The following is a 230686-nucleotide window of genomic DNA, read 5'->3' on the forward strand; positions in this document are numbered from 1 at the left end:
AGGCAACGCAGCGTATTGGAACGGATCCAGAATTCGCCATTGCCAGTACCCCGGTATTCGGCACGCATCGAGGCGACGAGCAAGCGGTCGACTTGATGGCTAGGCAAGCCCAGCATGCGATCCAGCCGGCACTTGCGGTTGATCCGGTCCATGCGATGGCCCATCACTCGTTCCTGATTATCCGTCTCGCCAACGTGATGCAACATGAACGTGCCTTGGGGGATGCCATCTGGGCGCAATTCAATCTCAGGCAACTCCCCGCCATGGATATAAACGGCGCCCGCATCAACACCCGTCTGCGGTGTTCCTGGCTCGCCCAAGGCCGGTGCGTTGACAGAAAGTTCAGGTGTGAAAGCGCCACGCCCCAGCAAAGCGTCGACCCCTCGCTGATCGAGCCGTGTTGACTCGCTGAAAATTCTCAGTTGGCGCAAGCTGAGCAACCCCACCGCCAGGTGGCCAAAATTGTCCCGGTAAAAGTCATAATCCTGCGGTGCCGGATCGATCAACCGGGTTCGCGGGTCTACTCTCATGAACGTGCGGGTCGGATCGGGACGGAGCCTGAAATACGGGGACTCCAGCAACAACGACAAATGCAATGGCCCGATTCCGATGCCCAACTGTTGGGCGACATCGGCCCGTTGCCCCTTGGCCCCCGGATTCTTGAAATAGGGGTAATCCAAATCGACATGGCGGATGACATCGCCCAGCGATCCGTCCTCGATCGCAGTGCGCACCACGTGGGTGATGCTTTCCCAGTCGTGATCGTAAGGCAGGCTGTTGTGATAACGACAAGCGCGCAAGAAGGCCTTGACGTCGATGATGTTTTCCTTGGCCTTGATCTGGGCTTCGAGTACCGAATTGGCAATTTCCAGACGCGACAGGCGTCGGTCGACCGCCATCTCGTTGAGCAACAGCTCGTCCACGTCAGGTCGACGCATTTCCAGAGGCAAAGGTATGACCTCGGGGCCGTTGCCCTCGATGTAATCGCGCACCCATTCGCGCAAAGCCACCAGGTAAGCCGTAGTCGAGGCGCGGTTTTCGATGGCGCCTGCCGGAGCACTGCCCTTGATATCCGGATTGAACAGGTTCATGTAAGTGGGCAAGCCCACCAGCGCCTTCTCGTTGCGCCGGTTGGCCGCCCCCAGAGCGGCTTGCTCACGAAAAAACCGGGCCACGTAAACCGCCAGGGCATTGCCGCGGGCCAACAGCGCCTGAGCCTCATCGCGGCTCAAGCCAAGCGCCCGTAATTGGGCGTGTTTCAACTTGATTAAATCGAAGACACTGGTGTTTTTTGCGAGGTATTGGTTCAAGCCTGAGAGCACAGCCAGGCGTTCCTGGCCCAGTACAGCCCTGGTCAACTGATGAACCGGGAGGTTGTCAGATGCATTCATTTACTTGAGCTCCTGCTACACCGTTGCCCTGCGAACGGCTGGCGCTACTGTCGTTTGATGGATTTAGCGCTGAAAATGAGGCGACATCTACTGTCAGGACTGACAGTTTGCGGGGCCGCCTGTCTGGCTTTTGTCACCCGTTCGGAAAGTAGCCATCGTCAAAAAAGGATCGGATCAGCCTATATCCCGCACAGTGAACTTGAACTGACGCCAATAGGAGCGCGCGCCATCATCCTTGTACGCAAGTGCAGCCATAATAAAGAGCCCCAACGGTAGCGGCCTCGTAACAATGACCCACTGCCCTAGCTCATCAACAACGGTAGTGCCCCACACAATGCTCTCATCCCCACTGGTGGCCAGCTTGATCATGACGCCTGGCATCGCCGTCCCCCTGATCACCGCTTCAGGCGGGACAGACTCATCTTCAGAGGCCGGGCTGGTCACGACGGGCAGGTCAATGACATCGGTCACAGTGAAATTGACGGTCGCCGGCTTCGTCGAGTCTTGCCCATCGAGCTTTTGCACGCAGGAAATTGCGTGCGACCGTACGTCCAATTGCACGTCGCTGCGCATCGACCAGTGCCCTTGGGCATCAACCTGGGTTTCGCCATATTTGCGGTAGAGGTCCTCCTCGGATCTGGAGAAAATGTGAAGCGACGCCCCCGGCGTGCCGGTGCCGGCAAACAGTGGCCGCCGCTCTACCGTCGTCTCCTTCTCCGGCGTATGGATGACCGCTGGGGCAAATCCTTCTTGCACTTGGATCACCTTGATATCGCGATTGGGCGTGAGCCAAAGCGATGACGCCCCATCACGGTATTGCTGGGTTGAATACTTGAAGTCATCCTTGATCGGCAACTCGACTATTGACTGCACGGCCCATCTTCCGTCACGCCCGACCCAACAGTTCGGGATCAACGACGGGTCGTATTTTTCTTCCTCGCAGATATAGATCCTAGCGCCCGGTACACCGCTGCCCGAGAACATCGGATAACGCCCGACCTCCTGCCCCAACCGCGGATAATCGACGGTTGGGGGCCTGAACCCCGCAGGCATTTTTTCCACGATGAAACGCCCACTCTCGACCCATTGTGAATGAACGCTATTCATGGTTTGACGCACCGCCACTCGTGTCGGGCCTTCCGGCAGATCCTTGTTGCCCATGACCTGCCACCGTCCGAACTGATCGGCCACGGTGGACGGCGCCAGCAGTTCATCGGTGTTGAACCAGGACGCCACCCTGATGGTCGCGTTCGGCGTGGCGATGCCGGCATACCAAGGCCTGAGCCCGACCCGGTCATTTGGTAGCGGTTCGGTGAAGTGGGGCAGGTCTTTCAATAGCAAAGTGGGCTTTAACCAAGGTGAATACGTTGAATCCAGCCCTGCGCCTGCGGAAGCGAAGGCGCCGATCGTATCGTCATCATTCACCAGTTCGTTTTTAACACTGGCCGTCCAGGTGCCGGCTGGCGTGACTGTGGTTCTCCCTAGCACCTGCTGATCACTACGCCTGTCAATGCGGATCTGGTCTTCGGGGAAGCCAAAGCCGCTGATGTGCAACACATCGCCCAGCGCCTCGCCTGGCAATGGGGTATCGACAATGGGCGGCGCCGGGACCACTGTAATGGGGTGGAGCTGCTTCGCACTGAGTACCCCAAAATGTCGGAGGGCAACCTCAAGCTTGGGGTTGCCCGCAGGCAGCTCGAGTGTCGTTTGCCATTCGCCCCCTTCAACGGGTATCCCATCGACAATCGGATCGTTTACGTCGTTAAGATAAAATTCAACGGTACCGCCCGTCGTGCCAGTCCCTGAGAATGTCGACGTGCGCGTCGTCTTGACTAACGGCTCCTGTATGACCGGAGCCCTTATCTCCACGGTCAACGTCACCCGTGCAGTTTCCTCGGAAATATTCGTGCTGTCCTGCGCCAGCGCTTGTTTGGCGTAAACGACGAGTATCCCTTGCGACTGTTGACTTAATTGCACCGAAAACTTCCTGCTCTGCGCGTCTACTGGTCCCTCGCCCAACACGGTGTTGTCCCCCTTATGGATGACAACCCATCCGCTGGGCCAACCAGTGCCTTCGATGCGCGGATCCATGTCGACTGAGCCGGAGGTGGTGATTGTGGGTTTCGGCGTCCTGACCAGGAAGCTGCGAACGGTTTCTGCAGGCTGATCGTTAAACGAAGCTGTCGCCGTGACGGTGTATAAGCCAGGCGCCCAGTCTTCATTGACCTGATGGCGGAAGGTGCCGTCTGGCGCCGTCAGGGGGATAGAAGCGGGCCCGTCGGTAAACTTCAGCTCGACAGTGGATCCCCGCCAAGCTGTGCCCTCAAACAGTGGGCGTTGAGTGGTGTATTCAGGAGCCGCCTTAGGCTCGCTCAATCCGGGGATTGGGGAAGGTATCGTTATCTGATGATCATCCGTGTGCGCTGAGTTTTTTGAGTTGACTACTTGCTGAGCACTCAACTTTGTATAGCGGCCAGGAGCAAGATCTTTAGTTGCCGTAGTTTGCCATTGCAAATTATTCCCGACATCGGCATCCGACACACCGTCAATGGGAGACTTATCACTGTATATCCGGACGTAGGTGTTATAGCCGTCCCACCGAAGCCCCCGCCCCAAGAAAGTTGGCTTTTGCCCCGCCAGTCTGATTTCTAACGCAGTCGGGCGGGGGACAGGAACTTCAACCGACAAGTTAGAGGAATAGCCTGAGTAAATCCACCCACCTCCATCCGGAACGCGTTGCCGTGCCGAAAACACGTAGGAACCCGGAACTAGATTTGCTGGGATAATTTTCTCCCAGGTACCACCCTGTTCAACAACCGTATCAAGATACGGCGTAGCGTTATTTCTAAAATGGATATCCAATCGAGCATCGGCCAGCCCGGTACCATACAACCGAATGACTCCGTTATTGGTATCAAAATTAATTGTAGGTACATTGGGTGGAATGATGAATTGACGGAGTGCGCTGTTACCAGATTTCTTACCTCCCTTTTCCTGCTCTACCACCAGACTTACCCGGCCAAAAGGCAACTGCTTGCCCACTGTGGCAGACCAAGAGCCGTTGCCGTCCACCGATCCTGAGCCTTTCGGGTCCCTTGCACTGTCATCAGAGCGGTAAATTTTGATCGTAGCGCCGCTCAACCCATTATTGCCGGAGAGCGTAAAGGGAATCGACTGTGTACTGTTTACTTCCGGAGCCGTTATAGCGGGAATACCGAGCACCTCGTATTCCAGATTAGAAGTATAGCTGTCAGCAAAACCATTCAGCCGTAACCAAACCGTTAACCGATGCTTACCGCTGGCCAATGGCGGATCGAGTTCTAACTTCCATTGGGCATCATCACGCACGTCATAATATTTCGTAACCTCTTCATTGGGGCTGCCGCTTTTGACCATCTTGACCCTGGTCCCTGGGGCTGCGCGGCCAGAGAACTCGGCGTCACTCAGCACCACCGAACCAGCAGAGGGGGTTGTCACTTCGGCCACGTGTATATATCCGGTACTTACGGACTTGCCGGACCACTTTTCGCCAATTTTCTGCCGGCCATACAAGTCAATACCCCTAATGTCTGAAGGCAAATTAATCTCGGTAGACCAAGTATTCGACTCCACCGTAGCCGGGGCGCCTATAGGATTGTTATTATTAGTCTGGTGAAGCTGGATGATACCTACCCTATCGACGCCACCTTTCCCAGATACAGTAAATCGTCTTCCCGGAACATTTTGTATGGAATTAATAACGGGCGCCTGAGGAACGAAAGGAAAGTCTTTATATCCATACATATGGACATCTTCCACGCCCCTCCTGTCATAGATAAAATAAAAGCCCACAGTGACACTATGATCAGGCTTGTAGCTATTAACAGTGATTACTTTAGCCAGACCGCGCCATTGTTCGTCCTGAACAGCATCATCACCCGTCAGCGCTGTCCATTCAGGGTCGACCAACGTGATAACTTTTGCGAAGGCATTTCCTGAGGTACGGCCATTATCTGCGGCCCTATATCGAGAGGATCGGAGAGTAAAGGTGGAACCATCTGCTGACCAAGTATGGTCCAATTCGTAATCTGCCCAGTAACCATCTTTTGTCGCTCTTATTATCGTGCGCCCGTTCATTCTCGCCCGTTCATCACCTCCATCAATGTCATCCTCTTCGCCATTTCCTTGCATTACATCGGCTGACGGGTGTTTATCAGATTCGTTATCAACGCTCATAACTATCTCCTGTAGCGCAAGACTCGCTCCGAGTAACTGCACCCTATAAAAAAGAGTTCGAGCCCAGTAAATCCCCCCCCAAGTACCAGGATAACTGTCAACCCTGACAGTCCCGACCAACGGTAGGACCCAATGTAGGAAACGTGGATGACTACATCGCTTTGCGCAACTGATTACTGATCCGCTAGAGCCCGCCAGCTTGTGCGTCTTGGCCTTGCCCCGTGACGTGACTCCCTGCTGACAACTCAGCTCGATAACTCAGCATTCCCACAAGAAAAGAATGTTCCACCCCACAGCCAACAACTCAACCTCCAGCCCTGCCCTGCCCAACAACTATCTTTTTCAGCCCTAATAACCAGCTTTATTGTCAAAGCGGGCCAGCCTCACTTATTGCAAAGTGGCCCAGGAGACCAAGCCAGCGACGTAGTTACAGCCCTACATATTCGAATCAAAAAAGCGTAACCCTTTCGCTTAGTCATTAGAAGTTACATTTCCGAAGATGGAAAAATCACGTAGAAAACTCCACCGTCACTGACCCTTCCATAACGACGTCAGGTGCACCGACCCGATCATATATACATTTAAAATGCACGCTTGGGGATATGGCATTTACCGTCGCCATATACGCCCTCGACAAATCTTTCCATTCACCATCTTGCTCAAAGGAAAATCAGTGCTCAATATCAATATAGGGAGTATCTCTTTTCACACGCACACTGCCCCTGAGGCGCGGATCGGGGGCAAAGGCTACGTCATAGTCATAATGAAATGAGATATCTGCAAAGCTGGAGTTGCCTGCGACTGACGTTTGAGAAGTCAGTGAGTGCCATTGCCCATCTTGCCTGGCAGTGGTAGTTAATGTGCTCCATCCCGAATCACCCTCCGCCTCTACCCTAAAGTACACATCACCACTATTGCGGTTATTGGGATCCACTTGGTAGCGAAGCGTTTCAGCGGTAAATGTTCTACCGTCCGCCGACCACCAGTATCTCACTTCAAGCTTTGCCCATAGCCTATTGTTATCGCCCCCCCACGCGGTTACTTCGACGGTGCTGGAGGCAGGTTCCTGTCTAGACTTATCCTTCATGTCATTTTCAGTTTTCATTTCAAATCCTGCTTGAATGTAAATCCACGATTTGCGTCGCCAACCGCTCTTTCCGACCGTTTGAGTAGTGAATACCTGTCCGGCCTAGGGGACACCTGTCGAACCTGACAGTCACGATCAACGGCAACCAAATTTGTAAGGATCCTCCAACTGACTACAACGCCCTGCGCAACGGATTACAGATCCCCCAGAACCCATCGGGTTTAGCCGCCCGGAGGCAAAAGTGATGTGCACAAGCATTCCCCGAAGGCTTACCGGCGCCTCCCTACGAAACCTTCTGCTCGGTGAGCACGCTGATTCTGGATTTATCAGAAGACCTGGAAGGCGCCCCGCGCAACCTGGCCCTGGTGATTCACCAGATGGGCGAGATGGGGATGTTGTTGCTGGAAAGGTTCATGGATAACGAGGCGAAGATTCAGCGCTGAAGCGCCCCCTGTAGCCGCTGCATAAGCGTGTAGGCGCTGTCGAGTGCAACGAGGCTGCGATCTTTTGATCTTGATCTGCTGATCTTTCGCTTGAGACTCGATTGTCTGGAGAAAGATCGCAGCCTCGTTGCACTCGACAGCTCCACACTCGGCAGTGTCAAGCCGATTCCGGCAACGAATAAAAACTGAAATATTGCTGCAACGCGCTGATCAGTTGCCCGTACTCCGGTGGCGCCCATTGCAGGCGGAAACCGGCGTCGAAATGCTGCGGCGTCACGTCTTCGCGGCACCACAGGCAATTGGCTCTGAGCACAATGTTCTGCTGCGGTCCCTCATCGGAAGGGATTTTCAGGTGCAGGTCAAAGTCCGCGCCGACCATCAACGGTAAATGGCTGATCAGCATCAGGCCATCTGCAGAGACGTTGCCCAAAAAACCGATGGGCTTGCCGTTGACACCATTAAACACTCTCAGGAAACACGGCAACTGCTGCCGTTCGATTCTCCGCTTCTTGTACATGTCTGGTATCGCTTTTTGAACGACCCCGAACCGGGGCAACCTAATACTTCGGAACGAGCATACGTCGGCTCGCTCTCCCCGATCCCGGTGCCAGACGCTTCCAAGCGTCTCGGCCCTGCTGCTGCCGGTCACAGGTGCCGCGTGAAGTTAGAGATTTAGCTCTAGTGACGATTTGTACAAATATAGCTCATGGTCGTACAGCAGCCAGTCCGTGCGCAAACCTTTCATGAACGAAAACACGCCAGCCGCTCGTGGCCAGGGAGCGCCCCGGCCATGACTGGGTGAGCCTGTCAGGACGCCGTCGGGCGGATCGCCGACGCGCTGCGGGTCGGGTAATGGCCCAGGCTCTGCAGCGTCTCGAGCCGGGCGCGGGCGCGGAAGGCGTATTCGCTGTTGGGGTATTGGGTGATGATGAACTGGTAGGTTTGCGCCGCATCGATAAACAGCTTCTGCCGTTCCAGGCACTGGCCGCGCAGCATCGAGACTTCCGGCTGCATATAGCGGCGAGCACGGCTGGCGCGGTCGACCTTGGACAGCTCGAGCATGACCTGTTCGCAATTGCCGCGGTCATAGGCCTTGTAGGCCAGGTTCATGTGGTGGTTCATCGACCAACGGGTGCAGCCCGTGACGCTCAGGGCCAGGGCAACGAAAAGCACGAATCGCATGGGAGGTTCTCCTGTCTTGAGCTCTGTATCGACCTGGGTGGAAAAATCTGTAGGAGCTGCCGAAGGCTCGGGCCGCGTTCGGACGATCTTTTGATCTTTCGCTTGAGATTCAATTGTCTGGGGAAAGATCGCAGCCTCGTTGCACTCGGCAGCTCCTACAGGATGAGTTCCCATTGCAAAGGGGTTCATCTTCTTTTTATTAAGGCGCAAAAATTTTCAGGAATGTTCATTTCGAAAAACAAACGAAAAAGTAGTGCATATGAACAATGACTACACCCAAAGAGCATAGTAGCCTTCGCTGGCGCTTGAACTTGAGGAGTCTTGCATGTCCGTCCGTCGCACCAAAATCGTCGCTACCCTTGGCCCGGCCAGTAATTCGCCGGAAGTTCTCGAACAGCTGATTCTGGCTGGCCTGGACGTTGCCCGTCTGAATTTCTCCCACGGCACCCCCGACGAGCACAAGGCTCGTGCCAAGCTGGTGCGCGACCTCGCCGCCAAGCACGGCCGCTTCGTTGCCCTTTTGGGTGACCTGCAAGGCCCGAAGATCCGTATCGCCAAATTTGCCAACAAGCGCATCGAGCTGAAGATTGGTGACAAGTTCACCTTCTCCACCAGCCATCCGCTGACCGAAGGCAACCAGCAGGTGGTCGGCATCGATTACCCGGACCTGGTCAAGGATTGCGGCGTGGGCGACGAGCTGCTGCTCGACGACGGTCGCGTGGTGATGCGCGTCGAGACCGCCACCGCTACTGAACTGAACTGCGTCGTGACCATCGGCGGCCCGCTGTCGGATCACAAAGGCATCAACCGTCGCGGTGGTGGCCTGACCGCTCCGGCCCTGACAGAAAAAGACAAGGCCGACATCAAGCTGGCGGCGGAAATGGAGGTCGACTACCTGGCCGTGTCCTTCCCGCGTGACGCAGCGGATATGGAATACGCCCGTCAACTGCGCGACGAAGCCGGCGGCACTGCCTGGCTGGTGGCCAAGATCGAACGCGCCGAAGCCGTGGCCGACGACGAAACCCTCGATGGCCTGATCAAGGCGTCCGACGCCGTGATGGTGGCCCGTGGCGACCTGGGTGTGGAAATCGGCGATGCCGAGTTGGTGGGCATCCAGAAGAAGATCATTCTGCACGCACGCCGCCACAACAAAGCGGTGATCGTCGCGACCCAGATGATGGAGTCGATGATCCAGAACCCGATGCCGACCCGCGCCGAAGTGTCCGACGTAGCCAACGCCGTGCTCGACTACACCGACGCCGTGATGCTCTCGGCCGAAAGCGCCGCCGGCCTCTACCCGCTCGAAGCGGTGCAGGCCATGGCTCGCATCTGCATCGGCGCTGAAAAGCATCCGACCAGCAAGACTTCCAGCCATCGCATCGGCAAGACCTTCGAGCGCTGCGACGAAAGCATCGCCCTGGCGACGATGTACACCGCCAACCACTTCCCGGGCGTGAAGGCGATCATCGCCCTGACCGAAAGTGGCTACACGCCGCTGATCATGTCGCGCATCCGCTCCTCGGTGCCGATCTACGCGTTCTCCCCGCACCGCGAAACCCAGGCGCGCGCCGCCATGTTCCGTGGCGTCTACACCGTGCCGTTCGACCCGGCCGCCCTGCAACCGGGCGAAGTCAGCCAGGCGGCGGTGGATGAGCTGGTCAAGCGCGGCGTGGTGCAGACCGGTGACTGGGTCATCCTGACCAAGGGCGACAGCTACCACACCATCGGCGGCACCAACGGGATGAAAATCCTGCACGTTGGCGACCCGATGGTCTGAGTGACCGAGCGCTGAAAAACAAAAGCCCTGCCATGTGAATGGCGGGGCTTTTTGGTTTTCTCCTGAAAAAATGTGGCACTTGGACTGGCCCCATCGCGAGCAAGCTTTGCTCCCACAGTAGGTCTGTGGTGTTCACGAATAATGTGTTCAACACAAACCCCCTGTGGGAGCGGGCTTGCTCGCGAAGGCGGTGGGTCAGCTTGCATCCATTTTGAATGGGCCGACGCCTTCGCGAGCAAGCCCGCTCCCACAGGTGAGATGTGTACGCCGACCGAACTGTGGGAGCAAAGCTTGCTCGCGATGGGGCCAGTCCAGGCGCTGCAAAACCCAATGCCTGTTGATAAACCCCGACAACGCGGCTACCTGCCTGCCCTCTTCTTCAATAACCTCGCGCAACTGTTCCTGGTCTGGAAACGCTCACCCACGGGGCAGGAAGACGTCGGCCAGCAGTTGATTGCGCGGCAAGCCGGCCAGGTACAAGCGCTTGGCAAAGGCCTCGACCCAGTCGGGATGGCCGCAGAGTAAGGCCTGGGTTTGCCGGGAAACAAGCCGCAGTTGCGCCAAGGCGGACGGCGCCTCGGCCGCGGTCATCAGTTCCACGCTGAGGTTGTGATGCTTGGCCGCCAGCGCCGCCAGGGGTTTGGCCAGGTAATGGCCGGCTGCATCAGGGGCCACGTGAATAAGGCGAATCGCGCCTTGGTGATGCTGGCGCAAAGCTTCGCGCAGCAAGCCAAACAACGGCGCCAGGCCAGTGCCGGCCGCAAGCAACCACAGCGGCCTGTCGTGCCAGTCGGGGTCGTAATGCAGGGCACCGCCGCGCAGTTCGCCCAGGCGGATCGAGTCACCGGCCTTCATCTGCCGGGCCGCATCAATGAACTGGCCGGGCTCGCGGCAATCGAGGTGGAACTCCAGGAAACGGTCTTCCTCGGGCAGGCTCGCCAAGGAATATGGCCGGGCCACGTCGCCGGCCCACAGCACCAGGTGCTGCCCGGCCTGATAACGCAGCGGCCGCTCGGGGGTGACGCGCAGGCGCAGCACCTGGCCACCGAGCCAATCCACCGCCGCCACGTGGGCGGCCTGGCCGTCGCGTTGCGGGTCGAAGGTGTGGATCTGCACATCCTCGACCACCTGGCATTGGCAGGCCAGCCGCCAGCCCTGGTCGCGTTGTACCGGGCTCAGGGCGTCGGGACGGCTGTCGCGCACATCGCCCTCCACGCACTGCACCAGGCACGCATGGCAACTGCCAGCGCGACAACTGTAGGGTACCGCCACGCCGGCGCTGTTCAAGGCGTCCAGCAGGTTACTGCCTGCCGCCACCGTCCATTGCCGACCGGCGACTGTCAGTTCAGGCATCGACGTTCTCCCAGGCGGCGCACCGATTGCGGCCGTCTCGCTTGGCACGGTACAGGGCCTGGTCGGCACGCTGCAACGCGTTGTCCAGGTCATCGCCCATTTCCAGCATCGTCAGGCCCGCCGACAAGCTGAGGGCGCCGACCTGCAGACCGATCAGCTCGACCTCAGTGAACGCCAGCCGCAGCCGCTCGCAGCAGGCCGTCAGGCGCTGGGGGTCGCAGGCGGGCAGCAGCATGACGAATTCCTCGCCGCCATAACGGGCCAATACATCACCCTCGCGCAGGCACGCCGTGGCGACCGCGGCAAATGCCTGCAGCACCTGGTCGCCAGCAGCGTGGCCGTGCAGGTCGTTGATGCGTTTGAAATGGTCGAGATCAATCAGGGCCAGGCCATGGGCGATGCCGGGCCTGAGGGTGTTGAGTTCGCGCGAAGCCAGGCGCAGGAAGTGCCGGCGATTGAACAGCCCGGTCAGCTCATCGGTGGCCACCAGGTCTTCGAGCTGGCGCATCATCCCGCGCAAGGTGTCCTGGTGCGCCTGCAGGGCAAACCGCCGCTGGCGCATGCGTTGGCGTGATATCTGGACGTAGCGGGCGTAAAACACCAGCCACACCAGCACGAGAAACAGCACGGCCACCTGCAACCCGGCCAAGGTAGGGTCGGGAAGCCTGAAGAAGTAACCGTCCCACAGGGTAATAGCGGTGAAGCTGATGAACACCAGCGTCGCACAGCGCACGAAGGCCCGGCGTGACAGGTGAAACAGCCCGAACAGCAGGATCAATACATAAAACACCAGGAACACGCCCCGGGCCTGGTCCAGGTGCGCCATCATCCAGGTCTGCCAACCCAGGCCGATCAACACCTGCACTTCGGTGAGGCTGGGGTCGGCGAAGCGCAGGTTGCGGTCGGTGATAAACAGCGCGAACAGCCCGGCCTGGCACAGCACCACCAACACGCTGCCGATGATGGCACCGCGCAACGAATCGAGGTAATGACCACTGAAAAATGCCAGCCACAACAAAACCAGTGCCAGCGCGTACGTCGCGGCCGCTAAAGCGAAGCGTTTCAGCAAAAGACGTTGAATGGCGTTATGGGTCAATCGTTGACTCACCATGGGAAAGGAAACTGACAGGAGGCGTCCTACGCTACAGGCCAGACGCCACTTTAGTGGCGTGTAGGACAAATGACCATTCAATTCTGGAGCAGAAAAATGGCGTCAAAGCAATGGCCTAGATTGACGCAGTGGTTTGGTGCCTGACACGTCACCTGTGCACCGCTCTGTTGGGCTGTGGGAGCAAAGCTTCTGTGGGAGCAAGGCTTGCCCGCGATGAAGATAACGCGGTCTCCCAGGGAATCGAGGCGCCTTAATCGCGGGCAAGCCTTGCTCCCACAAAGCCTTGCTCCCACAGGGGGCCGGCCTGCGATATACTGCCGCGCCTTTTTAGCGTCGCGCCAGCATGCCCGGCGTGCCTTATAGAGGTGCCGCCCGTCGACCGATGCACCCAAGCGGCCGGCACCTTATTGAATGTTCCCGTCTTTAGAGAGGAGCGCGACTCATGACCGTGATCAAGCAAGATGACCTGATTCAGAGCGTTGCCGACGCTTTGCAGTTCATTTCCTACTACCACCCCGTGGATTTCATCCAGGCGATGCACGAGGCCTACCTGCGCGAAGAATCGCCGGCGGCCCGTGACTCCATGGCGCAGATCCTGATCAACTCGCGCATGTGCGCCACCGGCCATCGGCCGATCTGCCAGGACACCGGCATCGTGACCGTGTTCGTGCGCGTGGGCATGGACGTGCGTTGGGATGGCGCGACCATGAGCCTGGACGACATGATCAACGAGGGCGTGCGTCGCGCCTACAACCTGCCGGAAAACGTCCTGCGTGCCTCCATCCTCGCCGACCCGGCAGGCGCACGTAAAAACACCAAGGACAACACTCCGGCGGTCATCCACTACTCCATCGTCCCGGGCAACACCGTGGAAGTGGATGTGGCGGCCAAGGGCGGCGGCTCCGAGAACAAGTCGAAGATGGCCATGCTCAACCCGTCCGACTCCATCGTCGACTGGGTGCTGAAAACCGTTCCGACCATGGGCGCCGGCTGGTGCCCACCGGGCATGCTGGGTATCGGCATCGGCGGCACCGCCGAGAAAGCCGCGGTGATGGCCAAGGAAGTGTTGATGGAATCCATCGACATCCACGAGCTCAAGGCCCGCGGCCCGCAGAACCGCATCGAAGAAATGCGCCTGGAGCTGTTCGAGAAGGTCAACCAACTGGGCATCGGCGCCCAGGGCCTGGGTGGCCTGACCACCGTGCTCGACGTGAAGATCATGGACTACCCGACCCATGCCGCCTCCCTGCCGGTGTGCATGATCCCCAACTGCGCCGCCACTCGTCACGCCCACTTCGTGCTGGACGGCAGCGGCCCGGCGTCGCTGGAAGCGCCACCGTTGGACGCCTACCCGGAAATCGTCTGGGAAGCCGGCCCGTCGGCCCGTCGCGTCAACCTGGACACCCTGACCCCGGAAGACGTGCAGAGCTGGAAACCGGGCGAAACCGTGCTGCTCAACGGCAAGATGCTCACCGGTCGCGATGCCGCGCACAAGCGCATGGTCGAGATGCTGAACAAGGGTGAAACCTTGCCGGTGGACCTCAAGGGCCGCTTCATCTACTACGTCGGCCCGGTCGACCCGGTAGGCGACGAAGTCGTCGGCCCGGCCGGCCCGACCACCGCCACGCGGATGGACAAGTTCACTCGCCAGATCCTCGAGCAGACCGGCCTGTTGGGCATGATCGGCAAATCCGAGCGCGGCCCGACCGCCATCGAAGCGATCAAGGACAACAAGGCGGTCTACCTCATGGCCGTCGGCGGCGCCGCTTACCTGGTGGCCCAGGCGATCAAGAAATCCAAGGTCCTGGCGTTCGCCGAACTGGGGATGGAAGCGATCTATGAGTTCGAGGTCAAGGACATGCCGGTGACTGTCGCCGTGGACAGCAAAGGCGAGTCGGTGCACATCACCGGTCCGGCGATCTGGCAGAAGAAAATCAGCGAAAGCCTGGCGGTGGAAGTGCAGTAACACGCACGCAAGCGTTCTGGAAAAGGCCGGTGGGCATCAAGCCCACCGGCTTTTTTTTGCGCAGATGACGCCATTTATCGGCACACCTGATGACCTGTCAGATCTGACAGGTTACACCCTTGATGTCTCTTGGCATGCTCAGCCTGGCTGGGGATTGCCCCTGGCGCTGATCAAGGGATGAACCGTCCATGGCAGAGCAATCGCCCCTCCAGATCGTCACGCCAACCATCGCCGGCGGCGCCTCCATTGCCACCTTCGGCAACAGCTTCGGCACGGTAGGCACACGGGGCGCGGCCTCCTTTGAGTTACCGCTGCCCGTGTCGGGCGCCCGTCACCTGACGCCTGCCCTGGCCTTGCAATACAACAGCCAGAGCACCAATGACATCTTCGGCATCGGCATGCATTTGCCGATCCCCAGCATCACTCGTAAAACCAGCAAAGGCGTACCGCGTTACGACAGAGACGACGTGATGGTGGGCCCCGACGGGGTGGACCGCTGGCCTGACCTCGAGGGGCAAACCAGCCGAAAAATGGGCGGGCGCACTTTCGCGGTGGTGCGCTATTACCCCAGGATCGAGAGCGCCTTTGATATCTACGAACTCTGGACGTCCATCGATAGCCATCCGTTCTGGCGCGTACAGGGCAGCAATGGCCACGTGTATTGCTACGGCAAAAGCGAAGCGTCGCGCATTGCGGATCCGCAGGTCCCGTCGCGCATCGGCGAATGGCTGCTATTGGAAGAAGTCAGCCCGCTGGGCGAGCACATCTACTATCAATACACGGTCGATCCCGCAGAGTCCGAAGGCCCCCACGACTACCGCGCCCAACGTTACCTGCGCCGGGTCTGCTACGGCAATGCCACGGCCAGCGACACCTTGTATTGCTTCGAGGAAGAAGACCCGGCGAACCTGGCCTGGCACTTTCATCTGCTCCTGGATTACGGACAGCGCTCCCTCGATCTTGAGGAACAACCCGCCTGGACGCCCCTCGACGAGAACGCCTGGTTACTGCGCAGCGACCCGTTCCACCTCTACCGACACGGCTTCGAGATCGGCACGCGGCGCCTGTGCCATCAGGTATTGATGTTCCACCGTTTCCCCGCCGACGCCGAACCGGCGCTGGTGCGACGACTGGTGCTGGAGTACACCCCCACGACGCTGGGCTACAGCCTGTTGACGGCTGCCCACTACCAGGACTGGGGTGCCGAGGGTCGGGTCGAATACGCCCCTCCGGTGGAGCTTCAATACACCGATTTTGAGCCCAACCTCGAACCCGAGGCTTTTTTCGCCCTGGAGACCATGCCCGCCCTGGAGGACGGCCGGCACTACCAGTGCGTAGATCTGTACGGCGAAGGCGTTCCGGGTTTTTTATGTCGCTATACCAATGGCTGGTATTACCGCGAGCCCGAACGCAGCGCGGCCGATGACAACGACGAAATCGGTTACGGCCCTTGGACACTGCTGCCAAGCATCCCGATTGCCGCCGACAACCAAGCGGTGGCGCAGGTACTGACCGACCTGACCGGCAGCGGTCGCCTCAATTGGATCATCGCCCAGCCCGGCACCAACGGCTTTTATACGCTGAACCCAGATCGCAGTTGGTCGACTTTCATTGACTTCAAGCGCTTCCCCACGGAGTTCCTGCACCCCGCCGCGCAACTGGCCGACCTGGCCGGCGATGGCCTGCACTCGCTGGCCATGATCGGCCCCAAAAGCGTTCGGCTGTACGCCAACCTTCGCGAGGAAGGGTTCGCCCTGGGCGTGGACGTACCCCATGAGCCGGACAGCGACTTGCCGTTGTTCAGCGATGTGCGCAGTGAACTGGTGCTCTTCGGCAATATGCTGGGCAGCGACAGCACCGAGCTGTGCCGTATCCGCTTCAATGAAATCAAATGCTGGCCGAACCTGGGCCACGGACGTTTCGGCGAAGGCTTGGTCATGAGCGCTCTTCCCTTCACGTATGCCGAGTTCAATGCCGAACAGGTACGGATCGCGGATCTGGACGGGTCCGGCGCACCGGCGTTGATCTACCTCAAGAGCGACTGTTTCGAGATTTACTTCAATCGCGGCGGCAACGGTCTGGAGCAGACACCCGTCCAGGTGCCATGGCCCGAAGGCATACGCTACGACCGTCTCTGCCAGGTCACCCTGGCTGATCTGCAAGGGCTGGGTTGCAACAGCCTGATCCTGAGCGTGCCCCACCACCTGCCCGATATGAAACCCCGGCATTGGCGCTACGACTTCGTCGCCACACGCCCCTACGTTCTCAGCGCCACGAACAACAACATGGGTTGCCGCAGCACCTTGGCCTACCGCAGCAGCGCACAATTCTGGCTGGATGAAAAAAAACAACGCCAGGCAACGGGCGCATCGCTGGCCTGCTATCTGCCCATGGCCTTGCCGCTGGTGGCGCGTCAACAACAATTGGACGAGATTACCGGCAACTGCCTGACCCAGCGTTTCACCTATTTCGAAGGGTACTACGACAGCTATCACCGCGAGTTCAGAGGCTTCGGTCGGTTGTATCAGCTCGACAGTGAAAGGCCCTTGGACGAGGTGGACGATGGACTCACCGCGCCGGTGCTGGTCAAGACCTGGTTTCACACCGGCAGCAGCGTCGACCAACCCCTCACGGACTGTTTCGAAGACGATACCGATGCGCCGCCGCTCGGCCCCACGCTGCTGGCCCGGTTCCATCGACGGGACAAGGCCGACGACATCATCACACCGGACCCTGATACCGCACGGGAAATGGCCTACGCCCTGGGCGGCCATGTACTGCGCACCGAGACCCATCCCGTCGACTCGAACACTCCGAACAGGCCGTACACGGTCGCCCGCCAACGTTATCTGCTGCGCCATCCCCATGATCATCACAAGAGCCTGCTGGTCCTGGCGCTGGAAACAGTGAGTCATCAATACGACGGCTTCATCAGCGATCCACAGGCCCAGCACGCCATCACGCTTGGCTGGAACCACCACGGCCAGCCGGTGCACAGCTTCGTGGTTCATTACGCCCGGCGCCTGAGCGCTGATGATGATCCCCCCTTCGAAGACGAAGACGAGAACACGTGGTGGCGTGATGCCCATGACGATCAGCAGCAAGTGTTCCAACTCGTCGAAAGCCGGGCCGAGCCAGTGGACTTGCATGACGAAGCAGGACAACGCATACAGCTCGGCCTGCCCTGGCGCGCTCGGACCAACGGCCTGACACTCCCCAAAGGCGAGCTCCCCCTGGGGTTGACCCCACAACAAATCAGTTATGAACGTTTCCTGGAGCACCAAGACTCGGATCCCTGGACGAACGCCCGGGTGCTGATCGCCCTGGAAGAACAAAGCTACCTGCGTGACGACTCGGACAATATCCTGTTCCAAGCCTTGCGCGGTCCGTTGGAAGTGGCCGAGTTCGACAAGCAGGCGCTGGACGCCTACGACGCCGTGCCAGCCCCCTTCGACATCCGCCAGCAATTGGAGACGATTGGCTTCGAACCCATGAAGCTGTTCCTGCCCGAAGACCCGGGCAAGGACGACGCCCAGGACCTGTGGTCCAAGAAAGTCGGTTTCGCCACCTACCTGCCGCTCGATGGTTTTTTCCATATAAGCGCCTTGCAGGAAACCCAGAGCCATGGCGTTACCACGACCGAATACGACACCTATCACTTGATGCCCACCGCCGTCACGCTACCGGACGGGTGTGCGACCCGCATCGAATATGACTATCACTGGCTGCTGCCGCGAAAAATCGTCGACGCCAACGACAACGTCCAGGAAGCGCTTTATGGCTCGGCCGCGGTGCCCTTGGGCATCACCTTTCACGGCACCGAGAATGGCGCTCCGGCAGGCTTCGATGCCATCGACACTTATGAGCCTCCCGACGATCTGTCTCCAGCCCATGCCATTGCCAACCCCGAGGCCACCCTGGGCAACATGGCCAGCGCCGTGCGGATAGAAGACATGAGTTGGATGGGCACGCTTGACCTGGCGCTGGTGCTGGCGACGCAGCGCGACGAGTGGATCAGCGCCCGTTATGTGCTGCCCAGCGGCCACATCCGTGCGTCGGCGCGGGTTCGCCTGGCCCGACTCAAAACCCGTACCGCCGGCGAGGAACTGCTCTGGACTTTGATCCAGGCGATGGCCCGGGAGCCGGCTCACAGCGTCGTGCTGAGCGCCGATCGTTATCCGAATGATCCATTGCGCCAGATCCGCATTGCCTTCAGCGCGGTCGATGGCTTTGGCCGCCCCTTGCAAACCAAGCAACGGGTCGAGGCAGGAAAAGCCTACGCCGTGGCCGAAGACGGCTCGCTGTTACTGGACGACCAGGGGCGTCCCACCCAGCACGAGGCCAACTCACGCTGGCGCGTCAGCGAACGGGTCGAGTACAACAACAAAGGCTTGGTGACGCGGGTCTATCGTCCTTATTTCGCCGATGCCTGGCGCTACATCAACGACGCCTCGTTGCGCGAACACGGTTATCACGACAGGCAGTTCTACGATCCGCCCGGGCGGTTGGTCAAGGTCATCAATGCCAAGGGACACGAAGCCTGGCATGTCTACCATCCGTGGTACCAGTGCGATCACGATTACAACGATACCGATCCGGGGAATTGACGCGTGGACAAAAAAACTGGCTTTGTACAAAGGGAGCCGAACCACTGACAATCCGTTTTTTTGCTGACGCAAGCCAAAGCCTCTAGACAGTGATCAATGGTACTCGACGCTGGGGAACATCACGGCCGACAGTGACATGCTATCGTGCCCGTCCCTGTCCAGCCCTTGAAACCATCACATGCCCGCAATGCCACGTCCTTTGCGCCTGTCGTTGTACATCCTGCTGATTCTTGCCGGCGCCGCCCTCGCCGCCGCCCTGGCCGTGCGCCATGCCGAACGCGTGGCCCTGGAGGAGGACGCCCGCCGCGCAAGCCAGCAACTGGCACTGTATGCCAACTCGTTGCACACCCTGATCGAACGCTATCGCGCCCTGCCCGCCGTGCTGGCGCTGGACCCGCAGCTACGCGACGCCCTCAAGGGCCCGGTCAACCCGGCGCAACAGGATGCCTTGAACCGCAAGCTGGAAAAGATCAACGGCGCCGCGCAATCCTCGACATTGGAGTTGCTCGACCACACCGGCCTGGCGGTCGCCGCGAGCAACTGGCAGTTGCCCAGCAGCTATGTCGGGCACAACTATGGTTTCCGCCCTTATTTCCTCCAGACCCGTACCCTTGGTACCGGGCGGTTCTATGCGGTGGGCGTGACCAGCGGCATCCCGGGCTATTTTTTGTCCAGCGCGGTGACCGACGACAACGGTGAATTCCTCGGCGCGATGGTGGTAAAGCTGGAGTTTCCGGAGTTGGAGCGCGAATGGCGCCAGGGCAGCGACACGCTATTGGTCAGCGATGCGCGGGGCATCATCTTCATCGCCAACCGCCCGGGCTGGCGTTATCGCCACTTGCAGCCGCTGAGCGACAGCGACCGCGCCGAACTCAAGGCCACCCGTCAATACGACAAACAACCGTTGCAACCGCTGGCCCATGAGCCCCTGCGACACTTTGACGACAATAGCCATCTGGCCCGGGTCGAGACGCCCGATGGCTCGACGGACTACCTGTGGAAATCCTTGCCACTGACCGCCGAAGGCTGGACGCTGCACTTGCTGCGCCGTCCGCAGATCGCCTTCGAAGACCTGCGCAACGCCGGGCTCGCCGCCGCCGGGTTATGGCTGACGCTGGTGTTCCTGCTGCTGTTTCTCAACCAGCGCTGGCGCCTGGCAAGGTTGCGCCAGCGCAGCCGCGAAGAGCTTGAACGGTTGGTCGAAGAACGTACCCGGGATCTGCGCACCGCCCAGGACGGGCTGGTGCAATCGGCCAAGTTGGCGGCATTGGGACAGATGTCGGCGGCCTTGGCCCATGAAATCAACCAGCCCTTGACCGCCCAGCGCATGCAACTGGCGACCCTGCGCTTGCTGCTCGATCATGGTCGGGTCGATGACGCCTACAAGGCCCTCAAACCGGTGGACGACATGCTGACCCGCATGGCCGCCCTCACCGGCCACCTGAAGACCTTTGCCCGCAAAAGCCCCAGCGGCCTGCGCGAGCGCCTGGACCTGGCGGCGGTGGTGGACCAGGCGCTGCAACTGTTGGACACGCGTCTGCGCGACGAACAGATCAGTACCGTGCTGTACCTGACTCGACCAGCCTGGGTACGCGGCGATGCGATTCGCCTCGAACAGGTGTTGATCAACCTGCTGCGCAATGCCCTCGACGCCATGGCCGGCCAACCCATCAAGCGCCTGGAGGTGCGCCTGGAGGCCGATGAGCAATTGTGGCGCCTGACCGTCAGCGACAGCGGCACCGGCATCGCCGAGGAACACCTGGCCCAGGTCTTCGATCCGTTCTTCACCACCAAGGCGGTGGGCGACGGCCTGGGTCTGGGGCTGGCGGTTTCGTTTGCAATCATCCATGAATCCGGTGGACGGCTGACGGCGGACAACCACGAGAACGGCGCGGTATTCTGCGTGACCTTGCCCATCGATCAGGAGACGCAACTGCATGCTTGATTCAGTCATGGTCGTTGACGACGAAGGCAGCATTCGCAGTGCCGTCGAACAATGGTTGAGCCTGTCGGGATTCCAGGTGCAGTTGTTCAGCCGCGCCGACGAATGCCTGGCGCGGTTGCCGGAGCATTTCCCCGGAGTGATCCTCAGCGATGTGCGCATGCCCGGCCTCAGCGGCCTGGAGCTGTTGGCCGAAGTGCGCCGCCGCGATCCCGACCTGCCGGTAATTCTGTTGACCGGCCACGGTGACGTGCCCATGGCCGTGGAGGCCATGCGCGACGGCGCCTACGACTTCCTGGAAAAACCCTTCAGCCCCGAAGCCTTGCTCGGCAGCCTGCGTCGGGCCCTGGACAAGCGCACCCTGGTCCTGGAGAACCGTCGCCTGCATGAACAGGCCGACGCCCGGTCCCGGCTCGACGGGACGCTGCTGGGGGTTTCCCGTGCGTTGCAAAACCTGCGGCGCCAGGTGCTGGACCTGGCGGCACTGCCGGTCAACGTGTTGATCCGCGGCGAAACCGGCAGCGGCAAGGAACTGGTCGCCCGTTGCCTGCACGACTTCGGCCCCAGGGCGAGCAAACCCTTTGTCGCATTGAACTGCGCGGCCATTCCCGAACCGCTGTTCGAGGCCGAGCTGTTCGGCCATGAAAGCGGCGCCTTCACCGGCGCCCAGGGCAAGCGCATCGGCAAGCTCGAATACGCCGACGGGGGCACGCTGTTTCTCGACGAAATCGAGAGCATGCCCCTGGCCCAGCAGGTCAAGTTGCTGCGGGTGTTGCAGGAACAGAAGCTCGAACGCCTGGGTTCCAACCAGAGCATCCATGTCGACCTGCGCATCATCGCCGCCACCAAGCCCGACCTGCTGGACGAAGCCCGGGCCGGGCGTTTTCGCGAAGACCTGGCCTATCGCCTGAACATCGCCGAACTGCGCCTGCCGCCGCTGCGTGAACGGCGCGAGGACATTCCCTTGCTGTTCGAGCACTTCACCCACAGCGCCGCCGAACGCCTGGGCCGCCGCGCCGCGCCCCTGAGCGGCCCGCAATTGAGCCATCTGCTCAGCCACGACTGGCCGGGCAACGTACGGGAACTGGCCAACGTCGCCGAACGCCAGGTGTTGGGGCTCGATCAACTGCCCGTCCTGGAGACCGAGCCGGGCCAATCCCTCGCGGCCCAGCAGGAAGCCTTCGAAGCCCAATGCCTGCGCGCCGCCCTGACCCGGCACAAAGGCGATGTGAAAGCGGTGCTCGAAGAACTGCAACTGCCACGCCGCACCTTCAATGAAAAGATGCAGCGGCATGGGTTGAACCGGGAGATGTTCTTGTAGGGGCGCAGGTTTTGGGAGGCCCAATCAACCCTCTTCACGAGCAGGCTCGCTCACCATTTTGTCCGGCGTACACATGCCCCTGTGGGAGCGAGCTTGCTCGCGATGGCGCCGGTACAGCCGCCCCCTGCATAAGCGGATTCCCGCCCACACCCTCAGCCACAATGAGCGGATTTCCGCTCACCTGCCGCCACAAACCCCTCTAAACCGGCCTTCCGCCATCTGGCACAGCTCCTGCTATAGCCCTGTCAGGCTGCGTTCCTACGCGCTCCACAAAAACAATTAAACGAAGGATCCTTCAATGGACAACTCCAACGCCCTGCCCATTGGGTCGGCTGCCGTGCCCGCCCGTGAAAGAACCACCGCCAGCCGGATCAAATCGATCTTCAGCGGCTCGGTTGGCAACATGGTCGAGTGGTATGACTGGTACGTCTACGCCGCGTTCTCGTTGTACTTTGCCAAAGTATTTTTCCCGGCCGGGTCATCCACGGCACAATTGATGAAAACCGCCGCGATCTTCGCCGTAGGCTTTTTGATGCGCCCGATCGGTGGCTGGCTGATGGGCCTGTACGCTGATCGCGCTGGCCGCAAGGCGGCACTGATGGCCTCGGTGTACCTGATGTGCTTCGGCTCGCTGATCATCGCCCTGAGCCCCGGCTACGAAACCATCGGCGTCGGTGCGCCGATCCTGCTGGTGGTGGCCCGTTTGCTCCAGGGCCTGTCGGTGGGCGGCGAATACGGCACCTCGGCAACCTACTTGAGCGAAATGGCGACAAAGGAACGTCGCGGCTTCTTCTCCAGCTTCCAATACGTGACCCTGATCTCCGGCCAACTCATCGCCTTGGGCGTGTTGATCGTGCTGCAACGGTTCCTCACCACCGAAGAGCTGTACGCCTGGGGCTGGCGCATCCCGTTTGCCATCGGCGCGCTGTGTGCGATCGTGGCGCTGTACCTGCGTCGCGGCATGGAAGAAACCGAGTCGTTCACCAAGAAGGAAAAAGCCAAGGAAAGCGCGATGCGCACCTTGATGCGCCATCCAAAAGAGCTGATGACCGTGGTCGGCCTGACCATGGGCGGCACCCTGGCGTTCTACACCTACACCACCTACATGCAGAAATACCTGGTGAACACCGTCGGCATGAGCATCTCCGACTCCACCACCATTTCCGCTGCCACGCTGTTCCTGTTCATGTGTCTGCAACCGGTGGTCGGCGGGCTGTCGGACAAGATCGGTCGCCGGCCGATCCTGATCGCCTTCGGCATCCTCGGCACGCTGTGCACCGTTCCGATCCTCACGGCCCTGCACTCCGTCCAGAGCTGGTGGGGCGCGTTCTTCCTGATCATGGCCGCGCTGATCATCGTCAGCGGCTACACCTCGATCAACGCCGTGGTGAAAGCCGAGTTGTTCCCCACCGAAATCCGCGCCCTGGGTGTCGGCCTGCCCTACGCGCTGACCGTGTCGATCTTCGGCGGCACCGCTGAATACATCGCACTGTGGTTCAAGAGCATCGGCATGGAAACCGGCTACTACTGGTACGTGACGGCGTGCATCGCCGTGTCGCTGTTGGTGTACATCACCATGAAAGACACCCGCAAGCACTCGCGGATCGTCACCGACTGACAGCCAAGTCGAACAAAAAAGGGGCGAACCTGTTCAGGTTCGCCCCTTTTTTTGTTCGGCAGATCCAACGATTTACCTGACATTAATCTCTGGTTAATGCCCGACCTCCATCCTCACCCTCAATAGAACGCCATTCGATACCCCGGTAAATGGGCCTCATTGACCGTTCTGTGGCAACTGTTGATGCATCGATTTAATCGATTGATATAAGCGTTTTTTTGCGCTTTTTAATCAAATTAACGAGCGTAATATGAACTCCACACCCACGGCGCCTAACGCCAAACATTCTGGAGCACGACCATGAAAACCAAACTGATCATCGCCCTGACCCTTTCCGTACTGGCTGCCAACACCTTTGCTGCCGACGGTTTCGACCGCACCAGCTCGGCCATCGCCGCCGATGGTTATGACCGTACTAGCGCCGCTACCGTCGCAGCAGATGGTTATGACCGCACTGGCGGCGCTACCGTCGCTGAAGATGGCTTCGACCGCACTGGCGGCGCTACCGTCGCTGAAGATGGTTTCGACCGCACTAACGGCGCTACCGTCGCTGAAGATGGTTTCGACCGCACTAACGGCGCCACCGTCGCTGAAGATGGCTTCGACCGCACTAACGGCGCCACCGTCGCTGAAGATGGCTTCGACCGCACTAACGGCGCTACCGTCGCTGAAGATGGCTTCGATCGCACTAACACTGCTGCCATCAGCTAATCCGAGAACGACACCCTCACAGCCCGGCTTCGGCCGGGCTTAGTTATTCATGGGACATGGAAAAAGGAAGACCGCCAGTGGTTTTGTTATCGCCGCTCCCACAAAGTCCCAGGGTGCTGACAAAAACAGTGCGGCCCTGCACTATCTTCCAATCCCTTGAAACCCCACCGAAGGACCTTCTTCAACCATGCCCGATGACATCCATTTCTATGAACCCGCCAGCGGCCACGGCCTGCCCCACGACCCGTTCAACGCCATCGTTGGCCCGCGCCCCATTGGCTGGATTTCGTCCCAGGATGCAGAAGGCCGCCTGAACCTGGCGCCCTACAGTTTCTTCAACGCCTTCAACTACATTCCGCCGATCATTGGCTTCTCCAGCGTCGGGCGCAAAGACAGCCTGAACAACATCGAACAGACCGGAGAATTCGCCTGGAACCTGGCCACGCGCCCGCTGGCCGAGCAGATGAACCAGAGCTGCGCGATGGTCGCGCCAGAGGTCAATGAGTTCGAACTGGCGGGTTTGACGACAGCGCCGTCACGGGTGATCCAGGTTCCGCGCGTCGCCGAAAGCCCGGTGTCCTTCGAGTGCAAGGTCACGCAGATCATTCAATTGCAGCGGGCGGATAAAGGGTTGGTGCCCAGTTGGCTGATCCTCGGCGAAGTGGTCGCCGTGCATATCGCCAAGTGGCTGTTGAAGGATGGGGTATACGACACCGCAGCCGCCGAGCCGATCTTGCGCGGTGGCGGGCCGGCGGATTATTTCCAGTTGGGGCCTGAGGCGTTGTTCAAGATGCATCGCCCCCAATAGAAAGTTTGCAACAAGGCATTTATCTGTGGGAGCAAGGCTTGCCCGCGATGAAGGCAACGCGGTCTGTCTTGAGAACCGAGGGGCCCGCATCGCGGGCAAGCCTTGCTCCCACAGCCTTAATCTCGTTGGTTCCAGATCAACCCGCCCTCGTCGTCGACACCCTTGAGACGGGTCAACTGCAGGGCTGCAGCTTCATCGGCTTTGACAGCCGTCTCGAAGGTCTGCTCTTCAAGGATCTTGTTGAAGCGCGGCGCACCTGAGCCGCCGATGGCCTTGGTGGCAATGGCGGCATAGTAGCCGCCTTCCCGGGGAACGACGGCAGAAACAGCTTCAAAGGTTTCAAAGGCTTTACGTGCCATGTCTTGTGCATCCTGGCGGTGGAAAATGACGCTCATTAAACCTTCAACCGGCCAGTTTGTGTACCTGTGCCCGGCACCCTTCAGTCGCCTGGGCGGCGGAGACTTCCCTGAAGGTGTGGAAATCCAGGCTGCTCACCACCAGGTCCCGCACCAGCTCGGCGAAAATCGCCATGGCCGGTGAATTGAAATAGGCGTCCATTGACGGCTGATTGACCCAGAGCCCGGACACCAGCCACAAATCAGCGTCGCATTGCGATTGCTGCAAGGCAAAGTGCAAGCAACCGGGAGCCAGGCGCGAGGGCGCGATCAGCGTACTCAGGCGCGCCCCCAGTTGCTTGGAGCAACCGCCGCGGGCCCGGATAAAAGCCATATGGCTGACGGGGATCTGTGTAGTCATGTTCAACCCTCCCAGGTAATCCGTTGTGCAGCCGGGGACAGCTGCGACAGGATCAAAGGTTAAGCGCCACGACGCCAGCTTCGTTAGTCGATTCCTGCCGACCCATTGCACGATCCTGCGCATCGGCGTCACAAAATTCGCCATCGATCCGGTCGAAACCCGGGAAGTTGAAACAAAAGGTTTCAAGCAAGTTTCAGTAACCTTGCACCGTCATGGCCCCTTGCGCCGTGCAGGATCAGGCAAGCTTTCAACAGGATGTTGCTACCGTTGCGCCTTGCACAAACATAAGCTTTTGTTCATCGCCCCCTATCGCCTGAGGATCCCGGCATGTCGCCACTCGACCACGCCCACGTCCCGCTGGACACGCACCTGGAACAACAGCGCGCCGAATTGGCGTCGATCATCGACCGCAACACCAGCGAAGACGGCAGCTACGCCACGGCCATCGGCTCGCTGAACCTGTCGCGCCACAGCAAGCCCCAAAAGTTCGCCCCGGTGCTGGCCCAACCGGCGCTGTGCATCATGGCCCAGGGCAGCAAACAGGTGCGCCTGGCCGATGAGTTCTTCAACTATGACCCGCTCCATTACCTGGTGGTCTCGGTGTCGATGCCGTTGAGTGGTTGCATCGCGGACGTATCGCCGCAAGAGCCGATCCTCGCCCTGCGCCTGGACATCGATCCGGCGGAAATCACCGCGTTGATTGCCGACGCCGGCCCCTTGGGCGTGCCGACACGCCCCGCCGGGCGCGGGCTGTATGTCGAACGCCTGGACACGCCGATGCTCGACGCCGTGCTGCGCCTGGCGCGGCTGCTCGACACGCCGAAGGACATCGCCATGCTCGCGCCGCTGGTGCGCCGGGAAATCCTCTATCGCCTGCTGCGCAGTCCCCAGGGCTATCGAATGTACGAAATCGCCATCGCCAACAGTCAGAGCCATCGCATCAGCCAGGCGATCAAATGGCTCAATGGCCATTTCGAACAGCCGCTGCGCATCGATGAACTCGCCCGGGAAGTGAACCTCAGCGTCTCGACCCTGCATCACCGCTTCAAGGCCATGACCGCCATGAGCCCGCTGCAATACCAGAAGCAACTGCGCCTGCAGGAAGCCCGGCGGCTGATGCTCGCCGAAGGGCTGGAAGCCTCGGCGGCGGGGTATCGGGTGGGTTATGAGAGCCCCTCGCAGTTCAGCCGCGAGTACAGCCGGTTGTTCGGCGCGCCGCCGTTGCGGGATCTGGCGCGGTTGCGGATGACTGTTTGACCTGAAGTTTACGTAGCTTTTTCCGCCCTCTTCGCGAGCAAGCTTGCTCGCGATGAGGCCAGTAAAAGCACCTCATCTCTTGAACTCAGGCACCAAGCAACCGACACGCCTGCGCCGGTATGGTCACCGACACCGCATGCCCGATCCCCAGGTCCATGCCCTGGCAAGGCGTGCTCAGCGCCGTGAACGAAACTCCGGAACATTCCACCGTGGTCTCGACGGTCGCACCAATGTCCCGCACGAACGTCACCTTGCCCAGCAACCGGTTACCCGCCGTGGCCTGGGGCGTGGACAGTTGCACGTCTTCGGGGCGCACCAACAACTTGATCTTCTCGCCAGCGATGACGCTATGGCTGGCCGGCACGTCCAGCGTATCCCCGCCCGGCAGCCCGACCCGCCCGTTGCCCAGCGTCGTCGCCGGGAAAATGTTGCCTGAGCCGATGAAGTCGGCGACGAATTCATTGGCCGGGTGGCGGTAGATCTCGATCGGCGTACCGACCTGTTGCACCCGATGTTCCCCCAGCACCACGACGATGTCGGCCATGGTCATGGCTTCGCGCTGATCATGGGTCACTAAAATGGTGGTGATGTTCAACCGCTGTTGCAGTTGGCGGATTTCCACTTGCATCGACTCGCGCAACTTCGCGTCCAGGGCCGACAGCGGTTCGTCCAGCAAGAGGATTTTCGGTCGGGCGGCAATGGCCCGGGCAATCGCCACGCGCTGGCGCTGGCCACCGGAGAGTTTCGCCACGGGCCGGTCGATCATCGCCTGGAGCTGGATCAATTCCAGCAACTCCACCACCCGCGCCTGTTGCTCGGCCTTGCCTACGCCCCGCAGTTTCAGCGGATAGGCGATGTTCTCGCCGACGGTCATGTGGGGAAACAGGGCCAACGATTGAAACACCATGCCGAAGTTGCGCAGGTGCGCCGGGGTGTGGCCGATGTCTTGGCCGTCCAGGCGGATTTCGCCGCCGCTGAGGCTTTCCAGGCCGGCGATCATGCGCAGCAAGGTGGTCTTGCCACAGCCCGAAGGCCCGAGGAAACACACCAGCTTGCCCTCTGGCAAATGCAGGTTCACGTCCGTTACCGCGCAGGCCGAGCCGTAATGTTTCTCGACGTTTTCCAGTATCAGTCCAGTCATGTCTTCACCTCGAAATCAAAAGGAAACGCCGCCCTCGCCCACCAACTTCTCCAACGCCCAGATCAACACGAAATCGATCAGCACGATGAGCACGGCAAACGAAAAAACGGTGGGGTCCAGCGACGACACGGTGCGGCTGTACATCCAGATCGGCACGGTCATGACATCGATGGTGTAGAGGAAATAGGTCACGGTGAATTCGTTGAACGAGACAATGAACGCCAGCAGCATCCCGGCGAGAATCCCTGACTTCATCAACGGCACCACCACATCGACGATGGCCCGCCGTGGTGTCGCCCCGAGCATTCGCGCGGCTTCTTCGACTTCACTGCCGATACCGAGCATGGCGGCGGTGCAGTTCTTCACCACGAACGGCAAGGCGAGGATGACGTGGGCAATGACCAGCCGCGAGGTGGTCATCTGGAACGGCAAGCTGTCGAACACCAGCAGCAGCGCCAACCCCAGCACCACCATGGGAAACACCAGCGGCAGCGACATCAGTTGCAACGCCACGGCCTTGCCACGGAACTCGCAACGGGTCAGCGCGTAGGCCGCCGGCACCGCGATCAGCGTGGCGAATATCATCGTCAGGCAGGCCACCCACAAACTGGTGCCCATGGCCTGGCCCAGGCTCAGCACGTCGCTGGCATCCGGCGAAACGAAGGTGTGCCAGGCGGCCCGGTACCATTGCAGGCTGTAGCTGCTCGGCGGAAAGTCCAGGTTCGCCGCGCCACTGAAGGACATGACAATCATGGTCAGGATCGGCAGCACCGCCAGCAACAGAATGAAACCCGACAGCAGCCCCACTGCGCGTCCGTTTTCACCGGGCAACAACGACTGGCGTTTTTTACTCAACGTGTTCATTGAGCAGCCTCCAGCATCCGCCGACGACGGCCGGTGAAATATTCGGACAGGGTCATGATCATCAGCGTGGTGACAATCAGCACCACCCCGGCGGCGGACGCGGCGGGCCAGTTCATCAATGGGGCAATCTGGTCGTGGACCATTACCGCCAGCATCGGCACCCGCCGACCGCCCAACAGCAGCGGCACGACAAAGCTGCTGGCGTTGTAGGCAAACACCAGCGTCGCGCCGGTGATGATCCCTGGCAGGCTCATGGGCAGTACCACTTGGCGAAACACCTGCAAGCGGCTGGCGCCGAGGGTGGCGGCGGCTTCTTCATAACTGCGGGCCACGCCACGCATGGCGCTGGCGATGGGCAGCACGGCCAGTGGGAAGGCCGTTTGGACCAAGCCCATCAACACACCATTCTGGTTGTACAGCAGCATGATCGGCCGTTTGATCAGGCCCAGGCCCATGAGCGCCTGATTGAGCATGCCGGCAGGGCCGAGTATCACCAGCCAGCCGTAGCTTTGCAGCAGCAGGTTGACCAACAGCGGCAACAGCACCGCCGCCAGGAACACCCGCCGCAACAACGGCGAGGCCAGGCGCGACATGGTGTAGGCCACGGGTATCGCCAGCAGCACGGCGATCACCGCGCTGATCAATGCAAGGCGCAAGGTCAGCAGCAGGGACTTGAGGTAATAGGGCTCCAGCAACTGCCCGTAGCTGGCGAGGCTGAACCCACTCCACTCCGCGCCCTTGGTGCCGACGCTCATGCGCAGCACCAACAGGCTGGCAGCGATCAGCACACCGAGAAACAACATCGACGGTGACAGGAAAAGCCAGGCTCGGCGGGTGGGTGACATACCCCGGGTGGCGCGCATGGGCGCAACACGCTGGGGCTGGGTTAACGGTAGGTGTTCCATGGCAAGATCTCGTCAGTGGAAAACGACAGAACAAACACAATCTCAAAACAACCCAATTCCCTGTGGGGGCGAGCTTGCTCGCGAAGGCGACAGCACAGTCAGCATCTCCATCAACTGAACCACCGCTATCGCGAGCAAGCTCGCTCCCACACGGGTTCTCGGGTGGTCACAGAGGCCGCATTGCCGGGCAGGCGGCGTCCGGCATTCGTTTCAGGAAGAGAAGATTTCCGTGTACCGGCGAATCCATTGGTCATGCACCGTCGCCAGGAAGGCGTTGTCGTGCATGATCGCTTTGTCGGCGATTTGCTCCGGGGTGAGGATGTAGGGGCTCTTGCGCGCTTCGCTGGAGATGATGGCCTTGGCGTTGACCGGGCCGTTGAAGATGTCTTCGGCCATCTTGCCTTGCACCAGCGGGTCGAGGGAGTGGTCGATGAAGGCGTAGGCCAGGTCGGTGTCGCCCGGGCGGTTTTTCGGCATGACCGAGAGCATCAGGTCGGTGTAGAAACCTTCCTTCATACCGAAGGTCGCCCCCAGGCCGTAGGCCGGGTCGCGGATCTGCTTGGGGAAAAACGCCGGCGCGTACAAGCCCCCCATGTCCAGGGAGCCGGTGCGGAAAAGCTCGGCGATCTGGTTCGGGTTTTCACCCAGGGTCACCACCCGGTCCTTGAGCTCGGCGAGTTTCTTGAAGCCGGGTTCGATGTTGTGTTCGTCACCACCGGCCAGTTTGGCGGCGATGATGATCAGGTCCATGGCCTCGGTCCAGTTCGGTGGCGGCAGGAAAATGTTCGGCGCCAGCTCCGCGTCCCACAGCGCGGCGTAACTGTCCGGCGCCTGACTCAAGGTCCGGGTGCTGTAGACCAGGCTGTTGCACCACAGCAGGTAACCAATGCCATGGCCGCCGGCCCCCGTGCGGTATTGCGCCGGCACATCGGCCAGGTTGGGAATGCGGTTGAGGTCGGGCTTTTCCAGCAGCCCGGCGGCGGCCAGGCCCTCGGCGCCAACGCCGGCCAGGGTGATGATGTCGTACTGCGGCCGGTCGCCACCGGCCTTGAGCTTGGCCACCATCTCCGAGGTACTGCCGGTGCGGTCGGCAATGACCTTGGCCCCGGTCTTGGCCTCGAAGGTGGCCGCAATGTTGCGCAACGCCGCCAGCCCGGTGTCGTCGGACCAGGTGAGCAGGCGCAGGGTCTTGCCGACGAACCGCGTATCACTGGCCCGAGCGCTGATGAAGGGCACGCTCATGGCGGCCGCCGCTACCGAAACCACACTTGCAGTCTTGATGAATTGACGTCTGTTCAGATCATGCTCGCCCATGGAGGACTCCCTTTATTCTTTTAAGTATGAGGTGGGTAAAAACCGTTGCGCCCGCGCCGTTCGATGTCGACAAAAGCCCCGTACCGCAAGGGCTTCACCGCCACCTGCGGCCATCCTGAGGTTGTGCAAAATCCCTGACTATCGAAAAAAACTCATTGGAGCCATGTTCCTGGCGCATGCCTTTTTTCGAGGCATGCATGACCTGATAACGTGCTATCAGACGGCCCGGATCACATGCTTGATTTCCTGAAACGCGGCCAATCCCCAAGGCCCCAATTCGCGACCGAGGCTGCTCTGCTTGTAACCGCCCCACGCCGCCTGGGGAAAAATCACCTGGGGTGCGTTGATCCACACCAGCCCCGCCTGCAAAGCGTTGGCAACCTCTTCGGCAGCCGTCAGATCACGGCTGACCACGCTGGCCACCAGGCCGAAACGGCTGTCGTTAGCCAGGGCGATCGCCTGCGCTGGCGTGCTGAAACGGTGTACGCACAGCACCGGCCCGAAGATCTCTTCGCACCACAACGCACTGTCCAGGGGCACGTTGGTGAAGAGGGTTGGCTGTAAAAAAAAGCCGCGCGGCAGATGCGCGGGTCGCTGCCCACCGCACACCAGCGTCGCTCCGGCGCTCAAGCCTCGGTCGATGTGCCCCAACACCCGCTGGTATTGCGCCTGGTTGACCAGCGCGCCCATTTCCACGTCCGGGTCGAACGGGTCGGCCACACGGATCGCCTCGGCGCGGGTCTTGAGCCGTTGCAGGAATTCATCGGCCAATTCATCGGCGACCAGCACACGACTGGTGGCCGAACACATCTGCCCGGCATTGAAGAAACCACCACCGCAGGCCAGCTCCACCGCCAGGTCCAGGTCAGCATCGGCCAGCACCAGCAAGGACGATTTGCCGCCCAGTTCCAGGCTCACGCCCTTCACCGTTTCCGCCGCCCGCTGCATCACTTGCACACCCACCGCATTGCTGCCGGTGAAGGAAATCTTTGCCACGCGCAGGTCCGCCGCCAATGGCGCGCCAACTGCCAGGCCCGTACCGCAGACCAGGTTGAACACGCCGTCGGGCAAACCGCATCCGGCGATGATCGAGGCCAGTTCCAGCTCCGGCAACGGCGTGACCTCCGAGGGCTTGAGTATCACGCAGCAGCCGGCAGCCAACGCCGGGGCGAGTTTCCAGGCCGTGGTGACCATCGGGAAATTCCACGGCACGATCAAGCCGACCACGCCGCAGGGTTCGCGGCGCAGGCGTGCGCTGAAATCAGCGCTGGGCAATGCCAGCGGACTGTCTTGCCGGGCGTCCAGGCCTTCGGCCAACTCGGCGTAGTACTCGAAGGTGTCGACCACATCGTCGACATCGATGGCCGCTTCGAACAATGGTTTGCCGTTGTTGCTCGATTGCAGGTGCATCAACCGTTCACGAGCGTCCCGCACGCCATCGGCAATCCGGCGCAGGATCGCGCCACGCTCGGCACCGGTGGTGCTCGACCAGTGCGTGAAAGCCTGGGTCGCCGCGTTCAACGCCTGATCGACAGCGCACTCATCGCCGCCATAAACGGTGGTCAGCAGCGCTTCGGTCGCCGGGTTGATCACCCGCAGCGGTTGATCGCCGGCCAACCACTCACCGTTGATGTACAGCCCGTCCTGCGTCGTAGAGAAATTCATTTCGACACCTGCGCCATCCAGGTTGCCTGGTCGATTTCGATCAGCGTCGGGCCCTGCCGGTCGCAAGCGGCGCGCAACGCGGCGTGCAGTTGCGCCACGCCGTCGATGGCTTGCGCAGCGCAGCCCAACGCCTTGGCGACGCCGATGAAATCCGGGGTGTAGATGTCCACGCCCACCGGTTCGATGGCGCGGTTGACCATGTATTTCTTGATCTCTTCGTAGCCCTGGTTATTCCACAGCAGCACGATCACCGGCGTGCGCGCTTCCACGGCACTGGCCAGTTCCGGCAGGGTGAACTGCAACCCGCCGTCGCCAATCAAACACACCACAGCAGGACGACCATGCCCCTGGTCCTTGCCACCAAGCCAGGCACCAATGGCCGCCGGCAAGGCGTAGCCGAGGGTGCCGTAGCCGGTGGATGAATTGAACCAGCGCCGTGGCCGCTCCGGGTTGAAGGTCAGGTTGCCGGTGTACACCGGTTGGGTGGAATCGCCGACGAACACCGCCTCCGGTAGCGCCTGCAAGACGGTGTCGAGAAACAAAGTCTGGGCGCGGGTCGCGGCGTCCCAACTGCCTTGAAGATCCGCGCGCAACCGGGCGGCACGCGTCGCGCCCCAATCGTCACGGCGCTCGGCCAAGGGCTGCTGGCTCAAGGCGTCGAGCACGGCCCGGGCGGCGACGCGGGCGTCGGCCACCAGCGCCAGGTGCGGCGGGTAGTTGCGCACCGTCTGGTCCGGGTCGATGTCGATGCGCAGCAGCGCACCGGGAATCTCGAAGCCGCCGGCGAAGGTAATGTCGTAGTCGGTCTCGGCCAGCTCGGTGCCGATGGCCAGTACCACATCCGCCTCGGCCACCAATGCGCGGGTGGCGACCAGGCTCTGGGTGGAGCCGATCAGCAACGGATGCCGGGCCGGCAACAGGCCTTTGGCATTGATGGTCAACGCCACTGGCGCGCCGAGACGCTCGGCCAATTCAGTCACTTCGGCTGCCGCGTCGATGGCACCGCCACCGGCCAGGATCAACGGTCGTTTGGCCGATGCCAGCTTTGCCGCCATTTGCGCCACGGCACTCGGCGCAGCGCCGGCGCGGTTGATGTTCACCGGCACGCTGGCAAGCAAGGCATCGGCGTCCTCGACCAACACATCCAACGGGATTTCAATGTGCACTGGCCGTGGGCGCCCGGCCTGGAACACGGCGAACGCCCGGGCCAGCACGCCGGGCAACTCGGCGGCGGACATCAGCGTATGGGAAAACGCCGCCACTCCGCCCACCAGCGCGCTCTGGTTCGGCAGTTCATGCAGCTTGCCGCGTCCGCCGCCCAACTGGTTGCGCGATTGCACGCTGGAGATCACCAGCATCGGGATCGAATCGGCGTAGGCCTGGCCCATGGCGGTGGTGATGTTGGTCATGCCCGGGCCGGTGATGATGAAACACACGCCGGGCTTGCCGCTGACCCGGGCGTAACCGTCGGCCATGAAGCCTGCGCCCTGTTCATGCCGCGGGGTCACATGGCGGATGCTGGAACGGGCCAGCCCACGGTACAACTCGACGGTGTGCACGCCAGGAATGCCGAACACCTGCTCCACACCATACGCTTGGAGTAACTTGACCAATACTTCGCCGCACGTCGCCATTGCCATTGCCTTTTTCTTGTCGTGTAAAGGGCCGCGCACAGCCTGCGGCGCAACCCTTTTTTGTCTTGGGAATGGCGTTATTGGAACGGTCCGACCATAGCGGCAACAATGGATAAAAAGTCATACTAGCCATGTCCTCACGTCATGGCTTGGATCCGAAATGAAACGACTTCCTCCGCTGCCGGCGCTGCACACGTTTCTGATCACGGCCCAGTGCTGCAACTTCACCCGGGCCGCCGAACAACTGCACATCACCCAAGGCGCGGTGAGTCGGCAGATCGCCGGGCTGGAAGATCATTTGGGTTATGCGCTGTTCCAGCGCCAGGCACGCGGCCTGAGCCTGACCGCCGAAGGCCAGGCGTGGCTACCCCGGGTGCAGCAGGTGTTCAGGATGATCGGCGACGCGGTCGAGCAGGTCGGCGAAAAACGCCAGACCCTGCAACTCAAGGCCCCGACCTGTGTCATGCGCTGGCTGCTGCCGCGCCTGTTGCAATGGCAGAAGGAACGGCCGGACGTGCCGGTGGAGCTGACCACCACGGTCAGGCACGGCGTGGATTTCCAGCGCGAAGTCTTCGACGCCGCGGTGGTCTATGGCCCACCACCCGACGCCTCGCTGGCGTGCCTGCACCTGTTCGATGAACAACTGACGCCCGTCTGCTCCCGCCCGCTCCTGGAAGGACCGGTGCCGCTGCGTGAACCCGCCGACCTGCAACAACACTTGCTGTTGCACCCCACCCGTGACGAGCGCGACTGGAACGCCTGGCTGACGGCGGCCGATGTGCATTTGAGCCATGTCAGCAAGGGCCAGCATTTCGAAACCCTGGACCTGGCAATGTCCATGGCTTCCCAAGGCACGGGCGTGGCGATTGGCGACTGGTCGCTGATCGGCGACGACCTGAGCGCCGGCCGACTGGTGATGCCGTTCGAACTGAAGGTCAAGACCGGCTTGGGTTATCACCTGGTGCATCCGCACAAACCCCAGGTGTCGGGGCCGTTGCAGGAATTGATGGGGTGGTTGGTGGAGCAGGCACGGGCGCGGTAGCAACGTCACAGCAAGCCCCTGTGGGAGCAAGGCTTGCCCGCGATGAAGGCGACGCGGTCTCTCAGAGATCGAGGTGGCTGTTTCGCGAGCAAGCTTTGCTCCCACAAATCCCCTCGCCACAAAAGCCGGGCAGGCCTCAAGCCATCAGGGTTATCAAAGCAGATTCGGCGCCTGCACCGGCTCGATCTGCGCCCAGTGCGACGTGTCTTCGCGATGCTGCTGCAGATACGGCAAAACCGCCCCCAGCAACGGCGCCTTGAAGGCCTCCTGGAAACGATGGGCCAGGCCCGGGATCAGTTTCAACTGGCTGCCTTGGATGTGCGCTGCCAAGTGGACACCGTGCATCACCGGCAGCAAAGGGTCGGCGGTGCCGTGGACCACCAGGGTCGGCACCCGCAGTTGATTGAGCAGTGCCACCCGACTCGGCTCGGCCATGATCGCCATGATCTGGCGCTTCACGCCTTCGGGGTTGAAAGCCCGGTCATAGGCCACGGCGGCCTGATGCAGCAATGCCTGGCGATCATCCACCACCATCGGGCTGCCCAGCGCGGCCAGCAGATCGGCCTGTTGTTGCAGGGCCGCTTCGCGATTCGGCGCACTGCGCCGCGACAGCAACTGCACCAGCGCGGCGCTGGGTGCGGGCAAGCCTTCGGCACCGGAACTGCTCATGATCAGGGTCAGGCTTTCGACCCGCTGCGGCGCCATGGCCGCCATGTGCTGGGCGATCATCCCGCCCATGCTCACGCCCAGCACGTGGAAGCGTTGCACCTGCAAGGCATCCATCAGCCCCAGCCCGTCGTCGGCCATGTCGGTCAAGGTATACGGCGCGGCCACGGGCAAGCCGAGTTTGTAGCGCAGCGCTTCGAAGGTCAGGTTGGCGCTGCCGGGGACCTGGCGCCAGGTGGACAGGCCAACGTCTCGGTTGTCGTAGCGAATCACCCGGAAACCCTGCTCGCACAGGGCAACCACCACCTCGTCCGGCCAATGGATCAACTGCCCACCCAGGCCCATCACCAGCAACAGCGCCGGATCCGAAGCACGGCCAACGCTCTGGTAGGCCAGGCTCACCTGTTCCAGGTCGACCCGTTGAGTCGCAACATTGATGTCACACCGAGAAGCCGCCATCGACGGCAGGCCGACAAACAGCGCGGCCAGGAAAATGAATACACGCATGAACAAACACCGAAACGCAGAACCCCAGTAGAGCGCGAGTCTGATGAAGTTTGTTCAAGCGCGCTGCCACAGTTGCGTGACAGTTTGATGAAGATTGCCGAATGGTTGCCTGTGCGAAGGCTGCGATCTTTTGACTTGATCTGCTGTTTTTTCACTTTGACTCAATTGTCGGGCAAGATCGCAGCCTCGCTTCGCTCGACAGCTCCTACACGCAACTGCCGCGCCGCCGCCACCATGTTCACCAGTGCCGCTTCCGTTTCCGGCCAGCCCCGGGTTTTCAACCCGCAGTCGGGGTTGATCCACAGCCGCTCGGCGGCGATCCGTTTTACCGCCTTGCTCATCAACGCAACCATCTCGGCCGTGTCCGGCACCCGTGGCGAGTGGATGTCGTAGACGCCCGGGCCGATGTCGTTCGGGTAGTCGAACGCCTCGAAAGCCTCCAGCAACTCCATGTCCGAACGCGAAGTCTCGATGGTGATGACATCGGCGTCCATGTCGGCGATGGCCTTGATCACGTCATTGAATTCGCTGTAGCACATGTGGGTATGGATCTGGGTTTCGTCGCCCACGCCCGAGGCGCACAAACGGAACGCGTCGACCGCCCAATCCAGGTACTCCTGCCATTGCCCGCGACGCAACGGCAACCCTTCGCGGAACGCCGCCTCGTCGATCTGCACAATCTTGATCCCGGCCTTTTCCAGGTCCAGCACTTCGTCGCGCAGGGCCAGGGCCAGTTGTTGCGCCTGGACCTGGCGCGACACGTCTTCGCGGGGGAACGACCACATCAGCATGGTCACGGGGCCGGTGAGCATGCCCTTCATGACTTTGCCGGTCAGGCTTTGCGCGTAGCGGATCCAGTCAACGGTCATGGCGCTCGGCCGACTGATGTCGCCATAGATGATCGCCGGTTTCACACAGCGCGAACCGTAGCTCTGCACCCAACCGAAACGGGTGAAGACGTAGCCGTCCAGTTGCTCGGCGAAGTATTCCACCATGTCATTGCGCTCGGCTTCACCATGCACCAGCACGTCCAGGCCCAGGCGCTCCTGGATCTGCACGGCATGGCGGATCTCGGTGTGCATGGCATCCTGATAGTCATTGGCCGACAATTTGCCCTGCTTGTAGGCCTGGCGTGCCAGGCGAATGGCCGGGGTCTGCGGGAAGGAGCCGATGGTGGTGGTGGGAAAGGCCGGCAGTTTCAGACGGGCGCGCTGGCGTTCGATGCGCTTGGCAAACGGCGAACGCCGCTGGCTGTCCTGTGGCCCGACTGCCGCCAGGCGCGCCTGGACCGCAGTTTTGTGAATGCGCGCCGAGCTGGCGCGACTGGCCTGCACCTCGCAGCTGTCGGCCAAGGCCTGTTGCACTGCGGGCGCCAGGGGATCGTTCAGGGCATCGCGCAGCACCGCCACTTCACCGCACTTCTGCACGGCAAAGGCCAGCCAGCTCTTGAGTTCCGGATCGAGCTGGTCTTCGCGTTCCAGGTCCACCGGGCTGTGCAACAGCGAGCAGGAGGTGCTGATCCAGAGGTTGTCGCCAAAGCGCTCCTGGGCCGGTTGCAGCTGCGCCAGTGCCTGCTCCAGCTCGCAGCGCCAGACGTTGCGGCCATTGACCAGGCCCACCGAGAGGATCTTGTAGGTCGGCAGGCGATCCAGCACCTGGCCCAGTTGTTCCGGGGCGCGCACCGCGTCGATGTGCAAGCCGTCCACCGGTAGGCTCACCGCCAGGCCGAGGTTGTCTTGCAAGCCACTGAAATAGGTGGCCACGAGTTTTTTCAGCGGCGAGTACTGGAGGATGTGATAGGCCCGCTCGAAAGCGCTCTTCCAGGCCTGGGGCAGGTCAAGGGTAAGGATCGGTTCGTCGATCTGCACCCACTCCACACCCTGGGCCTTGAGGCGGTTGAGGATTTCCCCATAGACCGGCAGCAGGCGCTCCAGCAGGTCGAGCTTATCGAACGCCTCGCCCTTGGCCTTGCCCAGCCACAGGTAGGTCAACGGGCCGATGATCACCGGTTTGACCTGATGGCCCAAGGCATGGGCCTCGTCCACTTCATCGAACAACTGTTCCCAGCTCAGGGCGAAGGTCTGGTCGACGGAAAACTCCGGGACCAGGTAGTGGTAATTGGTGTCGAACCACTTGGTCAGCTCCTGGGCGTATTGCGCCTGGCCGTGGTCGGCACCGCAGCAACTGGCCGTGGCGCCACGGGCCATGGCGAACAGGGTGTCGAGGGTCGGCTGGCCCTGGGCATTCAAGGTGCTGTGGAAACGCTGTGGGACGGCGCCCACGGTCAAGGAGTGACCGAGCACCTGGTCATACCAGGCAAAATCCCCAACGGGCAGCAGATCGATGCCGGCGTCTTTCTGCAATTGCCAATGCCGGGCCCGCAGCTCGCGCCCCACTGCCTGCAACGCGGCCGGGGCCAGGTCGCCCTTCCAGTAGGCTTCGAGGGCTTTTTTCAGTTCGCGGTCGGCGCCGATGCGGGGAAAACCGAGGGTGTGGGCCAGGGCCATGGTGTGCGTCCTCCTGTAAAAGATGGCGCCATTGTCGACAGTTGGCCCTACATGAGACAAACTCAACCTTTTCGTGTTGATCACAAGTTTTACTCATGGAGCAACTCCGGTGCTTGAACTCCGTCACCTCAAGACCCTGCACGCCCTGCGCGAAGCCGACAGCCTGGTCGAAGCCGCCGAACGCTTGCACCTGACCCAGTCCGCCCTCTCCCACCAGTTCAAGGAACTGGAAGAGCGCCTGGGCATGCAGTTGTTCGTGCGCAAGACCAAGCCGGTACGGTTCACCAGCGCCGGCCTGCGCCTGTTGCAACTGGCCGATGCCGCCCTGCCCTTGCTGCGCGGCGCCGAACGGGACATCGCCCGCCTGGCGGGCGGCACCGCCGGACGGCTGCACATGGCCATCGAGTGCCATAGCTGCTTCCAGTGGTTGATGCCGACCATCGACCAGTTCCGCGATGCCTGGCCGGAAGTCGAGCTGGACCTGGCCTCAGGCTTTGCCTTCGCCCCATTGCCGGCCCTGGCCCGGGGCGACCTCGACCTGGTGGTGACCTCCGACCCGCTGGAACTGGCCGGCATCACCTACGTGCCGCTGTTCACCTACGAAGCGATGCTCGCCGTGGCCAACCAGCATCGACTGGCGGGCAAGCCCTACATCGTGCCCGAGGACCTGATCAGCGAAACCCTGATCACCTACCCGGTGGAGCGCGATCGGTTGGACATCTTCACCCGTTTCCTGGAACCGGCCGACATCGAACCGGCCCAGGTGCGCACCTCTGAGCTGACGGTGATGATGATGCAATTGGTAGCCAGCGGCCGCGGCGTCTGTGGCATGCCGCACTGGGCCCTGCATGAATACAGCTCGCGGGGTTACGTGAAGGCCAAGCGGCTGGGAGAGAAAGGCTTGTTTGCCACGCTGTACGCGGCGGTGCGCACCGACATGCTCGACGCGCCGTACATGCGCGACTTTTTGCTGACGGCCAAGGACACGTCGTTTTCGACATTGGATGGGGTCAGCGCCGTGCGCTGACAGCTTCTGTGGGAGCCCATACACAGGGGATCTGCGGCGAGGTTAAAGTTCGAGCCACATGTGGATTTTGTCGAGGTATTCGTCGTCCACCCGGATCGCCATCGGCTCAAGGCCGTACAAAACGAAGCCGCAGCGTTGATAGAGCTTGAGCGCCGGGTCGTTGCCGGCGGTGACGGTCAGTTGCACCAGGCGCAGGAAGGGATGGCGCCGGGCTTCGGCGAGGGCGGCCTGTACCAGTTGGTCGCCGAGCCCGCGATGGCGCTGTTCATCGGCGACGTACATGCCGAACAGCAGCGCCTTGTGCCGGGCTTTTTCCCGAGGCTCCAGGGCCAGGCCGACGATGCCGACCAACTCCTGCTCGACAAACGCCCCCAGCAGTACATCAAGCCGGCTGCCCAGGCGTGACTCCCACCAGTTGATGGGCAGCTTCGCCCGCTCATTGACGCTGGAGGTGAAGGCCTGCGGATGCAGTGCGTACGCCTGGAGCATCAACTGGCGATACGCCTGGGCATCGCCGGCCCTCAACCGTCGGATGCTCACGCCGAACGCCGTTGCTCAAACATCAGGCGCAACGCCAGCGCCCCGAGGACAAACCCCATGAAGTAGCGCTGCGCCGCCAGCCAGGTAGGGTTATGGACGAACCACGAGGCAATGCCGGCAGCGAACAGGGCGATCAACAGGTTGACGCTGAAACTGACGCTGATCTGGGTCAGGCCCAGGATAATGCTCTGGGTGAACAGCGAACCGTGTTCCGGGCTGATGAACTGCGGGAACACCGACAGATAGAACACCGCGATCTTGGGGTTCAGCGCGCTGGTGAGGAAACCCATGGTGATCAACTTGCGCGTCGAGTCCGCCGGCAACTGCTGGGCCTCGAAGGGCGAGCGCGCGCCCGGCTTCACGGCCTGCCAGGCGAGCCACAACAGGTACAGCGCACCGGCCCATTTCAACACTTCATAGGCCATGGGCACCGCCAGGAACACCGCCGTCAACCCAGCGGCCGCGGCGAACATGTGCACGAAAAACCCCGCCACCACCCCCAGCAGGGAGGTGACGCCGGCCTTGCGGCCCTGGCAGATCGAACGGGAAATCAGGTAGATCATGTTCGGGCCAGGGGTCAGTACCATCAGCAGCGCGGCAGCGGCGAAAATCAACAGGTCCGGCAATGGAATCATGGGCATCAGTCCTTGAGGCGTGGATCAGCAGGTAGCGAGAAGTGTCGCTCGATAAAACGGCAGGATCACCTCGCCTGTCAACGGTGCCAGCACAAGATCGCTGTCACCGGCCGGGTCGATCCAGCACACCTCTTCAATTTCGGCAGCCGGTGAAACCGGGGCGTCGATGCTCAGCAAAAACACTTCGGCCTGCACGACAAACCCCGGCTCGTTGGCCGCCGGCGCGCTGAACACGCCCAGGTAACGGGCCTGCGCCGGGTCGATCTGCAACCCAAGCTCCTCTTCCAGCTCACGGGCCAGCGCCTGCACGGGCTGTTCATGGGCCTCGATCTTGCCGCCCGGCTGCATGAAGGCCCGGGTGCCGCGCTTGCGTACCAGCAGGGTTCGGCCGTCCGGCCCGAGCAACAGGGCGGCGGCAATGCGGATGAGGGAAGTGGTCATGGGTGTTCAAAGCCTTGGCCGGGGAAATGCCGGGGAGATTACAGCGCGTAGAGGTGGGAGCAAAGTCTGGTGCTGGATTAAAAATCAACGCAGTCCCCTGTGGTCAGTTTCGACCGATTGGGGTCGGTGTGTATATCCGTTGCTGCGGTCACGGCCACTGGCGGTTCCGCTCAACAGCGGGTCACTTTTGGAAAGAGAAGCGCCAAAAGTAACCAAAAACGCTCTGCCGGTATGACTCACCCACATGGGTTACAAATCAGTTCACGCACATAGGTAACAGTTTTTAACTGGCAGGCTCGCTTCCACATTGGGTCAGTGGTGACCTCTAGAATTGTGGTCACTACAAATCCCTGTGGGAGCAAGGCTTGCCCGCGATCGCGGTGGATCAGTCTGCATCAGCGTTGGATGTGCCGCCGTCTACGCGAGCAAGCTTTGCTCCCACAGATCTGACGGGTGTACGAGCGGGAGAACCAGGTCGGCTATCAGGCCGCCTCGCGGTGGACGTTGATCTCGGGCGCCCCGTTAACCACGCTGGCCGAACGCAGGCATTGTGGAGTGGGCATCCCGGCATGGATGCCGGGATAGCCGCGCTGGGCCCAGAGTGTGTCAAAACCCTGAAGCCAACCCTTGCTATGATTTCCCCAGGACTTCATTGCAAGGGCTGCCCATGAAACGCTTCATCCAAGGTGAACATCGAGATCAAACTACCTTGCTCCCCGAGAGCTTGGACGACTACGTCAGCGATACCAATCCGGTGCGCGTTGTCGATGTCTTCGTGGATGAACTCGACCTGATCACCTTGGGTTTTGAAAGCGCTGTCCCCGCTAAAACGGGCCGACCGGCTTATCACCCTGCAGTCATGCTGAAAATCTACATCTACGGCTATCTCAACCGTATCCAGTCAAGCCGGCGTCTTGAGTGCGAGGCGCAGCGCAACGTCGAGTTGATGTGGCTGACCGGTCGCCTGATGCCGGATTTCAAGACCATCGCCAACTTCCGCAAAGACAACTCAAAGGCCATTCGAGGAGTCTGTCGGCAGTTCGTCGTGCTGTGTCAACAACTGGGGCTTTTCTCGGAACATTTCGTTGCCATCGATGGCAGTAAATTCAAGGCGGTGAACCACCGCGACCGCAACTTCACCAGCGCCAAGCTGAAGCGCCGGATGGAAGAGATCGAATCAAGCATTGCCCGTTATCTGAAGGCGCTGGATGAGGCTGATCGGCAAGAGCCCAAGTCTTCAGGGCCCAAAGGCGGCCTGGAAGAGAAGATCGCCAAATTGAAGGAGCAGATGAAGGCGCTCCAGGCGATTGAAATACAGCTTGAAGCATCGCCGGACAAACAGATCTCGCTGACCGACCCGGACGCGCGCTCGATGATGATGACGAGCGGTCATGGCATCGTGGGCTACAACGTGCAGACAGCAGTCGATACCAAACACCATTTGATTGTCGCGCACGAGGTGACCAATGTCGGTCACGACCGTGATCAGCTTAGCTCGATGGCCCAGCAGGCCCGTGAGGCGATGCAAATCGAATCGTTGTCGGTGGTAGCGGACCGAGGGTATTACAAAAGCAGAGAAATCCTGGCCTGTCACGAGGCAGGGATCACCGCTTATGTGCCGAAAACGCTGAGTTCGCGGGCCAAATTTGATGGCCGTTTCGGTAATGACGAGTTTATTTACGACGCGGACAAAAATGTGTACGTCTGCCCCGCCAAGCAAGTGCTGATCTGGCGCAACTCTTATGTCGACAAGGGCAAGAAGCTGGACGTTTACTGGCACTCCAACTGCCAGGCCTGTTCGATAAAGGCGCAATGCACACCGGCCAGAGAGCGAAAGATTCGGCGCTGGGAACATGAGGCGGTACTGGAGGAAATGCAGGTCCGCCTGAACAATGAGCCGCAGATGATGAGCATCCGCAAGCGAACGGTCGAACACCCCTTCGGGACGCTGAAGCAATGGATGGGGACGACACATTTTCTGACGCGGCGGCTGGCTGGGGTGAGCACCGAAATGAGCTTGAATGTGCTCGCTTACAATTGGAAAAGGGTGATGAAAATCCTTGGTGCGCAGGGTCTGATGAAAGCGCTGGCGGCCTGAAGCCTGCCGTTTTGCCCCGTTAATCAAGCCTACGGAGCCTTGCTAGCGCTTGTAGGGGCCGTTTGGAGCTACAAGAGCGCTTTAGGTTTTAATCAATTGGCCAACACCTGTCGGCACTACGTGCCGACGATGTTTTATTTGTTTTTACACACTCTGGGCCATGGATGGCCCTTCGCGGCGGGCCCACGGAGCAATGCCTGCGTTCGGGCATGCCGAGCCTAAGCGAGGCACCGAGTGGTGGGGCATGCGTTTTTGGTTACTTTTGGCGCTCTTCCAAAAGTGACCCGCTGTAAGAGCGGAACCGCCAGTGGCCGTGACCGCTGCAACGGATATGTACCCAATCCAATCCAACCCAACCCAACCCAACCCAGAACCCAGTCACCCCAAAATCGGCTTCGGCACCGAAGGGTCGGCCTCTTCTTCGGGGATCTTGACGAACACGCTGTAACGAGCCCCCTCCATCTCTTCAAAGGCAATGAGCTTTTCGATCAATGGCCCGCTCAGGACCTTGCCGGCATTGAGCAGCAACATGCCGTTGTCGGCATTGAGGTTGCGCGCCAGGATCATCCCCGCGGCCAAATCGCGCGTGGTGGAGACTTGTACCGTCGGGTCCGACAGCGTCACGTCTTCCAGGTATTCGGCACACGCCTTGATGAAGTCCTCGATCATCTCCGGGTCGTACAGCTTGCCGGCGTACTTGCGGATGTAGACCAGCGCTTCGTCGCTGTTCATCTGCCGCTCCAGGATCAACCCACGCTGCAGCTCGATGAAGTCCACCGCCAGTTTCAACAACCGCGAGCCGAACGGAATCGCCTCGCCCCTGAGGTGATCGGGGAAGCCGCTGCCGTCCCAACGCTCCTGGTGATGAAGAATGATGCGCGCCGCGTCCTTCATCGGGTCCAGGGTCATCAACAGCGATTCGCTCTGCTTCGGATAGGCCCGGTACAGATCGAGTTCATTGTGGTGCAGCAAGTCGGCGGGCGTGACCATCATGTTGTCGGTCCAGCTCAGCTTGCCGATGTTGTAGAGCGCCGCGGCCATGGTCAGGTCGCGGTCGGTGGATTCATCGAGCGAATGCAGCCGGCTGTAGACCCTGATCAACTCGATGATCTGCCGGTTGGTCTGCTTGGCCTTGGGCAGGCGCAGGTTGGCAATCAGCGAAAACACTTCGGTGCTGGTCACATAACTGTGCTTGAGCTCGTCATACGCCAAATCGAGCATGTCGGCGGTCTGCTGCAGCTCGGAGGTGCGCGACGCCACGCGTTTTTCCAGGGTGGCGTTAAGGGTCTTGAGTTGCTGGTTCTGCTCGCGGTTCAGCGCTTCGAGGCGCTGGCGTTCGCTTTCGGAATGCTGGTGAGCCAGGGCTTGGCGCAAGGCCTGGACCAATTCCTCATCGTTCCAGGGCTTGCTGAGGTAGCGATAGAGCTGCCCCTCGTTGATGGCCTTGGTCATCATGTCCACATCGGCATAACCGGTGAGCAGGATGCGCAAGGTCGATGGGTACAGTTTGCGGATCTCGGCCAGCAGCGTGGCGCCGTCCATGTTGGGCATGCGCGCGTCGGTCATCACCAGGTCGACCGGCCGCTCCTTGAGAATTTCCAGGGCCCTGGCGCCACTGTCGGCCAGCAGGATCTCGTACGGCTGGCTGCGCAATAGCCGACGCAGGCTATTGAGGATCGACTCTTCGTCATCGACCAACAGCACCGCTGGCTTTCTTACCAAAACATCCGGCGATTGATCTTCCATTTGAAACCCCCTCCTATTCACGACAACCGTTCTACCCTACCCCCGAAATACAGGCTAGTAGATTGCGAACATTTAGACACATTTGCCATCACGGGCCGAGCGCATCCCGATCAGACGACTATGCTGTATCCCATGAAGGGCCAAGTAACGGCCGAAGACTCATGCCAGCGACAGGGATATCAGATGTTTCCAGGGTTCTATAGTCAGCATCAAAACGGTGCACGGCCATGAGCCTGCCCTTGGATAAAACCAATCGGCGGATCCTGATCGTCGACGACACGCCAACCATCCATGAGGATTTTCGCAAGATCCTCAGCCCCCAGGCGACCGCCAATGACAGCCTGAGCAGCGCCGAAGAGGCCTTGTTCGGCTCGCCTGTGGCGGTTTCCGGCATGAATTTCGTGCTCGATTCGGCGTTCCAGGGCATGGAAGCCCTGAACAAGGTCGAAACGGCGCTGGCCCAGGGGCAACCCTTCGCCATGGCGTTCATCGACATGCGCATGCCGCCGGGCTGGGACGGCCTGGAAACCATCGAGCGGCTGTGGCGCGCCGACCCCAAGCTGCAAGTGGCCCTGTGCACCGCCTACTCGGACTATTCCTGGGAAGACATCGCCGAGCGCCTGGACCTGGGCGACCGGCTGTTGATCCTGAAAAAACCCTTCGACGCCATCGAGATCCGCCAGATGGCCAGCACCCTGACCGTCAAATGGCAGATGACCGAAGACGCGGCGCTGAAAATGGACATGCTCGAACGCGCGGTCGAGGAACGCACCCGGGAACTGGCCGATGCCAACATCATCGTGCAGAACAGCCCGACCATCCTCTATCGCCTGCGGGGCGAGCCGCCATTCCCATTGATGTACATCTCCCACAACATCACCAAATTCGGCCATTCCGCGGCGCAACTGACCAATGCGCCGGATTGGGCGCAAACCCTGATCCACCCCGACGATCAGGACAAAGTCCATGAGGCCATGGTCCGCGTCCTGGACCGTGATTCCGCAGGGGCTTCCATAGAGTTCCGCATGCGCACCGGCGACGACACGTACCGCTGGGTAGAGAACCGCTACATCCCGGTGCGCAACGAGCAGGGCCTGTTACTGGAAATAGAAGGCATCATCCTCGACATCACCGAGCGCAAGCTGGCCGAAGAAAAAATCGCCCTGCTGGCCCGCACCGACGGCCTGACCGGGCTGGCCAACCGCGCCACCATGATCGAGCGCCTGCACCAGGCCTTCGCCGCCGCTCGTCGAGGTGCGGCGCCGTTTGCGATGTTCTACCTGGACCTGGACCACTTCAAACGGATCAACGACACCTTGGGCCACCCCATCGGCGACCTGCTGTTGCAGCAAGTCGCTGCGCGCATCAAGGGGTGCACCCGGGAAAACGACGTGGTGGCACGCCTGGGGGGCGACGAGTTCGCGATCCTGCAACTGGACGTCCATGAAGCGACCCATTGCGCCGCGCTGGCGACCAAGATCCGCGATACGCTCGTGGCGCCGTATTCCCTGGACGGCAACGACGTGCGGATCTCGGTGAGCATCGGCATTGCCCTGTACACCCCGCAGAGCCTGAGTGCCGACAGCCTGATGGCGCAGTCCGACATGGCCCTGTACCGCTCCAAGGAAAAGGGCCGCAACCAGTACCATTTCCACAATGAAGAAATTAACCAGGAAGTGACGGATCGGGTTGCTCTGACCAACGACCTGCGCCAAGCCATCGAGAACAACGAACTGCACCTGCACTACCTGCCGGAGGTCGACCTCGGCACCGGCAAGATCCTCGGCATGGGCGTGCAAGTTCGCTGGAACCACCCCCAACGTGGCTGGCTGGAACCGGCGGCCTTCATGCCTGCCGCCGAGAAAACCGGGATCATCATTGGCCTGGGTCATTGGGTGCTGGACCAGGCCTGCCAACAAATGCGCCAGTGGCGCGACCAGGGCATGGCGCCGCCGGTGATCGCCATCGACCTGTCCCTGACCCAGCTCAAGACCGGGCCGGAACTGATCTACGATGTGCTGCGCACCACCGCGCGCTGGGAGCTGGCGCCCTGGGACCTGCGTTTCGACGTCACCGAAGCCACCCTGGCCCAGACCAAGTGGACCCACAACGACGTGCTGCCGCGCCTTTGCGAATTGGGCGTGCAGATCGCCATCGATGACTTCGGCACCGAGTACTCCTCGTTCGATTACCTCAAGACCTACCGGGTCAATCACCTCAAGCTCGCCCAGCGTTTCCTCGACAGCGCCAACGCCGACCCCGAGAACGCCACGACGTTGCGGGCGATCATCAACTTCGCCCGGGACGTGGGCATCGGGATCATCGCCGAGGGCGTCGAGACCCAGGAGCAACGCACCACGTTGATGTCCAGCGGCGGGGAGATGCAGGCCCAGGGGCATTACTTCAGCACCGTGGTCGACAGCGGCCAGGCCGCCGAGCTGCTCAAGGCCGGCACCATCGTTCCGGCGACAGACCATTGGACCCGACCGGCCAGCCAGCTATCGGAGAGCAATCGATGAACCCCATGTCGGTACCTGCCAACCGGCGAATCCTGGTGGTGGACGACACGCCGGCGATCCACCAGGACTTTCGCAAGATCCTCAGCCCCAGCGCCGGCAGCGATGACTCGCTGGACGACACCGAAAGCCTGCTGTTCGGCACCCCGCAGGTCAATCGGCTGCAATTTCAGATCGACTCGGCCTACCAGGGCGAGGAGGCGCTGGAACTGGTCAAGCGCGCCCAGGCCGAAGGCCAGCCCTATGCACTGGTGTTCGCTGACATGCGCATGCCACCGGGTTGGGACGGCCTGCAAACCATCGAGCGGCTGTGGGAGGCCGACCCGCGCCTGCAAATCGCCCTGTGCACGGCGTTCTCGGATTACTCCTGGGAAACCATGTCCGAACGGATCGAGTTCGACGATCAGTTGCTGATCCTCAAGAAACCCTTCGACACCCTGGAAATCCGCCAGATGGCCAGCGCCATGACCTGGAAATGGCAGCTGGCCCAGGATGCGGCGAGGAAAATGCGCAGCCTGGAACGCACGATCGAGGAGCGCGTCCAGGAATTGCTCAAGGTGTCCCACCTGCTGCAATACGACGTGCTCACCGAGCTGCCCAACAGCATGTTGCTCGGCGATCGGCTGACCCAGGCCATGGCCCAGTGTCGCCGGCACGACCGGCAACTGGCGGTGATGTTCATCGGCCTGGACCGCTTCAAGCGCATCAACAACGCACTGGGCCATCCGGTAGGCGATGAAATGCTCAAGCGCGTGGCTCGGGCACTGGCCGCCGTGGTGCGTGAATCCGATTCGGTGTTCCGCTACGGTTCCGATGAATTCGTGGTGGTGCTGGGAGACGTCGTCGACCCGCAACAGACCAAAGGCGTGGCCGACAAACTGCTGGCGGCCATCAGTTCCCCGCAACCCATCGACGGCCATGACCTGAGCGTCACCGCGAGCCTGGGCATCAGCGTGTACCCCACCGACGGTTTCGACGCCGTGGCGCTGATCAAGAAAGCCGAGACAGCGATGCGCAACGTCAAGGAAACCGGCCCCAACGACTACCGGTTTTTCACCGAAGACATGAACCGCCGGGCCCGGCAGCAGCAGACCATCGAATCCGGCCTGCGCCTGGGCCTGCAACGCAAGGAATTCGTGCTGCATTACCAGCCCAAGCTCGACCTCAAGAGCGGCAAGGTGGTCGGGGTCGAGGCGCTGGTGCGCTGGGACAGGCCGGATCATGGCCTGGTCTATCCCTCGGATTTCATTCCGGTGGCCGAGGACAGCGGCCTGATCGTTCCGCTGAGCCAATGGGTGCTTCAGGAAGCCTGCCAGCAGGCCTGCCGTTGGCAAGCCCAGGGCATGCGGCCGCTGTACCTGTCGGTGAACGTCTCGGCCATCGATTTTCGCCAGCGCGGCTTCGTCGAAGGCATCGCCCGCACCCTCAAGGAAACCGGCCTGGACCCGACACAGTTAGAACTGGAGATCACCGAAAGCGTATTGATGCAGAACGTCGATACCACGGTCGCCATCCTCAAGGCCATCAAGCAACTGGGGATACGCCTGGCCATCGACGACTTCGGCACCGGCTATTCGAGCCTGAGCTACCTGCAGAAATTTCCGGTGGATGTGTTGAAGATCGACCAGTCGTTCGTCGGGGACCTGAGCATCGACAGCAACGACGCCAAGCTGGTGAGCACCATCATCAGCCTGGGCAAGAGCCTGAACCTGCACATCATTGCCGAAGGTGTGGAAACCCTCGAGCAGTTGGAATTTCTCAAGAAGCACCAATGCGAGGAGGTCCAGGGCTATTACTTCAGCAAGGCCGTCGAACCGCAGGCCTTCGCCGACTGGATGACCGAGTGGGAAAAACGCCAGAACCCGTTTTCGTGAACACCTGAGTGTTATCAACCAAAGTTTCAAGGAAAGCATCCCATGGCGTTACATGGACTGATTCTGGCTCTCGGCCTGCTCGTGGGATCAAGCGTGACCGCTCACGCTGAGCCACTGGACGAACCCCTCAAACCCCTGCCCCCGATTCCGACCCTGGACCCCAAGCGCGTCCAGCTGGGGCTGCGGCTGTTCAATGACCCGCGGTTGTCGGTCAACAACACCCTGTCCTGCGCCAGTTGCCATCGCCTGGACAAGGGCGGCGCCGACGACAAGCCGTTTTCCTTGGGGTTCGACGGCAAGCCGGTGGAGGTCAATACGCCCACCGTGTTCAATACCGGCCTGAACTTCCACCAGTTCTGGGATGGCCGCGCCGATACGCTGGAAGAGCAGGTGCATATCGTGGTGACCAGTCCCACGGAAATGGGCAATACCTGGGAAGCCGTGGTCAAGCGCATCGCCGATGACCCTGGCTATGCCAGGGACTTCGAGGACGCGTACCCCGACGGCGTGACCAAACCCAATATCCAGGGCGCACTGGCCGATTATGAGCGCACCTTGCAGACACCCAATTCGCGCTTCGACCAGTACCTGCTGGGCGATACCGACATCCTCACGCCCCGGGAGAAATTCGGTTACCAGCGTTTCAAGGAATACGGCTGCATCGCTTGCCATCAAGGCGTGAACATCGGCGGCAACATGTTCCAGAAGTTCGGGGTCATGGGTGACTATTTCGGCGACCGGGGCAACCCCACCCGAGCCGACGAAGGGCGTTTCAACCTTACCGGAGATGAAGCCGACCGCCAGGTTTTCAAGGTGCCCAGCCTGCGCAACGTGGCCGTCACCGCACCGTATTTCCATGATGGATCGGCGCCGACCCTGGAACGCGCGGTGGAGGTCATGTTCAAGTACCAACTGGGTCGTGAGCCGCTCAAGAACGATACGGCCCTGATCGTCGAGTTCCTCAAGACCCTGACCGGCGAATCGGAGGGCAAGCCCCTATGACCATTCTCCGGCGCCTCGGTCTTGCGTTCATCGGCCTGTTGCTGACTTCCGTGCTGTTGTTCATGTACATCAATTCAGGGGCCCAGCAGGCCGCCTCGTACATTGAGTCCCGGGACCTGATCCGCCTGCTCAAGCAGCAAGACGCCATCTGGGACAACGAAGTACTCAAGTCGCGGATCGCCCTGACCCACAACTACGACCCCCTGGTCACCCCTTTGCTGGAAATGTCGGGCCTGTGGCAGCGTCTCGACGCCATCGAGTCGGAGCCCGGGCGCCACCAGCCGTCACTCTGGCAAGCCCAGCGCGAGGAGTACCTCAAGGCGATCAAGGAAAAAACCCGCCTGGTGGAACAGTTCAAATCCCACAACGCGGTGCTGCGCAACTCCATGGCCTTCCTGCCCGCCGCCGAGGACGACATCCAGGCCCAGTTCGCCCGACTGCCCGACGCAGACCGGCTGGAACTGCAAAATGTCGCCATCGACACCTACGACCTGTTGCTCAGCAGCATGGAGTTCGCCCAGCTCAGCACCAGCGAAGTAGCCGCCGAAGTGCTGCTGGGCCTGAACCGGCTGGACGTCAACAAGGAGCGCATGCCCCAGGGGCTTCAAGGCCCCGTTGACATCCTGAGCAGGCACATCGCGCTGATCCTGCGCGAACAACCGCGGGTCAATGAGCTGTTGCAGGGCATCGAAGCGGTCCCCGTTGCCAGTCGCCTGGACACCATTACCGACCTGCTGGAGAAAGACCAGGGCAAAGCCGCGGCCAAATACCAACGCAACCACATCTACCTGCTGGTATTCGCCACGATCCTGGTCTTGATCCTGATCTGGCTGGCGATCCGGCTGGTGCGCAGCTTCGCCGAGATCAAAAGGGTCAACAACGCCCTGCAAAGCGCCAACGATGAACTGGAGCAGAGGGTTGAAGAGCGGACCCGCGAGCTCAAGGACACCCAGAGCGAGTTGATGGACACCGCTCGCCAGGCCGGCATGGCGGAAATCGCTACCAACGTGCTGCACAACGTTGGCAACGTGCTCAACAGCGTGAACATCTCCGCCGACCTGGTCAGCCGCAAACTGCGCAGCAGCAAGGCCCTGGGGCTGGGCAAGGCGATGCAACTGATCAACGAACACGCCGATGACCTCGGGCACTTCCTCACCGAAGACGCCAAAGGCAAACTGCTGCCTGGCTACCTCAACCAACTGGTCGAAGCCATCGCCGTTGAGCAGCAGGGGCTTACCGACGAACTGGCCCAGTTGAGCAAAAGCGTGGACCACATCAAGGACATCGTGTCCACGCAGCAATCCTATGCCGGAGCCAATAGCCTGCTGGAACCGTTGGTGGTCAGCGAACTGCTCGAAGATGCCCTGCGCATGAACTCGGGCGCCCTGACCCGTCACCATGTTACGGTGATAAGGGAATACGGCGATGTGCCGCGGATCATGGGCGACAAGCATCGCTTGCTGTTGATCCTGATCAACCTGATCAGTAATGCCAAATACGCCATGGCGGGGGTTTCCAATCATGCGCGAAACATGACCCTGAAGGCCGCCGTCATCGATGGCCAAACCCTGCAAATCAGCGTCAAGGATGAAGGCGAAGGCATCCCGGAGGAAAACATGACACGCATCTTCGCCCACGGTTTTACCACGCGTAAGGAAGGCCATGGCTTTGGCCTGCACAGCTGCGCATTGGCGGCCATTGAAATGGAAGGCCGCCTCACCGCCCACAGTGAGGGGCCAGGCACGGGGGCAACGTTCCAACTGCAACTGCCCCTGAAACTTGCAGAAGGTGAGCCATGAATAGCCTGAGTAACCGCCGCATCCTGTTGATCGACGATACACCCGCCATTCATGAAGATTTCCGCAAGATCCTCATCCCGGAGGATGACAGCAGCACGGACTTGCAGGACATGGAAAGCGCGCTGTTCGGCGATGCGCCAAAACCTGCCACCACCGTGTTCGAACTCGACTCGGCCTACGGCGGGCAGGAAGGCCTGAACAAATTGCTGGAGGCGACAGCAAAAGGGCGACCCTATGCCCTGGCCTTTGTCGACATGCGCATGCCCGAAGGCTGGGATGGCGCCAAGACCATCGAGGAACTCTGGAAGCGCGACCCGCAATTGCAAGTGGTGGTCTGCACCGCCTATTCGGATTATTCCTGGGATGAACTGCTCGACCGCTTGAACGGCCACGACCGCTTGCTGATCCTGAAAAAGCCGTTCGACAACATCGAAGTCCAGCAGATGGCCAACACCCTGACCACGAAGTGGGAAATGACCTCCCGTGCGCAACTGAAAATGAACAAGCTCGAAGACTTGGTGGAACAACGCACCCAGGCGTTCAAACAGGCCAGCGAGCTGCTGCAAATGGAAATCGACGAGCGCAAGTTGCTGGAAACTCAGCTGGTGCAATCGGAAAAGCTCGCCTCGCTGGGCCAGTTGGCGGCCGGGGTGGCCCACGAAATCAACAACCCGATCGGCTTCATTTCTTCCAACCTGGGGGCATTGGACGGCTACTTTGGCAAACTCCAGGAAATGCTCAGCGCCTACGGCAGCGCCGAGGGGGCCATCGCCTCGCCGGAACTGGTGGTGCACTTGCGCAAGCTGCGCGAACAGGTGGAGCTGGACTTTCTCGTCGAAGACATCCCGTTGCTGATCAAGGAATCCAAGGATGGCATTGGCCGGGTCGGGCAGATCGTCAAGGACCTGAAGGACTTCTCTCGCGTCGATTCCAGCCAGGAATGGCAGATGGCCAATTTGCAGCAGGGCTTGGATTCGACGTTGAACATCGTCGCCAATGAAATCAAGTACAAGGCCGACGTGGTCAAGGAGTACACACCGTTGCCGGAGGTGGAATGCCTGCCGTCGCAGATCAACCAGGTGATCATGAACCTGATCGTCAACGCCGCCCAGGCCATCGGCCCCGAGCGCGGCACCATCACCCTGCGCAACGGTGTCGTTGACGAAACCGTATGGATCGAAGTCGCCGACAACGGCTCGGGCATTCCCCCCGATACCCTGCAGAAAATCTTCGACCCGTTCTTCACCACCAAACCCATCGGCCAGGGCACAGGGCTTGGGCTGTCGTTGTCCTACGGCATCGTGAAAAAACACAACGGCGAGATCACGGTTAGCAGTGAAGTCGGCGTCGGCACTACCTTCCGCGTGGAATTGCCCGTGCGGCAGATGAAGCAGGCGAGCTGAGCGACACCTCTGTGAATCTGTGAATCTGTGGGAGCAAGGCTTGCCCGCGATGGGGGCGACTCGGTATTGCAGAAACCGAGGCGCCTGTATCGCGAGCAAGCTTTGCTCCCACAGCTTTAATCCCACATACCCTTGCTCCCACAACAATCCCCTCGCCACAGGGTTGCCCGCCGTTTCGCCGACAGCGCAGAATGCCTGCACCGCCCCACCCATCGCTCCCCCCAAGGAAACCGTATGAGCCTGTCTCTGCTGAGTCGTTACGCCTTCTTTGCCGGCTGTGTCATCTTCACCCTCGCCAGCCTGCCGTTCCTGCAACACGACTGGCTCTGGCCGATCACACTGGTGACCGGGTTGTTGAGCCTGCTGGGGCTGTTCGACCTGCTGCAAAGCCGCCACGCCGTACGTCGCAATTACCCGATCCTGGGCAACATCCGCTACCTGGTCGAAGGCATCCGCCCGGAGATCCGCCAGTACCTGCTCGAATCCGACAGCGACGCCCTGCCCTTCTCCCGGGCCCAGCGCTCGTTGGTGTACTCCCGGGCCAAGAACGAAAGCGCCGACAAACCGTTCGGCACCCTGATCGACGTCTACCAGAGCGGTTTCGAATTCATCGGCCATTCCATGCGCCCGGCCCCGTTGAGCGATCCCAGCGGTTTTCGCGTGACGGTCGGCGGCCCGCAGTGCACCCAGCCGTACTCGGCGTCGGTGTTCAACATTTCGGCCATGAGTTTCGGCTCCCTGAGCGCCAACGCCATCCGCGCGTTGAACCAAGGGGCCAAGTTGGGCAACTTCGCCCACGACACCGGTGAAGGCAGCATCAGCCCCTACCACCGCGAGAACGGTGGCGACCTGACCTGGGAACTGGGCAGCGGTTATTTTGGCTGTCGCACGCCTGACGGTCGCTTCGACCCGGAGCGTTTCGCCGCCCAGGCGCAGAACCCGCAGGTGCGGATGATTGAAATCAAGATGTCGCAAGGCGCCAAGCCCGGCCACGGCGGGATCCTGCCCAAACACAAAGTCACCCGGGAAATCGCCGAGACACGAGGCATCCTCATGGGCGAGGATTGTGTGTCGCCGTCCCGCCACAGCGCGTTTTCCACACCGATCGAACTGATGCGGTTCGTTCAGCAACTGCGCGAACTGTCCGGCGGCAAACCGGTGGGCTTCAAGTTCTGCCTGGGTCACCCGTGGGAATTCATGGGCATCGCCAAGGCCATGCTGGAAACCGGGATCCTGCCCGACTTCATCGTGGTCGACGGCAAGGAAGGCGGCACAGGCGCGGCGCCAGTGGAATTCACCGACCACATCGGCGTGCCATTGCGCGAAGGTCTGTTGTTCGTGCACAACACCCTGGTGGGCCTGAACCTGCGGGACAAGATCAAGCTCGGGGCCAGCGGCAAGATCGTCAGCGCCTTCGACATCGCCAGCGTCCTGGCCATCGGCGCCGACTGGGCCAATGCCGCGCGCGGCTTCATGTTCGCCATCGGCTGCATCCAGTCGCAAAGCTGCCATACCAACAAATGCCCCACCGGCGTCGCCACCCAGGACACCTTGCGCCAGCGCGCCCTGGTCGTCCCGGACAAGGCCCAGCGGGTCTACAACTTCCACCGCAACACCCTCAAGGCCCTGGCCGAAATGCTCGCCGCCGCCGGGCTTGAACATCCGTCGCAATTGCAGCCCAAGCATCTGGTACGGCGTATGTCGGCCACTGAGATCAAACTGTTTTCACAGTTGCATGTGTTCTTGAAGCCGGGGGAATTGCTGACCGGAGAGGTCAATGGGGCGTTTTATTCGCGGATGTGGCAGATGGCGCGGGCGGACAGTTTTGAGGCGCAAGAAACAGCGGCAGCGTAGCTTGCGAGTACACACCCGCTCTTGTGGCAAGGGGATAAATCCCCTCGCCACAGGTTCGTCGTTCACCTTAAGCGCGGGAGAAGAAACCGTGCAGTTATACCTACGGCAAACCGTTGCGAGCATCACGCGCCCGGTGCGCGTGTTGCGTGGTTTTTCCAAGGTCCGGCTCGCTCGCTATCAATTTACGAAACCGAACGCACGGCGCTGCGCACATCCCCCGTCGGCTGCAACTTGAAGGTATAAAACAGCCCCGTCAGCAGCACCAGAAACGCCGGGCCGACATACAACGCCACCCGTGTATCCGGGAAGTACGCCATCAGGCCCACCACCAGCACCAGGAACGCCAGCGCCAGGTACGAGCTGACCGGGTACAGCCACATGCGGTATTTCAGGGCCGCGCGCTCTGAAACGCTGAGGCCTTTGCGGAACTTGAGCTGGGCCAGCAGGATCATCACCCAGGTCCAGATCGCGCCGAACGTGGCAATGGAGGTCACCCAGATGAAGACTTTCTCCGGCACCAGGTAGTTGAGCAGCACGCCCAGCAGCAATGCGCCGATGGACAGTAGCAATGCGCGACGTGGCACGCCGTTGCTGGAAGTCTTGGCAAAACCGGCCGGGGCCTGGCCGTTCTGCGCCAGGCTGTAGAGCATTCGCCCGGTGCTGAAGATCCCACCGTTGCAGGACGACAGCGCGGCGGTGATCACCACGAAGTTGATGATGCCGGCGGCGGTCTTGATGCCCAGGCGCTCGAAGGTCATCACGAATGGGCTGCCCTGGGTGCCGATCTCGTTCCACGGGTAGATCGACAGGATCACGAACAGCGCGCCAACGTAGAACAGCAGGATCCGCCAGAACACCGAGCCGATGGCGTTGGGGATGGTTTTCTGTGGGTTCTTCGCCTCACCGGCGGTCAGGCCGATCATCTCCACGCCCAGGTAGGCGAACATCACCATTTGCAGCGACATCAACACGCCTTGCACGCCGTTGGGCATGAAACCGCCGTGGGTCCAGAGATTGGAAAGACCCAGGGCCACGCCGTCGTTACCGAAGCCGAAGGCGATGATGCCGACGCCGCCGATGACCATGGCGATGATGGTCACGATCTTGATCAGGGCGAACCAGAATTCGAACTCACCGAAGGCCTTGACCGCGATCAGGTTGATCGAACCCATGCTGAGCAGCGCGGCCAGGGCCCAGATCCAGCGGGGCACATCGGGGAACCAGATGCCCATGTATACGGCCACGGCGGTGATTTCCGCCACGCAGGTCACCAGCCACAGGAACCAGTAGTTCCAGCCGGTCAGGAAGCCTGCCAATGGGCCGAGGTAGTCCTGGGCATAACGGCTGAACGAACCGGCCACCGGGTTATGCACGGCCATTTCACCGAGGGCGCGCATGATCACCAGGATCGCCAGGCCACCAATGATGTAGGACAGCATGATCGCCGGACCGGCCATTTCAATGGCCTTGGCCGAGCCGAGGAACAGCCCGACACCGATGCAAGCGCCGAGCGCCATCAGGCGGATATGCCGCTCACCGAGTTCACGTTTGAGCGGACCACCCTGGGTGGTCTCGCCATGGGGCAGATGATTGCCGACAGGCATAGGGATACAACCTCGTCTTGTTATTGGATTAGCCCCCGAGCGTCCAAAGCCACAGGCCGATAGGCCTGCCACCTTGCCGAAGCCGGGTCTGTCTTGTGGGCAGACCGTCCTGTGGAACGACAATCTCAGGATCAGCGGGCCATGCAGTATAAAAAGCCAGGGATAGAGAGTTTCACTGTAAAACCTTGGAAATTCAGGGATAAGCCTGTGCCAAAAGTGGCTTTTGGAGAGGCGCTCTCTGGATTAAAGGTCTTTTTTAAAACGGCGCCGAGTATTGCACAGTGATGGTGCAGCGTCATGTTTGGGCATGGGGCGAGGGCTCTAGCACAAGGCTTTTAAGCTCCCTCCCCTTGTGGTGAGAGGCGTAACCCGTGGCGAGGGGATTTATCCCCGCTGGGCTGCGTAGCAGCCCCCAACTGCAACCCGGTATGTCTGGGTAACTGAGTTGCCTGTATTAGGGCTGCTGCGCAGCCCAGCGGGGATAAATCCCCTCGCCACAGCCCCCCTGCCACAGATAGATCCCCTGGCCACAAGGAACATGATGGTTTCAAAGCCATGCGACGTCCCAGAGAGGGTAATCGCCGATACATTCCACCAGCCCCGCCCGAAGCGGATTGGCAATGATGTAGTCGACGCTGGGCCGCAGCTCTTCGTTGTCACGAATAGCGCGGTCATGGAAACCGCTTTGCCAAAGCGGGCCAGAGGCTCCGGTTATGTTGTTGACACGATGGGTGCATCGAGCTTTGGTGGCGCCGATGACACGACTCAGATGGCAATCGTGAATTTGCAGCAACCAGTGGAAATGATCTGGCATCACCACCCAGGCCAAGGACTCCACATGGCCCAGATCATGAGCGCGTTTGAATTCGGCGACCAATAACCGGCCAACCTTCCAGTCGGAAAAAACCGGCCGCCGCTGATAAACAACAGCAGTCACCAGATAAGCTCGTCCCGGCTCGGAATAACGACCTCGACGCAAGCGATGGGAATTGGGGCGTGAATGCATTCCTTGCTTCCTTTGAAAGGGTTTGAATGCAGCCTAGCCACGCCGCTGTTTTATCGACGCTGCAAAGGTCGAGCGAATATTCCGAATCTTGCGTAGTACCTGTGGCGAGGGGATTTATCCCCGCTGGGCTGCGTAGCAGCCCCCCCAAAAAACCGCAACCCGGTATGTCTGGACAATTGAGCTGTCTGCATTGGGGCTGCTGCGCAGCCCAGCGGGGATAAATCCCCTCGCCACAAAGGTGCGCCGTTAGCCATGACAGACCAGTATCCACAATTTCCCCTGCCCCCACGCCAACCACCGTCTAAGCTTCAAGCAAGTCCGATCAATCTGCGTGAATGGATCAGTCGACTATGGGCGCTTTGTGGCAAACCGATTCGAATGAACCTATGGTCCCGACTGAACGTATGGAAGAAGCGCCTTTACCTCAAAAAAAACGCCGCGCACGGCATGGCTGGCGGGCATTCTGGTTGTTGCTGCTGATTATCGTGGTGGTGGTCGGCTTGGCGGTGGCCAAGGAAATGCGCACCTCGCGGTTTCAAGCCCGGGAGATCAGCAAGTACGCCGCGTCCCTGAGCTATTCGGTGCAGCCGGGGCCCAGCGATGCCATCGTCTATCCCGGTGCCGGTCCGTTCGACCGGCGCTTGGGCTACAGCGCGCTGGGGGAATTCCTGCCACGCCTGCTCAAGCGCGACTACGTGATCCAGGCCCAGGCGCGGTTCTCGCCGGCCTTGATGGGCTACATCGAGAAAGGCCTGTTCGTGCCCTATACGGAAAAGATCCAGGCCGGCCTGACCATCACCGACTGCCGCGCCGCGCCGGTCTATCAGTTCAAGTACCCGCAGCAACTGTATGCGAACTTCGAAGCGATCCCGCCCGTGGTGGTGCAGAGCCTGTTGTTTATCGAGAACCGCTTCCTGCTCGACCCCAAGCAACCTCTGGCCAACCCGGCAGTGGACTGGCCGCGTTTCGGCATGGCGGTCTGGTCGCAAGTCGCCAAGCTGTTGAGCCTGCCAGGGCAGTCCGCCGGGGGCAGCACACTGGCGACACAACTGGAAAAATACCGGCATTCCCCCGAGGGCCTCACCGTGTCGGGCGGGGAGAAAATCCGCCAGATGATCTCCGCCAGCGTGCGCGCCTATCAGGCTGGCCCGCAAACCCTCGAGGCGCGGCAGCGGATCATCCGTGACTACCTCAACAGCGTGCCGCTCTCCGCCGTGCCCGGGCATGGTGAAGTCCATGGCATGGCTGAGGGCCTGCGGGTCTGGTACGGCGCCGATTTCAAGCGGGCCAATGAACGCCTGTTCAGTACCGCCACCGACCCCAGGAGCCTGGCGGAAAAAGGCCTGGCCCTGCGCGAAGTCCTGTCGTTGATGATCGCCCAGCGCCGCCCCTCCCATTTCCTGTCCAAGGGCCACGATGAACTGGCGCGCCTGACCGACAGCCACATCCGACTGTTGACGCAGAACGGCGTGATCGATGCGGCGCTGGCCGAGGCGGCCCTGGCGAGCAAGGTCAGTTATCGCGACTGGGTCCAGGACCCGACCGTCCAGCCCAACGAAACCAACAAAGGCATCAGCGCCGCCCGCAGTCGCCTCGCCGCCCTGCTCAATCGTCCGCTGTATGACCTCGATCGCCTCGACCTGTCCGCCACCAGCACCTTGCAAAGCGACTTGCAGGCCCAAGCCACCGAGTACCTCAAGCGCTTGGCCGACCCGGCTTTCGCGACCCAGATCGGCCTGATGGGCGAACGCCTGCTGACCCCCACCAGCACCGCCCAGGTGCGCTACAGCTTCACCCTGCTGGAACTGACCCCCGATGGCTCGCGCGTGCGGGTGCAGACCGACAGCACCGACCAGCCCTTCGATATCAACGAAGGCAGCAAACTGGAATTGGGCTCCACCGCCAAGTTGCGGGTGCTCACCACGTATCTGCAGATCATCGCCGAACTGCACGATCGCTATGCCCAGCAAACCCCCGCGGCATTGAAGAAAGTCGACATCGCCGAGCAGGACCGTCTCTCCCGCTGGGCGGTCGACTACCTGATCCAGAACACCGACCGCAGCCTGCCGAAAATGCTCGAGGCCGCGCTGGACCGTACGTATTCAGCCAGCCCTGGCGAGGCGTTCTTTACCGGTGGCGGGCTGCACACCTTCCACAACTTCCGCAAGGAAGACAACGGCCGCAACCCCACCCTGCGCGACGCCCTGCGTGAATCGATCAACCTGCCATTCATCCGCCTGATGCGCGACCTGGTGCGCTACGCCACCTACGCAGGCTCCAATAACAGTTCCCAATTGCTCAAGGATGATAAGGACCCGCGCCGCCAGGAATACCTGGCCCAGTTCGCCGACCACGAAGGCACCGCGTTCCTGCTCAGGTTCTGGAAGAAGTACCGAGGCAAGGATACCCCCCAACGCCTCGAAACCTTCCTCGACGGCATGCGTCCCACGGCGATCCGCCTGGCCGCCGTGCACCGGTATTTCTTTCCCAACGACAGCCAGGAGAACTTCAACCGCTTCGTGCGGGCGCACTTGAAGTCGGCCAAGAGCGCCGGAAAACTCACCGATGAACGCCTGGAACGGCTCTACCGGAGCTATGGTCCCGGCGCCTATGACCTGCCGGACCAGGGCTTCATCGCCAAAGTCCACCCGCTGGACCTGTGGTTGGTGGGCTATCTGCTGAACAACCCCGACGCCAAGTTCAGCCAGATCGTCAAGGCCAGCCAGTTCGAGCGCCAGGAAGTCTACAGCTGGCTGTTCAAGAGCCGGCACAAGAGCGCCCGTGACAGCCGCATCCGGACCATGCTGGAAATCGAAGCCTTTCTGGATATCCACCAGCGCTGGCAGCAAGTCGGCTACCCCTTCGACCATCTGGTGCCGTCGCTGGCCACTGCCATCGGCAGCTCCGGCGACCGCCCCGCCGCGCTGGCGGAACTGGTGGGCACCATCCTCAACGATGGCATCCGCCAACCCGCGTTGCGGGTCGACAGCCTGGACTTTGCCGTCGGTACACCTTACGAGACACGGCTGGTGAGCGATCCAGATAACGGCAAGCGTGTGATGCCGATGGACGTGGCCCGGGCCTTGCGCAGTGCGCTGTCCCAAGTGGTGGATGCCGGCACCGCGAAACGCGTAGCCGGCAGTTTCACGCTGGCCGACGGCACTCCGCTGGCCATGGGCGGCAAGACCGGCACCGGTGACAACCGCATCGAAGCCGTCGGTTCCGGCGGGCGGGTGATCAGCTCCAAGTCGATCAACCGCACCGCCACCTTCGTGTTCTACATCGGCGACAGCCATTTCGGCACCCTGACCGCCTACGTGCCAGGTGCGTCGGCGCAGAACTTCAAATTCACCTCGGCCTTGCCGGTGCAGGTGCTCAAGGGCATGGCACCGTTCCTTTCGCCCTACTTGCAGCCGGGCAGTCACACCCAATGCAAGCCCTTGGTGGCAAGCCACTGATGGTCAGCGACGCGGTGTGGGTCAAGGGTTTACGCGAGGCACCGCGTCGAAGATCACGGTCAAGTCGGCGGTGTACAGGCCGTGCTGACCATCGTAGACCTTGTCCGAGGCCATGATGTGCAAGTCCGCCTGGGTGCCAGGCGTGGACGTTGCGTCATCCACAACTTCCTGGGGCACACCGGTCAGGCGGATATTGTTGAACCTGACAAGCAGGGGAATGGCGTCTCTGCCGTTGGTCAACGACACCCGATCACCCTCGAGGGAGGCGTGGACCGAGCCATCGGTGTGCTTCACATCGAAAGTCTGGCGCAGCGGGCTCAGTTGGCTGTTCACTGGGTCGAAGTGCATAACCTCATCCTTGCCGAAGTCCGGATTACGCGGCTGCACATGGAACTGCTTGTTGGGAACGTTCGCGGTGATATGGATGGCAGTGCGAGCATCATCAGCCGCCAGCACCAGTGAAGGGCTCAGGGCCGCAAGGATCGTCATGAACATCACTTTTCTAAACATGCTTGATACCTTTTCAGATTAATAAAACGAAGTGGAATCCACCTAGTGGCGAGGGCGCTTGCTACCGCTGGGGTCCAACCCACACCTTTGCTGCTCACGGCGCAATGGCATCGAACACCATGTGCACCGTGCCGTAGTAATCGCCGGGCTTGTAGTCGCCAGCGGGCTTGATCGCGGCGATTTCCAGCGGCACCTGGCGTCCGGGCCGGGCCTCGATGGCTGACACCACGTGGTTCGAATCGAGGGTCAACTCGACGTTGTTGAACCTCACCCGCAAGTCGATACGATCACGACCGTTGGACAAGTACGCCTCTTCAGCCAGGCGCGCGCCGATGGCACCATTGCTGTTCTTCACCTCGTAGGTCGCCCGCAACGGGCGCAGGTCGTTGGTGAAGCTGCTGAAGGGCAAGCGTTGTTCACGCTGCACCAACTGCGGGTCAAGGGGCAGCACATAGAAATCGAGCGTGGGGATAGTCACGTAGAGTTCGAAGGTTTCCCGTTCAACCGCGCCCCAGGCCGGGCTCCAGGGCAACATCAGAGCGGTCAATGCGAGGGGGCTTAGCAGTGTCTTGGACATTTTGATTACCTGTGGCTTCAACGACGGTTCGGCGACGGCAACCGTCAACCCTTGATCTCGACGGCTTTGCTCTGGCCGCCCTCGATCAGCGTGAAGCGATACTCACGCCCCTGCTCCTTGTCGAAGGAAAATGTGCGACCGGCCATGACGTGGTGCTTGGTGGTTGGCCGGCAGTCGTGTTCCGCCTTCGCTGCACAGTCCTTGAACTCATCGATGATCACCACGCTGTTGCCGTTGTTACGCATCAGGTAACGTGCGGCGCTGTCATCGATCACCGTCTCGAAACGGGTGGCCTTGGGGCGCACGAAAAACACCGTGCCGTAGCCCGCAAGAACCTTGAGCCCCGCCGCCACGCGTTCCTTCTTGTACTCTTCGCGCTCCTGCGCACTGATGGCAAACTCGTCCTCAGCTTCGGGCACCACCGGCACGAAACGCACCCGGAAGTAACGCTCCTTGTCGCGGTTGCCCATGAACAGCAAGCGCGTGCCCTGCATGCCGTTGGCCGGCACGATCAGCCGCGCCGGGCTGGCCATCAGGCCGTCCTTGGCCATGGCACTGGCCTGGTTCTGCAGCGGCACTTCCTGATAGGTGCCGTCCTCGTTGTAGACAATTTCCAGGATGTTGACCTTGACGAATGCCGTGGAGGTACCGCCGTTGAACACCCGTTTCATGTAGGTGCTTTTGTCGCCGTCCAGGTAGTCGTAGACCACCCCGACACCGATTTGCGGTCCGGCCTGGGCCATGCCGCAAAACAGATAGAACCCAATCCATGCCCATAGATGTTTCATCGCTTCTTTAACCTCATGCATTAAACGTAAATACTGAATATGGCGGGCCTCGAGGGCCCTCAGACTTCCGAATCCCAGATCACCGTGACGTTGCCGGCATAGGCCTTGGCGCCGCTGCCCAACATTTCTTCGACGCTGGCGCGGGCCACTTCAAAGTGCAGGGTGCCCGGCCGGCGATCGACGTAAAAACCCGGCTGGAACAGCTCGGTGCCGCTGCCATCACGCAATAAGCGGCGGCGATTGATCGGTTGCCCAGCGGCGTCGGCCAGCCCGTTGGGCAGGGTCACGCTGACGTCCACCGGTACGGCATGACCGCTACCGGTTTCGGCAATCGCGCAGGTATTGCCGCTGACGGTCTGGCATTCGAGCGCCATCTTGAAACGTGTCGAGGCCGAGATATGGAAGCGTTGGTCACGAAACAGCCGCGTCGGTTTTGACCCGCTGTTCAGCCACGCTTGCCAGCCTTCCGGGGGCACCAGTTCGACGCGGTTGCCGCCGGGGGGCACTTCGACCTTTAGGGTGTGCTCGACATCGAGTTTCAGATTGAGGGTGATTACCGAGTCACTGGGAAGCATGACGTCGCCCATATCGAAGTCCTGCCCCGGTCCAACCCCATAGCTCACTGAACCTGTGTATCGGCCAGACGACATCCTCAATGGGTTGGGTGTACGCAGTTCGTAGGCAAATTCCATGGGCCGGTAAGACATGCTGGGGATCAGGAACCTGGACTGTTTGGCACACACCCCCTCGGTCGGCGTCTTCCAGAAAAAATTATAGATACGCTCGTTCATGGTCCCAAAAGTAGTGGATCGACAGGGCGACGGCGCATGCATCCAGCTGGAGCCGCCCCATAACTTGCTATGGGCGGTCGCTAGATTTACCTCTCCGCCCACCAGGTCGATTACGCTGACAGGAAGTTGGTAGCCAGAACCTATGCCGGATATGCGGACGTGAACGATTTCATTTTCACCCGTACCGGTATGGGTCACCTGTGCCGGACGCCAAGTGGTGGGCACATCGAACATTGCCCCCTGCCGGACATCCCCATGATCGGCCTGGATGGGGCCGGTCGACTCAAAGGTAATGGGCAGTTGGATGCTGGACATTTTTTCCGCCTCGCATACCGCCGGATACATTGCGCAAAAACCCGAGACCGGGGTGGTGTTGCGAAAGGTATTTTCGTTGGGCCTCGAGGGATCGGGCCTGAAGATAGCGTTGATATCATTGCTCACGGCATTGGCCGTCGATGCACAGGTCAACACCACCACCGATACCATGCCTTGCACTGCCACTGGTAACCGCTTCATCTTTACCTCTCCCTTGATCGACTCAGACTGCCCAAGTCACTCCTTTTTAAACTTCCGAATCCCAGATCACCGTGACATTGCCGGCATAACCCTTGGCGCCGCTGTCGAGCATCTCTTCGACGTTGCTGCGGGCCACTTCAAAGTGCAGGGTTCCCGACCGGCGATCGACATAAAGACCCGGCTGGAACAGTTCGGTACCGCTGCCGTCACGCCATACCCGGCGACGGTTGACCGGTTGCCCGGCGGCGTCGGTCAAGCCATCGGGCAGGCTGACGCTGACGTCCACCGGAACGGCATGACCGGTGCCGGCTTCGGAGATCGCGCAGGTATTGCCGCTGATGGTTTGGCATTCGAGCGCCATCTTGAAACGTGAGGAAGCGGAGATATGGAAGCGCTGGTCACGAAACAACCGCGTCGGTTTGCGGCCACTGTTCAACCAGGACTGCCAGCCCTCCTGGGGCACCAGCTCTACCCGGTTGCCACCGGGGGGGACTTCGACCCTGAGTGCGTGCTCGACGTCGAGTTTGAAGTCGAGGGTGAGTGCCGAATCGTTGGGAAGCATGACGTCACCCATGTCAATGTCCTGCCCCGGCCCGACGCTATAAGTCAGCGACCCGGTGTATTGGCCGGACGACATTTTCAGTGGGTTGGGGGTGCGCAGTTCGTAGGCAAAGTCCAGATAGCGGTAAGAAAAGCCAGGGATCAAATAATTGGCCCCTTTTGCACACACGCCCTCTACCGGGGTTTTCCAGAAGAAGATGTATTCGGTATTGGTATACGCCCCTATACCGCTGTATCTACAAGGCGAGGGGGCATATACCCAACTAAGGCCGCGCCATAACCGTTGATGGGCGATCAAGAGCGACACGCCCCCACCGACCAAGTCGATGGCGTCACCAGAGAGTCGGTATGTCGAACCTATACCGGACCAGCGCACTTCAACGACTTCAGTTTCACCCGTCACTGAATGGGTCACCTGTGTCGTGCGCCAAGTGGTAGGGAGTTTAAACATCGCACCCTGTCGAGCATCCCCATGGTTGGCTTGAATAGGACTGGTCGAACTGAAAATAAAGGGCAACCGAATGCTGAACATCTTTGTTGCCCTGCATTCCGACGGATATTGTGCGCAGTAACCGCTAACAGGCGTGGTATTGAGAAAGGTATTCTCGTTGGGTTTCGAGGAGTCGGGCCTGAATACTGCGGTAATTTCCCGAGTGAAGGCATTGGCCTCAGATGCGCAGGTAAGCAATAACACCGAAGCCACTCTGCACATTGCCGCCGTCAAGTGTTTCATCAATACAACCTCGTACATCAAATAAGTCCGAGCGGACCAAAACCATTCAAACTTCCGAATCCCAGATCACCGTGACATTGCCGGTGTAGGCCTTGGCGCCGCTGTCGAGCATTTCTCCAACCCCTCTACCGTCCACCTCAAAGTGCAAGATCCCCTGTTGTCGATTGACAAAAAAACTTGGCTTGAACAATTCGGTGCCGCTGCCATCGAGTAACAATCGACGGCGGCTGACCGGCTGCCCGGTGGCGTCCGTCAGTCCCTCGGGCAAGCTCACGCTGACATCCACGGGCACAGCATGACCCGAGCCGGCCTCTGCAATCGCACAGGTATTACCGCTGATGTACTGGCATTCAAGCCTCATCTTGAAATAGGAAGAGGCCGAGATATGGAATGTCTGGTCACGGAACAATCGCGTCGGTTTACTACCGGTCGTAAGCCATGACTGCCAGCCTTTCTGGGGGACTAGTTCGACACGGTTTCCACCGGGAGGGACCTCTACCCGGAAGGCGTGGTCGACCTCAAAATTGAAATTGAGCGTAAGTGTCGAGTCATCAGGAAGCATGACATCGCCCAGATCAAAGTCTTGCCGCGGCCCAACCGAATAGGTCAATGATCCTGTATACCGGCCGGACAACATCTTCAAAGGGTCGGGGGTGCGCAGCTCATAGGTGTAAGTAAAAGACTGATAGCGAAGCTCAGGTATCAGGTATCTCGCACCTTTGGCACAGGTAAAGTCCTGTTGCGGCGTGTGCCAAAAAAAACCGAAACCCGTGTTTCCGTAATAAGCGCCTCCGGGCACCCCACCGTTTCTACACGGTTGAGGAGGACGGCCCCAATCACTACCCCAGAGCATTCGATGCGCTGAGAAGAGGTCTACATCTTCCCCCACCAATTCGGCGGGGTGTGCGTTAAGCAGATACACCCCTCCCACACCGGCGATTCGTATCGAAACCTCTTCGCTTTTACCCGTGGCCGAATCGACAATCTGTACCGTACGCCAATCAACGGGTAGCGAGAACATAGCGCCTTGTCGGACATCTGAGTGATTCGGCTGAATAGGCCGGGATGACGTAAATTTGATGGGCGCCAAATGACTGTAAACACCCAAATTGGCACACTGCCCTGGGTCGTCTCGACAATATCCCCAGACGGGTGTGATATTGATGAACTTGTTGTTCATGGGACTCGAAGGGGTAGGCCTGAATACAGCATTGATATCCTGCGTCAAGGCATTGGCCGCAGGCACGCACGCAAACAACAACACCGAGACCACGCTGCGCACTGCAACCGATAAGGGTTTCATTTATACAACCTCATGCATCAAGACAGATCACTGCAAATAGATGGTGAGAAATCCACCTGTGGGAGCAAGGCTTGCCCGCGATGCAGGCGCCCCGCTCTTCAGGCGAATTGCGTTATCGTTCATCGCGAGCAAGCTTTGCTCCCACGGCGTCACGAGCGTTGTTTCGCACTACCAGCCTCGACAATCGTCGTATCGGCCAGGGTGTCCGGCGTGCAGCTCAAATCACCGATCAACAACACGTCGCCTTCGCGGTGGGCGTTGTCCGGGTCGAGGCGGAACCGGCAATACAACTCGCTGCCATAGCGCACTTCCAGGGTCGGTGAGCCGGCGTTCATTTCCATGGAGAAGAACCCGTCCGCCTCGCTGACACCGCGACTGGCGTGGTTGATTACGTGATGCCCCCTGAGCGGTTGCCCTTGCTCATCGAGCAGGCGACCGAGCACGGTCACGGTTCTCATCACACGCACCTTGCGATAGTCCACCCCGCCCTTGTTCAAGTGATAACGGCTGCGCGAAGGCTCGATGTTCGCCGCCGGCGGGTGCACACCGTCGAAGTCGAACGTCACCATGCTGTTTTTATAGGCGGTGATCGGCACGAAGTTACGGCCCGGATGCAACAGGGTGCTGCCGCCGGTCAAGTCATCGGCACGCAGGGCGACCATGTCCAGATCGGTCTCTACATCGACGATCATGCCCGCGCCGCGCCCATGGGGCTGGCCGGTAAAGGCGGCTTTCTGGCCGCCCACGGCCACGGTGCTGCTCAAGTTCAGGCCGCCGGTGAGGTTGTCGTTGTAGGAAGAACGCTGGACGAAACCGTCGCCATACAGTGAATCGGTCTGGAAACTGGCAAGACCCGACAGGCCCACGCCATAGGTGTCGGCCAGCGCCGTGGCGGAGACGCTTTGCAGCACATGATCTTCCAGGGTCCGGCGATAGGTCAGCGAGCCATTGTGGTCCCGATCACCGTCCCGCGAGGTGCGGGTGCCGATGCTGCCCGACCAGTACTCGCCGGGCCCACCCAGGGCGACGTTGAGGGTCAGGTCAATACCGCGATTGCGCCGGTCGGCGGTACTGGACGTGCCGGGGCGGTCGAATACCGACAACCGCCAGTTGGCATCGCTGCCACGCACCTTGCCGCGCTGGGTCCAGCCCAGGTCCAGGCCGGTGCCCTGGACATTGCCTTCGCTGTAGGCCAGCCGGGCGTTGACGGAGGCCTTGTTGCTCAAGCGATGATTGACCGACAGCGAGGAGTTGCTGGTGTGGCCAATGAATACGTTGCGCCGGCGAACACGGGTGCCGTCCGACAGGGTTTCATAGGTGTTGCGGGTGTCCAGCCAACTGCGGTTGTGACTGGCCACCACGCTGCCATGGCCGTAGCTGTACAGGCCTTGCAGGTCCATGCCGGTGCCGTATTGCTGGGTCTGATAGACGTTGGCGTACAGGCTGGTGTTGGTCCCCAGCGTCCAGTCCACTGAAGTGCCGACTTGCAGCTTGTCCTGCACCTGGCGTGCTGAGCCGCCCAGGATCACCCGCGGATGCAGCAGGTAGTTGAGGCCGAGCCCCGCCGTCGTGAAACCCGAAGGCTGGTCTTCCCAATTGCTCCACAGCCGGGTTTCGCGTCCGGCGAACACGTTGTAGCGCCAGCGGTCTTCGGGACTGTTCCAATTGTTGGGCTTGTAGACCAGCTCCTGGCTGGTGGCGGTGGTTTGTCCGTCCTCGACCAGCCGGACTTCCACTTCATAGATCCCCCCCGGCAAGGGTCGGGTATCCAGGCTCTGCAAACCGGCGCTGACTGCCTGGGTGTTGATCAGCAGGCCGTTGCGATAAATCTCCACCGAAGCCTGGCGGCTCGCGGTGACATAAATGGGGTAGACGCTGGGTTTGGGATTGTCGATCGCCAGGCTGTCGGAACTGCCGTACATCACCCCGAGCGCGGTGTCCGGATTGGCACCGAACGAACGGATCTGGCGGTTCAAGCCATCGGAGCTGGGCGTGAAATAACCCAGGCGAAAAAAAGTCCCTTCCATTTCCCGCTGGGTGTAGAGCTCATGGACAGCGTGGTAGAGCTTGTCGTCCGGCCCGCCAAGACGCGAAAGCTGAAGGTCCAGCGACTGGCTCCAGTTGCCCACGCTGGAAATGGCGTTGAGCCCATAACGGCCACCCGTGTCCTGTTCCTGGCCACCGTTGAGATTCAATTGGTTGTTGAAAATCAGGCCGAAGCTGCCAACTTCCGGTTGATCGTAATAACGCTTGGTTTCGGTCGATCGTTCCACATCCCGGGTCAGGATCGATACCAATGAATTTTCGAGACTGTAGTGCACGGCCAGCAGCCCTGACGGACAGCTACCTTCACAGGCGCCCAGCACTTGTCCCTGTTTGAGATGCTGCTCCCATTGCTCGCGCTCGACAGTTGTCATCGGGCTGTCCTGCGTGTCGGTGAACTCGAGCAGGGTTATACGATCATCCCGCGACAAGACCACCATGGCTTCGCCGAGGTACTGTTGATTGAGTTCAATACGAACCGCCAGAGGCACATCGAAGAAGTGCGATTCAAACTCCGCCGGCAGTCCCTTGGCCTGGGACAGCAGGCTTCTCGGTGTGGTACCGGGGGCAGTCGGCGCGGCCAATGCGTTCGCGCACAACAATAGCGCGAGCGCACCCGCGATGGGTGTCATCGGAAACATCAACGGATTCTCATAATCTGCGAGCGATCAGGGCGTTTCAGGTGCGGGCCGCCCGGCTGGGGAGCGCCGGACGGCCTGCGGCGATGCCCGTGCAATGAGCTGAAGCTCACCGGGCATCGAACCGGATCACGGGCGCGGCACGGCGTCGAAGATCACGGTCATGTCGGCGGTGTACAGGCCATTCTGGGTATCCAGAGGACGGGCCGCGACGATGCTCATGTCGGCTTGGGTACCTGGAGTCGACGCTGCGTCGTCCACCACTTCCTGAGGCGTGGCGGTCAGTGTGATGCCATTGAACGCAGTGGTCAGGGCAATGGAGTCACGGCCGTTGTACAGCGCCGCCGGGCCACCCTCGATGTAGGCGTGGACCGAACCCTCGGTGTTCTTCACGTCGAAGGTCTGGCGCAACGAAGTCAAGGTGCCGCTGACCGTGTTGTAGCTCATGACTTCATCCTTACCGAAGTTCGGGTCACGTGGCTGCACGTGGAACTGCTGGGTCGGGATGTTCGCGGTGATGTGGATAGCGGAGCGCGCATCATCGAGCGCGAATACCTGCGAAGTACCCAGGGCAGCTGCAGTCAGGGAAGCAGCGGTTACGAATTGTTTGAGCATGTTTTTACACCTGTTCGTAGCAATAAAGAGAGAAAGATTGAGGCAGCAAGTCACTAACAACCGGCGTGTCCCTCAACGCCGAGCATGATCGGCTCTCTTTAATTAAAAATAAGCAGGCACTTTCCCATAGACGTGTAGTAAATCCAGCATACGAAACTAAGAAAAAGACTCAACTTTTTGAAAAACAGAAGTTCAGCTGTAAGAAACAGCCCACATTGAAATTATTTAGCAATTAAACAGGTCGACGCCCGGCCCAGGCGCCCCGTCTATATAGGGCTTCAGGTAAGGTTTCATTGCGAAAACTTAGCCACCGAGAATAAAGATATATCTTAAAAAGATAGATCTGCAAGAAAAGATATATCTCAGCACAAAGATATATCTCGGCTCTATCTTATGCAGAACGGAGAGCAGATAGATGACAGGCCCGATACCCCCCATCCATTACGATGACTTCGAACGCCCAGCCACTCGTACACGCGGCGGGCGAACCCCACGCGTCTTCGCCGCCGGTGACCTGAAGTTGCTGTTGTTGGCACTGATTGCCGAACAGCCCTGCCACGGCTATGACCTGATCCGCCGGATCGAGGGCATGTTCGACGGCGCCTACAGCCCCAGCCCCGGGGTGATCTACCCGACCCTGTCCTTCCTGGAAATGAGCGCAATGGTCACCTGTGACGTCGAAGACGGAAAAAAATGCTACAGCGTGACCGATGCCGGACGTCTATCACTTGAGGACCAGGCCGAAGCACTGAATGAGGTGCGCACGCGCATTGAAATCAGCAAGCGCACATTGCGCGGCCACGATCGGCCCCCGGAAATCCATGAAGCGGTGTATAACCTGCGCCATGCGCTGCAAAAGCACCCTGGCCGCTGGAGCCCGGAAGAAATCCGGCGGGTGCGCGACCTGCTCAACGACACCGCCAAAGCCATCATCGACGGCCCCGACCGTCCCCCAGCCTCGGAGTCAAGCCAATGACCGAAGTCGATCCAAACACCATTCACCGCGTCACCCACGAGATCAAACGCCGTCGCCTGCAAGTGTTGCGGGTGCAGGACCTGACCCCACGCATGCGCCGTATCACCGTCGGCGGGCCGGAACTGGCCGGGTTCGTCAGCCTGGGCACCGACGATCACGTGAAGCTGCTGTTCCCGCAGAACGCCGAGGAACACGCGGCCCTTGAAAACTTCAACCCCGGTGCCGGCAAGGCACAGGGCCCGATGCCCGAGATGCGCGACTACACCCCGCGCCGCTACGACCTGGGCACCCTGGAGCTGGACATCGATTTCGTGCTCCACGGCGACGGCCCTGCCGCGACCTGGGCGGCCCAGGCAACGCCCGGGCAGTACCTGCACATCGCCGGGCCACGGGGCTCGATGATCGTGCCGGACATCTTCGACAGTTACTTGCTGATCGGCGACGAAACCGCCCTGCCCGCCATCGCCCGCCGCCTTGAAGGCCTGGCGCCCAACCGACGTGCCCTGGTGGTGGTGGAAGTGGAAAACGGCGCCGAGCAGCAAGTGCTCCAAAGCCCGGCGCAGGTGCACGTGATCTGGGTGCTGCGCGAAGGCCGCCAGGACAACCTGCTACGCACCGTGCAACAGCTGGAAATGCCCCGCGGCAAGCTGTATGCCTGGGTCGCCACCGAAAGCAAGGTGTCGCGGCAGATTCGCAAGGTGTTGCTGGAAGAGAAAGGCCTGCACCAGGATTTCGTGAAGGCGGTAGGGTATTGGAAAGCGGATGCCAGCGACGAAGATTGAGGTGCTGGGGCTGAGCTGTCGAGCGCAACGAGGCTGCGATCTTGTCCCAGACAGTTGAGTCGCAAGCAAAAGCTCAGGATCAAAAGATCCTCCGAACGCGGCCCGAGCCTTCGCCAGCTCCTACAGAGCCCAGCGGGTGTAAGCTTCCTCGCCACAGGGATTATCGCTGTCCTCTAATACCTTATCCGTCATCACCAGGTACCACGCCCCATGCTTTTCCTGCTCGCTTACATCAGCAGCGTCGTGCTGATCAACTTCGCGTTTTCCGCCGCACCGCACCTGGACATCATCTGGTCGGCCTGGGGCGGGCTGGTGTTCATCCTGCGGGACATGGTGCAGACCCGCTTCGGCCACGGCGCCATCGTGGCGATGCTGGTGGCGCTGGTGTTGTCCTATGTCACCTCCGACCCGACCATCGCCCTGGCCAGCGCCACGGCGTTTGCCGTGTCCGAGTGCATCGACTGGCTGGTGTTCACCGTCACCCGGCGCCCACTGCATGACCGGTTGTGGATCAGTTCGGCCTTGAGCATTCCCCTGGACACGTTCATCTTCTTCGGCCTGATCGACGCCCTGACGCCCGCCGTGGTGATCACCGCCCTGCTCTCGAAATTCGCCGGGGTCACGGCCGTCTGGCTGATCATGGCCTGGCGTCTACGCAAACAGCCCGTCACGGGCTGACGCTGTTCATGTAAAATGCCGCGCTTTCTCCCATGGGAAGCTCGCCCGGCGCGCAACCCGCGATGATCCGCTCCTGTTTGAGGACCTTCAGATGACCCGTATCGGAACCCCATTGTCGCCCACCGCGACCCGCGTTTTGTTGTGTGGCAGCGGTGAGCTGGGCAAGGAAGTGGTAATCGAACTGCAGCGCCTGGGCGTCGAGGTGATCGCCGTGGATCGCTACGCCAACGCGCCGGCCATGCAAGTGGCCCACCGCAGCCATGTGATCAACATGCTCGACGGCGCTGCCCTGCGTGCGGTGATCGAGGCCGAGAAGCCGCACTTCATCGTGCCGGAAATCGAAGCCATCGCCACCGCCACCCTGGTGGAACTGGAGGCCGAAGGCTTCACCGTGATCCCCACCGCCCGCGCCGCGCAGTTGACCATGAACCGTGAAGGCATTCGTCGCCTGGCCGCCGAAGAGCTGGGCCTGCCCACATCGCCATACTTCTTCGCCGACACCGTGGAAGACTACCGCAAGGCCGTGGAAACCCTGGGTTTCCCCTGCGTGGTCAAGCCGGTGATGAGTTCCTCGGGCAAGGGCCAGAGCCTGCTGCGCAGTGCCGATGACGTGCAAAAAGCCTGGGACTACGCCCAGGAAGGCGGCCGTGCCGGCAAGGGTCGGGTGATCATCGAAGGGTTCATCGATTTCGACTACGAAATCACCCTGCTCACCGTGCGTCACGTCGGCGGCACCACCTTCTGCGCGCCGGTCGGCCACCGTCAGGAAAAGGGCGACTACCAGGAATCCTGGCAGCCACAAGCCATGAGCCCGGTGGCCCTGGCCGAATCCGAGCGCGTGGCCAAGGCAGTGACCGAAGCCCTGGGCGGCCGCGGCCTGTTTGGCGTCGAGCTGTTCATCAAGGGTGACCAGGTGTGGTTCAGCGAAGTCTCGCCGCGCCCACACGACACCGGCCTGGTAACGCTGATCTCCCAGGACCTGTCGCAGTTCGCCCTGCATGCTCGCGCCATTCTCGGCCTGCCGATCCCGCTGATCCGTCAGTTCGGCCCTTCGGCCTCGGCGGTGATCCTGGTGGAAGGTCAGTCGACCCAGACTGCTTTCGCCAACCTGGGCGCGGCCCTGAGCGAACCGGACACCGCCCTGCGCCTGTTCGGCAAACCGGAAGTCAACGGCCAGCGCCGCCTGGGCGTGGCCCTGGCCCGCGACGAATCCATCGAAGCCGCCCGCGCCAAGGCGACCCGGGCTTCCCAGGCGGTCAAGATCGAGTTGTAAAACCTGAGTAGCTTGCTCCCGCTGGGTTGCGCCCTGTAGGAGCTGTCGAGTGCAACGAGGCTGCGATCTTTCCAAAGACGCTTGAATCTCAAGCGAAAGATCAAAAGATCGCAGCCTCGCTTCGCTCGACAGCTCCTACAAAGTCCAGGGCTAAAGAAAAAGGCGACACCCGCAAGGGTGTCGCCTTTTTCATGAGCGCAGGCTGGGCTTAATCCGGCAGTTTGTAGGCGATCACATAATCGCCTTGCTTGGTGCCCAGGGAACCGTGGCCACCGGCAACAACCAGCACATATTGCTTGCCGTCCTTGCCGGTGTAGGTCATCGGCGTGGTCTGGGCGCCGGCTGGCAGGCGGCCTTCCCACAGTTGCTTGCCGTTTTTCACGTCATAGGCACGCAGGTACTGGTCGAGGGTGCCGCTCAGGAACGCCAGGCCGCTGGCGGTGGTGAACGTGCCGCCCAGGCTCGGAACGCCCATGCTCAGCGGGATCGGTACCGGCGAGCTGTCACGCACGGTGCCGTTCTTATGCATCCACAGGGTTTTGTTGTTGGTCAGGTCCACGGCCGCCACATAACCCCACGCAGGCGCCTGGCAAGGCAGGCCCATCGGCGAAAGCAGCGCTTCGAGGATCACGCCATACGGCGCGCCTTTGTTCGGCTGTACGCCTTCGGTTTCGCTCTTGCGCCCTGGGCCACCGGCCACTTCGGCCGCGGGCACCAGTTTCGACTTGAACGCCATGTAGCTCGGGTTGACGAAGGCGATCTGGCGCACCGGGTCCACCGAAATGCCGCCCCAGTCGAACACACCGAAGTTGCCCGGGTAGACAATCGAGCCTTGCAACGACGGCGGCGTGAACATGCCGTCATAACGCAGCGACTTGAAGTCGATCCGGCAGAGCATCTGGTCGAACGGGGTCACGCCCCACATGTCGCTTTCCTTGAGGACCGGCGGCACGAAGTTCAGGTCGGACATCGGTTGGGTCGGCGAGGTGTGGTCGCCTTCCACCGCGCCCTGGGGCACCGGGATCTCCTTGATCGGCACGATCGGCTGGCCATTGCTGCGGTCCAGCACGTAGATGCTGCCCTGCTTGGTCGATGCCAGGACAGCCGGCTTCACGCCATCGGCGGTCTTGAGGTCCATCAGGGTCGGTTGGCCACCGACGTCCATGTCCCACAGGTCATGGTGAGTGAACTGGAAGTACCAGCGCACCTTGCCGGTGGCAATATCCAGCGCAGTCAGGCCGGCGGCGTATTTTTCCGATTCCGGGGTCCGGAACCCACCGAACTGGTCGGGGGTCTGGTTGCCCATCGGCAGGTAGAGCATGCCGAGTTTTTCATCGACACTGAACATGGACCACATGTTCGGCGAATTACGCGTGTAGGTCTGGCCTTCGGCAATCGGCGTGGTGTCGTCCGGATTGCCGCTGTCCCAGTTCCACACCAGCTTGCCGGTGTGCACGTCGTAGGCACGGATGACGCCGCTTGGCTCGTCGGTGGAGACGTTATCGGTGACGTGGCCGCCGATCACCACCAGGTTCTGGGTGACCGCCGGTGGCGACGTGGAGTAGTAACCGCCGGCCGTGAAGCCGCCGATGTTGGCGGTCAGGTCGACCTGGCCCTTGTCGCCGAAGTCTTCGCACATCTTGCCGGTGTCGGCGTTGAGGGCGATCAGACGGGTATCGGCGGTCGGCAGGAAGATCCGCCGTGGGCAGACGGTGCTGGCCGGCGTGGTGCTGGCAGTGCCAGTGGGGCTTTGCTCGGCGGAGGCGTACACCGCGTCATCGTGATAGGTCACGCCACGACAGGTCATGTGGGCCCAACCCTTGAAGTTTTCCGCTTTTTGCGTGGAAAGCTTCGGATCGAAACGCCAGATTTCCTTGCCGGTTTCAGGCTCCAGAGCAATCACCTGGCTGTGAGGCGTGCACACGTAGAGCATGCCGTTGACCTTGAGCGGGGTGTTCTCGGCCGTGGTTTCACCCGGGTCGTTCGGCCCTGGCAGGTCGCCGGTGCGATAGGTCCAGGCCGGCACCAGTTTGCTGACGTTCTCGGGGGTGATCTGTGCCAGCGGCGAATAGCGGTCGCCATGGGCACTGCGGCCGTAGGAGTTCCAGTCGCCGTCGGGCATGGCCGGTGCGGTGTTGGTCATGCCCGGCACACTGTCGCGGTCCAGTTGGCCCTTGATTTCACCCGGGTTGGTGAACTGGCTGGCGAGCGCGGCGATACCGGCGATGACCACGGCGGCGCCCAATGCGCGAGTTCCCGTGGCCGGGGCATCGACGGTCAACAGCGGGCGGCGGAACCATGGCAGCAACATGACGATGCCCAGGGCAAACAGCATCGCCAGGCGCGGCACCAGTTGCCACCAGTCCAGGCCCACTTCCCACAACGCCCACACGGTGCTGGTGAACAGCACCAGCGCGTACAAGCCCAGGGCCGCGCGACGAGCCATGATCAGCAATACGCCGGTCAACGCCAGGCCGATACCGGCCAGCAGGTAATACAGCGAGCCGCCAAGCATGCTCAGCTTGACTCCACCGGCCAACAGGGCCAGCCCCATCAATAGAAGCAGAATGCCGAGCAAACTCGGTAGCAGACGGCTTCGACTCAAAGCACCCTCAGTGCTCATAGTGTGATTCTCCGTGACGTTTTAAAGAGTCCCGCGCAAGTAGTCACTGTAGATGACGATCCTGACGGGGCATGGTTCAGTTGAAAAAAGGCAAATTCGGTTGCCGCGCACCATTGTGGGAGCGGGCTTGCTCGCGAAAGCGGCGTGTCAGGCGGCTTCAATGTTGAATGTGCAATCGTTATCGCGAGCAAGCTCGCTCCCACAGGAATTCACTGAGACAGCGCTGTCTTTCAGAATTCGAAGACGGGCATTCTTTGATCTTTCTGCAGGATCAAGCTGGACGCAGAGGCTTCGGCACAACATTCGCAACAACAGAAGAAGCGTTTCAGCAGGTGGCGCAAGGATAATGTCCTGTTCTCAATAGAGAAAGGGCTTTTGTTGACATGAATCATCTCGGATTCGGTAACAGTGCGCCTGGCGCTGACGGCCAGGATGAAGGCTATGCTTCCACCGCAAGGGCACCTCGGCTAAGGTGCGCGGCTTTACATCTTTTTCGTGCGAAGGCCTCCCATGACCGAACCCAACAACAACCCGCTGCACGGTGTGACGCTGGAGCAGATCCTCAACGCCCTCGTGCAGCATTACGAATGGTCAGGCCTGGCCGAGCGCATCGATATCCGTTGCTTCAAGAGCGACCCGAGCATCAAGTCGAGCCTGACCTTCCTGCGCAAGACGCCCTGGGCGCGGGAGAAAGTCGAGCGCCTGTACATCAAGTTGATGCGCACCAAGCGGCCTGTCTGAGACATGGGGATCGATAAGGGTCGTCAGCGCTTCGTGTCGGTGACGGCACTGCTGGGCTGGGTGGGCTTGAGCGTCCAGTTGTACCTGATCCTGTTGGGCCGCTGGGAACTGGACGCGAGCCTGCTGGGCGGATTGGTGAACTTCTTCAGTTTCTTCACGGTGTTGACCAACACCCTGGTGGCCGTGGTGCTGACGTGGGAACTGACCCCTCGCGGATCGGCGGCCCGGCACTGGTTCCTGCTGCCCAGCGTGCGCAGCGGCATCGCCGTGAGCATTGCCCTGGTCGGCCTGGCCTACAACCTGCTGCTGCGCCATCTCTGGCAACCCGAAGGCTGGCAGTTCGTGGCCGATGAATTGCTGCACGACGTGATGCCGCTGCTGTACATCGCCTATTGGTGGCTGTACGTGCCCAAAGGCACCTTGCGCCTGGGCCACATCGGGCTATGGATGATTTACCCCCTGGTCTATTTCGCCTATGTGCTGCTGCGCGGGGATTTACTGGCGGCCTACCCCTACCCTTTTATTGATGTGGCGAACCTGGGTTATCCACATGTGCTCATCAATGCCGGGGGGATATTGCTGGGGTTTATCGCGATTGCGTTGGGAGTGGTGGGGTTGGATCGGTGGGCATCATTGAAATAGAGGCCTGCGCAGAGCACGTAGCGGTGTAAGCCAAACCTGTGGGAGCAAGGCTTGCCCGCGATGAACGATCACGCGGTTTACCTGAAGGCCAGGGCGCCTGCATCGCGAGCAAGCTTTGCTCCCACAGATAGGTGTTCCACAGATTGTGTCCCATAGGGATTTTGTGTTCGCAGGTGTGCATCAGCCCCTTGCCGGCAACATCCACACCAACCCACTGGCCTTGGCCCGTTCATGACACAGCGCCAACACACTGCGCCGCTCGTCGTTGTCCATCCGGCTCCAACGGGTGATCTCCGCCACGGTGCGCTGGCAACCGGTGCAGACGTCGTCATCGTCCAGCGCACAGATGTTCACGCAGGGCGAAGGCACCGGACGTTCAGGGGCGCTCATTGTTCCTGCTCGGCCAGGTCGCGGGCGTAGCGCTGTGAATTGTGGACGTAGTGGGCCGCGCTGGCTTCGAGCATTTTCTTCTGGGCCTCGGTCAACTCCCGCACCACTTTGCCAGGCGAACCCATTACCAGGGAACCGTCGGGAATTTCCTTGCCTTCGCCAATCAACGAGTTGGCGCCGATGATGCAATTCTTGCCAATCTTCGCGCCGTTGAGGATCACCGCGTTGATGCCGATGAGGCTGTAGTCGCCCACCGTACAGCCATGGAGCATGGCGTTGTGGCCGATGGTCACACCGGTGCCGATGGTCAGCGGATAGCCCATGTCGGTGTGCATCACGGTGCCGTCCTGCACATTGCTGTTCTTGCCGATCAGGATCAGTTCGTTGTCGCCACGCAGTACGGCGTTGAACCAGACATTGGCGCCTTCTTCGAGGCGGACCTTGCCCACCAGCGTGGCGTTGGGCGCGACCCAGCTCTGTGGGTGGGTTTCGACACGGGCATCGCCCAAACGATATTTCATGAGAGTCCTCGGGGCGTCAGGTATTGATGAAACTCTTGGGCGGTTTATGCAGATCGATTTCGGCGTCGTACAGCAGGTTGACCAACTCCACGACCATGATCGCCGTCAGGCCCCAGATCTTGAATTCGCCAAACCGATAGCTGGGCACGTACCAACTGCGGCCCTGGTAATCGATCCGGTGCGTGTGTTCACGCGGATCCTTGCGGAAAAACTCCAGCGGCACGCTGAACACCGCGGCGATCTCGGCGTCGTTGGCCTGGTATTCGACAAAATCCGGAATTACCCCGACGTAAGGCGTGACCTTGATGCCATGCAGCGAGATCAACGGGCTGAGAGGGCCGATCACTTCCACAAGGCCGGGCGGCAGGCCGATTTCTTCCTCGGCTTCGCGCAGCGCGGTGAAAATCAGGTCCGGGTCTTCCGGGTCACGACGCCCGCCGGGGAACGCCACCTCGCCGCCATGGGTCGAGAGCCCGCTGGCGCGCAGCGTCAGTACCAGCTCCGGTTCATCGCTGCGGGTAATCGGCACCAGCACCGCGGCTTCAGGGAAACGTCGGTCGGCCTGCAGATCGTGCGGGGTGTGGTTGCTTACTCGATGCAGTAGCTCGTCCAGCATGAGACTTCTCGATTTATTCGCTACCTTGCATCATGCACCAATCGTTCAAGCGGCCCAACCCCCGCACCACGTCGTGTCGCGAAACGACAACTTGCCGACACCGGCCCGCGCCGCCAAGATAGGCACAGCATTCAGGAACCCAAGCATGAAATTCTGCAGCCAGTGCGGTAACCCGGTGACCCAGCGCATACCCGAAGGCGACTCGCGCCTGCGCTTCGTTTGCGACACCTGCCACACCATCCATTATCAGAACCCCAACATCGTGGCCGGTTGCGTACCGACCTGGGGCAGCAAAGTCCTGTTGTGCCGGCGCGCCATCGAGCCGCGGCGCGGTTACTGGACGCTGCCGGCAGGCTTCATGGAAAACGGCGAAACCATTGAACAGGCCGCCGAGCGCGAAACCGCCGAAGAAGCCTGCGCCCGGGTGCGAAATTTGAGCATCTATACGCTGATTGACGTACCGCATATCAGCCAGGTACATGTATTCTTTCGCGCCGAACTGGTGGATGAGGATTTTGCCGCCGGGCCCGAGAGCCTGGAGGTGAAATTGTTCGAAGAAGCGGACATTCCCTGGGATGAACTGGCTTTCCGCACGGTGGGCCGCACCCTGGAATATTTCTACGCGGACCGCCGGGCCGAAGATTACCCCGTGCGATCCGAGTCGATCCCACCGCTGGCCCAGCCAGCCAATACTTGAAAATCCAATATAGCTGCGACACCTCTAGGGATATCGTTTCAATGCGCTGGTTGCTTGTCCTGTTCTGCTTGTCGTTCACTGCTGTGTCCCAGGCCTCTGCGGTGGGAACCTACAACGGCAAGGTCATCGAAAAAGTGCTGGTGCTCAAGTCCGCCCATCAATTGCAATTGGTCAACGACGGCAAGCCGCTCAAGACCTATCGCATCTCCCTGGGCAGGGGTGCCAGAAAAGGCCCCAAGCTGATCGAGGGCGACAAGCGCACCCCCGAAGGTTTCTACTGGATCGACTGGCGCAAGACCAGCGACCGGTTCTACCTGTCGATGCACATTTCCTACCCCAACATCAGCGATGCCGCCCGCGCCCGCCGCGAAGGCGTTGAGCCGGGGGGCATGATCATGATCCACGGCACGCCGGACTCGCAGGAGAACCCTGAGCAGCTGTTCCATACGCTGGATTGGACCGACGGCTGCATCGCCATGCGCAATGTGGACATGCGTGAAGTCTGGAACCTGGTGCCGGATGGCACGATGATCGAAATCCGGCCGTAGCGCCTCCCCCTCCTGCGGCAGGAGCTTCTTGTGGCGAGGGAGTCCCCGCTGGGCTGCGCCTGTAGGAGCTGTCGAGTGCAACGAGGCTGCGATCTTGCCCCAGGCACTTGAGTCTCAAGCGAAAGATCAAAAGATCGCAGGCTTCGCCAGCTCCTACAGAGCCCCGCGCGAGATTGCTCCCTCACCACAGGTTACGTGGCATCAAGTCCGAAGCTCTACCCGGTCCAAGGCCTTGTTTGCCAACAACGTTCCCAGCTCGATCATCTGCGCCACGCCCAACGCCACATGCCGCCGCGAACCGTCCAAGTCAAACAGGAGGTCGCTAAGCACCGCATTGGCCGAGGCCAGGGTTTCGCTGAGGTTGGCTAGTAAGGTTTCGGTGTCAACGTTGTCCGATACGCTGAACAACTGCACCGAGGGTTGGGGGTCTGGTTCGCTGCCGTCGGGTTTGAGGTAATGGTCCATCGCGCGGTCGGCGGCTTCTTTCAGCATGTCGGGGGCGTAGTCGCCGTAGGGGAAGGTGGAGGCGGGTTTTGGCGGGTTGGGGGTTTCTTTGATCATTTAGAGCTCCTGATTCAATGGAGCCACCATTCTTCGCGGTCAAACAAAAAAGGGCAGCTGTACGCGGGTTGACCGACCGGGAATCAAGGCAAAACCGGCACGTCCGAAGACGTCCCACGCACAGCTGCCGCGACACGATACCTCAGACGAAAGAAAAACGCCTGAACTAGGTCTTGGAAACTCTGGCGCGTCTAGATTTCTCGGACGGTCAAATCCGGTCGCTGAATTGGCAGCGACATCCAAAGGCTAGAGCCCTCGCTTCCGAGGCACAACCTTAAAAACATGTCGGAAATTTCGGTGCGTCTGACAGACCGTCCACTTGATCATGGATGTTTCAGACAAAATTCCAGATAGGCTTTTTTGGATTGAATTGGGTACATATCCATTGCTGCGGTAACGGCGACTTAGGGTTCCGCCCTGACGGCGGCTCACTTTTGAGAAGCCCGGAAGCCGGCCCAGTCAAAAGTAAGCAAAACGCTCATGCCCCACCACTCGGCACCTCGCCTAGGCTCGGTGTGCCCTCACTCCGGCATTGAGGCGGCCTAACAGCCGACCTGGTTCTTGGTGGGACCGCGTTTCCCCGTGGGAGCAAAGCTTGCTCGCGATGAGGCCGGCACATTCAATATCCTCGTCGACAGCAATACCGCCATCGCGAGCAAGCTTTGCTCCCACACTCAATCTCCAGTGAACACAAAATTCATGTCCGACACAGAACCACTGTGGGAGCGGGCTTGCCCGCGAAGAGGCCAGCACATTCAATATCCTCGTCGACAGCAATACTGCCATCGCGAGCAAGCTTTGCTCCCACACTCAATCTCCAGTGAACACAAAATTCATGTCCAACACAGAACCACTGTGGGAGCGGGCTTACCCGCGAAGAGGCCAGCACATTCAATATCCTCGTCGACAGCAATACCGCCATCGCGAGCAAGCTTTGCTCCCACACTCAATCTCCAGTGAACACAAAATTCATGTCCAACACAGAACCATAAGCCGCCGTTACGCAAAAAACGGATATACACCCAAAACTCGCCCCCAATAAAAAACCCGCCAATCCACTCAGCGGGTTTTTCATTTAAGCGATTCAAGCGCAGGAAGATCAAAAATCCTCCAACCGCCACACCTCATACGCCGGCGTCTCATAGGGATGGCTGCGTTTCAAAGCCACCACCACCGCACGCATCAACTCATCGGCCACAACAAGCTCAACCTTCCATTCCTCGACCTGCTCAACCTGCCCCGCTTCGCCAATGAACGGCTGGCTGCCGTCCAAAGGGCGAAACTGGCCCAGGCCCAACACCTGCCAGGCGCAATGGTCATAGTCGCCGATTCGCCCACCACCGGCAGCGAATACGGCGCTTTTGACCACGTCCAGATGGCTGGCCGGAACGAAGAAGCAGAGCTTGTACACCGCCTTAGTTCACCCAGACGCGCGCGTTGCGGAACATGCGCATCCATGGCGCGTCTTCGTTCCAGTCGTCCGAACGCCAGGAGTTCTGCACCGCGCGGAATACACGCTCCGGGTGCGGCATCATGATCGTGACGCGGCCGTCGCGGCTGGTCAGGCCGGTGATCCCGCGCGGCGAGCCGTTCGGGTTGGCCGGGTAGGTTTCGGTGACCTTGCCATGGTTGTCGACGAAACGCAGCGACACACAACCGGACAAGTCGGCTTCGAGCAAGGCTTCTTCGCTTTCGAATTCGGCATGGCCTTCGCCGTGGGCGATGGCGATCGGCATGCGCGAACCGGCCATGCCCTGCAGGAAGATCGAGTTCGACTCCTGCACCTGGACCATCGCCACGCGCGCTTCGAACTGCTCGGAACGGTTACGCACGAAGTGCGGCCAGAACTCGCTGCCCGGGATCAGCTCGTGCAGGTTGGACATCATCTGGCAACCGTTGCACACGCCGAGGGTGAAGCTGTCGGTGCGTTCGAAGAAACCCTGGAACGCATCGCGAGCACGGCTGTTGAACAGCGCCGACTTGGCCCAGCCTTCACCGGCCCCGAGTACGTCGCCGTAGGAGAAACCGCCACAAGCGACCATGCCCTTGAAGTCGTTCAGGTCGACACGGCCGGCGAGAATATCGCTCATGTGCACGTCGATCGCGTTGAAACCGGCGCGGTCGAACGCCGCCGCCATTTCCACCTGGCCGTTGACGCCCTGCTCGCGCAGCACCGCCACTTGTGGGCGAATGCCTTTCTTGATGTAGGGCGCGGCGACATCGTGGTTGACGTCGTAGCTGAGCTTGGCGCTCAGGCCCGGGTTGTCTTCTTCCAGCAGCGCGTCGAATTCCTGCTCGGCGCAGTCGGCGTTGTCGCGCAGGCGCTGGATCTGGTAGCTGGTTTCCGCCCACTGGCGCTGCAACAGACGGCGCTGGCCCTCAAAGACGGTGTCGCCGTTGAAGGTGATGTTGATGTGGGCGTTGTTGATCGGCTGGCCGATCACCGAGACGCAGTCAGCCAGGCCGGCGGCGCTGAACTGGGCGAGGATATCCGGGGTAGCGTCCTGGCGAACCTGGATCACCGCACCCAACTCTTCGTTGAACAGGATGGCCGGGATTTCAGCCTTGGACTCGGCAACGCTGTCGAGGGTCAGGCTCAGGCCGCAGTGGCCGGCGAAGGCCATTTCCATCACGGTGGTCAGCAAACCGCCGTCGGAACGGTCGTGGTAGGCCAGCAGGTGACCGTCGGCGTTGAGGCCTTGGATGACGGCGAAGAACGCTTTCAGGTCTTCGGCATCGTCGACGTCTGGTGCTTGCGAGCCGAGCTTGCCGTGCACCTGGGCCAGGATCGAGGCGCCCATGCGGTTCTGGCCACGGCCCAGGTCGATCAGGATCAAGTCGGTGGTGCCCTTGTCCATGCGCAGTTGCGGGGTCAGGGTCTGGCGGATGTCGGTGACCGGGGCGAAGCCTGTCACGATCAGCGACAGCGGCGAGGTCACGCTCTTGTCCACGCCTTCGTCGTTCCAGCGCGTGGCCATGGACATGGAGTCCTTGCCCACCGGAATGGTGATACCCAGCTCAGGGCACAACTCCATGCCGACTGCCTTGACGGTGTCGTACAAACGGGCGTCTTCGCCCGGGTGACCGGCGGCGGACATCCAGTTGGCCGACAGCTTGATGTCGGAAATCTTGCCAATGCGCGAGGCCGCGATGTTGGTCAGGGTCTCGCCGATCGCCATGCGGCCCGACGCCGGGGCGTCCAGCAGTGCCAGCGGCGTGCGCTCGCCCATCGCCATGGCTTCACCGGTGTAGACGTCGAAGCTGGTGGCGGTCACGGCCACGTCAGCCACCGGCACTTGCCACGGGCCGACCATCTGGTCACGGGCCACAAGGCCGGTGATGGTGCGGTCGCCGATGGTGATCAGAAAGCTCTTGCTCGCCACGGCCGGGTGATGCAGCACGCGCTCGATGGACTCGGCGAGGTCAAGGGTCGACGGATCGAAATCGTCGCCCAGCTCCGCTTCGCGAACGGCCGAGCGGTGCATGCGCGGGGCCTTGCCCAGCAGCACTTCCAGCGGCATGTCCACCGGGCTGTTGCCGAAGTGGCTGTCGGTGACGGTCAGTTGCGGCTCGGCGGTGGCTTCACCCACTACCGCAAACGGGCAACGCTCACGCTCGCAAATGGCCTTGAAGCGCTCGAAGTCCGCCGGTCCGACCGCCAGGACGTAACGCTCCTGGGATTCGTTGCTCCAGATTTCGTGCGGGGCCATGCCCGGCTCGTCGTTCGGAATGTTGCGCAGTTCGAAGCGGCCACCGCGGCCACCGTCGTTGACCAGTTCCGGGAAGGCGTTGGACAGGCCGCCCGCGCCGACGTCGTGGATGAAGCTGATGGGGTTGTGTTCACCCAACTGCCAGCAACGGTCGATGACTTCCTGGCAACGGCGTTCCATTTCCGGGTTTTCCCGCTGGACCGAAGCAAAGTCCAGGTCCGCCGAGCTGGTGCCGGTGGCCATGGAGGAAGCGGCACCGCCGCCCAGGCCGATCAGCATGGCCGGGCCACCGAGGACGATCAGCTTGGAGCCGACCAGGATCTCGCCTTTCTGCACGTGTTCGGCGCGGATGTTGCCCATACCGCCCGCGAGCATGATCGGCTTGTGGTAACCACGGACTTCTTCACCACGCGGGGTGGTGATGGACTGTTCGAAGGTACGGAAGTAGCCGGTCAGGGCCGGACGGCCGAATTCGTTGTTGAACGCCGCGCCCCCCAGGGGACCTTCGATCATGATGTCCAGGGCGTTGACGATGCGCTCAGGCTTGCCGTAAGGCTTTTCCCACGGCTGTTCGAAGCCCGGGATCTGCAGGTTCGACACGGTGAAGCCGGTCAGGCCGGCCTTGGGCTTGGCACCGCGGCCGGTGGCGCCTTCGTCGCGGATCTCGCCACCGGAACCGGTGGAGGCGCCCGGGAACGGTGCAATCGCGGTCGGGTGGTTGTGGGTCTCGACCTTCATGAGGATGTGCACCGGTTCCTGGACCGCACCGTACTGGCGGGTCTCAGGGTTCGGGTAGAAACGCCCGGCAACGTTGCCGACGATCACCGCCGCGTTGTCCTTGTAGGCCGACAACACACCTTCGTTGTGCATCTGGTAGGTGTTTTTGATCATGCCGAACAGGCTTTTTTCCTGGCTCTGGCCATCAATGTCCCAACTGGCGTTGAAGATCTTGTGGCGGCAGTGCTCGGAGTTGGCCTGGGCGAACATCATCAATTCGATGTCGTGGGGGTTGCGCTTCAAGCCCTGGAAGGCGTTGACCAGGTAGTCGATCTCGTCTTCGGCCAGGGCCAGGCCCAGTTCGGTGTTGGCTTGTTCCAGCGCGGCACGGCCGCCGCCCAGTACGTCGATGGCGGTCAGTGGCTTGGGTTCGGCATGGCTGAAGAGGCCGGCGGCCTGCTCCAGGTTGCCCAGCACGACCTGGGTCATGCGGTCATGCAGGCCGTCAGCGATCAGTTGGGCCTCGGCCTCGCTGAACTCACCGGCGACATAAAAGGCAATACCGCGCTCCAGGCGCTGGATTTTCGCCAGGCCACAGTTGCGGGCAATGTCGCTGGCCTTGCTCGACCACGGCGAAATGGTGCCGAAACGCGGCAGTACCAGGAACAGGCGACCGGCCGGCTCCTGGACAGGAACACTGGGACCGTACTTCAGAAGGCGCGCGAGCACCTGCTGTTCGTCGCCGGTCAAACCGCCGGTGACTTCGGCGAAGTGAGCGAATTCAGCATACAAGCCACTGACAGCCGGAACCTTTTGGCTCAGTTGCTCAAGGAGTTTGCTGTGGCGAAAGGCAGAAAGGGCAGGAGCGCCGCGCAGGATCAACATCTTCGGGACAGCCTCGGGAAGGGGGTGTGCTTTGAGGCCGTGCATTCTAGCCTAAACCGCCGGCAACGGCACCCGAAACGGTACGCGCAGTGCTGGCCGAATGTCGGTCTTTGCGCCCACGGCGGTATTGGACACCCGCGCCAATGCTCCCGAAGAGATATTTTTCAGCGACGCAAAGCCCTGCGCCCCCCCGGCCGGCCGGTGTTGCGGACATGTTTTGCAATGGCTAGCAGACTGGCCTTTTGCTGTCGAGATATGGCGGTAGGGGCCGTTTGCGTATACTGCGCAGATGTTTTCCCCAACGGCTTTGCGTCCGCGGTATGCCAGATGGCTGATCGCAACCGGACTCTTCCTGGTGCTCGGTGGTTGTGTTGAGAAACCCAACACACTGGAGCGCGTAAAGGAGGATGGCGTGCTGCGGGTGGTTACCCGAAACAGCCCCGCCACCTACTTTCAGGATCGCAATGGTGAAACCGGCTTCGAATACGAGCTGGTGAAGCGCTTCGCCGACGATTTGGGCGTGGAGCTGAAGATCGAGACCGCCGACAACCTCGACGATCTGTTCAACCAGATCGGCAAGCCCAATGGTCCGGTATTGGCGGCGGCGGGCCTGGTCAGCAGCGAACAGCGCAAGAAGCAAGTGCGGTTTTCCCGCTCCTACCTGGAAGTCACCCCGCAAATCATCTACCGCAACGGCCAATCACGCCCCACCGACGCGGCGGCCCTGGCGGGCAAGAAGATCATGGTGCTCAAGGGCAGCACTCACGCGGAACAACTGGCACAGTTGAAACAGCAGTATCCGGGCATCGAATACGAAGAGTCCGACGCAGTCGAGGTTGTCGACCTGCTGCGCATGGTGGACGAGGGCCAGATCGACCTGACGCTGGTGGACTCCAACGAAGTGGCGATGAACCAGGTGTACTTCCCCAACGTGCGCGTGGCGTTCGACCTGGGCGATGCCCGTAGCCAGAGTTGGGCAGTCGGCCCCGGTGAAGACAACAGCCTGCTCAACGAGATCAACAGCTACCTGGACAAGGTGCAGAAGAACGGCACCCTGCAGCGCCTCAAAGACCGTTATTACGGGCACGTCGACGTCCTTGGCTACATGGGCGCCACCACGTTCGCCCAACACTTGCAGCAACGACTGCCCAAATACGAACACCATTTCAAGGCCTACGCCAAGAAAGAGAAAGTCGACTGGCGCCTGCTGGCCGCGATCGGCTATCAGGAATCGCTGTGGCAACCGACGGTCACGTCCAAGACCGGCGTGCGCGGCCTGATGATGCTGACCCAGAACACCGCCCAGGCCATGGGTGTGTCCAACCGCCTGGATCCCAAGCAAAGCATCATGGGCGGTGCCAAGTACCTGGCCTACGTAAAGGAGCAGTTGGACGAAAGCATCGAGGAACCCGACCGCACCTGGTTCGCCCTTGCCGCCTATAACGTGGGCGGCGGCCACCTGGACGACGCCCGCAAACTGGCGGCCAAGGAAGGGCTGAACCCGAACAAGTGGCTGGATGTGAAGAAAATCCTGCCGCGCCTGTCCCAGAAACGGTGGTACAGCAAGACCCGCTATGGCTACGCCCGGGGCGGCGAGCCGGTGCATTTCGTGGCGAACATCCGTCGCTACTACGACATCCTGACCTGGGTGACGCAGCCGCAGCTCGAAGGCAACCAAGTGGCCGAGGGCAACCTGCACGTACCGGGTGTCGACAAGAGCAAGCCGAGCCAGGAGTCCCCGCAGCTCTGACAGCCAGACACAACCCTTAATGTGGACGGGTCTGTGGGAGCAAAGCTTGCTCCCGCAGGATGTGGTGGTAGGGTCAGGATTTAGCGGCAGCCAGGATCAGCGCTTTCATTTCCGCCACAGCCGACTTGAACCCGACGAACAACGCATGGGCCACCAGCGCGTGACCGATGTTCAGTTCGTTGATGCCCTTGATCGCCGCGACAGCCTCGACGTTATGGTAGTGCAAGCCATGGCCGGCGTTGACGATCAGGCCCTTGGCCAGGCCGAAGGCAACGCCGTCAGCTACGCGCTGCAGCTCATCGGCCACATCCGTGGGGGTCTCGGCATCGGCGTAACGGCCCGTGTGCAGTTCGATGGCGGGCGCGCCGACCCGCTTGGACGCCTCGATCTGCCGTTCGTCGGCATCAATGAACAGCGACACCTCGGCGCCGATCTTCGACAGGCGCTCCACTGCCAAGCTGATCCGCGCCTCCTGCCCCGCTACGTCGAGGCCGCCTTCGGTGGTCAGTTCCTGACGCGTCTCCGGCACCAGGCAGATGTGCGCCGGGCGGATGAGCTCGGCGAACGCCATCATTTCTTCGGTCACGCCCATTTCGAAGTTCATGCGGGTTTGCAGCACGTCCTTGAGCAGCAGCACGTCGCGCTCCTGGATGTGACGACGGTCTTCACGCAAGTGCACAGTGATGCCGTCGGCGCCCGCCTCCTCCGCGTCCAGTGCGGCCTTGACCGGATCCGGGTAACGCGTACCGCGGGCCTGGCGCAGGGTGGCGACATGGTCGATGTTCACGCCGAGAAGAATGCGATTGCTGGTGCTCACGAAAAGGCTCCTGAATGGACGAATAGTCGGCCCACAGCATACGGGTTGATCAGGGCTTGCGAAACAGCTCGCGACTGACCAGTGGCCGCCCGCCCAGATGCACAGCCAGGGCCTGGCGCATCAACCGCTTGGCTGCCGACAAGGCACCTGGCGCACTCCAGTCGGCCTCGGCCATGGCCAGCAGCTCCGCACCGTTGAACAACCCTGGTTGCAACAGGTAGACCTGCTCCAGGCCGGCATCCACCTGCAAGCGGTAAAGACCGTCCGCCGCGATGGGTTCGCCATGCAGGTCGGTATTCAGCGCGAAGCCATAGCCCAGGTCATCCAGCAGCCGCCATTCGAACGAGCGCAGCAGCGGCTCCAGCGGACGGCCTTCAGCCAGGGCCAGCAGCGTGGCGGCGTAGTGGTCGAATACGGCCGGGTGGGGATCTTCGGCGGGCAGCAGGCGGATCAGCAGTTCATTGAGGTACAAGCCGCTGAACAGCGCCTCACCGTTGAGCCACGCCGCGACGCCATTGCTTTCCATGCGCCCGACATTTTTCAACTCGCCTCGGCCACGGAACTCGACTTCCAGCGGCACGAATGGCCGCGCCAGCGTCCCTGCCTTGCCCCGCGCCCCACGCAACACCGCCCGCAGCCGCCCTTGCGGCGTGAGGAAGTCCACCAGGGCGCTGCTTTCGCGGTAGGCGCGGCTGTGGAGGACGTAGGCGGGTTGGCCGATGGGTTGGGTGGGGGACATGGAAATCAAAGTTCTCAATGGACGAGCAGAGTTTTTAAACAGCCCCAAACCAATGTGGGAGCGAGCTTGCTCGCGATGGCGGACTGTCAGTCAACATCCATGTTGAATATCAGGCCCTCATCGCGAGCAAGCTCGCTCCCACAATGTTTCTTGGTACATCCAGTCAGGTAATCAGAGGTCGCCGTAGCCCAACGAACGCAACGCCCGCTCGTCGTCGGACCAGCCGCCCTTCACCTTGACCCACAGGTTGAGCATGATCTTGGAGTCGAACAGCAGCTCCATGTCCTTGCGCGCCTCGGTGCCGATGCGCTTGATGCGCTCGCCCTTGTCGCCAATGATGATTTTCTTCTGGCCGTCACGTTCGACGAGGATCAATGCATGAATGTGCAGGGTCTTCCCCTGTTGCTTGAACTCTTCGATTTCGACCGTGATCTGGTAAGGCAGCTCGGCGCCCATCTGACGCATGATTTTTTCACGCACCAGCTCGGCGGCGAGGAAACGGCTGCTGCGGTCGGTGATCTGGTCTTCGGGGAAGAAATGATCGTTTTCCGGCAGGTGTTCGGCAATCACTCGCTCAAGCGCCTCGAGGTTGTGGCCGTGCTGGGCAGAGATCGGGATGATCTGGGCATTCGGCAACTGTTCCTGCAACCAGGTCAGGTGCGGCATCAGTTCAGCCTTGTCTTCGATGCGATCAGTCTTGTTCAGCGCCACGATCAAGGGACCTGTCACGTACTGGACGCGTTCGAGGACCATCTGGTCTTCTTCGGTCCACTTGGTGCGGTCGACCACGAAGATCACCACGTCGACGTCTTTCAACGCCGCCGAGGCGGTCTTGTTCATGTAGCGATTCAGGGCCTTTTCGCCGCCCTTGTGCATGCCTGGGGTGTCAACGTAGATCGCCTGCACGGCGCCTTCGGTCTTGATGCCCAGCATGTTGTGGCGGGTGGTCTGGGGCTTGCGCGAGGTGATCGCCAGCTTTTGACCCAGGATGTGGTTCAGCAGCGTGGACTTGCCCACGTTCGGCCGACCGACAATGGCGACATAGCCGCAGCGGGTGACGGTTGTATCAGTCATTGCCATTCTCCACACCCAGGGCAATCAGTGCTGCGGCGGCCGCTACCTGTTCGGCAATGCGACGGCTCACACCCTGACCCCGGCTTTTTTCATTCAATAGGACAACTTCGCATTCGACGAAGAAGGTACGGCAATGCGGCTCACCCTGGATATCCACGACTTCGTAGCGCGGTAGCTCGCAACTGCGCGATTGCAGGAATTCCTGCAAACGGGTCTTCGGGTCTTTGTTGGTGTCCACCAGCGTCAGGCTGTCGATCTCGGACGTCAGCCAGGCCAGCACGCGTTCGCGCGCCATTTCCATGCCTGAATCCAGGTAGATCGCGCCAATCAGCGCTTCCAGGGCATCGGCCAGGATCGACTCGCGACGGAAACCGCCGCTTTTCAACTCACCGGAGCCCAGGCGCAGGTAGTCGCCCAGGTCGAAACCACGGGCCAGTACGGCCAGGGTCTCACCTTTTACCAAGCGCGCGCGTAAACGCGACAACTGGCCTTCGCGGGCCAACGGGAAACGCTCGAAAAGCGCCTCACCGGCCACGAAGTTGAGGATGGCATCACCGAGGAATTCGAGGCGTTCGTTGTTGCGCCCGGCAAAACTGCGGTGAGTGAGGGCCAGGAGCATCAGATCCTGGTCCTTGAAGGTGTAGCCGAGCTGACGCTCGAGACGGCTTAGAGAAACGCTCACGGTTTACCCACGCTGAGTTCGTGGCTGGATTCCACCGCCACGGCGGCAAGGCGCCGTTGGCTTGGGACAATTAACGCTGTGTTCAAAAATGACGTCCTGACTATCGTTGGCTTCATGCCTTCGGGCAACCTTGTGCGGGCTCCAGAAAAGCATTCGGCGCTGTGTTCAACAGCGCCGTGTGTGATTACTTGATCAGGCCAACCCGCGAGAAATTCGGCAGGTGACTGAGTTTGGGTTCCGGCCAGCTCATCCAGACCGCAAAGGCCTTGCCGACGATGTTGCGGTCCGGGACCATGCCCAGCAGATTCTTGGGAATGTTCGGATCATCCCAGTACCGGCTGTCATTGGAGTTGTCGCGGTTGTCGCCCATCATGAAGTAGTGGCCCGCCGGCACGGTCCACGAATGGTCCGGTGCTGCGCGGTAGCGGCTCATTTCCTTGCGGATCAGGTGCTCGGCCTTGCCGAGTTTTTCCTGGTAGAGCTCGGCGCTGCCCAGTGTGCCCGGCTCGGAGCCGATCAGCTGTTCGGCCACCGATTCGCCATTGACGAACAGGCGCTTGTCGGCGGAGTAGCGGATCGTGTCGCCCGGCAGGCCAACGACACGCTTGATGTAGTTGACGCTCGGGTCGCTCGGGAAGCGGAACACCATGACATCGCCGCGTTGCGGGTCACCCACCTCGATGACCTTCTTGTCGATCACCGGCAGGCGGATCCCGTAGGAGAACTTGTTCACCAGGATGAAATCGCCCACGTCCAGGGTCGGCTTCATCGAGCCGGACGGGATCTGGAACGGCTCCACCAGGAACGAGCGCAGTACCAGCACGATGAACAGCACCGGGAAGAACGACTTGCCGTATTCGACCAGCAGCGGTTCCTTGTTGAGCTTTTCGACCACCACACCATCAGGCTGGCTGACGCTGCCCTGATAAGAGGCGATGGCCGCCCGGCGCCGAGGCGCCAGGAACAACAGATCAAGCAACGCCAACAGGCCGCAGACAAATACGGCGATAACCAGCAACAGCGGGAAATTTAGCGACATAGGACCTAACTATCCAACCTGAGCACCGCAAGGAAGGCTTCCTGTGGAATTTCCACGTTACCAACCTGCTTCATGCGTTTTTTACCGGCCTTCTGCTTTTCCAACAGCTTGCGCTTACGGCTGACGTCGCCGCCGTAGCATTTGGCCAATACGTTCTTTCTGAGCGCCTTGACGGTTGTACGCGCCACAATCTGCCCGCCAATGGCGGCCTGGATTGCCACATCGAACATCTGCCGCGGAATCAGTTCCTTCATCTTCTCGGTCAATGCACGACCTTTGTAGTGCGCGTTGTCACGGTGCACGATCAAGGCCAGGGCATCGACTTTCTCACCGTTGATCAGCACATCCAACTTCACCAGATTAGCCGATTGGTAACGATCGAAATGATAGTCCAGCGAAGCATAGCCGCGACTGGTGGATTTAAGGCGGTCGAAGAAGTCCAGCACCACTTCGTTCATCGGCAGGTCGTAGGTCACCTGGACCTGCGTGCCGAGGAACAGCATGTCGTGCTGCACACCGCGTTTCTCGATACACAGGGTAATGACGTTACCCAGGTGCTCCTGAGGCACAAGGATGTTGGCCCGCACGATCGGTTCGCGCATATCCTCGATGGCCGACAGGTCCGGCAGCTTGGACGGGTTGTCGACGTAGAGGGTCTCGCCGTTCTTGAGCAGCAGCTCGAAAATAACCGTCGGCGCCGTGGTGATCAGGTCCAGGTCGTACTCGCGCTCCAGGCGCTCCTGGATGATTTCCATGTGCAACATGCCCAGGAACCCGCAACGGAAGCCGAAGCCCAGGGCATCGGAGCTTTCCGGGGTGTACTGCAGGGACGAGTCGTTCAGGGTCAGCTTTTGCAGGGCTTCGCGGAAATCCTCGAAGTCGTCCGAGCTGACCGGGAACAGGCCGGCATAGACTTGCGGCTGGATACGTTTGAAACCTGGCAGCACATCGACGTCGGGGGTGGAGCTCAAGGTCAGGGTGTCGCCGACCGGCGCCCCGTGGATGTCCTTGATGCCGGCGATGATGAAGCCCACTTCACCGGCCTTCAGGTCTACGGTAGCGGTGTGTTTCGGGTTGAATACACCGACGCTGTCCACCAGGTGGATCTTGCCGGTGGACTTGACCAGGATCTTGTCGCCCTTCTTCACGCGGCCATGGCGCACGCGAACCAGGGACACCACGCCCAGGTAGTTGTCGAACCAGGAGTCGATGATCAACGCTTGCAGCGGATCTTCGATGTTGCCGGTCGGCGCGGGAATGGTCGTGACCAGGCGTTCGAGCACTTCATCCACGCCCAGGCCGGTCTTGGCACTGCAGGTGACCGCGTCGGTGGCGTCAATGCCGATGATTTTCTCGATTTCTTCCTTCACGCGGTCCGGATCGGCCTGGGGCAGGTCGATCTTGTTCAGCACCGGCATGACTTCCAGGCCCTGCTCGATGGCCGTGTAGCAGTTGGCAACCGACTGGGCTTCGACACCCTGGCCGGCGTCGACCACCAGCAGCGCACCTTCACAGGCCGCCAGCGACCGGCTGACTTCATAGGTGAAGTCGACGTGCCCTGGGGTATCGATGAAGTTCAGCTGGTAGGTGATGCCGTCGCGGGCCTTGTAGTAGAGGGTAACGCTGTGGGCCTTGATGGTGATCCCGCGTTCACGCTCCAGGTCCATGGAGTCCAGTACCTGGGCTTCCATTTCACGCTCGGCCAGGCCGCCGCACATCTGGATGAAGCGATCGGCCAGCGTCGACTTGCCATGGTCAATGTGGGCGATGATGGAGAAATTGCGGATATGACTCAAATCACTCACGGATCAACACTCAAAAAGGCTGCAGGCATAGCCCGCCGAAAAATAGCCGGGAATTGTACCTGATACACCGCGCGAGTGGGAGCAAAGCTTGCTCCCCCACAGCCTTGCTCCCACAGCCCCCTTGCGACAGGTGCGATCAACCCGCCCGACGCAACAGCCAGAGCCCGGCCAACGCGCAGACACCGGCCGGCACCAGCACCGCAAACAGCGGCGAGAAGCCGAACACCAGGCTCGACGGCCCCAGCAGATCCTGGGCAATGCGGAAAGTGAAGCCCACCAGCACGCCGGTAAACACCCGCTGGCCAAGGGTCACCGAACGCAGCGGACCGAAAATGAAGGAAATGGCCATCAACACCAAGGCGGCGGTGACCAACGGTTGCAACACCTTGACCCAAAACGCCAGCCAGTAGCGGCCGTTATTCAAGCCCTGGTCCGCCAGGTAGTGGATATACCCCCACAAGCCGGTAATCGACAGGGATTCAGGTGCCATCACCACAGTGCTGAGCAGCTGCGGGCTGATCGACACATCCCAGCGTTCCTGTGGCGCGGCGACCACCTCGGTACGCTTGTCATGGAACACAGTGGTGGTGACGTCATTGAGTTGCCAGTGATCCTCGGCGAATTTGGCGCGCTTGGCGAAGCTCGACGAGAGCATGTGCCGCTGGTCGTCGAAGCGATAACGGGTCACGCCGTACAGAATGCCGTTGGGCTGGACCGAGTTGATATGGATGAATTCATCGCCCTGGCGGTGCCACAGGCCGTGCTTGGCGCTTTGCGCATCGCCACCGCCCTGGGCCAGGGAACGGTTGGCCTGGGCAGTATTTTCGGTGGCAGGGGCAATGTATTCGCCGATCAACACACCCACCAGCATCAGCACCAACATGGGCTTCATCACCGCCCAGACGATCCGACCAATGGACACGCCGGCGGCGCGCATGATGGTCAGTTCGCTGTTGCTGGCCAGGCTGCCCAGGCCGATCAGGCAGCCGATCAACGCGGCCATTGGCAGCATGTCGTACAGACGCCGGGGGGCGGTCAGCAGCACGTAGCTCGCCACGTCCATCAAGGTATAGGTGTCGCTGACGTCGCTCATTTCATCGATGAAGGCAAACAGGGTCGCCAGGCCGAGAATGATCCCCAGCACCGCAAGGATCGCCATGAACACGCTGCTGCCGATGTAGCGATCGAGCTTAACCACGGGCCACCTCCAGCGCGCTGCGGCGACTGGCCAGCTTCAGGCGTAGCGGCTCCCAATAGAGCAGCCCCAGGCCGATGGCCAGGAAGATCGAGTGCACCCACCACAGGCCCAGGGCTGGCGGGATCTTGCCTTTCTCCAACGCACTGCGGGCGGAAATCAGGATGGTCAGGTAAGCCATATACAGAAGAATCGCCGGCAGCAGTTTGAGGAAACGCCCCTGGCGCGGGTTGACCCGCGACAGCGGGACCGCCATGAGGGTCACGATGAACACCAGCAGCGGCAAGGACAGGCGCCATTGCAGCTCGGTACGGGCACGAATGTCCTTGTTGCCCAGCAGGCTGGCGGTGGACATCGCGTCACGGTCAGTGACTTCGTCGCTGACCTCGGGCTTGGGCAACAGCACGCCATAGGTGTCGTACTTGATGGCCCGGTAATCGGCCTGCCCCGGCTTGCCGTCATAGCGATAGCCGTTTTCCAGGATCAGGTAGCGATTGCCGTCGGGGTTGATTTCCTGCCGGCCCTTCTCGGCCACCAGCACAGAAATGCCACGGTCTTTCTTGGTATCCGAAGACAGGTTCTTTTGTGTAATGAAGACGCCGCCCAGGTCGATCCGATCGTCCGAGAGCCGTTCGGTGTAGGTCACGCGCGTACCGTCGCGCAGGGCCTGGAAGCGCCCTGGCACCAGGGTGTCGAACTCGGTCATGGCGTCCTGCTGGTTGATCAGCAGTTGGAACTGGGTGGCGCCCTGGGGTGCCAGGCTCAGGCTCAGCCAGGCCACCACCAGTGCCACCAACGTGGCCGGGAACAGCGTCATGCGAAACAGGCGCTGCTGGCTCATGCCAGTGGCCGACAGCACGGTCATTTCGCTGTCCAGGTACAAGCGCCCGTAAGCCAGCAGGATGCCGAGGAACAACCCCAGCGGCAGGATCAATTGCAAGAAGCCCGGCAGGCGGAACCCCATGATCAGGAACAGCGAGCCCGGGTCCAGGGCGCCGGAGGCCGCCTGGGCGAGGTATTTGATGAAGCGCCCGCTCATGATGATGACCAGCAGCACGGCGCTGACGGCGCTCAGGGTCAGCAGGACTTCACGGGATAAATAACGGAAGACGATCAAACCAGACACTCCAGGATTGTCAGGCTAAGGCGGCCAAACAAGAAACGTATCGAGCCAGCTCATGCAACGAGCCGCCAAAAAAAGAGCCGCATTATCCTGTGATTGGAGGCGCCTGTCACTGCGCACGCTTTAAGCACACGCTTCACAAGGTCAAAAAGTTAACGGCTACCAGGGTTGTCAGGCTCGGCCGCCGGGGTTCAAACTGCGGCCTTTGTCGTCGGCACGTACCGGCGCTTCTCTTATATAGAAGACAGCTGCTCAGCGCGCCACTGTCTCGGCGCCTGGCCTCTTGACCATTGACTCAGGGATCCGGACATGGAACTGGTTGTAAAAAGCGTCAGCCCAGAAACGTTGAAAACCGCCACACTGGTAGTTGCCGTCGGTGAAGACCGCAAGCTCGGCGTGGTCGCCACCCAGCTCGATACCCTGAGCGGTGGGGCCATCAGTGCCGTGCTCAAGCGCGGCGACCTGGCCGGCAAAGTCGGCCAGAGCCTGTTGCTGCACAACCTGCCCAACCTCAAGGCCGAGCGCGTGCTGCTGGTGGGCGTGGGCAAGGACGCTGAGCTGGGCGACCGTCCGTTGCGTAAAATCATTGCCGGCGTGCTGGGCACCCTCAAGGGCCTTGGCGGCGCTGATGCCGCCCTGGCGTTGGACGAGTTGGTGATCAAGGGCCGCGACAGCTACGGCAAGAACCGCCTGCTGGCCGAAACCCTGGTGGACGGCGAATACCAGTTCGACCAGTTCAAGAGCCAGAAAGCCGAGCCCCGCGCCCTGAAAAAAATCACCCTGCTGACCATCAAGGCCGCCCAGGCTGAAGTCCAGCGTGCCGTGACCCACGCCACCGCGATTGCCAACGGCATGGCGTTCACACGCAACCTGGGCAACCTGCCGCCGAACATCTGCCACCCGACGTTCCTCGGCGAACAAGCCAAGGCATTGGGCAAGGAGTTCAAGGGCCTGAAGGTCGAAGTCTTCGACGAGAAGAAGATCAAGGACCTGGGCATGGGTTCGTTCTATGCCGTCGGCCAGGGCAGCGCCCAGCCACCACGCCTGATCGTGATGCAGTACAACGGAGGCAAGAAATCCGAGAAGCCGTACGCACTGGTCGGCAAGGGCATCACCTTCGACACCGGCGGCATCAGCCTCAAGCCGGGTGCCGGCATGGATGAGATGAAGTACGACATGGGCGGCGCCGCGAGCGTGTTCGGCACCCTGCGCGCCGTGCTCGAACTGCAACTGCCGATCAACCTGGTGTGCATCCTGGCCTGCGCCGAGAACATGCCCAGCGGTAACGCCTCGCGGCCGGGTGACATCGTCACCACCATGAGCGGCCAGACCGTGGAAATCCTCAACACCGACGCCGAAGGCCGCCTGGTGCTGTGTGATGCCCTCACCTACTCCGAGCGTTTCAAGCCCCAAGCGGTGATCGACATCGCAACCCTGACCGGTGCCTGCATCGTCGCCCTCGGCTCCCACACCTCGGGCCTGCTGGGCAACAACGACGAACTGATCGGCCAACTGCTCAGCGCCGGCCAGCAAGCCGACGACCGCGCCTGGCAGCTGCCACTGTTCGACGAGTACCAGGAACAACTGGACAGCCCGTTCGCCGACATCGCCAACATCGGCGGCCCGAAAGCCGGGACCATCACCGCGGCCTGCTTCCTGTCGCGCTTTACCAAGAACCTGAACTGGGCGCACCTGGACATCGCCGGCACGGCGTGGACCAGCGGCGGCAAGGACAAGGGCGCCACCGGTCGTCCGGTGCCCCTGCTGACCCAGTACCTGCTGGACCGCGCCAAGGCCTGACACCAATGACCGTCGCTGGCGTTGCCTTCGGGTGGCGTCATCGGCGGCTCAGGAACCGCAATGACCAAAGTCGATTTCTATATCCTGCCCAGCGCCGATCCGTCGGCGCGGCTGGATTTCGCCTGCAAGCTCGTCGAAAAGGCCTGGCGCATGGGGCACCGCATCTACCTGCATTGCAGCGATGCCGCCCAGCGTGAAGACCTGGACGCACGCCTGTGGGCTTTCAAGGGCGAGAGCTTCGTGCCCCACGGCCCGGCCGAAAACGAACCCGAAGGGTTGATCGTGCTGGGGCTGGGGGACGACTGCGGCCAGCACCAGGATCTGCTGGTCAACCTCGACCTGAAAGTACCGGCCTTTGCCCCGCGCTTCGCCCGTGTGGCGGAAGTGGTGGTCGAAGACCCGGTCATCCGACAAGCCGCGCGGGAGAGTTTCCGTTTCTACCGCGAACAGGGCTATCCTCTGCAAGACCACCGTTTACAGCGACTCTGAGCCCTACGATGGACACTCCAAAACCGCCACAAAAGCCCGCGCATCTGTTGGATGACCTCGAGTCGATCCGCCAACTGCTCGGCGACGACAACCTGCAACCGCCGCTGCTGACCGACACGGTCGTGCACGAGCCGGTGCATGACGAACAGATCCCCCTGCTGTTCGAGCCGATCAACGGCCAGCCCGAACCCAAGCCTGCCGCCAATACCGAAGCCAAGGGCCCCGACGCCCTGCTGCACCTGGACCGCGAACTACGCGCTGCCGCACAGTTGATCATGCAAGACGTCATCGACGACTTCGCCCCCCACATCGAGACCGAGATCAAACGCCGGCTGGATGCGCGGATGGAGCGGCTGCTCAGTCAGTACGAATAACCCGGTTCATATATGTTTTAGTGGCTCGGGCGCCTGCTCCGGCCGGACACGATGTAGGAGCTGTCGAGTGCAACGAGGCTGCGATCTTGTCCCGGACAATTGAGTCCTAAGCGAAAACCGAAAAGATCAAGATCAAGATCAAAAGATCGCAGCCTTCGGCAGCTCCTACAGTGCCTGGCGCGAGCAAGCGCCCTCGCCACAGGGACTTGTTGCGGCTCGCCCTGCGTCCTTCGCCCCGCTATACTTCCCGGCTTTTCCTGAATAAATGCCAATAGGGTCCCGCCGCGCATGGATAAGACCTACCAGCCGCACGCCATTGAAACTTCCTGGTACAACACCTGGGAGTCCGAGAATTATTTCGCTCCGCAAGGCGCGGGCGATTCCTACACCATCATGATCCCGCCGCCGAACGTCACCGGCAGCCTGCACATGGGCCACGGTTTCAACAACGCGATCATGGATGCCCTGATCCGCTTCCGGCGCATGCAAGGTCGCAACACCTTGTGGCAGCCGGGCACCGACCACGCCGGTATCGCCACGCAGATGCTGGTGGAGCGCCGCCTCGAAGCCCAGGGCCAGAGTCGCCATGACCTGGGCCGCGAGAAATTCCTCGAGAAAGTCTGGGAATGGAAAGACGAGTCCGGGGGCAACATCAGCCGCCAGATCCGTCGCCTCGGCTCGTCCGTGGACTGGAGTCGCGAGCGCTTCACCATGGACGACGGTCTTTCGGAAGCGGTGAAGGAAGCCTTCGTGCGCCTGCATGAAGACGGGCTGATCTATCGCGGCAAGCGCCTGGTCAACTGGGACACCAAGTTGCACACGGCCATTTCCGACCTCGAAGTGGAGAACCACGACGAGAAAGGTTTCCTGTGGAACCTGAAGTACCCGCTGGCCGACGGCGCCAAGACCGCCGAAGGCAAGGATTACCTGATCGTCGCCACCACGCGTCCGGAAACCATGCTGGGCGACGCCGCCGTGGCGGTGAACCCGAACGATGAGCGCTACCAGGCCCTGATTGGCAAATTCGTCGAACTGCCCCTGGTTGGCCGTCGCATCCCGATCATCGGTGACGACTACTGCGACCCCGAATTCGGCACCGGCTGCGTGAAAATCACCCCGGCCCACGACTTCAACGACTACGAAGTCGGCAAGCGCCACAACCTGCCGCTGCTGAACATCTTCGACAAGAACGCCAACGTCTTGCCGGCGGCCCAGGTGTTCAACCTCGACGGCACGCTGAACGACAGCATCGATGGCCAGATCCCGGCCGAATACGCCGGCCTCGACCGCTTCGAAGCGCGCAAACAGATCGTCGCGGCGTTCGATGCCGCCGGCCTGCTGGTCAGCGTCGACGATCACGCCCTGAAAGTCCCGAAAGGCGACCGCTCCGGCACCATCATCGAGCCGTGGTTGACCGACCAGTGGTACGTGTCCACCAAGCCGCTGGCCGAGCCTGCGATTGCCGCTGTCGAAGACGGCCGCATCCAGTTCGTGCCCAAGCAATACGAAAACATGTACTTCTCGTGGATGCGCGACATCCAGGATTGGTGCATCAGCCGTCAACTGTGGTGGGGCCATCGCATCCCGGCCTGGTACGACGAGTCGGGCAAAGTCTATGTCGGCCGTGATGAAGCCGAAGTCCGCGCCAAGCACAACCTCGGCCCGGACGTTGCCCTGGCGCAGGACAACGACGTCCTCGACACCTGGTTCAGTTCCGGCCTGTGGACCTTCTCCACCCTGGGCTGGCCGCAGCAGACCGAGTTCCTGAAGAAATTCCACTCCACCGACGTACTGGTCACCGGCTTCGACATCATTTTCTTCTGGGTCGCCCGGATGATCATGCTGACCATGCACCTGGTGAAGAACGAAGACGGCACGCCGCAAGTGCCGTTCAAGACCGTCTATGTCCACGGCCTGGTGCGCGACGGCCAGGGCCAGAAGATGTCCAAGTCCAAGGGCAACGTCCTCGACCCGCTGGACATCATCGACGGCATCGACCTGGAAACCCTGGTGCAGAAACGCACTTCCGGCCTGATGCAGCCGAAACTGGCGAAGAAGATCGAAAAAGCCACCCGCGAAGAATTCGCCGAGGGCATCGCCAGCTACGGCACCGACGCCCTGCGCTTCACCTTCTGCTCGCTGGCGTCCACCGGTCGCGACATCAAGTTCGACATGGGCCGCGTCGAAGGCTATCGCAACTTCTGCAACAAGATCTGGAACGCCGCGCGCTACGTGCTCGATAAAGGCGAAGACTGCGGCCAGAACGGCGAAGCCTTTGAGCTGAGCCTGGCCGATCGCTGGATCATTTCGCAGTTGCAACGCACCGAGGCCGAGGTAACTCGCCAGCTCGATCAGTTCCGTTTCGACCTGGCCGCGCAAGCCTTGTACGAGTTCATCTGGAACCAGTATTGCGACTGGTACCTGGAGCTGTCCAAGCCTGTGCTGTGGGACGAAAACGCCCCGGTCGAACGCCAGCGCGGCACCCGTCGCACCCTGGTGCGCGTGCTGGAAGTGGCCCTGCGCCTGGCGCATCCATTCATGCCGTTCATCACCGAGGAAATCTGGCAGCGCATCGCACCGCTGGCAGGCGTCCAAGGCAAGACGATCATGCTGCAACCGTGGCCGGTGGCCAACGAAACCCGCATCGATCCGGCGGCCGAAGACGACATCGAGTGGCTCAAGACCTTCATGCTGGGCCTGCGTAACATCCGCGCCGAAATGAACATCGGCCCGGGCAAGCCTCTGACCCTGTTCCTGAAAAACGCCAGCGCCGAAGACCTGCGCCGCCTCAACGAAAACGAGCCACTGCTCAAGAAACTGGCGAAGCTCGAATCGGTGACGGTCCTGGCAGCCGGCGAAGAAGCGCCACTGTCGGCCACCGCCCTGGTTGGCGAGATGGAAGTGCTGGTGCCAATGGCCGGCCTGATCGACAAGGCCGCCGAACTGGCGCGTCTGGACAAGGAAATCCTGCGCCTCAAAGGCGAAGTGCAGCGGGTCGGCGGCAAACTGTCCAACGCCGGCTTCGTCGACAAGGCGCCGGCCGAAGTCATCGAGAAGGAACGGGCCAAACTGGCCGAGGCGGAACAGGCCTTGGGCAAGCTGGCCGAGCAGCATGAGCGGATTGCCAGCCTGTAACGGCGGTTCGCAATGAAAAAGGAGGTCCAGTTGGACCTCCTTTTTCATGCCTGTCACTTTCTTGCGAACACTGAACAACTATTGTGGGAGCGAGCTTGCTAGCGATGACGGCAGTACATTCAACATGGGGGCAAGCTGACGCACCGCTATCGCGAGCAAGCTCGCTCCCACAGTAGATCGCGCCGATCGTTGCAGTTGGGTTCGCAGGGGCTGGATGTGGGACAATGCCCGCCACTTTTTGAGCCATCCCCGAATCGACTCGCCCATGACCGCCCCCCGCACACCCAAACCTGCCCGCCAGAAGCCCAAGTCCGCCCCGCCGGCCAAAGCCGTGGCACCGCGCGAGAAAGCCAGCCTGCATCCGCGCAACCGCCACCAGGGCCGCTATGACTTCCCAGCGTTGATCAAGAGCACGCCGGAACTGGCGAAGTTCGTGATCATCAACCCCTATGGCAAGGAAAGCATCGACTTCGCCAGCCCCGAAGCCGTACGGGTGTTCAACCGGGCGCTGCTTAAATCCTTCTATGGCATCGCTCATTGGGACATTCCGACCGATTACCTGTGCCCTCCAGTGCCAGGGCGTGCGGACTATGTGCATTTCCTCGCCGATTTGCTCGCCAGCCACAACGCTGGTGAAATTCCCCGCGGGGCGGCGGTCAAGGTGCTGGACATTGGCACCGGCGCCAACTGCGTCTATCCGCTGATCGGCTACAGCGACTACCGCTGGCACTTCCTGGGCTCGGAGATCGACCCGACGGCCATCGCCTCGGCCAAGGCCATCGTCCAGTCCAATGGCTTGAACAAGGCCATCCAGTTGCGCCAGCAAGCCAACCGCAAGCAGATTCTCCTAGGCCTGCTGGAAGACGGCGAACGGTTCGACCTGACGATGTGCAACCCGCCGTTCCATGCCTCCCTGGAGGAAGCCACCAAGGGCAGCCAGCGCAAGTGGCGGGCACTGGGCAAGGCCGATCCGAAGCGCAAGCTGCCGGTGCTGAATTTCGGCGGTCAAGCTGCGGAGTTGTGGTGCGAGGGTGGGGAAGCCCGATTCGTGACGCAACTGATCGGCGAAAGCGCACAACTGGCCGGGCAAGTGCTGTGGTTCAGCACCCTGGTGTCGAAGGCGTCGAACCTGCCAGCGATTCAAGCCGCACTGAAAAAGGCCGGGGCGCTGCACAGTCAGGTGGTGGAGATGTCCCAGGGCCAGAAACAGAGTCGTTTCGTGGCCTGGACCTTCCAGACCGAGGCGCAGCAGCAGGCCTGGCGCCAGGCCCGCTGGATTCGCAAGGATCAGAAAGACACGGCTCCACTGTAGGAGCTGTCGAGCGAAGCGAGGCTGCGATCTTTTGATCTTTCGCTCGAGATTCAACTGCCAGGGGAAAGATCGCAGCCTACGGGGCGGTTTCCAAGGCAATAAAAAACCGTGCCCGGATCGCTCCGAGGCACGGTTTTTTTTACAGCGGTCTTACTTGTTGACCGCGTCGGTCAGGCCTTTGGCCACAACCAGCTTGATCACTTTCTTGGCTGCGATTTCGATGGCAGCGCCAGTCGAAGGGTTGCGGCCGGTACGGGCAGGACGCTCGGTGACTTTCAGCTTGCCAACGCCTGGCAGAGTGATTTCGCCGCCATTTTCCAGCTGATCGGCAACGACTTGGCCCAGTTGGTCCAGCAGAGCACGCACGGTAGCTTTTGGTGCGTCTACAGATTCAGCCAAATCAGCGATCAGTTGGTCTTTAGTAAGAGCCATGTAGTGTTCCTTCCCTATCAAATTCATATGGATTGCAGAGTGCAGTGTCAGCCATCGAGCCCGATCTCTGTTGATCAGGCACCCTCGGCAATCACCGCGACGGATCGGGGTAATAGATGCCGAAAACCGGGTTTGGTTCGACCTGACAGATGCTGAATGCACGCTTAACGCAGTGACATCGCGTAAGACCGGGCAAAACTAGCACAACGCCTCTGAAATATCCGCTTCTAGCTACCCATTTGGTCAGCTTTCTTGCGCTAAAACGTTAAAAAAATGCATATAGGCTGTCGGACGGGTCTGAAAGGGTCTTTGCCGGGTTCCAAAACCAGTGATTGCGGTACACTGGGCCCTTTTTCGGGGAGCGCGCCCTCCTCTCTTTCATCAGCCGAGAAATCCATGCCGATCCGTCATTGCATCGTCCACCTGATCGACAAAAAACCCGACGGCACCCCTGCCGTGCTCCATGCCCGCGACTCCGAACTGGCAGAGTCCGCGGCCATCGAGAACATGCTCGCCGACCTCAACGAAAGCTATAACGCCAAGCAAGGCAAGGCCTGGGGCTTTTTCCATGCCGAGTCCGGGGCGCATCCGTTCAGCGGCTGGCTGAAGGAGTACCTGGACGGCGGCAAGGATTTCACCGCGTTCAGTCGCGTGGCGGTGGAACACCTGCAAAAGCTGATGGAGGAGTCCAACCTGTCGGTGGGCGGCCACGTGCTGTTCGCCCATTACCAGCAAGGCATGACCGATTACCTGGCCATCGCCCTGCTGCACCACAGCGAAGGCGTGGCGGTGACCGATGAGCTGGACGTGACCCCGTCCCGCCACCTGGACCTGGGCCAGTTGCACCTGGCGGCGCGGATCAACGTGTCGGAATGGCAGAACAACAAGCAGTCCAGGCAATACATCTCGTTCATCAAGGGCAAGAACGGCAAGAAGGTTTCGGAGTACTTCCGCGATTTCATTGGCTGCCAGGAAGGCGTCGACGGCCCCGGCGAAACCCGTACCCTGCTCAAGGCCTTCAGTGACTTCGTCGAAAGCGAAGACCTACCGGAAGACGACGCCCGGGAAAAGACCAAGACCCTGGTCGACTACGCCAGCAGCCAGGCCAAGCTCGGCGAGCCGATGGGCCTGGAAGAACTCTCCGAGCTGATCGACGAAGATCGACCGAAAGCCTTCTACGATCACATCCGCAACAAGGACTACGGGTTGTCGCCGGAGATCCCGGCGGATAAACGCACCCTCAACCAATTCCGCCGCTTCACCGGCCGCGCCGAAGGCTTGTCCATCAGCTTCGAAGCGCACTTGCTGGGTTCCAAGATCGAGTATGACGAGGAAGCCGGTACGTTGATCATCAAAGGGTTGCCCACGTCGCTCACCGATCAGCTCAAGCGGCGCAACTGATGCTCGCCGGGGCGCTGAAGAAGTGCCTGCTGGTTCTGCTGGTGGTGGTGGCCTATCAGAACTGGGGCAAGATCGAGCGGGTGTTCAACCCGTCGCAGATGGTTGCCGAGCAGATTCGCAGCAATGCCCGCGTGGTGCTGTACGCCACCGACTGGTGCGGCTACTGCAAGGCCACCCGGCGGTTCCTGGATGAAAAAGGCGTGCCGTTTCGCGAGTTCGATATCGAGAAGGACACCGAAGCGCGCAAGACCTATGAGGCGCTGGGTGGCCGGGGGATTCCGATCCTGGATGTGAACGGCACGTTGATTCGTGGGTATGAGCCGGAGAATATTCTCAGGGCATTGTCCGCGATATAGGTTTGAGGGCCTCATCGCGAGCAAGCTGGCTCCCACAAGGTCATTCGTTGTTCATCGAGCCTCGATCCGAAACCCGAGCCGCGGAAAGTGCACATGCACCACCCCGCCACGCGCGTCTTCACGACGCAGAATCAATTCCTCGCTCCCGGCAAACACCAACTCCCCAGCCACCGGATCAACACCATAGTCGGTCGCGGCGATGCTCACCTGTTGCCCTGTCGTGAAACCGTTCGGCTCATCGAATGCCTCATCCGGCAGCGCTGCCGGCGTAGCGTTGCGAGCAACCTCCAAGGCCTCTTCAGCACTCATCTGGCTCGAGGCACCATGACCAAAACCCAGCACCCGCGCCAACCATGCCGAAACAGCCGGATACGCATCCACCAGCGGCGAGGTCACCGGAGTGCCCTTGAGGAACCACAGCGAATGGGCCATGGCGAAGTCGGCAATCGACGGATCACCCAACAGGAAATCACCCTCCTCACGCTGCAACTGTTGCTCCAGGCGCGCCATGATCGTCGGCCATTGGTGCTTGGCCTGCTCGGCAGCCAAGCGGGTCGTCGTGCCACCGCTGAACAGCCCGGCGCGGTCGCTGACGAACGCCTTGATCGCTTCGGGCGATAGCTTGGCGAAACGTACCGCCACCGACTCCGGCTGGAACACCAGGCTCACCGCATGCTGGAACACCACCGAATCGGCCCACGCCGCGAAAGACGCGGCGATCATCTCGCGGCCTTCGGGGAACAGCGCCGGCGAGGCTTTCTCCTGCTCCAGGCGGCGGGCCATCAGTGACGTATCGCAATAGATATCCGCGCCGATCTGCAAGACCGGGGTTTTGCGATAACCGCCCGTCAGCGCCGTCAGGTCAGGCTTGGGCATCATCGGCGGGATGCTCACCGAACGCCAGGACAGCCCCTTGAAGCCCAGCAGCAGTCGGGCTTTTTCCGCGAAAGGAGACGTTGGGTAATGATGAAGGATCAGCTCTGACATGAGATTGCCCATTGCAGGAATGAAGTCCTACAGCTTAACGCGCCTGGCCGGGCCAGCCTACCGGCCTGATAAAGGCCTATCAGCCCGGCTGATGTAGCGACAGCGCACTGGCCACCAGGCATTCCTTGGCGCTTTTCCTGAGCTTTTTGATCAGCCGCTCCTGGCGCAGGGCCTCGCCCTTGTCGCGACAAGCCTCGGTGTACACCAGGGCCACTGCCGGGCTGGAAAGGAAGAAGCGTGCGCCCTTGCCGCTTTGATGCTTGGCGAAACGCCGCACCGGGTCATCACTGATGCCGCAGTACAGCGAGCCGTTGGCGGCCCGCACCAGGTAGACGAACCAGGGTTTGTCCGCTTCGGCGGGGCCTTGTGCAGGCAGATCGGGAGAGGGGGCGGCAGTCGTCACAAGATGTTCAACAGGTCGGCAAAGACAAGCCGCGATCTTATCAGCGACTGGCCTGGAACGCCCGCAGCCCCTTGAGCGCCTGGGACCTTACGGCGTTGCGCACCAGCGGTGTCCAGCCCAGCAACAGACCCTTGGTGCCCAATGCCTGGCGAGACCAGCGCCACAGATCGAAGCTGTCGTGGTGCTCGCAGATCTTGCCGTCGCGAAAAACGAAGCGCGCCTGAATGTCATTGATCACGATGTTGCCGGTCTGGCTGAACAAATACGTCGCCACCCAATGAGCACCGCCGGTACGCTCATCGCTGCGCACGTTATCGAAGGTCAGGGAAAAGTCCTTGGCCCGAGTCGTCAACATGCGCCACATGTCGCCGGCATCGCGCCCATGCAGTTCGCCAAACGCCGGGTCGCTGAACAGCACGTCGTCGGTGTAGCAAGCGCTCATGGCTTCGGCGTCCAGGCGCTGGAAGGCTTGATAAAAACGGCTGATCAAGGCGTTGTTGGCATCACTCATGGACAGGCTCCGAAAAACGTTTCAGTAGGCCTGCACGATAATCTGCCGCCGCAGGGAAGACTATCGTCATTCGCCATGAAAATGATATCAATGACGGTCAGTGACCCTTTCGCTGCTGACCCCAACGTACAACGCCCGGCCTGCGCCGATGCCCGCGATGATCGCCCCCAGGCCAACCAGGCCGAAGATCCAGCCCAGGGCATGCCAGCCGCCGGTCAAGTCGTGGACCACACCCACGGCGAACGGCCCCAGCGACGCCAACGTATAGCCGAAGCCCTGGGCCATGCTGGAAAGGTTGGCGGCCACGTGAGCGTCCCGCGAACGCAACACGATCAGCGTGAGCGCCAGGCTGAATGCCCCACCCTGCCCCAAGCCCAGCAGGATCGCCCAGCCCCACAAGCCATCGAGCGGAGCGTAGAGGCAACCGAACAGCCCGCCCAGGACCATGAGCATGACGATCACGATGGCCAGGCGCTGGTCTTTGCCGCGTGTTGCCAGCCAAGGCGCCGCGAGGGAACTGATCAACTGCACGATGACCGAACCGGACAGCACGAGCCCGGCTTGAGTCGGGGTCAGGCCACGTCCAATCAGGATCGACGGCAGCCAGCCAAAGACGATGTAGGCCAGGGACGATTGCAGCCCCATGTACAACGTCACTTGCCAGGCCAGGGGATCACGCAGCAAGCCGCGAACCCGGTACGCCACTTGGTGGGCACCGTGTTTCTCGCCCACTTGCGGCAACCAGAACACCGCGGCCAGCAGCGCCGGGACCACCCAGAACCCCAGGCCCAAGGCCCAACTGTGGCCAAGGTGCTCGCTCAACGGCACCGTCGCCCCGGCCGCCATCGCCGCGCCCAGGCATAAAGCCATGGTGTAGACACCGGTCATGGTGCCAGCCTGCTTGGCGAAGTCACGTTTGACGATGCCCGGCAGCAGCACGCCGATCACACCGATACTCGCGCCGGCCAGGATGCTGCCGACAAACAGCCCGACCTGACCGAAGGCGCTGCGCAAGACAATCCCGCCCGCCAGCGTCAACAAGATCCCCAGCACCACGCGTTCGGCACCGAAGCGCCGCGCCAGCACCGGTGCCAGCGGCGCGAACAAGCCCAGGCAAAGCACAGGCAATGTGGTCAGCAAACCGGCCTGGGCAGCCGACAGGCCGAGGCTTCTCGACACTTCGCTGAGCAACGGCGCCATGCTCGACAACGCCGGACGCAGGTTCAGCGCCACCAGGATCAACCCAAGCAGCAACAGCCAGGGGCGACGCACCAACGGATGGCGCTGCTGGGCCTGCTCATCGTCGGCCTCGGCGTCGATCAACAGTTCTTCAAGTTCGGCGGCGCGTTTGGGCGCCGTCGAAGTGGCAGGGTCAAGCAGATCGCGGGACATGGAAAGCTCTGGTTCAGGGTTCATTGATCAACTGCCGGCAAAGGGCCTTGGCCTGCTCCGGGTCTTGGCGTTCGACGGCTTCGAGAATTTCGACGTGCAGGTCGAACACATGTTGATGGCGCGGGGTGATGTTGAGGCTCTGGCGCAGCTGTGCGCCAATGACGCTGGAGAAGTAGCGATAGAGTTCACTGAGCGCAGGGTTGTGCGCGGCATCCACCAGGAGGCGGTGGAACACCAGGTCGCAGGCGATGTAGTGCTCCAGGTCGCCGTGATAGTGCTCGGCGCTGTCCTGCAGCGCCCGGCGCAAGGCAAGCAGATCCTCATCGGTACGCCGCAGCGCCGCCAGGCCAATGGCCTCCACCTCCAGGATATGCCGGGTTTCCCGGGCCTGTTCCAGCGAACAGCGCGACAGCACCTTGAGCGTATCCAGCGGGTCAACCACTGCCCGCACGTAGCTGCCGTCGCCCTGGCGGATCTCGATCAACCCGGAAAACGCCAGCACGCGCATGGCTTCGCGCACGGTGTTACGGCTGATACCCAGCTCCGCCACCAGCTCCGGCTCGGTGGGCAAGCGCTGGCCGACAGCCCACACCCCATCGCTGATACGCCGGCGCAATTGTTCCAAGGCCTGATCGACCAAGGAGCGTTTCATTAATGGAGAAATATCTGACATGGAGTCCACCCTTTCATCCAATCATAGGATGAATTTTCTGACATGTTAGTCAGCTTCGCGTAGGACGGCAATTGCCTAGGGTCAATGGGACGGAAAAGGTGCGAAATTTTCGATTAGTCAATATTACCCTTTAAGGGTAATTTTAAGGACAAGGCACACCGTCCATGGAAAAGAACACACCCCATTACGCCTTGGTGGCGATACAGGCGGATGTCAGGCGGCTTAAAGGGAAAGCTTTCACCAGCACTGCGAAGAACACTGCTCGGACGCTCGGTTTAAACGTCTCGGACATGCAGCAGGTCATCCATGGGCTTGAGCGAAAACAGTTCTACAAATCGATGACTACCTATGACGATCATCGAGTCTGGCATGACGTCTATCACGCCCATTCACACGGTCTGGAGATTTACCTGAAGGTAATGTGCCGCCCCAGTGGAGGCCCACCGGTAATTTCCTTCAAGGAGAAAAACTCATGAAAAATCAGCAGTGCTTCAGCTGTGGTGCCCAGGAGGGCATGTTGCATTTCGAAGGTCGCGGCGAAACCATGAGCGTCAAGGGACTGGAATGCCGGGTCGATGACTTGTCTGGCTGGGAATGTCAGATGTGCGGCGAAGTCGAGCTCGATTCAAGCTGCTCGGATCGCTACGACCACGCAGGTGATGAGCTGGTCAACGCGGCCAGGAGAATGATCGGCGAAGAGATGAAACGCATCCGTCGCAAACTGCATCTGTCGCAAAAAGAAGCGGTGTCGTTTTTGTCAGGTGGCGGACACAACGCGTTTTCCCGCTATGAGCGCGGTGAGGTATTGCCACCAAAAGCGTTGATGCTGCTGATGCGCCTGCTTGATCGCTACCCGCATTTGCTTGCAGATGCACGAACCCTGGCTGAAGGTGTGGACTTGAGAGGATTCAAGACTACGGTGCACAAAGAGCACGAAACCCTCACGACTCACTGAGTCTGCTGCAAAAAAATAAACCCGGACAAGTCCGGGCTTATTTCACTGCCTAAAGCCGGATCAATGCAGGATCTGGCTCAGGAACAGCTTGGTGCGGTCATTCTGCGGGTTGTCGAAGAAGTCGTTCGGCGCTGCCTGCTCGACGATTTCACCCTTGTCCATGAAGATCACGCGGTTGGCCACGGTACGGGCAAAGCCCATCTCGTGGGTCACGCAGAGCATGGTCATGCCGTCTTCGGCCAGGCCGATCATGGTGTCCAGCACTTCTTTCACCATTTCCGGGTCGAGGGCCGAGGTCGGCTCATCGAACAGCATGATTTTCGGCTTCATGCACAGGGCACGGGCGATGGCCACGCGCTGTTGCTGACCGCCGGAGAGCTGGCCCGGGTACTTGTGCGCCTGCTCTGGGATGCGCACGCGCTCCAGGTAGTGCATGGCGATTTCCTCGGCCTTGCGCTTGGGCATCTTGCGTACCCACATTGGCGCCAGGGTGCAGTTCTGCAGGATGGTCAGGTGCGGGAACAGGTTGAAGTGCTGGAACACCATGCCGACTTCACGGCGGATCGCTTCGATCTGCTTGAGGTCGTTGGTCAGTTCCACGCCGTCGACCACGATACGACCCTGCTGGTGCTCTTCCAGGCGGTTGAGGCAGCGGATGGTGGTGGACTTGCCGGAGCCCGACGGGCCGCACAACACGATACGTTCGCCCTGCTGGACGTTCAGGTTGATGTCTTTCAACACGTGGAACTGGCCGTACCACTTGTTTACGCCCTGCATCTGAATAATGCCTTCAGGGCTCACAGGCTGTTTGATCGCTTCACTCATGAGTCAACTCCTAACGCTTGTGGCCAGTGTCCAGCTTGCGTTCCAAATGCATGGAATAGCGGGACATACCAAAACAGAAAATCCAGAACACCAGGGCGGCGAACACATAACCTTCAGTAGCCATGCCCAGCCATTTCGGGTCCGCGGCAGCTTGTTTCACGCTGTTGAGCAGGTCGAACAGGCCGATGATGATTACCAGGCTGGTGTCCTTGAACAACGCGATGAAGGTGTTGACGATACCCGGGATCACCATCTTCAGGGCTTGCGGCAAAATCACCAGGCCCATGCTGCGCCAGTAGCCCAGGCCCATCGCCGCGGCCGCTTCGTACTGACCTTTGGGGATTGCTTGCAGGCCACCACGCACCACTTCAGCCACGTAAGCCGACTGGAACAGGATCACGCCGATCAGTGCCCGCAGCAGCTTGTCGAAGTTCATGCCTTCAGGCAGGAACAGCGGCAGCATCACCGAGGACATGAACAGCACCGTGATCAACGGCACGCCGCGCCAGAACTCGATGAAGGTCACGCAGACGACGCGAATCGCTGGCATGTTCGAGCGCCGACCCAGGGCCAGGACTATACCCAGCGGCAATGCGCCAGCGATACCGACGGTGGCGATCACCAGGGTCAGCATCAGGCCGCCCCATTGGCTGGTTGCCACGGCCTTCAGGCCGAATACGCCACCGTGCAGCAGGCACCAGGCGATGATGGGATACAGCACCAGGAAGCTCAGGCCGTAGATCGCCTTGCGCGGGAAGCGCGAGATGAACAGCGGCGCCACACCGATCACTGCCAGCCATACGGTCAGGTCGACGCGCCAGCGCAGGTCCGTCGGGTAGTAGCCGTACATGAACTGACCGAAACGCTGCTGGATGAACACCCAGCAGGCGCCGTCCTTGGTGCAGTCGGCACGGGTGGTACCGACCCAGTTGGCATCGATAATCGCCCAACTGAGAAGCGGTGGAACCACCAGGTAGATCAGGTAGAACGCAAACAGTGTCAGCAGCGTGTTGAGCCAGCTGGAGAACATGTTCGCGCGCATCCACGCCAGCACGCCGATGCTGTTGCTCGGAGGGGGCATGTCAGGTTTGAAAGTATGGGATGTCATGCGCTTTTCCTCACCGCTCGATCAGCGCAATGCGCTTGTTGTACCAGTTCATCAGCAGGGAAATGCTGATACTGATCGCCAGGTACACGCTCATGGTGATGGCAATGACCTCAATGGCCTGCCCGGTCTGGTTCAGCACCGTGCCGGCAAACAACGAAACCATTTCCGGGTAACCGATACCGGCCGCCAGCGAAGAGTTCTTCGCCAGGTTCAGGTATTGGCTGGTCAGCGGCGGGATGATCACACGCAGGGCTTGCGGGATGATCACCTTGCGCAGGGTCGGCCCGTTGCGCAGGCCCAGCGAGTGAGCCGCCTCGGTCTGGCCATGGCTCACCGACTTGATGCCCGAACGCACGATTTCGGCGATGAACGCCGCGGTGTACACCGTCAGCGCCAGGGTCAAGGCCAGCAATTCCGGAATCAGCACCCAGCCGCCAACAAAGTTGAAGCCTTGCAGCGTCGGCATTTCCCAACGTACAGGCGCGCCGAAGATGAGGGCGCACAGTGCCGGGATGACCAGGAACAGCGCCAGGCCAACCCAGAATTTGTGGAACGGCTCGCCGGTTGCTTCGAAACGCTTATTCGCCCAGCGCGTCATCAGTACGATGGCGACGATGGCCAGCACGACGCTGGTCACGAACGGCCAGAACCCGTCCGCAGTCAGCGCGGCCGGCATGTTCAAACCCCGGCTGCTGACAAAGAAGGTGTCGCCGAAGTTATGGGCGGCCCGCGGCCCCGGCATGGTCAGGAACACCGCGAAGTACCAGAACAGGATCTGTAGCAGCGGCGGGATGTTGCGGAAAACCTCCACATACACCGTCGCTACTTTGGCGATGATCCAGTTTTTCGACAGTCGGGCCACACCGACTATGAAACCGAGAATCGTCGCCAGGATGACACCAATGAATGTCACCAGCAGCGTATTGAGCAGCCCGATGACAAAGACGCGGGCATAACTGTCCGCCTCGGTATAGTCGATCAGGGTTTGAGCGATGCCGAAACCGGCACTGCGCTCCAGGAAGCTGAAACCGGAAGTGATGCCCCGGTGCTCGAGGTTGGTCTGCGTGTTATCGAACAGAAACCAACCCAGCGAGATAACCGCCACGATGGTGACGATCTGAAATACCCACGCACGCACTCGTGGATCGCTGAGGCTGAGCCTCTGCTTAGGTGCGCCGATTGAATTTTGCATGAAGTGCCCCGCAAAGAATGGAACAGAACATCACCCGGTGGTTGGCCCACCGGGTGACAGAACCATCAGCGCACTGGTGGTGCGTATTGAATGCCGCCGTTGGTCCACAGCGCGTTCAGGCCGCGATCGATTTCCAGCGGGGTGCCTTTGCCGAGGTTGCGCTCGAACACTTCACCGTAGTTGCCGACTTGCTTGACGATCTGCACGACCCAGTCTTTCGGCAGTTTCAGGTCCTTGCCGTACTCACCGTCGGCACCGAGCATACGAGCGACGTCGGGGTTCTTGGTGGACTTGGCTTCAGCCTCGACGTTTTTCGAAGTGATACCGGCTTCTTCAGCATTGAGCATGGCGTAGCCAGTCCAACGCACAACGGCCAGCCACTCGTCATCGCCATTACGCACGACCGGGCCCAGCGGTTCCTTGGAAATGGTTTCCGGCAGAACCACATAGTCTTTCGGCGAAGCCAGCTTGCTGCGCTGGGCGAACAGTTGGGACTTGTCGGAGGTCAGCACGTCGCAACGGCCGGATTCCAGCGACTTGGCGCTTTCATCGGAGGTGTCGAAGGTGATCGGGGTGTATTTCAAGCCGTTGCCGCGGAAGTAGTCGGAAACGTTCAGCTCGGTGGTGGTACCGGCCTGGATGCAGATGGTTGCACCGTCCAGTTCCTTGGCACTCTTGACGCCCAGCTTTTTGTTAACCAGGAAGCCGATGCCATCGTAATAGGTGATGAAGCCTGGGAATTTCAGGCCCATGCCCGCGTCACGGGAGCTGGTCATGGTGGTGTTGCGCGACAGGATATCGATTTCACCAGACTGCAGTGCGGTGAAACGCTCCTTGGCGTTCAGTTGGCTGAATTTCACTTTGTTCGCGTCGCCGAATACAGCAGCGGCCACGGCACGACAGAAGTCGGCGTCGATACCCAGGATCTTGCCGGTCGAATCAGGCACCGAGAAACCCGGCAGGCCATCACTCACACCACATTGCACAAAACCTTTCTTCTGCACGGCATCCAGAGTTGCACCCGCTTGAGCGAACCCGCTGACACCAAGTACTGCTGCTGCAGTCACGACGGCCAGGGTGGATTTCAGTAACTTCATTCAAACCTCCAGTTTTGCTCTTGTTGTGTCGGAGCTCGAGCCCTGTCGCACCCTTTTGGGGCATTGCCGACCCTTGTTGGCTTTTTTTAGGGTCAACCGACGTCTGGACCTTCGCTATGAGTCTAATAATGAGGATGTCCGTAAACAGTGGTCATGCCCATCTCTCACCAATCGGCCGAACGGGCTGTAGCCCTTCACGTTCGCGAAGCCCGTAGCGGCTGTTGGCGAACATTCATCACCGGATTTCTGATATCCCATGCGTAGCGGTGAACTGATAGTGTTACCGCACAGCGTAAGAATCATCACTCAGGTACACCCGTAGCAAAGCCCGTACCAGACCGCTGCGCTTAGCCGTTGTAAAACACGTCAAGACAAAAACTTTCAACTTTGCGACATCTAATTAACTGAGACACCGGGCACGCACTGAAATCACGCACTGATTGGGCGCGCCCGCACAGATTTGGAGCACAACCATGACCGACCCCCTGATTCTTGAGCCCAGCAGCACTGCCGACGCGTGCGTTATCTGGCTCCACGGCCTGGGCGCCGATCGTTTTGATTTCCTGCCGGTTGCCGAAATGTTGCAGCAAAGTTTACTCACCACGCGTTTCCTTCTACCCCAGGCACCGACCCAACCAGTAACGATCAACGGCGGCTATGCCATGCCCAGTTGGTACGACATCCGCGCCTTGAGCCCCGCGCGGGCCATTGACGAACAGCAGCTCGAAGCGTCGGCACAACGGGTCATCGACTTGATCGACACCCAGCGAGCCAGCGGAATAGACGCCTCGCGGATTTTCCTGGCGGGTTTCTCCCAAGGCGGCGCGGTGGTCTATCACACGGCATTCGTGAAATGGCAGGGCCCGCTGGGTGGCGTGGTGGCGCTGTCTACTTATGCACCGACTTTCAGCGATGAGCTGCAATTATCGGCCAGCCAGCAACGCATTCCGGTCCTGGCGCTGCACGGGCAATACGACGAAGTGGTACTCAACCCCATGGGGCGGACTGCGAAAGAGTATTTAAAGCAGCATGGTGTCACCGTGACATGGCGAGAATACCCAATGGGCCACGAAGTGTTACCCGAGGAGATTCGCGACATCGGCACCTGGCTGGCCGAGCGGTTGCGCTAAGTGGCTGACCGCCACGCCGGTCCCTTGACAATCACACTACGCCGCGCCCGTTTCTTGCATTACACTGGCCGGCGTACATTCCTTAACCAATCGATGAGATGACCGTGCTCAAAGCACTCAAGAAGATGTTCGGTAAAAGCGAGGCCGAGCAACTCGCGCCTGGCGCAAGCGCCCCCGTCCACGGCCCAAGCCGCACCGATGCGCAACAACCGCGCCGGACTGCCCCCGTTGCACAGGCAATAAAAGAGCCCGCCTCCCAACCTGTCACCGCCCCGGCAGCGGAAAAGCCACGTAACGAAGCCCCCAGGCCACGCCGCGAACGCGCACCGAAACCGCCGGTCGTCGCCTGGAAGCTCGAGGACTTCGTCGTAGAACCCCAGGAAGGCAAGACCCGCTTCCACGACTTCAAGCTCGCCCCGGAACTGATGCATGCCATCCAGGACCTGGGTTTCCCGTACTGCACGCCGATCCAGGCGCAAGTGCTCGGCTACACCCTCGCCGGCAAAGACGCCATCGGTCGCGCCCAGACCGGCACCGGCAAGACCGCCGCGTTCCTGATTTCCATCATCACCCAGTTGCTCCAGACCCCGCCGCCCAAGGAACGCTACATGGGCGAACCGCGGGCGCTGATCATCGCGCCGACCCGCGAGCTGGTGGTGCAGATCGCCAAGGACGCCGCCGACCTGACCAAGTACACCGGCCTGAACGTCATGACGTTCGTGGGCGGCATGGATTTCGACAAACAGCTCAAGCACCTCGAGGCCCGTCACTGCGACATCCTGGTCGCCACGCCGGGCCGCCTGCTGGACTTCAACCAGCGCGGCGACGTGCACCTGGACATGGTCGAAGTGATGGTACTGGACGAAGCCGACCGCATGCTCGACATGGGCTTCATCCCGCAAGTGCGCCAGATCATTCGCCAGACTCCACCGAAAAGCGAACGCCAGACCCTGCTGTTCTCCGCCACCTTCACCGAAGACGTGATGAACCTGGCCAAGCAGTGGACCACCGACCCCGCCATCGTCGAGATCGAAGCCGAGAACGTCGCCAGCGAAAACGTCGAGCAACACATCTATGCAGTCGCCGGGGCCGACAAGTACAAGCTGCTCTACAACCTGGTCAACGACAACGGTTGGGAACGCGTGATGGTGTTCGCCAACCGCAAGGACGAAGTGCGGCGTATCGAAGAACGCCTGGTGCGCGATGGCGTCAACGCGGCCCAGCTCTCGGGCGACGTTCCCCAGCACAAGCGCATCAAGACCCTCGAAGGTTTCCGCGAGGGCAAGATCCGTGTGCTGGTGGCCACCGACGTGGCCGGTCGTGGTATCCACATCGACGGCATCAGCCACGTGATCAACTTCACCCTGCCGGAAGTGCCGGACGACTACGTGCACCGCATCGGTCGTACCGGTCGTGCCGGGGCCGCCGGGGTTTCGATCAGCTTCGCTGGCGAAGATGACTCCTACCAGTTGCCGTCGATCGAAACGTTGCTGGGCCGCAAGATCAGTTGCGAAATGCCCCCGACCCACCTGCTGCGGCCGGTCGAGCGCAAGCGCCCTTAACCGTCTCCCCAAAAAAGCGCAGCCAAGACAGGCTGCGCTTTTTTTTGCCTCGGGATATTGCTCAGTTAAACTAAAAGTCCATAATGGACAAATTAGTTTACTCAAGCTTCCCGGAGTCCCCCATGTCCAGCACGCCCTATTTGATGACCCAAGCCCAGGCCCGGGAACTGCTCGGTCAAATCGACGTGCCGCAAATCCTGCGCAAACTGTTTCGCGACCTGGCCGCTGGACAAGCGGTGCAGCCGCCCCAGCAATTGGTGGTGTTTCCCCAAGGCGCCGGGGACTTCATCAATTACCTGGGTGTGCTGGCTGAAGACCAGGTCTACGGGGTCAAGACCTCGCCCTACATCGTGCGCGAGCAAGGCCCACTGGTAACCGCCTGGACCTTGTTGATGTCGATGCAGACCGGCCAGCCACTGCTGCTGTGCGATTCCGCCGAACTGACGACCGCCCGCACCGCCGCCACCACCGCCGTCGCCATCGATGCCCTTGCCCCGCACAATGCCCGGCGCCTGGCGGTCATCGGCAGCGGCGCAGTGGCGCGGGCACATGTGCAATACGTCAAGGACCTGCGGGACTGGCAAGCAATCAGCCTCTATTCGCCCAGCCTGAAAGGCAAAACGGCACACATGCTGGCTTCGATCACCGACCTGGACCCTCGCCTGCACATCGCCAACACCCTTGAAGCGGCGCTGCACGACGCCGATGTGGTGATGCTCTGCACCTCGTCCGCCAAAGCGGTGCTCGACCCGAAAATGCTGGGCAAACCGGCGCTGATCACCTCCATCAGCACCAACGCCCCACGCGCCCATGAAGTCCCCCCTCAAAGTCTCAACGACATGGACGTGTTCTGCGACTATCGTCAGACCACCCCAGGCTCGGCCGGTGAAATGCTGATCGCCGGCGAACAATACGGCTGGGCGGCGTCGAGTATCGTCGGCGATTTGCCTGAATTGCTCAGCGAACACGTGGAGCGTCCCGACTACCAACGCCACGTGTTCTTCCGGTCCATCGGCCTGGGGCTGGAAGATGTTGCGCTGGCGAATGCGCTTTACCGGTTGCACCACCACTGACACGACTCGATTCCCTGTGGGATCGCCGCACCGCCGCCCCCACAAATTCCTCGGACTCCCGGCACCGTGCTCCACAGGAGAGCTTCATGACACAAGCAGATTTCATCATCATCGGCGGCGGCATCGCCGGTGCATCCACCGGTTACTGGCTCGCCCCCCACGGCCGGGTGATTGTGCTCGAACGCGAATCACATCCGGCCTACCACTCCACCGGACGTTCGGCGGCGCTGTACACCGCCGCCTACGGCACCCCTCAGGTGCGGGCATTGACCCAGGCCAGTCGCGATTTTTTCGACGCCCCGCCAGCCGGTTTCTGTGAACATCCCTTGCTGACCCCACGGGGCGAAATGACCGTGGATTTCACCGGCGACCCGGCCGAGCTGAACAACCAGTACCTCAGCGCCAAGGCCACGGTGCCGCAGATGCAACTGCTCAGCGCCGAGGAAGCCTGTGTGCGGCTGCCGATCCTGCGACGGGAAAAAGTGCACGGTGCGATCTACGATCCCACGGCCTGCGACATCGACACCGATGCACTGCACCAAGGCTACCTGCGCGGTATTCGTCGCAGTGGCGGTGAAGTGCACACCGACAGCGAAGTGCAGCAGTTGAGCCGCGCTGACCAGGGGCTGTGGCAGGTGAAAACCGCCAACCAGACGTTCACCGCGCCGGTGCTGATCAATGCTGCCGGCGCCTGGGCCGATCACATTGCCGAAATGGCCGGAGCCCGCAAGCTGGGGTTGCAGCCCAAGCGGCGTGCAGCATTCATCTTTGCCGGGCCCGAGGGCGTGGATATCCATGACTGGCCAATGCTGGTGAGCCTGGACGAATCCTTCTACATGAAGCCCGACGCCGGCATGTTCCTCGGCTCGCCAGCCAACGCCGATCCGGTGGAACCCCATGACGTGCAGCCGGAAGAACTGGACATTGCCATGGGCATATACCAGATCGAAGAAGCCACCACCCTGACCATCCGCCGCCCGACCCGTACCTGGGCCGGCTTGCGCAGTTTCGTGCCTGACGGTGACCTGCTGTCCGGTTTCGATCCACAGGTGCCCGGGCTGTACTGGGTCGCGGCCCAGGGTGGCTACGGCATCCAGACCTCACCGGCCATGGGCCAGGCCAGCGCGGCGCTGGTGCGTGGCCAGCCGCTGCCCGAGGCCCTGTCCCGTTTCGGCCTGAACAGCGCCATGCTGTCACCCGAGCGCCTGAGCCGAGCCACCTTGAGGTGACGCATCGCCGCGATTGCGGCACACTCCCCCGCGCCCCTGTTTCACGGGGCGCTGACGCTGCCTGGAGCCCTGTCATGACTGCCTCGCCACCCGATCCGGCGCTGGAAAACTTCCGCACCATCGCCGACGCCATCGCCACGCTGTTCTACCCCCACGCCGAAGTGGTGCTGCACGACCTGCGCTCGCAGAAAGTCGATTACATCGCCAACAACCTGTCCAAGCGTGAAATTGGCGATGACTCGTCCCTGGAAGACATGCTCAGCGAAGACGTCAGCGACCGTAACATCGGGCCGTACGAAAAGCTGAACTGGGATGGGCAGAAGATTCGCAGCCTCAGCAGCGTACTGCGCGACGCTGACGGTCATCCGCTGGCGGTGCTGTGCATCAACCTGAATATTTCGCTGTTCGAGAATGCCAAGGCCGCGCTGGATCTGTTCCTGTCGCCGAGCAAGTTGATCCCTCAGCCGGACTCACTGTTTCGCGATGACTGGCAGGAGCGGATCAACACCTTCCTGCACGCCTGGATGCGCGAGCGTCAATTGAGCCTGAACCTGCTGACCCGCGACCACAAACGCGAGCTGGTGCTGGCGCTGCATGCCGAAGGCGCGTTCAAGGGCAAGAGCGCGTCCAACTATGTGGCGAACGTACTGAATATGGGGCGGGCGACGGTGTACAAACATTTGAAGGAATTGAAAGGCTGAGTTTTTGTATTGCCAGGCCTAGCCTCATCGCGAGCAAGCTCGCTCCCACATTTGATCTCATTGCACACAAATATTGTGTACGACGCAAATTCCCTGTGGGAGCGAGCTTGCTCGCGATGGCGGTCAATCAGTCGCCGTAGATATCCGACTTGAAATACTTGGCCTGGATCTTCTGATACTCCCCATTGGCCCGAATCCCATCGATGGCCTTGTTCAAGTCCGCCACCAGTTGGGTATTGCCCTTGCGAACCGCGATACCGGCGCCTTCGCCGACGTATTTCGGGTCCTTGAGTTCGGGGCCGACAAACGCATAGCCCTTGCCACGTGGCATCGACAGGAAGTCTTCCAGCGGGATGGTGTCGGCGAAAATCGCGTCCAGGCGACCGGACGCCAAGTCCATGTAGATTTCTTCGTTGTTGCTGTAGCGCTTGACGATCACACCCTTGGGCTCGAGGACTTCAGTGGCGTAGCGGTCAGTGGTGGTGGCCCGCTGCACACCGACGGTCTTACCCTTGAGGCTGGCGTACTGGTCATCGACCACCGCCCCTTCCTTCATGACCAGGCGCGATGAGGTGAAGTAGTACTTGTGGGTGAAGTCCACCGATTTCTTGCGCTCTTGAGTGATGGTCATGGACGACAGCGCCAGGTCGATCTTCTTCACCTTGAGCGACGGAATCAGCCCGTCGAACTCACCTTCAATCCACTCGCACTTGACTTGCATCTGCGCGCACAGGGCATTGCCAATGTCATAGTCGAACCCCTCGATCTTGCCTTCCGAGGTCTTGGAAGCAAATGGCGGGTACGCCGCCTCGATGCCGATGCGCAAGGTTTTTTCGGCAGCGAACAGACTGCTGGAAGCCAACAGGCTCAAGGCCAGGCCGGTGATGAGGGGAAGTTTCTTCATGATCGATCTCTCGCGGGTTGTTGTTGGTTTGGCAGAGAAAGGTGGGGCGATGACTTTATATGTACTTATAAATCCATACTGGACTTTAATGTACACATCGTCAATTGGCAGGCAGGGGAAAGTGATGGGAGGTTGACGGCCTCATCGCGAGCAAACTCGCTCCCACAGTGGAACTTCGTTGTACAAAGGTCCCTTGTGGGAGCGAGCTTGCTCGCGATGACGGACTTATAGCTTGCGAAAAAACAACAGGTTGCTCACTGCTTCCAGCGATCCGCCGCAGCATGATCACTGTCCCGCCCTTCGACCCAGCGCGGGCCGTCGGCGGTGTTTTCCTTTTTCCAGAACGGCGCTCGAGTCTTGAGGTAGTCCATGACAAAGGCGCAGGCATCGAATGCCGCCTGGCGATGGGCACTGGCGGCCGCGACGAAGACAATCGGCTCGCCCGGCTCCAGGGCACCGATACGGTGCAGCACCTCCAGCTTGAGCAACGGCCAGCGCTGCTCGGCCTCGGTGGCGATCTTGCCCAAGGCTTTTTCGGTCATGCCCGGGTAATGCTCCAGGAACATCCCGGACACATCGAGGCCGTCATTGAAGTCACGCACGTAGCCGACAAAACTCACCACCGCTCCGACGCCGACATTGGCCGCGTGCATCGCGTTGACTTCGCCCCCTGCGTCGAACGGTTCGACCTGCACACGTATCGCCATGGTTCAACCTCCGGTCACAGTGGGGAAAAACGCCACTTCGTCGCCGTCCGCCAGCGGTTCGTCGAGCTGGCACAGGTCTTCGTTGCGCGCGCACATCAGGTTCTGTTCCTTCAGCACCTCGGCACTGCCACCTTGGGCAAGCAGCACGCGCACATCGTCGACCGTGGCGAAATCGCCTTCCACGTTGACCGAGTCCACACCCAGCGCTTCACGGTAACGGGCAAAGAACTTCACGGTGATGTTCATGACGCATCCGCCTGGAAGTGGCCGCTCTTGCCGCCGAGTTTTTCCAACACCCGCACGCCTTCGATGGTCATGCCACGGTCGACGGCCTTGCACATGTCGTAGATGGTCAGCGCGGCGACGCTGGCGGCGGTGAGGGCCTCCATTTCCACGCCAGTCTGCCCCGACAGTTTGCAGCGGGCGACGATGCGCACCCGGTCCTCGCCTTCGGCATTGAGTTCGACCTTGACGCCGGTGAGCAACAGCGGGTGGCAGAGCGGAATCAGGTCACTGGTTTTCTTGGCAGCCTGGATGCCGGCAATGCGTGCAACGGCGAACACATCGCCCTTGGGGTGACCGCCGCTGACGATCATCTGCAGTGTGTCGGGCAACATGCGCACAAAGGCCTCGGCCGTGGCTTCACGGAACGTCACGGCCTTGTCGGTCACGTCGACCATGTTGGCGCGACCTTGGGAATCGAGATGAGTCAGCACAGGGTTACTCCTGATCGGGAGCGTCGATTGTAAACCTGTGGGTCAAATTCCGGCAGGGTTGATTGTCGCACCCTGTGATGACCTGCAATTGCGCAAACACTGCAAATCCCCCTTGTGGGAGCGGGCTTGCTCGCGAAGGGGGCGTGTCAGGCAGCCTATATGTCAATTGATACACCGCCATCGCGAGCAAGCCCGCTCCCACAGGGGGTTAAGCGTCACGCAGAAAAAACCGGGCGACCGTAGGGTCGCCCGGTCCGGTTGGGGTTACAGGTGAGATTCGGCGTATTCGGCCAGGATCGAGCGAGGTACGCCCTGCAGGGTGATGTGGACCCCATTGGGGAAGTCCTTGAAGCGTTCGGTCAGGTAGGTCAGCCCGGAGCTGGTCGCGGACAGGTAAGGGGTGTCGATCTGCGCCAGGTTACCCAGGCACACCACTTTGGAACCGGCACCGGCACGGGTGATGATGGTTTTCATCTGGTGCGGGGTCAGGTTCTGGCATTCGTCGATCAGGATCAGGCTCTGCTGGAAGCTGCGCCCCCGAATGTAGTTGAGGGATTTGAACTGCAACGGCACTTTGCTGAGGATGTAGTCGACGCTGCCATGGGTGCTTTCGTCATCCATGTGCAAGGCTTCGAGGTTGTCGGTGATCGCCCCCAGCCACGGCTCCATTTTCTCCGCCTCGGTGCCAGGCAGGAAACCGATTTCCTGGTCCAGGCCCTGCACGCTGCGGGTGGCGATGATGCGCCGGTAGCGTTTGCTGACCATGGTCTGCTCGATGGCAGCGGCCAGGGCCAGGATGGTCTTGCCGGAACCGGCGGCGCCGGACAGGTTGACCAGGTGGATATCCGGGTCGAGCAAGGCGAACAGGGCCAGGCTCTGGTAGATGTCACGGGGCTTGAGGCCCCAGGCTTCCTGATGCAGCAAAGGTTCCTGGTGCAGGTCAAGGATCAACAGCTTGTCGACCTGGATTTCCTTGATCCAGCCGACGAAGCCTTGTTCGTCGATGATGAACTCGTTGATGTGCACCGCCGGCAGGTTGTCGATCAACTGCACCTGGTGCCAGGTGCGGCCGTGGTCCTGGCGGGTCTCGACCTTGCTCACACGGTCCCAGAAGGAGCCGGTCATGGTGTGATAGCCGTTGGGCAACAGCGAGACGTCGTCGACCAACTGGTCGGTGCTGTAGTCCTCCGCCGCGATCCCGCAGGCGCGGGCCTTGAGACGCATGTTGATGTCTTTGGTCACCAGCACCACGGCCTGGTCCTTGGTGCGCGCGTGCAGGTCGATCAACTGGTTGATGATGATGTTGTCGTTCAGGTGTTCAGGTAGCACCAGGTTGGGTTCGGTGCGCTTGCTCATCAGGATCGAAAGCAGGCCCTTGGGACCACTTTTGCCGCGCTGGATCGGCACGCCAAGCTCAACGTCCTCCGGAGAGGCATCGCCCAGGGTCTTGTCGATCAGGCGGATCGCCTGCCGGCATTCGGCCGCAACGCTGTGGTGTCCGCCCTTGAGTTTGTCCAGCTCCTCAAGCACGGTCATCGGGATGGCAACGTGGTGTTCTTCGAAGTTCAGCAGGGCATTTGGATCGTGGATCAATACGTTGGTATCGAGTACATAGAGGATTGGCTGGTTGGAGGAAAGGCTACGTCCGTGGTCATCCATACTCGGTCACCTATGTGGGGGCCATTCGACGCAATACCGTGACAGTGCTGCGCCTCGAGGTAGCCACCGAATTCACCCGCGAGGATTCAGGTGAACTGCACACAATCTGGGTCTTGGAAGACGCCACCTGTGTTGCAGGTTTCGGCGGTCTGACTTCTTGATACTCCAAAAACCATGACAGGAAAAAGCACTTTGACGCTTTTTTGAAGTTTATTTTTCAGAGTGACGAATAACCCTTGGCGTACCGCCATTGCGCCGTTAAAGTCGGAAGTCCGGTTGTCATGAATGTGTGCCAACTTTTCCTCTTTCCCCAATGTTTCCGGGCCTTTTCAGGTTTCAGCGAAACGCTTCCTGGCAGTCCGCCCAACCGATCCCGCTTTGCGCCGTCTGCGCCATGAGCCAGGGCATTGCCGTTTTCACCCCATCGTGCTTGGCATTGAAATTGATCACCCCGTGGCGCCACAACAGCATCAGGGTCAGCACACGCTGGGCGCTTTGCTCAGGCTTGAGCCGATTGTTGCTGTCCTGGGGGTCGATGTCCCACAGCGCCACTTGCAAGCCCTGCTGCCGGAAAAACCCTTCGGCATCGCCACGACGTTGACCTTGGGGTGGGCGGAACAGCGGTACGTAATTCTCGGGCAGCTTGCCCTTGACCAACTCGACACTGCGTCGGATCGAGTCCTGCCAGTCCTGCCAATGGCTGTGGGAGCGAAACTCCCAGCCCTGCACGCCCACGCATTGTCTCGAATACAACGCCTGGAGACTGTTGACCGAACCCTCTTGCAGCCGTGCCTGGATGTCCTTTCCCAGTACGAAGAAGGTGCCATTGATGTTCGCCTTGCGCAGGTATTCGGCCAACCACGGGGTGTTGTCCGGCACAACGTTGGCGGCGCTGTCGAAGGTCAGCAGGAACAGGCGATCGTTCATGTCTTCGCCGTTGCGCTCGTAATCGCCAAAACGTTCGATTTCGCTGCTGGTTTGCGGAAAAAGCGCGGCTTTACGCAGCAGTTCATCGCGGTATTGGGTATGAAATATCTGGCTCGGCGCGGCCCACTTGATGTAGTAGGAGTTGTCATCCAGATGGAACCTGCGCGCCTCTTCGCGCAGGGTCGCCATGTCGTCGACCAGGTAACAGAAGGAAGCGTCCTGATCGCAGCTGCGCTGGGCAAAGTTGTAGTTGGTCAGCAACCGCTGCCACAGCCGGGCGCGAAGCGCGTCGATCGCAACCATATTGACAGTGCGCAGCCCCAGGTACTGCTTGAGCGCAATTTCGTCCATGGCATCGACGTCCAGCAGGACCCGGGCGAACATCAGGATCTCGGCCCGCGAGGCCACGTCGAACAGCGTCGGGCTGGTGAGTTGTTCCGGCCAGGTGCTGCGGTCCAGGGTCGCGACGTCGTTGGGCGCGGCAATGGCACCCAGGCTCAACAGCCAGGCCGATAACAGAAGAACGATACGCAAAAGGGATGTCTCCATAACGAAACCCGCGCGGCATCATAGCCGATCCTGGCCCAATACCCTTGTGATCAGGGAACTTGGGGAGCAGACCTGTGGGAGCAAAGCTTGCTCCCACAGACTTTGCTGCCACAACTCCCTCACCACAAACGCCCGTTGATACTCTCCCATCCATCACCTATCAACCCAATAGCTGGAGTCCACCCGGACAACCCCCTAGAATCGCCGCACCCTCAAGGAGACGATTTCATGCTGATGGTGATTTCCCCCGCCAAGACCCTCGATTACGAAACACCGCCGGCCACCGAGCGTTTCACCCAGCCGCAGTACCTGGATCACTCCCAGGAACTGATCGAGCAGTTGCGTGAACTCTCCCCGACCCAGATCAGCGAGCTGATGCACGTCTCCGACAAGATCGGCGGCCTCAATGCCGCGCGATTCGGTAGCTGGACACCGGCGTTCACCCCGGCCAATGCCAAGCAGGCACTGCTGGCCTTCAAGGGTGATGTGTACACAGGCCTCGATGCGCAAAGCTTTGGCGACGCCGACTTCGACTACGCCCAGCAACATTTGCGCATGCTCTCTGGCCTCTATGGCCTGCTGCGTCCACTGGACCTGATGCAACCCTATCGCCTGGAAATGGGCACGAAGCTGGCCAATGCCCGGGGCAAGGACCTTTACGCTTTCTGGGGCACGCGCATCAGCCAATGGCTGAACGAAGCCTTGGCCGACCAGGGCGACGATGTACTGCTGAACCTGGCGTCCAATGAATACTTCTCGGCGGTCAAGCGTAGCGCCCTGAAAGCGCGCGTCATCGATACCGAATTCAGGGACCTGAAAAATGGCCAGTACAAAATCATCAGCTTCTACGCCAAGAAAGCCCGGGGCCTGATGAGTCGTTTCGTGATTCAGGAACGGATCAACGACCCTGCGGCACTCAGCCAGTTCGATGTACAGGGCTACCGCTTCAACGCTCAACAATCGAGCCGAGACAAATTGGTTTTCCTGCGCGATCACGCCCCCGAATAAGGCATGACCTTATACCGCCCCCTGATCGGGGGCTTCGATCATCTCCCTATTTGTCATCTTAGTTCATCGCCCACTTCGCCAGTTTCATGGCGCCAATAAATCAACCCACCCCTGCGCTAACTTTTCTTTCACTCGACACTCGTCAGTTTTTTGCGTAGTGGCACCGATTTTTTTCATCGGTAGTGGCACAAAACCATCTAAGCCACCTAACTCCCCATTAATAAAGGGCGAAACGGCAAGTGCCATCATATTGAGGCCAGTGCCATCTTGGATAATATTTCGAAAAATTTCGAAAATCGCGATGAGCGGATCGGAACTATGTGAAATCGCACGGCTCATACCATCCGTAACGATTCTCGGCGAGTGTGTACGAGATAACTTACACAGGACGTCGAACGGATTAACCAAGTTGTCACGACAACTTAGCGAAACGGTCTTCTAATCGGATCCACCCTTAAAGGATGGGAGATAACGCACCATTACTATCCCCTACAAGGCCAAGGCTGCGCCCCTATAACGTGCTCACCCGAGCACACAACCTTTTGATTTTGTGGGCTTTTTGCCAGGGATCAAAAGTGAAGGACCTTTGCACGAGCGTTCCCGATAACGAGGACTGGCTGCATAACAGGGCAGGTCATAACAACTAGGCCACATTGCGCACAACTTGAGTGCATTTATTTAGACACTCGGAACTTAGTATGCCTGCACACGGCATTGTGGCGCCTGCATTCCACACTTCCGAGTGCACTATGACCGCTGAACACTATTAACTCCGGCCATTTAATGGCGTGAAAAACAGAGGGAAATGCGATGCGCATTAGCATATTTGGTTTGGGTTACGTCGGTGCAGTATGTGCCGGTTGCCTGTCTGCACGGGGCCATGATGTAGTTGGCGTAGATGTCGCCAAAGACAAAATCGACATGATCAACGCGGGCAAATCGCCAATCGTTGAACCTGGTCTTGGCGAGCTATTGGCGCAAGGCATTCAAACAGGCCGACTGCGCGGTACGACCAACTTCGCCGAAGCGATTCGCGATACTGACCTGTCGATGATTTGTGTCGGTACACCGAGCAAAAAGAACGGCGACCTGGAACTGAACTACATCGAAGCCGTGTGCCGCGAAATCGGTTTTGTCCTGCGTGACAAGACTACCCGCCACACCATCGTGGTTCGTAGCACCGTATTGCCAGGCACTGTGGCAAACGTTGTCATCCCGATCCTGGAAGACTGCTCCGGCAAGAAAGCCGGCGTCGATTTCGGTGTCGCGGTCAACCCTGAGTTCCTGCGCGAAAGCACCGCCATCAAAGACTACGACCAACCGCCGATGACCGTTATCGGTGAGTTCGACAAAGCCTCTGGTGACGTTCTGCAATCGCTGTACGAAGAGCTCGATGCGCCGATCATCCGCAAGGACATCGCGGTCGCCGAGATGATCAAGTACACCTGCAACGTGTGGCACGCCACCAAGGTGACCTTCGCCAACGAGATCGGCAACATCGCCAAGGCCGTCGGCGTCGATGGCCGTGAAGTGATGGACGTGGTCTGCCAGGACAAGGCCCTGAACCTGTCCCAGTACTACATGCGCCCAGGCTTTGCCTTCGGTGGTTCCTGCCTGCCCAAGGACGTTCGTGCCCTGACCTATCGCGCCGGTTCCCTGGACGTGGAAGCGCCGCTGCTCAACTCGCTGATGCGCAGCAACGAATCCCAAGTGCAGAACGCTTTCGACATCGTTTCCAGCCACGACAAGCGCAAAGTCGCCCTGCTGGGCCTGAGCTTCAAGGCCGGCACCGACGACCTGCGTGAAAGCCCGCTGGTAGAGCTGGCGGAAATGCTGATCGGCAAGGGTTTCGACCTGAAGATCTACGACAGCAACGTCGAATACGCCCGCGTCCACGGTGCGAACAAGGATTACATCGAGTCGAAGATTCCTCACGTCTCGTCCTTGCTCAACTCCGATTTCGACTCGGTGATCGACAGCTCCGACATCATCATCCTGGGCAACCGCGACGAGAAGTTCCGCGCGTTGACCGAAAACGTACCGGAAGGCAAGCAGGTCATCGACCTGGTCGGCTTCATGTCCAAGGCCACCAACCCGAGTGGCCGGACCGAAGGCATCTGCTGGTAAGTCTGTTTGCCGGCCGGGGCATGCCCCGGCCGGCCTTTCGCCTGCCTTAACCCATCGGGCCGCCCACAAGGCCCGCCCGAGATAGAGACGGATGCAGATTATGCACAGGCTAAAGCACGGCCTGCTTCAGGCCGCCGGTTGGCTGTTTTACTTGAGTTTATTGATGGGCATCGCCATGGCGCTGCCCACGTCCACGTTCGACTCCGAATCCAAGGATTTCATCTTCCTGATCGGCGCCGTGGGCATCTGGCGTTACTCCATGGGAGCAACGCATTTCGTGCGCGGCATGATCTTCCTGTACATCGTCTACCCGCACCTGCGCCGCAAGGTACGCAAGCTGGGCAAGGCGGCGGATCCGTCCCATGTGTACCTGATGGTCACCAGTTTCCGGATCGACGCGCTGACCACCGCCCAGGTCTACAGCTCGGTGATCCGCGAAGCCATCGACTGCGGGCTGCCCACCACCGTGGTTTGCTCCATCGTGGAAATGTCCGACGAACTGCTGGTCAAGAGCCTCTGGGCCCGCATGAATCCGCCAGCGCGGGTCAAGCTGGACTTCGTGCGCATCCCTGGCACCGGCAAGCGTGACGGCCTGGCCTATGGTTTCCGCGCCATCTCCCGCCACCTGCCGGACGACCGCGCCGTGGTCGCCGTGATCGACGGCGACACCGTGCTCGCCGAAGGCGTCGTGCGCAAGACCGTGCCGTGGTTCCAGCTGTTCGGCAACGTCGGCGGCCTGACCACCAACGAGTTCTGCGAAGTGCGCGGCGGCTACATCATGAGCGAATGGCACAAGCTGCGTTTCGCCCAGCGTCACATCAACATGTGCTCCATGGCCTTGTCCAAGCGCGTGCTGACCATGACCGGCCGCATGTCAGTGTTCCGCGCCACCGTGGTCACCAACCCGGACTTCATTGCCGACGTGGAAAGCGACTCGCTGCAACACTGGCGCCTGGGTCGCTTCAAGTTCCTGACCGGCGATGACAAGTCGAGCTGGTTCAGCCTGATGCGCCTGGGCTACGACACGTTCTACGTGCCCGATGCGGCGATCAACACCGTTGAACACCCGCCGGAGAAGAGCTTCATCAAGGCCAGCCGCAAGCTGATGTTCCGCTGGTACGGCAACAACCTGCGGCAGAACTCCCGGGCACTTGGCCTGGGCTTGAAGCGTCTGGGCCTGTTCACCTCGGTGGTGCTGTTCGACCAGCGCGTGTCGATGTGGACCTCGCTGCTGGGCCTGACCGTGGCACTGATCGCCAGTTTCAAGTACGGCACCGCGTTCATCCTGGTGTACCTGCTGTGGATCGGCATCACGCGGTTGCTGTTGACCCTGTTGTTGTCGTGCTCCGGACACCGGATCGGCCCTGCCTACCCGGCGATTCTCTATTACAACCAGATCGTCGGTGCCCTGGTGAAGATCTACGTGTTCTTCCGCCTCGATCAACAGTCCTGGACCCGCCAGCCCACCCACCTGACCCGTGATCTCGCCAGCTTTCAACGTTGGTTCAACACTTGGTCGTCTCGGACCATGACCTTCTCCGCCGGCAGCATTTTTGTCGCCGTGCTGCTGACGATGGTCTGACCGGACTTGAATGAATTAACTAGGAAATCGCCCCTATGAACACCGCCGTGAATGTCAACGTAGTGCATGAATCCGAAGCCCAGCGCCAACACGCCCGAGTGAAAATCCCGGCCAAGCTGCGCTTCTTCGGCCCTGATCGTACGCCGATGGAAGTCAAGGTCCTGGACCTGTCCGCCGGTGGCCTGTGCTTCAACGCCGGCCAGATGCCGCTCAAGGTCGGCGAGTCCTACAAGGGCCGCCTGCAGTTCGTCATCGACAACCTTGGCCTGGCCATGGACGTGGAACTGCAGATCCGCTCCTATGATCGCCAGACCGGTCGCACCGGCTGCCAGTTCCAGAACCTGGAGCCTCGGGATATCTCGACACTGCGTCACATCATCACCTCGCACCTGGCCGGCGACATCGTCGGTGTCGGCGACGTGCTGGCGACCCTGCAGCGCGACAACTTCACCAAGGCTCGCAAGCAGAAAGATGAAAACGGTGGCATGAGTGCCTTCGGCCGCCTGCGCGCCGTGACCTTCAGCCTGGGGGTCTTCGTCGTTGGCCTGGCGGCGTTCGGGTTCATCTTCAAGTCGGTGTACGGCATGTACTTCGTCAGCCACGCCCAGGCAGGCCTGGTGAATGTACCGGGCATGGCCATCACCATGCCGCGCGACGGCACCGTGCAGAGCCTGGTCAAGACCGACGGCGTGGCCGCCAAGGGCGCCCCGCTGGCGACCTTCAGCACCAGCATGCTCGACGTGCTCAAAGGTCACCTGGACGATAATCAGCTGCAGCCGGCCAAGGTCGAGGAGCTGTTCGGCAAGCAAATGACCGGCACCCTGACCTCGCCGTGCGACTGCATCGTGACCCAGCAACTGGTCGCCGACGGCCAATACGCCAGCAAGGGCGACGTGATCTTCCAACTGGTCCCACGGGGCACCGAAGCCAACGTCGAAGCGCGCTTCTCCTATCGCCAGTTCGGCGACGTGCGCCCAGGTACGCCAGTCAACTTCCAGGTCGCCGGCGAAGACACCACCCGTACCGGCAAGATCGTCAGCAGCACCAGCCTGAAAAGTGCCGACCTGTCCTCCGATATCCGTGTGCTGATCCAACCTGACGAACCCCTGGACAGCTCGCTGGCCGGCCGTCCGGTAGAAGTCACCAGCGACCGTGGCCCGAACCTGAACTGGCTGATCGACAAAGCCATGGCCGTCGGTATTTAAGTCGAGGATATGCCCGTGACCATTATAAAAATCCTGAACACCCCACAGACTCTGTGGGAGCGAGCTTGCTCGCGAAAGGATCAACGCGGTCAGGATGATATGCCGCAAACTCGTTCCAACATGGGAACACTGTGTGCCCTGGCACTGGCCGTCAGCCTGGCCGGTTGCGCCGGCCTGCCCGATCAACGCCTGGCCAACGAAGCCCTCAAGCGCGGCGACACGGCGCTGGCGCAGCAGAACTATCAGCAACTGGCAGACCTGGGCTACAGCGAAGCCCAGGTCGGCCTGGCCGACATCCAGGTGGACAGTCGCGACCCCGAGCAGATGAAAAAAGCCGAGGCGACTTACCGCGCCGCCGCCGATATCTCGCCGCGGGCCCAGGCTCGCCTGGGTCGCCTGCTGGTGGCCAAGCCCGGTTCCACTGAAGCTGAAAAGCACGAAGCCGAAGGACTGCTGAAGGAAGCCTTCGCCAACGGTCAAGGTGGCACCCTGATCCCGCTGGCGATGCTGTACCTGCAATATCCCCACAGCTTCCCGAACGTGAACGCTCAGCAGCAGATCAACCAATGGCGCAGTGCCGGTTACCCGGAAGCGGGCCTGGCGCAGATTCTGCTCTACCGCACCCAAGGCACCTACGACCAGCACCTGGACGAAGTCGAGAAGGTCTGCAAGGCCGCACTGGCGACCACCGACATCTGCTACGTCGAACTGGCCACGGTCTATCAGAAGCGCGGCCAGCCGGAACAGCAGGCCGAGTTGCTCAAGCAGATGCAAGACGGTCACGCCCGTGGCGTCGTATCCGCTCAACGCGTGGACAGCGTCGCCCGCGTCCTGGCCGATGCGAGCCTGGGCAAGACCGACGAAAAAACCGCCCAGTCGTTGCTCGAAGGCATCGCCCCTGGCTATCCCGCTGCCTGGGTCAGCCTGGCACAGCTGCTCTACGACTTCCCGGAACTGGGTGACGTCGACAAGATGATGCAGTACCTGGAAAACGGCCGCGCCGCCGATCAGCCGCGCGCCGAGCTGTTGCTGGGCAAGCTTTACTACGAAGGCAAGTGGGTCCCGGCCGATGCCAAGGTTGCCGAGGAGCATTTCCAGAAAGCCGTTGGCCGCGAAGTGGCCGCCGACTACTACCTCGGCCAGATCTATCGCCGCGGTTACCTGGGCAAGGTGTACTCGCAAAAAGCCCTGGACCACCTGCTCAAGGCCGCCCGCAACGGCCAGAACAGCGCCGACTTTGCCATTGCCCAGCTGTTCTCCCAAGGCAAGGGCACCAAGCCCAACCCAGTCAACGCCTACGTGTTCAGCCAGTTGGCCAAGGTGCAGAACACCCCGCAAGCCATCGAGCTTGCCCAAACCCTCGAAGCACAATTGCCGCCGCAGCAACTTGCACAAGCGCAACGCCTGCTACAACAAGAGCAGGCCGTTCGCGGCTCGATGAGCCCCGATACGCTGGAACTGCAAGCCCTAAAAGAAGATGACGGCGAGGAACCTCTATGAAGCTTTTGAAGCTCAATCCTTTTGTGCAGGCTGGTATTGGCCTGTCGTTTGCCCTGCTGTGGTCCTGCCCGACCCTGGCAGCGCTGACCGAGAGCAAGAATTTCGGCCTGGAAGTGAAAGTCACCGGCCAGTCCGAAGACGACCGCGACCTCGGCACCCAGAGCGGTGGCGACGTCAACGGTATCGGCCTGGACCTGCGGCCGTGGGTCTACGGTGAAAGCGGCGCCTGGAGCGCCTACGCCATGGCCCAGGCCGTGACGTCCAGCGACATCATCGAGACCGACACCCTGCAACAGTCCGATGGCAGCACCCAGCAAACCGACAGCGGTGATCGCGAAGCCAAGAAAAGCTACCTGGCCATGCGCGAGTTCTGGATTGGCTACAGTGGCCTGACCCCCTACCCGGGCGAGCAGCTGAAGTTCGGTCGCCAGCGCCTGCGCAATGACGACGGCCAATGGCGCGACACCAACATCGAAGCCCTGAACTGGACCTTCGACACCACCTTGCTGCGGGCCAACCTCGGTGTGGCCGAACGCTTCAGCGAATACCGCACCGACCTCAAGGAATTGTCCCCCAAGGACAAGGACCGCCTGCACGTCTACGGCGACGTGGGCTACCAGTGGATGCCAGGCCAGTGGGCCGGTATCCGTGCCCACCACTCCCATGACGACGGCAGCCTCGACTACCCGACCCCGGGCGAAGCCACCGACACCCTGGACAAGACCGAGAACGGTGACTTGACCTGGCTGGGCCTGGAAGCCAACAGCGACGCCTACAACTGGCGCAACACCAACACCGTCAACTACTGGGCCAGCCTTACCGGCATGACCGGCGAGCGTGACACCGTCAACCCGCTCAATGCCGACGGCACGCGCCCAACAGAAGCCAAGCACAGCGATGACGTGGACGGCTGGGCCACTGACCTGGGTATCCGCCTGCGCCTGGACCCGCAATGGCAAGTCGGTGCGGCCTATGCCCGCGCCAGCGAGGACTACGAACAGAACGGCCTGCAGAGCAACCGCTCGAACTTCACCGGCACCCGCTCGCGCGTGCACCGTTTCGGCGAAGCGTTCCGTGGCGAAATGGCCAACACCCAGAGCGCCAGCCTGTTCGGTTCCTGGCAACTGCGCGACGAATACGACGCCAGCCTGGTCTACCACAAGTTCTGGCGCGTGGATGGCAACAAGCCGGTGGGCAGCAACGGTATCAACGCCGTGGAAAACAACACCGACGACGTGACCGGCGCGATCCTGTCCACCTCGTCCCTGCCACTGCGCGACGGTAACAAGGACCTGGGCCAGGAAGTCGACCTGGTCGTCACCAAGTACTTCAAGCAAGGCCTGCTGCCGGCCGCGCTGAGTCAGTCCATTGATGAGCCGTCGGCGCTGGTGCGCTTTCGTGGCGGCGTGTTCAAGCCAGGCGACGCTTACGGCAAAGAGGTCGATTCGTACATGCATCGCGCCTTTGTCGACGTGATCTGGCGCTTCTGATGCGAATGGCCATGGGAGTGCCCGATATGAACCGCTACCTCAGGAACAGCCAGGCGATGAAAGGTTCGATCAGCCTGTTGGTCGCAGCGATGCTGCTGGCCGGCTCGCCGGCGTTCGCCAACGTTGAACCGGTGGTCAAACCGGGCAAAGTGGTCAAGGAACTGCAACAAGCCAAGACCTACACCGTCAGCAGCGCGCCGACCGCACCGCTGGAGCTGGCCACGCCGACCCTGCCCGACCTCAAGGGCTACACCGCCGAAGCGGCTGCGGCCAAGATCGTGCGGACCAAAGTCGGCAAGGTCAGCGTGCGGCGGATGATGCAGGAAAACGCCCTGAAGGACTTCATCGGCGGCGACAACAAGATGGCCGAATGGGTGGTGCGTCAGCACGGCATCCCACAGGCCATCTTCCTTGACGACGGCTACATGAACCTGAAGGACCTGGCCAAGAAGGTGCCCAAGTACGTCATCGAAACCTCGCCGGGTGTGTACCTGGCGAAGATTCCGATCGTGGTTGGCCAGAAAGGCATCCTGGAAATCGACAAACAGACCCAGGAACTGCGCCTGTCCCAGGAGGGAGGCTCGTTCCTGGTCAACGATGGCCAGATGTTCATCAGCGACACCAAGGTCACCGGCTGGCGCGAAAAGGACAACGGCCCCGCCACGTTCCGTTCGCCCAACGAGTTCCGTCCGTTCCTGCTGGCCTGGGGTGGCACCGAGACGTACATCGTGAACTCGAAAATGGCCAGCTTCGGCTACGCCAACAGTAAGTCGTACGGGGTGAGTATTTCGCAGTACACGCCGAACATGGCCAAGGTCCTCAAGCGCCCGGAACCCACCGGTTGGATCATCGGTTCCGAGTTCTCGGACATGTGGTACGGCTTCTACTGCTACGAGACCCGCGATTTCGTGATCAAGGGCAACACCTACAAAGACAACATCGTCTATGGCATCGACCCCCATGACCGTTCCCATCGGCTGATCATTGCCGACAACACTGTCTACGGGACCAAGAAAAAACACGGGATCATTATTTCCCGCGAGGTCAACGACAGCTTCATTTTCAACAACCGCAGTTACGACAACAAACTCTCGGGCCTGGTGATCGACCGTAACAGCGTGAACAACCTGATCGCCTACAACGAAATCTACAAGAACCACACCGACGGCATCACGCTCTACGAGAGTGCCGACAACCTGTTGTGGGGCAACAAAGTGATCAGCAATCGCCGCCACGGCATTCGCATTCGTAACAGCGTGAACATCCGCCTCTACGAAAACGTGTCCATGGCCAACGGCTTGACCGGTCTCTACGGCCACATCAAAGACCTGTCCGACACCGACCGGGACATCAAGCTCGACCCGTTCGACGCCCAGGTCTCGCTGATCGTGGTCGGCGGCGAACTGGCTGCCAATGGCAGCGGCCCGCTGTCCATCGACTCGCCATTGAGCGTCGAGCTGTACCGCGTGTCCATGCTCGCGCCGACCAAATCCAGCGGCATCAGCTTCTCGGGAATTCTCGGCGAGCGCCAGGATGAAATTCTCGACCTGCTGGTGCGCCAGCAGAAAGCCGTGCTGATCGACCCTGTCGAACGCCAGACCGAAATGCGGGACTGAGGATGACCTTTATGAACCCACAGATGATCAAACTTTTGGGCCTGTCTGCCCTGACTGCCGGCATTCTGGCCGCTGCAAGCGGCGCCCGTGCCGATGAAATCAAGGCACCGACCTTTACCGCCGAGCCGTGCTGCAACCTGTGTCCGGCAGCCCATGACGCAAAGAACTACACCACGCGCTACCAGCAGAACTTCACCACACTGGTACAGGCCCAGGGCGACTGGCTGTTCCGGACCCAGGAAGACCTGCGTACCGAATTCAACACCACCGCGTCCGGCTACAAACGCCTGCAGCAGTTGCACGATGCGTTCAAGGCCAAAGGCGTCGAGCTGGTGCTTGTCTACCAGCCGACCCGGGGCCTGGTAAACCGCAACAAGCTCAATGCCCAGGAGAAGGCCAGCTTCAACTTCGACAAGGCCCTGACCAACTACAAATCCATGCTCGGTCGTTTCGCCCAGATGGGTTACGTGGTGCCGGACCTGTCGCCGCTGACCAACGAAAACCTGCCCGAAACCCTGCCGGCCCACGATTTCTATTTCCGTGGCGACCAGCACTGGACCCCGTACGGCGCCCAGCGCACGGCCAAGATCGTCGCCGAAAAGGTCAAGCAGCTCCCGGCCTTCGCCGACATTCCCAAGCGTGAGTTCGAGACCAAGAGGTCCGGCCGCATGGGCAAGACCGGCACCCTGCACAACATGGCCGGGCAACTGTGCGGCACCAGCTACGCGATCCAGTACATGGATCAGTTCACCACCGAGCCTAAGGGCGAGGCCGGCGACGGTGACCTGTTCGGCGACTCCGGCAACCCGCAGATCACCCTCGTGGGCACCAGTCACAGCGGCAAGAACTACAACTTTGCCGGCTTCCTGCAGGAAGACATCGGCGCCGATATCCTCAACGTTGCCTTCCCTGGCGGCGGTTTCGAGGGCGCGATGATCCAGTACCTGGGCAGCGAAGACTTCCAGAAGAACCCGCCGAAAATCCTCATCTGGGAATTCTCGCCGCTGTATCGCCTGGACCAGGAAACCATCTATCGCCAGATGATGGCGCTGCTGGACAACAACGGTTGCGAAGGCAAGCCGGCAGTGATGAGCAGCAAGACCGCGCTCAAGCCGGGCACGAACGAATTGATGGTCAACAGCAAGAACATGGATCTGCGTAACGGCAGCCACCAGGTCGACATCCGCTTCGCCGACACCTCGGTGAAAACCTTGCAAGCCACCCTCTGGTACATGAATGGGCGCCACGAGGACATCAAGATCGAAAAACCGGATACCGCAGAAACCGACGGACGTTTCGCCTTCCAATTGCGCACCGACGAGGACTGGGCTTCGCAGAACCTGCTAGCCGTCGAAGTCCAGGGCCCGGAAGCCGGTAAAGAGCCACTGCAAATCGAAGCGAAAGTCTGCAAACGCAACGCATCTGGGCAAGCCGGGCAACAAACGGCTCAAATCGGACAATGAGGTCTCGTCTCATGACTAGAACCACGCGCACCCGAACGTTGAAAACGCTGCTGGCGCCGTCGCTGCTGACTCTGGCGATATTCGCCGGAGCAACGCAGGCCGCGGCCCCGCTGCGTCCGCCACAGGGTTACTTCGCACCGATCGAAAAATTCAAGACGGGCAGTTCTGATGACCGCTGTGAGGCGGTACCGACGCCCTACACTGGCGCCCTGCAATTTCGTAGCAAATACGAGGGCTCCGACAAGGCCCGTGCAACGCTGAACGTGAAATCGGAGAAGGCCTTCCGCGATGCCACTTCCGACATCACCCGGATCGAGCGCGGCGTCAGCAAACAAGTGATGCAATTCATGCGCGACGGCCGTCCCGAGCAGCTGGAATGCACCCTGAACTGGCTGACCGCCTGGGCCAAGGCCGATGCGCTGATGTCCAAGGACTTCAACCACACCGGCAAGTCCATGCGCAAATGGGCCCTGGGAAGCATGGCTTCGGCCTATGTACGCCTGAAGTTCTCCGAGTCTCGCCCGCTGGCTAATCATCAGGAACAGGCACAACTGATCGAAGGCTGGTTCAGCAAGATGGCCGATCAGGTGGTCAGCGACTGGGACAACCTGCCGCTGAAAAAAATCAACAACCACTCCTACTGGGCCGCCTGGTCGGTGATGGCCACCGCCGTGGCGACCAACCGCCGCGACCTGTTCGACTGGGCCGTCAAGGAATACAAAGTCGGCGCCAACCAGATCGACGCCGAGGGCTTCTTGCCCAACGAACTCAAGCGCAAGCAACGCGCCCTGTCCTACCACAACTATGCCCTGCCGCCCCTGGCGATGATCGCCAGTTTCGCCCAGGTCAACGGTGTGGACCTGCGCCAGGAAAACAACGGCGCCCTCAAGCGACTGGGCGACCGAGTGCTGGCCGGGGTGGAAGACCCGGACATCTTCGAAGAGAAGAACGGCGAAGAGCAGGACATGAAGGACCTGAAGATCGATTCGAAATTCGCCTGGCTCGAACCGTTCTGCAGCCTCTACACCTGCTCCGAGGATGTGCTGGAGCGCAAGCATGAGATGCAACCGTTCAAGACTTTCCGCCTCGGTGGGGACTTGACCCGGGTGTACGACCCTTCGCGTGAGAAAGGTGAAAAAGGAAGCTGATGCCATATCCCTTGCCTGGCAGGGGAGCTGTGGGAGCAAGGCGACTGAAATGCAATAAACCCCCCGGTTTTCATGGGGGGGTTTGGGGGGGCTCTGGCCCTTGACTGTTGATTCAACATGGAGAGATCGGGATGGTATTTTCATCCAATGTGTTCCTGTTTCTGTTCTTGCCGATCTTTCTCGGCTTGTACTACTTGAGCGGGCAACGCTATCGCAACCTGCTGCTGCTGATCGCCAGCTACGTGTTCTATGCCTGGTGGCGGGTGGACTTCCTGGCGCTGTTCGCCGGCGTCACCCTGTGGAACTACTGGATCGGCCTGAAAGTCGGCGCCGCCGGCGTGCGCACCAAACCGGCCCAGCGCTGGCTGCTGCTCGGCGTGGGCGTGGACTTGGCCATCCTGGGCTATTTCAAGTACGCCAACTTCGGCGTGGACAGCCTCAACGCCATCATCACCGGCTTCGGTCTCAATCCGTTCATCCTGACCCACGTGCTGTTGCCGATCGGGATCTCGTTCTACATTTTCGAGTCCATCAGCTACATCATCGACGTCTATCGCGGTGACACGCCGGCAACCCGCAACCTGATCGACTTCGCAGCGTTCGTGGCCATTTTCCCGCACCTGATCGCCGGCCCCGTGTTGCGTTTCCGCGACCTGGCCGACCAGTTCAACAACCGTACACACACGCTGGACAAGTTTTCCGAAGGCTGCACGCGCTTCATGCAGGGCTTCATCAAGAAAGTGTTCATCGCCGACACCCTGGCGGTGGTGGCCGACCATTGCTTCGCCTTGCAGAACCCGACCACGGGCGATGCCTGGCTCGGCGCCCTGGCCTACACCGCGCAGCTGTACTTCGACTTCTCCGGCTATAGCGACATGGCCATCGGCCTGGGCCTGATGATGGGTTTCCGCTTCATGGAAAACTTCAAGCAGCCCTACATCAGCCAGTCGATCACCGAGTTCTGGCGCCGCTGGCACATCAGCCTGTCGACCTGGCTGCGCGACTACCTCTACATCACCCTGGGCGGTAATCGCAAAGGCACGCTGATGACCTATCGCAACCTGTTCCTGACCATGCTGCTCGGCGGTCTGTGGCACGGTGCGAACTTCACCTACATCATCTGGGGTGCCTGGCACGGCATGTGGCTGGCCATCGAAAAAGCGGTGGGCATCAACACCACGCCACGCAGCATCAACCCGATCCGCTGGGCGCTGACTTTCCTGCTGGTGGTGATGGGCTGGGTAATTTTCCGTGCCGAGAACCTGCACGTGGCCGGTCGCATGTACGGCGCCATGTTCAGCTTCGGCGACTGGTCGCTGTCGGAACTGACCCGCGCCAACCTCACCGGCCTGCAGATCGCCACGCTGGTGGTGGCCTACGTCACCCTCGCCTTCTTCGGCCTGCGGGACTTCTACACCAACCGTCCGCCGGTCAAGACCAAGCCTGAGGTCAATACCGAGGCCAACGGCCCGGCCACCGCGCAACCGGGAATGATCAAGGCCGTACCGGGTGACAACCCATCGACGATCCACGAACCGGGCTACACCGTGGGTGTCGAAGCCCAGGTGCAACCGGCCTACTGGACCGTGGACTGGTCACGCTACGTGATGCGCGCCCTGGTGCTGCTGCTGTTCATCGCCTCGATTCTCAAACTCTCGGCGCAAAGCTTCTCGCCGTTCCTTTACTTCCAGTTCTGAGGGATCTGAACATGACCCGCTCATTACGTATCTTTTACATCGCACTGTTCATGCTGATCCTCACAGCACTGGGCCTGTGGTCGATGCGCAGTTTCTTCGGCTTCACTACCAACCCCGACGCGACCGTACTCAACGGCCGCTGGACCAAGGCCGTGGAAACGCACTACGACGACGAGTTCCCGATCAAGCGCCTGGGCACCAACATCTGGGCTGCGCTGGACTACAAGCTGTTCAACGAAGGCCGCAAAGGCGTGATCCTGGGCCGCGACCAGTGGCTGTACAGCGACGAAGAGTTCAACCCGATCGTCAACGAAGAGCTGAACCTGCAAGGCAACTACGCGCTGGTCGAAGGCGTGCGCCAAAAGCTCAAGGAACAAGGCATCACCCTGGTCATGGCGATCGTGCCGGCCAAGGCGCGGCTGTACCCCGAGCACCTGGGTGACGTGAAGCCATCGAGCATTCACGCCAACCTCTACCAGGATTTCCACGCTCGCGTGGCGGCCGACAAGATCCTCGCGCCTGACCTGCTCGGCCCGCTGCAACAGGCCAAGCAAGGCGGCCAGCAAGTGTTCCTGCGCACCGACACCCACTGGACGCCGGAAGGTGCCCAGGTCGCTGCCGAGAACCTGGCCAAGGCCATTGCCGAACGCGCACCGCTCAACGGTGAGCCACAACGCTTCGTCACCGAACCTGCAGAAAAAATCACCCACAAGGGCGACCTGCGCCAGTTCCTGCCCCTGGACCCGCTGTTCGAAAACCTGATGCCGGCCCAGGAGCCATTGGTCAAGCGCAACACCCGCGAAGCCGACGACCAGCCGGCCGGCGACGATGCGCTGTTCGCCGACACCCAGGTGCCCGTGGCCCTGATCGGCACCAGCTACAGCGCCAACCCCAACTGGAACTTCGTCGGTGCACTCAAGCAAGCCCTGCACAGCGACGTCGTCAACTACGCCGAAGACGGCCACGGCCCGATTCTGCCGATGCTCAGCTACCTCAAGAGCGATGCCTTCAAGCACAGCCCGCCACAGGTGCTGATCTGGGAGTTCCCTGAACGTTATCTGCCCGTGAACAACGAAATCGGCGATGCCGACCCACAGTGGGTCGCAGAGCTCAAGCAAGTCGGCGCTCGCCAACAGAATGTCGCCGCCAACACTCAATCCGAGACGCCCGACCGGGCGCAAAACTGAAAGAGAGGTCCACCATGACTTTCAACACTACTCCTCGCCGTCTCGCTGCTCGCACCTTCAAGGCCGTTGCTCTCGTCGCCAGCATGAGCGCCCTCTCACTGTCGGCCTTTGCCGGTGACTCGGCCCTGTATGGCCCGGTCGCGCCAAAAGGCTCGAGCTTCGTGCGGGTCTATAACGCCGCCAACGCCGAAGTCAGCGCCACCGTCGGCAGCACCAACATCAGCGACGTAGCCCCGTTGGCCAGCAGCGACTTCAGCTTCATGCCCGGTGGTGACTACAGCGCCAAGGTAGACAGCCAGACCGTACCGGTTAAACTGGCTTCCGATCACTATTACACCCTGGTCAACAACGCCAGTGGCCAGCCTCAACTGATCGAAGAACCACCTTTCAAGAACAAGCAGAAATCCCTGGTCCGTGTACAGAACCTCAGCGACAAGGCACTGACCCTCAAGACCGCCGACGGCAAGACCGAAGTGGTGCCGAACGTAGCGGCCAAAGGCCGTGGCGAACGTGAGATCAACCCGGTGAAAGTGTCCCTGGCGCTGTTCGAAGGCGACAAGAAAGTCGGCGACCTCAAGCCCGTGGCCCTGGAGCGCGGCGAAGCGGCCGTGCTGTACGTCACAGGTTCAGGCAGCAACCTGTCGCCGGTGTGGGTAAAACGCCCGGTGTCGACCCGCTGATGAATTCACCTGAGGGCTGAACACCTATTTGTGTAGGAGCTGCCGCAGGCTGCGATCTTTTGATTTTGATCTTTCACTTGCGATTCAAGTGTCAGGGGAAAGATCGCAGCCTCGCTGCACTCGTCAGCGCCTACAGAGGGTCAGTCATTCGGGTACGGAACAAGAACAAGAGAGTGAAACGACAGAACGCAGTAGCTCTAACAACCATTTCGCTTCAAGGAGTAACAAACATGATTCCGGTGATCTTGTCAGGTGGTAGTGGCTCACGTCTTTGGCCGCTTTCGCGCAAGCAATTCCCTAAACAGTTCCTGGCCCTGACCGGTGAACACACCCTGTTCCAGCAAACCCTCGAGCGCCTGGTGTTCGAAGGCATGGACACGCCGATCGTGGTCTGCAACAAAGACCACCGCTTCATCGTCAACGAGCAGTTGAACAACCGTAAGCTCGAAGCCCAGCGCATCCTGATGGAGCCGTTCGGGCGCAACACCGCACCGGCCGTGGCGCTGACCGCGATGATGCTGGTCAACGAAGGCCGCGACGAGCTGATGCTGGTGCTGCCCGCCGACCACGTGCTGGAAGACCAGAAAGCCCTGCAACGCGCCCTGGCCCTGGCCACCGTGGCCGCCGAGCGTGGCGAAATGGTGCTGTTCGGCGTACCGGCCACCAAACCGGAAACCGGCTACGGCTACATCAAGTCGACCAACGACGTGCTGCTGCCTGAAGGCGTGAGCCGTGTCTCGCACTTCGTCGAAAAACCCGACGTCAAGCGCGCCACCGAGTTCGTCGAGGCCGGCGGTTACTTCTGGAACAGCGGCATGTTCCTGTTCCGCGCCAGCCGTTTCCTCGAAGAGCTGAAAAAGCACGATCCGGACATCTACGACACCTGCCTGCTGACCCTGGAGCGCAGTGAGCAGACCCCGGATACCATCACCTTCGACGAAGCCACCTTCGCCTGCTGCCCGGACAACTCCATTGACTATGCCGTGATGGAAAAAACCCAGCGCGCCTGCGTGGTACCGCTGTCGGCGGGTTGGAGCGATGTCGGCTGCTGGTCGTCGCTGTGGGAAGTCAACGCCAAGGATGCCAACGGCAACGTCACCAAAGGCGACGTGGTGGTCCAGGACAGCCGCAACTGCATGATCCACGGCAATGGCAAACTGGTGTCGGTGATCGGCCTGGACAACATCGTGGTGGTCGAAACCAAGGACGCCATGATGATCGCCCACAAGGACAAGGTCCAAGGCGTCAAGCAGATGGTCAACACCCTCAACGCACAGGGCCGCACCGAAACCCAGAACCACTGCGAGGTCTATCGTCCGTGGGGTTCCTACGACTCGGTGGACATGGGCGGTCGTTTCCAGGTCAAGCACATCTCGGTCAAGCCGGGCGCGTGCCTGTCGCTGCAGATGCACCATCACCGCGCCGAACACTGGATCGTGGTCAGCGGCACCGCCGAAGTGACCTGCGACGAGAACGTGTTCCTGCTCTGCGAAAACCAGTCGACCTACATCCCGATCGCGTCGGTCCACCGCCTGCGCAACCCGGGCAAGATCCCACTGGAAATCATCGAAGTGCAGTCCGGCAGCTACCTGGGCGAAGACGACATCGAGCGTTTCGAAGACATCTACGGTCGCTCGACGCCGATCGAACGCGGCGTCTCGGTGAAAACCATCGCCCAATAACGATCAACGTCGATCAGTCGCACAAGAAGCCCCCATCCAACCCACTGCGTCCCCTATCCGCAGTGGGTTGGGTGGGGGCTTTTTTAGTTCTTTCTTCGAAAATTCATCAACAACCCGGGATATGAATCTGCATTACGCATGATCACAGCCGCACGTACCCGTGGGTTTTTAACGAATGCCTCCCGTCGTTCCGATGGAGACGTAGCAGGTGATTGCCCCGTCTGCTTCAAAGAAACATTGATGATCCCTTCGTACGCTTTGCGTCCGTGGGGATTCATTCGTTCCTCTACAGGTCCCTCGCTTACAACATCCTCGGACATTAAAAGTTTGAGCAGAGGATAAGTATCAATATCCTCTGAAGTTGCGTCCGCCGGTAACGCTTCTGGAAGATACCAAAAATCATGAACGTGCTGACCTTCACCAAGGTACATAGCATGGGCAGCCTCATGTACTAAGGTACTCGCTACCCTTAGCGCATGTGAGTTTTCAATCAACTCCAAACTCAGCCAGATATTATGACTTTGAGTGTTGTTATATGCCGTTCTCCCAGTGATTCCGCCTCGTTCAAACTTCGCCAACCCTAGCCTCCAACCATTATTCTCCTTGAGGTCGCGCAGATAATTACTGAGGTCACTTAGCTTTTCCTGCAAGGGTGTTCGAAGATTATCGATGTCCTCTTCCTTGGCAAGAGCGTCCTCGCCAAAAATTTTTTCGAGCAATTTTTTGGTGCTTCGACTCAGCGTGCTTGACGACAGTTCCTTCGTCGCCTCACGCAGCCAGAACTCGCCCTCGGCGAAGGCATCGTTAACTTTTTGCCTCGCTGCTGCAGGGAAATAATCCAGCCCGCGAGCAACCAGCTCGCTGCCTTCATTTATCGCCTTTGTCTCAGACTCGTTCAGTACATCGAAGCGATTGTCAGCGGTCACTTGAAAACTGTTCCCGCCTGAGTCGTCCTTATAACTGAGTGGGCAATTCCTGAGCATCCGGAACAGATTCAACCCATCAACTTGTCCCACCGGATCCGGATTCACCCAGCGCTGCAACCATGGGATGTAATACCGAAAGCCATAGTAGTAAAACCCCGTTGCATCCCGCTCTTTGCCCGAATAACGAACGGTCTTGTAGCTGACCTCAATCGCATCCTCTCCAACCAGATAAGCCGTTTCACCAAACGGATAAAAGTGCTCCCGACTGATAATCCGCCCATCTTGTGCAAGCTCCAGGCCGACCGAGCCCAAATGATCGGCAACGCTGTATCGATAGCAGTCGTTCTCGCCGGTTGGCGGCGGGCTTTCCCAATGCAGGATCTGGACGCTGCTGAGCCCGCCCGGGGCAACGATCACTTGCAGCGCCTCGCCCGTGCCGCTGTCGGCGTGCAGTTTTAGTCCCGGCAAATATCGAACCTCGGCGGCCAGCGTGCGGGCGCCGGTTTGCAGGGTGCGCAGCTTGCGCACTCGTTGCCCGCCGCCGTCGTAAACATACGACTCGCTGTCATTGAACCCTGAAGCCCGTTCAATCGGTATGACCGAACTCAACTGGTTTCGCAAATCCCAGGCCAGGAACCGTCCCACATCCAGTTCCAGGCAGTTGCCCCGCGCATCGAACGCAACGGCGATTTCCTCTTCAGTGGGTGGCATACCGTTGCGGTACAGCAGGCAGCGATTGCTGTAGCGCGCCGCTTTCATTTGTCGACCATGACTTTGGGCGCCGACGTGCGTCAGCTCCAGCAGATTACCGGCCTCGTCGTAGCGGTAGGTCTGCCGGTAGTTGCTGACCGCCGCCGGGTCGTTGCGTCCAGCGGACTCGGGGCCTTGGCTGGCCATGCCCGCCTCCCAACCCGTGGCTTCGATCAGTTGGTAGAGGCTGTCGTAGACAAATCGGCTGACCGGCTCGATGCGCTGGTTGGCGAAGTGACGGACCGGCTGGGCTTGGTCCTCGATATTCAGCACATTGCCCATGGGGTCATAGTCGTAGAGCAAATGTTGCAAAACTTGGTCGACGCGCACGGCGTGGCGTTGTATCAACCGTCCGTCTTCAGGGCTGTACGTGAGCGTGGTCCTGAGGCCATTGCCGGACGCTTCCTGTTCGATCTGCCCAAAGGCGTCGTAGCGAATGTCGCTCACCAGCGCCTGCCAATCGCCCTGGCCCGCCAACTGCAATTGACTGCCGAACAACCGGCCATCGAGCGTCAGGTTTTGCCGTTGTCGATTTCCCCTGGCATCGACTTGCTCCAACACATCACCCAGCGGGCCGACGCGCCACGTCGAAACGGCGCCGTCGCCGGGTTCAAGCAAGAACTCGCGATCAGCTTCTAACTCCGGCCAATCGGCTGGCGCCGCGTCGAGAATAAAACGACGGTCTTGGACAAGGTTCTCCCCGGCCAGGGCAAACGAGACCAGCAACAGCGTACCCGCCGGGTCGTCATGGCGGATCAATTGTCCGTACAGGTTTAGGTCCTGATTATCCTGGCCGGGATATCCGTAGGTCATGCGCTCGGTACACCGACGCGGCTGGCTGGCGCCTTGCTCGAACACGGCCACGGGACGCAGCAAGTCATCGTAGAGCGTCTCCTGCTGCGTCCCTCGGGCATCCCAGCCCAGCAAACCTTCGGCGGCGAGACCCGGCAGACCGATCTGGATGCCTGCATCGACGCTGTCTGTATGCAGCAAGGTGCCGGACAGCGAATGAATCGCAGAGAGATTGGCCGGTGCCGATTCATCGGTCTGCTGCAAGGTCCACAGGCGCGGATCCCATTGTTTGACCGCACATCCCGCCACGTCAAAGAGACTGCGGTTGATGCGCGGCAGCGCGGCGCTACCCTCAAGGCTGCGGCAATAACCGACCGAGCGAACCGCCAAGCGACGCGGATCGGAGACAGTCAGCGTTGGTGTTCGATGATCCACGCCCATCAAACAAGAGTCCCGTCGTAGCACCTGGGTGGTTGCGAACCATCAAAACCTCGACTCCACAACGTTGCCTACTGTCAGATGTGACAGTGGCGACCGGCGGTACGTGGAACGTGAATACCCATGGCCGGCGGCCTTCGGTAGGATGTGCCTACGGTAACGGAGGCTTTAACCATGCTTATCGGCGTCTTGCTGGTCATCACCTGGCTCATCCTGCTGTTGCGTTACCCGGCCAAGGCCTTGCCGGTCTCCCTGGCGGCGTTCATCGGGCTGGGACTGGTCGCTGCGTGGGTGCTCTGGGAGGAAGGCCGCGAGACCCGGCAATTGGAGCGCCTGGAATTGCGCATCACCTATGCCCCCGAACGCTGCCCCGCCGACCGACCGCTGTCGCTGAACCTGAAAAATACCAATGACGTGCCGCTGATCGAACTGCGCTGGCGGGTCGCGGCCTATGCGCCTGGCGACACCATCAACCTGGCCGACAATCCCTATGATGCACCGCGCTACCGGGGCCCCGGCCAATTGCAGGCTGGCGCCGACTGGCAAGACTGCCTGCCCCTGCCGCCCCTGCGTCCGGGTTATCGCCCGCAGACCCTGGAGTTTCGCGCCGAGCGTTTGCACGGTAGCTTTTCCAATTGATTGCTCTCCCCACTTTTTGCACAAGGAATGCGCCATGCCTGTTGCGCTGATTACCGGATGTTCCAGCGGCATTGGCCGCGCCCTCGCCGACGCCTTCAAGACTGCCGGTTATCAGGTCTGGACCACGGCGCGCAAGGCTGAAGACGTAGCGACACTCGCCACGGCCGGGTTCACCGCCGTGCAACTGGACGTCAACGACGGCCAGGCGTTGGAACAACTGAACGAGCGGATCAACCAGCAGCATGGTGGCCTGGATGTGCTGATCAACAATGCCGGCTACGGCGCCATGGGGCCGCTGCTGGACGGCGGTGTGCAGGCTCTGCAGCGTCAGTTCGAAACCAACGTGTTCGCCATCGTCGGGGTCACCCGCGCCCTGTTCCCGGTGTTGCGTCGGGCCAAGGGGCTGGTGATAAACATCGGCAGCGTTTCCGGGGTGCTGGTCACGCCGTTTGCCGGGGCCTATTGCGCCTCTAAGGCGGCGGTGCACGCCTTGAGCGATGCCTTGCGCATGGAACTGGCGCCGTTCGGCATCGGCGTGATGGAGGTCCAACCCGGCGCCATCGCCTCCAGCTTCGCCAAGAATGCCGGCCATGAAGCTGAACAGCTGATCAGCGAGCAATCGTCCTGGTGGCCGCTGCGCGAGGGTATTCGCGCTCGGGCCAGGGCCTCCCAGGACAACCCGACCCCAGCCGCCGAATTCGCCGCTGGCCTGCTCAAGGCCGCGCAACAAGCCAAGCCTCCCCGCCTGCTGCGCCTGGGCAACGGCAGCCGATCACTGCCCTTGATGGCCGGCTTGCTGCCCAAGGGGTTGCTGGAAAAGGGGTTGATGAAGCGGTTTGGTTTGGGTGGGTCGCTTTGATAAATGGCGGACACCTCGAAAACTGTGGGAGCGAGGTTGCTCGCGATGACGGCGTGTCAGCCACCATCGATACGGCTGAACCACTGCTATCGCGAGCAGGCTTCCACAGGGGGTCAGCGCTTGTCGCGGGGTTCTACCACCACCGTGCAAGTCATTCCCGCCGCCAGCAGCACCCCGTCGGGTACTTCGTCCAGATGAATGCGCACCGGCACCCGCTGGGCCAGGCGAACCCAGTTGAAGGTCGGGTTCACATCGGCGATCAGTTCGCGGCTTTCGGGGTTGTCCCGGTCGTAGATGCCACGGGAGATACTTTCCACATGCCCCTTGAGCATCTCACCGCTCATCAACTGCAACTGCGCTGAATCGCCGACCCGCACCTTGGGCAATTTGGTCTCTTCGAAGAAGCCATAGACCCAGAACGAATTCATGTCCACCACGGCCATCTTCGCCTCGCCGATGCGGGCGTAGTCGCCACGGTGCACGTTGAGGTTGGTGACGTAGCCATCCACCGCCGCGCGGACTTCGGTGCGCGACAGGTTCAGCTCCGCAGCTTCCAATTGGGCCTGGGCCTGCTGGTAATCGGCCAGGGCCGAGTCGGCGATGTTGCTGGCGTCGTCGCGGTTTTCCCGGGAGATCACCAGGCTGTCCAGGTCGGCACGCCGATGGGCGTTGACCTTGCGCATCTCCCAAGTGGCCTTGCGCGACGCCACCAGGGAGCGGGCCTGCTTCACGGCGATGCGGTAATGCTCGGGGTCGATGCGCATCAGCAGGTCGCCCTTTGTCACCTGCTGATTGTCGCGCACCGGCACTTCGACCACCTCGCCGCTGACATCGGCGGCGACATTGATGATGTCGGCCCGTACCCGGCCATCACGGGTCCAGGGTGTGTTCATGTAATGGACCCACAGCGTGCGGCCGATCCACAGCGCCAGGGCCAGTACCAACAGCGTCGCCAGCAGGCTGAAAAACTTTTTCATTGCATCGATCTCAACGGTAGACCGTCAGCGCCAGCGCGCCGAACAGACAGGTAAACAGACTCAGGCGCAGCAACGCCGGGTGCCAGAAGAAGCGGTACAGGTCCAGCCCCGACAGGAAGCGGTCCAAGGCCCAGGCCAGGCCGGCGGCGATGAAAAACATCAAGGTCATGGTGGGCATGTACACACCATGGAAAGCGATCTCACGGGGCATGTTCAGGTTCCTGGGGGAGCGGTGTGGCATGCGACATGGCATAGCCGGCCAATGGCGATTGCGGGTCCAGCAACGAGGTACGGATGAAATGCAGGTAGCTTTTCACCCGGCGCAGCGCCGAGGTATCGAAATGCGGGGCGAAGGGTTCGTCGGTGGCCTGCACGCGGCTGATGGCGTGGTCCACCGCCACCAGGGCACGCTCCAGATTGCTCTGGCTCGGTTGGCGGAACAGCCGCACCAGCGCCCGCCCCATCACCCGAATCGCCTGGCGCCATGGCTGGCTTTGGGCATAAGCCGGATGCACCGGCAAAATCGCCTGTTCCTTGCGCAACTCGATAATCGCGTGGCCGACCTCCAGCACCACGAACATCCAGCGCAGCAAGCCCCGCTGCACCCGAGGCTGCCCCGCTGCCAGCCCGTAGGCCTGATGCAACAAGTCGCGGGTACCACTTTCGAAGCTCGACGCCAGGCCCTTGAGCTTGCCGCTGATGGCAAACACCACTTGCTCGCGCAAATCCTGTTCGAGCCGGCGCCACAACCAACGGCTGTTGGGCGGCAGGATGATCGCCCCGGCGGCGGCGCACACCAGCATGCCGAGAATCATCGCGATGTAATCGTTGATGAAAGCGTAGGGGTTGTAGACCGTCAGGTTGTCCGGCACCGAACCGGTGCTGAAAAAGATCAGCAGGCCCAGCCCGACCCCGGCGTATTTCGGTCGCGAGCTGAGGAACGAACCGAGCATGATCACCGGCGCCAGCATCACGCAGAGCAAAGGGAAGCCGTCGATCAACGGGAAAATGAAGAACATCTCGACAAAGCCGATCAACGCCCCGAACAGCGTGCCGCAGGCCATCTGGAAAGCCATGCGCTTGGGGTTCGGCGTCGCGGCCGACAAGCCCACGGTGGCGGCGGCGATCATCGTCATGGTCGCGCCGCTCGGCCAGGCCGTGGCGACCCAATAACTGCCCAGCACCAACAGGATGAAGGCGGCACGAACACCCGATGCCGTGGCGGCCAGCCAGTTGGTCTGCGGCACGAACGGTTCGTCCCAGCGTTCACGTTCGTGGCGATGATCGGCCAGGGAGGCGTGGGTCAGGGCATAGCCGTGCAAGTCGTCGACGAAGCGATAAAGCAGCTCGTAGGCGGTATGGAAATCCAGTTGCTGCCCATCGCTGGGCGCCGTTTCCTGGAACAACGCCCGCAGCCGTCGCACCTGGGCTGGCAGCTCGGCCTTGTACTCGGCCAGCGCCGTCACCAGACGGGCCGCATCGGCGTCAGTCAGGGCGCGACCGCTGAAACCGTCCAGCAGTTCGGCCAACGTTTGCAAACCCGGCTTGATGGCATTGACCACGTGATCCGCCGCACTGCTGCGCAAGCGCTCCAGCAATTGGTGCAAAGCGTTGAAGCGGGTGGTGATGCCCATGAATTCGCTGTTCAAGCGACTGAGCCGGCCGTTGCGCCGACGCATGTGCGGGTCTTCGAACACGGTCACGCTGCGCAGGCTTTCCAGGCCCACCGCCTCGGCAATGAAGCCCACGTTGCGCGCTTCGAAGGTCTCCCGCTTGCTGCGCCCACGCAGGCCATCGGTGACAAACAGGGCAAAAACCCCGAAGCGTTGGTACAAGGCATTGCGCATGGCGGCACTGGCGGTTTGCGGCAGGATCGCGGCGCTGACCAGGGTGGAGCAGAGAATCCCCAGGGAAATCTCCAGCACCCGCCAGACCGCCGCCATGAACGCGCCTTCCGGATGGGCCAGGGCCGGCAGGCCGATCATCGCCGCGGTGTAGCCGGCCAGCACAAAACCATAGGCCCGGAAGTTGCGATAACGCGCCGCGCCTGCCGAACAAAGGCCAACCCAGACCGCCAGGCAAGCGAGGAACGGCTCGGTGTTCTGGGCAAACAAGGCGATCAGCGCCACCATCACCGCCGAGCCGGCCAGGGTGCCGAGGAAGCGGTAGAAGCTCTTGGCGAACACCTGGCCGCTCTGGGGCTGCATGACGATGAACACGGTGATCATGGCCGTGCGCGGTTGCGGCAACTCCAGGCGCATCGCCAGCCACAAGGTCAGGAACGCGGCAAACAGGACCTTGAAAATATAGACCCAGGTCACCCCGTCGCTGCGGGCCCAGTCGAAGAAACCACGGCGCCATTCCAGGCGGTAGAGCCAGCGGGCAGGAGCGAAAAAAGACATCACAACAGAACTACTCAGCATGGCTTAAGTCAGGGGAGTCGTTGCCGGCTTCCAATCCACCGCCCAGCGCCGTCACCAAATCGGCATGGGCACTCAAGCGGGCAGCCTGCACTTGCTGTTGCACCTGTTGCTGCTTGAACAACAGGCTTTGGGCGTTGAGCACGTTGAGGTAGTCGGTAAGCCCGCGCTGGAACGCCACCATCGCGATGTCGTAGGTGCGCTGGGCAGCGGCCACCGATTCGGCGGCGAAGGCCTGCTGCTTGTCCATGGATTGGCGGCGGATCAATTGATCGGAAATCCCCTTGAGGGCGTTCACCAGTGTCTGGTTGTAGTGCGCCACGGCGATGTCATATCCGGCCGCCGCCTCACCCAATTGCGAACGCAAGCGCCCGCCGTCGAAGATCGGCAACGTGATCGCCGGCCCGACGTTGTAGGTGAGCTTCTTGCCCGTCAAAAACTCCAGCGCCCCACCGCCGGTGGCCATGTAGCCGAGGCTACCCACCAGGTCGACGTTGGGATAAAAACCGGCCCGGGCCACATCGATGCCCCGGGCCTGGGCCGCCACTTGCCAACGCCCGGCCACCACATCCGGACGCTGGCCGAGCAGTTCGGCGGGCAAGACCGACGGCAGCTTCAAGGGTGCACCGAGGGCCAGGGTCGGGCGTTGCAATTGCGCACCCGCTCCCGGCCCCTTGCCCGCCAGCGCCGCCAACTGATTGCGGCTCAAGGCGATGGCTTCGTCCAGGGCGTCGAGTTGGCGATGGGTCTCGGGCAGTGGTGCCTGGGCCTGGCTGACTTCGAAATGGGTGCCGATGCCGCCGTCCAGGCGCTTCTGCGCAAGGTCGAGAATTTGCTCTTGTTGATGAAGGGTCGCGGCGACGATATCGCGCTGGGCGAAGTGCAGTGAAAACTGGATGTAGGCGCGCACGATGTTGCTTTGCAGTTCCAGTTGCGCCTGGCGCGCCTGCGCGACACTGGCATGGGCCAGGTCGACCGCCCGTTCGCTGGCATTGCGCTCGCGGCCCCACAGGTCCAGGGCGTAGCTCAAGCCCAAGGCGGCGTTGTTGTCCCAGGTCGTGGTGTCGGCCAGCTCGCCCGGGCCATAGAACTGATCGGTGGGCCAGCCATGACGCTTGAGGGTCGCCTGGCCATTGATCTGCAGCGACTCGGCGGCCTCGGCAATGCCGGCCATGGCCTTGGCCTGGCGGACCCGCGCAGCGGCCATGGCCAGGCTCGGGCTGTCCTGCACGGCCAGGTCGATCCAGCGGTCCAACTGCCGATCGCCATAGGCTTGCCACCACTGGCGGGTGGGCCAGTGGGCATCGCGAGCCGCCTCGCGGATGGCGGCATCGGTCGCCAGTTGGTTGGCTGGCAGTACCTGGCTTTGCGGCCCAATCCCTCCTGTCCCGATGCAACCGCTGATGGTTAATGTCAGGACCCAAACACTGAGAGTCTTCAGCTCTCTGCTGATGCAACGCGGCACTTGCGCAAAATTCCTAGGAGAGAAAGTCGGGGGAGCTGTGGGAGCGGGCTTGCTCGCGAAAGCGGTGTGTCTGTCACCGATGATGTTGGATGTCAGTTCGCCTTCGCGAGCAAGCCCGCTCCCACAGGATCAGCGCCGCACAGTTAGGCGATCTGCGCCACAGTGTCGGCAATTCTAGGCATCGCCCTGCCCGGCGATAAGCCGACCTTTCTGTGAATCTTTGTTACCGTTAACGCGATAATCCATTAGTCGGGTCCCGCAGCTCTGTAACTTCGTGTCACAATTTGCCACCTCCCAAGAGAGCCCTCCATGGACACCCTGCAAAACATGCGCGCGTTCAGTTGTGTTGCCGAAGCGGGCAGTTTCACCGCCGCCGCCGCACAACTGGACACCACGACGGCCAACGTCTCGCGTGCGGTTTCCAACCTGGAAGCCCATCTGCAAACCCGCCTGCTCAACCGCACCACTCGCCGCATTGCCCTGACCGAGGCGGGTAAACGCTACTTGTTGCGTTGCGAGCAGATCCTGGCTTATGTCGAAGAAGCGGAAGCCGAGGCCAGCGACGCCCATGCGCGACCGGCCGGGCAGTTGAAGGTCCATACGATGACCGGCATCGGCCAGCATTTCGTGATCGACGCCATCGCCCGTTACCGCAAGACGCATCCGGATGTGACCTTCGACCTGACCCTGGCCAACCGGGTGCCGGACATCCTGGACGAGGGCTACGACGTCTCCATCGTGCTCGCCAGCGAGTTGCCGGACTCGGGCTTCGTCTCCCAGCGCCTGGGCATCACCTACAGCATCGTCTGCGCGTCGCCCGCCTACGTGAAAGCCAGCGGCTGCCCACAAAAACCCGGCGACCTGCTCAACCACGCCTGCCTGCGCCTGGTCAGCCCGGTCATTCCGCTGGAAAAATGGGTGTTCGACGGCCCGGAAGGCCAGGAGATGGTCACCATCAACAGCTCACCGTTCCTGGTGAATTCCGCCGATGCGATGAAAACCGCGATCACCAGCGGCATGGGGGTGGGAGTATTGCCCGTGTACGCGGCCATCGAAGGCTTGCGCAACGGTACGTTGGTGCGGGTCATGCCCAGCTACCGCTCCCAGGAACTCAACCTCTATGCCATCTACCCATCGCGCCAATACCTGGATGCGAAGATCAAGACCTGGGTCGAGTACCTGCGAGGCTCGTTGCCGGAAATCCTCGCGGCGCACCAGTCTGAGCTGGCGGCTTACGAATTGAGTGGAAGCCTGGCAGGCGCACGGGTCGCGAACTGAAGTCGGCCCCGTGCGTGAAGGATGATTTCAGCGCTTGCCCATCGAACGACGCGTGCCGGGAGGCGCGGCGCCCGGGGTCTTGGTATGGCCATTCTTCGCGCCGTTCTTGTACCACGGCTGCTGGCCGGCGCCCTTGGCCGCAGCCAGTTCACCGGGTTTGAACGGGAATTTGAAGGCAGGGATCGCCGCTTTGGCGTCCTCGGCGCTGGAAACATTGCTGTCGGACAAATCGGCCTGTTCGCCGCCGGGGAGTTCATCCGCAGGCGAAGGTGTCGGGGAAGTCATGTAAGGCTCCGGGTCATGCATGCAAGTCGGGCCCGAAGGGCGAGCCGCGAAAGGCGGCAGTATACCTGCCCGATATCACAGCGCGCAGGGCAGTTTCATCCAGCACAACCATTCATCCGACGACAAGCCGGGACAAAACTGACAAGCCTGTCAGTTAGCCGTCACCTTCCTGACCGGCTCGCAACGCTATATAAGAAAGCTCCAACTCCTGCGTCCAGAACCGGCCCTTCATATCCATGCGCACCCAGAAGAAAACTGTCCTGCTCGTCGTGCCGTTGGTGGCCCTGGCGGCCCTCGTCCTCTGGTTTGCGCTCAAGCCCGTGACCGCCAGGCCCAGCGCTCCCCCCGCCGTTCCGGTACGGTCCGTCAGCGTGGTGCAAAAGGACGTACCGCGCTTTGCCAGCGGCATCGGCACGGTCCTGTCGCTGCACAGCGTGGTCATCCGGCCGCAGATCGACGGCATCCTCACCCGGCTGCTGGTCAAGGAAGGACAACGGGTCAAGAAGGGTGACCTGCTGGCGACCATCGACGACCGTTCGATCCGCGCCAGCCTCGACCAGGCCAGGGCCCAGCTCGGCGAGAGCCAGGCCCAACTGGCGGTGGCCCAGATCAATCTCAAGCGCTACAAATTGCTGAGCGTCGATGATGGCGTCTCGAAGCAGACCTACGACCAGCAACAGGCGCTGGTCAACCAGCTCAAGGCCACCGCCCAGGGCAATCAGGCGGCCATCGATTCGGCGCAGGTGCAACTGTCCTACACCCAGATCCGCTCCCCGGTGAGCGGTCGCGTCGGCATTCGCAACGTGGATGAAGGCAACTTCCTGCGCACCAGCGACACCGAAGGCCTGTTCTCGGTGACCCAGATCGACCCGATTGCCGTGGAATTCTCCCTGCCCCAGCAAATGCTGCCCACCTTGCAACGGTTGATCGCGGCGCCCGAGCAAGCCTTGGTCAAGGCCTATATCGGCGCCGATGGCGCCACCGGGGAGCTGCTCGGCGAGGGGCGCCTGAGCCTCATCGACAACCAGATCAACGCCAACACCGGGACCCTGCGGGCCAAGGCTGAATTCAACAATGCCGCGCAACGGCTGTGGCCCGGGCAACTGGTGACGCTGAAGATCCAGACCGCCCTCGACAAGGACGCCCTGGTGGTGCCTCCCACCGTGGTCCAGCGCGGGCTGGAGCAACATTTCGTGTACCGGATCAAGGGCGACAAGGTCGAAAGCGTGCCGGTGGTCATGGTTTACCAGGACAGCGACATGCACATCATCAAAGGGGTGAACGCTGGCGATCAACTGGTGAGCGACGGTCAGTCGCGGCTCAAGCCAGGCAGCCACATCCAGGTGCTCAGTGATCCGCCCGCCCTGGCCAAGACTTCGGCGCCGCAACCATGAAGGGCCGCGGCTCGGTTTCAGCGTGGTGCATCGACCACCCCATCGCCACGGTGCTGCTGACATTTGCCCTGGTACTGCTGGGCGTGATCGCGTTTCCTCGCCTGCCCGTCGCGCCGTTGCCACAGGCGGAATTCCCGACCATCCAGGTTAACGCGCAGTTGCCTGGGGCCAGTCCCGAAACCATGGCGTCGTCGGTCGCGACACCGCTGGAAGTGCAATTCAGTGCCATTCCCGGCATCACCCAGATGACCTCCAGCAGCGCCCTGGGCTCGACCAACCTGATCTTGCAATTCAGCCTCGATAAAAGCATCGACACCGCCGCCCAGGAAGTGCAGGCGGCGATCAACACCGCCGCCGGCAAACTGCCCAACGACATGCCGAACCTGCCGACCTGGCGCAAGGTCAACCCTGCCGACAGCCCGGTGCTGATCCTCAGCGTCAGCTCCTCCCTGATGCCCGGCACCGAGCTGAGCGACTACGTCGAAACGCTACTCTCGCGTCAGATCAGCCAGATCGATGGCGTAGGACAAATCTACATTACCGGCCAGCAGCGTCCGGCGATCCGGGTCCAGGCCTCGGCTGACCGACTCGCCGCCATCGGCCTGACCCTGGCAGACATCCGCCTGGCGCTCCAGCAGGCCAGCCTCAACCTGGCCAAGGGCGCCCTGTACGGCGATTCGAGCATTTCCACCCTGTCCACCAACGACCAGTTGTTCCAGCCTGAGGAGTACGGTGAACTGATCGTGTCCTACAAGGACGGGGCACCGGTTCACCTCAAGGACATCGCCAAGGTCGTCAACGGCTCGGAAAACGCCTACGTGCAGGCCTGGTCCGACAACGAGCCGGGGGTCAACCTGGTGATCTTCCGGCAACCGGGGGCGAACATCGTCGAGACCGTCGATCGCATCCAGGCGGCCCTGCCCACCCTGCAAGCCATGTTGCCCGCCGCCGTGCAGGTCAAGGTCCTGATCGACCGCACCCAGACCATCCGCGCCTCGTTGCATGAAGTGGAGATCACCTTGCTGATCGCGGTGCTGCTGGTGGTCGCGGTAATGGCGCTGTTCCTGCGCCAGCTTTCGGCGACCCTGATTGTCTCGGCGGTGCTGGGGGTATCGCTGACCGCCAGTTTCGCCCTGATGTACGTGATGGGTTTCAGCCTGAACAACCTGACCCTGGTGGCGATCGTCATCTCGGTGGGGTTCGTGGTGGACGATGCGATCGTGGTGGTGGAGAACATCCACCGGCATCTGGAAGCCGGCGAAGGCATGCGTGAAGCGGCGATCAAGGGTTCCGGCGAAATCGGCTTCACCGTGGTCTCCATCAGCTTCTCGCTGGTGGCGGCGTTCATTCCGTTGCTGTTCATGGGCGGCGTGGTCGGGCGTCTGTTCAAGGAATTTGCCCTGACCGCCACCTCGACCATCCTGATTTCAGTGGTGGTGTCGCTCACGTTGGCGCCGACCCTGGCCGCGCTGTTCATGCGCGCCCCGGTGCATCATGCCCACAGCAAGAGGGGGTTCGGCGAGCGTCTGCTGGGCCGGTACGAGCGCGGCCTGCGTCGGGCCCTGACCCATCAGAAACTGATGATCGGCGTGTTCGGCCTGACCCTGGCCCTGGCGGTGGTGGGCTACGTGTTCATTCCCAAGGGATTTTTCCCGGTACAGGACACCGGCCTGGTACTGGGCACCAGCGAAGCCGCCGCCGACGTGTCGTTCCCGGACATGGTCGCCAAGCACAAGGCCCTGGCCGAAATCGTCGCCGCCGACCCGGCAGTGCAGACCTTCTCCCACTCCGTCGGCGTCTCGGGCAACAACCAGACCATCGCCAACGGCCGCTTCTGGATCGCCCTCAAGCCCCGGGGCGAGCGTGACGTGTCGGCCAGCGGCTTCATCGACCGGATCCGCCCGCAATTGCTGAAGATCCCTGGCGTGGTGCTGTACCTCAGGGCCGGGCAGGACATCAACCTCAGCTCCGGCCCCAGTCGCGCCCAATATCAATACGTGCTCAAGAGCAACGACGGGCCGAGCCTCAACGCCTGGACGCAAAAACTCACCGACAAGCTGCGTGGCAACCCGGCGTTCCGTGACATCTCCAACGACTTGCAACTGGGCGGCAGCATCACCCACATCAACATCGACCGCAGTGCGGCGGCGCGTTTCGGCCTCACCGTCACCGATGTCGACCAGGCCCTGTACGACGCCTTCGGCCAGCGGCAGATCAATGAATTCCAGACCGAGACCAACCAGTACAACGTGATCCTGGAGCTCGACACCCAACAACGCGGCAAGGCCGAAAGCCTGGCGTACTTCTACCTGCGTTCGCCCCTGAGTGGGGAAATGGTGCCGCTATCTGCCCTGGCCCGCTTCGATGCGCCGAGCAACGGTCCATTGTCGATTGCCCACGATGGCATGTTCCCGGCCGCCAACCTGTCATTCAACCTGGCGCCCGGCGTGGCCCTGGGGGACGCGGTGCGCCTGCTCGACCAGGCGAAGAACGAAATCGGCATGCCCGCCGCCATTACCGGCAATTTCCAGGGCGCGGCCCAAGCGTTCCAAAGCTCGCTGGCCAGCCAGCCGTGGCTGATCCTCGCCGCGCTGGTGGCCGTGTACATCATCCTCGGCGTGCTCTACGAGAGTTTCGTACACCCGTTGACGATCATCTCCACCCTGCCCTCGGCCGGCCTCGGCGCACTGATCATGCTCTGGCTGCTGGGCCAGGACTTTTCAATCATGGCGCTGATCGGGCTGGTGCTGCTGATCGGGATCGTCAAGAAGAACGGCATCCTGATGATCGACTTCGCCCTCGATGCCCAGCGCAACCAAGGCATGGCACCCCAGGAGGCGATTTTCCAGGCGTGCCTGACACGTTTTCGGCCGATCATGATGACCACCCTGGCCGCCCTGCTCGGCGCCTTGCCGCTGATGCTCGGCTATGGCCCCGGCTCGGAGCTGCGCCAGCCCCTGGGCATCGCGGTGGTGGGCGGCCTGCTGGTGAGCCAGGCGCTGACGCTGTTCACCACACCGGTCATATACTTGTGGCTGGAGCGACTGTTCCATCGACCCGCCCATCAGCCAGGGTCGGCGCCGATGGCGGCGCTGGCAAGCACAGACCACTGAGGCAGGGCCATGCGCGTTCTGATTATCGAAGACGAAGAAAAAACCGCGGACTACCTGCACCGCGGCCTGAGCGAACAAGGCTACACCGTGGACGTGGCGCCGGACGGCATCGAGGGGCTGCACCTGGCCCTGGAAACCGACTACGCGGTGATCGTGCTCGACGTGATGCTACCGGGCCTGGACGGCTTCGGCGTACTGCGGGCCTTGCGCGCCCGCAAACAGACGCCGGTGATCATGCTCACCGCCCGGGAACGGGTCGAGGACCGCATCAAGGGCTTGCGCGACGGCGCCGATGACTACCTGGGCAAGCCGTTCTCCTTCCTCGAACTGGTGGCCCGCCTGCAAGCCCTGACCCGTCGCAGCGGCGGCCACGAACCGGTGCAGGTGAGCATCGCCGACCTGTGGATCGACCTGATCAGCCGCAAGGCCACACGCGCCGGCCAACGCCTGGAGCTGACGGCCAAGGAGTTCTCCCTGCTTAGCGTTCTGGCCCGCCGCCAGGGTGAGATTCTCTCGAAAACCGCCATTGCCGAAATGGTCTGGGACATCAACTTCGACAGTGACGCCAACGTGGTGGAAGTGGCAATCAAGCGCTTGCGGGCCAAGCTCGATGGGCCGTTCGAACAGAAGCTGCTGCACACCATCCGTGGCATGGGTTATGTGCTGGAGAGTCGCAGTGATGAGCGTCCCTGACAGCATCGCCCTGCGCCTGAGCGGTATGTTCACGCTGGTGGCGGCGCTGGTGTTCCTGTTGATCGGGGGCGCCTTGTACCAACAGGTTGCCAAGGGCCTGGGCCTGTTGCCCGAAGCCGAGCTCGATGCCCGCTACAGTGTCCTGGAGTCCATGGTCGGCCGCTACGGCACGCCTGAACATTGGGTGAAGATCAACAACAAACTGCGATTGCTCGGCGAAGAAGACAAACGCATCCACTTCTGGATCGTCAGCGACGATCCACGCTTTGAATACGGCAATCCCGATGCGCAGATCCGCACCTTCGCCCAAGGCGCCCTCGGCAAACGCGACCTGACGTTGCCCCAGCGGCACTACCCGATGAAAGTGCTGGTGAGCCAATTTCCGGCCAAGGACCAGCGTCCGCCGCTGCGCTTCATGATCGGCATCGACACCCAGACCTTCTACCAGACCCAGCATCACCTGCTGGTGGCCTTGGTGAGCCTGGCGATTGTCGGTGTGCTCCTGGCTTCGTTGCTGGGCTACTGGGTCGCGCGCATCGGCCTCAAGCCGCTGATCAAACTGTCCGATGAAGCCCGGCGCCTGGCCCCGCCCCGCCTGACCGGACGCTTGCAACTGTCGCCCTTGCCGCCGGAACTGAACCAGTTCGTCAGCTCCTTCAACGCCACCCTCGACCGGGTCGAACAGGCTTACTCGCGGCTGGAATCGTTCAATGCCGACGTCGCCCATGAATTACGCTCGCCGCTGACCAACTTGATCGGCCAGACCCAGGTTGCGCTGACCCGTGGGCGCTCGGCCGAACACTACTTTGAAGTGTTGCAATCGAATCTCGAGGAGTTGGAGCGGCTGCGCTCGATCATCAACGACATGCTGTTCCTGGCCAGCGCGGACCAAGGCAGCAAGGCCACCAAACTGACCAGCACTTCGCTGGCCAGCGAAGTGGCGACCACCCTCGACTACCTGGATTTCATTCTGGAAGATGCCCAGGTCCAGGTCCGGGTCAGCGGTGACGCCCGGGCCAACATCGAGATCGCCCATCTGCGTCGGGCGCTGATCAACCTGCTGAGCAACGCCGTACAGCACACCGCGCCCGGACAAGTGATCGACGTGCGCATCGAAGCCCTTGGCGAGCACATCACCCTCGCGGTCACCAACCCCGGCGAACCGATTGCCGGCGAGCACCTGCCGCGCCTGTTCGAACGCTTCTATCGCGTCGATGCCTCGCGCAGCAACAGTGGCGCCAACCATGGGCTGGGGCTGGCCATCGTCAAGGCCATCGCCCTGATGCATGGTGGCGAGGTATTTGTGCACAGTGACCAGGGCGCCAATACGTTCGGGATCCGCTTGCCAGCCTGAGGCCTCCACAAGGTTCGATCTTTTCCAGCATTGAATGCTGAGCGAAAGCCAACTGGATCAAAATCAACAGATCGCAGCCTTTGGCAACGCCTACCCAGTTTATTGTGCAAACACTGATTGCCCGCCCTCACCGATCCAAGCACAATCAGTAAAAGGCCAGCACTTGGTTCATTGCCGGTTTGCAATCCTTTGGGACGGATCCCAGCCATATGACAATGCAGATATCGGCCCCATGAGCGCGCGCAGTGCGACACCCGGCAACCCCCCGCCTTCGATACGTTCAGAATGGGTACTCGTACTGGCCAGTTCGCTGGTTGTCATTGCCATCCTGAGCATCGTGACGTTCCTGCTGATTCGCGAACATGCCGCCGCACAACAGGCCGCGACACGTGCGGCGACCAATATCGTGCAACTGATTGACGCCGATGTGCTGCGTAACGTGGAGCTCTACGATCTGTCGCTGCAAGGTTTGGTCAGCGCCGCCAAACGCGAAGACCTGAAAGACGTTTCGCCGGCGATTCGCCATCTGGCGCTGTTCGACCGCGCCACCGCCGCCCCCTATAAAGGCGACATCCTGCTGCTGGACAAACGCGGCGATGTGATCGCTGACTCCGCCTCGATCACGCCGCGTATAGGCAACTATGCCGATCGGGAGTATTTCCAGTCCCACGTCCAGGATCCAAACCCGGGCATGATGATCAGCCGCCCGTTCCGCTCCAGAAGTCACGCGCAGGACTGGCGCATCAGTTTCAGCTATCGACTGAGCGACGAACGGGGCGAGTTCATGGGCGTGGCCGAGGCCGCGATGCGCCTCAACTACTTCAACCAATTGTTCAAGAGCCTGAACATTGGTCATGGCGGTACGGTCAACCTGGTCAGCCGCGACGGTATTCTCCTGGCACAAGAGCCACCCTTGGCCGACGACCTGACAGGCCAGGACTTCAGTCACCGACCGAATTTCATGCGGATCCTGCGCGAAGGCAATGGCAGTTTTACCAGTGTTTCTGGCCAGGATCAGACGCCGCGCCTGTACACTTTTTCCCAGGTGGGCAACTTGCCCTTGATCGTCGTGGTGGCGCTCTCCTCTCAAGAGGTGTTCGCGTCATGGCGACGCACGGCATTGTTGGTCAGTGGCGCCACCGGCGCGCTGTGCATTGGCCTGCTTTGGCTGACCTGGCTGTTGCGCCGTGAACTGCGACGCCGCCACGCCGCTGAGCGGGAATTGGCCCAAAGGGCCTCCGTCGACTCGCTGACGGGCCTGGCCAACCGCCGGACCCTGGACGAAACACTGCAACAGGAATGGATGCGTGCCCAGCGTTCGGATCAGCCCCTGTCCGTCATGATGATCGATGCCGATCACTTCAAGGCTTTCAATGATCGCCTTGGCCATCAACGCGGTGACGAGGCCTTGCGAACCTTGGCGCAGTTGATCAGCAAGCATGTCCGTCGCCCGGCCGACCTGGCAGCGCGCTACGGTGGTGAGGAGTTCTCGGTAGTACTGCCGGAGACCACAACCGCCGGAGCCTTTACCATGGCCCAGAACATTCGCGAAGCGGTGGAACGATTGCCGCCCGTCCGCGAAGGTGAGGCTCCCATGACAGTCAGCATCGGCATCGCCACTTGGGCCCAAGGGCCGTATGGCGACCTCGAACAACTCATGTTCGCTGCCGACAAGGCGCTGTACCAGGCCAAGGCCAGTGGGCGCAATCGTGTGGTTTGTGCGATGTGACGGTCCCCCTGTGGCTGTTCACTTAGTGTGTATATCCGTTGCTGCGGTAACGGCCACTGGCGGTTCCGCTCTTACAGCGGGTCACTTTCGAAAATCCGAAAGCCGGCCCAGGCGAAAGTAACCGAAGCGCTTCTGCCCCACCACTCGGTGCCTCGCCTAGGCTCGGCATGCCTGATAGCCGACCTGGCTCTCCTGGTCGTACACCTGTCAGATCTGTGGGAGCAAAGCTTGCTCGCGAAGGCGGTGTCACAGTCGATGAAAGTGTTGAATGTACTGACCTCTTCGCGAGCAAGCCCGCTCCCACAGTAGTTCTGTGTTGGGCATAAGTTTTGGTTCACTGAAGATTTAAATGTGGGAGCGAGCCTGCTCGCGAAGGCGGTGTGTCAGCTTGCGGTGATGTTGGATGTGCTGGCCTCTTCGCGAGCAAGCTTTGCTCCCACAGTAGTTCTGTGGTGGACATAAGTTTTGGTTCACTGAAGATTTGAATGTGGGAGCGAGCCTGCTCGCGCGGAAACATAAGCAGCCGTTACCGCAGCAATGGATATACACACCAAAAAAGCGCCCATAAAAAAAGGCCACCCAAAGGCAGCCTTCAAAAACTAGAGAGGTTTTTTTGCTTACACGGCCGCAACAGGACGCATGTAAGAGATTGGTGCAGTGCTGGCATCTTCGAACGTCACGACTTCCCAAGCATCTTTCTGCTCAATCAACTTGCGCAGCAGCTGGTTGTTCAGTGCGTGGCCGGACTTGAAGCCCTTGAACTCACCAATCAGGCTATTGCCCAGCAGGTAGAGGTCGCCGATTGCATCGAGGATCTTGTGTTTGACGAATTCGTCTTCATAGCGAAGGCCGTCTTCGTTCAATACACCATCGGAATCGACCACGATCGCGTTTTCAACACTGCCGCCGAGTGCGAGGTTGTGCTTGCGCAGGTACTCGATGTCACTCATGAAACCAAAGGTACGGGCGCGGCTGACTTCTTTTACGAACGAAGTGCTGGAAAAATCCACGCTTGCACTCTGGGTGCGGTCACGGAAAACCGGGTGATCGAAATCGATCTCGAAGCTCACCTTGAAACCTTCGAAAGGGACGAAAGTGGCGCGCTTGTCGCCGTCTTCCACTGTCACTTCCCGCAGGATGCGGATGAACTTCTTGGCGGCGTCCTGCTCTTCCAGGCCAGCCGATTGAATCAGGAATACGAAGGGTCCGGCACTGCCATCCATGATCGGGACTTCGGACGCGGAGAGCTCGACGTAGGCGTTATCGATGCCCAGGCCAGCCATGGCCGAGAGCAAATGCTCCACCGTGTCCACTTTGGTGTCACCGTTGACCAGTGTGGTCGACATAGTGGTTTCACCAACGTTTTCCGCGCGAGCAGGAATCTGCACCACAGGGTCGAGGTCGGCACGACAAAACACAATGCCGGTATCGATAGGCGCGGGCTTGAGGGTCAGGTAGACCTTCTCGCCGGAGTGCAAGCCGACACCTGTGGCACGGATAATATTCTTCAGGGTGCGTTGTTTAATCATGGCATGGGCCGCTTCAGCGCAAATTGCGAACTGGTATCAACAAAGGCTGGCGATGATAGCAGACCAGACCTTTGCTGAACACCAATCACCCGTATCCCCCTGATACATTTCATCAATCGGCCTGACGACGCAGGAAAGCCGGGATGTCCAGGTAATCCAGATCGTCTTGCGGATTCATCTTCGCGGCAGTCGCAGTACCGGCCTGGGCCTGGTTGCGCATGACGGTCGGACGGTCCAGGTCACGGTAGTTCACCGCAGGCGCTTCCTGGCGCGAAGCCGCTTGTTGTTGCGGTTGCGCAGCCATGGAAGTGTGAACGGTATTGTCGATGACCTTCACAGGCTTCTCGATTTTCGCGCCCAGCCCCGTGGCAACCACGGTCACGTGCAACTCGTCGCGCATGTCCGGATCGATAACGGTACCGACCTTGACCATCGCGTGCTCGGAAGCGAAGGCTTCGATGATGCTACCCACGTCGGAGTACTCACCCAGGGACAGGTCAGGACCGGCGGTGATGTTCACCAGGATGCCGCGTGCACCTTGCAGGTTCACGTCTTCGAGCAACGGGTTGCGGATGGCCGCTTCGGTGGCCTCGCGTGCACGGTTCGGACCGCTGGCGCAGCCAGTACCCATCATCGCCATGCCCATTTCGCTCATGACAGTCCGTACGTCGGCAAAGTCGACGTTGATCATGCCCGGACGCTTGATGATGTCGGAGATACCGCGAACGGCACCGGCCAGTACGTCATCGGCCTTGGCGAAAGCCGACAGCAGGCTTGCGTCTTTACCGAGGATGGTCAGCAGCTTCTCGTTAGGGATGGTGATCAACGAGTCGACGCTTTCAGACAGCAGACGGATACCTTCGTCGGCGATCTGCATGCGCTTGCGACCTTCGAAAGGGAACGGACGAGTCACCACCGCAACGGTGAGGATCCCCATTTCCTTGGCCACTTCGGCAATGATTGGCGCCGCACCGGTACCGGTACCGCCGCCCATGCCCGTGGTGATGAACACCATGTTGGTGCCTTGCAGGACTTCAGCGATGCGCTCACGGTCTTCGAGAGCGGCCTGACGACCGACTTCAGGGTTGGCGCCGGCGCCCAGGCCTTTGGTCACGCCAGTACCCAATTGCAGGATGGTCCGCGCGCCGATGGATTTCAGCGCCTGGGCATCAGTGTTGGCGCAGATGAACTCAACGCCTTCAATGTTGCTCTTGACCATGTGGTTGACAGCGTTGCCGCCGCCACCGCCGACACCGATTACTTTGATAACCGGGCTAGCGGGGATGTTGTCTACGAGTTCGAACATTTTCCCTCTCCTTTCATTCTCTAGTTTTTTCGCCTACTGCGTTTGCTGCGTCTTCCAGCGCCAAGCCTGAAACTTGCCGCTTGAAGCTTTGGAACTTAAAAGTTGCCTTTGACCCAGGCCTGGAGCCGCTCGAACAGCGGTGCCTTCGGCTCTTCGCTGCTGTAGCTGTCGCGGCTGCCGATGCCTGAGAACGAAATCCCGTCGGACTGTTTCTGCAAGCCATACATCAACAGGCCCACGCCGGTGGAATAGATCGGGTTGCGGACCACGTCATCCAGGCCCTTGACGCCATGGGGCACGCCCAGGCGCACCGGCATGTGGAAAATCTCTTCGGCCAGCTCGACCGCGCCTTCCATCTTCGACGTACCGCCGGTCAGCACGATGCCGGCCGGGATCAGGTCTTCGTAGCCACTGCGCCGCAGTTCGGCCTGGATCAGCGTGAACAGCTCGTCGTAACGCGGCTCGACCACTTCGGCCAGGGCCTGGCGCGACAGCTCGCGCGGTGGACGGTCGCCAACGCTTGGCACCTTGATGGTTTCGCCGGCACCGGCCAGCTTCGCCAGGGCGCAGGCGTAACGGATCTTGATCTCCTCGGCGTACTGGGTCGGGGTGCGCAACGCCATGGCGATGTCGTTGGTCACCTGGTCACCGGCGATCGGGATCACCGCCGTATGGCGAATGGCGCCTTCGGTGAAGATCGCGATGTCGGTGGTGCCGCCGCCGATGTCCACCAGGCACACGCCCAGTTCTTTCTCGTCGTCGGTCAGCACGGAGTAGGCCGAGGCCAACTGCTCGAGGATGATGTCGTCGATTTCCAGGCCGCAGCGGCGCACGCATTTCTCGATGTTCTGCGCAGCGTTCACCGCACAGGTCACCACGTGGACCTTGGCTTCCAGGCGCACGCCGGACATGCCCAGGGGCTCACGCACGCCCTCCTGGTTATCGATGACGTAATCCTGCGGCAGGGTGTGCAGCACCCGCTGGTCCGCCGGGATCGCCACGGCCTGGGCCGCGTCGAGTACGCGCTCAAGGTCGGCGGAGCTGACTTCGCGATCACGAATCGCCACGATGCCGTGGGAGTTCAGGCTGCGGATGTGATTGCCCGCCACGCCGACGAACGCCGAGTGGATCCGGCAACCGGCCATCAGTTGCGCCTCTTCGATGGCGCGCTGGATCGATTGCACGGTGGACTCGATGTTCACCACCACGCCTTTTTTCAAGCCACGGGACGGGTGTGTACCGATCCCGACGATGACCAGCGTGCCGTCGTCCGCGACTTCGCCTACCAGCGCCACCACCTTGGAAGTGCCGATATCCAGACCGACGATCATTTTCCCGCTTTGCACGTTTGCCATGGGTCCTGCCTCTTCTTAATTCTTCGCGACGGCGGGTTCGGCCGTCGTGGGCGCTACAGGTTCCCGCCAGCCAACAGCCAGGCCGTTGGCGTAGCGCAGATCGATGCGCGCAATGTTCGTAATCTGTTCTTTAAGCGTCTTGTCATAGATGGCGATGAAGCGGCGCATCTTTTCCACCAGGTTGCCGCGCCCGAGCAACAGCTCGATGCCCGGCCCCGAGCTGCCTGCGCCCGTGGTCAGGAACCAGCTGCCGCGCTCACGCAATTCCAGGCGTGCGATGGAGAAGCCCAGTGGCCGCAACATCTGGCTCAACACCTGGTACTGCTGCATCACTTTCTGCTGGGCCCGCAGTGGGCCGAACAGTTGTGGCAAATGTTCATAGTTGGCCAGTTCCCGCGGCGTAAACGCCTGGCCCTGGTTGTTCAACAACGACTCGTCGCCCCAACGGGCCACCGGCAATTGTTCTTCCAGGCGGATCGACACCTGGTCAGGCCACACCCGCCGGACTTCGGCATGGGCGATCCACGGCATCTGCTCCAGTTCCTTGCGCATGCCCGCCAGGTCGATGGTGAAGAAACTCGACGCGACAAACGGAGCGATCCGTTGCTGCACGGCCTGCTGGCTGATGTAGCTCAGGTCGCCCTGGACGTTGATCCGGGCGATTGGACGGTCGGCATAAGGCAGCAACCGTTGCGCGCCTTCATACGTACCGAACCCCAACGCCACCAGCAGCACCGGCCAGAACAAGCTCTTGAGAAAACCAAAATTGGCTTTCGGCAAACGCGCCGACATCGGCTCTTTGGCCACCATTCGGCTGGCACCCCGCGGCACCGGCTTGCGACCGGGTGCGGATGGCTGATGACGAAGCGATGCGCCTTGCATGGCTTAACCTCTTGGCTCTTGCTGGCCGACACTGGCGGCCAGGATCGACAGCACCAGTTGCTGGAAATCCAGACCGGCGGCGCGGGCCGCCATCGGCACCAGGCTGTGATCGGTCATGCCCGGCGCGGTGTTGACTTCCAGGAACCAGAACTGCCCCTCGGCGTCCTGCATCACGTCCGCCCTGCCCCAACCGGCGATACCCAGTGCCTCACAGGCCTTGGCCGTGAGGTCCATCAGTTCTTTTTCCTTGGCGGCGTCCAGCCCGCAGGGAACGCGGTACTGGGTATCGTTGGCAACGTACTTGGCGTCGTAGTCGTAGAACGTGTGGGGCGTGCCCAACGCAATCGGGGGCAACACCTGGTCACGCAGGGTGGCGATGGTGAACTCGGGACCGGTGATCCATTGTTCGACCAACACTTGCGAATCGTAGGAACTGGCGTCTTTCCATGCCGCGGTCAACTCAGGCAGCGAATTCACTTTCGCCATGCCGATACTTGAACCTTCATGGGCCGGTTTGACGATCAAAGGGAAGCCCAGTTCCGTGGCCGCCGAAATACAATCGGCCTCGCACGCCAACACGGCGTGACGCGGCGTGGGAATGCCGAGGCTGTGCCAGACCTGCTTGGTGCGCAGCTTGTCCATCGCCAGGGCGGAAGCCAGGATGCCGCTGCCGGTGTAGGGAATGCCCAGGCACTCGAGCAGGCCTTGCATGCTGCCGTCTTCGCCACCGCGACCGTGCAGGATGATGAACGCGCGGTCGATTTTTTCGCTCAGCAGACGCTGCAGGAAATCGTCGCCCACATCGATGCCGAAGGCGTCGACACCGGCGCTTTGCAAGGCTTGCAGCACGGCGTTGCCGGACTTGAGGGACACCTCGCGCTCGGCGCTCTTGCCGCCGAACAGCACGGCAACGCGGCCGAAGGCTTTCGGATCAAGGGTCGAAACCAGGTTGGCGTAGGCAGCAGTCATTTCACTTTCCCCTCGCTGGCGGCCACGATGGCACCGGCGAATAACGGACTGTTCAACAGTTTCGGGGCCAGGCCACCGATGTCACCGGCACCCTGGCACAGCAGGATGTCACCGGCGCGCAGCAGCGGTTTGACCAGCGGCGCGAGGTCCACGCCGCGTTCGATGTAGATCGGGTCCAACTGGCCGCGCTGGCGAATGCTGTGGCACAGCTGGCGGCTGTCGGCCCCCGGGATGGGTTCTTCACCGGCCGGGTAGACTTCCATCAACAACAGCACGTTGGCGTCGGCCAATACCTGGACGAAATCGTCGTACAGGTCGCGGGTGCGGCTGTAGCGGTGCGGCTGGTAGACCATCACCAGGCGGCGTTCCGGCCAGCCACCGCGCACGGCCTTGATCACCGCCGCGACTTCGGTCGGGTGGTGGCCGTAGTCGTCCACCAGCATCACGTTGCCGCCGTCCACCGGCAGTTCGCCGTAGACCTGGAAGCGTCGGCCCACGCCCTGGAACCCGGACAGGCCCTGGACGATGGCTTCATCGCTGACGCCTTCGTCAGTGGCGATGCAAATGGTGGCCAAGGCATTGAGCACGTTGTGGTTGCCAGGCATGTTCACCGACACGTCCAGCGGTTCGCGATCCGGACGCAGCACGGTGAAGAACGTCTGCATGCCCTGCTGGCGCACGTTGATGGCGCGCACGTCGGCTTCTTCGCCGAAACCGTAGGTCACGGTCGGCCGCTTGATCAGTGGCAGGATTTCACGCACCACCGGGTCGTCCAGGCACACCACCGCCAGACCGTAGAACGGCAGGTTGTGCAGAAACTCGACGAAGGTTTTCTTCAGTTTGTTGAAGTCACCGTCGTAGGTGGCCATGTGGTCGGCGTCGATGTTGGTAACCACGGCCACCAGCGGTTGCAGGTGCAGGAAACTCGCGTCGCTTTCATCGGCTTCGGCGATCAGGTAGCGGCTGGTGCCCAGCTGGGCATTGGTGCCCGCCGCATTCAGGCGCCCACCGATCACGAAGGTCGGGTCCAGGCCACCGGCCGCGAACACCGAGGCGATCAGGCTGGTGGTGGTGGTTTTGCCGTGGGTACCGGCGACGGCAATGCCGTGGCGATAGCGCATCAGCTCGGCGAGCATCTCAGCCCGAGGCACCACGGGAATGCGGCGTTCCAGGGCGGTGGCGACTTCCGGGTTGGAGGTGTTCACGGCACTGGAAACCACCAGCACGTCGGCATTGGCGGCGTTCTCGGCGCGGTGGCCGATAAAGATGTGAGCGCCGAAGGACTCCAGGCGCTCGGTCACCGGGGAAGCTTTCAGGTCGGAACCGGAGACTTCATAGCCCAGGTTCAGCAGTACTTCAGCGATCCCGCACATGCCCACGCCGCCGATACCGACGAAGTGGATACGGCGGATACGGCGCATTTCAGGTTGCGGCATGGCTTTGCGATTCTCAACCATGGGCCACCTCCAGGCAGGTATCGACCACTCGGGCCGTGGCATCGGGTTTGGCCAGGCGGCGGGCGGCGCGGGCCATGTCTTCAAGTCGTTGCGGCTGCATCAAAACCTCTGTCAGGCGGGCGGCAAGATCCGCGGCGCCAGTCGTTCTTTGCGGCATCAGGAAGGCAGCGCCTTCACGGGCCAAATAATCGGCGTTACGGGTCTGGTGATCGTCGATGGCGTGGGGCAAAGGCACCAGCATCGAGGGCAGACCGGCGGCAGCCAGTTCACTGATGGTCAGCGCGCCTGCGCGGCAGACCACCAGGTCGGCCCAGCCATAGGCTTGGGCCATGTCTTTGATGAAAGGCTGCACTTGCGCCTCCACGCCAACGGCGCGATAGCGCTCGGCGGTCACTTCATCGTGGTTTTTGCCAGCCTGGTGAAACACTTCCGGGCGCAGTTCGGGTGCGACCTGCGACAGCGCTTCGGGCAGCAGTTTGTTCAACGGTTCTGCCCCCAGGCTTCCACCCAGGACCAGCAAACGTGCCTTGCGTCCGGCCAGGGCCGGGCGTGGTGTATCGAGAAACAGCTCGGTACGCACCGGATTACCGGTGGTGCGGCGGCTGCTCGACAGGGTAAAGGTGTCGGGAAAGGCTTCACAGACCCGGGCGGCCAACGGCACCAGTAACCGATTGGCGGTACCGGCCACGGCGTTCTGCTCGTGGACGATCACCGGCACACCGGCCAATTTCGCCGCAACTCCGCCAGGGCCGGTCACATAACCGCCAAACCCGACCACGCACACCGGCCGCAACCGACGGATGATCGCCCGCGCCTGCCAGATCGACTTGAGCAGCATCAGCGGCGCCTTGAGCAACGACAACTTGCCCTTGCCCCGCAGGCCGCTGGCGTCGATCCGATGCAGCTCAAGGCCGGCAGCTGGTACCAGTTCGTTCTCGATGCCCCGCGGCGTACCCAGCCAGTGCACGGTGTAGCCGCGCGACTGGAATTCCCGGGCACAGGCCAGCGCCGGGAACACATGCCCGCCGGTACCGCCCGCCATGATCAGCACGTTAGCGCCCATGAGTCGGCTCCTCGGCGAAGTCGCTCTCCTGGAACTCCATCTCCTCGCTGCCCAGATGGGTTCGACTCTCCCATTCGATGCGCAGCAACAGGCCCAGACAGGCGCAGCAAATCACCAGGGAGCTGCCGCCATAACTGAGGAACGGCAGCGTCAGGCCCTTGGTCGGCAACAGGCCGACGTTCACGCCGATGTTGATCAGGAACTGACCGATCCACAGGAACGACAAGCCATACGCCACGTAGGCGGCAAAAAACTGCTTGGCCTTCTCGGCCCACAAACCGATGTACATGCCGCGCACGCAGACGAACACGAACAGGGCAACGGTGCACAAGGAGCCGACCACGCCGAGCTCTTCGGCCAATACCGAGAACACAAAGTCGGTGTGGGCTTCGGGCAGGTAGAACTGCTTCTGCACGCTGTTGCCCAGGCCCACGCCCAGCCATTCGCCGCGACCGAAGGCGATCAGTGCCTGGGTCAATTGATAGCCGGAACCAAACTGGTCGGCCCACGGGTCGGTGAAGGTGATCAGGCGCGCCATCCGATAAGGCTGGGCCTGGACCAGCACGGTCACGGCTGCCACCGCCAGCGCCACCATCAGGATGAAGCGAAACAGCCCGACGCCCCCCAGGAACAGCATCGCCGCAGCGGCCCCCATCATGACCACGGTGGCGCCGAAGTCCGGCTCCATCAGCAGCAGGCCCGCCATGGGCAGCAGCACGATGAACGGCTTGAAAAAGCCCATCCAGCTCTCGCGCACTTCTTTCTGGCGACGCACCAGGTAACCGGCGAGAAAAATCACCACGAAGACCTTGGCAATTTCCGAAGGCTGCACGTTGAAGAAGCTGAAGCCGATCCAGCGCATCGAACCGTTGACCTCGCGGCCAATGCCCGGCACCAGCACCATCACCAACAGACCGAAGGCGCCAAGCAGCATCATCCAGCCCAGGCGTTGCCAGGTGGCGATCGGCACCATCATGGTGACGATGCAAGCGCCCAGGCCGATCACCAGGTAAATCAGGTGGCGGATCATGTGGTAAAGCGTGTTGCCCGACTGCACGGCGGCCACTTCCGACGACGCGGAGGTGATCATCACCAGGCCAAGGCCCAGCAAGGCCAGGCAACCGGCGAGCATCGGGAAATCCAGGTCGATGCCGCGCCCGGTGATCAGCGGCGACGGGTACGGCTTGATGATGTTCATCAGGCTCATGCCAAGTCCTCCGCGGCCCGGGCGAACAGCTGCCCGCGCTCTTCATAGTTCTTGAACATGTCGAAACTGGCGCAGGCCGGTGACAACAGCACCGCATCGCCCGGTTGCGCGAGGGCGCGGCACTGTTGCACCGCCTCGTCCAGCGAACCGACCCGGACCAGCGGCACGGCATCGCCGAGGGCCTGGGCGATCAATTCGCGATCGCGACCCATCAGCACCACGGCGCGGCAGTTGGCCGCCACCGGGTCGCGCAGGTCCTTGAAGTCCGCACCCTTGCCGTCGCCGCCGGCAATCAGCACGAGCTTGCCTTGGATGTCCGCGCCCAGCCCTTCGATGGCCGCCAGTGCGGCACCGACATTGGTGGCCTTGGAGTCGTTGTACCAAGCCACGCCGTCCAGGTCGCGCACCCACTGACAGCGGTGCTCAAGACCGGCGAAGCTGCGCAGGGCCGAGAGCATGGCGTCGAACGGCAGGCCGACCGCATGCCCCAGGGCCAACGCGGCCAGGGCATTGGCCTGGTTGTGGGCGCCACGAATCTTCAGTTCGCGCACCGGCATCAGGTTCTGGAATTCGAAGGCCAGGTATTTCTCGCCGTTCTCTTCGCGCAGCCCGAAGCCTTTGAAATCCGGCACGCCCAGGCCGAAGGACCAGCACGGCATGCCCTCGCCCAACAATGGACGGGTCAGGGCGTCCTGGCGGTTGAACACCACTTGCCGGGCGCCACGGAAGATCCGGTGCTTGGCCAGGTGATAAGCCGGCAGGCCGCTATAGCGGTCCATGTGGTCTTCGCTGATGTTGAGCACGGTCGCCACTTCGGCGCCCAGGTGGTCGGTGGTTTCCAGCTGGAAGCTCGACAGCTCCATCACGTACAACTCGACGTCGTCACTGAGCAAGTCCAGCGCCGGGGTACCGAGGTTGCCGCCCACCGCGACGCGCTTGCCGGCCGCCGCCGCCATCTCGCCCACCAGGGTGGTGACGGTGCTCTTGGCATTGGAACCGCTGATGGCGACGATCGGCGCCTTGGCGTTACGCGCGAACAGCTCGATGTCGCCGGACAATTTCACGCCACGGGCAGCCGCCGCCTGCAGGGCCGGAGTCGCCAGGGCCAGGCCAGGGCTCACGTAGAGCTCATCGGCGCGGCACAGGAATTCGACGTCCAGCTCGCCACAACGCACGTCCACCTGCGGATAGTCACGGCGCAGCGTGGCCAGCTCAGGTGGATTTTCCCGCGTATCGGCCACGGCAAACGACACGCCCCGGTTCGCCAGGAAGCGAACCAGGGACATGCCGCTCTTGCCGAGGCCGACAACGATGCGGAAGTGGTCAGAAGCGATCAGGGACACTCGTTCTACCTCAGCTTCAGGGTGGCAAGGCCGACCAGGACCAGAATCACGGTGATGATCCAGAAACGGACGATCACGCGTGGCTCGGGCCAGCCCTTGAGTTCAAAGTGGTGGTGGATCGGCGCCATGCGAAATACCCGGCGGCCGGTCAATTTAAAGGACGCAACCTGAATGACGACTGACAGGGTCTCCATCACGAATACACCGCCCATGATGAACAGGACGATTTCCTGGCGAACGATGACGGCGATGGTGCCCAGGGCCGCGCCCAGCGCCAACGCGCCGACGTCGCCCATGAAGACTTGCGCCGGGTAGGTGTTGAACCACAGGAAGCCCAGGCCGGCACCGATCAGCGCACCGCAGAACACGATCAACTCGCCCGCCCCCGGCACATAAGGAATCAGCAGGTATTCGGCGAATTTCACGTTACCCGACAGGTAGCAGAAGATCCCCAGGGCGCCGCCGACCATGACCGTGGGCATGATCGCCAGGCCATCGAGGCCGTCGGTGAGGTTGACCGCGTTGCTCGAACCGACGATCACCAGGTAGGTCAGCACGATGAAGCCTGCGCCCAGCGGAATGCTGTAGTCCTTGAGCATCGGCAGGATCAGGGTGGTCTCTACCGGCGAGGCGGCGGTCATATAAAGGAAGATCGCCGCGCCTAGGCCGAACACCGACTGCCAGAAATACTTCCAGCGGCTTGGCAGCCCACGGGAGTTCTTCTCGATGACCTTGCGATAGTCGTCGACCCAACCGATGGCGCCAAAGAGCAAGGTCACCAGCAGCACGACCCAGACATACCGGTTCGCCAGGTCGGCCCAGAGCAACGTACTGATGCCGATGGACGACAGGATCAGCGCGCCGCCCATGGTCGGGGTGCCGGATTTGGACAGGTGCGACTGCGGGCCGTCGTTACGGACCGACTGGCCGATCTGCAGGTTCTGCAGGGTGCGGATCATCCACGGGCCCAGGAACAGCGACAACGACAGCGCGGTCAGCACACCCAGGATCCCGCGCAGGGTCAGGTACTGGAAGACCGCGAAGCCTTTGTGGAACTGTTGCAGGTACTCCGCTAGCAGCAGCAGCATTAATGTTTCTCCGTGGAGGCGCCGCACAGCGCCGCGACGATGTTTTCCATCGCTGCGCTACGTGAGCCCTTGATCAATAAGGTGGTGTTCGGGTCCTGCTCGGCGCCCAGGGCCTGGATCAGTTCGGCCTGAGTGGTGAAATGCCGTGCGTGTTCGCCAAACGCGGCGACCGCATGCGCCATCATCGGGCCGACCGCATACAGCGCGTCGACCTTGCCGCGCGCATAGGCACCGACGTCGTGATGCCCCTGTTGCGCCCACTCGCCCAGTTCGCCGATATCCCCCAGCACCAGCACGGTACGGCCGGAAAAACTGGCAAGGATATCCACGGCCGCGCACATGGACGACGGGTTGGCGTTATAGGTGTCATCGATCACGCGCATGCCGTTGCTGGCCAGTTGCGCGACGGAGCGCCCCTTGACCGGCTGCACGGCATTCAGCCCGGCAACAATGCCCGGCAGCGACACGCCCAGCGCATGGGCGGCAGCCGCCGCGGCCAGGGCGTTGGCAACGTTATGGGTGCCAAGCAGGTTCAACTGCACCCGCTCGGCACCAACCGGGCTGTGCAGGTTGAAAGCCGGGCAACCGCGAGCATCGCGGTCCAGGTGGCTGGCGTAGAAATTCGCGGCGGGGTTGCTCAGGGCGAAGGTCAGCACCTTGCGCGCCCCCGCCCGGGCCTTCCAGATGTCGAAGGCTTTGTCGTCGAGATTCAGCACGGCGACGCCATCGGCATCCAGCCCCTCGATGATCTCGCCCTTGGCCTCGACGATTTTTTCCGGGCCGCCGAACTCGCCGACGTGGGCAGTCCCAGCGTTGTTGAGCACCGCCACGTGGGGCTTGGTCATGGCCACGGTGTAGGCAATCTCGCCGAGCCGCGAAGCGCCCAGCTCGATGACGGCGGCGCTGTGTTCCGGCGCCAGCTCCAGCAGAGTCAGCGGCACGCCGAGGTCGTTGTTCAGGTTGCCACGGGTCGCCAGCACCGGACCGCGGGTGCGCAGGATGCTGGCAAGCATTTCCTTGACCGTGGTCTTGCCGCTGGAGCCGGTGATGGCTGCGACCGGGTTGCCATATGCCGCGCGGTTCAGCGCACCGAGCTGGCCCAGGGCCTGGCGGGTGTCGTTGACGAGCAATTGCGGCAACGTGCTGTTGGTCACTTCGCGCTCGACCAGGGCGGCGACCGCACCTTTGCCCGCGACTTCGTTCAAGTAATCGTGGCCATCGAAACGCGGTCCAGTCAGGGCGACAAACAATTGCCCCGGCGTGATCGCCCGGCTGTCGATGCTGACGCCGTCAAAGGTGGCGTCCGCGGCGATGAGGCGCGCATTCAGGGCGTTGGTCAGCTCACTGAGTTTCAAGGCCTTAAGCATGGGCAACCTCCCACGCGGTCAGGGCGTGATCGGCTTCCACCAGGTCGGAGAAAGCATGGCGTTCGCCGTTGATTTCCTGATAGTCCTCGTGCCCCTTGCCGGCCAGGACGATGACATCATCCGCCGAGGCGCTGGCGATCAATTGGGCGATGGCCTGGCCGCGACCGGCCACGAAGGTGACGTTATCCACAGCCGTAAAACCGGCGCGGATGTCGTCGAAAATCCGTAGCGGGTCTTCGCTGCGTGGGTTGTCATCGGTGACCAGCACGCCGTCTGCCAAGCGCTCGACCACTTCGGCCATCAACGGACGCTTGCCGCGATCGCGATCGCCACCGCAGCCGAACAGGCACAGCAGCCGACCCTTGGCGTGAGGACGCAGGGCCGTAAGAACTTTTTCCAAGGCGTCGGGGGTGTGGGCGTAGTCGACCACCACCAGCGGCTGAGTACCGCCACCCAGGCGCTGCATGCGACCGGCCGGGCCTTCGAGCTTCGGCAGGACCTTGAGGATTTCGTCCAGCGCGTAGTCCAGGCCGAGCAAGGCACCGATGGCTGCCAATACGTTGCTCAGGTTGAAGCGACCGAGCAAGGTGCTGCGCAAATGGTGCTCGCCCTGGGGCGTGACCAGCGTGGCGCGCACGCCTTCGTCATTGAATTGCGCCTGGCGTACATAAAGGTAGGCGCTGGCATCTTCCAGGCTGTAGGTGATCAACCGGGACTCGCGCTTTTCGGCAGCCAATTGCCGGCCGAATTCGTCATCGAGGTTGATGACCCGGCACTTCAGGTCATTCCAGGCAAACAGCTTGGCCTTGGCTTCACCGTAGGCCTGCATGGTGCCGTGGTAATCCAGGTGATCCCGGGACAGGTTGGTCAACACCGCGACATCGAACGCCAGCGCGGTCACACGGCCCTGGTCCAAACCATGGGAAGAGACCTCCATCGCAACGGCCTTGGCACCGGCCTTTTTCAGGTCCGCCAGGGTCGCTTGCACGGCTATTGGGTTCGGCGTGGTGTGCAGGCCGCTTTCCAATGCGCCATGGAAGCCGTTGCCCAGGGTCCCGACAATGCCGCAATGCTGGCCGAGCAGGTCCAAAGCCTGGGCCACCAGTTGGGTCACGCTGGTCTTGCCGTTGGTGCCGGTCACGCCCACCAGGTTCAGGTGACGGCTCGGGTCACCATAAAAACGCCCGGCGATATCCGACAGTTGCGCCGCCAGGCCCTTGACTGGAATCAGCGGAACGTCGGTGATCGGCAGCACGGTCGCGCCTTGTACTTCATAAGCCACAGCAGCCGCGCCACGTTTCAGGGCATCGGCGATGTGGTCACGGCCATCGAAACGAGCGCCCGCCACTGCCAGGAACAAGTCCCCGGCGCGTACATTGCGACTGTCCAACGCCAATTCGCGAATCAGCAGATCGTGACCGGCGTGGGCAAAAATCTTGTTCAGGCTCAGGGACATCAGCCACGCCCTCCTTCAGCTTTCAAGGGAACGACCGGCGCGGTACTGGCCTGCTGGGTCGGCGGCAGGTTATCCGGGGTAATGTTCATCAGGCGCAGGGTGCCGGACATCACTTTGCTGAACACCGGCGCCGAGACCAGGCCGCCGAAGTAGCCCGCCTTGCTCGGCTCGTCGATGACCACGACGATGGCGTAGCGCGGGTCGCTCATCGGGCCGAAACCGGCGAACAGCGAACGGTAGGAGTTCTCGGCATAGCCCTTGACGCCCGCAGAGGTTTTGCGGGCCGTACCCGACTTGCCGGCCACGTGATAGGCCGGCACCTGGGCGCGATAAACGCCACGCGGCGCTTCGATCACCTGTTGCAGCATGCCCTGCATGGTCTTGGCGACATCCTCCGGAATGACCTGAGTAGACTCCGGGGCCTTGTCGGTTTTGATCAGCGACAGCGGTGTCATGCGGCCGTTGTTGGCCAGCACCGAAAACGCGTGGACCAACTGGATCGCGGTCACGGAAACACCGTAGCCGTATGACAACGTGGCCGTTTCAGCCTTGCGCCACTCGCGGTAGTTCGGCAGATTGCCGACACGCTCGCCAGGAAAGCCCAGGCCAGTACCCTGACCAAGACCGATTTTCTGGGCAAGACGGTAAATCGTTTCCCCGCCGATATCGAAGGCGATCTTGCTCATGCCGACGTTACTGGAATTGATCAGGATGCCGGTCAAGTCCAGCACCGGGCCTTCGCTCCTGGACACGTCGCGAATGGTGTACTTGCCGATCTGCAGGGTGCCCGGGTACACCTCGACGGTGTCGCTCGGTTTCCAGCGTCCGGTTTCCAGAGCGGCGGCCATGGACACCGCCTTCATGGTCGAACCCGGCTCGAACACGTCGATCATCGCGCGATTACGCATCATCGCCGGTTGCAGGTTGCGACGGTTGTTCGGGTTGTAGGTGGGCTGGTTGACCATAGCCAGGATCTCGCCAGTCTTCACGTCCATGATCACCAAGCTGCCGGCCTTGGCACCGTTCTCGACGATGGCATTGCGCAGCTCACGGTTGGCCAGATATTGCAGGCGCAGATCAATGGACAACGCCAAGGGCTTACCGGCCTTGGCGTTTTTGGTGACTTGGACATCCTTGATCAGCCTGCCGCGCCGATCCTTGATAACCTGCCGCTTGCCGGGAACCCCGGCGAGCCAGTCGTCGTAAGCCAGCTCTATGCCTTCCCGCCCTCGATCATCGATGTCGGTAAACCCGACCATGTGGGCCGTGACTTCACCGGCCGGGTAGAAGCGCCGGAACTCTTCGATGCCGTAGACACCCGGGATTTTCAGGTCGAGCACGCTCTGGCCTTGCTCAGGCGTCAGCCCGCGCACCAGGTAGATGAATTCTTTGTTGGCCTGGGCTTCGAGGCGCTCGGCCAGGGCCTTGGGATCCTGTCCAAGGGCGGCGGCCAGGGCCGGCCACTTTTCCTTGGCCTGCTGCATTTCCTTGGCGTTTGCCCACAACGTCGTTACCGGGGTGCTCACGGCCAACGGCTCGCCATTACGATCGGTGATCAGGCCACGGTGAGCCGGAATCGGAATATGACGCAAGCTGCGGGCATCGCCTTGTTCCTGGAGGAAATCACGATCGACCACTTGCAAATCGATGATGCGCCAGACGATAGCGCCCACCATGATCCCGAGCAAACCCAGGACCAGGCGGAAGCGCCACGGAAAGAGTGCCCCTTCGAGTTTTATCATGGCGTCACCATCTGCACTTCGGCAGCGCCAGGGATGCGCATTTTCAGCTGCTCGGTGGCCAAGACTTCGATGCGGCTATGGGCGGTCCAGGTGCTCTGCTCCAGGATCAACCGGCCCCACTCGGCCTGCGCCTTGTCACGCACGCTCAGCTCGTTGTAAAGGGAATTGAGAAGCTGGCGGTTCCAGTGCGCGCTATAGGACACGGCAATGGCCGACACGAGCACGCCGATAAACAGCAGCAGCATGAAAAAGCTGCCGCCGGGCAGGGGCTTGGCGAAGAGCCTGCTCACCGCAACTTCTCCGCGACACGCATGACCGCGCTACGGGCGCGCGGGTTGACCTTGAGCTCGGCCTCGGAGGCGAACTGCGCCTTGCCATGGATCTTGATTTTCGGCACGAAGGCTTCGAAACGCACCGGCAGGTTGCGCGGCAGGTTATCGGCTTCGCCCTTGGTGAGTTTGCGCATGAACAGCTTGACGATGCGGTCTTCCAGGGAGTGGAAGCTGATCACCACCAGCCGACCGCCGATCTCTAGCGCTTCAAGCGCCGCTTCGAGACCGACTTCCAGATCGCCCAGCTCGTTATTGACGTGAATGCGCAAGCCTTGGAAAGCCCGGGTTGCCGGGTTCTTGCCCTTTTCCCAGGCCGGATTGGCAACCTTCAGCACCTCGGCCAGGTCGCCGGTGCGCTCGAATGGCTTGATGTCGCGCCGCTCGACCACGGCACGGGCCATGCGCCCGGAGAAACGCTCTTCACCGTATTCCTTGAAGACACGGGCGATTTCTTCCACCGGGGCAGTGTTGACGAATTCGGCGGCGCTGATTCCACGGGACGGGTCCATGCGCATGTCCAGCGGGCCGTCATTGAGGAAACTGAAGCCACGCTCCGGGTCGTCCAGCTGTGGCGAAGACACGCCCAGGTCGAGCAGCACGCCACTGACCTTGCCGGCCAGGCCACGCTCGGCGACTTCCGAAGCCAGCTCGGCAAAGCTGCGCTGCACAATGACAAAGCGGCCGTCTTCGGCCGCCAGCGCTTGCCCGGTGGCAATCGCTTGAGGATCCTTGTCGAACCCCAGCAACCGGCCACCCGGACCGAGCTTGCTGAGAATCAACCGGCTGTGTCCGCCACGCCCGAACGTGCCGTCCAGATAGCAGCCATCAGGACGTACGGCGAGAGCCTCGACGGCCTCGTCCAACAGTACGGTGATGTGGTTAAAGCCGCTATCAATAGTCACAGGATCAAATCACGCAGTTCATCAGGCATGGCGCCCGGTTGTTGAATAGCAGCAAGGTCAGCGGCAGAAACCGCATTCCAGGCATCTTCGTCCCACAGTTGGAACTTGTTCAGTTGGCCCACCAGCATCGCGCGCTTATCCAGCTTGGCGTACTCGCGCAGGCGCGGCGGCACCAGGAAACGACCGCTGCCGTCGAGTTCGAGGTCGACGGCATTACCAATCAGCAAGCGTTGCAAGCGGCGGTTTTCTTCACGCAGCGAAGGCAGTGCGCGCAGTTTGGTTTCGATGATTTCCCACTCATCAAGGGGGTAAACGCACAAACATGGGTCAACAGCGTCGATCGTGACGATTAATTGCCCGGAACTTCGCGAAACGAGCTCGTCACGATACCGGCTGGGCATGGCGAGCCGGCCTTTTGCATCGAGACTGATAGCGTTAGCTCCGCGAAACACGTCTGCGTTTCTCCACTTTTTGGCGTTTTACCTTCAAAAAAACCCACTTCATGCCACTTTCCGCCACTTGCGCACACTATAGGAATGCGCCCACCGCACCGTCAAGGCGCGCAATGAAGGAAAAGCCTTATAGATCGGAGATTTAGGAACGTTTCAGGAGGGGTAACAAGAATGTGACGTAGGAAATTTCGCCCAAACCTGAGACAGCGCAGGGAACTGCGCGCACAAGTTAAAGTGATTTATTAAGAGTAAGATTTTTTTGGTATTAGGAATTGCGTCTGCCAGTGATTCTGGCAGGAAGGGAAAAGGTGGAGAGTCGATCTGTAAGCCGGGTTCTGTCTTGAACAGTCATTCATCTACGATGGCCATCACTGGACATCTTTAGCAACCTACCCGGTCCCAGCGCGGGCCACGCCTTGGGACCCTATTTGGTCTTGCTCCAAGTGGGGTTTACCTAGCCACGAACTGTTGCCAGCCGTGCGGTGCGCTCTTACCGCACCTTTTCACCCTTACCGGCGCCGAAGCGCTTAGGCGGTTATTTTCTGTGGCACTTTCCGTAGGCTCACGCCTCCCAGGCATTACCTGGCACTTCGCCCTATGGAGCCCGGACTTTCCTCCCCCCCCTAATTCTCATAGAGGGCAGCGACTGTCCGATCGACTCTCCGCCGCGAAGGTTAACGGCAGAGCGCTTGAAGAACAAGCGCTAAAAGCCTTTGGCCTGCCCCGCACCTTGGTTTCACTGACCTTTCTGTTTTTCCAGCGCGACCTGGTACAGCACATTCTTGCGCTCGCCAGTGATCTGGGCCGCAAGGGCCGCGGCACGCTTGAGTGGCATTTCCTCGAGCAGCAGGTTCAGGATGCGCATCGCTTCGCTGCTGACAGCGTCTTCACTTTCCGGCGCTGTCCACCCAGCCACCAGCACAACACATTCACCGCGCTGCTGGTTGCTGTCGCTTTCGACGAAGGCTCGCAGCTCCGCCAACGGCAACCCCTTGAGGGTTTCAAACGTCTTGGTCAACTCACGAGCCAACAACGCCGGACGCTCAGGGCCGAACACCTGCTCCATGTCTTGCAGGCATTCAAGGATGCGGTGCGGCGCCTCATAGAAGATCAGCGTGCGCGGCTCTTCCTTTATAGCCTCCAGGCGCGCCCGTCGCCCCACCGCCTTGGCCGGCAGGAAACCTTCGAAGATGAAACGGTCCGACGGCAGGCCTGCCGCCGACAGCGCCGCGATCAATGCACAAGCCCCCGGCACCGGCACCACGCTGATGCCCGCCGCCCGAGCCTGACGCACCAGATGATAGCCAGGGTCGGAAATCAGCGGCGTACCGGCATCGGAAATCAGCGCGACGTTATCGCCCGCCAGCAGCCGGGTAATGAAACGACTGCCTTCATCCCGTTCATTGTGTTCGTGACAGGCTGCCAACGGCGTGGAAATGCCGAAATGCTGCAGCAGGCGCTGGGAGTGGCGCGTGTCTTCAGCTGCGATCAACGCAACCTCCTGCAGGATTTTCAGCGCCCGGGCACTGATATCGTCCAGGTTGCCGATGGGCGTCGCCACCACATAAAGCGAGCCGGCAGCGGAATTCAAAGCACCTGGAGCAGTCAAAACGCGCACCTCATGATCGGTAAAAACCGCCATTGTAGCGTGTAGCGGCGGCCTCGGCTGTTCGCGGTAAACTTGCTTGCGCTCATCCGTGCCTGTAGGAGCTGACGAGTGAAGCGAGGCTGCGATCTTTCCCCAGCCACTTGAATCTCAAGCGAAAGATCAAAAGATCGCAGACTGCGCCAGCGCCTACCGAGCCCAGCGGAGGTTTGCGCCCTCGCCACAAAGGCTCAATACCCGGTCTTTTGTGCTACGCCGCACTCTTTGAAATACCTAAATTGATCGATTCACACCACTAACATCGCGCCCCGGCCAGTGCTTGGGTACAATTCGACGCTAATTTGATCTCGTATCAGGAACACTTACATGATCGCTTGCCTGCGGCTGCTCTCCGCCCTCTGCCTCGCCGCCCTCCTGGCGGCCTGCGCCAGCTCGCCCTCGTCCAGCCTTGGCGAACTTCCACGCACCCCGGATGCCAGTATCGAGCAATTGCTCGAACAGGCCACTCAAAGCAAAGACCCGGAAAAAGCCGCCCTGCTGCGCCTGAGCGCTGCCGACCTGGCCTATCGCCAGGGCAACGCCGGCCAGTCCGCACAGATCCTGCAACAAGTGCCGATGGAACAACTCAAGCCCGGCCAGCAGATTTTCGCCAGCACGCTGTCGGCTGAACTGGCGATGACCCGCAACCAACCCAAGGCGGCACTGACCGCCCTGAGCCACCCGAGCCTGCAACACTTGAGCGAAATGCCGGTGGAGCAGCAGGTTCGCACCGGTACCGTCCGCGCCCGCGCCCTGGAGGCCGATGGCCAGACCCTGGCCGCCGCCAAGGAGCGCATTTTCATCGCGCCCTTGCTGGAGAACGACGCCGCGGCGAAAAACCACGAAACCATCTGGTCGTTGATCGCCTCGCTGCCCACCGACCATCTGCAGCCAAGCGCCAACGACGACCTTGGCGGCTGGCTGAGCCTGGCCCTGGTCGTCAAGACAGCCGGCACCCTGGAACAACAGCAGGCGGCCATCGACCACTGGCGCGAACAGAACCCGAAGCACCCCGCTGCCCTGCAACTGCCGACACCGCTGGTCAAGCTCAAGGAACTGGCGAGCCAGCCGCTGAGCAAGATCGCCCTGCTGCTGCCGCAAAATGGCCAGCTGGCGGCGGTTGCCAGGGCCTTGCGTGAGGGCTTCATGGCCGCGCACTACCAGGCCCAGCAGGCCGGACAGAAGCCGCCAAGCATCCAGTTCTACGACAGCTCCAGCCTGAGCTCCATGGACGAGTTCTATCGCAAGGCCCAGGCCGACGGCGTGCAACTGGTGGTCGGACCGCTGGAAAAACCACTGGTCAAGCAGATCAGCACCCGCCCGCAACTGCCGATTACCACCCTGGCTCTGAATTACAGCGAAGGCGAACAAGGGCCATCGCAACTGTTCCAGTTCGGCCTGGCACCCGAGGATGAAGCCCGCGAAGTCTCCCGTCGCGCCCGCGCCGATGGCCTGCATCGCGCTGCCGCCATGGTACCCAAGGGTGAATGGGGCGATCGTGTCCTGAAAGCCTTTAGCCAGGACTGGCAGGCCAATGGCGGCACCATCATCGCAATCGAACGGGTCGACCAGCCGGTGCAACTGGCCCAGCAGATCGCCGACATGTTCCAGCTGCGCCAGAGCGAAGGTCGCGCCAAGAGCCTGCAAAACACCGTCGGCACCACGGTCGCGGCCCAACCGTCCCGTCGCCAGGACATCGAGTTCATTTTCCTGGCCTCGACGCCGCAACAGGCACAGCAGATCAAGCCGACCCTGAACTTCCAGTACGCAGGTGATGTGCCAGTCTACGCGACGTCTTCAGTGTTCAGCGCCAGCGGCGACCAGAACCAGTACAACGACATGAGCGGTATCCGCTTCTGCGAAACCCCGTGGCTGCTCGACGCCAATGACCCGCTGCGCAAGCAAGTCACCGCCCAGTGGCCCCAGGCAGGTGGCAGCCTGGGCCGGTTGTACGCGATGGGGGTAGACGCCTATCGCCTGGCGCCGCGCCTGGGCCAGCTCAAGACGCTGCCGGACAGCCGCATCGAGGGCCTGTCGGGTAGCCTGGCAGTGTCTTCGACCCAGCGTGTACAGCGTCAACTGCCTTGGGCCGAGTTCGTCAACGGCCAGGTGCAGCGTCTACCGGATACCCAGCGCTGATGCCTGACCGATCACGCCAGCAAAGCGGACGGGATGCCGAGGGCCAGGCCCTCGCGCATCTCCAGCAACAAGGCCTGCGGCTGGTGGCGCAGAACTGGTTGTGCAAACGCGGCGAGCTTGATCTGGTCATGCTTGACGGCGATACAGTAGTATTCGTCGAGGTCCGCTACAGAAAAAACACTCAATGGGGTGGCGCGCTCGACAGCATTGACGAGCGCAAGCGCCAGAAGCTGGTTTTCGCCGCGCAGTATTTCCTGCAAAGCGAGCCTCGCTGGGCCGATCATCCCTGCCGCTTCGACGTGGTTGCCATCGACAGCAACGCCGCTCAGTTGAACTGGCTGCAGAACGCCTTCGACAGTTGAGCGCCCATGCCGAGCCGGACACCTTCACATAAACTTTTTTGCTCTTTGCTTTGCGCGCCGCACATGTTTGTGCCGATAAGCCGCGCTACTTAAGGTCACACAGATGGACATGCAATCGCGAATTCGCCAGCTTTTTCAGGCCAGTATCGACACCAAGCAACAGGCGATGGACGTACTTGCACCGCACATCGAGCAAGCCAGCCAAGTGATGGTCAACGCCTTGCTCAACGAGGGCAAGATGCTTTCGTGCGGCAATGGTGGTTCGGCCGGCGACGCCCAGCACTTTTCTTCAGAACTGCTCAACCGCTTCGAGCGCGAACGCCCGAGCCTGCCGGCGATCGCCCTGACCACCGACAGCTCGACAATCACCTCGATCGCCAACGACTACAGCTATAACGAGGTATTCTCCAAACAGATCCGCGCCCTGGGCCAACCCGGCGATGTACTGCTGGCGATTTCCACCAGCGGCAACTCGGCCAATATTATTCAAGCGATCCAGGCCGCACATGATCGCGAAATGATTGTCGTAGCATTGACCGGTCGTGACGGCGGCGGCATGGCGTCCCTGCTATTGCCAGAAGACGTCGAGATCCGCGTACCGGCCAATGTCACCGCACGTATCCAGGAAGTCCACCTGCTGGCGATCCACTGCCTTTGCGACTTGATCGACAGCCAACTGTTCGGGAGTGAAGAATGACCCCTAATCGCCTAGGCCTGCTGGCCCTGACCCTATGCCTCGGCATCAGCGGCTGCACATCGGTGGTTAACGCCAGCCGGGAAAAGCCGATTGAAGATGACCGCGGCACCCGCACGTTCGGCAGCAAGATCGACGACTCCCTGATTGAAACCAAGGTAGGCGTGAACATCGCCAAGGCCGACCCGGACCTGGACAACAACTCGCACATCGTCGTCACCAGTTTCAACGGCGTCGTATTGCTGGCCGGCCAGACTCCACGCGCCGACCTCAAGGCCAAGGCCGAACAGGAAGCCAGCGCCGTGCAACGGGTCAAGACCGTGCATAACGAACTGCAAGTCCTGCAACCTTCCTCGCTGCTGGCACGCCAGAACGATGCCTGGTTGACCACGAAGATCAAGACCCAGATGCTCACCGACGCCAGTATTCCCGGCTCGCGCATCAAGGTTGTGACCGAGAATGGCATTGTCTATTTGCTGGGTCTGTTGACCAAGAAAGAGGCTGCGCAGGCGACTAACCTGGTGCAGGGTGTGTCCGGGGTGCAGAAAATCGTCAAGTTGTTTGAGTACATTGACTGATATAAATGCAGGTACAAGAACGGCGCTTTTTCCTGGAAAGAAAGGCGCCGTTTTTTTATCGCTTCGTTTTGGTTGGTTGGTTGGTTCGTTGGTTGGTTGGTGTGTATATCCGTTGCTGCGGTAACGGCCGCTTAGGGTTCCGCCCTGACGGCGGCTCACTTTTGAGAAGCCCGGAAGCCGGCCCAGTCAAAAGTAAGCAAAACGCTCATGCCCCACCACTCGGCACCTCGCCTAGGCTCGGCATGCCTGAACGAAGGCATTGCTCCTTCAGCCAGCGTGGTTAACGGGGCGCCCGAGATCAACGTCCACCACGAGGCGGCCTTAGAGCCGACCTGCTTCTTGATGGGGACCGCGTTTCTCCTGTGGGAAACTGGGCGTATATGAATTTTATGTCTGCTGAAATCCCGTGTGGGAGCGAGCTTGCTCGCGATGGCGGTGGTTCAGTCACATGGATGCTGGGCTTGCCGGCCTCATCGCGAGCAAGCTCGCTCCCACAGGGATTCTGTGCTGGATATAAATTTTGTGTCCGCTGAAGATTGAATGTGGGAGCTTGCTCGCGATGGCGGCGTTACAGTCGATGATGATGTTGGATGTGCTGGCCTCTTCGCGAGCAAGCTTTGCTCCCACAGGTCTGACAGGTGTACGACCAGAAGAGCCAGGTCGGCTCTAAGGCCGCCTCGCGGTGGACGTTGATCTCGGCGCCCCGTTAACCACGCTGGCCGAACGCAGGCATTGCGCAGTGGGCACACGGAGCAATGCCGGAGTGAGGGCATGCCGAGCCTAAGCGAGGCACCAAGTGGTGGGGCAAAGCGCTTTTGCTTACTTTTGGCTGGTCCGGCTCCCGGCTCTTCCAAAAGTGAGCCGCTGTAAGAGCGGAACCGCCAGTAGCCATTACCGCAGAAACGGATATACACACCAACCATGACACAAAAAAAATGCCCGCATCTCACGATAGGGGCATTTTCTTAACCAAGTTACCAAGCTTTCAAACAGCCTGTATCTGGCACATATCTAACTACTTCACCACCTTCAAACTCGGCCGCCCACTAGGGCGCGGTGGCTCGTCATCAGGTGGTGGCAAGTCATCATCCGGCTCGAACTCTTCTTCACCATCGAGCGGCGCTTCCAGCTCAAACACCATGCCCTGGCCATTCTCCCGGGCATAAATCCCCAAGATCGCGGCAATAGGCACGTACAGGGTGTGTGGCACACCACCGAAGCGACCTTCGAAGCTGACGGCATCGTTATCCATGTGCAAGTGACGCACAGCGGCTGGCGACACGTTCAAGACAATCTGCCCGTCATTGGCAAAACCCTGCGGCACCTGCACCGATGGATACTCGGCGTTGACCAGCATGTGCGGGGTGCAATCGTTGTCCACAATCCACTCGTAGAGCGCGCGGACCAGATAAGGTCGACTGGAGTTCATAGCGGCTCCCTAAGCCTTAGCGCATGTCGCGTTCGACACCAGACAGACTCGCCTGGAAAGCCTCACGCGCGAATTGGCGCTCCATATAATCAAGCAGCGGCTTGGCAGGCCGCGGCAGTTCGATACCCAGAATTGGCAAACGCCAGAGTATGGGCAATAGGCAGCAATCCACCAGACTTTGTTCCTCACTGAGGAAAAACGGCTTGTCGACGAATAGCGGCGATACGCCAGTCAGGCTTTCACGCAATTCCTTGCGCGCCACGACCCGCGCCGGCTCCTTGGTCCGGGAATCCAGGATCAGATCCACCAACCCGCACCAGTCACGCTGGATGCGATGGATCAGCAAACGGCTGTTGGCACGTGCAACAGGGTACACCGGCAGTAAAGGTGGATGCGGATAACGCTCATCCAGATATTCCATCACCACGGTCGACTCCCACAACGCCAGGTCACGATCGACCAGCGTGGGCAGGCTGCCGTAAGGGTTCACCTCGATCAGCTTCGGCGGCTGACGGCCCGCTTCGACGTAAATGATCTCGGCGCTGACACCCTTCTCTGCCAGTACGATGCGTACCCGGTGGGAATAGTGGTCGGCGGGGTCGGAGTAACAGGCCAACCGATTGGTCACGCCCATGGCGATCCTCCTCGCTTGTTGAAATTATCGAAAAACGGAAAAACGAGCGCGCCCAGAGGGCGTCTCCCGTAACACCTGGCTGACCAGGCTCGTTACATTTCTAGAGACGCCCTTGGGCGCGCACGATTAACAGCAACGGCTTACAGCTTTATCAATGCACGTCTTTCCAGTATTCACGCTTGAGCAGGTAAGCGAATACGAAGAAGAACGCCAGGTACAGCAATACATAGGTACCGATGCGCTGATGCTCCAGCTTCACCGGGTTGGCCGAGTAGGCCAGGAAGGTCACCAGGTTCTTGACCTTCTCGTCGAACTGCTCCGGCGTCAGGCTGCCAGTGTTCGGCACAATGGTCAGCTGATCGCAGGCTTCATGCGTCAAAGCGGTGCCAGTCAGCGGATCGAATTGCTTTTTGCCGTCCTCGACGATCTGAACCTGTTTGCAGCCTACCACTTGGCGCCCTTGGAGGCCGACCAGTACGTTAGGCATGCCGACGTTCGGGAAGACCTTGTTGTTCACGCCCCATGGACGTGCAGGATCTTCGTAGAACGAACGCAGGTAACCATAGAGCCAGTCCGTCCCACGCACACGAGCGACCAGGGTCAGGTCCGGCGGCGCGGCACCGAACCAGGTCTTGGCGTCCGCAGGTTGCATGCCGATCTCCATGTGATCACCGATTTTGGCACCCGTGAATATCAGATGGCTCTGCATGAGATCTGCGGGGATATCCAAATCTTTGGCTACGCGCTCATAGCGCTGGAACTTCGTGCTGTGACAGCCCATGCAATAGTTGGCAAATGTACGCGCACCATCTTGCAAGGCGACCTTATCAGCGACGTCAATTTCAACCTTTTCAAGCTCAGGCTCAAGCGTGTTGGCAAAAGAGACAGCAGGAAGCACAGCCAGAATCAAAACTGCAAATAACTTTTTCATCAGCCAGTCACCCTTTCCGGAACCGGTTTGGTCTTCTCGAGCCTGGTGTAGAACGGCATCAGAATGAAATAGGCGAAATACAGGAACGTGCAGACCTGCGAGAGCAGCGTACGCCCCGGCGTCGGTGCCAGTACCCCGAGCACACCCAGGATCACGAACGAGATGCAGAATACCCAGAGCCAGATCTTGCTCAGCCAGCCTTTGTAGCGCATCGACTTGACCGGACTGCGATCCAGCCACGGCAGGACGAACAGCACGGCGATGGCTGCGCCCATGGCAATAACGCCCATCAGCTTGTCCGGAATTGCCCGAAGGATCGCGTAGAACGGCGTGAAATACCAAACTGGAGCAATATGCGCAGGCGTCTTGAACGCATTCGCCTGCTCGAAGTTCGGCTTCTCCAGGAAATAACCGCCCATTTCCGGGAAGAAGAACACGATGGAGCAGAAAATGAACAGGAAGACCACCACGCCGACGATATCTTTCACGGTGTAGTACGGGTGGAAGGCGATGCCGTCCAGCGGTACGCCGTTCTCGTCCTTGTGCTTCTTGATGTCCACGCCATCCGGGTTGTTCGACCCGACTTCGTGCAAGGCCAGGATGTGCAACACCACCAGGCCAAGGATCACGATCGGCAGTGCGACCACGTGCAAGGCGAAGAAGCGGTTCAGGGTAATGCCCGAGATCAGGTAGTCACCACGAATCCACTGGGTCAGGTCGTCACCGATGACCGGGATCGCACCGAACAGCGAGATGATCACCTGAGCCCCCCAGTAGGACATCTGGCCCCACGGCAGCAGGTAGCCCATGAAGGCCTCGGCCATCAGCGCCAGGTAGATCAGCATGCCGAAGACCCACACCAGCTCACGAGGCTTCTGGTACGAACCGTAGAGCAGGCCACGGAACATGTGCAGGTAGACCACGATGAAGAACGCCGAAGCGCCGGTGGAGTGCAGCAGACGCAGGATCGAGCCGTACTCGACGTCGCGCATGATGTATTCGACGGAGGCAAACGCTTCTTCGGCCGACGGGGTGTAGCTCATGGTCAGCCAGACACCGGTAACGATCTGGTTGACCAGAACGAGCAGCGCCAGGGAGCCAAAAAAGTAGAAGAAGTTGAAGTTCTTTGGGGCGTAATACTTGCTGAGATGGTCTTCCCACATTTTGGTCGCGGGAAAGCGCGCATCAACCCAATCCATGAATTTGCTCATCACGCTTTCTCCGTATCGACGCCGATGACAATGATGTCGTCGGTCTCATAGGAATGCGGGGGAACTGGCAGGTTCAGAGGTGCAGGCTGCGACTTGTAGACGCGACCGGCCAGGTCATAGTGGGAGCCGTGGCAAGGGCAGAAATAACCACCGACCCAGTCCTTGCCCAAATCAGCAGGGGCCACTTCAGGGCGGAACGTTGGCGAGCAACCCAGATGCGTACAAATTCCGATCAACAGCAGGAATTCCGGCTTGATCGAACGCGTTTCAGGATTGACGTATTCCGGTTGGACCGAGTTCTTGGAGGTCGGGTCGGACAACTGACCCTCGATCTTTTTCAGATTCCCCAGGATTTCCTCTGTACGGCGGACGATGAACACCGGCTGGCCGCGCCACTCAGCAATCATCTGCTGGCCTGGCTCGATCTTGCTGACATTCACTTTCACCGGTGCACCTGCGGCTTTCGCCTTGGCACTGGGAAACCATGACCCCACGAACGGGACCGCAGCCCCCACCGCTCCTGCAGCACCCACCACGGATGTGGCTGCTACCAGGAAGCGACGCCGGCCTGCATTCACGCCGTCATTGCTCATTCAGTCCTCTCCCATCAGCTTTGTGGCCTGTTAGATCAGGCGTCTACTAAGTAAAAATCTGAACTTATAAAAATTTTGCCGAATGGTAATGAAAAGCCCCAATTCTGACAAGGTAATTACCATGCGGCCAAACCGCCAAGCCTTGTAGTATAGGGCCTCTACGAATGTGGCAAGTTGTCACAGAGCAATTCTTTTGCCCATAAAAAAACGCCCAGCTCCGTGAGGAACTGGGCGCCTTTTGAAAGCGGAAGCGAAATTAACGCTTCGAGTACTGCGGACGCTTACGCGCTTTACGCAGACCGACTTTCTTACGTTCAACTTCGCGAGCATCGCGAGTTACGAAGCCGGCTTTGCGCAGAGCACCACGCAGAGTCTCGTCGTAATCCATCAGGGCGCGAGTGATGCCGTGGCGGATTGCGCCAGCTTGACCACTTACACCACCACCGATAACAGTGACGTAGATGTCGAATTTTTCGACGGTCTCGGTCAGTTCCAGCGGCTGACGAACTACCATGCGGGCAGTTTCGCGGCCGAAGAAGTTATCCAGGGAGCGGTTGTTGATGGAGATGTTACCAGTGCCCGGACGCAGGAAAACGCGTGCGGTTGCAGTCTTGCGACGGCCAGTGCCGTAATTTTGAGTCGCCGACATAATGAACTATTCCGTTAAAACTTCAGTTCTTGGGGCTGCTGAGCAGTATGAGGGTGAGCAGCGCCCGCATAAACCTTCAGCTTACGATACATGTCGCGACCCAGTGGGTTCTTAGGCAGCATGCCTTTAACCGCGGTCTCGATCACGCGCTCAGGGGCTTTGGCGATCAGCTTTTCGAAGTTGATCGACTTGATGCCGCCAGGAAAACCGGAGTGGGAGTAGTACATTTTGTCAGTGGTTTTAGCGCCAGTAACACGTACTTGCTCAGCGTTGATCACGACGATGTAGTCACCGGTGTCAACGTGAGGGGTGTACTCAGGCTTGTGCTTGCCACGCAGACGGCTCGCGATTTCGGTGGCCAGACGACCCAGGGTCTGACCAGCAGCGTCGACGACAAACCAGTCGCGCTTTACTGTTTCCGGTTTAGCAGTAAAAGTTTTCATTCTTTATAGCCTCAGGGGCCGCCCTGTAAATTAGACGGCGGATCTTACTGAATAGTGCGTACTTTGACAAGTCAAAGGCAGCCGGATACAGACGCTTTCGGGGGCTCGGGTCGGCGCGTCCGTTCAACGGCAAGATTCTTCGGCGGCGGCGCATCACTTCCACTGCAGAAAGAGGTGCGCAATTATGCAGATTGCGAAAAATATTTCAACCTGCTTTTATGATTGTTTTGCCCAAGGAGTTCCCGATGGACTATCGCCCGCTAGGCCGTACCGACCTGAACGTGAGTGCCCTGTGCCTCGGAACCATGACCTGGGGTGAGCAGAACAGCGAGGCCGAGGCCTTCGCCCAGATCGAGCGCGCCAAGGGTGCCGGCATCAATTTCATCGACACCGCCGAGATGTACCCGGTGCCACCGAAGGCCGAAACCTACGCCACCACCGAACGCTACATCGGCAATTACTTCAAGAGCCGCGGCGACCGTGCCGACTGGATCCTGGCGAGCAAGATAGCCGGTCCCGGCAATACCATCGACTACATCCGCGACAAGAACCTCAAACACAACCGCCGCCACATCGTCGAAGCCGTGGACGCCAGCCTCAAGCGCCTGCAGACCGACTGGATCGATCTTTACCAGCTGCATTGGCCGGAGCGCAGCACCAACTTCTTTGGTCAACTGGGCTACCAGCACAAGGCCGACGAAACGTTTACCCCGCTGGAGGAGACCCTCGAAGCCCTGGACGAGCAGGTCCGCGCCGGCAAGATCCGCCATATCGGCCTGTCCAACGAAACGCCGTGGGGCACCATGAAATTCCTCGCCCTGGCCGAAGCCCGTGGCTGGCCTCGGGCGGTGTCGATCCAGAACCCGTACAACCTGCTCAACCGCAGCTTCGAGATCGGCCTGTCGGAAATCGCCATTCGCGAACAATGCGGACTGCTGGCTTACTCGCCACTGGCATTTGGCTTCCTGTCGGGCAAATACGAAAACGGCGCACGGCCAGCCAAGGGTCGCCTGACGCTGTACAGCCGCTTCATGCGCTACTTCAACCCACAATCGGAAGCGGCCTGCAGCCGTTATGTGGCCCTGGCCCGCGAACATGGCCTGGACCCGGCGCAGATGGCCCTGGCGTTCGTCACTCGGCAGCCGTTCGTGACCAGCAACATCATTGGCGCCACCACGCTGGAGCAACTGGACAGCAACATCGCCAGCTTCGACCTGAAACTGTCGGATGAAGTGCTGGCGGGGATCGAGGCGATTCACAAGGATCAACCGAACCCGGCGCCTTGATCCATAGGCCTCATCGCGAGCAAGCTCGCTCCCACATGGGTTCGATGTCGATCACGAAATAGCGATCAGACACGAATCCCATGTGGGAGCGAGCTTGCTCGCGATAGTGGCCTCAAGCTCACAGCGAATTCAAAGCGACCGCGCAATGATCTCCTTCATGATCTCATTGGTCCCGGCATAGATCCGCTGCACTCGCGCATCCGCCCACGCCCGGGCAATCGGGTATTCCCACATGAAGCCGTAGCCGCCATGCAACTGCACGCATTCGTCGAGCACCTTGCATTGCAGGTCGGTGCCCCAGTACTTGGCCATCGCCGCCGTTGGCACGTCCAGCTTGCCTTGCAGGTGCAATTCCAGGCAGCGGTCGACGAAGACCCGGCCGATCTGGATTTCGGTGGCCATTTCCGCGAGCTTGAAACGGGTGTTCTGGAAGTCCGCGATGGATTTGCCGAACGCCTTGCGCTCGCGCGTGTAGTCCAGCGTCCATTGCAGCGCCGCTTCGGCCGAAGCCAGGCCGCCGATGGCGACAGTCAGGCGCTCCTGGGGGAGTTCCTGCATCAAGTAGGCGAAGCCCATTCCGGCCTGTCCCAGCAGGTTCTCCTTCGGCACGCGGACGTCCTGGAAGAACAGTTCCGACGTGTCCTGGGCCTTCATGCCGACTTTTTCCAGGCGCTTGCCCTTTTCAAAGCCCGGCGTACCCGCCTCCACCAGGAACAGGCTGGTGCCCTTGGCGCCGGCCTTCGGATCGGTCTTGGCGACCACGATCACCAGGTCTGCCAGGAAACCATTGGTGATGAAGGTCTTCGAGCCGTTGATGACATATTCATCACCGTCCAGCACCGCCGTGGTCTTCACCCCTTGAAGATCGGAACCGGCGCCCGGCTCGGTCATGGCGATGGCCGTGACCATTTCACCAGACACCAGCTTCGGCAGGTACTTGTGTTTCAGCGCTTCGCTGCCGTAATGCAGGATGTACGGTGCGACGATGTCGGAATGCAGCGAAAAACCGATCCCCGTCAGCCCGAGGCGCCCGATCTCCTCGATCACCACCGTGCTGTAGAGAAAATCGGCATCCAGCCCCCCATAGGCCTCTGGAAGGTGCGAGCACAACATGCCCGCCTCCCCTGCTTTATTCCAGAGCTGGCGATCGACATGCCCCTGTTTTTCCCATTGGCTGTGGTACGGCACGGCTTCTTTTTCGAGGAAGGTTCGTACGCTGTCGCGAAACAATTCGTGCTCGGGACTGAACAGTGTTCTTGGGATCATGGGGCACCTTTGGTTATTGTTGGGTGTGGTTATCCGACAGAGCCTAAGCCTGCGAGGTACGACAGGACACTGGACACATCCGACAAAAAATAAGACGATCCAGCCGTCTGTTGACCACTTTCCCCTATAAAAATAAAGATGAATTATGTCTATGCACGCCTCCACGCCCTTGCGGCGCGTCAGCATCCTGGCAGTCGACCGGGTCTTCGCCTCCACCCTCATGCAAGCCAAGGATTTTTTCCACCTGGCCAGCCTGCGCTATGGCAAACAACTGGGCCACGGCCTGACGCCGGCGTTTGAAACCCGGCTGGTCAGCCCCGATGGCAAGCCGGTGAACAGCTTCAGCGATGTGATCATGCCGGTGGACGGCGGCCTGGAAAACACCGACGTCATCATCCTGCCAGCCTTCTGGGATGATTTCGCCACCCTCTGCCAACGTTATCCCCAGGTCCTGCCCTGGCTGCGCGAACAACACGCGCGCGGCGCAGTGCTCTGCGGCGAGGCCACCGGGGTGTTCTGGCTGGCCGAGGCCGGGTTGCTCGACGGCAAGGAAGCCACCACCTACTGGCGCTTCTTCAATGCCTTCAAGGAGCGCTTTCCCCAGGTATACCTGAACCAGGACAAGCACCTGACCGACGCCGACAACCTGTTCTGCGCCGGCGGCACGACCTCAGCCTGCGACCTCTACATTTATCTCATCGAACGCTTCTGTGGCGCCAACGTCGCCCAGGCCGTGGCGCGGGACATCCTGTATGAGGTGCAACGCAGCTATTCGCCAGGACGGATCGGCTTCGGCGGGCAGAAATTGCACCAGGACGTGATCATCCTGCAGATCCAGCAATGGCTCGAAGAGCACTTCGCCGACAAATTCCGCTTCGAAGACGTCGCCCGTGAACACGGCATGAGCATCCGTAATTTCATGCGCCGCTTCCAGACCGCCACGGGTGACAAGCCGCTGCATTACCTGCAACGGCTGCGGATCGAAACCGCCAAGGGCCTGCTCTCCGGCAGCCGCAAGAGCATCAAGACCATCAGCTATGAAGTCGGCTACGACGATGCGAGCTTTTTCGCCCGGCTGTTCCGCCAACATACCGACCTGTCGCCGAACCAGTATCGGCAGCAGTTTCAACAGGCGGCGTGAACCGGAGCTGAATGCAATCCAGTGTGGGAGCGGGCTTGCTCGCGAAAGCGGTGGGCCAACTTGCATCGATGCTGAACATGCCCGCTCCCACAGGGTTGTGCAGTGGGCTGCTAAATTTCGCACAAAAAAAGGCCTGCAATCGCAGGCCTTTTTTGGTGTTCCGAATTTCCCTACGGCTTATGCGCCCGTGCCAGGAATTCGTGGGACTGCATCTCCAGCAAGCGACTCAAGGTCCGCTGGAATTCGAAGGTCAGGCGACCGCCGGTGTAGAGGTCCTTGAGTTCGACTTCAGCCGAGATGATCAGCTTCACGTTACGGTCGTAGAACTCGTCGACCATGTTGATGAAGCGACGGGCGATGTCGTCGGTGGTGACGCTCATCTGCTCGACACCGCTGAGCAGCACGGCGTGGAAGATCTTGCCCAGTTCGATGTAGTCGTTCTGGCTGCGTGGGCCGTCGCACAGTTCGCGGAAGTCGAACCAGGCCACGTCATCGCAAGTACGCACGGCGCGGATTTCGCGATTTTCGATGACCAATACATCATTTTCCACGGCCTGGGTGCATTCCGGCGTCAGGGCGCGGAAGCTCTTGCGCAGGCTCTCCTCGGCAGCGGCATCCAACGGAAAGTGGAACAGCTCCGCTTGTTCGAGGTGACGCAGGCGGTAGTCGACGCCGCTGTCGACGTTGACGATTTCAGTGTGTTCCTTGATCAGCGCGATGGCCGGCAGGAAACGCGCCCGCTGCAGGCCGTCCTTGTACAGGCCGTCCGGCACGATGTTCGAGGTGGCGACCAGGGTCACGCCGTTCTTGAACAGCTCTTCCATCAAGGTGCCCAGGATCATGGCGTCGGTGATGTCGGAAACGAAAAACTCATCGAAGCAGATCACCCGTGTTTCGTCGGAAAAACGCTTGGCGATGATGGTCAGCGGGTTCTTCTCGCCGCCCAGGGTCTTCATTTCCTCGTGCACGCGCTTCATGAAGCGGTGGAAGTGCGTTCGTGTCTTCTCCTTGAACGGCAACGCTTCGAAGAAGGTATCCACCAGGTAGGTCTTGCCACGGCCCACGCCGCCCCAGAAATACAGGCCCCTGACCGGAGCCTGGTCTTTTTTGCCGAACAGTTTGCCCAACAGGCCGGGCTTGTTGTTCGACGCCGCGACCAGGTCATCGTACAGGCGCTGCAAGTGCCGCACCGCCGTTTCCTGGGCTGCGTCGTGGAAGAACTCCGGGCGTTTCAGATCAGCTTGATATCGTTCTAGGGGCGTCATATTCGTTAGCAAGGCAACAAAAACGGGCCGTCACTGTAGCGACGGCCCAGAGGAATGGCAATCGGCCCGTATTCGGGCCGATGGTCGGGTGACGCGCCGGGATCAGTCCTGGGCAGGCGTCAGGGCAACGCGCAACGCATCGACGGCGGCATCCCGGGCGGTGCTGTCGGCGAAGGCTGGACTGTTCGCCACGCACTCGCCGTCGAGCCAGACGCTGAAACCCAGGTCGTCGCTTCGTACATCCAGCGGCTGGCCGGCTTGCAGTTGTTTGGTCACCTGACCGGCAGCCTTGCCGTCGGCAAAGTTGCGCGACAGCAACAGTTGCTCGCCGTCGGCGGCCAGCAGTCGGAAGCGGAAACTGCCGTCGTCTTCGCGGAAGCTGACGAAGCGGGCAGCCTTGGCGGCTTTCTTCTTGGTGCTGGCGGCTACCTGGACCTGGCTGACAAACGAACGCAGGCCAACGGCCTCGCGCAGTTCGTTGAGGAACGGCGTTGCCACGGCCCGGGCTTTTTTCGCGCCCAGTTGCAGGATGTCTTCAAGGTCCGATGGACGCTCGATGAACTGGTGATAACGCTCACGCGCTTCACCTAGCTCGCTGTCGAGCAACTGGAACAGGCGGTTCTTGGCTTCGCCCCAACCCAGGCCTTGCAGCAGTTCGCTGCGAAACTCCGCGGACTGTTCGGCGGTGGCGAAGGCCTGGAACAGGGTGAACAGGTGCGAATTGTCCGGATCCTTGGCTTCGCCCGGGGCGCGGGAATCGGTGACGATCCGTGAGATCGCATCCTTCATGTCCTTGGCGCTGCTGAACAACGGGATGGTGTTGTCGTAGCTCTTGGACATCTTGCGGCCGTCGAGGCCCGGCAGCGTGGCGACGCTTTCTTCGATCAGCGCCTCGGGCATGGTGAAGAACTCCTTGCCCTGGCCGAACAGGTGGTTGAAGCGCTGGCCGATGTCGCGGGCCATTTCCACGTGCTGGATCTGGTCACGACCGACCGGCACCTTGTGGGCGTTGAACATCAGGATGTCGGCGGCCATCAATACCGGGTAGCTGTACAGCCCCATGGTGATGCCGGCGTCCGGGTCTTCACCGGCCTCGACGTTCTTGTCCACCGAGGCCTTGTAGGCGTGGGCACGGTTGAGCAGGCCCTTGGCGGCGACGCAGGTCAGCAGCCAGGTCAGCTCCGGGATCTCGGGAATATCGGACTGGCGATAGAACGTCACGCGGTCCACGTCCAGGCCGCCGGCCAGCCAAGTGGCGGCGATTTCCAGGCGCGAGCGCTGGATACGCAGCGGGTCATCGCACTTGATCAGGGCGTGGTAGTCGGCCAGGAAGTAGAACGAATCGGCGTTGCTGTCGCGGCTGGCGAGGATCGCCGGACGGATGGCGCCGGCATAGTTGCCCAGGTGCGGGGTGCCGGTGGTGGTGATGCCAGTCAGGATACGGGTACGCGTCGTCATGGGTTATCGCTTGTCAGACTGCTGTCAATTCGAGAGGCGAGGCAGGATCAGATCCTTGAGATCAGTCAGCTTGCCATGAAAAAAGTGTCCGCATTCTGCCACTTTCAGCAGCTCATGGGGGCGTTGGAGCGTGTCAGACCATTCGTAAACCAGCTGCGGATCGACTACTTCGTCGGTTTCCGGCTGGATCACAGTCAGCTCGCCACCGGTCGGCAAGGGCGATTGCTCGTCCAGGCGCATCACCGCCGGGGCCACCATGAACAGATGCTTGACCGGCTGACCCTGGGCTTCCAGACGCCCACCCAGGCTGGCGGCGACGAAGCCACCGAAGGAAAAACCGAACAGGGTCAGGGGCAATTGCGGGTATTTTTCATGCAGCCATTGGGCGACAGCCTGGGCATCGTCCACTTCGCCGGTGCCCATGTCATGATTGCCGGCACTGGCACCCACGCCACGATAATTGAAACGCAACGTAACCAGGCCAGCATCACGGGCAGTACGTTGCAAGGTCGAGACGACTTTGTTGAGCATGGTCCCGCCCTGCACCGGGTTCGGGTGGCAGATCAGCGCCAGGCCACGGGGGGCCTCGTTGTCCAGGTACAAGGCTTCCAGTTGGCCCACCGGGCCATCGATGACTACAGGGGTTTCGCGCATAAGCAAGGGAAAGAACTCCGTGACCTCGAATTGGGTCGACTCGTCTAGCTAAAGTCTGTGCCTGGCATGATTGCGATGTTCTTCGCGGTATACAGCGCAGGTCCGAGCCGTTAACGTAAAGCAAAGCCGTTTATAGAGGAAGGACTCGTGGAACACTCGCTCTTAGTTTGGTTGTTGCCGACTCTTGCCCTGGTTGCCGGTGTCGCCATTGGATTCCTGCTTGCCCGACTGCTGCCCAACGCGGTGCCCAACAGCACCCAACGTCAGCTGGACGACATTCAGGAACGTTTCGACAGTTATCAGAATGAAGTGGTCACCCACTTCAACAGCACCGCCTCTCTGGTGAAAAAACTCACCCAGAGCTACCAGGACGTCCAGGATCATTTGTCCGAGGGTGCCAATCGCCTGGCCCTGGACGAGCAGACTCGCCAGCGCCTGCTGGCCGCCCTGCAAGCCGATGCGGCACAGACTCCACGGGAACGCCTGACCCCACCAAAAGGGCTTCAGGAACCGCCGCGGGACTATGCCCCCAAGGCCCCGAATTCGCCCGGCATGCTCGATGAGCATTACGGTTTGAAGAAGTAATCGCCAAGCAAATCGAGTAGGAGGCGGCCTTACAGCCGCCGTCCTCTCACACCACCGTACGTACGGTTCCGTATACGGCGGTTCAGGTTACACGGCTAAGCCGGTTTATCGTATCCAGTATCGAGAGCAATCCGAGCTGATTCCACAGTTTCTTCGGTAGCGCCTGATTCATATGTGACGCTCCCGAGTTCCACCATGGGCCTCGCCCGTTGAATGCTGATGTACAGGCTCGCGCTTCGCTAAGGCCTAGGCGTATCAGGTTGCGCGCCCTCGTCGAGGGCTGCTTCCATTGGCGCCAGATGACACATCGAAGCTTACGTCGTACCCAACCGTCCAGTTCCTCAAGGGCTCGCTTGTTCTGACTGCGCTTGAAGTAGCCCGCCCAGCCAAGCAGCACGGGGTTTATCCGGTCAATGACATCCGCCATCTTGTGACCACGTGCCCCACGCAACAGCGCTCTGAGCCGGTCGCGCAAGCGCCCTAGGCTCAGCGTCGCCACTTTCAGCTTCGGCTGTTTATGCCAACTCATCCCATAACCCAGGTAGTCACAGACCCAGGGCCGCGCCACACGGCTCTTTTCCCGATTCAGCGCTAGTTTCAGTCGCCGGCTCAGGAAGCGCTCAACCCCGGCCAACACCCGTTCGCCAGCACGACGACTGCGCACATAAATGTTCGCATCATCGGCATAACGCACGAAGCGATGGCCCCGCCGTTCCAATTCGCGGTCGAGTTCGTTGAGCAGGATGTTCGACAGCAGCGGCGAGAGCGGGCCGCCTTGCGGCGCCCCCTCCTGCCGGCGGCTGACGACCCCACCCGACATGACTCCAGCTTCGAGGTAACAACGGATCAGCCTGAGCACCCGCTTGTCTTCGACATCGTGGTTGACCCGATCAAAGAACTTCTCCAGATCGAGCTCCACGCACCAGCGGTGGCCCGCCGCCACATGGGTGCGGGCTGTTTCGATGGCTTGATGAGCGCTTCTACCCGGGCGAAAGCCGTAGCTGTAGTCCGAGAACAGAGGGTCGAAAATCGGCGTGAGCTGTTGCAGCAAGGCCTGTTGGATCAGACGATCCACGACGTTGGGAATGCCCAACTGCCGTGTTCCACCTTTGGGTTTGGGGATTTCGACGGCGCGCACACCTTGCGGGTGATACTCGCCGGCCAGCAGCCGAGCCTTGAGGATCGGCCAATACTGATTCGTGTAGTCCGCCAATTGCTCCACCGTCATGCCATCGGCACCCGGTGCGCCCTTGTTGCTGACCACGCGTTGGTACGCACGCCGCAGGTTGGCGGGCACAAGCACCCGCTCCATCAGCGTGTCCGGCTCCGCGTTCGTCCACGTCACAGACGCCGCCGATGTTTGTGCCCTGCCAGTCGTCACCCTCGGATACCGTCCGGAGCTTGGGGTAGCAGTCTTCTCTTAGAGAATATTCCACACTTCAACATTCGACGAGACTCTGACGCCTACTGGCGGCATAACCTGTTCGGCCCTTCATCGCCCCGGTTTCGGCGATTACTACGGCTTCAGCTGACTTCTGCACGCTCATCCCGTCGCCTCTCGACGCTCGGTAGCACAGTGGCAAGCCTGCAGATCTCCCAGGGTAATTCGCGCGACCTTCCTGCTTATGCCTGTCGGATCTACGTCACAGCGTTCCGTGCAAGTATTGGGCTTTGAAGATGTTGGCCTTCTTACCCCGCTGCGCCGCCTCTATCCGCTTCCTGTTCGTCAGGCCAGCATTTTGCCTCGGGCTTCCTTCAGATTCGCAGTCACCCGCGACACCCTTGCCTCTGGCTAACACTTCCCCTTGCCGGGTGTGTAGAGGACTTGCACCTCCAAGTCACCAGCGTGGCCACCACAGCCAAGCTGGTTGCGCTTACGCGCAACGCGCCATGCCTGGCGCACCAACCAAAAGCCCGCCCGATCACATGATCGGGCGGGCTTTTTATTGGCTCAAGAAAATCCCCTGTGGGAGCGGGCTTAAGCCAACACCTCACCCGCCACCTGATCGATAGCCCCTTTGGTGATGTCGACGATCAGGTCCGCATCCTCGCGGGTCAGGATCAGTGGCGGGGCGAAGCCCAGGATGTCGCCATGGGGCATGGCGCGGGCGATCATGCCGCGTTCCAGGCAGGCGGCGGAGACCTTCGGGCCGACTTTGAGTGCCGGGTCGAACGCCGTGCGCTGTTCACGGTCGGCCATGAATTCCACCGCTGCCAGCATGCCGTCACCGCGCACCTCGCCCACCAGTGGATGCCCCTCAAGGGTTTCACGCAGGCGACGATTCAGGTAGCCGCCAACATCCTCGGCGTTGGCCGTGAGGTTTTCCCGCTCAAGGATGTCGAGGTTCGCCAGTGCCGCCGCCGCGCAAATCGGATGCCCGGAATAGGTCCAGCCATGGCCCATGGCCCCTTCGGTCTGGGAAGCTTTTTCAATCACGCTCCAGACCTTTTCGCCGATAATCACCGCCGACAAGGGGGCATAGGCACTGGTCAGGCCTTTGGCGGTGGTGATCAGGTCCGGCTTCATGCCGTAGCGCTGGCTGCCCATCTTCGAACCCAGGCGACCGAATGCGCAGACCACTTCATCGGCAATCAGCAGCACGTCGTATTTTTTCAGCACGGCCTGGATCGCATCCCAATAACCGGCGGGCGGAACGATGATGCCCCCGGTGCCCATCAGCGGCTCACCAATGAACGCCGCCACGGTATCCGGGCCTTCGGCGAGGATCATTTTTTCCAGCTCATCGGCGCAATAGCGCACGAAGGCCGCCTCGTCCATGCCCGCCGGGGCCTTGCGATACCAGTGCGGACACACGGTGTGCTTGACCCCCTCCACCGGCAGGTCGAAATGCTGGTGGAAGGTCGCAAGCCCCGTGAGGCTGCCGGTCATGATGCCCGAGCCATGGTAGCCACGGTCGCGTGAAATGATTTTCTTCTTCAGCGGCCGGCCCAGTACGTTGTTGTAGTAGCGCACCAGCTTGACCTGGGTTTCGTTGGCATCGGAGCCGGACAAACCGTAATAGACCTTCTTCATCCCTTCCGGCGCCCAGTCCATGATGCGACTGGACAGCTCGATGATCGCCTCGCTCGAGTGGCCGACGTAGGTGTGGTAGTAGGCCAGTTCCTTGGCCTGCTTGTAGATGGCGTCCGCCACTTCCGTGCGCCCATAACCAATGTTCACGCAATAGAGGCCGGCAAAGGCATCGATGAACTCACGGCCTTCATGGTCGCGAATGCGAATGCCTGACGCACTCTTGATGATCCGGCCCTTGAGCGCGCCACTGGCGTGGTCGTGAGCGTGGGTCGAGGGGTGCATGAAATGCGCACGGTCTTGTTCGAACAGCGTGTTGAGTTCTTGGCTCATGCGGGCTCTCCTGGGAACTGGCCTTGATGGTGCAGGCAAAAATATTTGGTTTCGACAAAGGGCTCGAAGCCCTCGCTGCCACCCTCGCGACCGAGGCCCGAGGCTTTCATGCCACCGAAGGGGATCGGGTGGCCGGTGAACTTGACGCCGTTGACCGCGACCATGGCATGGTCGAGACGGCGGATCAGCGGATAAATGACGTCCAGGCGGTTGGAACAAATATAGGCCGCCAGACCGTATTCGGTGTCGTTGGCCATGTCGATGGCCTCGTCCAGGGTGTCGAACGGCATCACCCCGGCAATGGGCGCGAAGTTTTCTTCACGGTAGATGCGCATCTGCGGCGTGACGTCGGCCAGCACCGTGGGCTGATAAAATAATCCGCCCAAGGCATGGGCCTCACCACCCACCAGGCGCTGAGCGCCAAGGGCCAGCGCATCGGCGACGCGGTCGGCGGTCGCATCGAATGCCGCCTGATGCATCAACGGCCCGACCTCCACGTCCTGCTCCTGTTGATCGACCATGGCCGGCCCGACGCGCAAGGCGCGCACCGCGGCGGCGAAACGACTGAGGAACGCCTGGTACACCGGGCGCTGCACCATGATTCGGTTGGCCGCACAGCAGTCCTGCCCCGAAGTCTGGAACTTCGCCTCCACGGCGACTTTCACCGCCAAGGCCAGGTCGGCATCGGCGCAGACAATAAATGGCGCGTTGCCGCCCAGTTCCAGCGCGACTTTCTTCACGTCATGGGCAGCCGCCTGCAACACCAGCTTGCCGACCCGGGTCGAGCCGGTGAAGCTCACCGAGTGGACGCGACGATCCTTGACCAGGGTTTGCATGGCCATTTGCGGCTCACCCAAGACCACATTGAAGACCCCGGCAGGAAAGCCGGCTTCCTCGGCCAGTTGCGCCAGGGCCAAGGCCGAGTAAGGCGTTTCGTGGGCCGGCTTGATCACCACCGTGCAACCGGCGGCCAGGGCAGCGGCGGCCTTGCGGGTGATCATCGCCGACGGGAAGTTCCATGGCGTGAGCAGCGCGCAGACGCCCACTGGTTCCTTGATCGTACCCAGGTGTGCATTTGGGATGTGGCTGGGGATGTTCTGACCGTACAGGCGCCGGGCCTCTTCGGCGAACCATGGGATAAAGCTCGCCGCATAAGCGATTTCGCCACGGGACTCGGCCAACGGCTTGCCCTGCTCCAGACTGAGAATGCGCGCGAGGTCTTCGCTATGTTCGGTGATCAATGCTGCCCAGCGCCGTAGCAGTGCGCCCCGGGTCTCCAGGCTCTGCTCACGCCACGCCGGGAATGCGCGATGCGCCGCGTCCACCGCCGCGACGATCTGCGGCTGATCCAGCATCGGCACATGGCCGATGACGGTGCGGGTGGCAGGGTTGTGGACGGCCACACTGTGGCCGCTGTCGCTGTGGACCCAATGGCCGTCGATGTAGCAAAGCGCTTTGAACAGCAGCGGATGTTGGTAAGGCATGACGTTCACTCCAGAGCGTGTGCGTGAATCCATGCTAGGGCAGCGGCGCTTGGGGAATTGGGGGTTTACCGTGGGTCAAACCCTGGTTTTTTTCTGAATCGAGGGCGGCAAACCGAGTTTTCTGCGGTGCTCACGACGGCTCGGACAACTCCGCCGGCAAGGCGCCGCTGGTCTTGATGGTCTTGGTGACGATGTAGGTGAAGTAGCGTTCGATGCCGAGGTCTTCGAGCAGCAGTTGGTCGACGAAACGCTGATAGGCATCGACGTCTGGCGCCTGGATCATCGCCAGGTAATCCACACCGCCGCCGGTGGCGTAACAGAACGCCACTTCTGGCGCGGCGATCATGCGTTGCTCGAAACGGCGCATGTCCTGGGCGGTGTGCCGGGCCAGGGTGATTTCCACCAGCACCTGCTGACGCTTGAACACCGCGCCCCAATCGATCTGCGCCCGATAGCCGATGATCAGGCCCGCAGCTTCGAGCTTGCGCACCCGCTCCCAGGCCGGCGTCACCGACAGGTTGATGGCCTCGGCCAGGCTCGACTTGGTAATCCGCCCGTCCTCGGCGAGGATCTGCAGGATCTTGAGGTCGTAGCGATCAAGCTTGTGCATGGGCCGTGGCTCTCCAGGCAATTCAGAAAATCACACCTCCCGTGTGGCAAGGAAGCTCGCTCCCGCTGGGTCTGCAGGAGCTGTGTGGAGCTGTGTGGAGCTGTGAGCTGTGTAGGAGCTGTGTAGGAGCTGTCGAGTGCAACGAGGCTGCGATCTTTCCCCTGACGCTTGAGTCTCAAGCGAAAGATCAAAAGATCAAAAGATCAAAAGATCGCAGGCTTCGCCAGCTCCTACAAAGCTCCCTCGCCACAGGGTGGTGTGTCAGTTGAGGTTTATCACGCCAACACATCCGCAATCACCGCCAGCGTATCGCCACACTGCACCAACCCGGGAAAGTGCCGGGCCGCCAGCAGGCCGCTGCGGGCCGCGCGGTATTCGACCGGGGCGACGCCGCTGCGGGTGGCGTCGTAGATGCGCGCGACCACCTCGCCCCCGGTCACGTGCTCCCCCAGGTCGCGGCACATTTCCAGCAAGCCGTCGTGTTCGCTGGCGATGAAACAACTGGCGTCCGGCATGTCGAGCACCAGCGAGGGCTGCAACTCGATCGTGCCCCGCAGGATGCCGGCATGGATCAACAGGTTGCGCACCCCACGCTCGGCAATCGCCACGCTGCGGGCAGTCGACGAACCGCCGCCGCCCAGTTCGGTGGTGACGAACACCTTGCCCTGGGACTCGGCCGCCGTGTCGTACATCGCCCCGGCGTCCAACTCCAGCATGCGCATGCAATACGGCGCGTTGAACGCCAGCATCCCGGCCTCGCAGCGCGCTTGCTGCTGCTTGTCCGGCAAGACGTGGCAGGCGGCAAACGGCAGGAAATCCAGGGTTCGGCCGCCGGAATGAATGTCCAGGACAATGTCGGCCAAGGGCAGCAGCGTGCGATTGAAATAGTCAGCGATTTTCTCGGTGACGGTGCCGTCCGGCCTGCCGGGAAAACTGCGGTTCAGGTTGCCCTTGTCGATGGGCGAAGTCCGGCGCCCGGCATGGAAGGCCGGGGTGTTCATGAACGGCACGATGATCACCCGCCCGCTCACGTCTTCAGCCGTCAGTTGCTGCGCCAGTTTGCTCAGGGCCACCGGGCCTTCGTATTCGTCACCGTGGTTGCCACCGCTGAGCAGCGCCGTCGGGCCGCTGCCGCGCTGGATGACGGTGATGGGAATCATCACAGCGCCCCAGGCCGAATCGTCCCGCGAATGCGGCAGTTTGAGAAAACCGTGCTGCACGCCCTCGCGGGTAAAGTCGACCGTGGCGCTGATGGGATTGTTGGGCAAGTCAGGCATGGCTCAATCCTTCACGAACAATTGACGAGGCACGTTGCACAGCGTCTCGACGCCGGTCTCGGTGATCAGGATGCTTTCGGTGATCTCCAGGCCCCAATCGTCCATCCACAGCCCCGGCATGAAATGGAAGGTCATGCCCGGTTGCAACACGCTGTTGTCACCGGGGCGCAAGCTCATGGTGCGCTCGCCCCAATCCGGCGGATAACTGATCCCGATGGGGTAGCCACAACGGCTGTCCTTGTGGATGCCGAATTTCTCCAGCACCTTGAAAAACGCCACGGCAATGTCGCCAGTGGTGTTGCCCGGCTTGGCTGCATCCAGGCCGGCGGCGATGCCCTCGACCACGGCTTTTTCGCCGTCGAGGAAATGTTGCGGCGGCTTGCCCAGGTAAATGGTGCGCGACAGCGGGCAGTGGTAACGCTTGTAGCAACCGGCGATTTCAAAGAAGGTGCCTGCGCCCTTCTCGAAGGGTGAATCGTCCCAGGTCAGGTGCGGCGCGCTGGCGTCGGCACCGGTGGGCAACAGCGGCACGATGGCCGGGTAGTCGCCGCCATGGCCGTCGGCACCGAGGATGCCGCTGCTGTAGATCTCGGCCACCAGTTCGTTCTTGCGCATGCCCGGTTCGATCCGTTCCAGGATCCGGCTGTGCATGTTCTCGACGATGCGCGCGGCGATGCGCATGTAGGCGATTTCCTGAGGCGACTTGACCGCCCGCTGCCAGTTCACCAGGCCCGCCGCATCCACCAGTTTCGCTTCGGGCAAATGCTTTTGCAGCGACAGGTACGCGGCGGCGCTGAAGTAATAGTTGTCCATCTCCACGCCGATGGTCAGCGCGCCCCAGCCACGGGCGATGATCACCTCGCGGGACAGGTAGTCCATGGGGTGGCGCTCGCGGGACTGCACGTAGATGTCCGGGTAGCCGACGATGTTGTCGGCCTGCATGAACACCGTGCGCTTGGCACCGTTGGCATCCTGGCCGCGACCGAACCACACGGGCTCGCCCTCCAGTGCCAGCAACACACACTGGTGCACATAGAACGACCACCCGTCATAGCCGGTGAGCCAGGCCATGTTCGACGGGTCGGTGACCAGCAGCAGCTCCAGGCCCTGGGCCTGCATGGCCGCGCGAACCTTTGCCAGGCGCTGGGCATATTCCTCCCGTTTAAACGGAAGATTGACGACGATCTCTGACATCCACCTACCCTCTGTTCAATGACTCATGAGAAAAATGATCTAGCGGCCGAACGCAAAGCCCTTGCCCGCCGCCCGCGCCCGCTCGAACGCCAGGTTGGCGATGGCGGTGTCCTGGGCGCCGGTGCCGGTCAGGTCGCAAAGCGTCACCTGCGCTTGATCGCTGCGCCCGGGCTGCTGTCCCGCCAGCACCTGTCCCAACTCCATCAACGCCAGGTCGTCGCGAACGGCACCGGCCGCCAGGGCGTGGTGCAGTTCGCCGAGCACGCGGGTCTGGCTCAGGCGATCGGCGACATAGCAGTCGACGGCCGCCAGGGCTTGCGGGGAAATTTCGTTCTTGTGTTCCGCGTCCGAGCCCATCGCCGTGATGTGCAGGCCGGGATGCAAATGGCGGGCTTGGATCAGCGGCTCGCGACTGGGGGTGCAAGTGATGGCGATGTCGACGCCTTCCAGGGCATCGTCAATGGAGGCGCATGGCGTGACCGCAAGCCCGCTGTCACGGGCCAATTCCTGACTGAATGCCTTGGCCTTCTGCGCATCGCGCGCCCAGACCCGCACCTCATCGATGGGCCGCACCAGGCGCAGTGCCTGAAGTTGCAACGCCGCCTGCTCGCCGGCGCCGATCAGCGCGACGCTGCGGCTTTGCTCGCGAGACAGGCAACGCGCCGCCACCGCACCCGCTGCAGCGGTGCGCACGGCGGTGAGGTAACCGTTGTCCAACAGCAGTGCTTCCAGCAGGCCCGTGCGCGCCGAGAGCAGCATCATCATGCCGTTGAGGCTGGGCAGGCCGAGCTTGGGGTTATCGAAAAAACCCGGGCTGACCTTGATGGCGAAGCGTTCCAGACCCGGCAGGTAAGCGGTCTTCACATCCACTTCGCCGTTGTGCTCGGGGATGTCCAAGCGCAGGATCGGCGGCATCGCCACGGCGGCGGTGGCCAACAGTACGAAGGCCTGTTCGATGGCGTCGATGCTGGCCAGGTCGAGGGCCACGCAGCTGCGCAGATCGGCTTCGCTCAATAGGGTGACTTCACTCATGACAGGGCTCCGTTGGGGGTTATCAAGCGTTGGCGCCAGCGATCACGCGGGCATGGTGTTCGGTGTCGACGTTGCGCCCGCTGACCACCAGGACAATCGGCCCGCGTGGCGTGATCAAGCCGTCGAGCAGCGCCGCGATGCCCACCACGGCAGCGCCTTCGAGCACCAGGCGTTCATGGTGATAGGCGTGGCGGATGGCATTGGCGATAGAGGCTTCCGAGAGCAGGTGTACGTCATCGCTCAGTTGCCGGGTCATGGCGAAGGTGTAGCGGTTGTCCAGGCCGATGCCGCCACCAAGGGAGTCGGCCAGCGTCGGCAGTTCCTCGATGTCCACGGGCTGACCGGCGGCGAGGCTGGCGTGCATCGCGGCGCCTCGTTCCATGCTGATGCCGTGGACTTGAATCGCTGGGTTGGCACTTTTGAGAGCCAGGGCAACACCGGCGAACAGGCCGCCACCGGACAACGGCACCAGGACCTGGGCCACATCCGGTTGCTGCTCGAGGATCTCCAGGCCGAGGGTGCCCTGCCCGGCGATGATCGCCGGATGGTCAAAGGGCGGCAAAAAGGTCGCGCCCTGCTCCCGGGCGATGCGCTCGGCCTCGCGCTGGGCATCGTCCTGGGACTGGCCGACGATGCACACCTCGGCGCCCAGGTCGCGGATCGCCTGCACCTTGTTGGCCGGCACCAGGTTCGACAGGCAGACAATCGCCTTGACGCCTTGTTGCGAAGCGGCATGGGCCAGTGCCCGACCATGATTGCCGGTCGAAGCCGTGACCACGCCACGGGCCTTTTGCTCGGCGCTGAGTTGCGCCACCGCATTGCTCGCCCCGCGCATCTTGAAGCTGCCGGTGATTTGCAGGGCCTCGAGCTTGAGGTACACCGCCACGCCCATCAACCGCGACAAACTCGGGGAATGCTCCATGGGCGTGCGCCTGACCTGCGACTCGATGCGCTGGCGAGCACGGTAGATATCCTGAAGCTGCAACACTGCCATGACTGCGTCCCGAGCTGATGTGTTGGGCGCAGTCTAAGAGGGCTGGATTGTGGTGATGAATGTACTAGGGCAATTTAGTTTGCGTTCGTTGCCGGTTGAAAGAGGCGAACAAAACCTATGAAGGGTCCCCTCCCCCCGTGGCGAGGGAGCTTGCTCGCGCTGGGACTCTGTAGGAGCTGCCGGAGGCTGCGATCTTTTGATCTTGATCTTCGCTCTCGATTCAACTGCCTGGGCAAAGATCGCAGCCTCGCTTCGCTCGACAGCTCCTACAGTCCCAGCGGGAGCAAGCTCTCAGAAATCATGAATCTGCGGATACTGGTTGAAGATCTGCCGCATGCCGATCAGCGCATGGCGCATTTCTTCATCGCTGCATTCGGCGCCGACGCAGAGTCGCACCGCGCGGGGCCTGGGGGTGCCGCGTACGGTGAAAGGGTCGGGAGACGTGACGGCGATGTGCTTGTGCCGCAGGGCCCGCACCAGGCTGTCCACTTCCCAATGGGACGGGATGCCAACCCAGGCATTCAAGGCGTGAGGATGCTGGCCCAGCAGATGCTCGCCCATGTACTCGGTGACCATCGCCTGGCGCCCGGCGAGCAATTGACGTTGCAGTTGCACCAGCGACTCGGCGCGTCCATCGCGAATCCAGCGGGTGGCGATCTCCGAGACCATGGGTGTGGCCATCCAACTGTTGACCCGCAGGATGCTCTCGGTGCGCAAGGCCAGGCGCTTGGGCACCACCAGATATCCAGTACGCAGGCCGGTGAGCACCGACTTGGTCATGCTCGTGCAGTAGAACGACAGCTCCGGCAGGTAATGGCTGATGGGCGGTGCCCGGCGCTCGTCCAGCAGCGGGCCGTACACATCGTCTTCGATGATGTGCACACCGAAGCGCCGGGCAATCTCGGCGATTTCCCGGCGGCGGGCATCGGGCATCAGGCTGGTGGTGGGGTTGTTCAGGTTCGGCGTGCACACCAGCGCCGTGATGCGCTCGTTGCTGCACATGTCTTCGAAATGTTCGGGGTCGATGCCATAGCGGTCCATCTCCAGGCCCTTGAGGGTGAAGCCCAGCACTTGGGAATTGCCGATCACGCCGTGGTCGGTCAAGCCTTCGCAGAGCACCACATCATCAGGGCCGGCCAGCGAAGCGAGGGCCAGGAAAATCCCGTGGGCCGCGCCGTTGGTGATCAGCACATCGCTACGGTCGACTTTCAGCCCTTGCCGGCCGATCCACTGCGCCGCCGCTTCGCGATGGGACTCGAAACCGGCGATGGGGCGAAACGCATGAATCCACGGCTGATCCTCTTCAGTGCTCAGCGCTGCGCAGGTATCACGCCACGCCTGGTCATGCTCGCGGGTGTGCAGGATGCGGGTGATGGAAAAATCCACCAGCGCCCGCTCGGGGCTGTCGAGAATGTACGTCGCCACCCGGTCGCTCATGCGCCGCGAGACGAAACTGCCACGTCCGACCTCACAGCGCACCAGCCCCTGGCGCTCCAACTCCTTATAGGCGTTGGTGACGGTTTGCACGCTGATGCCCATGGCGTCGGCCACCTGCCGTTGCGGCGGCAGGCGCTGGTCGTTGGCCAGGGTGCCCTGTTCGATATCATCGGCAATGGCCTGCACCAGAATCTTGTATTTGGATTCACCGCTGCGGGCGAGGTCCAAGGCTGACTTCCACTTATCCATAACGGCTGCAACCGGCGTATGTAGGGGTGCGCACAGCATTGCGCGACCATCGCCGCAAAGCAATTGTCCTAGTGCAATACAATCGATGCCGGGGCTTTTGTATGCTCGGTCCAAGGTCGTCACCCAGGCGGGCTCATCGCCCTGATAAAAAGCCGGATCGACCTGTACCGGCGCTGTTCCCGATTCCAGGCCACGCCCGGATCCGCCGCTGTACGCTTTGCTCTTGTAACACTGCCTCCTACCACAGAGCCGTCAAACGACGGATCCACAAGAAACAGGAGATTTTATCGATGAGCAATTTTCTTCCCAGCACCTGTGCGCCCCTACGTCGGCTCTTGCTGACCTGTGCCGTATTGGGCCTGGCCGGCAGCGTTCAAGCGGCCACCCTGGATACCGTCAAAAGCAACAGCAGCATCCGGATCGGCTACGCCAACGAAACGCCGTTCGCCTTCACCGAAACCGACGGCACCGTCACCGGTGAATCGCCGGAGATCGCCAAGATCATCTTCGCCAAGATGGGCATCAAGCAGGTCAATGGCGTGCTCACCGAATGGGGCTCGCTGATTCCAGGCCTGCGGGCCGGGCGCTTCGACGTGATTGCCGCGGGTATGTACATCACCCCGGCGCGCTGCAAGCAAGTATTGTTCACCGATCCGCAGTACCAATTGCCCGATGCCTTGCTCGTGGCCAAGGGCAACCCGAAAAAACTCCACAGCTATGAAGACATCGCCAAGCAACCGGATGTGAAACTGGCAATCATGGCCGGCACGGTGAACCTGGCTTATGCCCGCGACTCCGGGGTCAAGGACGATCAGATCCTCCAGGTCCCCGACACCACCGCACAATTGCAAGCCGTGCGTGCCGGGCGCGCGGACGCTGCCGTCGGCACCCAACTGACTATGAAAGGCCTGGCCAGCAAGGGCGGCGACAAGGTAGAGGCGATGACCGAGTTCAAGGACGATCCGTCCCACATCGGTTATGGCGCCCTGGCCTTCCGGCCCGAAGACAAAGACCTGCGCGATGCGGTCAATGCCGAGCTGAAGAAGTGGCTGGGCTCCGAAGAGCACCTCAAGACGGTTGCGCCATTCGGCTTCGACAAATCCAACGTGACCAGCAAGACCGCGGCCGAGCTCTGCGCTCAGTAGTGGTCAAGACTGGCGTGCCGAAACAGGCATGACGCGCGGTGCGTGATGCCTGTTCCCTGCTTCACCGGACATTGGGCTGAACCATGGGCGAATTACTTCCGTTATTGATACAAGGGGCCTGGGTCACGCTCCAGGTGACCTTCTTCGGCTCGCTGCTGGCGATTGTCACCGCCGTACTGGCGGCCCTCGGGCGACTCTCGCCGTGGCGAGCGTTGCGCTGGTTTTCCATCACCTACATCGAAGTATTCCGCGGCACCTCGCTGCTGGTGCAACTGTTCTGGCTGTTCTTCGTGTTGCCGTTGCCACCCTTCAACATTGCGCTGAGCCCCTACGCCGTGGCAATTGTCGGTCTGGGCCTGCACATCGGCGCCTACGGGGCCGAGGTGATGCGCGGTGCCATCAGTTCGGTCGCCAAGGGCCAATACGAAGCCTGCACGGCGTTGAATTTCAGCGGTTTTACGCGCTTCAAGCGGATTATCCTGCCGCAGGCGTTGCTGGCGGCGATTCCACCGGGCACCAACCTGTTGATCGAGCTGCTGAAGAACACCTCGCTGGTGTCGCTGATCACCTTGTCGGACCTGAGTTTCCGGGCGCGGCAGTTGGATCAGGCGACCTTCCAGACCCTGGAAATCTTCAGCCTGGCCCTGGTGATGTATTTCATCCTCGCCCAGGCCATCAACTTGGGCATGCGCCACGTCGAACGACGACTGAGCCGGGGCCGGATGCGTGGAGGTCTGTCATGACGCTGTTCGACTGGTCCTACGCCGCACAAATCCTGCCGGACCTGCTGCGCGCCTCCCTCAATACCGTGGGCATCACCCTGATCGGCTTCCTGATCGCGATTGTCCTGGGGCTGTTCCTGGCGATTGGCCGGCGCAGTCGCAAACTCTGGCTGTCGTGGCCGGCCACCGCGGTGATCGAGTTCATCCGCAGCACGCCCCTGCTGATCCAGGTGTATTTCCTCTATTACGTGCTGCCCAACTACGGCTTGAGCCTGACGGCCATGCAGGTTGGCATCCTCGGCATCGGCCTGCACTACGCCTGCTACATCGCCGAGGTCTATCGCAGTGGTTTGGACGCGGTGCCGCGGGCGCAGTGGGAAGCGGTGACAGCGCTGAACATCGCGCCGTACGACGCCTACCGCAACATCATCCTGCCCCAGGCGTTGCGGCCGATTGTGCCGCCGCTGGGCAACTACCTGGTGGCAATGCTCAAGGACACGCCGGTGCTGTCGGCGATCACCGTGGTGGAAATCATGCAACAGGCCAAGAACATCGGTTCCGAGAATTTCCGTTATCTGGAACCGATCACCATGGTGGGCCTGTTCTTCCTCGCCCTGAGCCTTGCCCTGGCTTATCTGGTACGGCGCCTTGAAACGCGCATGGAGCTACGCTAATGACATTACCTCTGTCCACGCCCACCGATTTGTCCCGGCGCAGCACGCTGGCATCGCAGCAGGAGGCCCCGGCCATGCAAACTCCCACACCGTCCCGGCCGATCGTGAGTTTCCAGGACGTGACCAAAAGCTATGGCAGCTTCACCGTGCTCGACCATCTGAACCTGGATGTCGCCCCCGGTGAAAAGGTCGCGATCATCGGCCCCAGCGGCTCGGGCAAGTCCACGCTGCTGCGGGTGTTGATGACCCTGGAAGGCATCGACCAGGGCCAGATCCGCGTCGAGGATGACTCCCTGACCCACATGCCCAACCGCAACGGCGTGCTGGTGCCGGCCAACGACCGGCACATCCGCCGGGTGCGCGGCAAGATCGGCATGGTGTTCCAGAGTTTCAACCTGTTCCCCCACATGACCGCACTGCAGAACGTGATCGAGGCGCCGGTGCAGGTGCTGAGCATGAACCCGAAAGAAGCCCGGGAGCGCGCCGCCGACCTGTTGGAGCTGGTGGGGCTGGGCAACAAGCTCGACCATTACCCGTCGCAGTTGTCCGGCGGCCAGCAACAGCGGGTGGCGATTGCCCGGGCGCTGGCGATGCGGCCCAAGGTGATGCTGTTTGACGAGGTGACCTCTGCGCTTGACCCTGAGTTGTGCGGCGAAGTGCTGAATGTGATCCGCAAACTGGGGGCCGAACATAACCTGACGATGCTGATGGTGACCCACCAGATGGGCTTCGCCCGGGAGTTCGCCGACCGGGTGTGCTTCTTCTACAAAGGGCAGATCCACGAACAGGGCACCCCGGCGCAGATTTTCGAACACCCGCAGCAGGAGCGCACGTGTGCGTTCCTCAGTGCGGTGAAAGAGGCGAATTGATCCCCTTGTGAACACCTTTGTGGCGAGGAGACTTGTGGGAGCAAGGCTTGCCCGCGATGAAAGCGATGCGGTCTTTCAGAAAATCGAGGCGCCTGTTTCGCGAGCAAGCTTTGCTCCCACAAATCCCCTCGCCACAAGTGGCGGCATCAGGCTGATAGAAACTGACAACCACAAAAAAACGGGGGCCCTGTTTCCAGAGCCCCCGTTTCATTTGCCGCCCAGCCGTTATGGATACTGCTGGTAAGTCTGGCCCTGCTGCGCTGGTGCCTGGTACTGCTGGCCGGGAATGGCCTTGAGGTTGACCTCGACACGACGGTTTTGCGCACGGCCATTGACGTCGGCGTTGCTGGCCACCGGGTTGTCCGGGCCGGCGCCACGGGCCGAGAGGTTGGCGCCGCTCACGCCCTGGGACGTCAGGTAAGTCGCCACGCTCTGCGCACGACGCTGGGAAAGGTCCATGTTGTGCTGGCGGCTACCGGTGCTGTCGGTGTAACCGACGATTTCGATCTGGTTCTGGTTGAACTCCTTCAGGGAGTTGGCCAGGTTGTTCAGCGGCTGGTAGAAGCTGGAGGCGATGTTCGCCGAATCGGTGGCGAAGGTGATATTGCCCGGCATGATCAGCTTGATCTGGTCACCCTGGCGCTGCACTTCAACACCGGTATTGGCCATGCTGGCGCGCAGTTTCTTTTCTTGCTGGTCGGCGTAGTAGCCGTAGCCGGCCGCGGATGCCCCCACCACTGCGGCGCCGATCAATGCGCCCTTACCGCGGTTATCGTGACCGATGGCCGCACCGGCCAACGCCCCTGCCAGTGCACCGAGGCCGCCGTACTTGGCGGTTTTGCTCATGCCCGAAGATTCGGTAGAGGCCTGTCCCTGGTTGTCGTAGGGGTTAGGCGACGCACAGCCGGACAACAGGGCCACGGCAGTTGCGACAACGATCAAGCGACGCGAGGTGAACATGAAGATGCTCCTGGTTTTTCAGTCTGAATGCCAAAGTGTAGGCAATCGACTCTGGCAGGCGTTGGAACGCAACAACCGTTAAAAATTCCGTCCCGCTGCGTCGCGCTTCGCCCGGCTGACCGATAAAAACTCGTCGTCCGGGCGAACGCCCCTCATCCCTGCGCCAGACAGCGGCTCACGCCCCGGACAATCATCTCCACTTCCCGCCCATCGATCGTCAGTGGCGGCAGCAGGCGGATGGTCTGGCCCCGGGTGATATTGATCAGCAGGCCGTGGTCCCGGGCGGCGCGAAGGGCCAGGTCGCGGACCGGTTGCTTGAGTTCGATGCCGATCATCAACCCCAGGCCGCGAATCGCCAAGACATTCGGGTTGTCCGCCAACTCGGCCCGCAGCCGGCTCAGCAACTGTTCGCCCTGGTGCCTGGCGTTGTCCACCAGCGCTTGTTGCTCAATGATATCCAGCACCGTGCAGCCGACCCGACAGGCCAGCGGATTACCGCCAAAGGTGCTGCCATGGCTGCCCGGGGTAAACAGCTCGGCAGCCTTGCCCCGTGCCAGGCAGGCCCCAATGGGCACGCCGTTGCCCAGGCCTTTGGCGAGGGTCATGACGTCCGGCACGATGCCCTCGTGCTGGAATGCGAACCACTGGCCAGTACGACCGATGCCGGTCTGGATCTCGTCAAGCATCAACAGCCAGGCGCGCCGGCTGCACAGCTGCCGCAAGGCCTTGAGATAACCCGGCGGGGCGAGTTGCACACCGCTTTCACCCTGGATCGGCTCCACCAATACCGCAACGATGCGCTCGGCATGAGCCTGCTCGATCGCTTCCAACGCTGCCAGATCGCCGAACGGCACCTTGATGAAATCCCCCGGCAAGCGGTTGTAGCCCAGCCGCACGGACGGGCCGTCACTGGCGGACATCGTGCCCAATGTGCGCCCGTGGAATGCATTGTCCATGACCACCACCAACGGCTGCTCAATACCCTTGTGCCAGCCATAGAGACGCGCCAGTTTCAGCGCGGTTTCGTTGGCCTCGGCGCCTGAGTTGTTGAAAAACGCCCGCTCCAGCCCCGACAGCTGAGTGAGCTTTTGCGCCAGGCGTTCTTGCCAATCGATGCTGTACAGGTTCGACGTATGCAGCAGCAGGCCAGCCTGCTCGCTGATGGCGGCCACCAGCCGCGGGTGGGAGTGGCCGACATTGGTCACCGCCACGCCCGCCACCGCATCGAGGTATTCGCGGCCGTCCTGGTCCCACAAGCGCGTACCCAAGCCATGGGTGAAACTCAGCGCCAGGGGTTGGTAAGTGGTCATCAGGCAGGCAGCGGTCATGACATCAAGCTCCATTGGGTTGGTTTTTTCCAGTATGGTTAGCCACCAAGACTGGATAAACGCTGCTTTACTTCAATCATTTTAAAGTTGAGCTTGATAATGGACCTGTTCCAGGCAATGACCGTTTACGTGAAGGTGGTGGAAGCCGGAAGCCTGACAGCGGCGGCCCAGGCGTGCGAAATGTCCACCACCATGGTGGGCAATCATCTTCGTGCGCTGGAGCAACGTCTCGGCGTGCGTCTGATCAACCGTACGACGCGGCGCCAGCGCCTGACCGAGTTCGGTTCGACCTACTACCAACGTTGCCTGGAAGTGCTGGGGCTGGTGGCCGATTCCGAGCGCCTGGCCGAACAGACCCAGGGCGAACCCGCCGGCACCCTGCGCATCACCGCGCCGCTGACCTTTGGCAGCGAGCGCCTGGCGCCGGCCCTGGCCGAATTCAGCCAACGCTACCCACAGGTCAAGCTCGACGTGGTGCTGACCAACCAGCGGCTGGACCTGCTCGAACATGGATTCGACGTCGCCATCCGCCTCGGTCATCCCGACCCGAAACTGATCGCCCGCCCCTTGATGGACTACACCCTGACCATCTGCGCCTCCCCCGCTTACCTGGCCCGGCGCGGCACACCGGAAAAACCCGCGGACCTGCAGCAGCACGATTGCCTGTCGTTCGCCTATTTAGCAGGGGACGATTGGCGCTTTGCCCAGGACCTCTGGCCGATCAACGGCCCGGAAGGGGAAATCAAGGTGCCGGTCAACGGACCGATGCTGATCAACAGCTCTTCGGGCCTGCACCGCGCCGCCCTGGCCGGGATGGGCGTGGTGATGCTGCCCGATGCGCTGGTGGCCCAGGACCTGCAGGATGGACACCTGGTAGCGCTGCTGCAGGACTACCGGTTGCCCCATCGCCCAATGAGCTTGATGTATGCGCAGGATCGCTACCGCTTGCCGAAACTGCGCAGTTTTGTCGAGTTCGCGCTGGAAAAATGGGGCAAACCCCAAACCCCAGCCGAATGATGTTGTGGCGGGGGGATTTATCCCCGCTGGGTTGCGCAGCAACCCCAAGGCTGTCGGTTCACATCGGGGGCCGCTGCGCGACCCAACGGGGATAAATCCCCTCGCCACAAAAGCGAACCCCGCCTGAACATCCCCCGCTAGTGCCTCTCGCCCCCCATCAGCTACTCTTCCTCCTTGGACGAGCATTTTGATATCAAGGCTGATTGAGGAAACGACGATGGGAGATGCCTCGAACATCGACATGCTGCGGCTCGACCTGTCCGATCTGGACGAAGGCGTACTGCACACCATCCTGGAACTGGTCAGCGATGGCATCTGGGACTGGAATGCCAACACCGGCTTCGTCTACCGCAACCCCGGCTGGTACACGATGCTTGGCTACCTGCCTCACTCACTGGACAACACCGTACTGACCTGGGAAAGCGTGATCCACCCGGATGACTATCCACGGGTCATGGCATTGTTCGACGACTACCTGGAACACCGATCCCACGTCTACCAGGCCGAATACCGCTGCCGCACCTACGACGGTTCCTACATCTGGATCGAGGATCGCGGCTATGTGATCGCACGCAACCCGGACGGCACGGTGGCGCGCATGATCGGCGCCCACCGCAGTATCGATGACAAGAAACGCCTGTTCGAACAGCTGGAACGGCGCAACAAATCCCTGGAAGCCGTGATCGAAGAACGCACCCGCGAACTGTCCCGGGTCAACCATCAGTTGCAGATCCAGCTCGACGAAAACCGCAAGCTTGCCGAAACCGACGCCCTGACCCGGGTCGCCAACCGTTATCGCCTGGACCAGGCGCTGCCGCTGGCCTGTGAGCGCGCGCAGCGTTTTCGCGAGCCGTTGTCGCTGATCGCCATGGACGTGGATGATTTCAAGGACATCAACGATCGCTACGGCCACGCCTTTGGCGACGCAGCGTTGATACAAGTGGTGCAGAGCGTCAAGCGCTGCGAGCGCGACGGCGATTTGCTGGTGCGCTGGGGCGGTGACGAATTCATCATGATCTTGCCCAACACCACCCTGGCCGACGCTCGCCTGCTGGCGGAAAGCATTCGCCGGGGCCTGTCCGACCTGCTGCCGGTGGGCGACTTCCAGATCACCATGAGTTTTGGCGTGGTGCAGCGATTCGAGGATGAACAGCAGGCGGCATTGCTGCACCGGGCGGACCAGGCGCTGTATCGCTCCAAGATGTCGGGCAAGAATGTGATTTGTGAATGAGCTCCGACCGTGACAACACCGCCCGCGTCCAATAGATTAGGCGACCGGAAAAAAGCTCAATGCCTTTCTCGCCTCATCCCGCTAACAGAAGTAGTGAAATTTCAATGTCCGATTCCAACACCGCTGAATCCGTAGTCACCCTGTCGTCCAAAGCGGAATACGAAAACTCCATCAATCTTTCACAGCATCTGCCCCAGGCCAAAACCATCAGCGAAATGGTCCTCGATGCGTTCCAGTCGAACCGCGAAAGCGACCAGATCCGCGAACTGCGCAACGCCATCCGCCAGGCTCACGATGCCTTCGACGACGACAAGGCCTACGAACTGATGGGCCAGCTCAAACAACTCAAGGACGCCGAAGCCGCCGATTTCGCGGCCCTGGAAGACCTGAGCAGCCGCTTCCCGATCAGCCGCATCCTCTCCAGCTACAAGGACGACCCGTCGTTCCAGGAACTGGTCTACGGCCTGGCCCTGAAAGTGCTGAACCAGACCCACCAGGCCATCAGCAACCCGAGCGGCAGCAAGGGCAAGGCCTCGCGGGCCAAGAAGGAAGCCGAAGTGTTCGTCATCAGCAAGGACGGCATCAGCGTCACCCTGCCCCTGCGCACACCACGCTCCAAGCCGAACGTCGACCGCGAAGCCTTCGAGTTCCTGGGCTTCAACTTCGTAGGCGAAGGCGACGAAGCCGAGCTGGAAAGCGAAACCTTCCTGGACAACGACGGCGCCGAACAACCGCTCACCCGCAAAAGCATCGTCACCGCCCTGCAACAGCAGAAAGCCTTCGACGGCTACAGCATCGCCCAGCAATAAACCCACGTTGATTTTTCCCCCTTGTGGGAGTAATCCCCAAGAAAAAGCCCCGCACTTCTCTCGAAGGCGGGGCTTTTTTCATGGATATGAGCGGATCAAACAGCGCCAAGTCGTTCGACCATATCTGGAAATTTCTCGACCAGTTTGATCAACAAAGCCGCCTGGGCGTTAGGCTTGGACTTCTCCTGTTCCCAGTTCCTGAGCGTACCTGGACTGGTCCTGATGCTCTTGGCGAAAACGGCTTGAGACATGTGGAGCTTGTCGCGCAACGCCACGATTTCTTGGGCAGACACCTCGGGAACCGGTTTGTCTTCAATCGATATCTGGCGAAGGGTAATCTTGCCCTCCCGGTGAGCGGCCATCTCCTCGACGCCTTGCATCATCTCGGCAAACAGATCGCGCTTTTTCATAAGGTACCTCTTACTTTCAACTCAGCTTCTATGGCGCGCTTGAGCGTCTTCTCTTGCTCGCAGGTCAGGTTTTCCAACTCGTCCTTGTCATAAATCGCGAACATCCAGAACTGACGATCGTTCATGAGCCAATAATAAATAACGCGCAACCCGCCTCTCTTCCCTTTACCACGACGTTCATCGAACCAGCGCAGCTTACGAAAGCCGCCGGTACGTGGCATGACGTCACCAACCTCTGGATGCTGCAGCATATAGGACTGAAGCAGGCGATACTCATCATCAGTCAGGTAATGGCCAACCGTGTCGGTGAATGTAGTCGTTTCAAAAAATAGGGTACGCATGGCAGAAACTATAGGCAAATTGCGTACAGTTCAACAAACCATAATCTATTGCGACGAATGACAGCCAATCCACACCTCACCTCAACAAAAAGCCCCGCACTTCTCTCGAAGGCGGGGCTTTTTTTTGCAGCGTCTGAAGCTTAAGGCGCGTAGGTCAGCAGCAGCTCACTCGGCACTTTGAAGTCCAGGGACATCATGACGCTCAGGGCGGTGATGGTGAAGATCGAGAACACGAACAGCTTGCGTGCCCAGACCGTGTCATCCACCGCCTTGTAGCCGGTCCAGGCCATGTACAGCCAGTACATGCCCATGGCGGCGGCGACGGCGAGGTAGCTCATGCCGGCGTAGCCGCTGAAGGTCAGCATCAAGGTCGCCACGAGGAAGGCCAGGATGTAGAGCAGGATGTGCTTCTTGGCCACCCGAATGCCGCGCTTGACCGGCAGCACCGGAATCGAAGCCGCCAGGTAGTCGTTGAAGCGGAAGATCGCGATGGCGTAGGAATGCGGCATCTGCCACAGGCTGAACATCACCAGCAGCGTCAGCGCAGCCATGTCGAAGCTGTTGCTGACCGCCACATAGCCGATCACCGGCGGCATCGCCCCCGACAGGCTGCCCACCAGCGTGCCGTGGACCGACTTGCGCTTGAGGTACAGGCTGTAGAGGCCAACGTAGATGACAAAACCGATCACCGCGAACAACGCCGCCAACGGGTTGGCCACCCAATACAACAGCGCCACGCCGGCCACGCCCAGCACCGTGGCGAACGCCAGGGCCAGTTGCACCGGAATCAGGCCCTGGACCAGCGCCCGATTCTTGGTGCGTTCCATCTTGATATCGATGTCACGGTCGATGCAGTTGTTGAACACACAACCGGACGCCACCACCAGGGAAGTACCGATCATCGCCGCCAGGAAGATGGCCAGATCGACATGCCCTTTCGAGGCCAGGAAAAACCCGCCTGCCACAGAAAGCACGTTACCGAAAATGATCCCAGGCTTGGTGATTTGGATAAAGTGCTTCAGGGACATCCGGACTTTCCTCAGTGCGCCATCATGTTGGTGTGGATGCTGAACATGATCCACAACGACAGGCCAACCAGCAGGACAATCACGATCGCGGCAAAGATAAACGCGACCACGTTGTTACGCTGGGCGGCGGAGCGGTCCAGGTGCAGGAAGTACACCAGGTGCACCAGGACCTGGACCACGGCGAAGATCAGTACGATCCACAGGGTCAGGCTCTTGGGCAGCGATGGGTACATCACCAGGCCGAACGGAATGACGGTCAGGATCACCGACAGAATGAAACCGATAGCGTAGGACTTGACGCTGCCGTGGCCGGCGTCGTGGCCATCATGGGAATGTGCGTTAGCCATTTACAGGGTCCCCATCAGATAAACAACGGTGAATACGCAGATCCACACCACGTCCAGGAAGTGCCAGAACAGGCTCAGGCAGCTCAGGCGCGTCTTGTTGGTGGCGGTCAGGCCGTTTTTCTGGACCTGGTACATCATGATCGCCATCCAGATCAGGCCACTGGTCACGTGCAGACCGTGGGTGCCGACCAGGGTGAAGAACCCGGACAGGAAACCGCTGCGGTTAGGGCCATAGCCCTCGGAGATCAACATGTGGAACTCGTTGATCTCCATGCCGATGAAGCCGGCACCGAACAGGAAGGTCATGGCCAGCCAGCCCAGTACCTGGGTTTTCTTGCCCTTGAACAACGCCAGCATGGCGAAGCCGTAGGTGATCGAACTGAACAGCAGCAGCGCGGTTTCGCCCAGTACGTATGGCAGTTCGAAGATGTCGTGGCCCGATGGGCCACCGGCGACGTTGTTAACCAGCACCGCGTACGCTGCAAAGATCGACGCAAACAGAATGCAGTCGGTCATCAGGTAGAGCCAGAAACCGAATACGGTCATCTCGCCCGAGTCGTGGTGATGGTCATCGTGCCCATGGTCATGACCATGGGCGTGTCCAACAGTGGTCACTAAGTTCGACATGGTTTAAGCCTGTTCCAACGAGGTTTCAACACGGGTGGCGGTGGCAGGGACTTTCCCGGCCGCTACCAGACGTTTGTGCTGCTCGGCTTCGATGCGCTCGATGACATCCACCGGCACCATGTAGCCCTGATCGTCACGGGCAGCATGGATGGCGAAATACACCACGGTGCCGACCAGGCTGGCGATGGCCAGCCACCAGATGTGCCAGATCATCGCGAAACCGAACACGGTCAGCAGCGCGCCCATGACCACACCGGTGGCGGTGTTGTTGGGCATGTGGATCGGCTCGTACTTGGCCGGGACCGGGTACGCGGTGCCGTTTTCCTTGGCTTCGGTGAACGGGTCGATGACGTCTGCCTTTGGCAGCACGGCAAAGTTGTAGAACGGTGGTGGCGAAGAGGTCGACCATTCCAGGGTATGGGCATTCCACGGGTCACCGTGTTCGCACATGTTCTCTGGCTTCTTGCGATCGCGCACGCTGACGTACAACTGGATCAGCTGGCAGGCGATGCCGACGGCAATCATCACCGCGCCGAACATGGCGACGTACAGGTACGGCACCCACTCAGGGTTGGTGGTGGTGTTCAGGCGACGGGTCATGCCCATGAAGCCCAGTACATAGAGCGGCATGAACGCAACGAAGAAGCCGGTGATCCAGAACCAGAACGCGGCCTTGCCCCAGCCTTCGTGCAGCTTGAAGCCGAACGCTTTCGGGAAGTAGAAGGCGAAACCGGCGATGTAGCCGAACACGGCGCCACCGATGATCACGTTGTGAAAGTGCGCGATCACGAACAGGCTGTTGTGCAGCACGAAGTCAGCACCCGGGATGGCCAGCAATACGCCGGTCATGCCGCCGATGGCGAAGGTCACCATGAAGCCCAGGGTCCACATCACGTGGCTGGTGAAACGCAGGCGGCCCTGATAGATGGTGAACAGCCAGTTGAACAGCTTCACCCCCGTCGGAATCGAAATCAGCATCGTCGCCAGGCCGAAGAAGGCGTTGACGCTGGCCCCCGAACCCATGGTGAAGAAGTGGTGCAGCCAGACCATGAAGCCCAGCACCGAGATCGCGCCGCTAGCGTAGATCATCGAGTGGTGGCCGAACAGTTTCTTGCCGGAGAAGGTCGAGATGACTTCGGAGAAAATCCCGAACGCCGGCAGGATCAGGATGTACACCTCAGGGTGACCCCAGGCCCAGAACAGGTTGACGTACATCATCGGATTTCCACCCAGCTCATTGGTGAAAATGTGGAAATCCATGTAACGGTCAAGCGTCAGCAGGGCCAGGGTAGCGGTCAGGATCGGGAAGGAAGCGACGATCAGGACGTTGGCCCAGGTGCAGGTCCAGGTGAAGATCGGCATGTCCATCAGCTTCATGCCCGGGGTACGCATCTTGACCACGGTGGCCAGGAAGTTGACCCCCGTCAGCGTCGTCCCCAACCCGGATAGCTGTAGCGCCCAGATGTAGTAATCCATCCCCACGCCCGGACTGTATTGCAGGCCCGACAACGGTGGATAGGCAACCCAGCCGGTCTTGGCGAATTCGCCGACGCCCAGGGACAGGTTGATCAGCACCACGCCAGACACCAGCAGCCAGAAGCTCAGGGAGTTCAGGAACGGGAAGGCCACGTCGCGGGCACCGATCTGCAGCGGCACTGCAAGGTTCATCAGGCCGGTGAAGAATGGCATCGCCATGAAGATGATCATGATCACACCGTGGGCGGTGAAGATCTGGTCATAGTGTTCAGGCGGCAGGTAGCCAGGCGAACCCTCGGTGGCCATGGCCAGCTGGGTACGCATCATGATGGCGTCGGCAAAACCACGCAGCAGCATGACCATGGCGACGACGATATACATCACGCCGATTTTCTTGTGGTCGACCGACGTCAGCCACTCGGTCCACAGGTAGGTCCACTTCTTGAAATAAGTGATGCCTGCAAACAATGCCAGACCACCGAGCGCGATGATGGCGAGGGTCACCATGACAATCGGCTCGTGGAACGGGATCGCTTCCCAACTTAATTTACCAAACATCGTTTACTCCTCTGCCCCGGCAGCTGAATGCGAACTCATGTCCATCCCTTCCATGTTGTGGGCCACTTCCTTCTCGTTCTTCTCGTGGTGCATCGGCTTGCCCGGATTCATCCCTTCATATTTGTCGATGATGGTCTGGAACAGGTTCGGCGTGACCGACGAGTAGAGTTCGACTGGGTTGTTCTGGCTCGGTTTGGAAAGGGCTTCGTATTCAGCTTTTTCAAGCTGTTTAGGTGCCTTCTTCACATCGTTGACCCAGGCGTCGAAATCTTCCTGGGTCGTGGCGATTGCTTTGAACTTCATGCCGGTAAAACCCGCGCCGCTGTAGTTGGCGGAGATACCGTCGAGTTCGGCGTTCTGGTTGGCGATCAAGTGCAGCTTGGTCTGCATGCCCGCCATCGCGTAGATCTGGCCGCCCAGGCCCGGGATGAAGAACGAGTTCATCACGGTGTCGGAAGTGACCTTGAAATTGATCGGCGTGTGGGCCGGGAACACGATCTTGTTGACCGTGGCAATGCCTTGTTCCGGATAGATGAACAGCCACTTCCAGTCCATGGAGACCACTTCGATAGTGATCGGCTTGACGTCGGAATCCAGCGGACGATACGGGTCCAGGGCGTGGGTCGACTTGTAGGTGATGTAACCCAGGGCAATGATGATCAGCACCGGAATGGTCCACACCGCCACTTCGATCTTGGTCGAATGCGACCACTTCGGCGTGTAGGTGGCCTTGGTATTGGTTGCGCGGTACTTCCAGGCGAACAGGAAGGTCATGACGATGACCGGCACAACGACCAGCAACATCAGCAGCGTAGCGGTGATGATCAGGTTTCGTTCATCCAGGCCGACCTGGCCCTTGGGATCGAGCAAGGTCATGTTGCAGCCTCCCAGCAGCAACGTGCCGAGCAGCGGCAACAAGCCTAGTAATCGGGGGTACCTGTTTTTAATCATCTCACGACCTCTAAAGCAGCTTGCGCAATGCAGTTGGGTTTTGATCGCCAACACTTCACCCTGCCAAGGGTTGGCATTTTCTTGGATTGAATAAGGGCTGCCCGTCGAACGTCAGAGGCTGTTCGACACATCCTGGGCCAGCAGTGAGTTCTTATTCGTTGGTCAAAGGCCTAGTTCAAGCCCAATTCCATTTGGTGCGGGTAGTTGGAGGCACCGACACCTGGGGTCGCATGGGGCGCTGGCGCCCTTCGACCACTCTCGTGCTCAAGCTTGAGCCGGGTCGGAAAATCGGTGCGGGCGATTGTAGAGAGCTGAGCCGCTGTAGACCATGTCTCATCTCGAAATAATTTTTATCCGATCCGGCAACAATCTTTCACAGATATTGCAACAAGCCAGCATGTTATCGAAATTAATTCTCAACAAGAACCCCAAAAAACGTAGGGCTACTACGCCCGATTTAGACAGCCCGGGAGGATCACGAAGAGCTTTCATACCCGGCAAGCGCCCAGTTTCAGGGGCCTGCGGCGCCTGACGCTTCGCTGTTAAAAATGCCTGCTGCAGCTGATATAGGTTTAGCGAAACCAGGCGATTTTTTATTACAGAAAGGAACGCTTAATCGCCCTCGCAAAGGCTGAACGCCTCAAGATATGTGACAACGTGTCGCACGTTGTCGCAGGCTATTCTTGCCCCGGATCAAGGACGTTCCGGCTCAAGAGTGAAACGCAAAACGCCCCGGCCCTCCTGTCGGGGAACCGGGGCGTTTCATGAAGGCGCTTCAGCGAGTCTGTTTGCGGTTACGTGACACCAGCAACGGCACCAGCACCACCGTCAACACGAAGGCCACCAATGCCCACTGAGCCAGGGACAGGCCCAGGATCGGTGGGTAGGGGGTGGAGCAAAAACCATCGACCTGGAACCCCAGCGGAAAGATCTTCGCCAACGGCAGATCATCGACAATCGGTTGCAACACGTCGATGCCGCAACTGACCGCGGGGAAGAACTGGGTGTACACGTGATGCCCTGCCACACCGGCACCGGCCAGGGCGCTGAGCACCACCAGGCCTTCGAAGATCGTCAGGCTGCGGCGGGTGCGCATGGCGGCACCGATGAAGGCGAAGATGGCGATCAGCAACAGCGCATAGCGCTGCAAGATACACAGCGGGCACGGCGCCTCACCGAGGGCCACCTGCATGTACAGCGCACCACCGATCAGCGCCAGGCAGATCAGCCCCAGCAGCACCAGATAGCGCCGCTCACGGCCTAAGCGCATCATTTCCTCACTCATTGCGTTTCCCTTTGTCTGCATGGATCGACGCGCAGCACGGCGACACTCGGGCGCGCGCTCGGATGCCCGAAGTCTACACGCAGACCATGACAGTGAACGAGCAGCGAGCGTCGACATTGAAGGGGAAATAGACTGCAAGAAGGTTAAGTGCGGATTAATTCTGGCAGGTGGACCAGGATGGACCTGCCGCCGCCATCGCGAGCAAGCCCGCTCCCACAAGGGATCTGTGGCGGGCGTGGATGTTGTCACCCGCACAGATCCAGGGTGGGGAGCCTGCTCGCGATGAGGCCAACCCGGTTTCCCAAG

General features: G+C 60.9%; 197 protein-coding genes, 1 other RNA gene and 1 pseudogene (1 of these 199 cut by a window edge). 80 read left to right on the forward strand and 119 right to left on the reverse strand.

Going from position 1 to position 230686, the window contains the following annotated elements:
* The 3 genes from GFU70_RS22540 to GFU70_RS22550 form a co-directional block, all read right to left on the reverse strand.
* Nucleotides 1–1391, reverse strand: partial view of an Ig-like domain-containing protein gene (locus tag GFU70_RS22540; protein ID WP_153388831.1) — the start only. 3244 nt of this gene lie to the left of the window's left edge; only the first 1391 of its 4635 coding nucleotides appear in the window; the start codon lies at nt 1389–1391; the stop codon falls past the left edge of the window.
* A gap of 174 nt (nt 1392–1565) precedes the next feature.
* Nucleotides 1566–5606, reverse strand: a complete 4041-nt coding sequence (locus tag GFU70_RS22545) for a hypothetical protein (protein WP_153388832.1) — start codon at nt 5604–5606, stop codon at nt 1566–1568.
* 670 nt (nt 5607–6276) lie between these two features.
* The gene (locus tag GFU70_RS22550) at nt 6277–6711 is read right to left on the reverse strand and encodes a hypothetical protein (RefSeq protein WP_133247178.1); all 435 of its coding nucleotides are present in this window, start codon (nt 6709–6711) and stop codon (nt 6277–6279) included.
* Between the two features lie 269 nt (nt 6712–6980).
* On the opposite strand from GFU70_RS22550, the pseudogene GFU70_RS22555 reads away from it, so the two are divergent.
* Nucleotides 6981–7136, forward strand: a pseudogene (locus GFU70_RS22555) (DUF6124 family protein); the annotation flags it as partial.
* Between the two features lie 157 nt (nt 7137–7293).
* Here the strand turns inward: GFU70_RS22555 and GFU70_RS22560 are convergent.
* The gene (locus GFU70_RS22560; RefSeq protein ID WP_116641411.1) at nt 7294–7653 is read right to left on the reverse strand and encodes a PilZ domain-containing protein; all 360 of its coding nucleotides are present in this window, start codon (nt 7651–7653) and stop codon (nt 7294–7296) included.
* Between the two features lie 290 nt (nt 7654–7943).
* Nucleotides 7944–8318 carry a tetratricopeptide repeat protein gene (locus tag GFU70_RS22565; protein ID WP_058546388.1) on the reverse strand — a complete coding sequence of 125 codons (375 nt, stop codon included), beginning with the start codon at nt 8316–8318 and terminating at the stop codon, nt 7944–7946.
* Between the two features lie 325 nt (nt 8319–8643).
* Here GFU70_RS22565 and pyk point away from each other — a divergent pair, with 325 nt between their 5' ends.
* On the forward strand, nt 8644–10095 hold the full coding sequence (gene pyk / locus GFU70_RS22570; RefSeq protein WP_058546087.1) for a pyruvate kinase: 1452 nt from the start codon (nt 8644–8646) through the stop codon (nt 10093–10095).
* A gap of 417 nt (nt 10096–10512) precedes the next feature.
* On the opposite strand, the gene GFU70_RS22575 is transcribed toward pyk, so the two are convergent.
* Together GFU70_RS22575 and GFU70_RS22580 are read right to left on the reverse strand one after the other, a co-directional pair.
* Nucleotides 10513–11448, reverse strand: coding sequence for an iron-sulfur-binding ferredoxin reductase (locus GFU70_RS22575; RefSeq protein WP_064107029.1), 936 nt, complete (start codon nt 11446–11448; stop codon nt 10513–10515).
* On the reverse strand, nt 11441–12544 hold the full coding sequence (locus GFU70_RS22580) for a sensor domain-containing diguanylate cyclase (protein ID WP_153388833.1): 1104 nt from the start codon (nt 12542–12544) through the stop codon (nt 11441–11443). Before GFU70_RS22580 ends, GFU70_RS22575 begins: the two co-directional genes overlap by 8 nt.
* A gap of 457 nt (nt 12545–13001) precedes the next feature.
* Between GFU70_RS22580 and GFU70_RS22585 the strand changes: the two genes are divergently transcribed.
* From GFU70_RS22585 to GFU70_RS22615, 7 genes are all read left to right on the forward strand, one after another.
* The gene (locus GFU70_RS22585) at nt 13002–14525 is read left to right on the forward strand and encodes a fumarate hydratase (RefSeq protein WP_058546051.1); all 1524 of its coding nucleotides are present in this window, start codon (nt 13002–13004) and stop codon (nt 14523–14525) included.
* 188 nt (nt 14526–14713) lie between these two features.
* The gene (locus GFU70_RS22590; protein WP_153388834.1) at nt 14714–19132 is read left to right on the forward strand and encodes a SpvB/TcaC N-terminal domain-containing protein; all 4419 of its coding nucleotides are present in this window, start codon (nt 14714–14716) and stop codon (nt 19130–19132) included.
* A 178-nt stretch (nt 19133–19310) separates the two neighbouring features.
* The gene (locus GFU70_RS22595; protein WP_058546053.1) at nt 19311–21077 is read left to right on the forward strand and encodes a sensor histidine kinase; all 1767 of its coding nucleotides are present in this window, start codon (nt 19311–19313) and stop codon (nt 21075–21077) included.
* Complete coding sequence (locus GFU70_RS22600; RefSeq protein WP_058546054.1) at nt 21070–22395, forward strand: sigma-54-dependent transcriptional regulator; 1326 nt, start codon at nt 21070–21072, stop codon at nt 22393–22395. The genes GFU70_RS22595 and GFU70_RS22600 overlap by 8 nt, the downstream gene beginning before the upstream one ends.
* 298 nt (nt 22396–22693) lie before the next feature.
* Nucleotides 22694–24013, forward strand: coding sequence for an MFS transporter (locus tag GFU70_RS22605; RefSeq protein WP_058546055.1), 1320 nt, complete (start codon nt 22694–22696; stop codon nt 24011–24013).
* A 300-nt stretch (nt 24014–24313) separates the two neighbouring features.
* Entirely contained in the window at nt 24314–24724 is a 411-nt protein-coding gene (locus GFU70_RS22610) for a heme utilization protein (protein WP_116641409.1), read from the forward strand.
* Nucleotides 24725–24911: 187 nt separating this feature from the next.
* Nucleotides 24912–25532: a flavin reductase family protein gene (locus GFU70_RS22615; RefSeq protein ID WP_058546057.1), complete on the forward strand. Its 621-nt coding sequence runs from the start codon at nt 24912–24914 to the stop codon at nt 25530–25532.
* Nucleotides 25533–25648: 116 nt separating this feature from the next.
* On the opposite strand, the gene GFU70_RS22620 is transcribed toward GFU70_RS22615, so the two are convergent.
* On the reverse strand, nt 25649–25891 hold the full coding sequence (locus tag GFU70_RS22620) for a hypothetical protein (protein WP_058546071.1): 243 nt from the start codon (nt 25889–25891) through the stop codon (nt 25649–25651).
* Between the two features lie 43 nt (nt 25892–25934).
* Nucleotides 25935–26288 (reverse strand): putative quinol monooxygenase, encoded by a 354-nt coding sequence (locus tag GFU70_RS22625; RefSeq protein ID WP_116641408.1) that lies wholly within the window; start codon nt 26286–26288, stop codon nt 25935–25937.
* A 327-nt stretch (nt 26289–26615) separates the two neighbouring features.
* Between GFU70_RS22625 and GFU70_RS22630 the strand changes: the two genes are divergently transcribed.
* Complete coding sequence (locus GFU70_RS22630) at nt 26616–27545, forward strand: AraC family transcriptional regulator (RefSeq protein WP_153388835.1); 930 nt, start codon at nt 26616–26618, stop codon at nt 27543–27545.
* Between the two features lie 85 nt (nt 27546–27630).
* Here the strand turns inward: GFU70_RS22630 and GFU70_RS22635 are convergent, their stop codons facing one another.
* The 6 genes from GFU70_RS22635 to GFU70_RS22660 all read right to left on the reverse strand — a co-directional run bounded on the left by GFU70_RS22635 (nt 27631) and on the right by GFU70_RS22660 (nt 35068).
* Nucleotides 27631–28686 carry an ABC transporter ATP-binding protein gene (locus tag GFU70_RS22635; protein ID WP_058546059.1) on the reverse strand — a complete coding sequence of 352 codons (1056 nt, stop codon included), beginning with the start codon at nt 28684–28686 and terminating at the stop codon, nt 27631–27633.
* 15 nt (nt 28687–28701) lie between these two features.
* Nucleotides 28702–29550 carry an ABC transporter permease gene (locus tag GFU70_RS22640; protein ID WP_153388836.1) on the reverse strand — a complete coding sequence of 283 codons (849 nt, stop codon included), beginning with the start codon at nt 29548–29550 and terminating at the stop codon, nt 28702–28704.
* Entirely contained in the window at nt 29547–30455 is a 909-nt protein-coding gene (locus tag GFU70_RS22645; protein WP_153388837.1) for an ABC transporter permease, read from the reverse strand. The genes GFU70_RS22640 and GFU70_RS22645 overlap by 4 nt, the downstream gene beginning before the upstream one ends.
* Before the next feature lie 210 nt (nt 30456–30665).
* Nucleotides 30666–31769, reverse strand: coding sequence for an ABC transporter substrate-binding protein (locus GFU70_RS22650; protein ID WP_116641404.1), 1104 nt, complete (start codon nt 31767–31769; stop codon nt 30666–30668).
* Between the two features lie 216 nt (nt 31770–31985).
* On the reverse strand, nt 31986–33434 hold the full coding sequence (locus tag GFU70_RS22655) for an aldehyde dehydrogenase family protein (RefSeq protein WP_153388838.1): 1449 nt from the start codon (nt 33432–33434) through the stop codon (nt 31986–31988).
* The gene (locus GFU70_RS22660; protein WP_058546072.1) at nt 33431–35068 is read right to left on the reverse strand and encodes a 5-guanidino-2-oxopentanoate decarboxylase; all 1638 of its coding nucleotides are present in this window, start codon (nt 35066–35068) and stop codon (nt 33431–33433) included. The genes GFU70_RS22655 and GFU70_RS22660 overlap by 4 nt, the downstream gene beginning before the upstream one ends.
* 160 nt (nt 35069–35228) lie before the next feature.
* Here GFU70_RS22660 and GFU70_RS22665 point away from each other — a divergent pair, with 160 nt between their 5' ends.
* Nucleotides 35229–36110 (forward strand): LysR substrate-binding domain-containing protein, encoded by an 882-nt coding sequence (locus tag GFU70_RS22665; protein ID WP_058546064.1) that lies wholly within the window; start codon nt 35229–35231, stop codon nt 36108–36110.
* Nucleotides 36111–36263: 153 nt separating this feature from the next.
* On the opposite strand, the gene GFU70_RS22670 is transcribed toward GFU70_RS22665, so the two are convergent.
* Complete coding sequence (locus GFU70_RS22670; protein ID WP_153388839.1) at nt 36264–37283, reverse strand: alpha/beta fold hydrolase; 1020 nt, start codon at nt 37281–37283, stop codon at nt 36264–36266.
* A 161-nt stretch (nt 37284–37444) separates the two neighbouring features.
* Entirely contained in the window at nt 37445–39790 is a 2346-nt protein-coding gene (gene metE / locus GFU70_RS22675) for a 5-methyltetrahydropteroyltriglutamate--homocysteine S-methyltransferase (protein ID WP_058546065.1), read from the reverse strand.
* 109 nt (nt 39791–39899) lie between these two features.
* Between metE and metR the strand changes: the two genes are divergently transcribed.
* Complete coding sequence (gene metR / locus GFU70_RS22680; RefSeq protein WP_058546066.1) at nt 39900–40817, forward strand: transcriptional regulator MetR; 918 nt, start codon at nt 39900–39902, stop codon at nt 40815–40817.
* A gap of 42 nt (nt 40818–40859) precedes the next feature.
* On the opposite strand, the gene GFU70_RS22685 is transcribed toward metR, so the two are convergent.
* From GFU70_RS22685 to GFU70_RS22695, 3 genes are read right to left on the reverse strand one after another with little or no spacing between them, the layout of a single operon-like run.
* A complete protein-coding gene (locus GFU70_RS22685) occupies nt 40860–41357 on the reverse strand; it encodes a GNAT family N-acetyltransferase (protein WP_058546067.1) in 498 nt (165 codons plus the stop codon).
* The gene (locus GFU70_RS22690) at nt 41354–41992 is read right to left on the reverse strand and encodes a LysE family translocator (RefSeq protein WP_058546068.1); all 639 of its coding nucleotides are present in this window, start codon (nt 41990–41992) and stop codon (nt 41354–41356) included. The genes GFU70_RS22685 and GFU70_RS22690 overlap by 4 nt, the downstream gene beginning before the upstream one ends.
* Before the next feature lie 24 nt (nt 41993–42016).
* Nucleotides 42017–42433, reverse strand: coding sequence for an NUDIX hydrolase (locus tag GFU70_RS22695; protein ID WP_058546069.1), 417 nt, complete (start codon nt 42431–42433; stop codon nt 42017–42019).
* A gap of 667 nt (nt 42434–43100) precedes the next feature.
* On the opposite strand from GFU70_RS22695, the gene GFU70_RS22700 reads away from it, so the two are divergent.
* On the forward strand, nt 43101–44531 hold the full coding sequence (locus tag GFU70_RS22700; RefSeq protein WP_153388840.1) for an IS1182 family transposase: 1431 nt from the start codon (nt 43101–43103) through the stop codon (nt 44529–44531).
* Nucleotides 44532–44909: 378 nt separating this feature from the next.
* Here the strand turns inward: GFU70_RS22700 and GFU70_RS22705 are convergent, their stop codons facing one another.
* Nucleotides 44910–46277, reverse strand: coding sequence for an HD domain-containing phosphohydrolase (locus GFU70_RS22705; RefSeq protein WP_116641399.1), 1368 nt, complete (start codon nt 46275–46277; stop codon nt 44910–44912).
* Between the two features lie 227 nt (nt 46278–46504).
* Here GFU70_RS22705 and GFU70_RS22710 point away from each other — a divergent pair, with 227 nt between their 5' ends.
* The 7 genes from GFU70_RS22710 (at nt 46505) to GFU70_RS29190 (ending at nt 56960) form a co-directional block, all read left to right on the forward strand.
* Entirely contained in the window at nt 46505–48796 is a 2292-nt protein-coding gene (locus tag GFU70_RS22710) for an EAL domain-containing protein (protein ID WP_116641398.1), read from the forward strand.
* Nucleotides 48793–50667 (forward strand): GGDEF and EAL domain-containing protein, encoded by a 1875-nt coding sequence (locus GFU70_RS22715; RefSeq protein WP_058545590.1) that lies wholly within the window; start codon nt 48793–48795, stop codon nt 50665–50667. The genes GFU70_RS22710 and GFU70_RS22715 overlap by 4 nt, the downstream gene beginning before the upstream one ends.
* A gap of 42 nt (nt 50668–50709) precedes the next feature.
* Entirely contained in the window at nt 50710–51669 is a 960-nt protein-coding gene (locus GFU70_RS22720; RefSeq protein ID WP_116641397.1) for a cytochrome-c peroxidase, read from the forward strand.
* The gene (locus GFU70_RS22725; protein WP_058545592.1) at nt 51666–53468 is read left to right on the forward strand and encodes a DAHL domain-containing protein; all 1803 of its coding nucleotides are present in this window, start codon (nt 51666–51668) and stop codon (nt 53466–53468) included. The genes GFU70_RS22720 and GFU70_RS22725 overlap by 4 nt, the downstream gene beginning before the upstream one ends.
* On the forward strand, nt 53465–54871 hold the full coding sequence (locus GFU70_RS22730; RefSeq protein ID WP_153388841.1) for an ATP-binding protein: 1407 nt from the start codon (nt 53465–53467) through the stop codon (nt 54869–54871). Before GFU70_RS22725 ends, GFU70_RS22730 begins: the two co-directional genes overlap by 4 nt.
* Nucleotides 54872–55105: 234 nt before the next feature.
* Nucleotides 55106–56725 (forward strand): FMN-binding glutamate synthase family protein, encoded by a 1620-nt coding sequence (locus GFU70_RS22735; RefSeq protein WP_058545594.1) that lies wholly within the window; start codon nt 55106–55108, stop codon nt 56723–56725.
* Nucleotides 56649–56960 (forward strand): fibronectin type III-like domain-contianing protein, encoded by a 312-nt coding sequence (locus tag GFU70_RS29190; RefSeq protein WP_081264469.1) that lies wholly within the window; start codon nt 56649–56651, stop codon nt 56958–56960. Before GFU70_RS22735 ends, GFU70_RS29190 begins: the two co-directional genes overlap by 77 nt.
* Here GFU70_RS29190 and GFU70_RS22745 read toward each other — a convergent pair.
* A complete protein-coding gene (locus tag GFU70_RS22745; protein ID WP_116641395.1) occupies nt 56908–58329 on the reverse strand; it encodes an amino acid permease in 1422 nt (473 codons plus the stop codon). The genes GFU70_RS29190 and GFU70_RS22745 overlap by 53 nt on opposite strands.
* Nucleotides 58330–58470: 141 nt before the next feature.
* Here GFU70_RS22745 and GFU70_RS22750 point away from each other — a divergent pair, with 141 nt between their 5' ends.
* Nucleotides 58471–58614 carry a hypothetical protein gene (locus GFU70_RS22750; protein ID WP_153388842.1) on the forward strand — a complete coding sequence of 48 codons (144 nt, stop codon included), beginning with the start codon at nt 58471–58473 and terminating at the stop codon, nt 58612–58614.
* A gap of 262 nt (nt 58615–58876) precedes the next feature.
* On the opposite strand, the gene GFU70_RS22755 is transcribed toward GFU70_RS22750, so the two are convergent.
* A complete protein-coding gene (locus tag GFU70_RS22755) occupies nt 58877–59335 on the reverse strand; it encodes an REP-associated tyrosine transposase (protein ID WP_153388843.1) in 459 nt (152 codons plus the stop codon).
* A 350-nt stretch (nt 59336–59685) separates the two neighbouring features.
* Here GFU70_RS22755 and GFU70_RS22760 point away from each other — a divergent pair, with 350 nt between their 5' ends.
* Complete coding sequence (locus GFU70_RS22760; protein WP_153388844.1) at nt 59686–62793, forward strand: transglycosylase domain-containing protein; 3108 nt, start codon at nt 59686–59688, stop codon at nt 62791–62793.
* 21 nt (nt 62794–62814) lie between these two features.
* On the opposite strand, the gene GFU70_RS22765 is transcribed toward GFU70_RS22760, so the two are convergent.
* The 8 genes from GFU70_RS22765 to GFU70_RS22800 all read right to left on the reverse strand — a co-directional run bounded on the left by GFU70_RS22765 (nt 62815) and on the right by GFU70_RS22800 (nt 71868).
* Nucleotides 62815–63303: a CS1 type fimbrial major subunit gene (locus GFU70_RS22765; protein WP_058545598.1), complete on the reverse strand. Its 489-nt coding sequence runs from the start codon at nt 63301–63303 to the stop codon at nt 62815–62817.
* 94 nt (nt 63304–63397) lie between these two features.
* Entirely contained in the window at nt 63398–63880 is a 483-nt protein-coding gene (locus GFU70_RS22770) for a CS1 type fimbrial major subunit (RefSeq protein WP_058545607.1), read from the reverse strand.
* Between the two features lie 44 nt (nt 63881–63924).
* Nucleotides 63925–64668 carry a hypothetical protein gene (locus tag GFU70_RS22775; RefSeq protein ID WP_058545599.1) on the reverse strand — a complete coding sequence of 248 codons (744 nt, stop codon included), beginning with the start codon at nt 64666–64668 and terminating at the stop codon, nt 63925–63927.
* Nucleotides 64669–64727: 59 nt separating this feature from the next.
* Entirely contained in the window at nt 64728–65975 is a 1248-nt protein-coding gene (locus tag GFU70_RS22780) for a hypothetical protein (RefSeq protein ID WP_058545600.1), read from the reverse strand.
* A gap of 46 nt (nt 65976–66021) precedes the next feature.
* A complete protein-coding gene (locus GFU70_RS22785; protein ID WP_058545608.1) occupies nt 66022–67269 on the reverse strand; it encodes a hypothetical protein in 1248 nt (415 codons plus the stop codon).
* Nucleotides 67270–67315: 46 nt separating this feature from the next.
* Complete coding sequence (locus tag GFU70_RS22790) at nt 67316–68572, reverse strand: hypothetical protein (protein WP_153388845.1); 1257 nt, start codon at nt 68570–68572, stop codon at nt 67316–67318.
* 149 nt (nt 68573–68721) lie between these two features.
* Nucleotides 68722–71256 (reverse strand): CS1-pili formation C-terminal domain-containing protein, encoded by a 2535-nt coding sequence (locus GFU70_RS22795; protein WP_153388846.1) that lies wholly within the window; start codon nt 71254–71256, stop codon nt 68722–68724.
* 126 nt (nt 71257–71382) lie between these two features.
* Entirely contained in the window at nt 71383–71868 is a 486-nt protein-coding gene (locus GFU70_RS22800) for a CS1 type fimbrial major subunit (RefSeq protein WP_058545603.1), read from the reverse strand.
* Between the two features lie 415 nt (nt 71869–72283).
* Between GFU70_RS22800 and GFU70_RS22805 the strand changes: the two genes are divergently transcribed.
* The 4 genes from GFU70_RS22805 to purT all read left to right on the forward strand — a co-directional run bounded on the left by GFU70_RS22805 (nt 72284) and on the right by purT (nt 75577).
* A complete protein-coding gene (locus tag GFU70_RS22805) occupies nt 72284–72844 on the forward strand; it encodes a PadR family transcriptional regulator (protein ID WP_153388847.1) in 561 nt (186 codons plus the stop codon).
* The gene (locus tag GFU70_RS22810) at nt 72841–73626 is read left to right on the forward strand and encodes a siderophore-interacting protein (RefSeq protein WP_153388848.1); all 786 of its coding nucleotides are present in this window, start codon (nt 72841–72843) and stop codon (nt 73624–73626) included. Before GFU70_RS22805 ends, GFU70_RS22810 begins: the two co-directional genes overlap by 4 nt.
* A gap of 210 nt (nt 73627–73836) precedes the next feature.
* Nucleotides 73837–74304 (forward strand): preQ0 transporter, encoded by a 468-nt coding sequence (locus tag GFU70_RS22815; protein ID WP_058545606.1) that lies wholly within the window; start codon nt 73837–73839, stop codon nt 74302–74304.
* 91 nt (nt 74305–74395) lie between these two features.
* Nucleotides 74396–75577 (forward strand): formate-dependent phosphoribosylglycinamide formyltransferase, encoded by a 1182-nt coding sequence (purT, locus tag GFU70_RS22820; RefSeq protein WP_063324546.1) that lies wholly within the window; start codon nt 74396–74398, stop codon nt 75575–75577.
* Nucleotides 75578–75785: 208 nt separating this feature from the next.
* On the opposite strand, the gene GFU70_RS22825 is transcribed toward purT, so the two are convergent.
* Complete coding sequence (locus GFU70_RS22825) at nt 75786–78200, reverse strand: glucose/quinate/shikimate family membrane-bound PQQ-dependent dehydrogenase (protein WP_153388849.1); 2415 nt, start codon at nt 78198–78200, stop codon at nt 75786–75788.
* A 510-nt stretch (nt 78201–78710) separates the two neighbouring features.
* On the opposite strand from GFU70_RS22825, the gene GFU70_RS22830 reads away from it, so the two are divergent.
* Both GFU70_RS22830 and GFU70_RS22835 read left to right on the forward strand, forming a co-directional pair.
* Entirely contained in the window at nt 78711–78941 is a 231-nt protein-coding gene (locus GFU70_RS22830) for a VF530 family DNA-binding protein (RefSeq protein ID WP_003205228.1), read from the forward strand.
* Between the two features lie 3 nt (nt 78942–78944).
* A complete protein-coding gene (locus GFU70_RS22835; RefSeq protein ID WP_153388850.1) occupies nt 78945–79583 on the forward strand; it encodes a Pr6Pr family membrane protein in 639 nt (212 codons plus the stop codon).
* Nucleotides 79584–79763: 180 nt separating this feature from the next.
* Here the strand turns inward: GFU70_RS22835 and GFU70_RS22840 are convergent, their stop codons facing one another.
* From GFU70_RS22840 to GFU70_RS22850, 3 genes are read right to left on the reverse strand one after another with little or no spacing between them, the layout of a single operon-like run.
* Nucleotides 79764–79973, reverse strand: a complete 210-nt coding sequence (locus tag GFU70_RS22840) for a DUF1289 domain-containing protein (RefSeq protein WP_153388851.1) — start codon at nt 79971–79973, stop codon at nt 79764–79766.
* Nucleotides 79970–80494, reverse strand: coding sequence for a gamma carbonic anhydrase family protein (locus tag GFU70_RS22845; protein WP_058546722.1), 525 nt, complete (start codon nt 80492–80494; stop codon nt 79970–79972). The genes GFU70_RS22840 and GFU70_RS22845 overlap by 4 nt, the downstream gene beginning before the upstream one ends.
* A 16-nt stretch (nt 80495–80510) precedes the next feature.
* Nucleotides 80511–81110: a CoA pyrophosphatase gene (locus GFU70_RS22850; RefSeq protein WP_058546721.1), complete on the reverse strand. Its 600-nt coding sequence runs from the start codon at nt 81108–81110 to the stop codon at nt 80511–80513.
* A 145-nt stretch (nt 81111–81255) separates the two neighbouring features.
* On the opposite strand from GFU70_RS22850, the gene GFU70_RS22855 reads away from it, so the two are divergent.
* Both GFU70_RS22855 and GFU70_RS22860 read left to right on the forward strand, forming a co-directional pair.
* Entirely contained in the window at nt 81256–81807 is a 552-nt protein-coding gene (locus GFU70_RS22855; RefSeq protein ID WP_058546720.1) for an NUDIX hydrolase, read from the forward strand.
* Nucleotides 81808–81848: 41 nt separating this feature from the next.
* Nucleotides 81849–82355, forward strand: a complete 507-nt coding sequence (locus GFU70_RS22860) for a L,D-transpeptidase family protein (RefSeq protein WP_058546719.1) — start codon at nt 81849–81851, stop codon at nt 82353–82355.
* Nucleotides 82356–82556: 201 nt separating this feature from the next.
* On the opposite strand, the gene GFU70_RS22865 is transcribed toward GFU70_RS22860, so the two are convergent.
* The 4 genes from GFU70_RS22865 to purL all read right to left on the reverse strand — a co-directional run bounded on the left by GFU70_RS22865 (nt 82557) and on the right by purL (nt 88228).
* Nucleotides 82557–82916, reverse strand: coding sequence for a DUF6124 family protein (locus GFU70_RS22865; RefSeq protein ID WP_058546718.1), 360 nt, complete (start codon nt 82914–82916; stop codon nt 82557–82559).
* A gap of 833 nt (nt 82917–83749) precedes the next feature.
* The gene (locus GFU70_RS22870) at nt 83750–84019 is read right to left on the reverse strand and encodes a hypothetical protein (RefSeq protein ID WP_153388852.1); all 270 of its coding nucleotides are present in this window, start codon (nt 84017–84019) and stop codon (nt 83750–83752) included.
* A complete protein-coding gene (locus GFU70_RS22875; RefSeq protein ID WP_058544093.1) occupies nt 84016–84327 on the reverse strand; it encodes a YqfO family protein in 312 nt (103 codons plus the stop codon). The genes GFU70_RS22870 and GFU70_RS22875 overlap by 4 nt, the downstream gene beginning before the upstream one ends.
* Before the next feature lie 4 nt (nt 84328–84331).
* Nucleotides 84332–88228: a phosphoribosylformylglycinamidine synthase gene (gene purL / locus GFU70_RS22880; RefSeq protein WP_153388853.1), complete on the reverse strand. Its 3897-nt coding sequence runs from the start codon at nt 88226–88228 to the stop codon at nt 84332–84334.
* A 289-nt stretch (nt 88229–88517) separates the two neighbouring features.
* Here purL and mltF point away from each other — a divergent pair, with 289 nt between their 5' ends.
* Nucleotides 88518–89978, forward strand: coding sequence for a membrane-bound lytic murein transglycosylase MltF (gene mltF, locus GFU70_RS22885; RefSeq protein WP_081264466.1), 1461 nt, complete (start codon nt 88518–88520; stop codon nt 89976–89978).
* A gap of 73 nt (nt 89979–90051) precedes the next feature.
* Here the strand turns inward: mltF and pdxJ are convergent, their stop codons facing one another.
* The 8 genes from pdxJ to lptF form a co-directional block, all read right to left on the reverse strand.
* Nucleotides 90052–90795: a pyridoxine 5'-phosphate synthase gene (pdxJ, locus tag GFU70_RS22890; RefSeq protein WP_058544095.1), complete on the reverse strand. Its 744-nt coding sequence runs from the start codon at nt 90793–90795 to the stop codon at nt 90052–90054.
* A gap of 49 nt (nt 90796–90844) precedes the next feature.
* Entirely contained in the window at nt 90845–91534 is a 690-nt protein-coding gene (gene recO, locus GFU70_RS22895) for a DNA repair protein RecO (protein ID WP_058544096.1), read from the reverse strand.
* 171 nt (nt 91535–91705) lie between these two features.
* On the reverse strand, nt 91706–92608 hold the full coding sequence (era, locus tag GFU70_RS22900) for a GTPase Era (protein WP_058544097.1): 903 nt from the start codon (nt 92606–92608) through the stop codon (nt 91706–91708).
* Nucleotides 92601–93290, reverse strand: a complete 690-nt coding sequence (rnc, locus tag GFU70_RS22905; RefSeq protein WP_057448995.1) for a ribonuclease III — start codon at nt 93288–93290, stop codon at nt 92601–92603. Before rnc ends, era begins: the two co-directional genes overlap by 8 nt.
* Nucleotides 93291–93474: 184 nt before the next feature.
* Nucleotides 93475–94329, reverse strand: a complete 855-nt coding sequence (gene lepB / locus GFU70_RS22910) for a signal peptidase I (RefSeq protein WP_058544098.1) — start codon at nt 94327–94329, stop codon at nt 93475–93477.
* A gap of 5 nt (nt 94330–94334) precedes the next feature.
* The gene (gene lepA / locus GFU70_RS22915; protein WP_058544099.1) at nt 94335–96134 is read right to left on the reverse strand and encodes a translation elongation factor 4; all 1800 of its coding nucleotides are present in this window, start codon (nt 96132–96134) and stop codon (nt 94335–94337) included.
* Nucleotides 96135–96270: 136 nt separating this feature from the next.
* Complete coding sequence (gene lptG, locus GFU70_RS22920) at nt 96271–97332, reverse strand: LPS export ABC transporter permease LptG (protein ID WP_058544100.1); 1062 nt, start codon at nt 97330–97332, stop codon at nt 96271–96273.
* Nucleotides 97325–98446: an LPS export ABC transporter permease LptF gene (gene lptF, locus GFU70_RS22925; protein ID WP_058544101.1), complete on the reverse strand. Its 1122-nt coding sequence runs from the start codon at nt 98444–98446 to the stop codon at nt 97325–97327. Before lptF ends, lptG begins: the two co-directional genes overlap by 8 nt.
* Nucleotides 98447–98761: 315 nt before the next feature.
* Here lptF and GFU70_RS22930 point away from each other — a divergent pair, with 315 nt between their 5' ends.
* The 5 genes from GFU70_RS22930 (at nt 98762) to rlmF (ending at nt 105562) form a co-directional block, all read left to right on the forward strand.
* A complete protein-coding gene (locus GFU70_RS22930; protein ID WP_058544102.1) occupies nt 98762–100252 on the forward strand; it encodes a leucyl aminopeptidase in 1491 nt (496 codons plus the stop codon).
* 60 nt (nt 100253–100312) lie between these two features.
* Nucleotides 100313–100741 carry a DNA polymerase III subunit chi gene (locus GFU70_RS22935; RefSeq protein ID WP_058544103.1) on the forward strand — a complete coding sequence of 143 codons (429 nt, stop codon included), beginning with the start codon at nt 100313–100315 and terminating at the stop codon, nt 100739–100741.
* Nucleotides 100742–100749: 8 nt separating this feature from the next.
* Nucleotides 100750–101115, forward strand: a complete 366-nt coding sequence (locus tag GFU70_RS22940; protein ID WP_058544104.1) for a hypothetical protein — start codon at nt 100750–100752, stop codon at nt 101113–101115.
* A 288-nt stretch (nt 101116–101403) separates the two neighbouring features.
* Nucleotides 101404–104250: a valine--tRNA ligase gene (locus GFU70_RS22945; protein WP_058544105.1), complete on the forward strand. Its 2847-nt coding sequence runs from the start codon at nt 101404–101406 to the stop codon at nt 104248–104250.
* Nucleotides 104251–104515: 265 nt separating this feature from the next.
* Entirely contained in the window at nt 104516–105562 is a 1047-nt protein-coding gene (gene rlmF, locus GFU70_RS22950; RefSeq protein WP_153388854.1) for a 23S rRNA (adenine(1618)-N(6))-methyltransferase RlmF, read from the forward strand.
* A gap of 150 nt (nt 105563–105712) precedes the next feature.
* Here rlmF and GFU70_RS22955 read toward each other — a convergent pair whose 3' ends face one another.
* Nucleotides 105713–105994, reverse strand: a complete 282-nt coding sequence (locus GFU70_RS22955) for an HU family DNA-binding protein (protein ID WP_058544106.1) — start codon at nt 105992–105994, stop codon at nt 105713–105715.
* 396 nt (nt 105995–106390) lie between these two features.
* Here GFU70_RS22955 and yejK point away from each other — a divergent pair, with 396 nt between their 5' ends.
* Nucleotides 106391–107395 carry a nucleoid-associated protein YejK gene (yejK, locus tag GFU70_RS22960; RefSeq protein WP_058544107.1) on the forward strand — a complete coding sequence of 335 codons (1005 nt, stop codon included), beginning with the start codon at nt 106391–106393 and terminating at the stop codon, nt 107393–107395.
* Nucleotides 107395–107751 carry a glutaredoxin family protein gene (locus GFU70_RS22965; RefSeq protein WP_058544108.1) on the forward strand — a complete coding sequence of 119 codons (357 nt, stop codon included), beginning with the start codon at nt 107395–107397 and terminating at the stop codon, nt 107749–107751. Before yejK ends, GFU70_RS22965 begins: the two co-directional genes overlap by 1 nt.
* A 51-nt stretch (nt 107752–107802) precedes the next feature.
* Here GFU70_RS22965 and GFU70_RS22970 read toward each other — a convergent pair whose 3' ends face one another.
* The 5 genes from GFU70_RS22970 to GFU70_RS22990 form a co-directional block, all read right to left on the reverse strand.
* Entirely contained in the window at nt 107803–108738 is a 936-nt protein-coding gene (locus tag GFU70_RS22970; protein ID WP_153388855.1) for a glutathione S-transferase family protein, read from the reverse strand.
* A 79-nt stretch (nt 108739–108817) separates the two neighbouring features.
* Nucleotides 108818–109141 (reverse strand): GIY-YIG nuclease family protein, encoded by a 324-nt coding sequence (locus GFU70_RS22975; RefSeq protein WP_064106955.1) that lies wholly within the window; start codon nt 109139–109141, stop codon nt 108818–108820.
* Between the two features lie 40 nt (nt 109142–109181).
* The gene (locus GFU70_RS22980) at nt 109182–109652 is read right to left on the reverse strand and encodes a nuclear transport factor 2 family protein (protein WP_153388856.1); all 471 of its coding nucleotides are present in this window, start codon (nt 109650–109652) and stop codon (nt 109182–109184) included.
* 87 nt (nt 109653–109739) lie between these two features.
* Nucleotides 109740–111068: a CynX/NimT family MFS transporter gene (locus GFU70_RS22985; RefSeq protein ID WP_058542789.1), complete on the reverse strand. Its 1329-nt coding sequence runs from the start codon at nt 111066–111068 to the stop codon at nt 109740–109742.
* The gene (locus tag GFU70_RS22990) at nt 111058–111717 is read right to left on the reverse strand and encodes a FadR/GntR family transcriptional regulator (RefSeq protein WP_153388857.1); all 660 of its coding nucleotides are present in this window, start codon (nt 111715–111717) and stop codon (nt 111058–111060) included. Before GFU70_RS22990 ends, GFU70_RS22985 begins: the two co-directional genes overlap by 11 nt.
* Before the next feature lie 164 nt (nt 111718–111881).
* Here GFU70_RS22990 and GFU70_RS22995 point away from each other — a divergent pair, with 164 nt between their 5' ends.
* A complete protein-coding gene (locus GFU70_RS22995; RefSeq protein WP_058542787.1) occupies nt 111882–112193 on the forward strand; it encodes a type II toxin-antitoxin system MqsR family toxin in 312 nt (103 codons plus the stop codon).
* A complete protein-coding gene (locus GFU70_RS23000) occupies nt 112190–112672 on the forward strand; it encodes a type II TA system antitoxin MqsA family protein (RefSeq protein ID WP_153388858.1) in 483 nt (160 codons plus the stop codon). The genes GFU70_RS22995 and GFU70_RS23000 overlap by 4 nt, the downstream gene beginning before the upstream one ends.
* A 60-nt stretch (nt 112673–112732) precedes the next feature.
* Here GFU70_RS23000 and GFU70_RS23005 read toward each other — a convergent pair whose 3' ends face one another.
* The 4 genes from GFU70_RS23005 to GFU70_RS23020 form a co-directional block, all read right to left on the reverse strand.
* Nucleotides 112733–113497 carry an amino acid ABC transporter ATP-binding protein gene (locus GFU70_RS23005; protein WP_047228862.1) on the reverse strand — a complete coding sequence of 255 codons (765 nt, stop codon included), beginning with the start codon at nt 113495–113497 and terminating at the stop codon, nt 112733–112735.
* Between the two features lie 10 nt (nt 113498–113507).
* Nucleotides 113508–114605 (reverse strand): amino acid ABC transporter permease, encoded by a 1098-nt coding sequence (locus tag GFU70_RS23010; RefSeq protein WP_058542785.1) that lies wholly within the window; start codon nt 114603–114605, stop codon nt 113508–113510.
* A 10-nt stretch (nt 114606–114615) separates the two neighbouring features.
* Entirely contained in the window at nt 114616–115797 is a 1182-nt protein-coding gene (locus tag GFU70_RS23015; protein WP_058542784.1) for an amino acid ABC transporter permease, read from the reverse strand.
* Nucleotides 115798–115862: 65 nt separating this feature from the next.
* On the reverse strand, nt 115863–116894 hold the full coding sequence (locus tag GFU70_RS23020) for an amino acid ABC transporter substrate-binding protein (RefSeq protein WP_058542783.1): 1032 nt from the start codon (nt 116892–116894) through the stop codon (nt 115863–115865).
* Nucleotides 116895–117367: 473 nt separating this feature from the next.
* Between GFU70_RS23020 and GFU70_RS23025 the strand changes: the two genes are divergently transcribed.
* The 5 genes from GFU70_RS23025 (at nt 117368) to GFU70_RS23045 (ending at nt 122589) form a co-directional block, all read left to right on the forward strand.
* A complete protein-coding gene (locus tag GFU70_RS23025) occupies nt 117368–118024 on the forward strand; it encodes an alpha/beta hydrolase (protein WP_058542782.1) in 657 nt (218 codons plus the stop codon).
* Between the two features lie 98 nt (nt 118025–118122).
* Entirely contained in the window at nt 118123–119586 is a 1464-nt protein-coding gene (gene rhlB, locus GFU70_RS23030; protein WP_153388859.1) for an ATP-dependent RNA helicase RhlB, read from the forward strand.
* A 122-nt stretch (nt 119587–119708) separates the two neighbouring features.
* On the forward strand, nt 119709–120659 hold the full coding sequence (locus GFU70_RS23035; protein WP_058542780.1) for an ornithine cyclodeaminase family protein: 951 nt from the start codon (nt 119709–119711) through the stop codon (nt 120657–120659).
* Between the two features lie 86 nt (nt 120660–120745).
* Nucleotides 120746–121888: an NAD(P)/FAD-dependent oxidoreductase gene (locus GFU70_RS23040; RefSeq protein ID WP_153388860.1), complete on the forward strand. Its 1143-nt coding sequence runs from the start codon at nt 120746–120748 to the stop codon at nt 121886–121888.
* A 74-nt stretch (nt 121889–121962) separates the two neighbouring features.
* Nucleotides 121963–122589, forward strand: a complete 627-nt coding sequence (locus tag GFU70_RS23045) for a transcriptional regulator (RefSeq protein WP_058542778.1) — start codon at nt 121963–121965, stop codon at nt 122587–122589.
* A gap of 127 nt (nt 122590–122716) precedes the next feature.
* Here the strand turns inward: GFU70_RS23045 and GFU70_RS23050 are convergent, their stop codons facing one another.
* The 7 genes from GFU70_RS23050 to GFU70_RS23080 all read right to left on the reverse strand — a co-directional run bounded on the left by GFU70_RS23050 (nt 122717) and on the right by GFU70_RS23080 (nt 128036).
* Nucleotides 122717–123493, reverse strand: a complete 777-nt coding sequence (locus tag GFU70_RS23050; protein WP_058542777.1) for an ABC transporter substrate-binding protein — start codon at nt 123491–123493, stop codon at nt 122717–122719.
* Nucleotides 123494–123747: 254 nt separating this feature from the next.
* Entirely contained in the window at nt 123748–124200 is a 453-nt protein-coding gene (gene moaE / locus GFU70_RS23055; RefSeq protein WP_058542776.1) for a molybdopterin synthase catalytic subunit MoaE, read from the reverse strand.
* 3 nt (nt 124201–124203) lie between these two features.
* Nucleotides 124204–124446, reverse strand: coding sequence for a MoaD/ThiS family protein (locus GFU70_RS23060; RefSeq protein WP_058542775.1), 243 nt, complete (start codon nt 124444–124446; stop codon nt 124204–124206).
* Nucleotides 124443–124916, reverse strand: coding sequence for a cyclic pyranopterin monophosphate synthase MoaC (moaC, locus tag GFU70_RS23065; protein WP_058542774.1), 474 nt, complete (start codon nt 124914–124916; stop codon nt 124443–124445). The genes GFU70_RS23060 and moaC overlap by 4 nt, the downstream gene beginning before the upstream one ends.
* A 264-nt stretch (nt 124917–125180) precedes the next feature.
* Nucleotides 125181–126575, reverse strand: coding sequence for a PhoH family protein (locus tag GFU70_RS23070; RefSeq protein ID WP_058542773.1), 1395 nt, complete (start codon nt 126573–126575; stop codon nt 125181–125183).
* 86 nt (nt 126576–126661) lie between these two features.
* The gene (locus GFU70_RS23075; protein ID WP_153388861.1) at nt 126662–126871 is read right to left on the reverse strand and encodes a hypothetical protein; all 210 of its coding nucleotides are present in this window, start codon (nt 126869–126871) and stop codon (nt 126662–126664) included.
* A gap of 40 nt (nt 126872–126911) precedes the next feature.
* On the reverse strand, nt 126912–128036 hold the full coding sequence (locus tag GFU70_RS23080) for a polysaccharide deacetylase family protein (RefSeq protein ID WP_058542772.1): 1125 nt from the start codon (nt 128034–128036) through the stop codon (nt 126912–126914).
* 243 nt (nt 128037–128279) lie between these two features.
* Here GFU70_RS23080 and yaaA point away from each other — a divergent pair, with 243 nt between their 5' ends.
* A complete protein-coding gene (gene yaaA / locus GFU70_RS23085) occupies nt 128280–129059 on the forward strand; it encodes a peroxide stress protein YaaA (protein ID WP_058542771.1) in 780 nt (259 codons plus the stop codon).
* Between the two features lie 84 nt (nt 129060–129143).
* Here the strand turns inward: yaaA and GFU70_RS23090 are convergent, their stop codons facing one another.
* Nucleotides 129144–129398 carry a hypothetical protein gene (locus GFU70_RS23090; protein ID WP_133247175.1) on the reverse strand — a complete coding sequence of 85 codons (255 nt, stop codon included), beginning with the start codon at nt 129396–129398 and terminating at the stop codon, nt 129144–129146.
* A gap of 471 nt (nt 129399–129869) precedes the next feature.
* On the opposite strand from GFU70_RS23090, the gene GFU70_RS23095 reads away from it, so the two are divergent.
* The 12 genes from GFU70_RS23095 to GFU70_RS23150 all read left to right on the forward strand — a co-directional run bounded on the left by GFU70_RS23095 (nt 129870) and on the right by GFU70_RS23150 (nt 146436).
* Nucleotides 129870–131186, forward strand: coding sequence for a nucleotide sugar dehydrogenase (locus GFU70_RS23095; RefSeq protein ID WP_153388862.1), 1317 nt, complete (start codon nt 129870–129872; stop codon nt 131184–131186).
* A gap of 100 nt (nt 131187–131286) precedes the next feature.
* The gene (gene alg8, locus GFU70_RS23100; protein ID WP_413468825.1) at nt 131287–132768 is read left to right on the forward strand and encodes a mannuronan synthase; all 1482 of its coding nucleotides are present in this window, start codon (nt 131287–131289) and stop codon (nt 132766–132768) included.
* A 35-nt stretch (nt 132769–132803) separates the two neighbouring features.
* A complete protein-coding gene (locus GFU70_RS23105) occupies nt 132804–133973 on the forward strand; it encodes an alginate biosynthesis protein Alg44 (protein WP_064106954.1) in 1170 nt (389 codons plus the stop codon).
* Nucleotides 133974–133982: 9 nt separating this feature from the next.
* Entirely contained in the window at nt 133983–135473 is a 1491-nt protein-coding gene (algK, locus tag GFU70_RS23110) for an alginate biosynthesis TPR repeat lipoprotein AlgK (RefSeq protein ID WP_413468826.1), read from the forward strand.
* A gap of 5 nt (nt 135474–135478) precedes the next feature.
* Entirely contained in the window at nt 135479–136963 is a 1485-nt protein-coding gene (locus GFU70_RS23115) for an alginate export family protein (RefSeq protein ID WP_153389190.1), read from the forward strand.
* Between the two features lie 26 nt (nt 136964–136989).
* Nucleotides 136990–138579, forward strand: a complete 1590-nt coding sequence (algG, locus tag GFU70_RS23120) for a mannuronan 5-epimerase AlgG (RefSeq protein WP_058542768.1) — start codon at nt 136990–136992, stop codon at nt 138577–138579.
* An 11-nt stretch (nt 138580–138590) separates the two neighbouring features.
* Entirely contained in the window at nt 138591–140042 is a 1452-nt protein-coding gene (locus tag GFU70_RS23125) for an alginate O-acetyltransferase (RefSeq protein ID WP_058542767.1), read from the forward strand.
* Nucleotides 140043–140053: 11 nt separating this feature from the next.
* On the forward strand, nt 140054–141190 hold the full coding sequence (locus GFU70_RS23130; protein ID WP_058542766.1) for a mannuronate-specific alginate lyase: 1137 nt from the start codon (nt 140054–140056) through the stop codon (nt 141188–141190).
* A 131-nt stretch (nt 141191–141321) separates the two neighbouring features.
* Nucleotides 141322–142887 (forward strand): MBOAT family O-acyltransferase, encoded by a 1566-nt coding sequence (locus tag GFU70_RS23135; protein ID WP_058542765.1) that lies wholly within the window; start codon nt 141322–141324, stop codon nt 142885–142887.
* 11 nt (nt 142888–142898) lie between these two features.
* Nucleotides 142899–144074 carry an alginate O-acetyltransferase gene (locus GFU70_RS23140; protein ID WP_153388865.1) on the forward strand — a complete coding sequence of 392 codons (1176 nt, stop codon included), beginning with the start codon at nt 142899–142901 and terminating at the stop codon, nt 144072–144074.
* Between the two features lie 14 nt (nt 144075–144088).
* On the forward strand, nt 144089–144754 hold the full coding sequence (locus GFU70_RS23145) for an alginate O-acetyltransferase AlgF (RefSeq protein WP_153388866.1): 666 nt from the start codon (nt 144089–144091) through the stop codon (nt 144752–144754).
* A 230-nt stretch (nt 144755–144984) separates the two neighbouring features.
* Nucleotides 144985–146436 carry a mannose-1-phosphate guanylyltransferase/mannose-6-phosphate isomerase gene (locus GFU70_RS23150; RefSeq protein ID WP_058542762.1) on the forward strand — a complete coding sequence of 484 codons (1452 nt, stop codon included), beginning with the start codon at nt 144985–144987 and terminating at the stop codon, nt 146434–146436.
* An 83-nt stretch (nt 146437–146519) separates the two neighbouring features.
* On the opposite strand, the gene GFU70_RS23155 is transcribed toward GFU70_RS23150, so the two are convergent.
* Nucleotides 146520–149345 (reverse strand): RHS repeat domain-containing protein, encoded by a 2826-nt coding sequence (locus tag GFU70_RS23155; protein ID WP_153388867.1) that lies wholly within the window; start codon nt 149343–149345, stop codon nt 146520–146522.
* Between the two features lie 171 nt (nt 149346–149516).
* Here GFU70_RS23155 and GFU70_RS23160 point away from each other — a divergent pair, with 171 nt between their 5' ends.
* Together GFU70_RS23160 and GFU70_RS23165 are read left to right on the forward strand one after the other, a co-directional pair.
* A complete protein-coding gene (locus GFU70_RS23160) occupies nt 149517–149981 on the forward strand; it encodes a hypothetical protein (protein ID WP_058542761.1) in 465 nt (154 codons plus the stop codon).
* A 34-nt stretch (nt 149982–150015) separates the two neighbouring features.
* Nucleotides 150016–150840 carry an SDR family oxidoreductase gene (locus GFU70_RS23165; RefSeq protein WP_153388868.1) on the forward strand — a complete coding sequence of 275 codons (825 nt, stop codon included), beginning with the start codon at nt 150016–150018 and terminating at the stop codon, nt 150838–150840.
* Nucleotides 150841–150953: 113 nt separating this feature from the next.
* Here the strand turns inward: GFU70_RS23165 and GFU70_RS23170 are convergent, their stop codons facing one another.
* The 4 genes from GFU70_RS23170 to GFU70_RS23185 are packed head-to-tail and all read right to left on the reverse strand — an operon-like array spanning nt 150954 to nt 155702.
* Nucleotides 150954–151817 (reverse strand): HlyD family secretion protein, encoded by an 864-nt coding sequence (locus GFU70_RS23170; protein ID WP_058542759.1) that lies wholly within the window; start codon nt 151815–151817, stop codon nt 150954–150956.
* 10 nt (nt 151818–151827) lie between these two features.
* Nucleotides 151828–152028: a DUF1656 domain-containing protein gene (locus GFU70_RS23175; protein ID WP_003205331.1), complete on the reverse strand. Its 201-nt coding sequence runs from the start codon at nt 152026–152028 to the stop codon at nt 151828–151830.
* Nucleotides 152018–154222, reverse strand: coding sequence for an FUSC family protein (locus GFU70_RS23180; RefSeq protein ID WP_153389191.1), 2205 nt, complete (start codon nt 154220–154222; stop codon nt 152018–152020). Before GFU70_RS23180 ends, GFU70_RS23175 begins: the two co-directional genes overlap by 11 nt.
* Before the next feature lie 7 nt (nt 154223–154229).
* Entirely contained in the window at nt 154230–155702 is a 1473-nt protein-coding gene (locus GFU70_RS23185; RefSeq protein WP_153388869.1) for an efflux transporter outer membrane subunit, read from the reverse strand.
* A gap of 309 nt (nt 155703–156011) precedes the next feature.
* Between GFU70_RS23185 and GFU70_RS23190 the strand changes: the two genes are divergently transcribed.
* A complete protein-coding gene (locus GFU70_RS23190; RefSeq protein WP_153388870.1) occupies nt 156012–156980 on the forward strand; it encodes a LysR family transcriptional regulator in 969 nt (322 codons plus the stop codon).
* 27 nt (nt 156981–157007) lie between these two features.
* Here the strand turns inward: GFU70_RS23190 and GFU70_RS23195 are convergent, their stop codons facing one another.
* On the reverse strand, nt 157008–157265 hold the full coding sequence (locus tag GFU70_RS23195) for a hypothetical protein (protein ID WP_153388871.1): 258 nt from the start codon (nt 157263–157265) through the stop codon (nt 157008–157010).
* Nucleotides 157266–157501: 236 nt separating this feature from the next.
* Here GFU70_RS23195 and GFU70_RS23200 point away from each other — a divergent pair, with 236 nt between their 5' ends.
* From GFU70_RS23200 to GFU70_RS23220, 5 genes are all read left to right on the forward strand, one after another.
* A complete protein-coding gene (locus tag GFU70_RS23200; RefSeq protein ID WP_058542755.1) occupies nt 157502–158659 on the forward strand; it encodes an efflux RND transporter periplasmic adaptor subunit in 1158 nt (385 codons plus the stop codon).
* Nucleotides 158656–161772 (forward strand): multidrug efflux RND transporter permease subunit, encoded by a 3117-nt coding sequence (locus GFU70_RS23205; RefSeq protein ID WP_153388872.1) that lies wholly within the window; start codon nt 158656–158658, stop codon nt 161770–161772. Before GFU70_RS23200 ends, GFU70_RS23205 begins: the two co-directional genes overlap by 4 nt.
* Nucleotides 161773–161781: 9 nt before the next feature.
* On the forward strand, nt 161782–162465 hold the full coding sequence (locus GFU70_RS23210) for a heavy metal response regulator transcription factor (protein WP_058542753.1): 684 nt from the start codon (nt 161782–161784) through the stop codon (nt 162463–162465).
* Nucleotides 162452–163819 carry a heavy metal sensor histidine kinase gene (locus tag GFU70_RS23215; protein ID WP_153388873.1) on the forward strand — a complete coding sequence of 456 codons (1368 nt, stop codon included), beginning with the start codon at nt 162452–162454 and terminating at the stop codon, nt 163817–163819. The genes GFU70_RS23210 and GFU70_RS23215 overlap by 14 nt, the downstream gene beginning before the upstream one ends.
* A gap of 232 nt (nt 163820–164051) precedes the next feature.
* Nucleotides 164052–165548 carry a sensor domain-containing diguanylate cyclase gene (locus GFU70_RS23220; RefSeq protein WP_153388874.1) on the forward strand — a complete coding sequence of 499 codons (1497 nt, stop codon included), beginning with the start codon at nt 164052–164054 and terminating at the stop codon, nt 165546–165548.
* A 617-nt stretch (nt 165549–166165) separates the two neighbouring features.
* On the opposite strand, the gene lpxC is transcribed toward GFU70_RS23220, so the two are convergent.
* The 18 genes from lpxC to rsmI all read right to left on the reverse strand — a co-directional run bounded on the left by lpxC (nt 166166) and on the right by rsmI (nt 185640).
* Nucleotides 166166–167077, reverse strand: coding sequence for a UDP-3-O-acyl-N-acetylglucosamine deacetylase (lpxC, locus tag GFU70_RS23225; RefSeq protein ID WP_003178240.1), 912 nt, complete (start codon nt 167075–167077; stop codon nt 166166–166168).
* A 112-nt stretch (nt 167078–167189) separates the two neighbouring features.
* Nucleotides 167190–168383, reverse strand: a complete 1194-nt coding sequence (gene ftsZ / locus GFU70_RS23230; protein ID WP_153388875.1) for a cell division protein FtsZ — start codon at nt 168381–168383, stop codon at nt 167190–167192.
* A gap of 95 nt (nt 168384–168478) precedes the next feature.
* Nucleotides 168479–169738 carry a cell division protein FtsA gene (ftsA, locus tag GFU70_RS23235; protein ID WP_058542749.1) on the reverse strand — a complete coding sequence of 420 codons (1260 nt, stop codon included), beginning with the start codon at nt 169736–169738 and terminating at the stop codon, nt 168479–168481.
* A 15-nt stretch (nt 169739–169753) separates the two neighbouring features.
* Nucleotides 169754–170620: a cell division protein FtsQ/DivIB gene (locus GFU70_RS23240; protein ID WP_058542748.1), complete on the reverse strand. Its 867-nt coding sequence runs from the start codon at nt 170618–170620 to the stop codon at nt 169754–169756.
* A 3-nt stretch (nt 170621–170623) separates the two neighbouring features.
* Nucleotides 170624–171589: a D-alanine--D-alanine ligase gene (locus GFU70_RS23245; protein ID WP_058542747.1), complete on the reverse strand. Its 966-nt coding sequence runs from the start codon at nt 171587–171589 to the stop codon at nt 170624–170626.
* Entirely contained in the window at nt 171586–173046 is a 1461-nt protein-coding gene (gene murC, locus GFU70_RS23250) for a UDP-N-acetylmuramate--L-alanine ligase (RefSeq protein ID WP_058542746.1), read from the reverse strand. Before murC ends, GFU70_RS23245 begins: the two co-directional genes overlap by 4 nt.
* On the reverse strand, nt 173039–174109 hold the full coding sequence (gene murG, locus GFU70_RS23255; protein WP_116641374.1) for an undecaprenyldiphospho-muramoylpentapeptide beta-N-acetylglucosaminyltransferase: 1071 nt from the start codon (nt 174107–174109) through the stop codon (nt 173039–173041). Before murG ends, murC begins: the two co-directional genes overlap by 8 nt.
* A complete protein-coding gene (gene ftsW, locus GFU70_RS23260; RefSeq protein WP_057451743.1) occupies nt 174099–175316 on the reverse strand; it encodes a putative lipid II flippase FtsW in 1218 nt (405 codons plus the stop codon). Before ftsW ends, murG begins: the two co-directional genes overlap by 11 nt.
* Nucleotides 175313–176659, reverse strand: a complete 1347-nt coding sequence (murD, locus tag GFU70_RS23265) for a UDP-N-acetylmuramoyl-L-alanine--D-glutamate ligase (protein ID WP_058542744.1) — start codon at nt 176657–176659, stop codon at nt 175313–175315. The genes ftsW and murD overlap by 4 nt, the downstream gene beginning before the upstream one ends.
* Before the next feature lie 5 nt (nt 176660–176664).
* Entirely contained in the window at nt 176665–177747 is a 1083-nt protein-coding gene (gene mraY / locus GFU70_RS23270) for a phospho-N-acetylmuramoyl-pentapeptide-transferase (protein ID WP_014340067.1), read from the reverse strand.
* Nucleotides 177747–179114, reverse strand: coding sequence for a UDP-N-acetylmuramoyl-tripeptide--D-alanyl-D-alanine ligase (locus GFU70_RS23275; RefSeq protein ID WP_064106953.1), 1368 nt, complete (start codon nt 179112–179114; stop codon nt 177747–177749). Before GFU70_RS23275 ends, mraY begins: the two co-directional genes overlap by 1 nt.
* The gene (locus tag GFU70_RS23280; protein WP_058542743.1) at nt 179107–180570 is read right to left on the reverse strand and encodes a UDP-N-acetylmuramoyl-L-alanyl-D-glutamate--2,6-diaminopimelate ligase; all 1464 of its coding nucleotides are present in this window, start codon (nt 180568–180570) and stop codon (nt 179107–179109) included. The genes GFU70_RS23275 and GFU70_RS23280 overlap by 8 nt, the downstream gene beginning before the upstream one ends.
* Complete coding sequence (locus GFU70_RS23285; RefSeq protein WP_058542742.1) at nt 180570–182312, reverse strand: peptidoglycan D,D-transpeptidase FtsI family protein; 1743 nt, start codon at nt 182310–182312, stop codon at nt 180570–180572. The genes GFU70_RS23280 and GFU70_RS23285 overlap by 1 nt, the downstream gene beginning before the upstream one ends.
* A complete protein-coding gene (gene ftsL, locus GFU70_RS23290) occupies nt 182309–182602 on the reverse strand; it encodes a cell division protein FtsL (protein ID WP_058542741.1) in 294 nt (97 codons plus the stop codon). The genes GFU70_RS23285 and ftsL overlap by 4 nt, the downstream gene beginning before the upstream one ends.
* On the reverse strand, nt 182599–183546 hold the full coding sequence (rsmH, locus tag GFU70_RS23295) for a 16S rRNA (cytosine(1402)-N(4))-methyltransferase RsmH (protein ID WP_058542740.1): 948 nt from the start codon (nt 183544–183546) through the stop codon (nt 182599–182601). The genes ftsL and rsmH overlap by 4 nt, the downstream gene beginning before the upstream one ends.
* On the reverse strand, nt 183543–183998 hold the full coding sequence (mraZ, locus tag GFU70_RS23300) for a division/cell wall cluster transcriptional repressor MraZ (RefSeq protein WP_003205355.1): 456 nt from the start codon (nt 183996–183998) through the stop codon (nt 183543–183545). The genes rsmH and mraZ overlap by 4 nt, the downstream gene beginning before the upstream one ends.
* Before the next feature lie 308 nt (nt 183999–184306).
* Nucleotides 184307–184660: RNase P RNA component class A (gene rnpB, locus GFU70_RS23305), an RNA gene on the reverse strand.
* A 74-nt stretch (nt 184661–184734) separates the two neighbouring features.
* A complete protein-coding gene (gene rsmI / locus GFU70_RS23310; protein ID WP_165826006.1) occupies nt 184735–185640 on the reverse strand; it encodes a 16S rRNA (cytidine(1402)-2'-O)-methyltransferase in 906 nt (301 codons plus the stop codon).
* 330 nt (nt 185641–185970) lie between these two features.
* Between rsmI and GFU70_RS23315 the strand changes: the two genes are divergently transcribed.
* The 4 genes from GFU70_RS23315 to GFU70_RS23330 all read left to right on the forward strand — a co-directional run bounded on the left by GFU70_RS23315 (nt 185971) and on the right by GFU70_RS23330 (nt 189416).
* Complete coding sequence (locus tag GFU70_RS23315) at nt 185971–187782, forward strand: penicillin-binding protein activator (protein WP_153388876.1); 1812 nt, start codon at nt 185971–185973, stop codon at nt 187780–187782.
* Nucleotides 187782–188144: a YraN family protein gene (locus GFU70_RS23320; RefSeq protein ID WP_058545587.1), complete on the forward strand. Its 363-nt coding sequence runs from the start codon at nt 187782–187784 to the stop codon at nt 188142–188144. Before GFU70_RS23315 ends, GFU70_RS23320 begins: the two co-directional genes overlap by 1 nt.
* Nucleotides 188145–188247: 103 nt before the next feature.
* Entirely contained in the window at nt 188248–188841 is a 594-nt protein-coding gene (locus GFU70_RS23325; protein ID WP_007928463.1) for a phosphoheptose isomerase, read from the forward strand.
* On the forward strand, nt 188838–189416 hold the full coding sequence (locus tag GFU70_RS23330; RefSeq protein ID WP_003178201.1) for a BON domain-containing protein: 579 nt from the start codon (nt 188838–188840) through the stop codon (nt 189414–189416). Before GFU70_RS23325 ends, GFU70_RS23330 begins: the two co-directional genes overlap by 4 nt.
* Nucleotides 189417–190431: 1015 nt before the next feature.
* Here GFU70_RS23330 and GFU70_RS23335 read toward each other — a convergent pair.
* From GFU70_RS23335 to rplM, 7 genes are all read right to left on the reverse strand, one after another.
* Nucleotides 190432–190845: a ClpXP protease specificity-enhancing factor gene (locus GFU70_RS23335; RefSeq protein ID WP_058545586.1), complete on the reverse strand. Its 414-nt coding sequence runs from the start codon at nt 190843–190845 to the stop codon at nt 190432–190434.
* A gap of 16 nt (nt 190846–190861) precedes the next feature.
* The gene (locus GFU70_RS23340; protein WP_003178195.1) at nt 190862–191479 is read right to left on the reverse strand and encodes a glutathione S-transferase N-terminal domain-containing protein; all 618 of its coding nucleotides are present in this window, start codon (nt 191477–191479) and stop codon (nt 190862–190864) included.
* Nucleotides 191480–191630: 151 nt separating this feature from the next.
* On the reverse strand, nt 191631–192410 hold the full coding sequence (locus GFU70_RS23345) for a cytochrome c1 (protein ID WP_058545585.1): 780 nt from the start codon (nt 192408–192410) through the stop codon (nt 191631–191633).
* Nucleotides 192410–193621 carry a cytochrome b gene (locus tag GFU70_RS23350; protein WP_058545584.1) on the reverse strand — a complete coding sequence of 404 codons (1212 nt, stop codon included), beginning with the start codon at nt 193619–193621 and terminating at the stop codon, nt 192410–192412. Before GFU70_RS23350 ends, GFU70_RS23345 begins: the two co-directional genes overlap by 1 nt.
* Nucleotides 193621–194214 (reverse strand): ubiquinol-cytochrome c reductase iron-sulfur subunit, encoded by a 594-nt coding sequence (petA, locus tag GFU70_RS23355; protein ID WP_153388877.1) that lies wholly within the window; start codon nt 194212–194214, stop codon nt 193621–193623. Before petA ends, GFU70_RS23350 begins: the two co-directional genes overlap by 1 nt.
* A gap of 256 nt (nt 194215–194470) precedes the next feature.
* Entirely contained in the window at nt 194471–194863 is a 393-nt protein-coding gene (gene rpsI / locus GFU70_RS23360) for a 30S ribosomal protein S9 (protein ID WP_003205364.1), read from the reverse strand.
* A gap of 14 nt (nt 194864–194877) precedes the next feature.
* Nucleotides 194878–195306 (reverse strand): 50S ribosomal protein L13, encoded by a 429-nt coding sequence (rplM, locus tag GFU70_RS23365; protein WP_003205365.1) that lies wholly within the window; start codon nt 195304–195306, stop codon nt 194878–194880.
* A 245-nt stretch (nt 195307–195551) separates the two neighbouring features.
* Here rplM and GFU70_RS23370 point away from each other — a divergent pair, with 245 nt between their 5' ends.
* Complete coding sequence (locus GFU70_RS23370) at nt 195552–196592, forward strand: NADP(H)-dependent aldo-keto reductase (protein ID WP_058545582.1); 1041 nt, start codon at nt 195552–195554, stop codon at nt 196590–196592.
* A 129-nt stretch (nt 196593–196721) separates the two neighbouring features.
* Here GFU70_RS23370 and GFU70_RS23375 read toward each other — a convergent pair whose 3' ends face one another.
* Entirely contained in the window at nt 196722–197858 is a 1137-nt protein-coding gene (locus GFU70_RS23375) for an acyl-CoA dehydrogenase family protein (protein ID WP_003205367.1), read from the reverse strand.
* Between the two features lie 244 nt (nt 197859–198102).
* Here GFU70_RS23375 and GFU70_RS23380 point away from each other — a divergent pair, with 244 nt between their 5' ends.
* Complete coding sequence (locus GFU70_RS23380) at nt 198103–198999, forward strand: GlxA family transcriptional regulator (protein ID WP_172681420.1); 897 nt, start codon at nt 198103–198105, stop codon at nt 198997–198999.
* A 170-nt stretch (nt 199000–199169) separates the two neighbouring features.
* Here GFU70_RS23380 and zapE read toward each other — a convergent pair whose 3' ends face one another.
* The 3 genes from zapE to GFU70_RS23395 form a co-directional block, all read right to left on the reverse strand.
* A complete protein-coding gene (gene zapE, locus GFU70_RS23385; protein WP_058545581.1) occupies nt 199170–200264 on the reverse strand; it encodes a cell division protein ZapE in 1095 nt (364 codons plus the stop codon).
* Nucleotides 200265–200366: 102 nt separating this feature from the next.
* Nucleotides 200367–201722 (reverse strand): tryptophan--tRNA ligase, encoded by a 1356-nt coding sequence (locus GFU70_RS23390; RefSeq protein ID WP_064106951.1) that lies wholly within the window; start codon nt 201720–201722, stop codon nt 200367–200369.
* A 24-nt stretch (nt 201723–201746) separates the two neighbouring features.
* Nucleotides 201747–202376 (reverse strand): alpha/beta hydrolase, encoded by a 630-nt coding sequence (locus tag GFU70_RS23395; protein ID WP_058543630.1) that lies wholly within the window; start codon nt 202374–202376, stop codon nt 201747–201749.
* 147 nt (nt 202377–202523) lie between these two features.
* Here GFU70_RS23395 and GFU70_RS23400 point away from each other — a divergent pair, with 147 nt between their 5' ends.
* Nucleotides 202524–202961, forward strand: a complete 438-nt coding sequence (locus GFU70_RS23400; RefSeq protein WP_058543629.1) for a YhcB family protein — start codon at nt 202524–202526, stop codon at nt 202959–202961.
* A gap of 82 nt (nt 202962–203043) precedes the next feature.
* Here the strand turns inward: GFU70_RS23400 and ltrA are convergent, their stop codons facing one another.
* The 9 genes from ltrA to GFU70_RS23445 all read right to left on the reverse strand — a co-directional run bounded on the left by ltrA (nt 203044) and on the right by GFU70_RS23445 (nt 214602).
* Nucleotides 203044–204342 (reverse strand): group II intron reverse transcriptase/maturase, encoded by a 1299-nt coding sequence (gene ltrA / locus GFU70_RS23405; RefSeq protein ID WP_153387644.1) that lies wholly within the window; start codon nt 204340–204342, stop codon nt 203044–203046.
* A 597-nt stretch (nt 204343–204939) separates the two neighbouring features.
* Nucleotides 204940–206325 (reverse strand): aspartate aminotransferase family protein, encoded by a 1386-nt coding sequence (locus GFU70_RS23410; protein ID WP_058543628.1) that lies wholly within the window; start codon nt 206323–206325, stop codon nt 204940–204942.
* Nucleotides 206322–207809 carry an NAD-dependent succinate-semialdehyde dehydrogenase gene (locus GFU70_RS23415; protein WP_153388878.1) on the reverse strand — a complete coding sequence of 496 codons (1488 nt, stop codon included), beginning with the start codon at nt 207807–207809 and terminating at the stop codon, nt 206322–206324. The genes GFU70_RS23410 and GFU70_RS23415 overlap by 4 nt, the downstream gene beginning before the upstream one ends.
* Before the next feature lie 130 nt (nt 207810–207939).
* Nucleotides 207940–208419, reverse strand: a complete 480-nt coding sequence (locus GFU70_RS23420) for an Lrp/AsnC family transcriptional regulator (RefSeq protein ID WP_058543626.1) — start codon at nt 208417–208419, stop codon at nt 207940–207942.
* A gap of 275 nt (nt 208420–208694) precedes the next feature.
* Complete coding sequence (doeB, locus tag GFU70_RS23425) at nt 208695–209696, reverse strand: N(2)-acetyl-L-2,4-diaminobutanoate deacetylase DoeB (RefSeq protein ID WP_058543625.1); 1002 nt, start codon at nt 209694–209696, stop codon at nt 208695–208697.
* Between the two features lie 3 nt (nt 209697–209699).
* Nucleotides 209700–210890: an ectoine hydrolase DoeA gene (doeA, locus tag GFU70_RS23430; protein ID WP_116641370.1), complete on the reverse strand. Its 1191-nt coding sequence runs from the start codon at nt 210888–210890 to the stop codon at nt 209700–209702.
* A 39-nt stretch (nt 210891–210929) separates the two neighbouring features.
* Nucleotides 210930–211922: a cyclodeaminase gene (locus tag GFU70_RS23435; protein WP_058543623.1), complete on the reverse strand. Its 993-nt coding sequence runs from the start codon at nt 211920–211922 to the stop codon at nt 210930–210932.
* Nucleotides 211923–211944: 22 nt separating this feature from the next.
* The gene (gene eutB, locus GFU70_RS23440; RefSeq protein WP_153388879.1) at nt 211945–212916 is read right to left on the reverse strand and encodes a hydroxyectoine utilization dehydratase EutB; all 972 of its coding nucleotides are present in this window, start codon (nt 212914–212916) and stop codon (nt 211945–211947) included.
* Nucleotides 212917–213207: 291 nt separating this feature from the next.
* Nucleotides 213208–214602, reverse strand: a complete 1395-nt coding sequence (locus tag GFU70_RS23445) for a PLP-dependent aminotransferase family protein (RefSeq protein WP_058543621.1) — start codon at nt 214600–214602, stop codon at nt 213208–213210.
* Between the two features lie 290 nt (nt 214603–214892).
* On the opposite strand from GFU70_RS23445, the gene ehuB reads away from it, so the two are divergent.
* From ehuB to ehuA, 4 genes are all read left to right on the forward strand, one after another.
* Entirely contained in the window at nt 214893–215747 is an 855-nt protein-coding gene (gene ehuB / locus GFU70_RS23450) for an ectoine/hydroxyectoine ABC transporter substrate-binding protein EhuB (protein ID WP_153388880.1), read from the forward strand.
* A gap of 83 nt (nt 215748–215830) precedes the next feature.
* Entirely contained in the window at nt 215831–216490 is a 660-nt protein-coding gene (gene ehuC / locus GFU70_RS23455) for an ectoine/hydroxyectoine ABC transporter permease subunit EhuC (RefSeq protein ID WP_058543619.1), read from the forward strand.
* A complete protein-coding gene (ehuD, locus tag GFU70_RS23460) occupies nt 216487–217143 on the forward strand; it encodes an ectoine/hydroxyectoine ABC transporter permease subunit EhuD (RefSeq protein ID WP_058543618.1) in 657 nt (218 codons plus the stop codon). The genes ehuC and ehuD overlap by 4 nt, the downstream gene beginning before the upstream one ends.
* Complete coding sequence (ehuA, locus tag GFU70_RS23465; RefSeq protein ID WP_413468828.1) at nt 217143–218012, forward strand: ectoine/hydroxyectoine ABC transporter ATP-binding protein EhuA; 870 nt, start codon at nt 217143–217145, stop codon at nt 218010–218012. Before ehuD ends, ehuA begins: the two co-directional genes overlap by 1 nt.
* A 225-nt stretch (nt 218013–218237) precedes the next feature.
* Here ehuA and GFU70_RS23470 read toward each other — a convergent pair whose 3' ends face one another.
* Entirely contained in the window at nt 218238–218972 is a 735-nt protein-coding gene (locus GFU70_RS23470; protein ID WP_003205385.1) for an OmpA family protein, read from the reverse strand.
* 152 nt (nt 218973–219124) lie between these two features.
* Nucleotides 219125–220300, reverse strand: a complete 1176-nt coding sequence (locus tag GFU70_RS23475; RefSeq protein WP_153388881.1) for an aspartate aminotransferase family protein — start codon at nt 220298–220300, stop codon at nt 219125–219127.
* Between the two features lie 99 nt (nt 220301–220399).
* Here GFU70_RS23475 and GFU70_RS23480 point away from each other — a divergent pair, with 99 nt between their 5' ends.
* The 3 genes from GFU70_RS23480 (at nt 220400) to GFU70_RS23490 (ending at nt 223357) form a co-directional block, all read left to right on the forward strand.
* Entirely contained in the window at nt 220400–221317 is a 918-nt protein-coding gene (locus GFU70_RS23480; protein WP_064106950.1) for a LysR family transcriptional regulator, read from the forward strand.
* 217 nt (nt 221318–221534) lie between these two features.
* Entirely contained in the window at nt 221535–222548 is a 1014-nt protein-coding gene (locus tag GFU70_RS23485) for a sensor domain-containing diguanylate cyclase (protein WP_153388882.1), read from the forward strand.
* A 104-nt stretch (nt 222549–222652) separates the two neighbouring features.
* Nucleotides 222653–223357: a hypothetical protein gene (locus GFU70_RS23490; protein WP_116641364.1), complete on the forward strand. Its 705-nt coding sequence runs from the start codon at nt 222653–222655 to the stop codon at nt 223355–223357.
* Nucleotides 223358–223452: 95 nt separating this feature from the next.
* Here the strand turns inward: GFU70_RS23490 and GFU70_RS23495 are convergent, their stop codons facing one another.
* The 8 genes from GFU70_RS23495 to GFU70_RS23530 all read right to left on the reverse strand — a co-directional run bounded on the left by GFU70_RS23495 (nt 223453) and on the right by GFU70_RS23530 (nt 230380).
* On the reverse strand, nt 223453–223767 hold the full coding sequence (locus GFU70_RS23495) for a helix-turn-helix domain-containing protein (protein WP_003205391.1): 315 nt from the start codon (nt 223765–223767) through the stop codon (nt 223453–223455).
* Nucleotides 223764–224108, reverse strand: coding sequence for a hypothetical protein (locus GFU70_RS23500; protein ID WP_058543614.1), 345 nt, complete (start codon nt 224106–224108; stop codon nt 223764–223766). Before GFU70_RS23500 ends, GFU70_RS23495 begins: the two co-directional genes overlap by 4 nt.
* A gap of 140 nt (nt 224109–224248) precedes the next feature.
* A complete protein-coding gene (gene cyoE, locus GFU70_RS23505; RefSeq protein WP_003178131.1) occupies nt 224249–225136 on the reverse strand; it encodes a heme o synthase in 888 nt (295 codons plus the stop codon).
* Nucleotides 225137–225147: 11 nt separating this feature from the next.
* A complete protein-coding gene (gene cyoD, locus GFU70_RS23510) occupies nt 225148–225483 on the reverse strand; it encodes a cytochrome o ubiquinol oxidase subunit IV (RefSeq protein WP_058543612.1) in 336 nt (111 codons plus the stop codon).
* On the reverse strand, nt 225484–226110 hold the full coding sequence (locus GFU70_RS23515; protein ID WP_003205395.1) for a cytochrome o ubiquinol oxidase subunit III: 627 nt from the start codon (nt 226108–226110) through the stop codon (nt 225484–225486).
* 3 nt (nt 226111–226113) lie between these two features.
* Nucleotides 226114–228144, reverse strand: coding sequence for a cytochrome o ubiquinol oxidase subunit I (gene cyoB / locus GFU70_RS23520; RefSeq protein WP_058543611.1), 2031 nt, complete (start codon nt 228142–228144; stop codon nt 226114–226116).
* Nucleotides 228145–228147: 3 nt separating this feature from the next.
* Nucleotides 228148–229095, reverse strand: a complete 948-nt coding sequence (gene cyoA, locus GFU70_RS23525) for a ubiquinol oxidase subunit II (protein ID WP_058543610.1) — start codon at nt 229093–229095, stop codon at nt 228148–228150.
* 775 nt (nt 229096–229870) lie between these two features.
* On the reverse strand, nt 229871–230380 hold the full coding sequence (locus GFU70_RS23530) for a disulfide bond formation protein B (protein ID WP_058543609.1): 510 nt from the start codon (nt 230378–230380) through the stop codon (nt 229871–229873).
* Nucleotides 230381–230686 lie beyond the last annotated feature (306 nt).

The sequence above is a fragment of the Pseudomonas brassicacearum genome, assembly GCF_009601685.2.
GTDB classification, from domain to species: Bacteria; Pseudomonadota; Gammaproteobacteria; order Pseudomonadales; family Pseudomonadaceae; genus Aquipseudomonas; species Aquipseudomonas kilonensis_B.

Coding starts and splice junctions, on each gene's coding strand:
- algG (WP_058542768.1), top strand. CDS start 136,990: ATGAACCGCTACCTCAGGAACAGCCAGGCGATGAAAGGTTCGATCAGC.
- GFU70_RS22720 (WP_116641397.1), top strand. CDS start 50,710: ATGGCGTTACATGGACTGATTCTGGCTCTCGGCCTGCTCGTGGGATCA.
- mraY (WP_014340067.1), bottom strand. CDS start 177,747: ATGCTGCTGCTGCTAGCGGAGTACCTGCAACAGTTCCACAAAGGCTTC.
- GFU70_RS22710 (WP_116641398.1), top strand. CDS start 46,505: ATGAGCCTGCCCTTGGATAAAACCAATCGGCGGATCCTGATCGTCGAC.
- GFU70_RS23095 (WP_153388862.1), top strand. CDS start 129,870: ATGCGCATTAGCATATTTGGTTTGGGTTACGTCGGTGCAGTATGTGCC.
- rhlB (WP_153388859.1), top strand. CDS start 118,123: ATGACCGTGCTCAAAGCACTCAAGAAGATGTTCGGTAAAAGCGAGGCC.
- GFU70_RS22810 (WP_153388848.1), top strand. CDS start 72,841: ATGACCGAAGTCGATCCAAACACCATTCACCGCGTCACCCACGAGATC.
- GFU70_RS22790 (WP_153388845.1), bottom strand. CDS start 68,572: ATGAAACCCTTATCGGTTGCAGTGCGCAGCGTGGTCTCGGTGTTGTTG.
- GFU70_RS23490 (WP_116641364.1), top strand. CDS start 222,653: ATGTCCGATTCCAACACCGCTGAATCCGTAGTCACCCTGTCGTCCAAA.
- algK (WP_413468826.1), top strand. CDS start 133,983: ATGCCCGTGACCATTATAAAAATCCTGAACACCCCACAGACTCTGTGG.
- murG (WP_116641374.1), bottom strand. CDS start 174,109: ATGGGCGCTAACGTGCTGATCATGGCGGGCGGTACCGGCGGGCATGTG.
- moaE (WP_058542776.1), bottom strand. CDS start 124,200: ATGGCGATACGTGTGCAGGTCGAACCGTTCGACGCAGGGGGCGAAGTC.
- GFU70_RS22585 (WP_058546051.1), top strand. CDS start 13,002: ATGACCGTGATCAAGCAAGATGACCTGATTCAGAGCGTTGCCGACGCT.
- GFU70_RS22615 (WP_058546057.1), top strand. CDS start 24,912: ATGCCCGATGACATCCATTTCTATGAACCCGCCAGCGGCCACGGCCTG.
- GFU70_RS23210 (WP_058542753.1), top strand. CDS start 161,782: ATGCGCGTTCTGATTATCGAAGACGAAGAAAAAACCGCGGACTACCTG.
- GFU70_RS22745 (WP_116641395.1), bottom strand. CDS start 58,329: ATGCCTGTCGGCAATCATCTGCCCCATGGCGAGACCACCCAGGGTGGT.
- GFU70_RS22595 (WP_058546053.1), top strand. CDS start 19,311: ATGCCCGCAATGCCACGTCCTTTGCGCCTGTCGTTGTACATCCTGCTG.
- GFU70_RS23485 (WP_153388882.1), top strand. CDS start 221,535: ATGGGAGATGCCTCGAACATCGACATGCTGCGGCTCGACCTGTCCGAT.
- murC (WP_058542746.1), bottom strand. CDS start 173,046: ATGGTTGAGAATCGCAAAGCCATGCCGCAACCTGAAATGCGCCGTATC.
- GFU70_RS22835 (WP_153388850.1), top strand. CDS start 78,945: ATGGGGATCGATAAGGGTCGTCAGCGCTTCGTGTCGGTGACGGCACTG.
- GFU70_RS22805 (WP_153388847.1), top strand. CDS start 72,284: ATGACAGGCCCGATACCCCCCATCCATTACGATGACTTCGAACGCCCA.
- GFU70_RS22620 (WP_058546071.1), bottom strand. CDS start 25,891: ATGGCACGTAAAGCCTTTGAAACCTTTGAAGCTGTTTCTGCCGTCGTT.
- GFU70_RS23475 (WP_153388881.1), bottom strand. CDS start 220,300: ATGACCGCTGCCTGCCTGATGACCACTTACCAACCCCTGGCGCTGAGT.
- GFU70_RS23480 (WP_064106950.1), top strand. CDS start 220,400: ATGGACCTGTTCCAGGCAATGACCGTTTACGTGAAGGTGGTGGAAGCC.
- GFU70_RS23070 (WP_058542773.1), bottom strand. CDS start 126,575: ATGGATGACCACGGACGTAGCCTTTCCTCCAACCAGCCAATCCTCTAT.
- GFU70_RS23340 (WP_003178195.1), bottom strand. CDS start 191,479: ATGGGCGTGACCAATCGGTTGGCCTGTTACTCCGACCCCGCCGACCAC.
- GFU70_RS23470 (WP_003205385.1), bottom strand. CDS start 218,972: ATGTTCACCTCGCGTCGCTTGATCGTTGTCGCAACTGCCGTGGCCCTG.
- GFU70_RS22640 (WP_153388836.1), bottom strand. CDS start 29,550: ATGAACACGTTGAGTAAAAAACGCCAGTCGTTGTTGCCCGGTGAAAAC.
- GFU70_RS23330 (WP_003178201.1), top strand. CDS start 188,838: ATGACCCCTAATCGCCTAGGCCTGCTGGCCCTGACCCTATGCCTCGGC.
- GFU70_RS23175 (WP_003205331.1), bottom strand. CDS start 152,028: ATGCCCCGTGAGATCGCTTTCCATGGTGTGTACATGCCCACCATGACC.
- GFU70_RS23165 (WP_153388868.1), top strand. CDS start 150,016: ATGCCTGTTGCGCTGATTACCGGATGTTCCAGCGGCATTGGCCGCGCC.
- rlmF (WP_153388854.1), top strand. CDS start 104,516: ATGACCGCCCCCCGCACACCCAAACCTGCCCGCCAGAAGCCCAAGTCC.
- GFU70_RS22945 (WP_058544105.1), top strand. CDS start 101,404: ATGGATAAGACCTACCAGCCGCACGCCATTGAAACTTCCTGGTACAAC.
- GFU70_RS23015 (WP_058542784.1), bottom strand. CDS start 115,797: ATGCAAAATTCAATCGGCGCACCTAAGCAGAGGCTCAGCCTCAGCGAT.
- GFU70_RS23160 (WP_058542761.1), top strand. CDS start 149,517: ATGCTTATCGGCGTCTTGCTGGTCATCACCTGGCTCATCCTGCTGTTG.
- GFU70_RS23125 (WP_058542767.1), top strand. CDS start 138,591: ATGAACCCACAGATGATCAAACTTTTGGGCCTGTCTGCCCTGACTGCC.
- doeA (WP_116641370.1), bottom strand. CDS start 210,890: ATGTCAGAGATCGTCGTCAATCTTCCGTTTAAACGGGAGGAATATGCC.
- GFU70_RS22845 (WP_058546722.1), bottom strand. CDS start 80,494: ATGAAATATCGTTTGGGCGATGCCCGTGTCGAAACCCACCCACAGAGC.
- GFU70_RS23105 (WP_064106954.1), top strand. CDS start 132,804: ATGAACACCGCCGTGAATGTCAACGTAGTGCATGAATCCGAAGCCCAG.
- GFU70_RS22795 (WP_153388846.1), bottom strand. CDS start 71,256: ATGTTTCCGATGACACCCATCGCGGGTGCGCTCGCGCTATTGTTGTGC.
- doeB (WP_058543625.1), bottom strand. CDS start 209,696: ATGCCTGACTTGCCCAACAATCCCATCAGCGCCACGGTCGACTTTACC.
- GFU70_RS22955 (WP_058544106.1), bottom strand. CDS start 105,994: ATGGCTCTTACTAAAGACCAACTGATCGCTGATTTGGCTGAATCTGTA.
- GFU70_RS23530 (WP_058543609.1), bottom strand. CDS start 230,380: ATGAGTGAGGAAATGATGCGCTTAGGCCGTGAGCGGCGCTATCTGGTG.
- GFU70_RS22830 (WP_003205228.1), top strand. CDS start 78,711: ATGACCGAACCCAACAACAACCCGCTGCACGGTGTGACGCTGGAGCAG.
- GFU70_RS23325 (WP_007928463.1), top strand. CDS start 188,248: ATGGACATGCAATCGCGAATTCGCCAGCTTTTTCAGGCCAGTATCGAC.
- GFU70_RS29190 (WP_081264469.1), top strand. CDS start 56,649: ATGGGGCGTTTTATTCGCGGATGTGGCAGATGGCGCGGGCGGACAGTT.
- GFU70_RS22605 (WP_058546055.1), top strand. CDS start 22,694: ATGGACAACTCCAACGCCCTGCCCATTGGGTCGGCTGCCGTGCCCGCC.
- GFU70_RS23420 (WP_058543626.1), bottom strand. CDS start 208,419: ATGCACAAGCTTGATCGCTACGACCTCAAGATCCTGCAGATCCTCGCC.
- GFU70_RS22575 (WP_064107029.1), bottom strand. CDS start 11,448: ATGCCTGAACTGACAGTCGCCGGTCGGCAATGGACGGTGGCGGCAGGC.
- era (WP_058544097.1), bottom strand. CDS start 92,608: ATGACTGATACAACCGTCACCCGCTGCGGCTATGTCGCCATTGTCGGT.
- GFU70_RS23195 (WP_153388871.1), bottom strand. CDS start 157,265: ATGACTTCCCCGACACCTTCGCCTGCGGATGAACTCCCCGGCGGCGAA.
- ftsZ (WP_153388875.1), bottom strand. CDS start 168,383: ATGTTCGAACTCGTAGACAACATCCCCGCTAGCCCGGTTATCAAAGTA.
- GFU70_RS22985 (WP_058542789.1), bottom strand. CDS start 111,068: ATGAACCCTGAACCAGAGCTTTCCATGTCCCGCGATCTGCTTGACCCT.
- GFU70_RS22715 (WP_058545590.1), top strand. CDS start 48,793: ATGAACCCCATGTCGGTACCTGCCAACCGGCGAATCCTGGTGGTGGAC.
- GFU70_RS23040 (WP_153388860.1), top strand. CDS start 120,746: ATGACACAAGCAGATTTCATCATCATCGGCGGCGGCATCGCCGGTGCA.
- GFU70_RS22550 (WP_133247178.1), bottom strand. CDS start 6,711: ATGAAAACTGAAAATGACATGAAGGATAAGTCTAGACAGGAACCTGCC.
- zapE (WP_058545581.1), bottom strand. CDS start 200,264: ATGACGCCCCTAGAACGATATCAAGCTGATCTGAAACGCCCGGAGTTC.
- eutB (WP_153388879.1), bottom strand. CDS start 212,916: ATGGCAGTGTTGCAGCTTCAGGATATCTACCGTGCTCGCCAGCGCATC.
- GFU70_RS22565 (WP_058546388.1), bottom strand. CDS start 8,318: ATGCGATTCGTGCTTTTCGTTGCCCTGGCCCTGAGCGTCACGGGCTGC.
- GFU70_RS23150 (WP_058542762.1), top strand. CDS start 144,985: ATGATTCCGGTGATCTTGTCAGGTGGTAGTGGCTCACGTCTTTGGCCG.
- GFU70_RS23025 (WP_058542782.1), top strand. CDS start 117,368: ATGACCGACCCCCTGATTCTTGAGCCCAGCAGCACTGCCGACGCGTGC.
- rplM (WP_003205365.1), bottom strand. CDS start 195,306: ATGAAAACTTTTACTGCTAAACCGGAAACAGTAAAGCGCGACTGGTTT.
- GFU70_RS23345 (WP_058545585.1), bottom strand. CDS start 192,410: ATGAAAAAGTTATTTGCAGTTTTGATTCTGGCTGTGCTTCCTGCTGTC.
- GFU70_RS22825 (WP_153388849.1), bottom strand. CDS start 78,200: ATGAGCACTGAGGGTGCTTTGAGTCGAAGCCGTCTGCTACCGAGTTTG.
- mltF (WP_081264466.1), top strand. CDS start 88,518: ATGTTTTCCCCAACGGCTTTGCGTCCGCGGTATGCCAGATGGCTGATC.
- GFU70_RS23350 (WP_058545584.1), bottom strand. CDS start 193,621: ATGAGCAAATTCATGGATTGGGTTGATGCGCGCTTTCCCGCGACCAAA.
- GFU70_RS22855 (WP_058546720.1), top strand. CDS start 81,256: ATGAAATTCTGCAGCCAGTGCGGTAACCCGGTGACCCAGCGCATACCC.
- GFU70_RS22665 (WP_058546064.1), top strand. CDS start 35,229: ATGAAACGACTTCCTCCGCTGCCGGCGCTGCACACGTTTCTGATCACG.
- GFU70_RS23390 (WP_064106951.1), bottom strand. CDS start 201,722: ATGACGACGCGTACCCGTATCCTGACTGGCATCACCACCACCGGCACC.
- ehuA (WP_413468828.1), top strand. CDS start 217,143: ATGACATTACCTCTGTCCACGCCCACCGATTTGTCCCGGCGCAGCACG.
- ehuB (WP_153388880.1), top strand. CDS start 214,893: ATGAGCAATTTTCTTCCCAGCACCTGTGCGCCCCTACGTCGGCTCTTG.
- GFU70_RS23315 (WP_153388876.1), top strand. CDS start 185,971: ATGATCGCTTGCCTGCGGCTGCTCTCCGCCCTCTGCCTCGCCGCCCTC.
- GFU70_RS22610 (WP_116641409.1), top strand. CDS start 24,314: ATGAAAACCAAACTGATCATCGCCCTGACCCTTTCCGTACTGGCTGCC.
- yejK (WP_058544107.1), top strand. CDS start 106,391: ATGCCGATCCGTCATTGCATCGTCCACCTGATCGACAAAAAACCCGAC.
- GFU70_RS23245 (WP_058542747.1), bottom strand. CDS start 171,589: ATGACTGCTGCCTACGCCAACCTGGTTTCGACCCTTGATCCGAAAGCC.
- GFU70_RS23060 (WP_058542775.1), bottom strand. CDS start 124,446: ATGAACATCACCGTGAAGTTCTTTGCCCGTTACCGTGAAGCGCTGGGT.
- GFU70_RS22735 (WP_058545594.1), top strand. CDS start 55,106: ATGAGCCTGTCTCTGCTGAGTCGTTACGCCTTCTTTGCCGGCTGTGTC.
- GFU70_RS23035 (WP_058542780.1), top strand. CDS start 119,709: ATGTCCAGCACGCCCTATTTGATGACCCAAGCCCAGGCCCGGGAACTG.
- GFU70_RS23135 (WP_058542765.1), top strand. CDS start 141,322: ATGGTATTTTCATCCAATGTGTTCCTGTTTCTGTTCTTGCCGATCTTT.
- GFU70_RS22990 (WP_153388857.1), bottom strand. CDS start 111,717: ATGTCAGATATTTCTCCATTAATGAAACGCTCCTTGGTCGATCAGGCC.
- GFU70_RS22760 (WP_153388844.1), top strand. CDS start 59,686: ATGGGCGCTTTGTGGCAAACCGATTCGAATGAACCTATGGTCCCGACT.
- GFU70_RS23220 (WP_153388874.1), top strand. CDS start 164,052: ATGAGCGCGCGCAGTGCGACACCCGGCAACCCCCCGCCTTCGATACGT.
- GFU70_RS22560 (WP_116641411.1), bottom strand. CDS start 7,653: ATGTACAAGAAGCGGAGAATCGAACGGCAGCAGTTGCCGTGTTTCCTG.
- GFU70_RS22645 (WP_153388837.1), bottom strand. CDS start 30,455: ATGGAACACCTACCGTTAACCCAGCCCCAGCGTGTTGCGCCCATGCGC.
- GFU70_RS23045 (WP_058542778.1), top strand. CDS start 121,963: ATGACTGCCTCGCCACCCGATCCGGCGCTGGAAAACTTCCGCACCATC.
- GFU70_RS23415 (WP_153388878.1), bottom strand. CDS start 207,809: ATGCCTTACCAACATCCGCTGCTGTTCAAAGCGCTTTGCTACATCGAC.
- GFU70_RS23010 (WP_058542785.1), bottom strand. CDS start 114,605: ATGACATCCCATACTTTCAAACCTGACATGCCCCCTCCGAGCAACAGC.
- GFU70_RS22850 (WP_058546721.1), bottom strand. CDS start 81,110: ATGCTGGACGAGCTACTGCATCGAGTAAGCAACCACACCCCGCACGAT.
- GFU70_RS22650 (WP_116641404.1), bottom strand. CDS start 31,769: ATGGGCGAGCATGATCTGAACAGACGTCAATTCATCAAGACTGCAAGT.
- GFU70_RS23445 (WP_058543621.1), bottom strand. CDS start 214,602: ATGGATAAGTGGAAGTCAGCCTTGGACCTCGCCCGCAGCGGTGAATCC.
- GFU70_RS23170 (WP_058542759.1), bottom strand. CDS start 151,817: ATGAAAAAGTTTTTCAGCCTGCTGGCGACGCTGTTGGTACTGGCCCTG.
- GFU70_RS22940 (WP_058544104.1), top strand. CDS start 100,750: ATGGACACTCCAAAACCGCCACAAAAGCCCGCGCATCTGTTGGATGAC.
- cyoD (WP_058543612.1), bottom strand. CDS start 225,483: ATGGCTAACGCACATTCCCATGATGGCCACGACGCCGGCCACGGCAGC.
- GFU70_RS22630 (WP_153388835.1), top strand. CDS start 26,616: ATGTCGCCACTCGACCACGCCCACGTCCCGCTGGACACGCACCTGGAA.
- GFU70_RS22770 (WP_058545607.1), bottom strand. CDS start 63,880: ATGTCCAAGACACTGCTAAGCCCCCTCGCATTGACCGCTCTGATGTTG.
- GFU70_RS22995 (WP_058542787.1), top strand. CDS start 111,882: ATGGAAAAGAACACACCCCATTACGCCTTGGTGGCGATACAGGCGGAT.
- GFU70_RS22785 (WP_058545608.1), bottom strand. CDS start 67,269: ATGAAACACTTGACGGCGGCAATGTGCAGAGTGGCTTCGGTGTTATTG.
- GFU70_RS23140 (WP_153388865.1), top strand. CDS start 142,899: ATGACCCGCTCATTACGTATCTTTTACATCGCACTGTTCATGCTGATC.
- GFU70_RS22730 (WP_153388841.1), top strand. CDS start 53,465: ATGAATAGCCTGAGTAACCGCCGCATCCTGTTGATCGACGATACACCC.
- metE (WP_058546065.1), bottom strand. CDS start 39,790: ATGGCCCTGGCCCACACCCTCGGTTTTCCCCGCATCGGCGCCGACCGC.
- GFU70_RS22695 (WP_058546069.1), bottom strand. CDS start 42,433: ATGACCACTTCCCTCATCCGCATTGCCGCCGCCCTGTTGCTCGGGCCG.
- GFU70_RS22930 (WP_058544102.1), top strand. CDS start 98,762: ATGGAACTGGTTGTAAAAAGCGTCAGCCCAGAAACGTTGAAAACCGCC.
- GFU70_RS22755 (WP_153388843.1), bottom strand. CDS start 59,335: ATGCATTCACGCCCCAATTCCCATCGCTTGCGTCGAGGTCGTTATTCC.
- GFU70_RS23130 (WP_058542766.1), top strand. CDS start 140,054: ATGACTAGAACCACGCGCACCCGAACGTTGAAAACGCTGCTGGCGCCG.
- GFU70_RS23155 (WP_153388867.1), bottom strand. CDS start 149,345: ATGGGCGTGGATCATCGAACACCAACGCTGACTGTCTCCGATCCGCGT.
- alg8 (WP_413468825.1), top strand. CDS start 131,287: ATGCACAGGCTAAAGCACGGCCTGCTTCAGGCCGCCGGTTGGCTGTTT.
- cyoA (WP_058543610.1), bottom strand. CDS start 229,095: ATGATTAAAAACAGGTACCCCCGATTACTAGGCTTGTTGCCGCTGCTC.
- GFU70_RS23500 (WP_058543614.1), bottom strand. CDS start 224,108: ATGCGTACCCTATTTTTTGAAACGACTACATTCACCGACACGGTTGGC.
- GFU70_RS23495 (WP_003205391.1), bottom strand. CDS start 223,767: ATGAAAAAGCGCGATCTGTTTGCCGAGATGATGCAAGGCGTCGAGGAG.
- recO (WP_058544096.1), bottom strand. CDS start 91,534: ATGTCCCCCACCCAACCCATCGGCCAACCCGCCTACGTCCTCCACAGC.
- GFU70_RS23000 (WP_153388858.1), top strand. CDS start 112,190: ATGAAAAATCAGCAGTGCTTCAGCTGTGGTGCCCAGGAGGGCATGTTG.
- ftsW (WP_057451743.1), bottom strand. CDS start 175,316: ATGAGCCTGATGAACATCATCAAGCCGTACCCGTCGCCGCTGATCACC.
- cyoE (WP_003178131.1), bottom strand. CDS start 225,136: ATGTCCCTGAAGCACTTTATCCAAATCACCAAGCCTGGGATCATTTTC.
- purL (WP_153388853.1), bottom strand. CDS start 88,228: ATGTTGATCCTGCGCGGCGCTCCTGCCCTTTCTGCCTTTCGCCACAGC.
- GFU70_RS22765 (WP_058545598.1), bottom strand. CDS start 63,303: ATGTTTAGAAAAGTGATGTTCATGACGATCCTTGCGGCCCTGAGCCCT.
- GFU70_RS22700 (WP_153388840.1), top strand. CDS start 43,101: ATGAAACGCTTCATCCAAGGTGAACATCGAGATCAAACTACCTTGCTC.
- GFU70_RS22655 (WP_153388838.1), bottom strand. CDS start 33,434: ATGAATTTCTCTACGACGCAGGACGGGCTGTACATCAACGGTGAGTGG.
- yaaA (WP_058542771.1), top strand. CDS start 128,280: ATGCTGATGGTGATTTCCCCCGCCAAGACCCTCGATTACGAAACACCG.
- GFU70_RS23370 (WP_058545582.1), top strand. CDS start 195,552: ATGGACTATCGCCCGCTAGGCCGTACCGACCTGAACGTGAGTGCCCTG.
- GFU70_RS22780 (WP_058545600.1), bottom strand. CDS start 65,975: ATGAAGCGGTTACCAGTGGCAGTGCAAGGCATGGTATCGGTGGTGGTG.
- GFU70_RS23145 (WP_153388866.1), top strand. CDS start 144,089: ATGACTTTCAACACTACTCCTCGCCGTCTCGCTGCTCGCACCTTCAAG.
- GFU70_RS22860 (WP_058546719.1), top strand. CDS start 81,849: ATGCGCTGGTTGCTTGTCCTGTTCTGCTTGTCGTTCACTGCTGTGTCC.
- petA (WP_153388877.1), bottom strand. CDS start 194,214: ATGAGCAATGACGGCGTGAATGCAGGCCGGCGTCGCTTCCTGGTAGCA.
- GFU70_RS23050 (WP_058542777.1), bottom strand. CDS start 123,493: ATGAAGAAACTTCCCCTCATCACCGGCCTGGCCTTGAGCCTGTTGGCT.
- rsmI (WP_165826006.1), bottom strand. CDS start 185,640: ATGGCGGTTTTTACCGATCATGAGGTGCGCGTTTTGACTGCTCCAGGT.
- GFU70_RS23280 (WP_058542743.1), bottom strand. CDS start 180,570: ATGTCCCTGAGCCTGAACAAGATTTTTGCCCACGCCGGTCACGATCTG.
- GFU70_RS22775 (WP_058545599.1), bottom strand. CDS start 64,668: ATGAAACATCTATGGGCATGGATTGGGTTCTATCTGTTTTGCGGCATG.
- lepB (WP_058544098.1), bottom strand. CDS start 94,329: ATGTCGCTAAATTTCCCGCTGTTGCTGGTTATCGCCGTATTTGTCTGC.
- GFU70_RS23285 (WP_058542742.1), bottom strand. CDS start 182,312: ATGATAAAACTCGAAGGGGCACTCTTTCCGTGGCGCTTCCGCCTGGTC.
- GFU70_RS22705 (WP_116641399.1), bottom strand. CDS start 46,277: ATGGAAGATCAATCGCCGGATGTTTTGGTAAGAAAGCCAGCGGTGCTG.
- GFU70_RS22545 (WP_153388832.1), bottom strand. CDS start 5,606: ATGAGCGTTGATAACGAATCTGATAAACACCCGTCAGCCGATGTAATG.
- GFU70_RS22815 (WP_058545606.1), top strand. CDS start 73,837: ATGCTTTTCCTGCTCGCTTACATCAGCAGCGTCGTGCTGATCAACTTC.
- ftsA (WP_058542749.1), bottom strand. CDS start 169,738: ATGGCAAACGTGCAAAGCGGGAAAATGATCGTCGGTCTGGATATCGGC.
- rpsI (WP_003205364.1), bottom strand. CDS start 194,863: ATGTCGGCGACTCAAAATTACGGCACTGGCCGTCGCAAGACTGCAACC.
- GFU70_RS22725 (WP_058545592.1), top strand. CDS start 51,666: ATGACCATTCTCCGGCGCCTCGGTCTTGCGTTCATCGGCCTGTTGCTG.
- GFU70_RS23435 (WP_058543623.1), bottom strand. CDS start 211,922: ATGAGTGAAGTCACCCTATTGAGCGAAGCCGATCTGCGCAGCTGCGTG.
- GFU70_RS22625 (WP_116641408.1), bottom strand. CDS start 26,288: ATGACTACACAGATCCCCGTCAGCCATATGGCTTTTATCCGGGCCCGC.
- GFU70_RS23190 (WP_153388870.1), top strand. CDS start 156,012: ATGGACACCCTGCAAAACATGCGCGCGTTCAGTTGTGTTGCCGAAGCG.
- GFU70_RS23515 (WP_003205395.1), bottom strand. CDS start 226,110: ATGTCGAACTTAGTGACCACTGTTGGACACGCCCATGGTCATGACCAT.
- GFU70_RS22600 (WP_058546054.1), top strand. CDS start 21,070: ATGCTTGATTCAGTCATGGTCGTTGACGACGAAGGCAGCATTCGCAGT.
- GFU70_RS22980 (WP_153388856.1), bottom strand. CDS start 109,652: ATGAGTGATGCCAACAACGCCTTGATCAGCCGTTTTTATCAAGCCTTC.
- GFU70_RS22935 (WP_058544103.1), top strand. CDS start 100,313: ATGACCAAAGTCGATTTCTATATCCTGCCCAGCGCCGATCCGTCGGCG.
- pyk (WP_058546087.1), top strand. CDS start 8,644: ATGTCCGTCCGTCGCACCAAAATCGTCGCTACCCTTGGCCCGGCCAGT.
- GFU70_RS22690 (WP_058546068.1), bottom strand. CDS start 41,992: ATGATTCCATTGCCGGACCTGTTGATTTTCGCCGCTGCCGCGCTGCTG.
- GFU70_RS23275 (WP_064106953.1), bottom strand. CDS start 179,114: ATGCTTAAGGCCTTGAAACTCAGTGAGCTGACCAACGCCCTGAATGCG.
- GFU70_RS22635 (WP_058546059.1), bottom strand. CDS start 28,686: ATGACTGGACTGATACTGGAAAACGTCGAGAAACATTACGGCTCGGCC.
- GFU70_RS23335 (WP_058545586.1), bottom strand. CDS start 190,845: ATGAACTCCAGTCGACCTTATCTGGTCCGCGCGCTCTACGAGTGGATT.
- GFU70_RS23005 (WP_047228862.1), bottom strand. CDS start 113,497: ATGAGTGAAGCGATCAAACAGCCTGTGAGCCCTGAAGGCATTATTCAG.
- ehuC (WP_058543619.1), top strand. CDS start 215,831: ATGGGCGAATTACTTCCGTTATTGATACAAGGGGCCTGGGTCACGCTC.
- GFU70_RS22670 (WP_153388839.1), bottom strand. CDS start 37,283: ATGCGTGTATTCATTTTCCTGGCCGCGCTGTTTGTCGGCCTGCCGTCG.
- GFU70_RS23410 (WP_058543628.1), bottom strand. CDS start 206,325: ATGAGCCAAGAACTCAACACGCTGTTCGAACAAGACCGTGCGCATTTC.
- GFU70_RS22750 (WP_153388842.1), top strand. CDS start 58,471: ATGCAGTATAAAAAGCCAGGGATAGAGAGTTTCACTGTAAAACCTTGG.
- GFU70_RS22965 (WP_058544108.1), top strand. CDS start 107,395: ATGCTCGCCGGGGCGCTGAAGAAGTGCCTGCTGGTTCTGCTGGTGGTG.
- lpxC (WP_003178240.1), bottom strand. CDS start 167,077: ATGATTAAACAACGCACCCTGAAGAATATTATCCGTGCCACAGGTGTC.
- cyoB (WP_058543611.1), bottom strand. CDS start 228,144: ATGTTTGGTAAATTAAGTTGGGAAGCGATCCCGTTCCACGAGCCGATT.
- GFU70_RS23320 (WP_058545587.1), top strand. CDS start 187,782: ATGCCTGACCGATCACGCCAGCAAAGCGGACGGGATGCCGAGGGCCAG.
- GFU70_RS23205 (WP_153388872.1), top strand. CDS start 158,656: ATGAAGGGCCGCGGCTCGGTTTCAGCGTGGTGCATCGACCACCCCATC.
- GFU70_RS23020 (WP_058542783.1), bottom strand. CDS start 116,894: ATGAAGTTACTGAAATCCACCCTGGCCGTCGTGACTGCAGCAGCAGTA.
- GFU70_RS23200 (WP_058542755.1), top strand. CDS start 157,502: ATGCGCACCCAGAAGAAAACTGTCCTGCTCGTCGTGCCGTTGGTGGCC.
- purT (WP_063324546.1), top strand. CDS start 74,396: ATGACCCGTATCGGAACCCCATTGTCGCCCACCGCGACCCGCGTTTTG.
- GFU70_RS23090 (WP_133247175.1), bottom strand. CDS start 129,398: ATGAGCCGTGCGATTTCACATAGTTCCGATCCGCTCATCGCGATTTTC.
- GFU70_RS22865 (WP_058546718.1), bottom strand. CDS start 82,916: ATGATCAAAGAAACCCCCAACCCGCCAAAACCCGCCTCCACCTTCCCC.
- GFU70_RS22800 (WP_058545603.1), bottom strand. CDS start 71,868: ATGCTCAAACAATTCGTAACCGCTGCTTCCCTGACTGCAGCTGCCCTG.
- GFU70_RS22660 (WP_058546072.1), bottom strand. CDS start 35,068: ATGGCGACGTGCGGCGAAGTATTGGTCAAGTTACTCCAAGCGTATGGT.
- GFU70_RS22590 (WP_153388834.1), top strand. CDS start 14,714: ATGGCAGAGCAATCGCCCCTCCAGATCGTCACGCCAACCATCGCCGGC.
- GFU70_RS23215 (WP_153388873.1), top strand. CDS start 162,452: ATGAGCGTCCCTGACAGCATCGCCCTGCGCCTGAGCGGTATGTTCACG.
- GFU70_RS22970 (WP_153388855.1), bottom strand. CDS start 108,738: ATGTCAGAGCTGATCCTTCATCATTACCCAACGTCTCCTTTCGCGGAA.
- GFU70_RS23395 (WP_058543630.1), bottom strand. CDS start 202,376: ATGCGCGAAACCCCTGTAGTCATCGATGGCCCGGTGGGCCAACTGGAA.
- GFU70_RS23375 (WP_003205367.1), bottom strand. CDS start 197,858: ATGATCCCAAGAACACTGTTCAGTCCCGAGCACGAATTGTTTCGCGAC.
- ehuD (WP_058543618.1), top strand. CDS start 216,487: ATGACGCTGTTCGACTGGTCCTACGCCGCACAAATCCTGCCGGACCTG.
- GFU70_RS22840 (WP_153388851.1), bottom strand. CDS start 79,973: ATGAGCGCCCCTGAACGTCCGGTGCCTTCGCCCTGCGTGAACATCTGT.
- GFU70_RS23240 (WP_058542748.1), bottom strand. CDS start 170,620: ATGCAAGGCGCATCGCTTCGTCATCAGCCATCCGCACCCGGTCGCAAG.